The following is a 213191-nucleotide window of genomic DNA, read 5'->3' as shown; positions in this document are numbered from 1 at the left end:
ATACCGCGGTGAAGCCGCTTAATCAAATCTACAAAAATTATAGTATTTCATCCGTCAACTTGACAGGGACTAGTACAAACCTGGGCGTCCTTTTAATCAAAGTTTTTTTGGCGTCAGATTTCGTTAAGAAAATAACTTTAGCGACGACGCTTGATCAGCCAAACCAATCCACCAAGAGTAATACCAATGATCAGGGCCCGAATCCCCCAACCAATGAACCACAGCGTCAAGATGTGTGGGAGCAGTTGATTCAAATTGATTGTTAAATTTGTCAACATAATTCATTGACCTCCTGGTTGTACGTCAGTAAGATTCGGCCGGCTGCATGCGTATTTCCCAAGTGATGCTGGGCCGCTTTGACAGCGGTATAGGGTAGCTGTTCCTGAATGGCTGCTGTCAGCTGACCCTTGGCAAGCTGGGACAGTAACCAGCGGTAGTCACCCGGCAGAATGGCCCCACTAACAAAACTAAAGGTTTGGCGTGGATGTTGTGGGTGGTACTGCGGTAGTGCTAATGAGAGGATTTTTACTGCTCCCAGTTGGGCGGCTAAGCGATTCAATAATTGCGGGTTCCCAGCTAAGTCGATTAATTGGCTAACAGTTGAAAAGGAGAGAGTTTGCGCTGATAATGAGCGGTCGTAGTCTAAGACTTGCTCAGCACCCAAACTATGAAGAAAGTCGTGACGACTCGAGTGGCCAACTGCAATGGTTTTTACGTGAAAAAGTCGGGCTAATTGTAACAAGTAACTACCAACACTGCCGCTAGCCCCAGTGATCAGGACTGTTTGGCCGGCTTGTAAGTGGCTCCTTTTAAAGGCAAAGTAAGCTGCATCAGCACCACCAATCAACGTGGTGGCACTTGCCAAGGAGACACCTTGTGACACTGGAAATAGCAGTGGTGGTAATGATGAAACAAGTTGTTCTTGATTACTGCCAGCTGGTTGGACACCGATGACCGGTTGATTCAGCAGATGTTGGTTCCGTAGCCGGCCAACTTCCCTGACAATGCCGCCGAAACCGTAACCTACGACGATTGGCAGTTTAACGGGCCGTAATTGTTTTAGGTCGCCGTTCTCGGTTAAAACGTCGTAAGGCATGACCGGCGTGTAGCGAGTTTCGAGTCGTACTGCTAGAGGATTTAACCGTGGGAGTGGGCGCGTCGTGAGTTGTAGCGCATCGATTCCTTGGTAGGACGTTTGGACAATTGCCTGCATTAAATCATGACCTCCCTGGCAGACTCCGCTAAAGTAATGAGTGACTGTAACTTCTGGGCAAAGGCGTGTTTGGCGATTGGCACCAGTAGTTTTAAACGAACGAGAAGCATCGAGTTCGATGCTAGTTGGAGTTCTTGAGTCAGAGTAGTTAGTCCAGCAGATGTACCTAGGGTGAAAATGAGGTAATAACTAAGCCGACCTCCCTGACTATGATAGCGGACTTGGTTCGCAGTGGCGCTCACGGTCAGCAGTTCATGTTCATTGAGGGCTGGTTGCTGGCGGGTGAGACCATAGCCATCGGTTGTAGGCACGACACGACTAATTTCTTCATCCCACAGGGAGAGATTTTCTGGATGGGAGAGGATCGACAGCAGGCGCTCGGGAGCAGCCTGAGTTGATAGCTGATTTTGAAAGAGAATTTTAGACATTTAAAAGGCCTCCTTATTGGATGGCCTTACTCTACCGGTTTATGCTGGTGATGAAAAATCAGAATACTGATACTTAGAATTTTTCGGGAACTTTTTCGTGAAAGAGATCGGTTAAGAATCGCTGTTTCTGGCGCGCGTCTTCAGCCTCATTTGCTTTACCAGTTTGAGTGGCGATTTCCGCTAACAATCGGTAGTAGTTGGCTAACATGTAGTGGGACTGGTGTTCTGTCGTGAAAGCAATACCAGCCGACAGCCGTTGACTCGCTACTTCAGATTTCCCTAGAAAGTAAGCGGACAAAGCAGCTAGATAGAAAATGATATTTTGATTTTCTTCATAGGGTCTCTGGTCAAGGTTCGCTAGTGACTGCTCAATTAGCTGGGTTGCCTGGACTGGTCGTCGTTGTTTTGCCAACACGGTTGCTAACGAGACTGTGGCCAGCCGGGTTAGGGTGGTGGTAGTGTGGTCTTCGGCCATGGTCGCAGCAAACTTCAAGTTTTGTGCGGCATTGGTGAGCTGAGTGTCAACGTGTAGCTCAGATACGCCGAGGTAATAGTAATAGGCCTGAGTCTGCTCGCCAGTCGTTACGGCAGTGAGGGTGCGGGAGTCGGTCAGAAAATCAAGAAGTTCCTGATAGCGGTGCTGGTTGCAAAGCTCTTGCATCCGGGTATTCAAGGAGTCATCCCCGCTGATTGCAAAGTTGTTGGCCAAACTGATCTCGTCGAGTGAGATACTCAACCGGTGGCACAGCGCTAACAGAAGTTTGGCGTTAGGGGTGTAATGGTCGTTTTCAATGGCCGACAGCATGGATTGGGCACAGATCCCGGTGGCGATATCTTTCTGTGAGCGGTGTTGTTGTTGACGAACTTGTTTAAGCGTGGTTCCAAGTGACATGATCATTTCTCCTCGGAATTTGTAGGACAACGTTGCTTTATTTTGGATAGTCCCCTGACTTGTGTTGTGACTGGCTAGATTTGCATTACGTATTGGTGCATTCGTAAATATGACTAGTATAACTAGATTTAACGAGCTTGCAAATGAAATGGATTGGCCTTTAAGCTGCGGACTTGCAATCCTTATTATTCTTGTAGATTAAGGTGACATCCGACTCAGTAAGCTAAGCTATCGCCAGTAATACACTTAACTAACAACTTCACCCAAAAGTGATTCATGGGTATTGATACATAGACGTTATGCTAGACTGAGGCCAAATACGGAGAAAGGCGTGGTGGCCGATGAAACGGTATTGGTTTAGGTGGTTACTGGCTGGGTTATTGGTTCTCTGTTCAGGAATCATTGGAAGTAAGTCTGCCTTGGCAGATTCAGACTATACGATTCGGCCGTTTCAGGTAACAGCTGATATCCTACGCAATGGTGATGCCAATGTCAGGGAGACCATGACGTATCATTTTAATTCGGGCACTTACCACGGTGTTTATAATATTCAGGATCTACGAGGGATTCGAGGCGGCAAACTGACCGGGATTTCTTCACAGCGCAATAACGGTCCAGTGGTCATTGCCCATGTTGGAACTGATCAGGCTAACCACACCTATCGACTTACGCAAACCCAACAACAGATTAAGGTTAAACTGTATCAGAAAGTTAAGGCTGGTGACCGGGTCAAGGTAACGTACTACTATCATTTGCGAGGGGGGGTTAAGAATTACCGAGATACGGCCGAGTTGAACTGGAAGCTGGTGGGGAGTGCCTGGGACGTTCCCTTGAAGGATGTCCGACTGGTGGTCCAATTACCTGCTGAACATATTTCATCACTACAGGCGTGGACGCACGGTCCCTCTGCGGGGGTTACTCGGGTCAGTACCAAGGCGGGTCGGGTGACTATGACCGTGGGCAGCAATCCAGCCAATCAATTCATTGAAAGTCACTTACTTTTTCCAACCCAGGTGACGGCAACCAATCCAAATCGCAGTGATCAAGCGCGTAAACGGGTGGTACAACGGCAAGAGGCTAGACTGGCAAATGCGACTAACGTTCAGTTGAAACAGAGGCGGTTACGCCAGTGGATTGGCTACTGGGTCCTGGTGGCAATGATTGGCACGCTTATTTTGGTTGCTGGGTGGTGGTTGAAACGCCATCCGGCCACTCGGCAGGTTGTGCCGGCCAGAATCACGCATTTCTTCGATGTGCCGCAAGTTTCACCAGCCGTGGCCCAGGTCCTCGTTGATTTACGGTGGCCCGATACCAATGCATTAACGGGTGAAATCATGGCGGCGGTCGGACGCGGCGACCTCAAGCTGATTATGGAGCAGGGGGCTGAGCATGAAACGGCGCGGCTCACAAAGGTTGGCACGGTTGAGAACGGGTTTTTGCACGCTTGTTTTGCCACCTTGGGGAATCAAGTTGATAGTTTTACCTTGGCAGAGCTGGAGGCGTTCGCAGCTGCAGACCAGCAAGGGGGGGAGACCAATGGTTTAAGGATTGGCAAAGTCAAATTAATGCGGTAGCCCGGAGTTATCAGGATGTTTCTAACATTTTATACCGCCAGCGGTTGCGGTGGTTTGTGTTAGGGGTAACTGGATTAGCTGGCGTGTGGCTCATCTTTGCCTGGGTACTCGGTCAGACCGCATTTTTAGTAACTTTGGTAGCCAGTGGATTCTTACTGATGATCGTTTGGACGTATCTATTCAGACACATTCGGGTGTCCCAGTACAATGCAGCCGGGTTACGAGCGATGAACGAGGCGCAGGGGTTTCGGCGGATGCTCAGGGATATTGGCCACTTTGATACGGCTAAGATTGGGGACCTCATCCTCTGGGAACAAATTCTGCCGTACGCCGTGGCTTTCGGTCTGGCGAAACAGGTAACTAAGCAGTTGCACACAGACTTTGGCGAACAGATAATTGAGACCAGCTTGCCGGAACTTTATCCAGTGTACTTCATAGGCAACATTGGGCAACCACTGATGGGGGTCGTGGGGGGTAGCATTGCTACTGCTATCAGCACAGCGGACAGTGTCAGTCTGGCAGGTAAGTCAGGTGGGTTCTCGGGTAGCGGCTTTGGTGGCTCGGGTGGTTTTGGTGGCGGTTCCGGCGGTGGAGCTTTTTAGCCAGGTTTGGCGCAATTTAGTAATGGAATATGAGCTACTGCACAAAGGCTAACCTTAACGAGGTAATTATGAGGTTGGCCTTTTGACTGTGGAAGTGGTATGACCTAGGCTATAAATCACCCCAAATAATGTAACCGCTTAAACTTTTAGTAGCAATCATTCTTGTGAAACGTTAAACTATTCTTAAGGGGCGATTTCATTGAAAAATAAACTGATAAGTCGAATAATGATTGGATTGGGATTGGTAATAACTACCTTGATTCTGGGGGTATTCTCAGGAAAGTCCGTAATTGCATCGGCGGACGACAGCACTCCGCCAACGTTGGTTGAGGTGAATTTGTTTTTTCAGACGCCAGATGGTAAGTCTGTGCCAATTGAATTTGTAGGGACATATACTGATATTAGTCAAATAGATAAACTCTCTATGAATGATGTATTGAAATTATGCTTTCCATCGAATTTTGTTGCGGGAAAGTCAGTATATGATGAGATAGGTGTTATTTTTAAATATGCTGATGATCCGACCAAACGTGATCAGGGAATTGCTGAACTTAGTCAACTCTTTGATTCAACGACTACGGACGGAGCAGGTTCAGCCGAGTTTCAAAAAGATTTGGCAGACACTTTTGATGGTGTTACTTCTATGATTACTACTAATCACCTTCAAAATATGACGGTTGATTTAGTGAAGACTAAGCAAGAGGCCCAAAACAAGGCTATTTTAACCAAGTTGCCTGGGAATAATTATTGGGTTCAGGATTTCTATCTTTACTTGAAGCCTAAACCAGCTACATCAACGGTAGTTGACCAGACCAGTTTCACTGCTGACCAACAGACAACCGTGACAGTTGGCCAGAGCGTTGATGCAACCACGTTCCACGCCAAAGCCACCAATAGCAGTGGTGACAGTATTCCGGTCACAGTCGATACGAGTAAGGCCAACCTTAAGAAACCCGGGACCTACTCAGTGACTCTCAAAGCTGCGAATGGTGAAACTAAGACGGTTACGTTAGTTGTCCAGACCGCACCAAGTCCAGTGGTACCTAAGCAAACGGTCGTTTATGGGTTGAAGAAGCTATATCTGTACCAGAAGCCAACGTTTACGAAAGGTCAGCGTGTGGCAACTTATCCTAAGACCAAGCGGACGAACCGACCAATGTTTAAGGTGATTGGCTACGCTCGTTCCAAGTCCGGCCTGCTTCGTTACCAGGTGAAGGACGCTGCTGGCAAGACTGGCTATATCACAGCCAAATCAGCATTTGTGGCACCAGTCTATTATCAAAAATCAGTTAAGAGAATCAAAGTTTTGAATAAGCAGGGGATCAACCGCTATCAAGACTTGAAACTGAGTAAGGCCGAGAAACATGTAAGAGTCGGTCAGACTTTGAAAGTCGTCGGGCTTAAGCACTATCACTTAACCACGCGCTTCGAATTAAGCAACGGCCAATTTGTATCGGCTAATAAAAAGTTGGTTATTGCTGTTAAATAAATAAGAATAACGATGGTGGCCAGTGATGGTCATCATTTTTTTTTCGTTATTTGAACGCCCCAAATTGAAGCTTGGTAGTCGGCAAGGTCACATGCTCTTCCAAAGATTTCACCCGGCCATTTTGACCACTTACTGAGTAGTGAGCACCACTTGCCCCGATACGCGAGACATCCCCGCGCCCCCAGATGTATTCTCCTGGCATAGGAGATGAGGGGAATGCTACTAGAGACGCACCACTTAACGAAACGATTTGGCAAGCGAATTGCGGTCAACGACCTTAACTTAAAAATTGCACGGGGCAGTTTTACCGCCTTACTCGGTCCCAATGGCGCTGGCAAATCAACGACGATGAACATGCTGATTGGACTGAGTCAACCGACCGCCGGAACAGTTATCTATGAGCATCACTCAAAAATAGGCGTTGTTTTCCAGGGGAGTGTTTTGGATGACTGTTTAACGGTTCGGGAGAATCTACAAATTCGAGCTGAACAATATCACCACATTCCAGCCGACCGGGTGACCATTCTAAGTCAACAGTTGGGCTTGGCCACCTTCATGCAGCAGCGCTACGTGACTTTGTCTGGCGGTCAAAAGCGGCGCGTGGATATTGCCCGTGCCTTGCTTAACGACCCAGATATTCTATTTTTAGATGAACCCACGACGGGGCTAGACATTCAGACCCGCCGTGCCATCTGGACGCTGATTCAGCGTTTACAACGGGACCGGCAATTGACCGTCATTCTCACGACCCATTACTTAGACGAGGCCGACGCCGCGAACCATGTCGTCGTGATTGACCACGGCTGCGTATTAGCCCAAGGCACTGCCGCTGAAATTAAAGACCGTTATGCCGCCGATGTTTTAACCGTGACAACACCGGATGTTGACCAACTCTTGGGTCAAGTGGCGTTACAACCAACCTACCAAACGGGAACACAGGTTACCTATAGTCTGGCAACGATGCAAGCCGCCTTGGACATCTTAATGACGAATCGGGCATTGATCAGTAACTTTGAATTTCGACCAGGAACGCTGGATGATGCCTTCCTGGCTCTCACTGGAAAGGAGATGCGTTAACATGCTGGCAATGATTAAGCGCAACTTGCTCTTGTACTTCCGAGACTGGAGTGGGGTGTTCTTTTCGCTGTTGGGGGCGCTCATTTCATTTATCCTGTACCTAATTTTTCTGAAGCAAAATATGTTAACGAGTTGGCAGCGGGTGCCCCATGCCAGGCTACTCCTCGACACCTGGCTGATTGGTGGAACCCTGGCCATTACCGGAATCACGACGACGCTCACCAGTCTGTCGTTGATGGTCAGTGATAGGGAGAAACACGTGACGTCGGATCTGGAGTTGACTGACGCTGGTCCATTCCGTCTATTCATCAGTTATTTGTGCAGTGCGACAATTATTGGCACGTTAATGCAGGTGGTCATGTTGGTAATCATGTGGGGAAGCTTTTACCTGACGGATGGGGTAACTTTCGGGAGTTTGACGGTCGGCAAGGTCCTGGGATTGATGGTTGTCAGCGCACTCCTTGCGACAATGGTAAACGCGGTGATTATCTATGGTGTTCATGCGGTGAATACTCTGAATAAATTGGGCACCATCGTGGGGACTGCGGCCGGGTTCCTAGTAGGCACCTACATCCCCATTGGCATTCTGCCCACCTTTGCCCAAAACTTGGTCAAAGTCGTTCCGGGAAGCTACGTGGCCGCCCTGTACCGGCAATATTTGATGGCGGATTACTTAAAAACAGCCTTTTCTGGTAACCGGATTGCCAGAACTCACTTTGAGCGATTGATGGGTGTCCGGCTCAACTGGTCAACCTTATTGACTCACCCAGAGACTTACCACATAATGGGATTAATCTTGATTGGGGCAACTGTTCTGGCCTTCGGACCAGTGTGGATTCGGGTTCGGCGGCAACACCAATCAATTCAGGAACGGTAAGTGAAATGGGGGGATTGGGGTGCACCACAAATTTGAGCAGAACGCGGCCATCGATCCAGCTGATCCGTTGGTCGTGGTTCAGGCAGCAACACAGAGTTCGGAGACGACGGCCATCTTGGACTATTTAGATAGTTATCAAGCCCCCCATGCCGGACTGATTCCCGTGAAGACGCCGGATCGGCTGTTGCTGGTGAAGACGGCCACGATTATTCTGGCTGATATTCAGCAGGAAACGTTATTGCTATATACAACTACTGGGACGATTACCACGCACGGAACCCTGCGAAAGTTTGTCCGTCGCTTGGGTGATGCCAACTTTGTTCAAGTTTCTAAGCACGGGGTGTTGAATCTGAATCATCTTCAGTCACTGGAAGACAGCTTTTCTGGTAACCTGACGGCGATCCTATCAGAGCAGATTAAAACGGTTGTAAGCCGCAAATATGTCAAAACGTTGATGAACCAATTGGGGCTATAGGAGGGGTAACTGTGAAACAAGGGTTGCAGTATGGCATGCAGGGCATGGGATATGGCGCAGTGACGTACCTCCTGTTGATCGTCTTTCAGGTAGCCCCCGGGCAAGTGTCAGCTGGCAATGGGGTCAGCCTGCTCCTGACGAGTGCCTTGATTGGCGTGCTTAGTCTCATTTTTGATAATGGTCAGGTGGAAGTTCCCTTGTTGTTAGCATTTGGGGGGCATCTGGTTGGAACGGCACTCTTAATGGTGGCGTTGATGGCATACAATGATTGGCCAATCGGATGGACATTTTGGCTAGTCTTTCTGTTAATCTATTTAGTTATAAGTGGTACGGTCAGTCTGAATCAGCATCTACGGGTTACCCAGATCAATCGGGTGTTGAAGCAGCGCCCGCATAAATGAACCTCATGGGTGGACTGGTAGCTCAAGGAATAGTTGTTATATACAAAAAGCAATTGGAAGGAAATTTAATTTCTCGAAAATTCGTAAATGCTTGCGTAAAATTTCAAGTCTAGTAGGATAAAGATATGACAAAATCAATGCAAACAACTGAAGACAGCATCAAGGTATTCAAGGCCCTGGCTGATCCTATTCGCCTAGAAATAATCCGGTACTTGGCGCAATTGGATCACGCGGTTTCTTGCGGAGAAATCAGCCGGGTTATGCAGATTAGTAAAACTTCTGGTTCCTATCACTTTAAAATTCTCCAGGAGGCGGGGCTAATCATCGTCCATAAAGTTGCTCGCGAAAAATATGTGACTTTAGACCGGTCGACCTTTGATCGTTATTTAACCCATTTCTGGCAAAATCTATAGGGGATTAGACCAATCAAGAGCAGCGCTGTAAGCACTGCTCTTTTTTTAATTGCTGCTTGTCAGCCGTTTTTGCCAATGGTATGTTTAAATGGTTCAAAATTATTTGAACTATATCAAAGAGTAGGGAGACGGGGAAATGACGGGAAAAGAGCATCAGTCTAAATGGGTCTTAGCTCTAACATCGTTGGGATTTTTCATGGCGATGATGGATGCCATGATTGTGACCACGGCATCTACGGCAATTCGCAATGAGTTTCAAATTTCAATCAGTACGCTGCAATGGGCACTGAATGCCTACAACATCACAATTGCTGCAGTTTTACTGGTAGGGGTTGCCTTAGGTGAGCGTTGGGGCCGCCGTAAAGTCTATGGTTTAGGAATTCTAATTTTTACAGTTGGTTCGATTTTGTGTGCGTTGGCCAACAATATTGGCTGGTTGATTTTGTCCCGGGTGGTGGAGGGCGTCGGTGCTTCGGTCATGACGCCCATGTCAATGGCGATTCTGACCAATACCTTGCCGGCGAATCAACGGGGACGAGCGTTAGGTATTTGGAGTGGAATTGGTGGGCTAGCCCTAATCGTGGGCCCTTCGCTTGGCGGTTTCATTGTGGCGCAACTGACCTGGCAATGGATCTTTTGGATCAACGTCCCAATTGGAATCGTAGCCCTGGTATTGATTCACCGCCACTTACCAGAGAGTCGTGGCGCCAGTGAGCCCCTAAATCTTGGTGATAATCTCTTGATCGTTGTGACCATGGCCGGTATTATCTGGGCGTTGTCTGCAACGGCTGGTCATCCAGGAATGCGAGCACTTGGTCTGATTGTGGTTGTCGCTGTCATAAGTGTGGCATGTGGCGATTGGTTTATTTATCGGCAGTCGACTGAGGTGGAGCCGATGATCCCACTCAAAATTTTTCACAACCGAACCTTCACCGGTGGCAACCTCGCCACGGCCTTACTTTACGGGTCCATGTATGGCGTTGTTTTCTTCCTGCCCCAGTACCTGCAAGCCAGACCACATGCGTACGCGCTAACGGCTGGGCTGGAATTGTTGCCTTGGACCGGCACACTAGTCGTCGTTGCGCCGTTGGCGGGGTGGGCAGTTGATAAATTTGGTGAACGGCGGGTGGCCACGGTTGGTTTATGTTTGCAGGGACTGGGTTACCTACTGATTGCACTAGTCGGCCAGCAAGATTATCGTTGGTTTATCATACCGCTAATGCTGGCAGGCGTGGGGTTGTCCATGGCTGGTCCGGCACTGCAGAAGGCCGTAATTGGGGCAATTCCACCATCAATGATCGGTAAAGCTGCGGGAATCTACAATGTCTTTCGTTTATTGGGTGGGGCTTTGGGAACGACTGTAGCCGTCATTATCTTTTACCAGTTTCAGGCATTATCCTTTGCCAATGGGTTTCGGGCGACGATGGTTGGGACGGGACTCATTTCCTTGCTGGGCATAGTTTGGTCGCGGCGTTTGCGCACGGTGATACCGGCAATCCATAAATCTGGCCATTAAGTTTAAACAGTCTAATTAGGGGACGACTATTCTCAGAGATGAGGTTGGTCGTCCCCTATACGTTTGTAAGGTGAGTGCGCTAGAAACATGGCCAATCCTGAACTTTCTAGATGAATACGGTTTAATGAAAGTGGAAGGGGTTGGTGAATCATGACCGATGAAGAAAAATTGCGTCGAATTTACACGGCGGCGAGTGAACTGTTCATTCAGCCAGGCTACCATGAAACTCAGATGCAGATGATTGCGCAACGAGCCAACGTGGCTGTGGGCACATTGTATCGCCTATTTAGCGGAAAGACGGCGTTACTAGATTACGTCTTTCTGACAACCTTGCCAGCGGTAACTGACCTGCCACACGCCATCTATCCGATTCAACCTGCTGATCCCCGGGAATTGGTCCGGCGAACCCAGGCCGCTTATGCGGACTGGAATCATCAGCTGGCTAACCAACAGGCGACAACGTTTGATCAGCTACTGACGACCTTGTTCTCAGCCTTTAAACGTTATGGACGTTACTTCTTGATTTTAGAGCACAATCCCACCGTGAATCCGGCATTGACCGCGCTCTATCGACAGCAACGGCAGGAGCTTTATCAGCGGGTAGGCAGCTTCTTACACCAGCACCAACCTACGTTAGTCGATTCCCAACGCAACGGGGTCGTCGTAGTTGATCTGGTTTTCTGGTGGTGTGTCCACAAGCACTATGACAGTTTTGAAACGGAGATGGCTCGAAGCGATGATGAGCAAATGTTGGGGGTCGTGCAGGCAATGTTGAGACGTAGTTATCAATGAGTCCCTTAATTAGTTGACTGGTCTAAGGCCTGACCAACAATTTCAAAAAATTGTATTTTAGACGGACTTGCTTAGACTGGGTGGCAATCGAATGAATGATTCGTTCATTCGGGTTAAGGGGGAGAAAGACATGAAATCTCAGGAATGGCGCTACCTTAAGCAGCATCCAGCACTTTGGCGAATTTTATTGGGCATTCTGGTTATCCCATTATTCTACGCCGCTTTATTTTTAGCATCCGTTTGGAATCCGTATGGGGAAATGAACCGGTTGCCTATGGCAGTGGTCAATCAAGACCGGGGAACGCAGACGCTTCATTGGGGACAAACAGTGTCACGGGAGTTGGTTGATGGGAAGTCCTTGCAATTTCATCGGATGTCGTCGGCAAAGGCATCACGTGAATTGAAGGCGGGACACCTGTTTCTAGTCTTAAAAATTCCAGCGACAGCCTCTAAAACGTTGCGCCACCTGGCAACGACGCCACGACAATTGCAACTGATTTACGATACCAATGCTGGGCAGAGTACGGTAGCTGCTAAGATGGGGGCCACCGCAATGCAGAAGCTTCAAACAAAATTAAACCAGTCGGCCATTCAAGCCGAGCTTCAGGCTAGTCAAAAGGCTGCGGTGAGCGCAGGACAACAGTTGAAAGTGACGTCCAGCCAACTTGCTCAGGTAAGCCAGGCTAGCTTGTTAGGTCTGTCAGCGACTCAAGTTGCAGCAGCGACCCAAAAGATTGCGGCCGGACTAGCTAAAGGTAGTCAACAGCTAAGCGTAACTCGACGCGCTGATCAGCTTAAACGGTTGGCAATGCCCGTGAAATTAACGCAACATGACGTGGTGGCAGTGGCTAATAATGGGACAGGAATGGCCCCATACTTTATGGCGATTTCATTGTTCGTGGGGTGCATCACACTGAATATTATTTACGATGCTCGCAAACGTCACGGAAATTACCGTAACTTTGTCTACGCTTGGTTAGATAAAATGGGCTTGCTCTGGGGATTTGTCGTGTTGGCAGCTTCCTGCATGTGGTTGGGCGTGCGCTATATCATTGGGCTGCGACCCTTGGAACCAGGAAAAACTTATCTATTGAGCTTGTTGATTGTGCTAGCCTTCTTCAGTCTGGTGACATGTTTCCGCTTGTGGTTTGGCCTGACTGGGGCCTGGCTGATGCTACTGTTCATGCTTTTTCAGATTGGCGCGTCGGGTGGCACGTATCCCATTGAACTGACTAATCCGTTTTATCGAGCGGTTCACCCGTATTTACCGATGACTGTGGCGATGGCTGGGCTCCGGCACACGATTTCGTTAGGAGGGTCGATTGCCGGCATTAGCTGGATTTTAGTGGGAATGGTCGTGGTATTTAGTTTAGGAACGTTGGCATACTTCTACTGGCATCGGACTGATGCGCCGGAGCTTTGAGGTGGATGTCTGGCTGGTTGACAGCGATTATTTACCGGTGCTATAGTAGCACCGGTTTTTATGTTGACTATTGGTTTTATGCTTTCCCTGGATACTTCGATTATGTATTGTGAAAACATCCTTAGATTTTGTCTAAAAGATGGTATGACTGGGCTCCGTACATATGAAAGCATATAATGTATGTACGACAAAGGAAGGAACGATTGTTTGTGTCTAATCCAGATAATTCAAATGAGCGTGTTAAATTTTTTAAAAATGGGAATTCTGATGCTCTTCATCTTTCCAAACAAAATCGCGAATTTCAAAAAAATATTTCTCCTGATGGCAAAGAAGTTACTTTTAGAAAAAATAGAAAAGCCAAATCTAATATTTCTGAAATTGCAGATGAAATATTTGATGAACATTCTGATTTAATGAAACGATTAGAAAATTTATGAACTCTTTTTGACTAAGGAAAAAAGAGTTCATAGAATAAGCAAATTCAATCCCGTACGGAGTCAATCTCTCAATGGGCAGTACTCAAGTGATTATATCCTTGATTGCCAATTTTGTTTTCATATGCCAGGTTGGCAGGTTAAGTGCTGATCAAGGCGTCAATTTACAGGAGGAACGACTATGAATCCAATAAAAGATAGCAAGATTGTTAAAATTTCGAGTAAGGGCCAAGTGATTATTCCGTTAGAATTCAGAAGAGAATTGAACCTTGCCGGTGGTACACAACTGGTTATTGCGCTTAATGATGAGGGGCAAATGATTCTTCAAAAACTCCCATCCAGTCTTGATTGGCAGGAATTAATTGCGGATATTCCGGTGGAACAAGTTGATATAGATGAAGATGGCCGCTACGATTCTAAGAAAGCACCTAGTTTTGATGAATGGATGCATGAAGAGTGATTGATTACTTGCCATCGAATTTAAAACTAGAATCCATGTTGCAGTGGATTCTAGTTTTAATACGCAATAAAGAAAAAAGATTAATTCAAGGTCATTCAAAATTCAAGTTAGTCTTGCTAGAGTATTAGGCGCGGACAACCAGGTTGACTGTACGAAGCGGTTATTTGTGGCAGTAACTCGTTAGAATTATTCTCATCAAACTAGAAATAGCTTAATGCTGGAATATTTATTGTTTGATGGGCTCCACAAATAGGGTATGATAGAAGCTGAGCTGAAAGATTCCTGAAGGAGGCCATCAACATGGCAGACGTTCTATTAGTCATTGATCTTCAAAATGGTGTTTGTTACGGTGAACAGACCGCAGCGAACATGCCCCAAGTCCTTGCCGGTATCAACGCCCGGATTGCGGCGTACCGCAAGGCCAAAAAGCCTATTGTTTTTATCCAGCATTCGGATGAAGACTTGGTTCAAGGAACTCACGATTGGGAATTGATTCCCGACCTAGATTACCGTGACACGGACGCCTTAGTTTCCAGGCATCATGCTAACGCCTTTTACCATACCAACTTACGGCGGGTGTTGACGAGTTTTGCTGCCGAGTCACTAGAAATCTGTGGTGCCCAGGTTGAATACTGCGTGGATACCACGACTAAAGTGGCCCATGGTATTGGCTACGACTTACAAATGACGCGGGGGCTAACGACCACCGTGGATAATAAATTCATGACGGCTGATCAAACCATTGCTTTCTTTGAGGGTATTTGGAATCACCGGTTCGTCACGATGTTAGACGCTTAATGAAATCAAGCTCACTGAAGTTATCGGTGAGCTTTTTTGTTGGCCAAATTTTTGAAGACATCTGGTTAAACTGCCTTTATTTTCGCTAGGCTTGAAAATAAAGTTTGCCTTCGAGTTCACCCGAAGGCTTATACTTGGACCATCAAGTTTAGTTCAACTATAGGGGGAGAGATCACGTGAAAAAAAGGTGGATTGGATTCCTGGGGATTGGCTTATTGATGTTGGGACTGTCGGCCTGCGGGGTGAGTGGCGGTCATTCTACTACAGCTAAGCTACCCAATGCTAGTAAATATGAGCCGACACTATTTTTCCACGGTTGGGGGAGTAGTTATCGTGCTGAAAATCAGATGGCCCATGCACTCGTAAATGCCGGGTTGACGAAGACAATCGTGCGGGCTACCGTTTCGAAACGAGGAAAGGTCACCCTGTCTGGCCAGTTTCGTGAGGGTGACTATCACCCAATTGTCGAGGTCGATTTTAAGGACAGTCGGAATTCAAACCCTAAGCAATGGGGCCGGTGGGCCAAGGCAACGGTGGTTAAGCTACAACAAACTTATCGAACTAAAAAATTCAACGTCGTGGGTCATTCAATGGGTAATATGGCCATTATGTATTATTTACGGCAGAATCAGGCTAACCTGCCTAAACTACGAAAGCAGGTCGACATTGCCGGGCACTTTAACGGCATTTTGGGAATGAATGATGAACCTAACCGGATGAAGTTGCGTTCCAATGGGCAGCCTGAGAAGATGCAACCGGAGTATCAAGCCTTGTTGCCACTCCGGCAGACTTATCCGAAAAATCAGATTGACGTACTGAACATCTACGGTGATAAGGATGATGGATTTCATTCAGATGGATCAGTTAGCAACGCTTCATCCCAGTCATTGCGGTACTTGGTTGCTAGTCGGGCCAAGTCCTACCAGGAACAAAAAATTACGGGGCCGGGTGCCCAACACAGTAAATTACATGATAATGTGCGAGTAGACCGCCTGTTGATTCGCTTTCTCCGGAACTAGTTGTTGCGGAGAACCAGTAAAGCACTAAAATCTTAGACTAATGACAGACAAGCTTAGGTTAAGTTTTTCAAATTGAATGGCCTCATCGCAGAATTAACCGCGGTGAGGTCGTTTTTGTATTCTAAAATTATGTGATTACAAGACAGGATTAATCTGCTTGAGGTAGGGGGGGCAAAGATCGGCAGATTAGCCAACTGGGGTGGTGTCATTTCTATTGTCTCAGCGTAAATTGAGTCACCATTTTCCCTAAATATTCTGGGGTTTCAACAAAGCCCCGTTTGACCCAGTTGACTGTGATATTGATGACGGCACCAGAAAAGTACTCTAAATAATATGGTTCATTTAAACGTGAACTGTGTCCGCTGATACGGTCCTGTTTGATCAGCAACTGAAAAACGGTTTGGAACGTTTGCAAGAGGATATCTAGTTGGCCATTTTTAATCAGAAGCTGATAAGTTTCGGCCTCTAACTTGGTATTCTTGAAGTAATGCGTCATTAGGTCAGCGAGTTCAACTTGAGATACCCGTGGCAAACGGCGCAGGTAACTGAGCATGTTTTGTGTTTGATACGCGGTGATAATTTGATCGAAGTTTTGATAGTGCCGGTAAAAATACGACCGGGAAACTCGAGCCCGGTGACACAGTTCGGTGATGGAGATGGCCGTCATGGGCTTGTGCATCATCAACTCCAGTAGTGCCTGGTAGATGGTCGCCAAGTTTTGTTGCTTACGTTCCTGTGGATTCATGGGTCACAACATCTCCCTTTCTGTAACCTAAATCTAGTTTATCGTAAGCCATCCCCGTAGACTAACGATAACACTTGAGGAGGGGATCTTATGTTGAAAAAAGCCACGAAGTTAGTTGGGACAATGGCCATTGGCATTTTCCTATGTATGCTGGACACGACGGTGATGAACATTGCGTTACCAGCAATTCAAACGGGGCTATCGACCAGTCTGGAGCAGCTCTCATGGGCGCTCAATTTGTATACGATTTTGTTTGCTAGTTTGACGATTCCCTTAGGCCGACTAGCAGATATTCATGGCCGCAGCCGGTTTTACATTTTTGGCTTAGCGTTATTCTTAATCGGTTCATTATTTTCTGGATTAGCAGCTAATGTGGCGTGGCTAATTGTGGGCCGGGGAATTCAGAGCCTGGGGGCAGCAATCGTCTTCCCAGCCAGTATGACAATTGGCATTCAGAGCGTTCCTATGGAAAAACGAACCAGTGCGATTGCCACACTGGGCGTCACGCAGGGATTAGCGGCAGCCATGGGACCAACGATTGGCGGGATCATGACGCAATTCTTTGGTTGGCGTGGAATATTCTTGATCAACGTGCCGTTTACCTTGCTTTCGCTCGTGCTTTGCTGGCGGTTGTTCGATCTACATGAAAGCAAGCAAACCAAGGAACGTTTAGATGTTGCTGGTTCGCTACTCTCAATGATGATGTTATTCAGCCTAACCCTGTTGCTGGTCAAGGGTAGCGGCTGGGGGTGGACGAGCGGGAGAGGCCTGGGACTTGGCCTACTGAGTCTGGTTGCACTGGCTGCTTTTATTGTGGTTGAAGCACATAGTCAACAACCCATGGTGCCGCTGGCTTTATTCAAGGACAAACAGTTTGTCGGGTCAGCAGTTGTGACTGTGATGTCAGGCATCTTTCTGGTTGCTCTATTGGTCCTGATGCCGAGCTTCTTTACGAAGGTGCAAAATAAGGGAGAGCTCCTGGCAGCACTGATGATTACCCCGGCCTCACTCATGATTTTCATCTGGTCACCCATCAGTGGTTGGCTGTTATCCAAGGTGGGACCGCAAGCTGTCATTTTGATGGGGAGTTTGTCGATGATTGGGGGTTATGTGGCCCTTAGTCAAATGAATCCCAATATCTATTGGCAGGTCTGTGTGGCAGCAATCCTAGTGGGCGCAGGCTACGGCATCGTGATTGGACCGATTACGGTACTGGCGGCCGGCGACTTCACCGGCAATCTGTTAACGGCCTCGCAGAGCGTCATTGGTGTATTTCGGCAGATTGGGACATCTCTAGCCGTGGCCATCTTTGTGTCGGCACTGTCTGCGAATTTGTTAACGGCGAAAACCAATATCTGGACCTTTGCGCAGAACGGCGTCGAGGCTCTATCGGTGACAGACAAGGTGAAGCGTGACACGCTGATGCAGGTAAAAACCCAGTTAGCTACGGAGAAAACGCCTAAGCATCAACAGACAACGTTCATCGGTAAGCCGAAAACGCAACGACTCATCCGCTTAAACTATCAGCAAGCCTTGCAGAGAAATAAGTTGACCCAAGCACCAGCTGCCGTTAAACGGCGTATCCACCAACAGGTTAGCCAGGCCGTGACGACCCAAGTTACTCAAGATAATAGGGCTTTGACACCCGTGGTTGCGACAATCAGACGCGAAACTAAGCAACAATTAACCCAGGCCTTCTTGCGGCCATATCGATTGGCGCTGCCATTTACGTTTGGCATGCTATTGACAGTATTTCTGTTCAGGAAACGCCGTGATTATCTGAATCGAAACTAAATTTTAGTGGGCGTCTGGGATTGACGAAGATCTCAGACGCTTTTTTCGGTCACCGTCATAAATGTCAAAAAGTTTTTACATTTGATATCAAACATGTTTTACTAAAAGTGTTAGATAGGATTGACATAGGAAGGCGAAAGCGATGCAAAATAGTATTGCCATTTGGCGTAAAACACTAGAATTATCTCAGGCAGAGGTGGCTAAATTGGCGGCCGTGACGTGGCAAACAATCAATGCCATTGAAAACGATAAGTATAATCCGTCGCTAAGCCTGGCCTTTAAATTAGCATAGATTCTAAACGCATCAGTAGACGTCTTGTTTGACTATCGAAGTGAAGGAGAGTCATAACTATGGAAATGACAAAAGAAGCCCTCATTGCATTTAGTAGCGAGGGCCAGAAAGTTAGTGTTGATGAGCCGTTTAACGCCCCGGGTCGCCGCAATCGGATTGTCTTCGACGCGTTACGACACGCGGCTAGTAAGAAAATATTTGGGCTGGCCTACGAGAAAAATGAAACCCTGTATCTGGATTTGAAATGTAACCCTGCCAGCATTGATGAGTTGATTAACACGATGCCTTACATCCTACCGGGGCAGCACTTTACGAAGCAACACTGGATTACCCTGGATATCAGTCGGGTGCCATCCAAAGAGGTCTTGCGGAAACTTGTTGAAGCAAGTTTCAAATTGACCGATTAATTAATGGTATGATGATGTAGACTTGAAGCAGGACGGATCAGTTCAGTTTTTGCAAAATGAAGGGAAGATCACACTATGCATGCGGTAGTCGTTAATCGGCCAGGTGGGCCAGAAGTTTTAGAATACACAGAGGTCCCAACCCCCGCAGTTCGACCGGGCTGGACTCGGGTTAAGGTTCGGGGATTTGGTATCAATCATTCGGAAATTTTTACGCGGGAGGGCAAGTCGCCTTCTGTTCAGTTCCCACGAATATTAGGAATTGAAGTTGTTGGCACGGTTGATGAAACCAGTGCACCGGATCAATTTCACCTTGGTCAAACCGTGGTCTCCTTAATGGGCGAAATGGGTCGGGCCTTTGATGGCAGTTATGCCGAATATGTTCTGTTACCTAACGACCAGGTATATCCAATTAAGACTAAGCTAGACTGGCCCCAACTGGCGGCGGTTCCCGAGACCTTCTACACGGCGTTTGGTATCTATCAGAGCTTACGCTTACAGGCGGGTGACCGTGTGTTGATTCGGGCCGCCACTAGTGGTGTGGGCGTCGCGGTACTGAAATTAATGAAAGCATCCGGCTTGAATCTGTCAGTCGCGGGAACCTCACGCTCGACGCGTAAAGATGGCGCTCTGAAGCAGCTTGGGATTGATCAGGTTCTGCACACGCCTGACGCTAACGTCTTGCCGGCAGAAGCTGGAGAATTCGACAAGATTGTGGATTTGATGGGGCCTTCAGCCGTACAGGATTCCCTGCAGCACACGGCCGAATGGGGTATCGTCAGCGCGACCGGGGAGCTCGGTGGTGTCTGGACGCTTGATGGCTTTGATCCCATCATGGACATCCCCAACAATCGTTACCTGACGGGGTTTTATTCGGGTAACGTTGATGCCGCACGTATCCAAAGCTTATTCGACTTCATCGCGGAGCATCAGGTTGATGTGACCCCAGACCATATCTTTACGCTAGCTGAAACGCGAGCTGCGCATGAGTATCTGGCGACTAGTGAGGGCCTTGGTAAGGTTGTCGTGTTGCCCTAGTTAAAGATAAGTATAAATGGTCAATCCACATTTGGGTTGACCACTTTTTAGGTTTAAGGTGTATACTACACAAATGGTCTTAATCGTTTAAATAAATAGCTTAAGGAGTTTAACGATGCAAAATCTAGATTTAACCAACTTGGTGTTGGGTGTGTGGCTACTTTTCGTTGTGATCAAACGGCAGCTTGCCCCCCCAAGTGGTTCGCTTTAAATTAAAATTCTTTGTACTGGTGACACTGTTGGGAGCCGCGTCAATCGGAGATGCCTTCAACAAACAGCATTTACAGATAAGTCCTTCACAGGCAGCTATCTTTGGCGGCTTGAGCTTAGCTAGTGCGATTATTTTTGCTCTCTTACGGGCCTGGTCCTATCGGTTCTGGGTGGATGATAATGGACTGGTGATGCGCCAAGGGAATTGGTTGACGTTGGTCTGGTGGGTCGTCGGTATTGCCGGCCACTTGGGTGTTGATCGGTTATGGACTGGCAGTTCAGTTACATTATTGCTCTATTTGGGCATCACCTTGTTGGTGCAACGCGGGTGTGTTTGGTGGTTAGCTGGCCGAAAGTATCCAACGGAAATGCGTGCTAACGCTGAACTTCAAGCCGAACGGCATCATGACCGTAGTAGAGGAAAACGCCGTCGAGACTAAGCTAACGATATTTCTAAAAATCGGCATATAAAATTACTAAAATATCTGTTGTGTATAAACATTAAGATTTGTTTATTACAGCAGATATTTTAATAGTTATTATTTTAAAATGTCGATTAAGAATTACGGAATAGTCTACGAATTTTGTTTATGATTCCCTAATCGGTTGGTCAACATCATTGCTGGAATTGCTAGTAATGCTGTGAAGATGACGGCCCATAAAAATCCTTGTTGGTAACTTGAAGCAATCATGCTCAGTCCCAGAAAATGACTGTGATTAGTCTGGTAATTCACAACAATAGTGGCTAATAAAGCAGATCCAAAGGCACTACCAACGTTCTGCATGATCCGAGTTGCGATTGAAACTTGACCGGACAGTTTCGGGTCAATACCGATGAAAGAATCGGTCATAAGCGGGCTAATGATCGCCCCGGCCCCTATTCCTCGAATGAAGAGGACCACCATCAACAGCCAATAAGCAGAGTGTTGGTTGAAGTAGATGAAAGGAACTGAGCCAATCAGTGTGATTGCCAGTCCACCAAGCATGACAAACCGTGCGCCGATACTATCAATCAAACGGCCAATAATTGGTCGCGCAAGCAACATACCAATGCCTTGTGGTAACAGTGACAGCCCAGCCATTGCAACTGATTGACCACGCAAATTTTGGAAAAATAGTGGCAACAATAGCATTGGACCATTCGTTGCTACACCGGCTAAAAACAGGCCAATCACCGAACCATTGAAGTTCCCATGTTTGAATAGTGATAGTGGTACGATTGCCTGTTCTTTTTTCAGTGTGGCATAGATGAAATACAGAACACCTGCAATTGCACCGATGATCAGGTAAGTAATCGTGGTGCTATTGGTAAAATTAGCTTTGGAACTCGCTTGGACAACACCATAGACAATGCTGGCTGACATCCCTGCAAGTAAAGCGACCCCGAGCCAATCGAATTTGGCATAGATGTTCTTAGGTGCCGTATGCGGCAGCTTTAACCAAATGAAAAGTGCAGCAATAATGGTTACTGGAATATTTACAAAGAAAATCCACCGCCAATTTAAGTATTGAACAATGACACCGCCAAAGACTGGCCCTAAAATTGGTCCTAATAAGACTGGCAGACCAACCACCGCCATCAAACGACCCATCATACTGGTACCAGCAATATCAACCAGTAACGTCGTTAATAGTGGGGTAATCAGTCCAGCACTGAACCCTTGAACGAAACGAAAGCCAATCAAGACGTTGATACTTCCTGAAAGACCGGCAGCAAGGGACATAATACCAAATAACAGCTCAGCCGCTAAGAAAACATTTTTGCCACCAAATTTATCGGTGAGCCAGCCGGTGAAGGGCACAGCAACTACCATAGCCAACAGATAGCCAGTGACAACCCATTGAACGGTACTTAATGAGGTATTGAAGCTCTTAACTAAATGATTCAGGGCAATATTGACCATCGTTGAATCAAGAAGCGGTGCGATGGCACCTAAAACGATGATCCAGGCTTGATTCAAGATGTTTCGTGGTAATTTTTGTTCTTTCATTTTGACGCCTCCACTTTTAAGATACCGCAGTACCTAATTTAAGGTACTGTGGTATCTTATCTCTAAAGGTGATTTCCGTCAAGTTTTTGCATTTGGTGATTGCTCATAGTAATAATTCCGTGTTAAATATTAAACAATTTCGTGGTACAGTTAATAAGAGATTAGGATAGGAGCTTATAACATGGTACAGAAACGGCGACGGGGGCAACAACTCGAAAATGATATTTTGGCAGCCACGTTAGAGTTAATTGCGACAACTAAATATGAAGATTTAACTATGGATATGATTGCGAAGAATGCCAGTACGAATAAAAATGTCCTGTATCGCCGGTGGGATTCTAAAGCAGATATTGTCTTGGCAGCATTGAGAACACAGATTGGAAAATTTAAATTAGATATTCCCGATACTGGTAATGTACAAAAAGACTTAATTAAGTTATTTGATGAAATAGTAACTGCAATGTCGCAAATGAATTATCAAAATATGATTGGGCTTGCTAAAGAACGACTGGGGAGTATTACTCTTGGTGAGTATTTTGACAAGCTTAATCGGGATAATTATCTGACGCAGATTGTAAAAAAAATCTTTGATCAAGCACGAATTCGTGGTGATTTAAAAGCTGAAATGCCACAACAGTTTTATAACATGCCCATCTTATTAACGCTCGACGCTTTATTTGATGATGAGCCAATAACAAAGCAACGTTTTCATAACTTGGTCAATATGGCTTTGATGCCCGTGTATGAACGCTTTTTAGATGAATGAATATTACTAGTGTAATCAGAAATGATATGAATAATTTGGCGCGAAAAATGCTGCAACTAGCCAAATTTATACCAGCCTAAAAGGCCAGATTTCCTTTCATAAGGAAATCTGGCTTTTTCTAACTTAGGTCGCTGATTTTAAATTAAATCCAAAATAAAGTATATTTTTAAGAAAATTTTTTAGGCAAAAATCAATTAATATTTTACATTTTTTCCAACCCATGCCTTTGTTCCTCATCAATAATATGGGTATACAGCCCGGTCGCACTGGTTGAGTTCTGTCCCAACTGGGTGGCCACGAGCTGCTCGTTCTTGGTGGCTAGGTAGAGTTTTGAGGCTAACGTGTGACGGAGCTTATGCGGCGTGATACGGACCTTAAACGCGGAGGAATACTTGGCTACCATTTTTTCCATGGAATTGGCCTGCATGCGCGAGGCCTGACCACGATAGCTGCTCAGAAACAGGGCCCGGTCGCTACTGGTCGCGTGATAAATCGCCGTTCGGTGCTCAACGTAGTCTTGAATGTAAGGCAACGTCCACGGGGCGATGGGCACCGTATCCCGTTGGCCACCCTTACGGACCACACCAATCGTGCCCGTCTTCAGGTTCAGGTGGCGCAAGTCAGCATTGGCGGCCTCTGAGACTCGCAAACCGCTGCCCAATAGTAGGGCGTTGATGGCTAGGTCACGCTGTTTATCCCGATGAAAGTACCGTTTCTTAGCTGGCGATAACAGGTTTTCGTATTTTTCGTCGATAAAGGCCAAGTAATCATGATCCGTGTCGCCCAGCATGAGCTTAGTCTTTAAGTTGGCGGCCCGAGTTGCGTAGGTCTCACTGGTTCGGACCAGGGCAATCTTATGCATCACGTTACGGTCGAAGTAGGCTTCACCGTGTTCGTCTTCAGTATCTTCCGTTAAGTACTTGAAGAGCGACGACAGGGCGTTTAATGATCGATTGATGGTAGGATGGGTTCGGCTACCAGGGGCGCCCGTGAGCTTGGTTTGATTCAGCAGGGCGGACTTGTACAGCTCAACGGTTTCCTTTTTTAAAGTGGCCAGTACCTGAATGTCAATGTCAGCGGGGCAGGTGGCTGTCGTCAGGCCTTCACTGATCAACCAGTTGAAGAAGCGGCGGTACTCGGTTAGGTACTGATAGAGGGTAGCTGGGGATAGGGGCACGGTCGCTTTGGCCTGGTAGTATTCCTGGACGTACCAGGGTGCGGTGGCCAGTTCTTCGTTAATTAATTTTAAGTAATGTTGCTTCTCCATAGAGGTGGCCTCCAAACATATGTTCTCATATGTTATATGATAACGATGAATGGCACAATTAGCAAGTCCCCCGTCTTATTTTTGTTTACTACTATCTTTAAAATATTTGTTTTAATGAAAGTAGTAGTTGGAATGGGACTGGTATGACCTGAGGAGCTAGTTAGCGTGTTTCGGTTGCAAATGCCTGTGATGCCTGTTGTATAGGCTTTTTTGCCGGTATTTATGCTATGCTTTATGTTGAGGAGCAGATTGCTTATGGTACTTTTAAAGTTGACAGATGGTCGTTAAATACTGATATATCAGCATTCGTTGTTGCAACGGCGTTTTAGGACCATGACACGTCGCATATATTTCATCTTAAACTAAGAGAAACGCGTTGTCTGAATGCCAGCTGAGGCTGCATTTATTCAAAACCAAATCCCAGTTAACTAGTCGCTGATGCCCACGGTTAGTGATAAGCGTCGTCAGGCAATGTTTACGTGTATCCGTTAGACAGACCATGTAGATCATCTAGCCGACTAAGTTCAGCAACTGCCATCACCAGGCCAGACGGCAAGTACTTTCTAATCACTGGCTGGTAATCCGTGTTTGTCCGGTACTTTAGCTTAAGAACCGGCAGCAATCTCACAGGACCAAGCGCTATCGGAACCAATGGGCATAACGCGATTTTGGACGTTGATTCTAAGCACACGTTCAGGCTTTAGACGGATACTTGACCATGAAATTAACGGAGAATCCGCCTGTAATTTGACGGTTTTGGCTGGTCTTAGCTGGTGAATAGGTTTGCTGACAGCATGCAGTTGTGACGGTAGCATTTAGTTGAAATTAAACTGATTTAACTGCGGACAGCTGAATTGCGGTCGGTAAGTTTGCAAGTTAATTTAAGTTGGTGGTGACGCAAGCAATCTGTCTAGTATTATGATTGGTAGTCACACGCACGTTGTCAGTGAGTTGCTGTTCAACTGGGCTAACATATTTTTTAAATCGGTAACAGCAAGTCCATAAGTAGCATTGCAAAAAATATCGACGCACATCAAAGAAAGGGCATGACCATTCTTCAAGTCTAAATCAGAAAACTGTTCTACTTTACATAATATATATTATCGAAAGTAGAGTTAAAAACTAAAAACGACCTCATCAAGCTAATGTTCTATAAAAAATCAGCAAGCCTAAACGCATTTTTACACGTCTCGGTTTGCTGATTAGTTTACGTTATTTGATCAGAGCCATCTCTTGTAAGATTTTCTTCGTCAATGGCGTCAGATTCTCTGGTAATTGCTGTAGATCAAAAAAATTAGCCGAGCTAGTCTCGACGTTATCTGGCTGTGCTTCGCCAGTGACTGTTAACGTGTAAACGACCGTCACGGAATCAATTGGATCGCCGTTTGGATACGTGTATTGCATGCCTGGACCACTGGCAACCGTCATGAGTTTAGCGTCAGTTGCGATTAAGCCAGCTTCCTCACGTAATTCACGTCGCGCCGTGTCTTCAGCGCTTTCGTTGAGCTCCTTAGAACCGGCTGGCAGTCCCCAAAGCAAGTTATCCGTTCGTTTGATCAACAAGAGCTGTTGCTGACGACGAACAACTGCTGCGGAACCAACCACAATTAAGGGTTCCTGACCAACTTTTTGCCGTAAATTACGTACATATCCCACTGCAAACACCATCCTTTACCCACAATTGTAGCATACAGAATGGGCATTAACGCCACTTATTTTGGATAAAGTCTTGGCGACCGCCCATTTCTTCAATCTGATAACGGAATGGATTTCGCTTGTAGAAGTCCTGATGTTCCTCCTCAGCGGGATAAAATGGTTGCACGTCCTCAATCGTGGTGACAATTGGGTCGTCAAAGCGTTCGCTGGCTGTCAACGCTGTCTTAGAGGCTTCTGCCACGCGACGTTGTTCAGGACCGTTAACGTAGATGACTGGTCGATAGCTGTCGCCGCGGTCTTGGAACTGGCCGCTGGCGTCCGTGGGGTCAGTTTGCCGCCAATAGATTTCAACCAACTGTGCGTAACTGATGGTAGCTGGATCGAATGTGATTTGTACGGCTTCGGTGTGGCCGGTGGTATGGCTTGCAACCTCAGCGTACGTTGGATTGACGGTATGTCCACCGGTGTAACCGGAGACAACGGATTGAATTCCCGGTTGTGTATCAAATGGTTGAACCATACACCAGAAACATCCGCCGGCGAAAATAGCCGTTTCAGATTGACTCATCGACTCACCCTTTCTGTTTAGTCAAAGAGTTGTTCAAAATCATGATAGCCCTTAGCTTCCAACTCATTGGCAGGAATGAACTTCAGCGCCGCCGAGTTGATACAGTAACGTAAACCGCCAGTCTCAGCGGGACCGTCGTTAAAGACATGACCTAAATGAGATGCCGCGTCAGTACTCCGGACTTCTTGACGAACCATTCCAAACGAGTGATCCGTATTTTCCTTGACGTTGGCGGCATCGATTGGCTTGCTAAAGGATGGCCAACCACAACCGGCATCATACTTATCGGTGGAGCTAAACAACGGTTGACCACTCACCACATCGACGTAGATACCGGGTTCGTAGAATTGGTCGTACTCACCAGTGAACGCAGCCTCTGTGGCCGCATGCTGCGTGACGGCAAATTGTTCAGCCGTCAGTCGTTTCTTTAAATCTGCCTGATTCTCTTGAGATGCCATTCAGATTCCTCCAATCAATTGTGCACAACTAATAAGCTTATTTCTAGTTTATGCTTCTTTGTCAAAATTACAATTAATTTGATTAAAAAAACGTTATCACTGAGGGCTTAGCCCCGTGATAACGTTTTAAAGGTCCTAACTTGCTTCGCCAGCTGGCAACGTATACCGAAGTTTAACGGCTTGGATATCTACCTTCTGGATACCTTCATCGCGGTTACGGTAGTACATGACGCTATGCTTAGATGGATTGTGACCTAAGCCCATCGTGTGGCCTAACTCGTGTTCAGCGACGTGTAAGTCATCTGACCGTGAGTAGCCGTATTCTTGCAGCAATTGGGCGTTCAACGTCGATTTGACAGACTTTAGATAGTCATTTCTAGACCAGAAATCTGTGAGACCAACGTCCTGACCCATTGATGCAGACTGGGACTGAGAAGCCGTCGACAATTGAATCTGGGCGTGGGCTGCTGAACTCTGTTTGAAATGAAACGCACCAGTCTTGTTCCAAGCAGAGATGGCCCCCTCCCAAATGTGCCGGTAATAGGCCGACTTGGTATCAATCACGTACGTGGCATGATCACTCGCGAAACGTTCCGGACCAAATGGTGTGGCAGTCGTTGCCAAAGCAACAATATTGCCGACCTGCGTGAGTAACAGACCAACAGCGATAACTGCGGTAATAATTCCCCGGTACCAGCTTCTTGTCATGCATAATCCCTCTCCCTCGAAGGAAGATGCCTAACGACTACCATCGACCGTATTATAGCGAATCCTGTTTTAAGCGACTAAAAAAAACACCTCTTCCCAGTCAAAAAACGGGCAGAGATGTTCGTTAGATCGTAAGTTATCTTAAATTAGCCTTCGAAGGCAGCGGTCAATGGAGGCACCACTTGCTTCTTCCGGGAAACAACACCAGGCAAGCTAGCACGGTTGTTGTCCAGCTTAGTGTTGAAGGCCGTTTCGACAGCGCTCTTAGGTTCACCGGCAACGATGAGTTCTGAGTCGCTGTTCAGGACGTTGGTGGCCAAGGTAATGAACAAGTCGTAGCCGTCAGCAGCCATTTCAGCTTGCATTTCCTTTTCCAAACCAGCCTGACGGGACAGCACGTCGTCTAAATCGACCGTGTTGATTTGGCCGATCCGTACGCTCTTGTCACCCATGTCGAATGACTTAGCGTCACCGTCGATGAGTTCCTTGTCAGACTTAGCTGCCAGGTTAGTCCCAGCCTTTAACATTTCGATACCGTAGCTTTGAACATCCACGTCAGCGATTTCAGCTAAGGCGCGAACAGCTTCGCGGTCCTTGTCAGTCGTCGTTGGGGATTGTAATAACAGCGTATCTGAAATGATAGCGGAAAGCATCAAACCAGCTAACTTAGCTGGGATTTCGATTTTTTCTTCGTCGAACATTTCGGTCAAAATCGTGCTGACACAACCAACTGGTTCTGCCCGGTAGTACAAAGGCAACTTCGTTTCGAAGTTAGCGATTCGGTGATGGTCAACGACGTGGGTAACCGTCACCTTGTCGATGTCCTCAACACTTTGTTGGGCTTCGTTGTGGTCGACCAACATAACGTGGTCAACTTCGTTAGAAGCAGTCTTGATGACCCGTGGTGCTGGTTCGTCAAAGTGGTTCAACACGAAATTAGTTTCCATGTTAGGTTCGCCCAAGGCAACGGCTTCAACGTCCAGGCCCTTCTGGGTTTGGAAGTAGGCGTAGGCCTTAGCGGCAACGATAGCGTCCGTATCTGGATTTTGGTGACCGAAAATCAATGCTTTACTCATTAGATAGAACTCCTTTAACAAATAATATTTTTAGTTTATTGGTTCCGAAGTTGTTTAAGGCGGGAAATGTAATCGTCGGTATGTAAGTACCGGTCAAACTGCGCCAAGAAGTGACTAATGCGGGGGATTTCTGCTTTACCCTTCCGGAAGACGAAAGCCAAATCGAACCGAATGTTTGGATCGAAATGGGCCGTCCAGGTGTTGGGTAAGTCGTCCTGCCCAATCATAAACGAATTTGGTAACGCAGTCGCGGATTGCGTCTGCATGGAGAAATGGAGCAGTTGGGTCGGTGTGGTAAAGTTCGCCACACTCTTAGGAAAATCAGCCAGTTGATTCTTGTAGGCTTCGTGCAACGTTTGGTTCAGGTAGTACCCATCCGGATACATGGCCCAGACGTTTTCGGTGGTGTCCTTGAACTTGATCCGCCGTTTCTTGGCCAACTGCTCGTCGTGATGGATGAACAACAGGTCGTCCGAAATAATCTTCTTCGATTCGTACGGTTTCCAGTTCTTAATGGAGTCATCGGGTAAGTACATGATAGCTAGATCAATCTTGTTGTTTTCCAGGCGCTCCCAAATTTCCTTCCGGGTTAACATGTGGAAGGAAATCTTGAGATCCGGATTGTTTTGATACGACAGAATGGCAAAATCCTCAAAAACGGCATCTTCCATGGATGCCAGTAACCCGATGTTGATTTCACCTTGCGTGGCACTGGTCGATTGTTGAATCTCGTCAGTAGCTTGGTTGAGAATGCCATAAATCTTGTGCGTCGCGTCGAGCATGGTATATCCGGCGTCGGATAGCCGCAGTTTCTTACCGACTGAATAGAATAGTGGTGCGCCCACCGTTCGTTCCAGTTTCTTGATCTGCTGCGTTAATGCTGGTTGCGTGATGCCTAAAATCTGGGCAGCCTGCGTGTAATTCATGGTCTCAGCAAGCTGTAGGAAATACGTCAGGGTTTTTGAAGAAAAAATGCTTTCCTGCTTCGTCTTCATCCGCTTTTGCTCCTTATCATTGTGACGGGCTCCGCTAAACAACGTCCTGTCAACTAATGGTTACTATTACTGTATATGATAGGCCGTTTACACTAAAAGCGCAACGATTTCTGCTCGCAAAGTCGCACAGATTGTCTTATTCCAAGACTAGTTCCGTTGGTTTGAGACGTAACTGGACCGGCGTCCCCTCAACGTCAGTATCCACAACGAACGAGCCGTTAGAGTAACGACCGCTAAGTGGGTGTTCGGTTGGCAGGACATCGTGAGTCCGTTCTCTGTCCGTCAGAATTTCTAATGCGGGGTTCCCCGCTGGAATCGTCATGAAATCAACGACCCGGTGCGGTTCACGCTTTAACTCGTGTAAGACGACCACTCCCCGGCGAGCCCGACTCGTGACTGACAATTCTTTCATTGCCAGTCGCTTGAAGGCCCCACGTTGGGTGATCAGTGCAATGGTATCACTATCCGTGACCATGGCTAGGTTGACGACTTCATCGTCGTCGCGCAGGTCCATGGAACGAACACCGGTGGTCCGGGCCCCATTGATTGAAACCTCATCCAAGGTGTAGCGCAGTGCGTAGCCATTCTTGGAAATTAAGAGGATTCCCTGTTCAACGGGTTCCGTCAGGTACTTGACCTGAACGACACTGGCGTCCGGATTCTTCAACTTTTCGTAGACCGCGGCACGACTCTTATACGTCCGACCCGGTGTCAGGTCCTTAAAGGCGGTCTGCTTGATGTACCCATCGCTGGTGGCAATCAAGAAGTGACCGGCCTCCTTCAACGTCTTAAAGGCGTAGGTGGCCACGATTTCTTCGTCGGACTCTAAGCCGATGGTCTGAGAAATATGTTCACCAGTTTCCTTCCACTTCACATCGCTGATTTCATGAACGGGCCGGTAAATCAGATTCCCCTTGTTAGTGAACATCATCAAGTGATCCAATGTGCTCAGCTGTTGCATGAAGATTGGGTAATCCTCATCCTTCAACCCGTTGTCTGCGGGGTCCGAAGCCGTATAGGAACGGACACCAGAGCGTTTCAGGTAACCATCGTGGCTCACTAAAACGACAACGTCTTCATCGGCAACCGTGACGGTCGTCTTGATCTTCAGGTCTTCAATTTGATCCTGAATCTCAGTTCGACGAGGGTTCCGGTATTCCTTAGCAACGGCTTTTAATTCCTTCCGCAGCACAGCGTTCAACGTCTTGGGGTCAGCCAAGATCTTCCGGTCCTCTTCGATAGCGGCGGAGAGCTTGGCAGATTCGGCCTCTAGCTGAGTCACGTCGGTGTTGGTCAACCGGTATAACTGCAGGGCTACGATGGCATCCGCTTGTTTCTCGGAGAAATCGTAGGCACTGACCAGGTTATCCCGCGCATCGCGCCGGTCCTTGCTGGCCCGAATGGTTTTGATGACTTCGTCGAGAATGGACAAAGCCTTAATCAACCCTAAGACGATATGCTGTCGATCCAGCGCCTTTTGCAGGTCGTACTGGGTCCGCTTAGTAATCACCGTGCGTTGGTGTTCTAGGTACGCTGACAGGATGGTCTTGAGACCGACGTGTTCTGGCCGTTGGTGGTTGATGGCCACCATGTTGAAGTTGTACGTGATTTGGAGCTCAGTGTTCTTAAACAAGTAGTTCAAGACCCCTTGGGCGTCCGCATCTCGTTTGAGTTCAATGGCAATTCGTAACCCTTCACGGTCGGTTTCGTCCCGGACTTCGGCGAGGCCTTCAACCTTTTTGTTTAACCGAATTTCATCGATTTTTTTAACTAGTTGGGCCTTGTTGACCTCGTAAGGAATCTCCGTCACCGTAATTTGGCTCTTATTCCCGCGGAGTGGTTCAATCTTAGTCTTGGACCGTACGACGATGCGGCCCCGACCAGTCTCATAGGCCTTGACGATGCCATCTTTCCCCTGGATGATACCACCAGTTGGGAAGTCTGGCCCCTGCACGTAAGTCATTAGTTCAGCCAGTTCAGCCTTGGGATGACTCAAGAGGTAGACTAAGGCGTCCACGACTTCTCCTAAATTGTGCGGCGGAATCTCGGTAGCGTAACCCGCTGAGATCCCAGTGGATCCGTTAACTAACAGGTTGGGGAATCGGGCTGGCAAGACGGTGGGTTCGTACTCAGTATCATCGAAGTTGAGGACCATTTCCACGGTATCCTTGTCGATGTCACGGAGCATTTCGCCTGCCAACTTACTGAGACGAGCTTCCGTATACCGCATGGCGGCTGCGGGGTCCCCGTCCATGGACCCGTTGTTCCCGTGCATTTCAACGAGTGGTTCCCGAACTTTCCAGTCCTGGCTCATCCGCGTCAGTGCTTCATAAATGGAACTATCACCATGGGGGTGAAAGTTACCCATGACGTTTCCGACAGATTTAGCGGACTTCCGGAACCCCTTGTCGTAGGTGTTCCCGTCCTTGTTCATGGCAAATAGGATTCGCCGTTGAACGGGCTTCAGGCCGTCCCGAATATCGGGAAGCGCCCGTTCCTGAATGATTGATTTGGAATAACGACCGAAGCGGTCGCCCATAACTTCTTCCAACGTTAGCTCTTGAATTTTTTGTCCTTCACTCACGAATTAATTGCTCCTTTCACCGGAATTTTGATTAATCAGTTGATGAGGCCGATGAGTCGTTTTCTAACAGACTCGAATTATCTTCCTCTAAGGTAAATTGAACGTTGTTTTCAATCCACTTCCGGCGTGGTTCAACCTTATCGCCCATCAGCGTCGTGACCCGGCGTTCTGCCAAAGCGGCGTCGTCAATTTGGACACGAATCAGGGTCCGGTTATCGGGATCCATGGTCGTTTCCCACAGTTGTTCGGCGTCCATTTCCCCTAACCCCTTGAACCGTTGAAGGTTATACCCGTGGTTCTTGATCTGCTTCGTCTTTTCGGCGAGTTCGTCGTTCGTCCAAGCGTACGCAATGTCTTGGTTTTTCCCGGTCCGTTTGATACGGTACAACGGTGGCAAGGCAATGTAGATCCGGCCGGCGTCGATCATCGGTCGCATGTACTTGTAGAAGAACGTTAACAGGAGAATTTGGATATGAGCACCGTCATCATCGGCATCGGTCATGATGATGACCTTGTCGTAATTGGCGTCCTCAATGTTGAACTCAGCCCCGACACCAGCACCAATCGTGTAGATCATGGTACTGATTTCTTCGTTCTTCATAATGTCAGGTAGCTTGGCCTTCTCGGTGTTCAAGACCTTCCCCCGTAATGGCAGGATAGCTTGGAACTTCCGATTCCGACCTTGCTTAGCTGAACCACCGGCGGAATCCCCTTCGACTAAGAACAGTTCGTTCTTGGCCGCGTTCTTGGATTGCGCGGGCGTCAACTTACCAGAGAGAAGGCGTTCGTGTTTCTTATGTCGCTTTCCGTTCCGGCTTTCGTCACGTGCCTTTCGAGCGGCTTCACGCGCTTGGCGGGCCTGCGTAGACTTCTTGATCAGCATCTTCCCGAAGTCCCCATTTTCCATGAGGTAGTAACCGAGCTGTTCGCTGATCACGCTGTCGACGATGGTCCGGGCTTCGGGTGTTCCTAGCTTTTCCTTCGTTTGGCCTTCAAATTGTAAGAGGTTTTCGGGCACTCGCAGCGAGATGACGGCTGAGAGACCTTCACGGACATCAGTTCCTTCCAGATTTTTGTCACGATCCTTTAGAAGACCAACTTTACGGGCGTATTCATTGAACGCCTTGGTCCACCCACTCCGCATACCAGCCTCGTGCGTACCACCGTCCTTGGTCCGAACGTTGTTCACGAAGGAGAGCAGGTTTTCAGTGTACCCATCGTTATACTGAGCAGCTACTTCGACCTCGATGCCGTCTTTGCTACCGTCAAAGTACATGACGTCGCTCAACGTATCTTTGTCTTCGTTAAGATACCCAACAAACTCTTTGATCCCGTCTTCAAAATGATAGGTTTCTTCACGTTCCTGACCCTCGCGTTCGTCGGTCAGGGTAATCTTGACGCCCTTTAGTAAGAAGGCGGATTCCCGTAGCCGTTCCGCTAAGGTGCAGAAATTATAAACGGTGGTCGTGAAGATCTGACTGTCCGGTTTGAATGTCAGTGTGGTCCCGTTATGGGCCCGGGTATTGCCTAGTTTTTTCAGCGTACCTTGGGGATGGCCCCCGTCTTTGAATTTTTCTTGATAGCGCACGCCATCACGGACAATGGTGACCGTGAGTGCGCTTGAGAGGGCGTTGACCACGGAAGCCCCGACCCCATGAAGTCCCCCAGAGGTCTTGTACCCCCCCTGGCCGAATTTCCCACCGGCATGCAGCACAGTGAGAATGACTTCTGGTGTTGGAATTCCTGAGGCGTGCATGCCGACTGGCATACCCCGCCCGTGGTCAACGACCGTAATACTATTGTCCTGGTGGATGGTCACGTTGATTTCCTTACCATAGCCAGCCAGAGCTTCATCGACGGCGTTATCTACGATTTCGTAGACCAAGTGATGCAGACCCCGGCCGTCGGTTGACCCGATATACATACCAGGACGTTTACGAACAGCTTCCAATCCCTCCAAAACCTGAATGGAGGAATCGTCATATTTTGGTTTTGCTTTCGCCATGCGTAAATCCCCTTTACTTTTAGTCGTTAAAAATACAAATTGTAATGCTTCTCTAGTTTACCCTAAAGCGAACATATGTTCAAATAGTTCGTCCAGTGCCGCCCTAATGGTATCCAGTAACTTCATAATCATACCACACGAAGTTAAAACCGTGCCAGAATTTCAGAGATAATTGGCGTTCCGGTTAAAACATGCTAAAATATAGGACAGCTTAATTTGTGGTGATCAGCGATGATCCCACCAAACCGGAGCGGAGGAAATACTTGTGAAATTAATTGGCTTACTTCTTGTGGCCTACCTCCTGGGTGCCATTCCCAATGGTGTCTGGGTCGGCAAAGCCTTTTTTCAAACGGATATTCGACAGTCTGGCTCGGGGAACATCGGGACAACAAATACGTACCGGGTCTTAGGACCGTATGCCGGAACCATCGTGATGGTGCTGGATATTGCTAAGGGGACGGTCGCAACGTTGCTGCCCACCTTCTTCCCCGGGTTAGTTGTCCCTGTGACGACCGTCCTCGGAACGGCAACGCCACTCCTGTTCGGCCTCATGGCCGTTCTAGGACATACTGTGTCGGTCTTCGACCACTTCAAGGGTGGTAAGGCGGTGGCCACCTCAGCGGGGATGCTACTAGCTTACAATCCTATCATGTTTGTGATTGCAGCCGGCCTGTGGGTCAGTCTGATCTACTGGACCAGCATGGTCAGTCTCGCCAGCATGATTGCTTTTAGCCTGATTACATTGATCTCGTTAGGCTTTCAGGACTGGTATTTGACCGGGATTGCGTTGGTCTTGACGATCTTTGTCTTTTACCGTCATCGGACGAACATTACGCGGATCCGTCAGGGAACTGAGTCGATGGTTCCCTTTGGTCATGGCTACCGTAAGCGCCACGCTAAATAGAAACACTGAGGGCTCTCAATGACTTTTGTCGTTGGGAGCCCTTTTTTCTTTGAAATGAATTTTTGAACTGCGCTCCGGCAGCCAGGGGGTGGGCCTGCTGTGGGGACGCTTCAGCCAAAGAGCGGGCTTCTCGCTCGCTTTGAAGCCACGAAGCCCCCGTGTCTTCAAAGGCGCCCATGACCTAAGCTAGCACAAAACACTAGCTAACGTCATTTTCACGGCCGGCCCACCCCCTGGCTACCTCCGCTCAAATTGCTGGTTTTAACGGAAAATAGGCGCTGCCAAACTTAACATGTGCTGTTCAACCGCTTAGAGAGTCAGATAACAATATTAACCTGTGGATTAGGCAGCCTAATTTGTCTCCTGCCACTTACTGTTTGCCAGCTAATACCACGGGCAACTTTTGAGGCAAAGGACCTTCGTGGCTCAAAATCGAGCGAGAAGTCTGGTGAACTTTCCAGTCTGAAGCGTCCCTACAGCGGGCGGAATCCCTGGCCGCCGGAGCGCAACCAGCTTAGCAATATCGCTGTCTACTAGTACTGGATTGATGCAAACACTTCAGTTTAGAAGTAAGTAATTTGGTAAGCCGCCTGGAAATTCTCGTGGCCGGCCAAATGGTGGATGGCCACCTTGGTTTCTAAATCACCGGTTGCCTGAACGTCATCTGCTAAGCCCCACCAAGGTTCAAAGCAAACGAATGGTGCTTGCTTGGGGTATGGTGACCAGATACCAAGGTACGGGGCGGCCACCGTCAATGCGACACCGTGGTCGCTGTCAGGTGTACTCAACATCACCGTGGTTTCGTGGTTGTCCAGTGTCAGAACCTGAGCGTCGTGGTCAAATAATTCGTGATCCAAGCCCATTGGTTGCGTCAAATCGAGGGGGACACTGTGTTGCGTGTCGCTGTATGGACCAACCAGTGGCACACGTTGGTAGACCTTTTTTGGTGAAACAGTGACTTGGTAATCTGTAAAGTCTGCAGCTGGGTCACCCAGTGGGACGTTGAAACCGGGATGGGCCCCCAGGGAGAACGTTAACGTATCATCCATTGGATTGGCTACGTCCGCTGAGAACTTCAGTTGATGGTCCACCAGTTCGTAACTGATGGTCAAGATGAAGTCGGATGGGAACAATGTCTTCGTTTCGGCATCGGCCTTGAGCTCAAGACTAACGTGCGTCGTGTCCTGATCGACAACGGTAAACGTCCGGTCACGAGCGAACCCGTGCTGGGTCATTTGATAGGCTTTACCGTCGAGGCGGTACTGGTTATCCTGCAAGCGACCAACGATGGGAAAGAGAATTGGGGCGTGACGACCCCAGTAGGCCTTATCCGCCTGCCACATGTACTCTAAACCGCTCTCATTGTCTTTGACACTCGATAGTTCGGCACCCAATGGGTTGACCTGAACCGTTAAATATTCGTTGTTAAGCGTTATCATCGAATTCCTCCCAGACTTAAATCATCACTCTCTATGATACCCCACCTCGCCAAAAAGAGCCAAGACAACTGTCCTGGCTCTCGTAATGTTTATAGGATGTAGCGTGACAGGTCCTTGTTCTGAACGATGTCACCAATCTTATCGTTAACGTAGTTTTCGGTAATCGTGACGTCACCGGTCCCCATGTCAGGCCCTTCGTAGAGCAGGTCTTCCAAGAGCTTTTCCAGGACTGTCTGTAACCGCCGAGCACCAATATTTTGGTTCTCATGGTTGAGTTCAAAGGCCAATTCGGCAATCCGTTCGATAGCTTCCATAGTGAACGTCACCTTCACGTTGTCGGTCCCAATCAGGGCAATGTATTGCTTGATCAAGGCGTTGTTCGGTTCAGTTAAGATCCGGACAAAGTCCTGCTTGCTCAGGTCGTTTAATTCAACCCGAATTGGGAAACGTCCCTGTAATTCAGCAATCAAATCGCTAGGCTTGGATTCAGCGAAAGCACCGGCAGCGATGAACAGAATGTGATCGGTGTCGATGGTCCCATACTTGGTCTTGACCTGCGTCCCTTCAACAATTGGCAAGATATCGCGTTGGACCCCTTCACGGGAAACGTCGCCGCTGTTTTGGCCACTGCCCTTGGTGATCTTGTCAATTTCGTCCAGGAAGATGATTCCAGTGTTTTCGGCCCGCTTGATGGCATCGTGGTTGATATCAGCGTTGTTGACTAATTTTTCGGATTCTTCGGCAACCAAGATTTCACGCGCTTCGGCCACAGTGACCGTCCGCTTGATTCGCTTCTTCGGCATGATAGAGCCCAGGGTATCGTTTAAATCGATTCCCATTTGGCCCAGCATGTTGTTATCAGTGGCGTTGGCTTGTTGAGGATCATCCATTTCAATCTCGACCTGGTGGTCTTCCAGCAAGCCCTTGTTCAGTTGGTCTGCCAAGGATAACCGTTCGTTACGAATATCATCGGTAACTTCTTCTTGATCCGTTGGTGCCGTAGGCGTTTGGCCATTTTGCATCTGTGAGAACATGTTCATCATGTTTGCAAAGTCGTTGTTGTTCTTGTTTTCTTTCTTCTTGGCCGGTGCCAGCAGCTTAACTAACCGCTTGTTAGCAGCTTGAACAGCGTCGCTCCGGACATTCTTGAACTGATCTTGTTTCTGCATGCTGACGGAGACTTCGACCAAGTCCCGGACCATGGACTCAACGTCGCGGCCAACGTAGCCGACTTCGGTGAACTTGCTGGCTTCGACCTTGGTGAAGGGTGCGTGTACAATCTTAGCCAACCGGCGGGCGATTTCAGTCTTCCCGACCCCGGTCGGTCCAATCATTAACATGTTCTTAGGTGAGATTTCTTCTTGCATGTCGGCATCGAGTTGCATCCGACGGTAACGGTTGCGTAAGGCAATCGCAATGGATTTTTTAGCTTCGTCCTGACCAATAACGTATTGATCAAGTAAGGCCACGATTTCTTTAGGCGTTTTATTAATAGCGTCCACAGTGATTCCTCCGTTCAATAATTAAAGTTCTTCAGAAATAACGTTCTCGTTGGTAAAGATGTCGATGCCCCCAGCAATGTGGATGGCGGTTTCGGCAATTTCCTTAGCGCTCATGTCGGTAGCGTGGTGGTGTAAGGCCGTGGCTGCGGCCAAGGCAAAGTTCCCACCAGAACCGATGGCCAGGATGTCGTCGTCTGGAGCGATGACTTCACCAGAACCGGAAACCAATAGCATTTCGTCCTTGTCCATGACAATCAGTAAAGCTTCTAGCTTTTGGAGTGCTTGATCGGACCGCCATTGCTTGGCGAGTTCGACGGCAGCCCGTTGCAGGTTGCCACTGTATTCATTTAATTGACCTTCGAATTTTTCTTCAAGGTTGAAGGCATCGGCGACACTACCGGCAAATCCAACGACGACTTGGTTGTTGTAGATGCGGCGAATCTTGTGCGCGGTCCCCTTCATGATGACCTTTTCTCCCATGGTGACTTGCCCGTCACCCGCCATGGCGTTGTGGCCGTTGTGTCGAACAGCACAGATGGTCGTGGCTTCAAATTTTACTGGCATAGTTTTATCGATCTCCTTAGGATGGCTTCTTTTGATGTGACTTATCTTCGGTTGCGCGTGGGAAGAACTGGCGGTAGTCCCGCTGTAAGTGTTCCCGCGTTACGTGAGTGTAGATCTGCGTCGTGGATAGGCTGCTGTGACCCAGCAATTCCTGGACCGACCGGAGATCTGCACCCCGGTTCAAGAGGTGCGTGGCAAATGTATGCCGCAACATATGCGGGTGAATGTCCGTCGTTAGACTGCTGCGCTTGATGATCTGGTTGAGCAAATAGGTCACCCCAGCCGATGTCAGCTGACCGCCCCGCGAGTTGATAAAGACAAAGGCATGCGTCTGCTGGTTCTTGGTCATCAGGGGTGTTCTGGCCGCTGTAAGGTAGCGTTCCAAAGCGTCGCCGGCGTAGTGGCCGAACGGCACGTAACGTTCCTTATTCCCTTTCCCATGGATCAACATCATGCGGTTATCAAAGTCTACATCGGGGAGCGTCAGATTGACGCATTCACTGACCCGGATGCCGGTGCCATATAGCACTTCCAACACCGCCGAGTCTCGGGTTGCCAACTGTTCATTGGGGTTAGCAGCCGCCGCAGCAAACAATGCCGTCATTTCCCGTTCATAGAAGAAGCGGGGTAAGTGATTCTGGTGGTGTTTTAACTGAATGTAGGCAAATGGATCGTCAGTCGCTTGCCCGTTGCTCATCAGAAAATTGTAAAGTGACCGCAACGTGGATAGCTTCCGGGCAATCGTCGTCCGGGTGTAGTGGTGATCGTAGAGGTCGCTGAGGTAAACCTCAACGTCCAACTGGTCGATCGCCGACCACGGCTTGACGCCCCCATTGTCTTCGAGAAAATGGTGAAATTCTTCCAGATCCTCGCGGTAGGCCTTCACCGTTTCCGGAGAATACTGTCGCTCACCCTGCAGATACGTGAGAAAGTCTGTGACTGCTTGGTCCACGTGAACACCTCCTGTACTTGTTAATGCTAGCAAATGGCTTAAAAAAACACAACTAACTCATCAACCAGTTTTTGCTGGCCCATTTTCCCGACTGAAAATAACTGGTTTCACGCAATCACGCAATAAAACAGGTTCATCGATCACTTCGCTACTGTGCGAGCGTGACCGATGAACCTGTCGCTATAGATTTTTTACTTTTGTGGTGCTTCTTCGTAGTCCCCGTTAGGACAAACGATTTGGCTACCGCCGCGAATCTTCTTGGCAACCAGGTAGTGGCCGTCCTTAGGGCAGTCACGACCGATTGGCTTGTCCCATGAGACGAAGTCACAATCGGGATAACGTGAACAACCGTAGAAGATCCGGTTCTTCTTGGACTTCCGTTCGATAACCTCACCCTTGTGACAAACGGGACAGGTCACGCCGATTTCCTTTACGATTGGTTTCGTGTTCCGGCAATCAGGGAAGCGTGAGCAGGCATAGAACTTACCGTAGCGGCCCATCTTGATGACCATCGGTGCGCCACAGATGTCACAGTCAAAGCCGGCGGGTTCGTCACGGATCTGAATCTTTTCAATGGCGTCTTCCGCGTGGGCGACTTCCGTTGAGAATGGTTGATAGAAGCTATCAATGACCTTGACCCAGTCCTGTTTCCCTTCTTCAATCCCATCTAACTCGTGTTCCAAGTTGGCAGTGAAATCAACGTTGACCACGTCTGGGAAGTAGTCGTTGATGATGCCATCAACGATTTCACCTAATTCAGTCGGTTCAAAGCGCCGGCCGACTAACTTAACGTAGTAGCGGCGTTGAATCGTGTCCAGCGTTGGGGCGTAGGTCGATGGCCGGCCCACACCGTTTTCTTCCAACGCCTTGATCAGGTTGGCTTCGGAATACCGTGCAGGTGGCTGGGTAAAGTGTTGGGCTGGATCAGTCTTGGCTAACTTGACCACGTCACCAATCTCAAGGTCGGGCAACAGGTTATCCTTTTCCTTACCGTCCTTGTAGATCTTCAAGAACCCTTCGAACTTCATCTTGGACCCGTTGGACCGGAAAGTAACGCCGTTCTGTTCCAGCGTCACAGCCATGGTATCCATGATGGCGTTCGTCATTTGACTGGCCACGAACCGGTTCCAAATAAGTTGATAGAGCCGAAATTGGTCCTTGTTCAACCGTTCCTTCAGGCTAGCTGGGGTCCGGAAAACAGAGGTTGGTCGAATGGCTTCATGGGCGTCTTGGGCCCCTTCAGGCAGCTTACCCTTGATGGGTTTCGTTGCGGCATATTCGGCTCCGTATTTTTCGTGAATGAACGTGGAGGCTTCGTGCTTGGCAATGCTAGAGATCCGGGTGGAGTCGGTCCGCATATAGGTGATTAGCCCCTGCGTGCCTTCCTTACCCAAGTTGATTCCTTCGTAGAGCTGTTGCGCGGCCATCATGGTCTTCCGTGTTCTGAAGTTTAACTTACGGTTAGCATCCTGTTGCATAGAACTCGTGGTAAATGGTGGTTGGGGTGAACGCTTCCGTTCCTTACGAACCACGTTGGTGATGTCAAAGTCACCTTTTTTATCGAGCTTGTTCAGAACGTCTTGGACGGCGGCGTTATCCTTCAGGCCGGCCTTCTTACCGTTCAGGCCGTAGAAGCTGGCGCCAAATGTATGCCGGGCCTTCTTGAAGTCTGCGTCGATGGTCCAGTATTCTTCGGGGATGAAGGCTTTGATTTCCTTTTCCCGTTGAATGATCAGGGACAGCGCAATCGATTGAACCCGACCGGCACTTAGCCCCTTCTTGACCTTTTTCCAGAGTAATGGGGAGATGGAATATCCCACTAAACGGTCTAGGATTCGCCGCGCCTGTTGGGCGTTCACCAGATCCATGTCAATGGTCCGGGGCGTCTTGAAGGCTTCCTTGACAGCATCCTTGGTAATTTCGTTAAATGTGACCCGGTTCTTGTCCTTCACGTCCAGGTTTAAGACGTGGGCCAAGTGCCAGGCAATGGATTCCCCTTCACGGTCAGGGTCAGATGCGAGGTAGACGGCCTTGGCTTTTTTAGCCTCGGACCGTAAGCCCTTGATTACATCACCCTTACCACGAATGGAGATGTAGTGCGGATCGTAGTCATTTTCAGTATCGACCCCCATCGAACTCTTAGGCAAGTCCCGCACGTGGCCCAGACTAGGCATGACCTTGTAGGTCCGCCCTAAGTACTTTTCAATCGTCTTGGCCTTCGCCGGAGATTCCACGATGACTAATTTTTTTTGCGGCTTGCGCCGTTTCTTTGTCGTTGTTTTGGTTTTTGTTTTCGTCGGCAAAACACATTACTCCCTCGAATGATAGGTGTAAACCCCGCTCTACCGGGATTCAGTGACCGTATCGATTTGGTTCTAAGTCGAACTAAAAGTTCGCTAAATTTTTCACTAGTAATCCCACACATGATATTTCAAGTCGGGGGCGCTTGTCAACTAAAAAATTCTTCCATTATATGTTCGGGATTCAAGATTGGTTTCGCGCCCGCTAAAATTAATTCGTTGGTCCCCACTGAATTGGGACTGTCGACGGCCCCCGGAACGGCGAGGACGTTGCGGTTCTCCTGAAGCCCAATGTTGGCCGTAATCAGACTGCCCGAATGGTGGGCCGCCTCGACCACTAGCACGCTCTGCGCAATGCCCGCGATAATCCGGTTGCGTTCGGGAAAATGGTGGCGGGCCCCCGCCGTCCCCCAGGGATATTCGGATAGGACCAGGTGGTCGCGAATCAACAAGTCCATGAGGTCGCGGTTGGCGGCCGGGTAGCAGTGATCGAGACCGGTCCCAATTACGGCAATAGTATGTCCCCGGTGAGCCAAGGCAACTTGATGGGCTAAGGTATCGACCCCTTGAGCCAGACCCGAAACCAGGCAGAGTCGTTGTTCCACCACTGGGGGCAACAGCAATCTCATGGCGCGTAAGGCATACGGAGTAGGCTGGCGGGAACCGACAACGGCCAACTGTGGTCCCTGCAAGAAGCGGACGTCCCCGAGAAAATACAGGGCAACTGGTGGATTGAACGTTTCTTTAAGCTGGGCGGGATACGCCCCATCGACAATGGTCAAACAGCCGGTGTGTTGCAGGTTTTCAGTTACCCGCCGGCTGAGCTCACCAGTGAATAGCGTGGTTTTAAGTTGCTGGGTGCGTTGAGCGGTTAGCGTTAAGTCCTCGAGCATGATGCCAAGCTCAGCGGGACCAATGTCGGTCAATTCAGGGTGCCGTTCCACCCACCGCCAGCAAGCTAAGGCCGTGCGGGGACCGATCCCTTGAATCAGTGGTAAACGCATGAAAAAATCACGAAGTGTCAGTTGCATGGCTGCAACCTCCTATCCCTTTTAAGGATTAACTCCGTGATTCGTTAGCAATAATTTTTTGAACCGGTGAAAAAGTTCGGCGGTGAATCGGGGTAACTCCCCGGTCAGCCAGACCCTGTAGGTGTTCCGCCGTTCCGTAACCGGCATTCTTAGTAAAGCCATAGCCGGGATAGAGCACGTCATAGGTGTCCATGAGATGGTCCCGGTAGACCTTGGCTACGATGCTGGCGGCCGCTACGCTAGCACTCTTGGCGTCTCCCTTGATCAACCGCGTTTGCGGAAGGTCGACGGGAATCTGCATGGCGTCCACGATGAGATGCTGTGGGGCCACGCCGAGGCCCAAGACGGCGCGCTGCATGGCAACTCGAGTCGCCTGATAGATGTTGATTTGATCAATCAATTGAGGACTCCCGATACCAATGCTGACGGCGGTCGCCTGGTCCAGGATCAACGGGTATAGGCGCTCGCGTTCCTTAGGAGTCAGTTGTTTGGAGTCGTTGACCAAAGGGATGTCGAAGTCCTGCGGCAAGATGACGGCACTCGTCACCACGGGACCGGCTAACGGCCCCCGTCCGACTTCATCGATGCCAGCCACAAGTTGATTGGCTGCCCACAGTGGTCGTTCGTAGTGTAGCCGCTCCTGAAATGCCTGCTCAGCCGCCTCAGCCTTTGCGACACGACGTTTGATCTGATTCAGGAGTGATTGCGCACCCTTCCGTGAATCAGCCGCTAATGAGACTAAACGGGGGTCAGTTAGGCTAGTGACGTCCGCGAGGTCTTGCTTTAAACTGCTGAGGCTGGGTTGCTTAGTCATTAGGGGTGTCGCCTACCTCGGGTGCCCGGTCCAGGGTGAAGCCACCCAGCTTCTTGTGGCGGGCGTCCAGAATCAACCGGTCGCTAGCCCGCAGGTAGTCGTCACGCATGCCGATCTTTTCCGTAATCTTCATCAGTAGGTCGACATCGCTCAACTCTAAGTCGGCGTCGGCCAGATGGTATCGTTCCATCAACGCTGGTTGATGGTAGTTTCGGAAGAAGTTGAGGGCAAAGAGTGCCACGTCATCTTTCTCATAGAGTTTTTCCTTGATGGCACCGGTTAAGGCTAGTTTTTGGGCGGTCTCTTGGTCCTTGAACTTAGGCCAAAGGATACCGGGGGTGTCGAGCAGTTCCAGGTGTTTGTTGGAACGGAGCCACTGTTGGGACTTGGTTACCCCAGGGGTATCGCCTACTTGGGCAGCTTTGTGATTGACCAGGTGGTTCAGTAACGTGGATTTCCCAACGTTAGGAACTCCAACAGTCATGGCCCGCATTGGACGTTCCTTCAGGCCTTTTTCCTTTTCGGAAGCGAGCTTGTCGGCCAAAATGTTGGCCGCAATCTTGGTGATCTGCTTGGGGGTTACGTTGGCCCGAGAATCGATGGCGATGACGGGTTGGTCTTGGGAATGGTAGTAACGTTGCCAAGCGGCAGTTTGTTGTGGATCGGCAAGGTCCTTCTTGGTCATGATAATCAGATGGGGCTTGTCCCGTGCAATGCGGGCTACCTCGGGATTACGTGAGGAAGCGGGAATCCGAGCGTCGACCAGTTCGAACACGATGTCTACGAGGTGGACGTTTTCCTCCATCTGACGGATGGCCTTGGCCATATGACCGGGGAACCATTGGATAATGCTCATAAGTTTTTCTCCTTTGATACCAAGGGTTTGACGCCTTGGTGTTCTTAAAATAGTCAAAATTGCCATATGTCCATTTTATTTCGGGCATATTCTAGTCGTTTGCGATACCACTTTTTGGCAAATTCATGAATCTGTTTTTCATTCTGAATTGCTCGATACGGCTAGTCTTCACCCACTTTGTTTGCAGGCGAATAAAAAGCTAACAGAGAATCTGAGTAACTAGTCTATTTTACCATTTATTCTCTATTTCAGATAGTGGCGCTATTTGTGCTTTAAGCATCTCATTCGGCTCGCATAGCATTGTATTAAAAAAGCGTTACCCGAATGTGAATGCCATTCGGGTAACGCTTTTAAACAGTTCGAGGTGTTTTGTCAGCAGTCAATTCTCTCTGCTAGCTTTTTAAAGTGACTTGCCCTTTGGTATAGAGGGCGATTTTTCACTGTTGGCTAAAGTTTCGTCTGATTACTAAATAATGAGGGCACTCTTAATTACTAATAGATTTATGTGCTTGGCCCCTTACTTAATGCGCTGATAATGAAAACCAGAGAGACTATTGTTACCTTTAATACTCAATAGTCCCTTCTTCAAGGTAAACTTCATTTTCACATTGTTTTTGTTTTTAAAAACGCGTCCTTTGACTATTGTGCTGATGCTTTTATAGTGTGTCAGAACCGTGTAGTGCCCTTTAGAGGTTTTCTTGTAACGCGGTGACAAGTACGTGTCGTTCGTATCGGGTTGTTTCACAATAAACTTACTGTTTGAAACCTTAAAATACTTTAAAACCCCATCCTCATTTGATAATTTCCAACGCTCATTTTTAGGCATAATCCACTTACCGCGTAGAGCCTTAGGCATACCTTGATGGTACTTCGCCGCTTGAGCCGTTGATTGTGGCTGAGACAGCATACCTAATGCCATTCCCATCGAAGCAGCTGCAATGATTGTCAATGTTTTTTTCATGATAGATTCTCCCCTACTACAATAGCTAGTCAACTGCTAACTACCAGCTACCTATTTTTTAGATAACCAGGCGCCCATCTTACCCATTTTATCGAAGTGACCAGTCTTCGCCTGATAATATTCTACATACTTCAGCCGCTTACCTACCTGTCGAACTCGAACTTTGTAGGGCTTCAACGAGTTAATCATCTCAATGCCTTTAAGGACATAGATATGTTTGCTGGCCTTCTGATACTTTATCTTGCCAAGAACAAACGGATCGCCCACGTAATAAGCGTTCAGCCCTTTTTTAGTAATTTTCACACCATCTGTTGCTTTAAACTGAGACTTTCCTTTACCTACCGTAACTCTGCGTTCCCAAGTGCCACGCAACACCTTTGGCGTTCCCTGGTGCCACTTGGCCGCATGAGCCGTGGCTGGCGCATTCAATGCCAGTGGCAGGCCAATCGATAGACTTACCGCAGCCATTACTAATAACTTCTTCATAAGTTTTGCTCCCTTTAACTAAGTAAATTTGTTTGCTTTTAAAAACCACTGTTTCCACTACCGTTTATCCGCTCGTTTTTAACTGCTTGAAACCCAGTGTTACTTCCACAGTTCGATTTCTGCTCGAGGCGATGGAAAAGTTTGAACATGCGTTTGAAGGTGAAAATGTTAATTATTTAAAAGCCTATATAAATAATACTGCACTACATTTATCGGTTCAATATGTGCTTTTATTCACTTTTTCTTTATAATTTTAATTATCATCTTATTTTACATTGTTTCAGAAAACATTATCAATATGAAACAATTTACCGGATATGGTTACAAACCCTATTTACTAAAGGTTCACAAAATAGTAAGCTAACTCTATGAACGCTGACCGCGAGATGATTAGCGTTGTAACGCATGAAGGAGCGATTCTAATGAATTTACATAAAGGTTTCACGTTAGCGGCTGTCACCCTCTCGGCCAGCCTATTTTTAACCATTCCCAGTCCGGCCTCCGCCTCGATCAGCCAATACTGGACAACCAACCATTGGGTAACTATTCGCAAGCCGATTACCGTCAGTAAAATTAAGCCTGGTTACCCATCTTACAAGAATGACAAGGTTCTTGCTACCTACAAAGTTTTGCCAGGAGCCCATTATAAACTTGCACACACGTTCAGTAACTATGATTGGATCTTGATCTCTGGAAAGTATAAGACCTCACCTAATGCTATCTATTCAGTCACAAAGTTTGGCTCAAATTGGTATCAAAAAGGCAAGCACCCTCGCTACAAGAAGTTTCATGGCTATCGGATTGAAGCTTTCAATGGTATGAAGAAGTTCAACACGAGTTACGACAAGAAGACCCATAGCACCGCTTCATACCTCAAGCCAACGCAAAAGAAGCAAACCATCTTTAAATACGGCAGTCACGTTATTCCCACTAAACACGAATGGGACGTTGTATCATCCAATAAGATCACCGCGTACAAGTACTCGAATAAGAAATGGCATAACTTGGGAACCAAAAATTAATTCAATCACTAAGCTATCTCAATGACCAAGAGCACCATGATTGTCACTTCACATTGTTGCAGTTTTATGTATCCTTATTCTCTAATTCAGATAGTGGCGCTATTTGTCGTTTAACAATCGTCAAAAGCTTCTCAACGTAATCATTTGGCTCTAAAATATCTGTTGCCAGTAATCAAATCGATTGATTGCCAATAACAGATATTTTAGAGCCTATTTTAGAACCATAATTTAATCGTCTGCCCTCGTTGAAGGACCCTTTATGATGGCGGTGGAGCCTTACCTAGGCCTTTCTTGCGAGAGCCATGGCCTATGTTTTGGCCGTGGTGCGGTATCTTTAAATCCAGCATTCCGTAAAAGATTGTTGGCCGCATTGATAGTCTGGTCGAATGTAATTTCTTGACCTTCTGGGATAATCTGCTGTCGTTTGTCATTCCAAACTTTTTGAAGACGGAGGCTTTGTCGTAAGTCATTAAATGCTGCAATTGGATTCTCTAAGGCGTCATACTGATTATGAATCTTTAACTGATTCTTAATCGATGCACGTAAGCTGTCATTATCAATACTCTCACCTTCGAACCGCTTTAGAGCGTACAAATCATAGAAGTCACGAACCCGTGTATCTTGATCTCCATGATTGAAGCAGGCTGACATTTTCTCTGCCAAAATTTGCTCAACTGGATAGGCGTAAACACTAATCTTGCTCCCATCAATTTCTGAAGTATGATTGAATCGCTGTACGTTTGGAATAATATCATCATTAGTTGCTAAATCGATACCTAAATGGTACGTCACCGGTTTATTGGGCTTCGAAGGATCGGGATTGGCCATCTCTAAGTCCATTGATACCCGGTAGCCAGGGTTATAGCGTTCTGTCGCATTCGCATTTTCGTCGACGCTGATGTTATTAAAATGTGTACCATCTTTTAGATCAATTTGGGCCACTTCGGTGACAATCCTTTGAAGCTGATCAACGGGGACTTTTTTCTGATAGGAGTAATCTAAATCATGGGTACTTCGGTTGCCCAAACCTACCATAGCACCAATTAAATAGCCACCCTTCAGCACCATTTCATTCTTATAATCAGATTGCGTAATTCTTGCCAGAAATCGTTCTGCTGCAAAGCGAGACTGCATTTCACGTAAACTAGTGAGATTTTCGTTAGCAGCCCGCTTGACTTGTCGAATAATATCTTTCGTTTTAATGACTGAGCACCTCCGTTATTTTTTGTAAATCCGAAAGTCCAGGAAATTGATTGATGTATCTGCTCAATTTCAATGAATCACAAAAGTCACTTTGAAAATAGTTTCGAACGGCTTGGTTGCGGTCGAATTCAGTAATCGTTTTAAAGCGGAAAGCATCTATTAGCGCACGTTCTGGATTATAGATGTTGAGTGAACCACTATCCTCTTCTGTCCGAACACTTGTTAGTCCGATGGGATAATACTGACTATCGACGTGATGAATTGTCACAATGTATTTGTCAAAATCATTGGAAACACTGTAGCCGCGTGGAACAGTTAAATCTAAATAAGTATATTGACGGTCAATGAGGTGCCACCAGGTTAAAGCCGTTTGTCCCGAAATCACAGCTTTGGGATAGCGTAGCTGAATGGCCAAAAAGTCGTCATTAGAAAGATTCTCGTTGCTCCACAATTGAACACCAGCACGTCCAGTACCAAATCTAGCCACCTCTCCAGCATTAACCAACTTATTTAGATAATATTTGGAAATTCCAACGTCCTTGGCCTCACTAGTTGTAAAAATTGCGTTCAGTTTAAAGAGCCTTGGAATAAGAGATTCAATTCCCATTTTTTGCACCTCGTACAACACTTTTTGATAATTATATCATGAGATAGCAAAATTACGCAGAATTAGCATTACTTATTTTCTACCTCCCTCCGATTATGTGACAATCCATATTGATGATAGTTAATTTTAATTATCACTCAAGGCTCGCCAGTTGAATGCAAAAAGTCCGGAGGTTAACTTCACCACCAGATAATTCTCGTTTTTATGACAGACAAATTTATAATTGAAGTGCAACAATAGCTCAAAGACATAAAAGAAGACTCATAGCCCGAGTCCTACCTTAAGCCAACGCAAAAGAAACAGGTCATCTTTAAATACGGTAGTCATGCTATTCCCACTAAACACGAATGGAACGTCGTATCGTCCAATAAGATCACTGCGTACAAGTACTCGAATAAGAAGTGGCATAACTTGGGAACCAAAAATTAATTAAATAACTAAGCCATCGCAATGACCAAGAACACCCTGATTGTTAGTTGAAGTGCCCCCTCGAATTGGCGTAAATCCAACTCGAGGGGGGCACCTCATATTATCGCTGCTCTATATACCTTTATTATCTCTAATTTAGATAGTGGTGCTATTTGTCGTTTAACCATCGTCAAAAAGCCTCTCAACATAATCATTGAGGGGCTTTGGGTGTTGCTGTGAAGGTGACGTTACTTGGTGTCGAAAACTGAAGTGGCAATAACAGCAAATAACTTAGTGATTTTCCCATGATAAATCCTCTTATTGCTTTAGTCCTTAGCCTCAGTCACTTTTTTGGTCTTTAATGAATCAAACACGGACTTGGTGTCTTTATTAGTGGTTTTAGTGATTAAGTAGATGTTGGGCTGATTATTCGTTTCATTTGTGTAGCCAACATACATTGAACTCAAAATTTTGACGGGTGAATCGTACGTTTGGCTAAAACCATTGCTCATAGTTAGCTTCATGTTTTCAGGATAGCTAAACGGCAAATCATGCTCTTTGAATTTATAACTCCAAACTTTGTCGTCTAGCTTAATCCGCTGGTGAACAATATTCTCTTGAACGACATTATTTCCAGAATTATCGGTTACAACAGATGCACGAAGTGGTTTTGCGGTTGGCTTTTCATACTTAACAACGGGAAATTTAGCCTGGAAAGCAAGCATGTGTTGGATATCGGACTCTAATCTTTGTTTATCCTTTCGTTCATCAGCATTGGCAGTGAAAGTGTTATTCTTCAGAATACCCTTATCACTATCAATTCTTTCCTGCAAATCATCCTTAGATTTTTGAATAGTTTCGTGGTAATATTTCTTATCCTCAGCTTTGGCCATCGAAATTATTTTTTTATCAGACTTCCCATCAATATCTCGCATCAGAAACGTATAGGTTGGCGTATTGTAGACAGTTGCCATGCCATTCTTAGTCACTAGGATCTGGTCAATATGCGTATCCTTACTGAGGTCGTAGGTGTCTGAATGTTCGGAATTAGCCATGAACCAAATTCTCTGATTAGGTGATTGCGCATCCTTAATAAAGGAAACCGTCTTCTCGTTAACTTGATTAGGTCCTGATTTTCCACAAGCTGACAACGATAAAATGGCTGTTCCTAGTAAAGCTACGTGTACTAGGCGTTTTGCATAACGATTCATAATTTGAACTCTCCTTAATAAAATATTTAATTAGATTAATTGGTAGATGCGTAAGCAAGTGGCACCAGTCAGTACCGACAACAATTTGGAAAGTATGTATTCTTTAGGCCCTCGTTTAAGTCGTTCTACCAACCATCTAAAATGATGGATTATAAAATACATTATACAATAATTAGGTATTATTTTCCTTCTAAATTGTGCTATAAGGTATTTTAAAACCTCTTTACTGCAAAAAAATTCTTATTGGTTGATTTCAATGCTATGAAAGAGAAGTGATTCCTGCAAATTTCCATAAGTAAGATAGTGATTCAAAAAAAAATTTGCGCTATGACTGACAATTGAACAGTTAGCTAAAGGTGCTGGCGTAACTGTTATGAGTGTGCTGAGATCAGTAACATTAGTCTGAACAAATTACAGACGAAGCCAGACGCCCCAAACTATGAAGTTAAGCTCGTTTTCGTTGCTAATCATTTATCGGGCAGATATACCTTAGAATCAACTGATTACTTAAAATCATTACCTGGTAAAAAGAAGTCGTGGCTGAAAGTATTTTGCGGATTAGGATGCTCTTCATACTTGACTCTAGTATCCAATTACCAGTACAGACCACTTTTTACGGTTATTTATTTCTGCCAATTAATATCACCTCGTCTTATTTATTTAAAACCTCTATATTGATAGTCTAGGCTAAAGTTCAAAGATGCCAAAATTAGCAAAGGGGTATCAAAATGGGAAACAACTCTTATCATAAATTCCAAAAAAGTATAGTCAATAAAAAGAAGAGTCTAATAAATATAGACTCTTCTTAACACTGTGCTAGTAATTCAAATATTTGCGATTCTCAGCGGCCTTTTTATTGACCAAAAGAATTTTCGACTTCCAGTTATATAAAGTGGCATCATTAGATGAATATACATCCATCCAAGCTCCCTTCATATTACCAGCAATTTGTTGATCTAAATCTCCGAAATACTTAAATCCTTTATGTGGTGAAGCAGCAACCCCATCATCACCATTACCAGAAATATAATAGATTACCCAATGTCCCGAGTTATTCGAAAAACTCTCACTATTCGAATATAATCCTGGCATAACTTCGAAATTATACTGTGGTTTATCAGTCATACCTAAAATTCGATGCCCATTAGCTAATGTTCCGGCATAAATAGGATTATCGAGAAGATATTTCTTTGTCCCATTCGCAACTTTTAGATTTCCTTTATTATCAATAAGAGAACCAGAATGTTTGTTCCCTTTGGTTAAAAGAAAACTAATTAATTTATCAACATGTCCTTGCATTTCTTCCTTTTTAATTCCAGCAAACATCTTATTAAATTGTTGTTTCTTACTCAAACTTGACTTAGTCTTACTTGTCTTAGCTTTAGGAGCCTTGCCATTCTTCACATAACCATGCCAGATCCAGCCCTTAGTCTTACCATTCGTTGATTTAACGTAATTGTATACAGCTTTTTTCTTATTACTCTTAACAACTTTGGCCTTCTTGATTCGGTAGAATGTCGTCCGTTTATAGTTCTTAGCCTTGTGCGAAACCTTCGTGAGCTTAGCCGTAGAGTACATATTTCCCTTGGTAACGTGAACCTTGTGCTTGGCTTTATATGTAGTCGTTTTAACGATTTTTGCTGCCTTGGTCTTTGCCAACGCCGTATCCGCATTGGACGCAACTGTTGCGAGTCCCATAGTGGAAACGCTTAAAATCGTCAGCGCTGAGACAATCAATTTGTTAACCTTCATCAGTGAAATCCTCCATTTCCTGTTCACAATAACTTCAATTTTAGCCGGCTTGGTGTCGCTAGGTGGGCTGTCATTTCAAGTAACATCAGTCCCTTCAACATCAATTCAGCCTTTCAAATCTGTCAAAAGCAGATGTCCTGAAAAAAGTTCAAATGCTTTTCTGTATCGTATAAATATTGTTAATACCAGTACCGTATATGGCTAATATTAATCAAGCGCTCTGGAAAAGTCAATATAGGTCACGGTGGATTAAACGAGCCTGGTCAAGCCGACTTAACTCGCACTGCTGCAGCCCAAATTACCCCAAAGAAAAAAGCCCGCCAATGCGGACTTTTTTAATCCTTATTCTGATACAACCTCGCTAGGCCAAAGCGGCTAAGTACATTTGCCAAGCATCATCAAAGATGGTCATTGACGGTAAGTACGGCGCGTTTTCTTCAAGATACTTTGACAGAGGATCAAATTCCGTTTCTTGTTTGGGAAACGAACTGTCTAGGAATGCGTTGTTGGCGAACGTTGCCACGGGATCGTAGCTCTCGGGGTTCCGTTCCGTCATCAAAAACTGATAAAAACTTTTAGGCATGACGATCCTCCTTTATTAGGACGTTAGTTTTTCGGAATGCGGGCCTGGAAGACGAACTTCCCGGCACCGGTCATATCGATTTTTTTAGCGGCGTAAGACAGCTTCTTGCCGTTGCCAATGGCCGTCAAGTGCAAGGTCATCGTCTGTTCCTTCACGTTCATCGCCACCCACTTAGGCAGTGGATAGTTCTTCGCGATGTAGCTCATCACGAAGCTGACTGGAACTGGCAACGAGCCAATTGATAGCTTCTGGGCCTTTAATTGGACGTCTCCTGAGGATAACACGGTTGGCTTGAAGAGTAAAACAAAGTTGACATTGGCCCCCAAGACCTTAGTGGATCCGGTCAACATCGCGTGATCACTCACCTGGAACCGATATTTAAGGGGTTCATTTTTAAGCGACTTATTTACATAGTAGTCGGCCAACGCGTTGACCTGGTTCTTATTGAGTGTCACGTTGATGTTGGTCGTTTCCGTGGTCGGCGTCTTCGCCGTGGCGGGTACATTGGCGGGGCCGAGTGCCTTGACACCCATCGTTATGAAGGTAACGAGGATGACGGCCACTAGGGCGATGAAGCCCCACTTCCACCAATTTCGGGTGGGTGTTTTAGTCTGCGAATGTCGTTGCATGAAGCCGATTCCTCCTTACTTATTTAACCATTGTTGGTGCGCCTGCATTTGTTTGAAGGCAGCGGCGGTCATCAGGTCGTACCCCTTGGCGTTCGGGTGAAAATGGTCGGCCGATGAAAGGTAATCATTGAGTTCGTCGCTACTACTGCTGGCCAAGATCTGTTCCTGAAAGCTCTTGGCTGACAGTTTGCCATCATTGGCCTGTTGGGACTGGCGCTTTAATTTAGCCTGTTGCGTGGCTGATTTGAACTGACCAACGGACATGGCTCGACTGATGTCAACCATGTACAGGTGCGAGAAGTCCCGCCCGGTATGGGTCGTCACGTCGTTCCAATCGTCCACGGCGTCCGTAATCTGGTCTAGGTTGGCAAAGTACACGTAGATGGGATTATAGATGCTGTAGAGGTAGATGGGTGCGTTCGGATTGTACTTCCGGACGGTGGACAACAGACTCTTTAACTTGGTTTCGTAGGACTTTTCAGCGGTCGTCAATTGCGTGTTCAATCGGGACTGTTGGTTAATGGTCACGTTCTTGGTCAGGGTCTGGAGTAAATCATTGCCCCCAACCGTCATGACGATGGCTTGAGCCCGCCGGACTTGGCGTTGTTGCTGCCGACTATCGACCAACCGTTTTTCGATTTGATCGGACCGGTCGCCAGACTTGCCGTAGTTGTGCATGACGACCTTGACCTTATCCTTTTTGTGGATCATGGTCTTTAAACGACCGGAATACCCTTGATTGTCGGTAGTATCACCGACGCCTTGCGTCAGGGAGTCACCTAGCGCAACGACCCGAACGGTTGAACGGTGGCGGACAGCTGGGTGCGTACCGGAGCTAGTGGTGCGGGCTCCGGGATGCCAGTACGTTAAGGCAGCCAGGACAATCATCACCAGGAGTAAGGTTACCCCAATAATCTTACTGAAATTTTTAAGCTTCATCAGTTTATCCCCCTCAGGAAAAAGAAAAAGCGGTGGCATCGCCACCCCTTTTCTTGCTAGTCTATTGAATTTATTTGGTAGGATCCGTGTAGTACATCAAAGCAAAGGCACCCGGACCACCATGGGTGGCGATGATCGGAACGGTCTCTCGTACCAGGACATCCTTGTCAGGCAAGATTTCGTGTAAGTGACCCTGAATCTTGTCGATGGCATCAAAGGCTTCTACGTGAGAAATCCCAATGGCCACGATGTCTGGCGTCTGCTTGATCTGCTCGTAAACTTTATCGAAGTACCGGTCAATGGTCTTCATACCGCGACCCTTGGCCCGAATCTTCAATTCCCCACCGGTAACTTGTAAGACAATTTTGATGTTGAGCAAGGAGGTCAACATGCCAGCGGCCCGGCTAAGCCGACCACCCTTTAGAATGTTTTCCAATGTAACGACACCCATGAAGAGCTTGGTGTGGTCGCGAACGGCAACGGCGCGGTCTAAGATGGCCTGCTTGTCGCCACCCTCAGCGGCTAACTTGGCAGCCTCAACGACTTGGAACGCCAGCGCCTGATCGGTATACTGACTGTCGACAACTGTGACGTCCGTCTTGGACAATTGGGCGGCTTGTTCGGCGGTGTGGACCGTGCCACTGATGGCAGCCAGCATAGTAAAGCAGATAACGCTACTGCCATCTTCCCCTAATTTATCAAAGGTTTCAACAAATTTACCCAGTGGCGGTTGACTCGTCTTTGGTAACGTCTTAGACGTCTTCATCTTTTCGATAAATTCTTTATTCGTAATGGATTCCCGTTCAACGTAAATCGTATCATCGATCATGACCGTTAACGGGATGATGGTAATGTTATAGTCTTGAATCTGTTGATCGGTAAGACCAGCAGAAGAGTCCGTAACAATTTTAATTTTAGCCATGGGTATCCCACTCTTTCTGACCAGAGATTTTGGTTTATGCTACAATATGCGTAATGAAACATACGGTAATAGTATAGCAGAGTTGGTCGATTTTTTCAGTAAGTTGTTTACGAACACCAATGAATGCTATGCACCGTATAAGGAGGATTTGGTTTGACAAAAGAACGCAGCCGCACCTACCAGATTGTAAATGAAGTTTTGAACGCCGCCACTCACGGAATTGGTGCCGCCCTAAGCATTGCCGGATTAGTCATTCTACTGTTACAGGCCCACGGTAAGGGTGGTGCCCTCCGGATGACAACTTTCGCCATCTACGGGGCCATTCTGGTGTTATTTTACCTCGCTTCAACCCTTTTCCATAGTTTGTACTTTACCCGCGCGAGTCACGTCTTTCAAATATTTGATCACTGCGCGATTTACTTACTGATTGCTGGTACCTACACGCCGTACAGTCTACTGGTGGTTGGGGGTGCGCTGGGCTGGACCATGTTCGGAATCATCTGGGCCATGGCTATTATTGGGATCGTCTACAAGGCCATCTGGCTGAACCGGTTTCAAAAGGTTTCCACCGTCATCTATGTGGTGATGGGTTGGATGTGCCTAATGGGTATCAAGCCGTTGTACGTGGGTTTGGGGCCAATTGGGTTTGCCCTCCTGTTCTTCGGTGGTGTCTCATTCACCGTCGGGGCAGTGCTGTACAGCTTTAAGGGTGTACCGTTTGGTCACGTTATCTGGCATCTGTTTGTGATGCTAGGGACTGGTCTGATGTACTTCTCAATTCTGTTCTACGCTTAATTGCTTAGGTTCAAAAGAGATAAATGTGCTAGAACGGCCGCTTCGGTGGTCAGGGGCGGCGCCTGCTGTGGGGACGCTTCAGCCAAAGAACAGGCTTCTCGCTCGATTTGAAGCCACGAAAATACTGTGTCTTCAAATACGCCCATGGCCTAAACTAGCAAGAAACGCTAGTTAACGCCATTTTCACAGCTGGCTCCACCCCTGCCCACCTTCGCTGAAATTGTGGATTATCGCAGTGAAGCGTAGATTTTGGGGTTAGCTGGTAAGTCATCAGCAACAGTCCCAAGATAGTTGTTAAATGACGATGACTTGGGTTTAACAAAATTTAAATGTGTACTTTGGAGGGTGATGGATTCCTGAATTTTGGGATCGTCACTCTCCTTTTTTATTTATGTCAGTGTAGTTTACAGACAAATTATTGGGGTTGGAAATCTATTCATAACACTTTGAATCAATTGAACGGATACCGTTAAACGAGTTGAAACACAAAAGTGGCCAGCGAAAGAAATTTCGCCGGCCACAAATTAATTACTGGATACGTTGGAATTGTTCAAACGTGTAATCGTAAGGATTCTTTTCGTTACGGATACCCGGTTGTTGGTTGATTCGCTGGAAGCGACTGTAGTCAACGGTGGGCATCCAGGTGTCCCCGTCAAACCCAGCATCGATCGTTGTTCGGTAGAGCAAATCAACGTCGTCCATGAGACCAGCAAAGATTTGCGCCCCACCCACCACAAAGATTTTTTCTTCGGGACGTTCGTGAGCGTAATTGCGGACAGCATCCAGTGAGTTCAACACGACAACGCCGGCTGGGAACTCACTAGCATCGTGGTGCGTCACCACGACGTTGGTCCGGTTTGGCAACACACTGGGAAAGCTGGCAAACGTGCGGGCACCAGCCACAATCGTGTTACCGGTCGTGACCGTTTTGAAGAAGTGCATGTCTGCTGGCAGGTGCCACGGCAGCTCGCCACGGTGACCAATCACGTGGCCCTGGCTCTCTGCCCATAGGAAAATTAACATCGTACAGTCCTCCTTAGCTGGTTAGACGGCCACTGGGGCCTTGATGGCGGGTTCTGGATCATAACCTTCAACCTTGATATCGGCCATTTCATAATCAAAAATGCTAGATTTTTCAGGATTCAACCACAGCTTTGGTGCCTCGTGAGGCGTCCGTGCTAACTGGGTCTTGACCTGTTCAATGTGATTGCTGTAGATGTGGGCGTCCCCTAGCGTATGAACAAAGTCGCCGACCTCCAGGCCAACCTCCTTGGCAATTAAGGACGTTAAGAGGGCGTAGCTGGCGATATTGAATGGGACCCCTAGGAAGATGTCTCCACTACGTTGATAGAGCTGACAGCTCAATTTACCGTCATTTACGTAGAACTGGAATAACGTGTGACAAGGTGGCAACGCCATTGATGGGACATCGGCTGGATTCCAGGCAGACACGATCATTCGCCGAGAATCTGGATGGGTCCGCAGCGTGTCGATCACGTTGGCGATTTGATCAATAGTTTCACCATTTTTACCCTGCCAAGCGCGCCACTGACTGCCATAGACCAGCCCCAGGTCACCGTAATGGTCGCCAAAGGCTTGATCATTTAGAATCTTGTCGTCAAAGGCCTTCTTTTCGGCCTGATACTGTTGCTTGAAATCGTCGTCCACCAAGGAACGACGGCCAAAGTCGGTCATATCTGGCCCATGGTAGTCGGGACTGTCAACGTAGCGCTGGAAAGCCCATTCGTCCCAGATGTGATTGTGGTGTTGTAGGAGAAAACGAATATTCGTGTCGCCCTTCAGGAACCAGAGTAATTCGGACTTAATCAAGCCGAATGGCACCTTTTTCGTCGTTAACAGGGGGAACCCCTCCTGCAAGTTAAACCGCATTTGATAACCGAACAAACTCACCGTTCCGGTACCTGTTCGGTCAGACTTCTGGTGACCCTCAGTTAAGACCTTTTTGGCCAGGTCCAAGTAAGCATCTTCTAACACACCCGTCACTCCTATTCTGCGTATTCGCTCAGGTATTCCCACCGAGCCATCTTGTCATCCAACTGTTTGTCGAGATCATCTAACTGTGCCTGCAAATCAGCCAGCTTATCGTAGTTGGCACCGTTGGCGTTCATGGCTTCTTGGACTTGAGACTTCTGGTCCTCTAAGCCATCGATTTCACCTTCGATACCTTCCCACTCTTTCTGTTCCGCGTAGGTCAATTTGACCTTCTTCTTAGGTTCATCGGGTTGGGCGGCTGGTTTAGCGGGGGCCTTTTCCTTGGGCTTATCATCGACGTGCTTCTTTTGCTTCAAAGCGTCATCCAGATAACTACTGAAGCGGCCGGAGTAACGTTCGATGTTCCCATCACCAGTGAAGATGAGGAGTCGGTCGGCCACTTTATCCAGGAAGTACCGGTCATGAGAAACCGTAATCACGGTACCAGCAAATTGGAAAATGTAGTCTTCCAACACGGTCAACGTCCCAATATCGAGGTCGTTGGTCGGTTCATCCAACAGAAGAACGTTCGGTTGTTCCATCAACAGCTTCAACAGGTACAACCGGCGTTTCTCACCACCGGAAAGCTTACGAATCAAGGTACCGTGCATGAACCGAGGAAACAGGAATTGTTCCAAAAGTTCGGCCACACTGACGGCGTTCCCCTGGTTATCCGTGACGGTTTGCCCGACTTCGGAGAGGTAGCTGATCATCCGCTTATCTTCGGGAATTGGTTCGATCTGTTGCGTGTAGTACGCCATTTTGACGGTCTCACCAACTGAAATGATACCGGAATCTAATGGTAATCGTTGGGCGATAACGTTGAGCAGGCTGGATTTCCCGGCTCCGTTATCCCCACTGATTCCAATTCGTTCGCCACCCTGAATCAGGTCGTTGAAGTCCTTGAGAATGGTGTGGTCCCCCAGCTTCAAGTTGGCATCCTTGAGCTCGATGACCTTCTTCCCTAAACGTTGTTGCCCTAGGGAAATGGACACATTACTTTGAACTTGGCGCGTTCCAACGTTGCTCGATAGGTCGTTGAACCGGTTGATGCGGGCCTGTTGCTTGGTAGAACGGGCCTTGGCACCGGCCTTCATCCAAGCTAATTCTTTTTTATACAGTTGTTGTTGCTTCTGATCAGCATCGGCTTCTTGCGAGACCCGTTCGGCTTTTTCCTGCACGTAGGCTTGGTAGTTACCCGGGTACTGGTAAAGTTTCCCAAAATCAAGTTCCCAAATTTGGTTGGCAATCTGGTCCAGGAAGTACCGGTCGTGGGTCACGACCAATAAGGCACCCTTGTAGCTGGCCAAGTACTGTTGTAACCAAGCAATGGAATCGAAGTCCAAGTGGTTGGTGGGTTCGTCCAGCAACAAGAGGTCAGGTGATTGAATCAAGACTTGTGCCAGGCCAACCCGTTTAATTTGGCCCCCGGACATGGTCTTGATTTCTTGAGAAAGATCCGTGATTTTCAGCTGCGTCAGAATGGTCTTGACGTCACTTTCAGCGGTCCAAGCTTCCTCTTCGTTCATCTGGGCTTCGGCGTCCAGGTAACGTTTCTGAGCCTGGTCGTCCTCGGGGTGTTCGCCGTATGCAGCCAAAGCGGCCTCATAACGCCGAATCGTCACGAAGACCTTCTGGTCACCAGAGAAAACGGCGTCCATCACGGTCATATTTTCGTCGAGATCCGGCTTTTGGGTCAGGTAACCAATGGTGTAATCCTTGGGGGTGTTGATCTCCCCTGATTGTTCGTTGCTGATACCCGCTAAGGTGTTGAGCAGCGAGGTCTTCCCACTACCGTTGACCCCAATCAGGCCAATGCGGTCGTGTTCATTGATGATGAAATTCAGATTATCAAATAGCGTTTTTTCACCGTAAGTTCGGTGTAAGTTTTCCGCGCGTAAAGTTTGCATAAGTTTCTCACTCTCTTATATCAGATTCTTAATCGGCGGTGCTGTTAGCAACCAGCGCTGCATTTTCGTTGGGTAATTCGCCCATGACGACCCGGTACTCCAGGTCACCCAGAATGGCACCAAGTTGCGGTCCTGGCTGAACGCCGGCCTTCATCAAATCCCCACCAGAAATGGCGAGTTCCTTCTTCGTTTGAATCGGTAAGGCAGCGAGGTCGCGGGTCAACTGGTTGCTGCGGTCAGGCGCCCCTAAGGTAACGGCCACTTCATTGGCAACGGGCGTTAAGGTCGCGCCACATTGGTAGAGTTGCCAAGCGGTCAGGTCCCCCTGTAACAGTAATTCAGCGGTTTTGGTGGCTGTTTGCACGGCCGCAATCGTTTGGTTGGCCGTCTTCCAGTGCTTCAAGAAGCTACCAATGCCGGTGGTATCCAGCTTAAACTGGGTCGCCAGTAGCGTCCAAGCGGCTTCGTTAGACGTGGCCCCCTGTTGGAGTCGATGGGCCAGCTTGGTCAAGGCTACCTCGTGGGAAGCAAAATCTGGGCAGTACTGCCAGAGACCGGTGTCTAACATATCTTGCAGGCCGCGTTGGGGCATCTTCCCCTGCAACATTTTGAGTAATTCGACCTGCGTGCGTTCAACGGCAATTTTTTCTAGTAAGTCCGCGTGGTCCGTAATGGCCTGCTTAGTCGGCCCTTCAATGGTGAAGTCCAGCTGGCTGGCGAAGCGGACCGCCCGCATCATGCGCAAGGCATCTTCGTGAAACCGTTCTTGAGGATCGCCGACGGCTCGGATCCGGTGTTCCTGGAGATCGGTCAGTCCATCAAAGAGATCAATGACTTCCCCATCTTCCTTCATGGCCAGGGCGTTGATGGTAAAGTCGCGGCGTTTGAGGTCCTCTTCCAGCGACCGGACAAACGTGACCTGGTCTGGCCGACGGAAATCGGTATAGGTCGACTCTGAACGAAAGGTCGTCGTCTCATAGCCGGTGCCGTGGTCCAGAATCATAACGGTTCCGTGTTCGATTCCTGTGTCGACCGTCCGTTTGAATAGGCCCTTAATCTCATTAGGATACGCGCTGGTGGCGATGTCCACGTCGTGAATGTCTTTACCCAAGATGGTATCCCGAACGCTGCCACCGACAAAATAGGCCTCATAGCCGGCCTGCTCGATGGTCTGTAAAACTGGTCGGGCCAGTTCAAACTCCTGTGGTAATTGTTCTAGCTTCAATTCGCTCACCCTTCTACCAGTTATTTCTGTATTACTTCTATATGCCAGTCTAACAGATTCGCTGGCAGAATTGAATTTAAACTCGCTGAGGCGACGTGAGTTTTGTCCGCTGTTTTCTAGAGCGGTGTGCTATGATGAATGAGTTGAGAAATTTAGATGTTGGGAGTGACGGCGGTTGACACAAGTACAGGATGAATCAATCCGCGCAATAGATTTATTAATGATAGGGATTGGTTGTGCCATGCTGGGGTTTGCGTTGGTATTCTTCAACATTGCCAACCATTTGGCCGATGGTGGAATTTCCGGGATCACCTTGATTCTGCGGGCCTTGTTCAAAATTGACCCGGCGTACACCACATTTCTAATTAACGCTCCCCTCGTTTTGATTGGTTGGCGGTTTCTGGGCCGGCAATCGGCGATTTATACAATTTATGGGACGTTCATGTTGTCAATTTCGCTATGGATCTGGCAGCGGGTACCATTTTCCATTGACCTGCACGGTGACCTCTTGCTGGCTTCGCTGGCATCTGGGTTGATTGGGGGCTTCGGTTCCGGCCTTCTCTATCGGTACGGTGGAACGACCGGTGGGACGGATATTGTTGCCCGAATCTTTGAACGTTTCCGCGGGGTCCCAATGGGTAAGACGTTGTTGTGGCTGGATGTCGTGGTTTTACTGATTTCATTGGTCTACGTTAACATTCAGCAGATGGCCTACACGCTGATCTATTCCTACGTATACTCTCGGCTGGTTAACTTTACGCAGGAAGGCGCCTATGCCGCTCGCGGAATCATTGTGGTGTCGGACCACTATCAAGAAATTACGGACAGCATTATGGATGAACTTCAACGGGGTGTGAGTCTGGTCAGCGGCGAAGGTGGTTTTTCCCACCAACCGCGGAAGATGATCTACGTTGTCGTGGCGCCTAGTGAACTATATCGATTACGCCAAATCATTCAGCGAACCGACCCGCGGGCATTCATTTCGGTAATCAACGTGAATGAAGCGTTAGGTGAAGGTTTCTCGTTTGAGGTTCCGAAGACCGGGTTCTTGGGTAAATTTAAACGTTAGTGATTTGGGTTTAGCAACCGCGGGTTTTGCGGTTGCTTTTTTTGTGAAGCCATAAGTTAAAGTAATTATTGTGTGTAAACTTAATTAAAAAAGAATACCCCGCGGCATCCTTTTCTGTAGTACATTTTAGTTAATCCTCGTAGCCTTCCAACATAAGTGCCATTTCAGCATCATCCGGAACGACCTTCACGTACGCCTGTAATAGTTTAACGACGACATCACTGGCCCCTTCTTCACGATAGAAGTAAATCGCTGGCTTCAGGAAGTCTGGCTGGTCCATGAAGAACGGTTGCGCGGCATCGTAGTACTTACGAGCTGCAGCAAAGTCCTCTTGATGGTTCGCCGTGACCGCTAAGTTCCAGTACAGCTGTGGATCAGCGTCTTCGTTAGCCAAATATGGTTTAGCCAACTCGGCATTTTCCGCCCACCGTTCCTGTTTCACGTACAGGTTACTGAGTTGAATGACCGCCGCGATGTCGTCAGCATCCAGCTCATGCCCCTTCTTCAGGTAGCGTTCAGCTAGGTCCTCATCGGCCAATTTAGTGGCCACGTGGGCTGCCTGTAGCCAGAGCTTCTCGTTGTACTGGTCAACGCCTAAACCTTCTTGAAGGGCTTTTAAAGCTTCATCTAGCCGGTTCTCCTGCTCCAGTGCCTGGCCCAGGTAAGGATACAGGGACGTGTAGTGCGCATCACTATCCTTTAGCTCCTCAAACAAGCGAATGGCCGTTGACCGTTCCTTCAGTTGCAAGTAGGTAAACGCCGTTTCAAACTTCACGTCGGGCGTCATGTCCCCCGTGTGGATCTGCTTCAGATAGCCAATCGCCTGTTCAAATCGACCAGCGTTAGCGTAAGCAACTCCCAGCCGTTCGACCAGGTTGACGCGGGACAGTTCGGTAGTTCCGGCCGTAATCAGGTCTAAATACAGCGGAATGGCCTTTCTGAACTCCCGCATGGTGAAGTAGAGTTCTGCCAGGGCAAACGTGATGACGGGCTCGTCAGGCGCCAATTTTTTGGCCGTTAACAGCTTTTGTTCGCTGACTTCGAAGAGTTCCTGAGTCTGATAGAGGTCGGCGGCCACCATCAGGGATTCCACGTAGGCTGGTGAGCCAGGTTGGACCTGATTTAAATATTCCAGCGCCTCATCGTTCTTATCTTCATCAATGGCAATGTCTGCGAGGTTCGTTCGCAACTCATCTTCATCTGGGTACTTCTTGAGGAGCTTCTCGTAGATTCGTCGGGATTGGTTCAGGAAACCTAACGAATAGAGTTCCTCACCCAAACTAAACAACGTGTCATCGTCATCGTGACGTAGTGCCAGCGCATATTGCTTTTTGAAATCTTCGAGTTGTCCCTTTTCCAGTTCATCGAGTGCCGTTTCTGCGTAACTCATTGACCCGCCTCCATCTTGAATCTTTTGTATTATCATTTGGTTATATCCACGTAGCCGCCTACGGTTGTTAGGGGTGGCTACGTGGTGGGGACCGGCCAAAGCCTGTGGTGCGGTCTTTGGCCTCGACTTGAAGCCGTGGCTAGTTCACCACGTCTCCAAGCTCGTCCCACGCTGTAGGTCGGCCCAAAACGCCAACCAACACCGTCGACACCACGGTACCACCCCTAACAACCTCCGGCTACTTTGATGTCTCAAATTTACCCTCAAGTTGCTATATAGTTCAGCTAAAATTTTAAATCACTTAAGCTTTACAACTGGCTTCAAAAATGTTGAATCTGGTTACAATAATCGCCTAACAACCGTGATATATCAAAGTTACCCAACGTACCACGACTAGCACAAATGGCGTTTACTATACTGCCAAAATAGCGCAATCGTAGCCGGAGGTCGCCCAGGAGGGGGCTGGCCGTGACAACGGTGTTAATTGGTGTTTCTCAGCCAATTTACAGCATGGGACGCGTGAGAGACTCGCATGAACTTAGCGGGGCTCACACGTGAGGAGCAAGACCGCTTTTCAGGCTTGATCCGGTCCCCACAGCTAGCACCCTCCTGGGCGGCCGTAGGCGGCAACGTCAACCATTATTTTTTTAACGCAACAGTTAATTATACGCAATTCAGGGTGACTTGCGAAGTAAAAGCCCTCGCCAGCATCAATTATCCCGCTACTTCACTGTTACTTGAATTTAATTAAGGGTAGCAAAAAGCCAGCCCGGCATTCACCGTACTGGCCCTCTACTCGCTAAATAAGATTATTTAACAGCATCCTTTAAAGCTTTACCTGGCTTGAATGCAGGTACTTTGCTTGCTGGGATTTGGATTTCTTGTCCAGTTTGTGGGTTACGGCCCTTACGAGCTGCACGTTCACGTACTTCAAAGTTACCAAAGCCGATCAGTTGAACCTTTTCGCCTTTAGCTAACGTTGCTTGGACAGAATCGAATACTGCATCAACTGCAGCAGTTGCGTCCTTTTTAGTTAAACCAGTTGCAGTTGCAACGTCGCTAACCAATTGTGCTTTGTTTGCCATGTTTGAATTCACCTCCTGAAAGAAGATTAGATGAATGACATCTAGTGGTCATTTTTGAGTGGTCCAAAAATGATGAAACAAATACGGTCAGCCGCATCATTTCTTTATCAAAGATAGCACAGGAAGCCTTGCATGACAAGGGATAACGCCATTTTTTAGCAATTATCGGCCAAGAATCGTGATTTTTAATGAAAAATCGTTAAAATCACGTTAAAAGCTGGTCCTATGCTACTCAAGTCCTACTTCCGTGCACGCTCAATCAAATGGATTGGTGTCCCTTCGAAATCGAAACTAGCCCGAATCTGATTCTCTAAGAATCGCTCGTAGGAGAAGTGCATCATCTTCGGATCATTAACAAAGACCACGAAAGTTGGTGGCGCCACGGCCACTTGAGTGGCGTAGTAAACCCGGAGCCGCTTCCCGTTGTCGGAAGGCGTTGGGTTCAAAGCAATGGCATCCATTACAACATCGTTCAACGTTGCGGATTGAACCCGCTTGTTGTGGTTAGCAGAAACCTTCTTGATCAGTTCAGGTAACTGTTCTAGCCGTTGACCCGTCTTAGCGGAAACAAAGACAATTGGTGCATAACTCAGGTATTGGAACTCCAAACGAATCAGGTTCTGGAAGTCCGTCAACGTATGGTTATCCTTCTTCAAGGTATCCCACTTGTTGACCAAAATAATGATGCCTCGACCCGCTTCATGGGCGTAACCGGCAACCCGTTTATCTTGTTCCCGAATTCCTTCTTCGGCGTTCATGACCATCAGAACCACGTCTGAATCGTCAATGGCCCGCATCGCCCGCATAACACTGTAACGCTCCGTGTTTTCGTAGACTTTCCCTTTTTTACGAATCCCAGCCGTATCGACCATCGTAAATTTGGTATCGTCAGCGGTAAACTTGGTATCTACGGCATCACGCGTGGTACCGGCAATGTTGGAAACGATGACCCGGTCTTCACCAAGCATGGCGTTGACCAAAGAGGACTTCCCAACGTTAGGCCGACCAATCAAACTGAAGCGAATGGAATCGTCCTTAGGCGCGCCATCATCTTCAGGGAATTTCTTCACGACGGCATCCAACAGGTCCCCTAAACCGAGACCATGGACCCCAGAGACGGGATATGGGTCACCGAAGCCAAGTGAATAGAAGTCGTAGATGGATTCCCGAGTTTCGGGGTTATCCGCCTTGTTGACAGCCAACATGACCGGCTTATCGGCACGGTACAGGATCTTGGCCACCTTTTCATCAGCATCGGTCACACCCTCGGGGGCGCTCACGATGAAGACGATAACGTCGGCTTCATCAATTGCAATTTCTGCTTGTTGCGTAATCTGTGTTAAAAATGGTTCATCGCCGAGGTCGATCCCACCGGTATCGATCATCCGAAATTCAGTTCCCAGCCATTCGGCTCGCGTATAAATTCGGTCACGGGTAACCCCTGGGGTGTCTTCGACGATGGAGATCCGTTCGCCGGCGATCCGGTTAAACAGGGTCGACTTTCCCACGTTTGGGCGGCCAACAATGGCAACTACTGGAAATGCCACTATAAATCCCTCCTTAAATTGCTACATTTGACGTGAAAAAGGTCCAGAACGAAACCAACAAAGTTCCGCTCCAGACCCATTTCTCAACCAAACGTATTAGTTGTTTTCGTTATCTTCCATATCTTTCTTCAAGCTATCACCAATCAGATCGCCCAAAGAGAAACCGGTGCTTTCTTCTGGGGCGTTAGCCGTTGAAGTTTCAGCACTGTTCCGGTTGTTACGACGACGGTTGTTGTTACCGCCATTGTTGCTCCGGCTACGGTTGTTGTTACTGCTGCTCCGGTTCTCAGAACCTTCGTCACCAGATTGTGGCTTTTCTTCAAGAGCCTTGATGGACAATGCCAAACGGTGATCGTCTGGACGAACATCTAAGACCTTAACCTTGATTTCTTGACCAACCTTCAGAACGTCAGCAGGCGTTGCGATGTGTTGGTGAGAAATTTGGGAAATGTGAACTAAGCCTTCAACGCCAGGGAATACTTCAACGAAGGCCCCAAAGCTAGTCAAACGCTTAACAGTTCCATCTAAGACGCTACCTTGTGGGGCTTTGTCTTCGATACCGTCCCAAGGTTCTGGTAAGGTTTGCTTGATGGAAAGGGAGATCCGGTCGCGGTCTGGGTCTACAGATAAGACCTTAACTTTAACGTCTTGGCCAACCTTCAGAACATCGCTAGGCTTTTCAACCCGTTCAAAGGCGATTTCAGAAACGTGGACCAAACCATCAACGCCACCAAGGTCAACGAATGCACCGAAGTTAGTCAAGCGAGCAACTTTACCGTCGACAATGTCGCCAGCAGTTAACTTAGCCATGATTTCTTCCTTTTGTGCAGCGCGTTCCTTTTCAACGATAGCACGGTGTGATAAGATCAACCGGTTTTCGCTAGGTTCGATTTCAACGATCTTGAATTCCAAGGTTTGGCCCTTGAATTGTGCAAGATCTTCGACGAAGTGATCAGAAACCATTGATGCGGGAACGAAACCACGAACGCCGGCATCAACAACTAACCCACCCTTAACCACTTGGGTAACAGGGGCAGTTAACGTATGACCTGCTTCGAATTCCTTTTGAATATCGTCCCAAACCTTACGGGCTTCTAAACGACGTTGAGACAGTAAGTAGCTACCGCCTTCCTTGTCAGTTCCGATCCGTGAGATAACGACGAGATCCAAGACGTCACCAACTTTAATTACTTCATTAATGTCATCAACTGGCTTAGTTGAGAGTTCCTTCTTGGGAACGACCCCTTCGATACCAGTATCTGCAATACCAACGATTGCTTGTTGGTCGTCATCAATCGTTAAGATTTCACCCTTAACGACGTCACCGACCTTGACGTTATCGATGCTGTTTAAAGCATCTAATAACTCATTGTTTTCATTGTTTTGACTCGTGCCATTTTCACTCATGCGAATTTTTCCTCCTTGCGACAACTCTATATACTATTTTAGCTGATTATGCTAGTAAAAGCTAGTAAAATGCCTATATCTAGTGGGATTCTTTTTCAGAAATAATTTCGGCGATTTTATCAGCCACTTGTTCGATGCTCATCGAGGTCGTATCTAACCGAATGGCATCCGCCGCTTGGGTCAATGGAGAGACCTTTCGTGTCGAATCCTTCCGATCCCGTTCCTCAATTTCATGCTTTAGTGTTGCTAAAGGTGTCTCAATACCCTTGGCGGCATTATCCTTCAAGCGCCGTTGTGCACGTTCCTCCACGCTGGCCACTAGGAAGATTTTAACTTCTGCCTTAGGCAAGACGGTCGACCCAATGTCGCGGCCATCCATGACGATCCCCCCAGCATCCGCGATATCCCGTTGACGAGCCGTCAATTCTTCTCGAACGGCGGGTAAAGCGGACACTGCTGAAACGGAGTTGGTCACGTCAGGTTGGCGAATGGCCAAGGTGACTTCGGTGTCGTCAACAAACACCTTTTGCACTGGGGTGCCTGGTTCAAACCGAATCGTGATTTGATCCAGTAATTGCTTGACCGCTGCTTCATCGGTCAAGCCCACACCAGCCTGTAACACTTTCCAAGTAATCGCACGGTACATAGCGCCCGTATCACAATATATGTAGTGAAAACGTTGGGCAACGATCTTTGCCACGGTACTCTTGCCGGCCGATGCGGGACCGTCAATGGCAACTTGCAAACCTTGTTTCTCCATGAAAACCAAACTCCTATCAAATGAAATTAACGCCTATTTTACCCGAAGCTTCTGACCGGGGTGTAACGATGAGGCTGAAGACAGCCCATTCAACTGTAAGAGTTCTTGAACAGAAATGCCCGCGTTCGTGGCGACCCGGTAGACCCCTTGTCCAGATTCTACAGTTGCGTACTTTTTACTACCAGTGGTCGTACTCGTACTGCTACTAGTAGTTGTGGCACTAGAACTGGTCTTGTTCGGCTTAGTAGTGGCGCTACTCGTAGCCGAATAACTGCTAGTCGTCTTTGCCGAACTAGCAGTCGTGGTTGAAGTTGTTGATTTTTTTGAGCTGGCCGTCTTGGACGAAGCGGTCTTCTTAGAGGAAGACTTCTTGTGACTGCTCGTCGAGCTCTTGGCGTGTTTGCTAGAAGAACTCGATGAGCCATCTGCGACCTGTTCCGTACTTTGATTTTCAGGTTTATTCACGGCACTTTGTCGTGCTAACCCATAAACTAATGACGCCACTGCGATCACGATGATTATGGCAACTAATATGACTGTCACCATTGTATTCCCGTGATTTTGCCGCCGGATTCTCGTTCGTGACAGGTTCCCCTGATCGTCCCGATCATCGGCAAACGACTGATCCCAAGGATGGGACTCCTTATCCTTCGTATCCTTCGACGTTTGATCGTCACGCTTCTGACTCATCATCTAACCTCCCTGAAAAACTTTCACCCGTAATTGTACCATACCAGATACCTTAATTCTTTAAATTCTTACTAAAATAACCGGTTAAGTCGGGTTTCCCAGTCCGTCGGCGCATTTTCAGTCTCCGAAGTCGGCTGACGTAAGAGTTCAAGCTGGTCCAAATCAAGGGCCACCTCTCCCGGCGCACAACACGCTGCTGAATGGGCGGGACTGGTCTCATCAAAGGCTTGTAACCAGACTTGTCGCAGGCACCGCCGTTCCCGTGCATAGGCTAACATATTCGCCAATGCCCGGTTTCGCTCCTTTTCTCGGCGCGTAAACAGTTGCGTAACTGCCGCTTGACTGATGCCGTGACCCCGGTAAAAATCCAGCAGGTGAATCACCGGATCATCGGCAGCAAAGCTCTGCGGGTGCGCGTAGTATCGCGTAATCGTTGCCTCATCCGGTCGATTTGACTGTCCCAACGCCAATGGTAACTGCTCGTCGCCCGGCGCGTACAGTAAAATAGCGATGCTGGGCTGCCCATCACGACCGGCCCGGCCAATTTCTTGCGCATAGCTTTCCAAATCGGCTGGCAGATGATAATGAATCACAAACCGGACGTCATTTTTATCGATACCCATGCCAAACGCACTGGTGGCACAGATCAAGTCGAGTTGGCCCGTCATAAACTGTTGTTGGATTCGAAAGCGGTCCTCACCGCTCAGCCCCGCATGGTAGGCCGCCGCTTGAACGCCAGTCGTCTGCTGTAACCACAGCGCTGTATCGGTTGCCTGCTGCTTGCTCGAAAAGTAAATGACCCCTGGCAACTGCAGTTTGGCCACCAGTGCCTGCAAACGACTCTGTTTTTCGGCCTCGTTAGCAACGTTCTCAACATCTAAAAAGATATTAGGGCGGTCCACGGATTCAGTGACCACCTGTGGTTGCAACCGCAACTGCTTTGAAATTTCTTGACGAGTCACCTTGCCCGCCGTGGCCGTCAACATGAGCGTCAGCGGTTGATTTAATTTAGTCCGAATTGCGCCCAATAATAAGTACTCTGGCCGGAAATCTGGTCCCCACTGAACAATGCAGTGTGCCTCATCGATTACCAATAAACTGAGATCAAGCTGCCCCACTCGGGCTAACATTTGGGGTTGCGCCAACATTTCCGGTGATAAAAAGAGAAATTGTAGCTCGTTCAAATGTTCCAAGATAACTTGGCGTTCTACATATCCAGTCTGCGACGTAATGGCGGCAACCCGTTTGAACCCGCTAATCCGCATCCGATCGACCTGGTCGTTCATCAGCGATAACAACGGTGAAACAATCAACACACACCCCGGATGCCGATAGCCGTACAGCTGATAGATAAGCGTTTTTCCGGCACCGGTCGGCAGAATGGCCAGGGTATCTTGGTTGGACTCCAAGGCAGTTAAAGCGGCTTTCTGACCGGAACGAAACGTATTAAATCCGAAAACTTTTTCTAAACTAGCTTCTAAAGTTTCCACTATTCTGAGTCCCCCCGTTTCATCCGCCAGATGGCGTAGAGTCGAAAGTAAAAGAAATCAAGCTCGTCGCGCATTGCTGCGGGTAGTTCCATGTATTGCCACGAATCAATGGGCCCAGTCACAGCGGCTGCGAACCGCTGACGAATTGTTTCCGATAAAACCTGATCATACGGAAACTCTGTAGCCGGCAACATGATGGCCGCTTCGAGCAGATGCTCCCGTACCGTCGATAGCTTAACCTTACGAACGCGCGCCACTCGTGCCAAATCCCCGCCGGCCTCCACCGCTTGCAGCGTCTGTTGGGCGCTCCGTGACACGGGAACCGCCCACAGTGGCTGAAATAAGTCATGGAGCGGATGCTGCGCTTCCTGTGCGGCTAAGGCAATCTGAGCGACCCCATCAAAATGCATCAGCTGGATCTCCCAGGCCGAGCGATTGGTGCTCTGCGCCAATTGACTGACCGTATAGCCGGGCTGTTGGTAACCCGTAAATTGGTCCGTCACGACTGCAGCCGTCTCTGCCGGTAGCTGGCGAAGACTGCTGACTAATGCCTCACGAAGATTGGTCGCTAAATCAGGTCCCTTAACGCGGTGAAACCACCGCCGAACCGCTTGCCGAGTGGTTAAATCAGTCGCTAAAGGATAGTAACGCGAGGTACTGTGCGCGTACTGCGACGCCACCTGTACCGCTAGCAGTAAACGTTGACGTGCTGCTATCAGGTCCACGTTGACCCAATTTTGACGGGTAATTGGCCGGTAATAAGTCGTGCTGGTTGCGGCCGTTTGCCCCCGCTCTGTCAGGTGAACGACCCCTTCCGCTGAATCTCCGGCAATCAATCCCTGTTGTGCTAGTAACTGAGCTGGCGCGTCCAACGCTCCCCGGTCCAAGGGCTTCGCCAGATTCAATAGCGGCAGTAAATCGTACCGTAAGCCCCAGTACAAGGTTGAAACAGTTCGCCGCCCTCGCAACAAATTCTCGATGACCCGCAGCCGCCGGTCTTGCTGTTCACTTAGTAGTTGCAATAAGTCTGCCGGGTCCATGGGCCACCTCCGTTAAATTTAGTCTGCTACCAGTTTACCATAAGAAAAGGGGCCGGCAGACCTGCCAACCCCTGATGCTTCAAATTTCTTTATTAGTTCTCATGTGTTAGCGCTATTGTCGCCTGTGTTAACGCTATTGTTGCCTCCGGCCGCCAGGAGTGTAGCCTGCTGTGGGGACCGGAAAAAGCCTAAGAAGCGGTCTTTTTCCTCGACTTGACGCCTCGTCAAGACCCGACGAAGCGCCAAGCTCGTCCCACGCAGTAGGTCGGCATAGAACGCCAACCAACTGCGTCGACACAGCTGTCTACCCTCCTGGCACCCTCCGGCTACAGTGTCTTTAACTCCGATGTGGCTGGGGTAGGTGGCGAGACTGCGCGTACGTACTATTCCAACTACTTAATTCCAAACCAAACTAATTTAGCTCAAGCAAGTAGCTTGTCCCTTTTGCCGAATACTAAGCGACATCCGTTGAGGTACCAACAATCCACTCACTCTACCAGAATTGTTGTAATCATAGCTATCACTGAACAACGTAACCGTTGCCGCCAGTGGCTCGTAGGGATGAACCGGCTGTGTCGACGATGTTGGCTAGCGTTTTTTAGCTAGCCTACAGCGTGGGACGAGCTTGGAGCCTTGGTGAACTGCCAAGGCTTCAAGTCGAGGTGCCAGACCGCACCCCAGGCTGGCACCGGTCCCCACAGCAGATGGAAGCCCTACCAGCCACTGGCATCGAATCACAACACATACACTTACAATGTCGTGTGTTTAGCCAACCAAGGCGCCATCCGGCGGGTCAACAGGATAAAGAGGATGCCCAAGACGACCCCTTTGATCAGGTTAAACGGAATAACCCCTAACAAGACCAGCTTGCTAACGGGCAACCCGATCGAAATGTTTAAGACCTTTAAGTACAGTGGCGTAATGACCAACCAATTACCTAACGACAGAACCACGGTCAGACTCAATGTTCCCAGAACCACGGCTAAAATTTGCCGGGTCAACGAGGGATTGCGCCGTTTCAGCACCAGACTGATGGGCACGATTAGCGCTAAGTCAGCAATAAACGCTGTCATCACCCCAATTAAGTTCACGACATCCATACCGGTCGTCACGAAGTACAGCAACTCTTTGACTGCTGCAATCAGGATTGCGCCACCTAGACCAAAGACACTCATACCAATCAGCACGACCAAATCACTCAGATCAAGCTTCATGTACGGCACAATGGGCACGATGGGTAACGCCACAAACATCAAGACATAGGAAATACCGGCAAATAACGCCATTTCCACCATTGCCCGAACGCTTAAACCACTACGACTATTTTCCATAACTCTTGTTCCTCCTTGCGGCCATCTTTCGCGGTGCGACCATAGAAAAAGGCCTCACCACAGAAGGGCGAGACCTTGGAGTTTACGCTAAAAAGGATACGCAAAAAGCAATGTCTCATCTTCTGCATACCAGACTTTACTGTCGGTTTCGGAGTTGCACCGAATCAACCGCTTGCGCGGGTCGCGGACTTTACCGCCGGTCGGGAATTACACCCTGCCCTGAAGATGAACCTAAATTTTATTACAAGTTAAATATACTAACTTTTAGAAAGCCTGTCAATGAAAAAGCTTACATCAGCCCAGTGGCCTGTTTGAGCTCCTTGACCTCTTCCGGTTTCAGTAACCGGGCTTCCCCAGCATTGAGCCCCTTTAACGTCAAATTACCGTACTTTTCTCGTTTGAGTTTTTCAACCGGATAACCAACAGCCTCTAACATTTTCTTAACTTGGTGATTTTTGCCTTCATGAATAATCAGTTGCACGATTGAAGACTTCTTCTTAGGATCGCTGCTCAACAACTTGGTTCTAGCTGGCGCGTAAACTTCCCCGTCGACGGTCATACCTTGACGGAGTTGCCGCATGGCATCGTTCGTTGGCGTTCCCGTAACCCGGGCAACATAAGTCTTTTCAACTTCGTACTTTGGATGTGTCAACCGGTTAGCCAGCTCGCCATCGTTCGTTAACAACAACAGACCAGCCGTATCATAATCCAACCGACCCACTGGGTAGATGCGTTGGGGAATATCTTCAATGAGATCCACAACGGTCTTGCGGCCCTTTTCATCGTTGGCCGTCGAAATAACCGCCCGCGGCTTGTACAACATCACGTAAACCGGTGCTTCAGTCGTGACCGGCACACCATCAACCAGGATCTTGTCGTGAACGCCGACCTTGGTTCCTAATTCAGTGACCACGGTGCCGTTAACCTTTACCCGACCGCTCATGATCAACTTTTCTGACTGGCGACGTGAGGCAACCCCGTCGTGGGCTAAAACTTTTTGTAGTCGTTCCATTAACTTTCATCTCCTGATTGATTTAATTGCTGATTAAAGGCTTGCAGGAATAGATCCCCACCATCGCCATCATCAGCGGTGTCACCTGGTGTGGCTGCCGCTGGTAAGGGTGGCAACTCATCTAAGGTCGTCAACCCAAAGTAATCTAAGAAATACGCGCTCGTCCGGTACACCTTTGGTCGGCCGGGTTCATCCAAACGACCAGCATCTTCAATCAGCCGCCGCAGAACTAATTTTTGCACGGTCGATGAACTCTGGACGCCCCGAATCTCATCAATTTCGATCCGCGTAATTGGCTGCCGGTACGCAATGATTGCCAAGACCTCTAGTGAGGCTGGCGAAAGGTTAGTGCTGAGCGGGTTCTCAAAGTAGTGTTTGATCACTTCACCAGCGGCCGCCTTAGTCACCAAGCGGTAGGTCGTATCGTTGACCATCAATTCCAAAGCGGAATCGGTATCCGCCGCGTACTTCTCAGCTAATCGTTCCAAGCTGGCCAAAATGGCTGGTCGTAACAATCCAGTAGCTGCTGCTAAATCAGCCACGGTAATGCCTTCGTCACCACTGACGAACAGGAGGCTTTCAATCTGTGCTAGGGGTGACATCGGGTGCATAACTTCCTTCCATTTTTAAAAAACCAACCTGAAGTGGCGCTAAGCGGTTGACCTGCTGCAACTGTACTTGCCGTTGACGAGCCAACTCCAAGACTGCTAAGAAGGTCGTCACGACTTCTTCCAATGCCGGTACTCCGGCCAATAATTTATCAAAGTCGATGGGGTGCTTGGCCCGCTGTAAACGCGTCAAAACGGTCGCCATCTGAGCCTTGATCGTAAAATGTTCTTGATGAATATTTTGCGTCACCGGTTTGGCAATCATTGCCCGGTGAACCAGTTTGGCCAGAGCCGCTTGCAAGTCACTGGTCTGAATCCCCGGTGCAACTGACAACGTCACCGATTCCGGCACGGCCATTGCCGGTCGGGTAAAGTGTTCCTGCCGAGCTATGGCGCGCTTCTTCAGCTCCTGGGCAGCTTGCTTATAGCGTTGATACTCCAACAATTGATTGACCAAGTCTTCCCGAGGATCCTCACCGGCATCCTCATCGACAGGGTCCACCGTCGTTGGTTTTGGCAACAACAGCTTCGCCTTAATGGCCATCAAATTGGCCGCCATCACAAAGTACTCCCCAGCAATGTCTAACCGTAGCTCCTGCATTTGATGCAAGTAGGTCAGATACTGACTGGTAATCGTCGTTATCCGAATATCGTAAATATCCATTTCATTGGTTTTAATTAAGTGTAGCAACAAGTCTAACGGTCCCTCAAAATCACTGACCTGAATCAGCGGTTGACCGTTCTCTGTGGCTTTGTCCATGGTAAAACTCCCATTTTGCAATAATCTTGGCCGTCGTTAGGGTTCCCATCAACCGCCTGTCCGGCGCCGTGGTGGCCAACTCATCTAGCATCTGCCAGGTATTTCGCGTTAACTGCTTATCTGGCATCAACGTAATCAACCGAACGACCAGGTAGTCTCCCTGCACTTCTGCGCCCAGGGCCCCCGCGAAGTCGTCGTGCTCGTCCTTCCAGAGATAAAGGTTCCGGTCATCGCCGGCCTGGTACCATGCTAATTCCTTTTGCAGCCGGTCCCAGTCCTTAAAATTCGGCAACAGGCTCAACATGCCCATCGCAATCTTTTGATAATCGCTCCGATATTTAAGTAACATGGTCCCCCTCCGTTCCAATCGTCTTCATACTTTACCACACCCTTGCCGTAACGGCTAGGCGCGTGGGTGATACGCATCATAAACGTTCAGTAACCGCTTTTTAGAAATGTGGGTATAAATCTGAGTGGTCGTGATGTCCGCGTGGCCCAGTAGTTCCTGAACCACCCGCAAATCCGCGCCATTCTCTAAAATATGCGTGGCAAATGAATGCCGCAGTGTGTGGGGCGTCACATCCTTTTGGATGTCAGCCAACGCCACGTACCGCTTGATTTTTTGCCAAATGGACTGTCGTGACAGACCTCCACCGTGTGCATTTAAAAACAGATACGGACTGGTGCGCTGCTTCAACAACACCGGTCGACTGGCCGCCAAATACTGGTTGATCCAGTCACTGGCCACGTCGCCAATCGGAATGATCCGTTCCTTGTCACCCTTACCCAGGGCCTGAATCAACCCCATCTCCAGGTGTAGGTCGGCCAATTTTAAATGGACCAGCTCGCTGACCCGCAACCCGGTCGCATACATGACCTCCAGAATCGCCCGATCACGCAGGCCGTATTTATTACTAGTGTCTGGTGCCGCCAATAAGCGATCGACCTCGGCCACCGTCAGCACGGCCGGTAAGTGTTGGGCGTGCTTAGGCGCCGCCACGTTAGCCATCGGATTATCCGTCAGCTGGTGGGTCTGAACAAGGTAACGATAAAACTTACGCAGAGCCGACACCGCGTGGATCACTGAATTACGGGACTTGCCAGCGGCGGTCAGCGCACTCAAGTACGCCATGACCTGGAGCCGGTCTACCCGTTTAAAATCGGTGATTTTTTTAGGCGTCAAGTACTGCGCAAAATTGCGTAACTCCTGCGTATAACTCGTGACTGAATTTTCGGCAAGCCCCTGCTCGACCCGCAGGTAATGGGCAAAGTCTACCGTTTGATCCTCCAGTTCAGTCATCTAACACGCCTCCTAGTCGGTTGTCGACTCGTCCGCTTCAGCAACCAACCACAATTGGCCATCGTGTTGCGTGATTTTCCGGGCTTTCAAGAGGTGCCCAATGGCCCGCTTGAATTGACCCTTACTGATACCAAAGTAAGCCTTGATGGCAGCTGGATCACTCTTGTCACTAAATTCCAAATGACCGTCTTCACTGTGTTCCAAAGCGGCCAGCAGCATTGCTGAATCATCATCAATGGCTTCGTAAGTCCGTGGACGCAAGGACAGGTTCAACGTGCCATCTTCGTGGACACCGATCACGCGGGCGTGTAATTCTTCTCCTAAACGAGGTTCCTTTTCCCGTTCAGATGGGTGAATGAAGCCCAATTCATTGTTTTCAGTCATTACCCGGGTACCGACCAGCTTCAGTTGGTAAGCGGTAGCAACTACGTTGGCATTTTGCATGTGCTTCTTGGCTGGTTGGGCAATGGCTTGGTAAATTTCACCGTCAGCTAATACACCCCAAAGGCGTTGCTTAGCATCTTCACGCAAAGCAATCATCAACCGGTCACCCTGTTGGGGCCATAATTCCATGATATCAGGTAGGTCATCCAGTGAAACAACGATGTCCTTGTTAGGTAAGCCGATGTTGACGAAGACGCCTAACGTCCGTTGGCTCCGTACAACCGTTCCCATGCCATAGTGATCGACCTGAACGGCTGGTGCGTTCCGAGTGATCTGCATGTCATGGTCTTCGTTCTCGTATGCAAACCCCTTAAAGGTTGAGCCTAACTTCAATGGCTTCTTAATTTCTGATTTATCCAGCCGAAAGGTCGTCCCGGCAACCTGGACGTAATAATCTTTTTCATTTTCATCGGTAACTTTTCCCGCGATGATGCGGCCTAATAGTTCTTCCATAATCTCCTCAATTCTACTGGTTTCCCAGTCTACCGTTCAAAAGTGTCTACCCCTTATTTTACACGGAAACCGTCCAACTAGCGAGCTTTAATCCCACTAAATTGGTGAAAGCGGTCGCACTCCGGTGGTCAGGGACGGGGCCTGCTGTGGGGACGCTTCAGCCCAGGCGCGGGCTTCTCGCTCGATTTCAAGCCACGAAACCCCCGTGTCTTGAAAGTCGCCCATGGCCTAAGCTAGCACAAACCGCTAGCTAACGCCATTTTCACGGCTGCCCCCGCCCCTGACCACCTCCAGCTTTGACTGGATGTTCCTGGCATTATTGGAATTGAAATCCATTGTAAATTTTGGCGGACGTTGATTTAACTCGTGGCTTTTGAAAATTCCGCTCAACATCCGTCAGTATTCGCAGGCTTGCAGATACTCTGGCCACAATCTTTCGTTCTACAAGTTCCACCACCGCTAACACGGAATAGTTGTTATCGGATACAAAGCGATAGGTCATGACTTACCAACGCCAAGCTCACTACATCGAAGATAATTTCTAATTTAAAAAGCGTTTGCTGCAAAGCTTCTATTTACTTTTATCGACAACAGACACTCACCACTTTAACCGCAAGCTTGAAATGCGATGCTAAAGTTACCGACAATGTCAGTGACCAGAGATGGGGCGGCATCAATCGGCTATGTCGATGGTCTTAGCTGGGAACCAGCTTAGACCATGGGACGAGCTTTAAGACTTGTGATTTTCAAGCCTTAAAGTCGAGCCGGAGGACCGCTCCTCAGGCCGCAGGCGGTCCCCACAGCTGATTGATGCCGCCCCATCGCCGGAAACGACAATCATCGAAACTTTAGTAAATTCAGTGCAGCAAAAAACGGACCCCCGACAGAGGGTCCGTTTTTAATAACAGGTTTATCTCGAATTAAAGCGCGTTGGAAGCACCGTGGTAAACGATACCGCGACGTGAGTCAACGGTGATCAATTCGCCATCGGAGATCTTGTCGCTGGCACCAGTAGCACCAACGATAACAGGAATCCCCATGGAAATCCCAACAACAGCTGCGTGAGAAGTCAACCCACCGTTTTCAACGATAACGGCGCTAGACTTTTCGATAGCTGGCAAGTAGTCTTTGTCGGTGTTCTTGGCAATCAAGATACCACCTTCAACGACTTTAGCATTTGCATCAGCAGCGGAGTTAGCGATGATTGCTTTACCAATCACAGTGTCGTCACCGACACCTTGGCCTTGAACTAACTTTGAACCGATCAATTGGATCTTCATCAAGTTAGTCGTTCCGCGTTCGCCAACTGGCACACCAGCGGTGATTAAGATCAAATCGCCTTCCTTAGCTAAGCCCGTTTCAACGGCCTTGGCTGCAGCCAGGTCAAACATTTCATCAGTGTTTGAAGGCTTTTCGGTAACGATTGGGTAAACACCCCAGTTGACCATCAAACCACGACGGGTCCGGTCGTCAAAGGTAACAGCTAAGATATCAGCATTTGGCCGGTACTTAGAAATCATCTTGGCAGTGTAGCCACTTTCAGTTGCAGCAACGATGGTCTTAACGCCCAATTCGTTAGCAACACGAGCAACGGAAGCACCGATTGATTCGGTAACGTCACCGTTGTCGAAGTTCAAGTTGTCACGACCAAAGTCCTTCAAAGCATTTTCAGCCTTGATGTCGATCCGGTTCATCGTAGCAACGGATTCTACTGGGTATTCACCGTTAGCACTTTCACCAGAAAGCATGGTTGCGTCAGTACCATCAAAGACGGCGTTGGCAACGTCAGATGCTTCGGCACGAGTAGGACGTGGGTTTTCTTGCATAGAGTCTAACATTTGGGTAGCCGTGATAACTGGCTTACCTAAGAAGTTACACTTCTTGATCAAAGCCTTTTGTACCAAAGGTACGTTTTCCGTTGGAATTTCGACACCCATGTCACCACGAGCAACCATCAAACCATCGGAAACCTTGATGATGTCATCAAAGTTGTTGATACCTTCTTGGGATTCGATCTTAGGGAAGATTTGCACGTGTTCCATGTGCTTTTCTTCAAGAAGTTCACGGATGTCCATAACATCTTGAGGCTTCCGAACGAATGAAGCAGCGATGAAGTTGATTTCGTGATCCAAACCAAAACGAATATCATCGGAGTCCTTTTCAGTGATCCCAGGTAAGTTGATGGAAACGCCGGGAGCGTTAACACCCTTACGGGAACCCAGAACACCATCGTTTTGAGCAACAACAACTAATTCCTTAGTTGCTTCATCCTTACTTTCAACAACTGAGTCCAGTAAACCATCATCGAATAAGACGTGGCCACCTTCGTTAACATCATCGAATAAACCAGGGTAAGTAACAGCAATCTTTTCCTTGGTTCCTTCAAGTGAGTCATCCATTGAAATACGGAATTTGTCGCCAGTATTGAATTGGAGCTTACCGCCCTTTTCAACAGTGGTCCGGATTTCAGCACCCTTAGTATCCAACATGATACCAACGGTCTTACCAGTGATCTTTTCAGCCTTGTGGACGTTTTCCAAACGACCCAAGTGTTCTTCATGGTCACCATGTGAGAAGTTGAACCGGAAGATGTTGGCGCCTGATTCAATCAACTTAACAATCGTATCAACGTCAGTACTTGCGGGGCCAAGGGTACTTACGATCTTGGTTTTCTTCATTAGAAAAATCTCTCCTTTAGAATTGGCACGAACGGCTCGGCAATTTTATACAAAATTAACGGGCCGAAACATTCGGCACAAATTTGTTTCCAAAATTATTCTATCACTTTTGAAATTTATTGTCGCCTTTGTTTACCGAATTTTCGCCCGATTGTACACAAATTCTCAAAGTAAACGTTTTCACCGTCGTGACGGGCCTCATGATACTTAAAAACCTACTGATTATATAATCGGTAGGTTATCAAATGAATAATTTTTAATTTACTTTAAGACATCCGCTTCGACTGGAATCGTGAAACCTAATTCGGCGATATCCTGATCAAACGTTTTCACTGTGTCCACAGAAACGGTCAAGGCATCTTTGCCAAACTTATTTAACTTGCCCAAAATCTTGGGTGGCACGGTAATGATATCACAGCCAGTTTGGTCAGCCTGAACGATGTTAATGGCTTCCCGGGTGCTAGCCCACAGTAAGTCAACATTTTCCTTGGTGTGGCAGAGGTCGGCCGATTGCCGCATCAGTGGTAATGGATCAACGCCAGTGTCGGCGATTCGTCCTGCAAAGACGGACACGATTCCGCCCACAGCTTCATCCAGGCTAGCAACTGCCAGTTTCACCTGGTCTAACGTGGTAATCGCCGTCACGTTTACCCGGACCCCAGCAGCTGAGAGCTCACTGATCACATCGCCATTGTCTTCCCCGTTGGCCCGGATAACTGGAATCTTAACAGCCACGTGACTACCGAGTGATGAAAGTAATTTGGCTTCGGCTAACATGCGTTCTGGCGTGTTACCAAAGACTTCGAAACTGATCGATTGGTCTGGGAAGGTCGCAACTGCCTCCTTCGCGAATGACAGGTAATCGGTAATCCCCGCCGCCTTCATCAAACTAGGGTTCGTGGTGAACCCTTCGACGAGTCCCTGAGCAGCTACAGCCTTCATTGCGGATAATTCGGCACCATCTGAATATACTTTTACGGATAATTGCATGAAAAAATACCTCCCGAAATATTTGTTATCAATCATTGGTATAAGCATACTAAAGCCGATACAAATAGTCCAGAGGTATTTTTCACAAAATTGGTCTATCCATTCTCAAAAACAACATTACCGCTACCCATCAATTCTTCCAGGGGACTAACCAACGTTGCATCCCCCGCTAACCACTGATTCCGCGGTAAGACTCGCTTTTGATCCGTCTGCGGTTGGTAGACGATCACCGGGACATCCCCGTGATGTGTGGTCAGAAATTGGCCTAATTTCGCTGCAATGGTCCGTTCATCGTGTTGGGCATCTACCCGAACAAACCACCGGGCCCCACTAGGCAGCTTAGGCGCCAACTGGTCCTGCATGGTCTCGGCTAACGTGACCTGGTCCGCAACAATCTGGAGGCCCCGTTGCTGTTCGACCTTGCCCCTGACAACAATAACTTGATCAGTCTTCAGCCACTCGCTGGCCTGCCGATACTGATTAGGGAAGACTGTGATGCTCACGTCAGCTGTCTCATCACTGGCCGTCAGGAAGGCCATCGGTTCACCCCGTTTGGTCCGGATCGTCCGAATCTTGGTCACGTAGACCACGACAGCCACCCGCGCGTTCTCGGCTAGTTCTGTGATGGGAACTGCGTGAACTTTCTCGGCTAACGCCTGGTACTGGGCGACCGGGTGTCCGGACAAATAGGCACCGAGTACGGATTCCTCCTGCGTTAATTTAGTCATCAAGTCGAGGTCTGGCAACGGTTTGACCTTCGGCGCCAACGCCGCAAAGAGCTCCACGTTGTCCCCAGACAATTCCACACTACTGATGAACTCCGGTAACGCCGCCAATAATTCTGCCCGATTATGGCCAAAGCCGTCGAACGCCCCCGCGTAGACCAACGCGTTTAATAGATCCGCCTTCCGATACTTGCCATCGATTCGTTGTAGGAACTGGTGGAGGTCGCGGTATGGGCCGTTCTCATGCCGGTCGGTTAAGACTTCTCTGAGAAAGTCCTTGCGCACCCCTTTGATACTGCTTAACCCAAAGATGATATCTGCTCCCTGCAAATTAAAGTAGGCCGTCGATCGATTGATGTCTGGCGGTTGAATACCAACGCCGTGCCGTTTAGCTTCCGTCAAGTACATCTTCGTCTTAACTGGCACGTTGACCACCGAATTCAAGAGTGCCGCGTAGAACGGTCCCGGATAGTGGGCCTTCAGGTAAGCTAACTGGAAGGCTAGCTTACTGTAGGCCACGGCATGGGACCGGTTAAAACCGTAGTTGGCAAACCGGTCGATATAGGCAAAGACCTTTTGGGCCACGTCCTCGTCATAACCCAATTGACGGGCACCACTAACAAATTTCTTCTGCATGGCGTCCATGGTCTGTTTCTTCTTCTTACTCATTGCCCGGCGAAGCAAGTCGGCCTCACCCAGCGTGAAGCCCCCCATGACGGAGGCCACCTGCATGACCTGTTCCTGATAGACTAAGACACCGTACGTCGGTCCCAAGATGGGGGCCAACACCTCGGCTGGATAAGTGACCGGCTCCTGACCGTGTTTCCGCCGAACAAAGCTATCGATGTTTTCCATTGGCCCCGGTCGATACAGGGCATTGACCGCGGCTACCAGTTCAAAACTATCCGGTTGAAGTTGGCGCAGTACCCGTTTGATCCCTGAAGACTCAAACTGAAAGACGCCGTTCGTCTCCCCCTGGGCAAAGAGCTTGAGGGTGGCCGCATCATTTAAATCAATTTGATTGATATCAAGCGCCTGACCCGTCTGTTTTCTAACCAGTGCCAGGGCATTTGCTAAAATACTGAGGTTCCGTAGTCCCAGGAAGTCCATCTTGAGCAGACCAACTGCCTCCACGGTGTCCTTAGGATACTGCGTCATCAGGAGGTCTTCACTCCCCGGTTGCAGGGGCACGAGGTCGATCAATGGCCCCTGACTCAACACGATTCCGGCCGCATGGGTCGAATAGTGACGGGGCAAGCCCTCTAGCTTCTGAGCCGTCGTAAACAGCAATTGATTCTTCGAACTATCCGCTACCAGGTTACGTAGCTTCTGTGACTGGTCATAGGCCGCCTGCAAAGTAATGTGTAATTGATTGGGAATTGCCGCACTCCAATCGCTCAACGTATAGGGGGGCATCCCCAGAACCCGGCCAACATCACGCAACGCGGCCTTAGTCGCCAGTGTCCCGAAGGTAATGATCTGTGCCACTCGGGAATGGCCGTACTTATCGTGAACGTACTGCAAGACCTGTTCGCGTTTATCATCCGGAATATCCAAATCAATATCGGGCATCTGGGCGCGTTCCTCATTCAAGAAACGTTCAAACAACAGGTTATACGCCAACGGATCAACCTCGGTAATCGCCAAGACATACGCCACCAACGACCCCGCCGCGGACCCCCGCCCTGGACCCGTTTGGATGTGGACACGGTGGGCATAGTTCATAACGTCCCAAATGATGAGGAAATAGTCGTCAAACCCCATCCGGTGAATGACGCCTAGTTCCCGTTCTAAGCGTTGTTGATAAGTCTGAGTGTCAGTAATCCCATCTGCCTCTAACCGTCGCTGAAGTCCCTGCTGACACAGCTCACGCAGATACGCCTGTGAGGGCTGTTGATTAGGTGTTGGGTACTCGGGCAATTGTGGTTGCTTGAATTGCAACGTCACGTGACTCTTAGCGGCCAGGTCGGCCGTAGCTTGAACTGCTGACTGCAGTCCAGCCGCATTGAACCGTTCCGCCTGTTCCTGGGCCGGACGTAGCCAATGCTCCCCAGTCTTCTGCTGCTCATCCTCGGGATCACTGATCGTGGCGCCAGCATCAATGGCACGTAGGACCGTCACGGCAAAGTGATCGTCGGCATTGAGGTAATCTACGGGAGCTAACGCTACTAATGTCGCCTGAGCGCTCGTTGCCACCCGTTGTAACGCAGCCTGTAAGGGCCCATCAGCATTAGCCCCGATTCCCACAGCTAAAGCGCCCACGTGCCAGTTTTGAAACTGTTTTAAAACACGACTAGCCGCCGCTTCATCCCCAGCCGCCAGGAGTTGATGGACCTCACTGTCTAATGGCGCAATGACACTGAGGTGACTCAAATTAGCGACCTGCTCGTGCAGATCAACGGCCCCTTGCGCCACCTGATACGCCGTCGACAGCTGCATCAGCTGCTGATAACCGGTAAAATCTTGGGCAATGAACAACCACTCCTGGTCCTCCTCGGCACCGCTCAAACTCTGAGTCGTCAAAGACAGTCCTAGTAATGGCTGAATCCCCGCCTGCTGACAGGCATTATAGAAGGCAACTTCCCCGTACATGACGTTCTTATCCGTCAGCGCCAACGCCGTATAACCGCGATCTTTCGCCGTTTGTACCAGTTGGTCGATACGGTTCGTGCTTTGTAACAAGCTATAAGTACTTAGGACCTGTAAAGGAACAAACATGGTCGATTCTCCTCTCTGTAAATCTCATTATCGCTATTATACCAGAAAAAAGGGCGGATTTTGCCCGGGGTGAACATTCGTTCGCTAGCCAGTTGTTTCCCCTTCCTAGATAATTTAAATTATTGCGATAAAACTCGATATTGGCCCACTCCCGGTTAACCAACCAGAAGATCACCCAAGCACATTAAAGTGGTCCTAATCGCAGCTGCCAACAGTCTCCCATCGACATCCCCACTAAATTTCCCACCAATGGCTATGCCTATTTGCCAGTCACCTCTCTCCTACAAATAGTCCCGTCATCCCGACCACTTCCCAGCAAAAAAGAGCCCAGCTCTACGCCAGACTCTTTCGTACAAATGCAGTTTTGCTTAATCCTTAGCCGCTTTGGCTTGGGGTTGATGTGCAAACCTCAGTTGGTCGTCCACCACATCAATGGTGATCAGACTGTCCGCTGGAATCTTACCCGCAATCAATTCCTTTGCCAGTGGCGTTTCCACGTGCGTCGTAATGAAGCGTTGCAGTGGTCGTGCCCCAAAGGCTGGTAGGTAACCCTTCTGGGCGATCCAGGCCTGAGCCGCTGGTGTACTGGTTAAGTCTAATGACTGTTCGTGAAGCCGAGTGGCCAGATGACCAATCAGTTTGACCACGATTTGTTGCACGTCGGCTAAAGTCAGTGGCGTAAACATAATCGTTTCGTCAATTCGGTTCAAGAACTCTGGCCGGAAGTGACTCTGTAAGAGCTGGGCCACTTGTTGTTGCGCCTCCGGTTGAATCTTGCCCTGGTCGTCGGTCCCTTTCAGCAGGATGTCTGACCCCAGGTTGGAGGTCATGATCAAGATGGTGTTCTTGAAGTCCACGGTCCGGCCCTGGCTGTCAGTCAGGCGACCATCGTCCAAGACTTGGAGGAGCAGGTTGAAAACGTCCGGATGCGCCTTCTCAACTTCGTCAAACAGCACGATGGTGTAAGGGTTCCGCCGGACGGCCTCGGTGAGTTGGCCACCTTCCTCGTACCCCACGTAACCGGGTGCTGCCCCGACTAACCGCGAAACGGATTCCTTTTCCATATATTCAGACATATCAATGCGGACCATGTGATCTTCACTGTCAAACAGGTTGGCCGCTAACGCCTTGGCCAGTTCGGTCTTCCCGACCCCGGTTGGTCCCAGGAAGAGGAAGGAGCCTAGGGGTTTCGTTGGGTCCTGTAACCCCGCTCGGGAACGCAACACCGCATCAGCGACTGCCGAAACGGCCTGGTCCTGACCCACGACCCGATTGTGGAGCCGGTCGGCAAGTTTCAACAGCTTTTCCCGCTCACCCTGGACCAACTTGGTGACGGGGATACCGGTCATGCGACTGACTACCGCCGCAATCTCATTTTCCGTGACGGATTCCGAGACTAACCAATCCTGTTGTTGCTCCTCTTGCTGTTCCATGGTGGCCAATTCCTTTTCTAACTTAGGAATCGTGCCGTGTTGTAATTCGGCTGCCTTATTCAGATCATACTGAGCCTCGGCATTCTCTAAGTCCCGCTTGGCCGTGTCCAGCTCAGTCTTCTTGTCGCCGACACTCTTGATAGCCGTCTTCTCCTGGTTCCATCGGGCGCTCAGCTTATCGACTTTTTCCTTGGTGTTCGCCAGGTCCTTTTGCAAGTCGGTCAGGCGTTCCTTAGAAGCGTCGTCCGTTTCTTGCTTCAGCGCGGTCTGTTCGACCTGCATCCGCATCAATTGCCGCCGAGCTTGATCCAGTTCCGTTGGGGCCGAATTCATTTCCACCCGGATGGAAGCGGAGGCCTCGTCGACCAAGTCAATCGCCTTATCGGGCAGGAAGCGGTCCGTCAAGTAGCGGTCGGACAATTTAGCCGCCGCAATCAACGCGTTATCGTGAATCTTGACCCCGTGGTGAATTTCAAAACGTTCGCGCAGGCCCCGTAAGATGGTGACGGTGTCGTCCACGCTCGGTTCGTTGACCAGTACCCGTTGGAACCGCCGGGCGAGGGCTTTGTCCTTTTCCAAATACTCGCGGTATTCGTCTAAAGTCGTCGCCCCGATCAAATGCAGTTCGCCCCGAGCCAACATTGGCTTCAGGAGGTTCCCGGCGTCCATACTACCTTCGGCCTTACCAGCCCCCACAATGTTGTGGATCTCATCAATAAACATAATGATTTGACCGTCACTCTTGGTGACTTCCTTCAAGACGGCCTTCAACCGTTCTTCAAACTCCCCACGGTACTTGGCACCCGCAATCAGGGAACCCATGTCCAGGGAGAAAATCGTCTTATCCTTCAGGTTGTCGGGAACATCCCCCCGCACGATTCGTTGCGCCAGGCCTTCGACGATGGCCGTCTTACCGACCCCGGCTTCCCCAATCAACACGGGATTGTTCTTGGTCTTCCGTGAGAGAATGCGGATCACCGAGAGAATTTCGTCGTCCCGCCCAATGATGGGATCGATTTTCCCGCTACGCATGGCCTTGACCAGGTCGGTCCCGTATTTCTCCAACGCCTGGTACTGGTCCTCCTGATTCTTTGAAGTAACGCGTTCGCCGCCCCGTAATTTATCCACGGCGTTACGAACCATTTGCTCGGTGATGCCCTGACTCTTCAGATAATCCGTCAGGTTCTCGCCACCCAGCTGCATCAGCGCAATGACGACCACGTCGATCGCCATAAACTCATCGTGGTAGTGTTCACGAATGCTGTCGGCCTTCTGTAAGAGGTCGGTCAGGTTCCGGGAAAATTCTTGGCCGTACTGGACGCCGCTACCGGAGACGGTACTGATACCATCCAGCTCCCGGTCTAGTTCGCTGTCTAAGGCGTTGATAGCCACACCGGCATTGGACAAGATCTCGCGCCCAAGTTCCCCGGGTTGAATCAAGTATTTGAATAGGTGCGCGACCGTGACCGCTTGGTGCTTACGCGTCATCGCAATACGTTGTGCTTCACCCAAGGCCGCAGTTAAGGCTTCAGTCATTTTTTCTGGATTCATCAAAACTCCTCCTCAATTAAAATTAACAAATTTAAGTGGGTCTAAAAAAGAGGCCACCCTTAGGCTAACCTCCATTTTTCACTCATATTCTAACTGATATTGACCAAAAATCAAAATAATTTGACCAATTTTGACTAATTAAATTAAGCCTGTTGTTCTGCGAGTTGCGCAATCTTGATCACCACGTCGGTTGCTTGTTCCATGGTTTGTTCGGAAACGTACTCGAAGCGGCCGTGCATGTTCTCGCCACCGGCAAACAGGTTAGGCGTTGGCAAGCCCATGAAGGAAATCTTGGACCCGTCAGTCCCCCCACGAACAGGGAAAATCAGGGGCTTGATGTTCAAGTCTTCCATGGCTTCCTTAGCCAAGTCGACCACCGTCATATCCTTCTCGATCACTTCACGCATGTTGTAGTACTGGTCCTTAATGGTAACTTGAACTCGGTCGGACCCGTATTGTTGGTTCAACTGGTCGGCGACCCCTTGGAACAGCTTCTTCCGGTCTTCAAAGATGGCCCGGTCATGGTCACGAATGATGTAGCTCAGGTGAGCCGTATCAACGGTCCCGTTCATGCTGTACAGGTGGAAGAACCCTTCGCGGCCCTCGGTGTTTTCAGGTCGATCATGTTCTGGCAAAGCTGCATGGAAGTCCATGGCAACCTGTGACGCGTTGACCATGACGCCCTTGGCTTCGGCCGGGTGCACGTTCGTCCCGGTAACCTCTACCTGCGCGTCAGCTGCGTTAAAGGTTTCGTATTCCAACTGGCCTAACGGACCACCATCGACGGTGTACGCAATGTCAGCCCCAAAGTCGTCCACGTCAAAGTTGTCGGCACCAGTACCGATTTCTTCATCGGGGCCCAGGCCAATTTCGATTTCACCGTGCTTGACTTCCGGATGAGCCAACAGGTATTCCATGGCCGCCATAATTTCAGCAACCCCGGACTTGTCGTCAGCTCCCAGCAAAGTGCTCCCGTCGGAAGTAATCAGGGTATGCCCCTGGTAATTTTTCAGATTAGGAAAAACGGCTGGATCTAGGGTGTATTTCCCGGCAGTGTCCAATTTAATGACAGACTTGCCGTCGTAGTTTTCAACGATTTGCGGATCAATGTTTTCACTGTTGAAATCAGCCGTGTCAAAGTGGGAAATGAACCCCAACTTCTTGACCTGCTTGTCGGTGTTGGCTGGCAAGGTTGCGTAGACGTAAGCGGATTGCGCATTGATGTGCACATTCTCTAACCCAATGGCCTCTAAATCCTTAACCAGGCCCTCAGCGAACGCCGTCAAACGGGGCGTTGAGGGAATCGTGGTCGAACTAGGGTCAGACCGCGTATTGATCTTGACGTACTTCAAGAAACGGGGAATCAAGTTTTCATACTTTGCCAAAATAAATCACTCCTCAATCAAATTCGATACTAGTTTTAGTTTACCCGTTTTCAAAATTAAATAAAAGTAAACGGGTCAGTGTTTAATTGTGAGGCCACCACGGTAATTGACCACCGATTTTCAGCCGCCCAGTCCTGAAAAAGCTGGGTCAGGTGTGGCTTACAAATACTTTCAATGTGGTGACCAGGATCGATAACGTTCAATCCCGCCGCAATCATATCGTGGCCGGGATGATACGAGATGTCCCCGGTCACGTAAACATCGGCCTCGTGGTCAATGGCCGCCTGATAGAACGGCCCACCACTGCCACCAAGAACGGCAACGCGTTTCACCACGGCATCGGGCGTATGACTGATCAGCCGCAACCCGGGAACGTTGAAGACCGCCTTGCAGTGTTCAGCAAACGCCATGACCGTCGTTGATTCCGTGAGGTCGCCCACGCGACCCATTGTGATGGCCGGCGTGGCGGTACTGCCACCACTGGGTACCAATCCACTAACGTTTTGCAAATCGAGCGCTGCGGCCAGCCAATCGTTCATGCCACCCGGCGCGCTATCCAAATTGGTATGGGCCCCGTAGACCGTGATGTCGTGTTTTAGGAGTGTCGCGTACATTTGATTTTGTGGCACAGATAGATCCAAGTTTTTTGCCGGACGGAAAACCATTGGGTGGTGGGCAAAGATAAAGTCCGCCCCCACCTGAATCGCCTCTTCAACTACCTCAGGCCGGACATCCAAGGTAACTAGCACCTTGTGAACCTCGGCATCGAGGCTACCTAGTTGCAGGCCAACGGGATCGCCCGGTTCCGCCCACGTCTTAGGAGCAAATTGTTCAAACCGGTCAACTAACTCACGCACCAACACGTTGCAAGACCTCCTCAATTTCACTGATTTTCGTGTTTAATTCTGCAATTTTCGCTGCGGGAACCTCATTGGCAGATTGAACCTGTTGACGGACTTCTTTGGTACGATTCAACTCCCGTTGCCACTTAGCGATGAAGGTTGCGTTGTGAGCCGCCAACAAGAACGGTCCAAACCGCAACTGTTCTTCAGTATATTGCTCAGGTTGATCGGCACGGTCAGCCACCAAAATTTCGTAGTCGTGACCATCTTCGCTCACGATTTCTTCCGCTTGCAGCTGAAAGCCATGGGTCATCAGGAACGTTCGAAGTGTCATTTCCCCCACGTTGGGCTGTAAGATCAACCGGTTAACGCCGGCCAATCGTTCAAAGTCCTGCGTTAAAATCTGGGTGATCAACGCACCACCCATCCCCGCAATAACGACCGTATCGATGTTATCCCCGGGTTCCATGGCCTTTAAGCCGTTAGCCAACCGGGCAGTAATCTTGTCGTTCAGCTGAGTCTGTTCAATTTCGTGTTGTGCGTTCTTAAACGGACCGGGCACGACTTCACCAGCAACTCCGCCGGCGATAACGCCGCGCTTGGCTAAGTTTACGGGTAAATAGGCGTGATCCGTGCCGATATCAGCGATACGGCTCCCCGGTAATACGTATTTGGCCACGGTAGCTAACCGGACCGAAAGATGATCTGCGTCCATATGAATGACTCTTCCTTTCTACTGTCGGTGCTGACTGGCAATGTTGCCGCCAACACACGTCTCTTCTCTCAAGTATAAGGCACTCGTCGGCAATTGAATAGCGGGAAATTCTAGCAGTATGCCACATGTGGGGAACGATACCTGATTAGTTGCGCTCCGGCGGTCAGGGATGGCACCTGCTGTGGGGACGCTTCAGCCAAAGAACGGGCTTCTCGCTCGACTTGAAGCCCCGAAGACCTCGTGTCTTCAAAGTCGCCCGTGCTGTAAACTGGAAAATCACCAGTTAACACCACCTTCACGGCTGGCGCCATCCCTGACCGCCTCCGGCTCCGTTTGTGGTCTAACATGATTTCTACCTTTGTGAGCCAACTGATAAACGATTTTGTAGCTACTTAACAGCAAAATTTTATGTCAGCCTAAAAGACACCAACTATGGAGTCAGATTAGCACAGCTTCATCCCATATCTAGTAACCAGTAAGGTGGAAAGACACATTTCTAGCCAATCTTCAAAATTCTCACTCTGTCGACAACTAAAAAAAGCGCCCCACAGACAACCCAATTATCTTGGATTTGTTTGCGAAGACGCCACTTCTATTTAGCCGGAACTTCCACCGGATTCATTTTTCTGACATAGAGACCGTTGAGAATCCCCAGCGCTAAAAAGACGATGTAGGCGTAATCATGCGTATCCAGGGGGCCAATCCAGATACCGATAAATCCTAAACAAATCACCGCCACTACTGCGGCAAGCCAACCAATCGCCTGTTGTCGTTTAAAGAACAACGTCACCGTGAAGACAAGCGTCGCTAGCGTCCAGATTCCCCAAACAACGTTTACATACAACGCCAAGTCATGGTAAAAAACGGCTGATGCGTTAAAGAAACAATTAGCCGCCAAATCAGCAGTTACCAGCAACCCTATGACCCCCAATATCCACGAGATAATTCTAACAGTTTTCTTCATTCGTAACACGCCTCCAACTAACTTGTTTGACTAGTCATCAAATCAGCTAGTCTGCCACGAAAGCTTGCGGTTCATGGCATCCCCCGTTAAAGATCGTTTCGACGGACGATTCTTATCTTCTTAAGTATAACCTTAACCAAATATATAAACACCCTTATAGACGGTTTTTCAGTGATGCCATCGAACGTTCTAAAATGTCTGAATTCAGGCTGTAGTATTGCGTACACTAATACTGTTAGAAAAAAAGATATCAGCGTACCCACATTTGTGCATGGAATACGCTGATATCTTAAACTTATTGGTATTTTACCATTGGTTTGGAAATTGACGACGTGGATTCTACTGTCTAATAACACATCAGCAGGAACCACACAAATCCATAGCCGGAGGTTGCCGGGCAAGCCGCCAGCAGTGAAAGTGTTCGTGGCTCGGAATTACCGAGTGACGAACACGGGACGAGCTTGAAGACTCGGTGGTTTGCCGAGGCTTCAAGTCGCGGGACAAGACCGCTTCACAGGCTTGTCCCGGTCCCCACAGCTGGTGGCGCCCGGCAACTGGAGGCGACAATCAACGGCTATTTCTGCCGTCGTGAAGGTGTCACTTGATCAGAATCAGTGTCATTAACCGGTGCATCCCGCATATTGGAATATGGATACGGGTACGTGATCTTCATGACAGCTGGCATCACGATTGGTAACAGGATGACCAGCAAGATGATCCCAATGATGACGGCTAACGCAATTTGAATCAACGTCATGACCCCGGATGGAATCAAGGCAGCAAACGTCCCGCTCAGGATAATCCCGGCAGAGATAACAACTGTCCCAATGACCGTGGCTGCCCGCAACATCTTGTCACTGGTAGCACCCGGCTCATGTAGGAACTCACGATACTTCCGCATCAGGAAAATCGAGTAATCGACCCCGAGTGAGATCAACATGACAAACGTGAAGAATGGTGTGTTCCACGTCAACATGTCGGCCCCCAAAACTGGTTTGACCAACCAATGAACGATGGTCAAAGCCCCAGAGTAGGCAACTAACAGGATTCCTTCGATCACAATTGGTTGAACCAGTGAACGGGTAACCACCATCAGGGCGACAAAGAGACCTGCCAACATGATGATGACCGTCCGCGTAAAGTCGCTGGAAGCCATGTCGTTGATATCGTTGGTCTGTGAGGTGTTCCCGCCAAAGGCAACCTTGGCACCACTCAGACTCGTTCCAGCTAGCGACCCGTTGACGACCTTTTCCAATTTCGGCAACCGGGCCATCGCGGCAGCGGAACTTGGATCATCATTTAGCACGACTGTCAGCTTGGTCAGCTTCTTGTTCGGCGACATGTAAGTCGTCAGTGCTGGCTCAAACGAACTGCCGTGTAACTGCTTCGTTGGAATGTAGAACGTCTTGGTGGCGGCGGACTTTTGCAACCCCTTCAGGTAGGCGTTAGCGGTACCGACCCCGCCGGAAACTTGCGTGAGTCCAGTCGTTGCTGAGCCCAAGCCCTTGCGCAGTGCCGTTAATTGCTTACTCATCGCGGCTAACTTCTCCGCCATGGTTTGATTACCAGTGGCTACTTGATTAGCCCCGGAAACCAGCGAAGGCATCTTCCCGTTGATGGTAAACATGGCGCTGGACAGCTGACTCGTCGCACTAGCTAGCTGACTACTCTGTGAACCTGCCTTTTGCAAAGCCGTTTGCGCACCAGGTAGGACCACGTTTGACTTTTGTGCCAACGCGGCCACCGCAGTCTGCAATTGATTGGTTGAGCTTTGTAGGCTAGTCAACTGAGTGGCAACACTCTGGTCAGCAGCACCGATGGACGTGGCGTCCGACTTGATCTTTGGCAAAGCCGTGCTCAACGCTGACTTCAAGGCACTTTGCGCTGTAGATTGTTGTTGCAACAACCCAGCCAATACCTTCTTCTGTGCTGCGGACAGTGGTACCCCGTTAGAACTGAAAGCACTGGCCACCGTACTCGTGCTCATGGTTGGCAAATTAGCCGTAGCACTCTGCAGATTGGCCAGTTGCTTGCCAATGTCTTGGGTGCTGGTCTTGATAGTCGTCAGTGAACTCGTGACCCCGCTGGTGCTAGCCGAATTACCTGAGACTTGCTGGTTTAATTGTTGAATGGCATTGTTCAGTTGTGGCAAGGCTGCTTCCAGCTGAGCAAGTTGGGCCGCCTGCTTCCCACCAGAGGCGGAAGACACTTGGCTATTCAAGGAATTAACCCCAGTTGAGACTTGTGAAATTGCGGATTGTAACTGGTTAGTCCCGGTGCTGACTTGCTTAGCCCCACTGGCTAATTTGTTAGCGTCCTGAACCGCCCCCGAAACGTTTTGCTTACTCAATTGGCTATCAGCGGATTTCAGTCCCTTGTTGACCTTGTCGACACCCTTTTGGGCTTTGACTAGACCGCTCGTCACTGAACTCATTTGATTTCTGACGTACAGTTCCTTGATGGCTTTCCCACCAGGCTGCGTGACGGAAGCCACGGTCTTGACCCCGTCGGAAGCTTGTAACTGCTTCGTTAACCGGTCGATCAAGAGTAGGGACTTTTCGTTGTCTAATTTATGATCACTTTGAATATAAATAGTGGTTGGCTCAGCGGTCCCCTTGGAGAAATGCTGTTGCACCACTTTAAACCCTTGCTTGGCGGGAACATTATCCCCAATTTCCACCAAGTTGTCGAAGTCCAACGTCCCGTGAGACGACAAGGCTAACGGAATAAACACGATACCGGTAACAATCAGCGTAATCACGGGCCGAATCATGGCGTGCTTGGCCATCCCGTGCCACAAACGACTGTCTCCTTCACCGGAGAACTTCTTGATTGGCCAGAACATCTTCCGACCACAGATAGCCATGAAAAATGGGTTCAGCGTCAGGAGCACGGCCAAGAGGACCACGACCCCAACGGCAATACCGACTGCTGACTTGTAGAGTGAAAAGTTGGCGAATCCCAACACGCTCATTCCGATTAAGACCGACAATCCGGAATACAGAACGGTCCGACCACCAATCTTAATGGCTTCTTTCGTGGCCGTGTACCGATCTTTTCCTTTGGCTAACCGCTCTCGGAACTCGTTATAGAGCAATATATTATAGTCGGTCCCAATCCCAAACAGCACGATAACGATGAAGACTTCCGTGAAGTTAGAGAACGGGAAGTTGAACCGGTCGACCAGGTTAGCTACCACGGAGATGGACGTGATCACGGAGACCCCGACGGTCAACAGTGAGAACAACGGCGTAACTGGCGAACGGAATACCAACCACAACACCAGGAAAATGAAGATGGCAGCAATGATTTCGGTCTTCTGGACCCCGGCCTGCGTGGCATCGGAGAAGTCTTGGTTTAAAACATCGGCCCCGGTGACGTAGGTTTTCACACCACTGGTCTTGGCCAAACTGGTAATTTCTGAACGCACCTTTGTGATTGAATGGCTGGACGATTTATGCACGTTCAGTTGGAGCAATTGCGTACTCTTATCCTTTGAAATTAATTGTGAGGCGGCGGTGGAACTATCACTCGCAGCGGTCACCGAGCGAATTTCATATTGATCTTCGTGGTTCTTGATTCGTTGAATGGTATTATCAATCTGAGTATTCTGCGCATTGGTTAACGCGGAATCACCATTACTGAAAACGACCACGACGGCAGTGGTACCGCGTTGGGAACGACCCCACTGCTTTTGCATATTGGTTGCACGAGTACTTTGATAGCTGCTGGGAACGGTAATCTGTCCCTTGTCAGCCACCAACTTGCTCATGTTTGGAATCGTCACGACGGCCAAGAGGACAATGACTAGCCAGCCGATAACGTTCCAGATGTAGTGCTTATTCATCCAGCGCACGGGAAAACCTCCTAAAACAATTCTCTTAATTCTATGACCTAATGATTGAACCGATCTCCACTGATTATTGACTAAAAGTTGAAAGCTCGAATACCGTTATCAAAAAAATTAGTCTCGCCAGCCACCTTTGGTTAAACAGGTTCTTGAAAACTAAGCTAGCTGAGATACCTGAATGACAGCACTATTGGTGCTCAACGAGGTAGCCGGGAGTGAGCCACATTTGGACCAAGCCGTGGGATTTTCAAGTGATTTTCTTGAAAATGGCGACTTGAAGACGTGCTTTACGGCTTCAAGCGAGGGACAAGACCGCCTTTTGGCTTGTCCCGACCTTCCCACCGCGTTCCGGTCCAAATTTGGCGAACGGTAAGGCGGCAATTTCCCGCTATGTCTGACTAAACTCCAATACCTAATCCCTGTTGTATCAGGCATAGTGGGTGTTTCATTGTTTTCAACCTTTAGTTGTTGATATCAAATGAGCTTGTTCGTTTCAATCCTTAGTTAATTAAACTTACTTCTATTCTGTTGATTGGTGCAGAAGCCACTTGGTCCAATCGAGCTGCAGAGGTTGGTTCTCTGTGATCGGTAAGATCTCGCTGATGGTCAGTGTGGCTAACTGCTCGCGGTAGCGCTGCTCAGCCTCACCGAAAACGGCGAGGACGTTGGCGACCGGTTGTTGATCATTTAAGTCTTTCAACGCGTAAGTCTTCATAAAGGCTTCCTTTTGGTCGAAACCAAAAACGCGTTTAACTAATCCCGTGTTCTTGATAAACGTGCTGGCCCCTTCGATGGCGTCAAAGACGTCTAGCAAGGTAATCTTGTGGGGGTCGCGAGTTAACACAATGCCACCGTCCCGGCCGGAAACCGTTTTAACGATGTCGGCACCGGCTAATTTTTGGACGATTTTTTTCAAATAACTGGTGGAGATTCCCAGACGCTCCGCAACTAAACGGCTATGTAAGGGAATTTGGCGATCTTGAATCCCGAGTAACGCAACGATACAAAGCGCCTGCTCCAAACTTGGCTTGGCTTTCACAGTGCACCTCCTTTCACCTAAGCCACTAAACAAATGATGGGCTTTTCTAAACGAGATACATTATATCCCCTTATCTCGATTTTTCAAGACTTTTGACTCAATAAATTACCTCAATGTTGATTAGTCCTTTATGTAAACGATTCCAACCTAAGAATGGGGTTAATGATTATTGAGCGGCTTGCTAGCCCCTGAAATGGCTGCCAATTCCCGGCTAATCGCCAATAATTTCAGGACAATCAACACGCCCGCAATCCACACTATCTGCTAAACCACCAAAACAAGACTTACCGTTTTATGTTTTCCCATCTACACTTACTAACGAAATTCATCGCGATTTTGTCACCCTATTTCGAAAAAAACCGTTTAACAGTGAGGTTTATTTAAGCAGCTTAATTATTATCCCAGACTCATAATTCGCGTCAAAATACCTATCATTTATATCAAAGCCCTATATTTAGACCAACTACCTTTGTCGCACAAAAGAGGTCAATCTCAGCTGGGTCACATACCCGGTCGCCGGAGCACCACCACCTTCTAATCCAAAAAAGGGACCAAATCCGTTAAGATTTGGTCCCCAATATCGGTTCTATGATATTTGGTGTTGCTGGAGAAATCCGTCAGCACCATTTTTTGTATGACGAATTGTCAAATCAAGTGTAACTTTGTCCCAAAGAAAACTTCAGATGGACTCTTCCAGCCTAAAATCTTGCGTGGTCGGTTATTTAGCACTTCAACGAACTGATAAATATCTTGGTCAGTGAGCTGATCTAAATCGGTTCCCTTGGGGAAGTACTCACGAATAAGGCCATTGGTATTCTCATTGGTTCCCCGTTGCTGGGGCGCATGTGGATCTGGGAAATAGACTGGAATACCAAGTTCTTGACTAACTTCGCGGTATCCTGCGAATTCAGTTCCACGATCCGGCGTAAGCGTACGAATTCGTTTGGGTGTCACAGTATGCAGTAGGTCAATCATAGCTTGCGTGACGTTCTTGGCGTTTACTTTGGAAACTCGTTGAGACAATAAGTACCGTGATTTACGGTCCACCAACGTAACCAAAGCTGAATGCCCAGTTTTACCCCGAACGGTGTCGCCTTCCCAATGGCCGAACCAGCTCCGTTTATTGCACGAAACTGGTCGTTCATGAACTGAAAGAACTTCGTTAAACCGACCACGTCGTTCGTTAACCGTTCCTTTGACCTTACGGGTTTTGCCACGGTGGCGCAACTTTCGGGCAAAACCACGAGCACCGTGACTCTTGCGTTTAATCCCTAAATTATCGAGTTTAATTCCGCGATAAATAGTATTGTAACTGATTTGCCATTCGCTATTTTCGTGAACTAAACGGCCTGAGATTTGTTCCGGAGACCATTGGCATTGAACGATGCGGTGAAGGACAAAATCTCGTAGTTTCAAGTCAGCTAAGATCCTAGGACGTCGGCTTTTCAGTCGCCGTCTCTGATAGTTCTCTTGTGCTTTGACAGCTGAATATGCATCACGGCCACCGTTGCGCTTAATTTTGCGTGATACAGAAAAGAGACCCAATTCGAAAGTGAACCGAACCTCTGAAAAACCTTCATCAATACCTGTTGACAAAGAGTCGAAAAATTTGTATTTTCCGGTGGGCTGCATTTATACTCTCTATCCTTGTTGGTCGACAGCGTTGTAAATTGTGCCGTTAGAAATCTTCCAGCCAATTCCAATCGTCTTGGCTTCGGGATCAATCAGGTTGTCCCGGTGACCCCAGTTGGACTCAGCATCGTGGTAGAGGTACTGGTCGGCGGCGTTGGTACCAGCCTGCTGGTAGTCACCCACAAAACCCTCATCGGCCATGAACAAGCATTCAGAGCTCAGGCTCTCGTTGAAGTTGATGCCAAACTTTGGTCCTTCTTGTAGGTAGGCGACATCACCTGCACTATCGTAGTGGGTAATATCGCCTAATTTAGCACAGTCGGCAGCCCGTTGGTTAGCCAAGTTCGTCAGGTCAGTCGCAATCATCAGTGGTGCGGCGCCTTTCTTAGCCCGTTCCTTGTTGACCATGGCTAAGAAATCAGCGTTGGCCGCTTGGGCGTTAAACGTAGACGCCGTGGTCTGCGTGCCGGTCGTGGTCGACTTCTTAGGTGCAACCCCCTTCTTCAAATAACTCCGCATAATCCAGCCGCGCGCTTTCTTCGTGCTGATATAACTGTAAACGGCCTTCTTGTGGTTAGACTTACGAACGGTGCTCTGCTTGGTCACGTACAGTGTCGTGTATTTGTAGTTACTGGCGTGGTGGGCAACCTTGTTCAGCCTATTGGTTTTGTAAATGGTCCCCTTCGTGACATGGTAGGCGGTCTTCTTGACCTTCTTGGTGCTGAGTACCTTGGCACCAGTTTTGGCCGCAGCCGGCGTAGTCGTTGCACTTAAACCGACCGTTGCAATGGCCAAAATGGTTAAAGCTAAATAAAACTTTTTCATCTTGTTTCCCTCCCGAAAATTCATTTTAAAATTCTATGTACAAAACGAGGTAACCGGTCGAATTGAAATTACTGACAATCCACAACCATTCACCTCATTAAATATATCACTCGCGCTAAAGCGGCGCAAACTGGGGTGTTAATGGTTACCGACGAACGCCTTCCTACTTACTAATGCTGGTGAATTTACATAAGCTTCTGCCCTTATACCGTTTGCATGGTTACACCATTTTAGAAAAGTTAATTGGTTGGATCATCAGAAACCGGCCGCCAATGTCACGGCAATAATCGTAAACGTCGACGGATACCCGCCCTTTTTATACGTATCAGCCATGAACGAAGCCTGCTTGACCTGATGTGAGTCTCGATTGAAGTCCGACAAATGCAAATTAATCCAGCCTAATCCAAAAAAAACACAAAAAAAGGACCAAATCCGTTAAGATTTGGTCCCCAATATTTAAGTTTATTCCAAGAAATCTTTGAGTTGCTTACTACGTGATGGGTGACGTAACTTGCGCAACGCCTTGGCTTCGATTTGACGAATCCGTTCACGCGTAACCCCGAAGACTTTCCCAACTTCTTCCAAAGTCCGGGTCCGACCATCGTCTAAACCAAACCGCAACCGCAGAACGTTTTCTTCACGATCAGTCAGTGTGTCCAAGACACTTTCCAACTGTTCCTTCAGTAATTCGTAAGCAGCGTGGTCGGCAGGACTCGTCGCATCTTGGTCTTCAATGAAGTCACCCAAGTGAGAGTCGTCCTCTTCACCGATTGGCGTTTCCAAGGAAACTGGTTCTTGCGCAATCTTCAAGATTTCGCGAACCTTTTCCGTTGGCATATCCATTTCGGCCCCAATTTCTTCAGGCGTTGGTTCCCGCCCTAAGTCTTGGAGAAGTTGACGTTGAATCCGAATCAACTTGTTAATGGTTTCAACCATATGCACAGGAATCCGGATCGTCCGTGCTTGGTCAGCAATCGCCCGTGTAATAGCCTGACGAATCCACCAAGTAGCGTACGTTGAGAATTTGAACCCTTTCCGGTAGTCGAACTTTTCGACAGCCTTCATCAGACCCATGTTCCCTTCTTGAATCAGGTCCAGGAATTGCATCCCCCGACCCACGTACCGCTTAGCAATGGAAACAACCAGCCGCAAGTTGGCTTCAGCTAACTCTTGCTTGGCTGCTTCCTCACCCTTTTCGATTCGTAAGGCTAAGGCGACTTCTTCGTCCGCCGTTAACAGGTTGACCCGACCGATTTCCTTCAGGTACATCCGAACGGGATCGTTGATCTTGACCCCAGTGGTGGTAGAGGCGTCTTTTAATTCCTTCTTTGAAACGGCCTTTTGGGCTTTGACGGCCCGTGGGTCTGGCTCACCCTTAGCATCAACCACGCTGATCCCAGCATCGGAAATCGTTTCGAGTAACTTATCCATCTGCTTAGCATCCAGCGTGTAAGGCGTTGCAACCTTGTCAGACAGGTCATCATACGAGATGTGACCGGCCTTCTTGTTGTCTTTGATCAAAGCGCGCACCGTTTTGTTGTATGCTTTCTGGTCAAACATTGGTTGATCCGTGGTTTTTTTTGCCATTAAAATACCCCCTAGACTAAAGTTGCTTGTTCGCCTGGCGTCGTTGCTCCAGTTGAACAATTTCAATGACTAATTGTCGTTGTTGTGCGGCATCTCCAAGTCGCGAAGCCTCTGCCAGTTGATTCTTTTTCAACCGGAGCTGCTCATCGACCGGAGCCTCATCCATAATGACCGCTAAATAATCATCGATCTCACGTGGGGTGACCGCCGCGTAAGTTGCCGTTTCTAAGTCGATGACCAATTGCTGCAGCCGGTCTTCTTGAATGAAGTCCGTAAACTGCGCGGTCTGATAAGTCTGATGTGTTTGAAAATAACCTTGGGCCAAGGTGTAGATCATTTGATAATCGTCGTGAACGAAGCTAAAGTCAGCAATACTACTGATCTTCGCCCAGACATTCCGGTCATGCAGCAACCGGTACAACAATCCCCGCTCGGCACGTTCCAACCGGGTGAGCGGTCGTTGCTGCTGATACACCGTCACCGGCGGCTCAGCTGGTGCGGGCGCTGTGTTCGTCGCTGGACGGGACCGTTCTTGTTTAGCGGCCGTGTCGCGTTGGACCTGTTTCAACTGTGCCGTTAACGCGGATTTATCGATTTTAAATTCCGTCGCTAACTGGTTGAGATACAAATCTAACTCCACGGGTTCCTGAACCTGAGCAAGCATCGGCATAATCTGGTTTAAGTAGTCTAGCCGTTCGCTGTCAGTGTCCAAGGACCGGTTACGTCGCAGGTACCGCAGGTGAAACTGAATGGGCGTCTCGCGAGCCGTAGTCAACATTTGTTTCAACGCTGGCTCACCGTGCGCTTGCCGGTACTCATCAGGATCTTGCCCCTCTGGCAACTGAATCACACTCAGTTGGAGATGGCTGTGCTGATTGAGCAGATCCAGCGCCCGCGCAATTGCTCGCTGACCGGGTTCATCCCCGTCATAACAAACGTTCAACTTATCCGTCGTCCGTTCGATGGCGTAGATTTGCTCAGTCGTTAAGCTGGTCCCCATGGAAGCAATCCCATTTTCTACCCCTGATTGGGCAGCTGAAATCACATCCATGTACCCTTCAAATAGGGTGACTTCCCCGGCCGCCCGAATAGCGGACCGGGCCCGGTCGAAGTTGAATAGCAGCCGACTCTTATTAAACAGTTGCGTTTCCGGACTGTTTAAATATTTGGGCTGATCATCCGCCTTCTTCAGGAGTCGTCCGGAAAAGGCTGCCACGTGACCACTAGCATTCCGCAGGGGAAACATCACCCGTTCCGAGAAACGGTCGCGGAGTTCACCCTCAGCGTTTTCGATAAACAAGCCAGATTGCCGCAATAGCTGGTAATCGCTTTGGCGTTGATCGAAAAACGGCTTAAGTAGGCGCTGGCTGGGGGCAAACCCCAACTGATAGGCCTCAATCGTGTCGTCAGTCAATCCTCGGTCGTGCAGGTAGTCCAAGGCTGGTTGCCCACCCTCGGTATTCACCAAGATATGGTGATACAACTTGGCTGCCTGTTCTTGGAGGTCGATCAGTTGACTCGTTTTAGAATCAACTGCTGGTCCCGCCGCATCCTGCCGGTATTCACTAGCCAGATCAACGTGACTAAAGTCCGCGACCTTGACCACAGCCTCAGGGAAAGTCACGTGTTCCAATTCCATCAGGAACTTGAAGACGTTTCCCCCACGACCACAGCTAAAGCAGTGGAAAATTTGTTTATCCTCTGTCACGGAAAACGAGGGCGTCCGTTCTTCATGGAACGGACAGAGACCAAACAGGTTCTTACCAGACTTTTTGAGCTGAACGTACTGGCCAACCACATCCGCGATGTTGGTGGCCGAACGGACAGTTTCAATCACGTCCTCGGGTATCTTCGCCAAACCATCACTCCCTTACCGTGAGTCCATCGCACCCGTAGCCTTGAAAAGTCGCACCCCGGGAACCCGAAAAGTGCGACTCTTTAATTAGAATTCGTGCGCAAAAATACACTATACATATTACTCCTATTATAGCCTATGTCAACTTATAGGCTCTTTTCTGGTCAAGCTGAGTATAGTATACCCTACTCCGGTCAACCTGTCGCTAAAAAAGCTTAATAGCTCAGGCCATTACCCGGTGGCTAAGGGTGACGGACCACCCACAAGGAGTACGGAATCACCGCGATAAGCATCCCAATCGAGCCAACCAAGAGCATCCCGATCCCCCACTTAAGCCCACCTAGACCATTGGCTAAAATGGTTAGACAACCCGTCCCGAGAACAAGACGAGCGCCCAGAAGATTCGTTTGCTGCCACACCCGATCTGAGTCATACGTCCAAGGTAACCGAATGCCAACCAAATGATTGCGGGGAACGTATGCTAGAGCTACCGCCAAAATGAGCCAAATCAGGCCCAAAACGCTGGGATTACTAATGACCGTTAGTCTAGTCAGGGCGTGCGGAAATAGCAATAATAACAGGCCAATCAAGCCCACAACCAAACTCAAATCAGCCACAATTTTTTGACTCTTCGACAGAGATTTCGTTTTATTCAACCAAAAAAATTCGCCTAAACTGAGGCCAACCAGTGTACCAGTCAGAACTAACAGTAATAGGTAAGTCTGACTAGAGTGACCCGGCCCCCATTGTAAGGAACCCAACATCCCCAGCCAGAGTATCGCAACCACAATCCAATCACCTGCGAACAGGCCGATGATTTTTTTCATTGTCATCTTTGGTAGCAGCATTGCTACCATCTCCCCTCTTAACCGATAGCCATGTCACTGATCAGAGTGGCCGTTTAGACTTCAAAATAAATAGCGCTGAAACCGTTTAAACCTTGGTAGAAGCATTCCCTCATCCCCGTCTTGTCGATTTATATCTTCCATACTAGAGCGATTGCAGCAGTCCAGTTATCAGAATACCCAGGTAAGTAAAAACGCAGCCCTTTCCTCAGAGAGAAAAGAACTGCGTTATTAATGTTGATTTTACACTTTGGTGAGTAGTTTGCTTCACAGTGACAGCCTAGTCTAAAGCTGATAGCTGATACGGAACCACCGTCTAGCCGAGAGGTCGACCGAGATGGGCTCAGGCTTAGAATAAGGCCAAGCTTGAAGACTCGTGAATTTCGAGGCTTCAAGTTGTGCCCACACCGTTCCAGCCCATCTCGGTCGACCGGCAAGGCGGCAATAACCTGCTAACTGGTACTCATCACATTATTTAACGATCAGTTGATCCAAGTCACCTAATTGCAGGGCCAAGGTAGCCAAACGGCTCAACTCAGTTAACCGGTTGTTCCGGACATCGTCGTTCTTGTCCATCACCATCGTTGCTTCAAAGTAAGCCGCAATTGCTGGTTGAATGTCAGCTAAGGCAGCGTACAAGTCAGCCAGTGATTTGCCAGCGGCCGTCGCAACTTCTGCCACACCTTTATCCAGGGCGCCTTCACTGTCATTTTCAAACAGATTGGCGTCGACCGTGGCACTAGCTAATTCAGCCGGTGCCTTTTGAGCTAAGCGAATGACCCGCGTCAAGGATTCAATCACGTCCTTGAAGTTTGCGTCGTCAGCGTGGCTGGCCAAGATGTCAGCGGCCGTGAAGATCTGTAAGACGTCGCTGCTGGAACCAGTTGTCACGGCATCAATGATGTCATGGCGTTGCTTAGCAGAACGTAGGATCTTCCGAATCCGGTCCTTAACAAACCCGATAACGGCTTCGATTTGACTAGCTTGGTCCAAATCAGGTGCGACGTTAGCTTGCGTTTCGGCTGCGATAAAGTCTTGGGCTAATTGATCAATTGGCAGGGACCATTTTTGATCCGTGGCAATTCGGACGATCCCAGTAGCTTGACGCCGTAAAGCGTATGGGTCATTGGAACCGCTAGGAATCATCCCGGCAGCGAAGAAGGTCAGGATACTGTCAAACTTGTCGGCCAGGGCCAAGACAGCACCTGGTACGGAAGTTGGCAAAGCACCATCGGCCGAGATTGGTTCGTAATGTTCGCGAACAGCTTGCGCAACGGCTGGGTCTTCACCCTGCAGTAAGGCGTACTTTTCACCCATGACCCCTTGTAACTCAGCGAATTCACCGACCATGCCAGTAACTAGGTCAAACTTGTAGATTTCACTTGCCCGTAAAGCGGCCTTAGTCTGTGCATCGTTTAACCCGAGATGCTTGGCTAAGACGCCAACGATGGCGGTTACTCGGTTCATCTTTTCAGCCATGGTACTGATCTTGTCATGGAAGCTAACGGACTTCAACCGGTCAACGTAATCGGCAATCGTCTTCTTTTGGTCTTCCGTGTAGAAGAACATCGCATCTTCCAAGCGAGCCGTCAGAACCTTTTCGTTCCCAGCAGCCACGTTTTGGATGTCGTGGTCGTTCCCATTCCGAACGGAAACGAAGTTAGGCAACAACTTGCCTTCCGCATCCCGCACGTAGAAAAACCGTTGATGGTCCCGCATGGACGTGATCAACACTTCTTCGGGGATGGTCAGGTACTTCTCGTCGAACTTCCCGGCAAAGGCAGTTGGCCATTCAACCAAGTTGTTGACTTCTTCCAACAAACCAGCGTCAACGTTGATCGTCCAATCGTTGTCGCTAGCCAGTTTATCGATTTGTTGTTTGATCAAAGCCTTACGCTTGTCAGCATCGGCAATCACAAATTCGTGGGTCAAGTCTTCCTCGTAGTCCGCTGCCGTGGCAATTTCAACTTCCTTGCCCAAAAAACGGTGTCCACGAGTCGTCCGACCGGTCGTTACGTTTAAGATACTGAATGGGATCACGTCGCTATCCAATAATGCCACGAGCCAACGAATTGGCCGGATGTATTGGAAATGGTGGGTGCTCCACTTCATCATGGTTGGGAACGTCATCGCTGTGATAACATCCTTCAAGCCAGCTAAAATGGTGGCCACGTCTTCACCGGCAATGAACTTGTCGACGTAAACGTACTCAGTCCCTTTGATTTCCTTAAAGGTAATGTCATCAGGGGTCAGGCCTTGGCCACGGGTAAAGCCAATGGCTGCCTTGGTCCAGTTACCGTCGGCGTCTTGTGCAATCTTCTTAGCGGGACCCTTGACGGATTCACTAACGTCTTCTTGCTTGTCGGCCAAGCCCGTGATCAACAGGGCTAAGCGGCGGGGCGTTGAGAACGGCTTGATGTCCGTATAGTCAACGCGTTGTTCCTTTAAATAATCCGCAGTCCGCTTGACCAATTGCTTAATGGCTGGCGTCACCACGTGGGCTGGCATTTCTTCCAAACCAATTTCAAGTAAAAATGTGTGTGCCATTATTTTGCCTCCTCTGGATCCGCTAATAATTGTTCACGTAGTTTTTCATCCTTAACTAATGGGAAACCACGCTTCTTCCGTTCAGCCACAAAGGCCCGAGCAATGGCACGGGCCATGTTCCGGATACGGGAGAGGTAGCCGGCCCGTTCAGTAACGGAGACGGCACCACGCGCGTCCAGCAGGTTAAAGGTATGGCTACACTTCAACACGTAGTCGTAGGCCGGGTGAACCAAGCCGTTTGCAATTTGCTTCTTGGCTTCAGCTTCGTATTCATCGAAGTGCCGCAGCAACATGTCTTGGTTGCTTTCTTCAAAGCTGTACTTGGAGTGTTCGTATTCGGGTTCCTTGAAGATATCCCCGTACTTCACGCCATCGGCCCATTCCAGGTCAAAGACGGAGTTGACATCTTGGACGTAAGAAGCGAGTCGTTCCAAACCATAAGTGATTTCAGAGGTCACGGGATCAACCTCCATCCCCCCAACAACTTGGAAGTAAGTGAACTGACTGATTTCCATGCCGTCCAACCAAACTTCCCAACCAACACCGGCACAACCCATGGATGGGTTTTCCCAGTTGTCTTCTACGAACCGAATATCATGTTCGAGTGGATCGATTCCTAATTCCTGCAGACTATTCAAGTAGAGTTCCTGAATGTTGTCTGGTGATGGCTTCATCACAACTTGGAATTGGTGGTGTTGGTACAACCGGTTAGGGTTTTCACCGTAACGACCATCAGCTGGTCGACGGGAAGGTTCCACGTAAGCGGCGTTCCAGGGTTCTGGCCCGATGGCCCGCAGGAACGTGTAAGGGCTCATCGTACCGGCCCCTTTTTCCGTATCGTAAGCTTGCATCAGCATGCAGCCCTGTGCGGACCAATACTGTTGTAACTTTAAAATAATTGCTTGCATGGACAGTTTTTCTGTCATGGGTGCAGTTCCTCCTTAAATTTAAGTTCCGTGAGATGCACAAGGAAACTTGGTTGAACAAATAAGCGCAAAAAAATCCCTACGAGAATTCACCGAGGCAAATTCACGTAGGGACGAATTTTTATTTTCGCGGTTCCACCCTACTTCTAGTCAATGACTAGCAGCTTTCTTGGAAACGACTCCGAATGTGCCAACCCACAGGACACGCTGCCCGGCTAACACTGACCCGGACTCGCTGAAAACGCACACTGTGTTTTTCATTCATCATAATCGACTTATTTAACTAATTTTCATGATAGTCGTCTGGCTAAAGGTTGTCAATAATTTTAGTGGAAATGCTGACGGTCTGCCGAGGTCTGAACGCTACGCCAGCCCTCGCCGATTTCGCCAGTACACCAACACAATTAGTGGGGACGTGATCATCATGACTGGATAGAGCCAGACCCACGGCAGGAAGGTCGTAATGACCCCCGCCAACATTGGCCCTAAGGTCATCCCCAGATCAATGCCTATGTAAAACGTGCTATTAGCCAGCCCACGGTCCGCCTGTGGCACCAGCGTTAACGACTTTGCCTGACAGATGGAAAACATCAAACCATAGCCCGCTGCAAGTCCTACAGCCCCAATCACCAACATCAGCCAATTACGCATCTCAGTCAGACCAATCAGACCAACGAAATTACAGCCGAGACAGATCCAAAAGAATTTTCTGAAGGGCACGTGGTCAAACGCATCCCGCAGGCCCAGCCGCATGGCCAGTAATACCAACGCATAGACTGGAAAGAACGCACCGGCAGGAATCGCAAACCCTCGGTGGTCGACGTAACTCACGAGGTAGGTCATCGTCGCAAAGTATGGCAAAGAAAAGAGCAACAAAATAGTCGCGACTGGAACCACTTTCGGCTGAACCAACCGTAGCTTCGGCTGTTTTTCCTTGGTATTTCGATAGTCCGGATGAGGCACGCTACGGTCTCCCACGAACTGAATCGTGATGAGCAGTAACGTGATGAAGCCGGCTGCGACCCAGAAAATACTCCGATACCCATAGTGGTGGTACAGGTAGACACTGACGGCCGGACCGACTGCCATACCCAGGGCATTAGCGATTCCATAGATTCCCATCCCCGAACCAATTCGATCCGGTGGCAATAGGCTAGCCATCCAAGTGGCCATGCAAACTGAGCACAGCGTGTACCCCACCCCGTTGACAACTCGCCAGAACATGATCAAGGGTACGGCAGTGGTTAACCCGTAACCGACACACGCCACGAGAATCAGACTGCCCCCAATCAACGTGAGCCGATACTTAGAGAAGCGGTCAGTCAGATTACCTGCGACCGGTCGCAACACCAGCGACGTCAGGTTCATCATCCCAGCGACGACCCCCGCCAAGACGCTATTCGCACCCACGTTGCTGGAAAATCCGGCAATGATGGGATTGACCAGCATGGGACTCATGAGGAAGAAGAAGCTGGCGGCTAACACTAAGACGACATCTTTGGTATATAAACGAGTTTTCAAACAACTTCAGCTTCTTTCCAAGTTTTGATCAATTCGGGCAAGCATCTTAAGTAACGCCTGCTGCTCAACCTGTGAAAAACCAACAAATGATTCCTGACTCGTGGCCTTAATATGGTCATCAAGCTGTTGACACTTGGCCAAACCAGCGGCGGTAAACCCCACTAGTTTGGCGCGCCCATCGTTCGGATTAGGGTCAAGAACTAGCAGGCCCCGGTCGACTAACCGTTTTACAATAAGCCTAGCCGTTTGGTGAGTAATTTGTTGTTGGTCTTTAAAATCCGAAATCGTGTGCTGTGGGTGATCCTCAAAGAATCGGAGCGCGTCCGCCTGCTCGCTAGTTAAATCTAACTGGCGGACAAATAGATTCCGCTTATGTCGAATCTTCCTTCCCAGTAAGACTAGCTTCCACGTTACCAGTCCTTCACTTTCCATATTGCTCACCTCTTACATTTATTATACAGCTAGCTGTATAATTTTGAAAGACCTGGTTTGTTTTCAAAATAGTAAGGTTCACTGAAACTCATTTATTTTTGCAAAGTAACTCCGGGTAGTATTGAAGTATCTACCAATATAACTGCTATATGGCACAAAAAAGCCGTCAGAATAATCTGACGACCATTTGAATTTACGACTTTATCCAAGACATTTTACAAGTGCTTGTGAACATCCTAATGACGCCGCCGACGTTCGCCTACGCCTAGCCAACTTAATGCGCCTAATAATGTCGCACCAATTACTGACCAGTAGCTCGTCCGCTCACTGGTTTGCGGTAATTGCGATTGCAACTGATTCTGATTATCTAGGTGCTCTAGCCCACTGATTGTAGAACGAACATTTAAGCTGGACGCTTGTCGGCCATAAGACCATGTGGTGGGCTTCAACCCCTGTTGCGTTCCTTTACCTCCAACGGAACCCGTGTAGGTAAAGACTTGTTGCTGACCCGCTCGCTTCGTATCCCCTGTTCGGTGTTGATGTACCTTAGGAGTCGCCGGTTTCTGAGGCTTCTTACCTGGTTTGGGCTGTTTAGTCGGTTTCTTAGGCGTGGTTGGTGTCGTTGGCGTGACCGGATCAGTTGGCTCCGTCGGTGTCGTTGGCGTCGTCGGATCCGTTCCACTGCCCGGTACGGACCAACTCAACGTTAGGGCATCCACCCCATAGTTTCCGGAATGGTCTGTCGCATCACCAGTTGTTCCACTCGATAGTGACAGCGTTAAACTATTTCCCGTAACGCCCGCCGGCAATGTTAATGAATCAGTTTTGAAATCATACGTAACTGGCGTATCGCCCAGTTTAAAAATCATGGGATCCGTTAAATTAAAGTTCTGCAATTGTAGTTGCTTGGCAATTGCGGCACGAACCCCAGTTAATTGATTACCGGACTTGTTCATGGTAACAGCTAACGTCTTTTGGCCAGCTAAGGCGTAGTCACCGAGATTAGTCACCGGCTGAGCCGCCTGAATTTTCTGTAAATCGTTGCCGGCAAAGGTACCAATTCCAACACTATTTACAGTGCCATCCAGTTGAAGAGCTCGTAACTTGTTGCTAGCAAAGGCTGAGTCCCCAATACTCTTGACACTATCAGGTATCTCCAGCGTTCCCGCCAACTGATTCTCAGCAAAAGCAGATGACCCAATGGAATCCACCTTTTGACCCAAAATAAGCCCCGTGAGCTTACCGTCAGTAAAGGCATACTCGCCAATACTCGTCACTAGATCCGGAATGGTCAACGTTCCTGTCAGCTGGTTGTTTGCTGCGAAAGCGGATGCCCCAATCGTAAGTAAATCGGTTCCGAGCTTGACCCCAGTCAGCTGATTACCAGCAAAAGTAGCCGACCCAATGTGTTGAATGCCATCCGCCAGGGTCAGTGTTCCGGTTAAATGGTTGCCAGAAAAGGCACTATCACCAATTGTAGCCTCACCATTTGGCCCTTTCTGCCACTTGCCAAAGTCAATCGACGTGAGAGAATCACCGACAAAAGTATTGCTGCCGATAAAGGACATCTTATCTGAGAGAATCAAGGCACCTGTCAACGTTGGATTGCCAAGAAAAGCCTGGTTATCAATTGTCACCAGTTTAGATGCCCCATCACCAATAGTTAGTCCGGTTATTTGGTTTGCCATAAAAGCTGACTGACTAATAGTCTCCACCGAGTCAGGAATAAATAGATTACCAGTAATCGCATCCCCAGCGAAAGCGGTTGCTCCAATCGTATTAACCATTTTTCCTAAAGTTAGGTTAGTTAACGTTTCATTACTGGTAAATGCTGATTCACCAATTGTCGTAACACTGTCAGGAATCACGATACTGACTAATTGATTATCCTCAAAGGACCCCGCCCCAATCGTTATCAACGCATCGTCCAAATGAATACTGGTCAATTGATTTTGATAAAAAGCATTCGAGCCAACAGTTGTCACGAGGTCAGGTAAATTGACCGTGGTCAAGAGATTTGAATTAAAGGCACTAGCGCCAATTGTCGTCAATTGGGTACCCAAAGACACTGATGCTAATTGGTTATTGGCAAAAGCCATTTCACCAATAGTAGTCGTGCCCACAGGAAGTACCAGATTCTTCAAACTGTTATACGCAAAAGCACCTTTCCCAATCTGAACGGTCTTCAAATTGTCGCCGAAATCAACACCAGTCAGTTGATTCCCAGACCCATCGTTAGCAGCACTACCAGCAAAGGCGTTCTCACCAATCTGAGTAATGGAAGCGGGTAACGTCAACGTTCCAGTTAATTTGTTATCTGCAAAAGCATTCGCACTAATTCCCCAAAGATCACTTTTATTTTTAGAAAAATCAATGGTCGACAGTAAATTATCTTCAAACGCCGCCTGGCCAATCGTGGCGACGTGCGCGCCCATGACTAAACTCGTCAATTTGCGTCCTTTAAAAACGTTCTCAGCAATTGCCGATACATTGATTGCTTTGCCTTCATCGTTGAGGTGGGTATCCGGAATGACAATAGCCGTCGCGTTACCCGTATAACCAGTAATGGTATACCCATCACCAGTTGCGTTTAACGCATAGGTAAACTCATCATCCGTCGTGGCCTCATCAGCGGCACCACTGGGTGTCGTCACATCAGCCATGGCCGGTACTGCCATCATTCGCGGCATTAATCGTGAACGACTAAATTTAGTCAAATCTGCAACTGAATTTCTCCGTTCACCTGTACCTGTATCAGCAGCCTTCACTGGCTGTGGTGATACGGACGATGGCTTAGGCTTTGCCGGGGTCTCCGTCGCACCGGAACCCACTGGCTGTTCCACGTTACTTGCAGGCTGAGCTGCTTGACTCACCGGCGCAGCGGCACTCTGTTTGGGGGTTACATGACTGCTGGTGGCCTGTTTTTGGACAGCTTGACTGCTAATCTGATTACCCTCAGAATCTGGCTGCTCCTCACTTGACTGTTCTTGCATTTCCTGATTAGTTGCATTTTTCTGCGCTACTAAGCTCGAATCCTCGGCAACCGTGGCCGCTTGAGCTGAATGTGCACCGACCATCAGCCCAGTACTCAAGGCGGCCAAAGTCACGCCGGCGTACAGCAACTGTTGACGCATCCCATGTTCATGTCGTTGTTCTTGCTGATTATTGGTCTGCATACTTAACTCTTCCCTTTACCTTTTCCTCTACTTCAAAAACCCTGGATTTAAAGGTTAATTTTCTAACAAGTTGTGACCTTATATTTTCCATGGTAGCACGATTGATTTGAAATTCCAGGCAAGGGATTATCCAACGGGGGAAACCATCCGCCCTATGTCGTAACCGTCCTCGACAATGAGAACAGGGGCCGCTTGACAGTCAGTCGCTAGGCATATAACTATTAGAATGGTCTAATATTCGTTGGACAAAACTCACAATTTGTGGAAATTTTATCAGCAAAATATCATCGCAAAAAAAACTCTGTAAAACCAAAGTGGTTTTACAGAGCTAACTCTAATTTTATCTTGCTAAACTACCTGCCAGACGACAGCTAGTCTGCCGAATCGTCCGGCGACTCCTGCGGCGGCATCGTCAAGCGCGCCGACCAGGATTGCATCTGATCCAAGAACCGTTTGCTCTTGGGATGCACCCCAATCTGACTGTCATAAATTTCATTCATTAACTGGCGCATGGCGTGCTCCGTCTGCGGTTTCACATTAATGGTGTGTAACTTATCCAAATCTAACACCGAAAATTGGCGAAGATAGTAGATTGTGCGCTGCGCCAGATGCAATCGCCGTGGGTCCATCTGCCAATGCTGCTGACAGAGCAAGCCACCATAACTTTCGGAGTAGTCGAATGGCAGGTCATTGCGACCACAGATGGCACACCCCTGCAATTGTGGCGCCACCCCAAACGCCGGCATCAACTGAATCTCCATGATATTGGTGACGATCGAGGCGTTGACCCCATCGTCAATCAGCGTAAGCGCGCGTTGTACTCGATGATACCAAGTTGGCAACGGTTGCCCGTCCGGAAAAGCCTGATCAACCAGACTCATGATGTACGTGGCGTAGGCATTTTTAAAAATGTCCGTGCTAATATTTTGAAATTGGTTGGTCTCGCGGGCCGTCCGGATGTAAGATAGACCATCGTCGGCAATGTCACCAACGTAACTCCCCGTGGTAAATGGCAAAATATCCGCTACCATTTTAAATCCACGCTTCTTAGCACCCCGCACCAGAAACATCTTTTTACCAAACTCCTGCGTAAGAAACTTGATTAAAAAATCGCGCTCAGCATAGTCCCGACGAAAAAGGAGGATGCCGTGAAAATCAGTTACATTCCGCGCCACGAATCCTCCCTACTTTCTAACTTAAATTTAAATGCACTGCAGTTAGGTTAACCCGCTCTTTATAAGTCGTCCTTACGATAACCGTAAGACTTCAAGAGGCTCGCCTTATCCCGCCAGTTTGGTTGCACTTTGACCCAGATTTCCAGGTAAACCTTACTACCCAGTAAGTGCTCAATATCCTGGCGCGCCATCGTCCCGATCTTCTTAAGCATGCTACCGCCCTTACCGATCATAATCCCCTTTTGGGTGGGACGTTCAACGATGATAGTGGCCTCAATGCGGACGTGATCCTCGTCCTTTTGCTTCATGCTTTCGATTTCGACGGCTACTGAATGGGGTACCTCTTCACGCGTCAACATGAAGATTTTTTCCCGAATCAATTCGCTGACCACGAAACGTTCTGGATGGTCGGTCACTTGATCAGCTGGATAGTACTGTGGGCCATTTGGCATCTGGTCGACTAATCCCGTCAACAGTTCATCAACGTTATTCCCTTCCAACGCAGAAATTGGATAAACTGCCTTCCATGGCAACGCCTTTTGGTACTGTTCCATGACTGGTAATAAATCGTCCGGCTTTACTTGGTCGATCTTGTTGATCAACAGGTAAATGGGGGCCTTCACGTTCTTTAACCGGTCAATAATAAAGTTGTCCCCGGCTCCCCGCTTTTCAGCAGCGTTGGCCATGAACAAAACGGCATCGACTTCGTTTAACGCTGACATGGCTGACTGCACCATGTAGTCACCCAACTTGCTCTTAGGTTTGTGAACCCCCGGCGTATCGATGAAAACGATTTGAGATTCATCAGTCGTATAGATTCCTTGAATCTTGTTCCGAGTCGTCTGTGCCGTGTTCGACATGATGGCAATTTTTTGCCCGATCACCCGGTTTAAAAACGTTGATTTCCCCACGTTTGGCCGCCCAACAATGGCGACGAAACCTGATTTGTAATCTGGATTATCCATAATTTCCTCCAATTAGAACCAGCGGCCTAGCGCTGGCAACATGACTAACGCCCCAACAATGACGGCAAAGATGGCTGCCATTAAGACGCCACCCGCGGCAACGTCCTTCGCGCGTTTGGCTAAATCGTGATAAGTCTGGCCCACCACTAAGTCGACGACCGCTTCTACAATCGTGTTCAGTGTCTCGGCAATCAGGACCAAGAAGATGGCCAGTACCAACCATAACCACTCATTCAGCGTCAGTCGTAAGAACAACCCGGCAATAATGGCCAAACTGCCGACCGCCAAGTGTTTACGAAAGTTTCGTTCATAGTGAAACAGGGCCCGGAGACCATCCCACGCGTGGCCTAACGATTGCTTAAAGGCCCGATTCTTCCCGGTTTGCTTATCGCTTGAGGCCATAGGCATCTAAAATGTCGGCCTGCAACTTGAACATGACCTTTTCATCTTCGGGCTTCATGTGGTCGTAGCCGTTCAGGTGCAAGAAACCATGGACCACGAGAAAACCCAATTCCCGTTCGTAGGAATGGCCCAGGTACTCCGCTTGTTCTTCAACTTTATCCATCGAAACAAAGATATCACCAATGTTTTCAGGAATTTCAGCAGCCATTTCTTCGTCCATGACCAGCGGGAACTCTTCATCCTCGTCATCGTCGTCTTCAATCGCAAAACTGATGACGTCGGTTGCACGGTCAACGCCCCGGTATTCCTTATTGATTCGATGAATGTCTTCGTTATTCATCAACGTCACGGACATTTCCGTGTTTTCTGCCAATTTAATGTACTTGCCGGCAAATTCCAACACCTCACGAATCATCGTGACGTGCTTGTCTGGAACACCGTTAGCAGTTTTATCAAAAATCTCTAAATCCATTATTTTTTAGCTCCATTTGGTTTAGTATCGTTGGCCTCATAAGCATTAATGATGCGGGCAACCACTGGGTGCCGAACAACATCATCCGCGTTAAAGGTCACAAAGTTAATGTGCGACACGTTTTGTAAAATGTTTTGGGCCTGAATCAACCCCGATTTAGCATTGTGTGGCAAGTCAATTTGTGAAATATCCCCGTTGACAATCATCTTAGATCCAAAACCCAGCCGCGTCAGGAACATCTTCATTTGCATGTTCGTCGTGTTTTGGGCTTCGTCCAAGATAACGAACGCAGATTCCAGCGTCCGCCCACGCATGTAGGCCAGTGGTGCAATTTCAATGACCCCACGATCCATCAACCGCGTCGTATGCTCGGCCCCCAGGATAGCGTACAGCGCATCGTAGATTGGCCGCAGGTATGGATCAACTTTTTCCTTCAAGTCACCGGGTAAGAAGCCCAGGCTCTCACCGGCCTCAACGGCTGGGCGGGTAATGATCAATTTTTCCACATCCCCGTGCTTTAACGCGGACACCGCCATAACCACGGCCAGATACGTTTTCCCGGTCCCGGCAGGTCCAATCCCGAAGGTAATGTCGTTGTGCTTGATGGAATCAATGTACTGGCGTTGGCCAAAGTTCTTGACCCGCACGGCCCGACCCTTGGCATCCTTGATCAAGGTCTCGGTGTAAAAGTCTTTAAAGTAAGTCAGCGTCCCCTTGTCCGCCATCTTCATGGCGCTGATGACGTCAGCACTATTTAATTTAATGCCCTTAGCCAGGAGGTCACTCATGTTGCGTAAGATAGCCAACGTGTGGTCGACCGCTTCAGCGGCCCCAGCAACTTTGATTGAATTTCCAAAGGGCTTGATGGTGACGTTCAGTCCCTCTTCAAGCAAGGTCACAAATTGATCCTGAGCCCCCAACAGGGCAGCTTCGTCCTCTGGTCGCTCCAAAATATATTCTTTTTCAATCGTCGCGTTCTCAGTCAAATACGGTGGCTCCTTTGTCTTTATTTTTGACGTTACTGATACTCAAATTTTAGCATAACACCGGGGATTGTAAAAGGATTGCGCGTGAAAACTCGTTCGGTAGCCATTCAACGGCGCGTCCTACTGCTCGTTAATGGGTAATTGCGGCAATGTAATTGGCAATTCTAGGACTAGCCGATCCCGTAATACCAAGCCATTTTCCACGATGGGTTGGCTGTAGTTCGCAGTGAAATAGTCCCGCTCAACCGCCACCACCCGAAAGCCACATTGCTGATAAAGGTAGAGCTGCCACAGACTAGTCGTTCCGGTGGCGATTCGAACTGTCCGATAGCCCCGTTCAATCGCCCACTGCCGAGCAAACGTGAGTAGCGCTCGCCCATAGCCCTGATGCTGTTTAGCTGGTGTCACGGCCACGTTCATGATTTCTATGACCTGATTAGACCGTGACCGTAAGACTAACATTCCGGCTAGCCCTGACCGATCGTTGGCGGCATACACGTGGCTCTTGGGAACATACGATGCAAGCAATCGTTGACTGGGGTCAGCCAGTAAAAGTAAGGTGTACTGATCATCACTGGGCGTCTGAACCCGCTGATAAGTTAATGTCATGAGTGCCCCTCCTCACTTGGCAAAAAAATCGCTACGAAACGGATTCGCAGCGATCGAAAAACTTTACTTGTTCAATTGGGCTTTAACGGTCTGGTTAACCAGGGCGCCATCGGCTTTCCCCTTAACCTGAGGCATCACGGCACCCATGACCTTACCAAAGTCACCCATACCACTAGCGGAGACCTTAGCAATGCTGTCGGCAACGATCTTCGTGATTTCATCAGCGCTCAACTGCTTTGGCGCATACTTTTCAACGATCTCAATTTCTGCCTTCACACCTTCAACCAAGTCATCCCGGTTACCCTTGGCAAATTCTGTCATGGATTCTTTCCGCTGCTTTAACTCGCGGGAAACCACCGTTAACTCTTCTTCAGACGTTAAGTCATGACCAGCTTTGACCTTTTCGTTCGTCAAAGCCGCCTTCATCATGCGGATAACGTTCAAGGAAAGCTTGTCGTGGGCCTTCATGGCCGTCTTTAAATCAGTGTTGAGTTGGGTCTCTAAACTCATTGTAGTTCCTCCTAAAATTTCATTGTTAAAGATAAGTTTACACCTTATCTGCGCTAGCGTCAGGTAAAGTTATCCTTCTCAATTGGATTGTCCCAGTTTTCATGCTATCCTTGCCGTGAGAACTCACAATAGTGGAAACTTACCGCCTTACCGTTCGCCAAATTTGGACTGGAACACGGTGGGAAGGACGGGACGGTCTTGCCCCTCGCTTGAAGCCTATAACGCCTTATTATTCCTGGTTTGATATTGATTTTCGAGCCTTCGACCTTTAGTTCAATATTATGAAACACAGACTGTTACAATAGCAAATAGAAAGTTTTAAATCTCTGTCAGATATAGTCATTCCTTATTGCCAAGATTAGCTTAAATCAACAAAATGGCGTCACTTTCACCCCTCAGTCAAACCGAAAGGAAGTTTTGTTATGTCAGACATGCGGGCCATCGGGTTCACGCAGAACCTGCCACTTACAGATGAAAAAAGTTTCATCGAATTTTTTGAACCCAAACCAATACCCACTGGTCACGACATCCTGGTCAAAATCATTGCAACGTCCGTCAATCCCGTGGACACTGGTGTTCGCCGGGGCACCACGGACCCACTCGACCAGCCTAAGGTTATCGGCTGGGACGCGTACGGCACCGTAGAGGCGGTTGGCTCGGCGGTCAGCCTCTTTGAACCAGGCGACCAGGTCTTTTACGCCGGTTCGTTTAAACGGCCAGGAACGGACAGTGAGTACCACCTCGTGGACGAACGAATCGTCGGCCACGCCCCCACACAATTGACCCCCGCAGAAATTGCAGCAGTCCCCTTGACTTCCTTGACCGCGTGGGAAGCCCTCTTTGAACAAATGCATCTGCAGGTCGACACCCCCCAAGCCAACGCCAGTAAGACTTTACTGGTAATCAACGGTGCGGGTGGCGTGGGTTCCATGGCCACCCAGTTGGCCCATTTAGCTGGATTGACGGTCATTGCAACGGCCTCACGCCCCGAAACGATTGCCTGGACCAAAGCACATGGGGCAGATGCAGTCGTCAATCATCGTCAAGACTTGGTTGCTCAAGTCCAAGCCTTAGGCTACCCAACCGTGGATTACATTCTGGAACTGAGTAACTTGAACCAACACTGGTCAGAAATCGTGTCGCTGATTCGGCCCAGTGGCACCATTGTCTCTATCACGGGAAAGACCGATAGTCCGCTCGACCTGCAGGCGTTGAAAACCAAGCGTGCGACCTTCGCCTGGGAATGGATGTACACCAAGTCCTACTTTGAGACCCCGGACATGATCAGTCAGCACCAAATTTTGGAGCGCGTCGCCCAACTGCTAGACGCCGGTACCTTAGTCTCCACCCTCAACAAAACATTGACGCCCATCAATGCGGCCAACATGCGAGCCGCTCACGCCCTGGTGGAAACTAACCGAATGATCGGTAAAGTTGTGTTAACTAACGCGGATTAGTTCTGCATATATATTCGCAACTTGTTTATAAAATTATTTCTGGTAACGATTAACTAACTGACCAAGAATCACTAAAATGGCAACAAAAAAACCTCAGGGTCCGAAGACCTTGAGGCTTTTTCGTTAACTTGCAAAAAGAGCTATTAGAAACGCTTCTTCTTGGCTTTACGCTTACGCGCAGCTTCTGATTTTAACTTTTTCTTCACACTTGGTTTTTCGTAAAATTCACGTTTACGGTATTCTTGTAAAGTACCGCTACGGGAAACCGTACGTTTGAAGCGCCGAAGAGCGTCGTCAAAAGACTCGTTTTTGCGAACGACTGTCTTTGCCATATAAAATTCCCTCCCTCCGAGCACAAGTAATAACGTCGGTTGGAATCTCTCCACCGGCGTAACGGTTCTTAACTATTATACATAAACAGCCAAACCGCGTCAATAACGCTGGCAATAAAATTTGAACCGATTTCGTAGACGGGTTAAACTAGAAGAAAACGTTTAGAGGAGTTGCTCGCCATGCCACAGATAAATATCTTCATCGTTTCCGATTCTTCAGGTGAAACGGCCCTGACCGTTGCGCAAACTGCTATCTCCCAGTTTCCCACGATTAAAGCTAGCTATCAACGCTTCCCGTTCATTCAGACGGACTCGATTCTCGATGGTATCCTCAACCTCGCTAAGAAACAGCGGGCCATGATTTTCCATACTCTGGTCAATGCCAAACTCAGCAAGCGCGTCCGTGAATTCGCTGCCACCAATCAATTACAACAATTTGATTGCATCCAGCCAGCCATGGCCGTGATGCGTCAGGCCACCAACTTGGAACCCGAGGGCGTTCCCGGACTGGTCCACAACCTGAATGATACGTATTTCGACCGTATTGCCGCCATGGAGTTCGCCGTGACCTACGATGACGGTAAGGACCCCACTGGTCTTCTTAAGGCTGACATCGTCATTCTCGGGGTCTCACGGACGTCTAAGACACCGTTGTCTCTGTTCCTGGCCAACCGGAACTTACGGGTCGCCAACCTGCCGTTAGGTCCTACTACGCAGCTTCCAGACGAACTGTGGCAGGTCGACCCCAAACGAATTTTCGGTCTGACCAACAAGCCGGAATCACTCAGAAAGATTCGTCAGGAACGGATGTTGTCTTACGGCCTACCTGCGGACAGTGCCTACTCCGATACTAAGAAGATCAGTGAAGAGTTGGACTACGCTCAGAAAATCTACAAGAAGATTGGGTGCCTAGTAATCGACGTCTCAAACAAGTCGATTGAAGAAACTGCCACACTAATTATGGAAAGTGTGGATTACGACTTGATTCCTCATCCTTTAGCCGATTAGCCTTCTAAAAAGGAAAAACGTTTGTGACCGAAACTAGTCACAAACGTTTTTCCTTTTTTGCTATCACTACTCAATTAGAATCGATGCGTCCCAGCGCTAACTTACTTCTTAGCTACTAAGACTCGCGTACTCAGCAACGCGTACATACCATCGAGGCCAGCATGTCGGACACTAACTGCCCTCAAACCAAGTTGACCCAATTGATTCCGATATTCGTTGACGTGTTCAATATCCAAGATCACCAGGTGGCCGTCTGGCTTCAGAACTCGGTAGGCCTCAGCAATCGCTTGTTGGCGACTAGCCTTGGGTTTCACGTTATGAATCGAGAGACTCGCCACAACTTCATCAAAATAATTATCCTCGAAAGGCAGACGAGTCATATCTCCGGTCACCAACTCACTGACGTCGCTAACACCAGCTTGATCAATATTCTGCTGCGTCTCCGCCATTGCGTTGCCTGATTGGTCGCCCCGTTTCCAAATGTCTAAACCAATCACGCTTCCCGGAACACTTAACCGTTGAGCAATCTCCAATAGAAAAGCCCCATGACCTGTCCCCAGATCCAGTACCCGCTCATGGCCACCAAGCTGCATTTCTGCAACTACTCGCTTGATAAGCCTATATTTTCCCCACAACGACGTATACAAATACATACCCGCAAACAAGAACAGAGCCAGTGGAAAAAGGTAGTTAGTCCACTCCCCAGAAGTAACTGCCACCACCGTCCCCACGATACCAACTAGTAAAAACACGATTGGCACTAATGGCGCATCGACACCTTTTTTCATCTTAAATTTCTCTCCCTACTTTTCCTACTCCTACGAAAAAAATGAATCGTTTATCCTACATTACTAACGCGTTAAAAATGCATCGACCGGCTTCTCAGCTAAAACATCCGCTTCTAAATCCGGATTAAACCGCTGAGCCTTTAGCATGGCAACCTCATAACCATGAGGATTGACCCCATGCTTGCGGTCTGGTCCAATCACAGGCGTCTCCATGATCTTCGGTACTGACGTCAATTGGGGATGATGGGCCACGCCATTCAACACGTCAAACCCCAGTGTTCCCAAGCCAATATTGGTGTGCCGGTCCTTGTGACTCCCCTGAGGGTTCTTGGAATCGTTCAGGTGAATCACCTTCAACTTGTCCAACCCAATGACCTGGTCAAACTCCCGCAAAACCCCGTCAAAATCACCAGCAATGTCGTAACCGGCGTCACTAGTATGACAGGTGTCAAAGCAGACTGACAGCCGGTCATTGGCCGCAGCGGCGTCCATAATGGCCGCTAACTCCTCAAAGGTGCGACCAACTTCGGTTCCCTTGCCAGCCATAGTTTCCAACGCAATCTGGACTGGTTCCTTGGCTGAACCAAGAATTTCGTCAAGTCCCTTCGCAATTTGCGCAATGGCTACGTCGGCGCCGGCACCTACGTGGGCCCCTGGATGCAGGACAATCTGAGTGGCGCCAATGGCCGCTGCCCGTTTGACCTCGGCCGTTAAAAATTCTACAGCAAAGCCATAATTTTGCGGCTTGGTCGTATTGCCTAAGTTGACCACGTATGGCGCGTGAACGACGACCGCCCGCTGCTGATGATCCGCCATGAACGCCTTACCCGCTTCAATATTCAATTCTTCAATGGGTTTACGCCGTGTGTTCTGAGGTGCCCCGGTATAAACCATGAAGACATTTTCACCGAAACTAGCCGCCTCTTGGGCTGAACCCAACAACATGTCCTTACCCTTCATACTAACGTGTGATCCAATTAAAAATTCAGCCATTACTCTGCATCCCTTCCGTGAAGAATAATCTGTGCTACCTGCCGACTTGCTGTTCCGTCCTCCCACTCACAGAACTTGTGATAGAAAGCGGCTTGACGGTCCGCAAAACCCGTAAACTCACCGGCCGTTGCCCAATCATCTAGTCGTTGATAAAAGGCCGTCGCCGTGGTCACCAACGGTCCCGGAATTTCTTTTTCATAATCAAAGTAAAACCCGCGGAGCTGATCACGATAGTGTGCCAAGTCATAGGCAAAGAACAGCTCCGGCCGTTTTAAATTAGCGAAGTCAAACATGACCGACGAGTAGTCCGTAATCAGCAGATCTGAAATCAAATACAATTGCGCAATGTCCGTGTCCGCCAGTACCGTGACACAATCCTCAAAACCACGAATATCAATGGCATCCTTTACCAGGTAATGGGGTCGAATAACCAGGTGCGTCCCCGCGGGAACGTGTTGGAAGAATTCACCCAGATCAAATGGCAAGTCAAACTGATAGACGCCCGGCCGAACCGCCATGTCATCACGCCAGGTTGGGGCATAAGTGACCACTGGTCCAGTAACCGGCCCGAGGAGCGCCGCTTTTATCGCCATAATTTGCTGGTCACTGGTTGTGTATAGCACATCGTTACGGGGATAGCCGATTGCTAAAGCGTGGTTGCGAAACCCAAAAGCCGATTTGAAAATATCTTGTGAGTATTGGTTAGGGGCAATGAGGTAATCCCACCGTTGCGCGGCCGTCACAAATTCTTGATGATAGGCTGCCGTGGTAGTTCCGGGAATTGCGACGTGTTCGATGTCGGCCCCTAATTTTTTCAAGGGCGTTCCGTGCCAGGTCTGAATCGTCGTAGTCCGCCGATTTTTGTGCCACCAGTTAGGCAGCCGTGAATTTAAGACCCAAAACTCTGCCCGAGCCATCAGCGCAACCCAACCTGGTGTAAAGCGCTTGACCAACTTAATTTCAGGATACTTAGCGTGTAAGCTCGCATATTCACTGGGTTTCACACTGAAATAGGCTGTCTGCGCGTACGCGGGATCTTCTCGCACCAGCTCTCGATAAATTGCGGCTGGATTGTCATTGACGTCCTTGCCATTAAAACTTTCAAAGATGACTTGTTGCCGTTTGATTGGTAAACAAATAAGCCCATCGTTCAACACGATGAGCCCACAGCGAGCAACAAGCTTCAATGACCGAATGATACCTTGTAAACCTTTAGCCATTTGAGGTTGCTCCTTTCAATTAAATTAAGTCGACGAACCGTGATCGGAACTTGTAATGCAAGTGTGACCCAATCAACAGCACGAAGAAAACGAAGGACCAAAATTCCAGCGTCAACATTGGATGTTGCCAGAACCAGCCGGTCCCAATAAAGGATTCCCGGAACCCATTAACAATGTAATAGTACGGGTTTAATTCTAGTAAATGCACGAATGGTGCCGGGAAGGACGTAGTCACAAAGTTAAACAGCACACCGGACACGTAGAATAACATCCGCATCACGGATTGTAACAGGATGTGGTAGTCACGAACCAGGACACTGATACAAGAGTTCAACACACCTAACGCCACTAACAAGCAAATCATGGCGAAGAAGTAGTAGATCCACTGTAACCAAGAAACTTGTGGATAGACACCATTCAGCAAACCGATAAAGATGGAGAAAACCATCATCGTCCAGAAAGAACTGAGGTTGCTGACCACTTTAATCGTCGGCAACGCTGAGACTGGAAACTTCATCTTGGCAACCATGTTGACCCGTTGGTAGATACTCTTAGACGCATCCAACGTTGCCCGGTTCATGAAGAACCAGGGGGTAATCCCAATCACCATCCAAGGCAGGTATCCCACCCCGTTCAATGGTTGACCATGTTTCAACCCAACACCGAAGACTAACCAGTAAATCCCGATTTGAATCAGGGGGTATAAGTATTCCCAAGCTAAACCTAAATAATGGCTTTGGTAACTTGCTTGATCCTCGTAACGAGAAATCCGAAAAATAATCCCGATACTTGAAATCTGTTCTTTAAATAAGGTCATGACCTCTTTCAAGGCACTGCACTCCTTTAGTTTAATCGGATAATAGTGCCACATAACGGTCAATCACACGTTGCGTGGCCGCGCCGTCATTGGCACTATTCCAATGAAGATTAAATTCAGTTAAATCTGTCGGTTGGTCCGCACGAATCGCCGTGGCTAGTTGCTCACAGGTCCGCAACTCGGGACCCGGTAACCAGTCTTGCAAATCCGCCTGCACCCCCGGATTACGCGTATATTCTTCCAAATCGTACAGGAAAAATAACAGGCTGTGGGCGTTTGGCAATAAGCTGTAGTCAAACGCGACGGACGAATAATCCGTGACGAGCGTGTCCGCCACAGTCAATAGATCCGTTGTACTCAGATGCTGAGCCACCACCACCTGGTCTCCCAGTTCCCGCTGTAAGGCGGTCGCCTTAGCGCGCAAAGCTGGGTGCAATTTGACGACCACCCGTGAGTCCGGATCAGCGGCCAAAGCCGCACCCAACCCCGTTGGTGGCGTAAATGTGACACCCTCGCGGTACGTTGGCGCGTACAAAATTACGCGGTGGCCGGCTAACTCCGGTGCCAACCGGGTTACCCGTGCCCTGGTGCGAGTGATCCAACCGACGTCTTGTAGACGGTCAGACCGCGGATACCCAAGCTCTTGCATGCGTTCAGGAGCCACCCGGTAACTCCGGGCAAACACCTCACCCATGGCGGCAGAACCCACCACGAACTCATCAAACTGATCATAAACCGCTTGGAACCGTCGTTGATCACTCTTTGACCGTTCGGCGGTCGTGGGGTCGTCCCACCCAAACCGCTTGATGGCACCAGCGGCATGCCAGACCTGCACGATACGCATGCCTTTGGGGTGCCTCAAGCCCCCCAAGAAGGCGTAGTAATTATCGCAAAACAGGACTCGCGCTCGCATAATCTGGGGAATGCCCTTCATGACAAATTGCAGGTTATCCCGCAACGGTCGCGTGACGATGCCCACCGCTGCCAAGTTGGTTGCCGAGGCCTCGTGTTCCGGCCGATAATAGACTACCAACCGTTGTCCGGCGGGAAGTGCCGCCGCGAGTGCCTTAATGAACGGCAGATTGTCCGTAAAACTCATTAAGTAGACCACATCGGTTTGCCGACGGCCCGCACTCAGAAACGACATTAGCCGGATCAACCATAAATAAATCTCTTTCACGTTAATCACCAATATCACTTATTTTCGCTGCCCATAACATCGAGAATTATACCACATCTACCCTGTGAACCTAGGGATTTTTAAGAACCTTTAAGTATTCGACCCCAAATTTCTTTGGAAATCTTGCCAGCTACCAACTGTAGCCAGCGCCAACCTCTTCTAAATTGGTCCTACTCCGGCGGTCAGGAATTCCGCCTGCTGTGGGGACGCTTCAGCCCAAGAGCGGGCTTCTCGCTCGATTTGAAGCCACGAAAAATCCGAGCCGCCAAAGTCACCTGTGCTGTAATCTGGAAAAACCACCCGCTCAACTGCCTTTAAACGATTCCAACGTTCTATTACTTTCAAAAGGTTGAAAGTACTGAAACATCCACTATACCTGATGCAACAAGGATTAGGTATTGGGATTTAGTCAGACATAGTGGGGAATTGCCCGCCTTACCGTTCGCCAAATTTGGACTGAAACACGGTGGGAAGGACGGGACAAGCCAAAGGACGGTCTTGCCCCTCGCTTGAAGCCGAAAAGCACGTCTTCAAGTCGCCATTTTCAAGAAATACACTTGAAAATCCCACGGCTTAGTCCAAATTTAGCTCACTCTCGGCTACCTAGTGGCGCGCTAAAAGTACTGAGTAAGTGACGTCATTCAAACACCTAAGCTAGCTTAGTTTCCAAGAACCCGTTTAACCGGAGGCGGTCAGAGGTGTAGCCAGCTGTGTCGACGGTGTTAGCCGATTTTCGGCTTACAGCGTGGGACGAGTTTGAAGACTAGTGGTTTTCCAGGCTTCAAACCGAGCCGGAGGACCGCTTCTCAGGCCGCAGGCGTTCCCCACAGCAGGCGGAATCTCTGACCGCCGCAGGTGGCTGGGTGAGACTAATTTTAAGTCTATAGTGCTTCACTAGTCTTGGTTTGACAACGGTTTCCAAACTTTCAACCTTTAGTTACTTTCAAAAAAAATCGACCAGCCTCCGCGTGGAAGACCAGTCGATCGGTGAAAAAATCACCATTTAGGTTCGTAGAAATGTCCTAAGATCTTCACCGTGTCCGAAATGCTGACAAACGCCTTTGGATCAGCCTCAGTCATGGCTGACTCCAGTTCATCCATCTCGTAACGGGTAATGACCGTAAATAGAATCGTTTTTTCATCATGATGGTAGGCCCCTTCGGCCCCATGGACAATGGTAATGCCTCGTCGAAGGTGGTTTTGAATGCTATCGATCACCGTTTTCGGCCGATCGGTAATAACCATGACCTGCATCCGCTGTTGCCGCGTAAAGGTCATGTCGATTACCTTGGCGTTGACGAACAGTCCCAATGCAGAATACAGTGCATAAGGCCAGCCGTAAACGAACCCGGCACTCAATACGATCAGACTGTTGAACGCAATGTTAATGGTCCCCATGCTCCGACCAGTCTTGCGCCGTAAGACGATGCCAATAATATCCAAACCACCGGTAGAAATTCCATTTTTCAAGGCAAAACCGGTCCCAAAGCCGTTGACGGCGCCCCCAAAGATCGCACAAATAATCGGATCGCTGGTCAAATGAATGGGTTGAATCACCCGAATCATGACCGACGCAAAGAGCACACAGATAAACGTAAAGACCGTGAAGGACTTACCAATTTGTTTCCATGCCAGGAAAAACATGGGGATGTTAATCAGGAACAGCCCTAACCCGGTATTGATATGAAAGGCACCCAGCCCGGCAGTTAACGTGTTAACCAATTGTGCCAGCCCAGTAACCCCGGAAGAATAGATATGACCCGGTGTCCAAAAAAAGTTCACCGCAATGGAGACCAACACCCCATAGAAGAAGGCAACCGAAAACTTTGCCATATATGTGTGTCGTTTTAACAACTGCTGAACATCATCCATGATTTAAAAACAGACCTCACTTATTTTTTGATGTCACGTATCGCTTAGACCAATTTCAGCCATCACACACACGAAACATTTTCCTTAGTAGACGCTTTGCTCGGCCTAGTATAGCATTTTATTAGGCTGACGGCCACGCCAACCCGCGGGCTCTTAGCGACTTTTAATCTTTAGACCAAATGATTACCCAAGATCGAAAACCCCCGCAATTAATCCCATTCCCGATTGCTAGTCCCGTGACCAATTAGCAGCAACAAACGCTGCCCGACCGCCAGCCTCTTCTTGTTCGAAGCGTTCCGGCTGCTTCCGGTAAAACTGTTGATGACGTTCCTCAGCCACAAAGAACGGTTGAACCACTTGAATCTTAGTCACGATGGGCTTGCTAAACTGTTCCCGTGCCTGTAGGGCCGCCCGGGAGTCTTGAGCCACAGCCAACTGGGCCGCACTGTTCACGAAGATCACTGGCCGGTAATTCGAGCCCCTGTCTTGGAACTGACCACCATCGTCGGTTGGGTCCGTTTGCTGCCAATATAAATCAACTAACTGCCGATAGCTAACGACTGCGGGGTCAAACCAAATCTTAACCGCCTCAGTGTGCCCCGTGTGTTGCGCCTTAACCTGTTCATAGGTCGGATTTGTCACCGTACCACCACTATATCCGGACAAAACTTTTTTAATGCCTGGGAACGTATCAAATGGCCGGACCATGCACCAAAAACAACCGCCAGCAAACGTCGCTGTTTCAATCTCACTCATCATAATCACTCCATTTTCTAATGATTCTATTAAACGGCTTTTTTCAAGCGCCGTCAAGACCCGAATGACGCTGTCTCTGGTGACGAATCCCATAAAAAAAGATTCATAACACCCTTAATTTCACAGAATTAAGGTCTGTTACGAATCTTCTTTTACTAACGTCGAAGCGCGCTAAGACGATTCAACCATGGTTATTTTTAAAGAGCTAGCTTATTCCTTCGTTTTCTCAGGGTCAGCAACTCTTAAGTAAAGTTCACCTAATTGTTCTTCGCTAACTTCACTTGGTGCCTTAGTCATTGGTTCCGTTGCCTTAGAGTTCTTAGGGAACGCGATAACGTCACGAATGTTTTCACGCTTTGCTAAGAGCCGGACGAAACGGTCCAACCCAATGGCGATACCACCATGAGGTGGGAAACCGTAATCCAAGGCATTTAGTAAGAACCCAAATTGCTTGTCAGCACGTTCTGGCGTAAAGCCTAAGGCTCTCAACATCTTCATTTGCAGTTCGTGTGAGTGGATCCGGATTGAACCCCCACCTAATTCCAAACCGTTTAAGATAATGTCATAGCTTTGTGCGTAGGCTTGAGTTGGGTCTTCGCCTTCGTCCAAGAAGTGTTCGTCACCAATTGCAGGTGCCGTGAATGGGTGATGGGCTGGAACCCAACGCTTAGCGTCGACATCGTATTCAAACAATGGCCAGTTAACAACCCATAAGAAGGCCCATTTGCTTTCGTCGATCATGTCTTGTTCCTTGGCAATTGCCTTACGCAAGTAACCGAGGGAAGCAGCAACGACCCGCTTGGAGTCAGCAACGAAGAGTAACAAGTCACCGCTCTTGGCGCCAGTCTTTTCATTGATTTGCTTAGACCAGTCGCCTTCGTTAAAGAACTTAGCGATTGGGCCGCTGTAACCGTCATCCGTAACCTTCATCCAAGCTAAGCCCTTAGCACCGAAACGTTCGATGTATTGTTCATGCTTGTCGATTTCCTTACGGCTGTACTTGTCAGCACCACCAGGTACGGCGATTGCCTTAACTTGACCACCGTTAGTAGCAGCATCAGCAAAGACCTTGAATTCTGACTTGCCCATGATGTCGGTCAAGTCTTTCAGTTCCATACCAAACCGAACATCGGGTTGGTCGGTACCGAAGCGAGCCATGGAGTCGTCCCAGTCGAGACGTTCGAATGGTAACTTCACGTCAACGCCCAGAGCATCCTTCATAACCTTCTTGATCAAGCCTTCGGTCATGTCTTGGATTTCTGCAGAAGTTAAGAATGACGTTTCAACGTCAATTTGGGTAAATTCTGGTTGACGGTCACCACGCAAGTCTTCGTCACGGAAGCAACGTGCGATTTGGTAGTAACGGTCAAAACCGGAACCCATCAATAGTTGCTTAAATAATTGTGGTGATTGAGGTAATGCATAGAAGTGACCAGGGTAAATCCGTGAAGGAACTAAGTAGTCCCGAGCACCTTCAGGCGTTGACTTGGTCAGGTTAGGCGTTTCGATATCAATGAAGCCATTGTTATCGAAGTAACTATGTACGGAATGAAGAATCCGGCTACGTAGTCTGATAGCCTTTTGCATTTCTGGACGACGTAAGTCTAAGTAACGGTACTTCAACCGTACTTCGTCGGAAACGTTGATACCATCTTGGATGTAGAATGGTGGCGTCTTGGCCTTGTTCAACAGGTTGATGCCTGTAACCCGAACTTCAACTTTCCCGGTCTTCATGTCAGGATTGATTTCCTTGGCAGAACGGGCAACGACAGTCCCTTGGATTTCAATGACGTACTCACTCCGTAGTTGATCAGCTACAGCCAAAGCATCCTTGCCATATTCATCACTGAATACTAATTGGACAATTCCTTCACGGTCACGTAAATCAATAAAGATCAAGTTCCCGAGGTCACGACGCTTTTGTACCCAACCCTTCAATACAACTGTTTGGTCGAGATATTTTTCATCAACCAATCCAGCATAAGTGGTTCGTTTCAAGTTCTGTTCCATTGTAATCCCCTCTTACCTTTTTTATTTTGTCGCAAAATGGGTATTTACGACATCCTGAAAACTTGTATAAATGTCGGCTAATGGTACGCTAACCTCTTCACCCGTGGCCATTGATTTCAAGTTAGCCGTTTGGTTAGCTAATTCTTGATTCCCAATGGTCAGTGTATAGGCTGCCGACAAGCGGTTAGCAGTTTTGAACTGTGCTTTAGGCTTACGAGCCAGGTAGTCACGGTCGGCAGACAATCCTGCACGACGAATCGCTTGAACTAACTTGAGTGTTTCAAGCGACGTTTCGTCACCAATTCCAACCACGTAAACGTCTAACGAATTCACATCAGGAATGGCAACCTTTTCTGCTTGCATCAGCAGAACTAATCGTTCCACTCCTAATCCAAACCCAACACCAGGCATCTCAGGTCCACCCAATTCCTCAACCAGTCCGTTGTACCGGCCGCCCGCTAAGACGGTCGTGTAGCCCTCACCCAATGCAGGTGAGTCTGCCATGATTTCGAAGATGGTGTGATTGTAGTAATCCAATCCCCGAACCATCGTGGCATCAACATCGTAGTCGATTCCCAAAGTGTCCAAGCTAGCCTTGACCCGGTCAAAGTGAGCCGTTGCTTCTGGCGTTAAGAAGTCGAGGATTGAAGGGGCATCAGCCACGATCTCTTGATCGTGCTGATCCTTACTATCAAGTACCCGCAATGGGTTCTTGTGTAACCGGACCTTCGAGTCTTCACTTAATTCGTCAAAATGCGGTTCGAGAAAGTCAATCAAGGCTTGCCGGTAAGCATCACGGGACGCTTTGTCGCCGAGCGTGTTCAGGGCTAAACGTAAATGTGTCAACCCTAACTTCGACAACAAGTTCATGCCTAAGGCAATCACTTCAACGTCTAATTCCGGAGCATCGCTACCAAAAGCTTCGACCCCGATTTGATGGAATTGACGTTGTCGTCCTGATTGCGGACGCTCATACCGAAACATTGGTCCCATGTAGTAGACCTTGTAGGGTTTCGTGGTTTCAGGCCCGTACAATTTGTTTTCAACAAATGCCCGAACCACGCCGGCAGTTCCTTCTGGCCGTAAAGATAAATGCCGATCGCCTTTATCTTTAAAGTCGTACATTTCCTTGGTCACGATGTCTGAAGTATCTCCAGACGTCCGTGAGAAGACTTCGAAGTTTTCGAACATTGGTGTTCGAATCTCAGCGAAGCGGTAGTTAGCAAACAACTGGCGCGCAGTAGCTTCGACGAACTGCCAAGTTTCTGAATCTCCTGGTAAAATGTCCGCCGTGCCCTTTGGTCGTTGGTAACGCATGAGCATTCTCCCTTTCTGCGCCTGTAGAAAATAAAAAGCGCCCCTGTCTTTTGACAAGGGCGCAAAGTATGCACGGTACCACCTTTTATATTCTCTGCAGGATAACGTTGCAAACGAATGACGACTAGCGTCATTAGCCTCAAAAGTGTCTTCGGAGTCACACCGTTAACCGTTCCCATCAACACGGTCTCTCTACAAACGTGATTTCTCCTACTGGTCTCTCTCACTGGCAAATATTTAATTCTCGTTAAGCATAATTAAAATCTCCTGAAAAGTCAACCCCTTTTCTCACAGAATCTTCAGGTGCTGAAAGTAATCGTGGTATAATGAAACCTAATTTGAATAAGGAGACACAGTATGCACTTTAAACCTAAAAACTGGACGGGACTGATTACCAGTCTCGCCATTCTCTTAGTGGCCGGCGGTTTGTTGCTGGCCTTCACCCACCATAATTCAGTCACCGCGACCCTCACCAATCTTAACCTTCGGGACGGTCCGGGACTGACCTATAAGGTCACTCACAAGGTCAAAAAAAATACCCGCTTAACAATTTTAGGCGAAAAAGATAATTGGTATCACGTGCGGGATAGTCAGAATCATTTCGGCTGGGTTGCCAGCTGGCTGGTTGATCATCCCGGAAGTCTTAAACGGGTCACCAACTTGTCTGAAGCAACCATCGTCCTCGACCCTGGTCACGGTGGTAGCGACTCAGGAGCCCTCGCTATTGGTCAGAAGCATGAAGAGAAGACCTATACGCTCCAACTAGCCAACCGCGTGGCCAAGAAGCTCCGGGCCCGGGGAACGCATGTCATCATGACGCGCTCAACCGACAAGACAGTTAGCCTGGCTGATCGGCCGGCATTGGCCAACACCGACGATGCTAGTGCTTTTATCAGTTTTCACTTTGACTCCGCCCCTTCAGACAATCTCGGGTCTGGCACCACCACCTACTATTACCATCGGAACTCATCCTATGAGTTAGCGACTGACGTCAACAACGAGATGAACGACTTACCTCTCACCAATCGGGGCGTGAAGTACGGTAATTTTGAAGTTATTCGGGACAACAGTCGGCCCGCTCTCCTGTTAGAGATGGGTTATATCAACACCAAAAAAGATTTCAGCAATATCAGCAGTGCCCAGTACCAAGAACAAGTGGCTAACCGTGTTGTTGCGGGCCTCAGCAAGTATTTCTCAGCGGCCGGTTAACTAAATTAGCACTAAATTATTCAGAAAGAAGGAATTTTCGTGACGCTTGCACAGAATTGGCTTGAGCAATTACCGTTGCCCCAACCATTGACGGCCACCCCTGTCAGTGGCGGTGACATCAACGAGGCCTTTCAGCTTGATTCACCGGAGGGCCCTTACTTTTTATTGGTTCAACCCCAAACCCCAGCTTCATTTTACGCCCACGAAATTGCGGGATTACAGGCGTTAAGCCAAGCCGCCAACGTTCCCGACGTCATTGCCACTGGCGTCATTAACGGCGATGCCTATTTAATTTTAGAATTTCTAGCAACTGGTCACGGGAGTCAGTACGCCCTGGGACAAATGGTTGCTCGCGTTCACCACGTAACTGCTAAGCAGTTTGGCTTTGATCAGGATAATTTGGTAGCCAAGTTACCCAAAAGTAATCATTGGCAAACGGACTGGGCGACATTTTATCTCAACCAACGCCTCGACCCACTGGTTGACCGGGCGACCCAACATCAGCTCTGGAATCCACAACGACAGACGGCCTACGACCGCGTTCGCCAAAATATCATTGCTGAGAACCAGGACCGAGAGATTGTGCCTTCGCTCTTGCACGGCGATTTATGGTCCGGTAACTACCTGTTCACGGCCGATGGAACACCGACCTTAATTGATCCCGATGTTCTTTACGGGGACCGTGAATTTGACCTCGCGATGACCACGATTTTTGGTGGCTTCTCAGCGGACTTTTACCGTGGTTACCAAGAACTCTATCCGTTGGCTGAAGGTTACGCCGAACGATTACCACACTACCAACTGTATTATCTCTTGGCTCACCTAAACCTGTTCGGTGAAACTTATGGCGGGGCCGTCAACGAAATCTTAGCTCGCGGTTAACTATTCTGCTCCTGACCTGCACAGTGTGTCCTTTCGCCTTGCCGACCGCCAGCTATGGGCCGGTACGGTGCGGTGCGAACACAACTTGAAGCCTCGAAAGACCACCCGAGTCTCCAAGCTTGGTCTTCTGCTAAGCCAGCAGGAAACCCGCCTACTAACTAAGCAGAACGACGCGCCTGAGCCCATATCTGGCGACCTCTCGGCTTACACAGTAAGCAACCAATTCAACTAATCCGTGGTAGCAATTAGTCCAGTAAATGGATGCGTATAATAACTTAAATATTGAACGTGCTAAAACACAATCGCAGATGGCTATATTCCCTGATTTTTGAAACCCAACCAATTCACGCTAACTTACCAGTACCAAAACTTGTTGATACGCTTTGCAAGCTATCAAAAAAAGCCTCACAAACCGCTTTGAATAGCTGTTCGTGAGGCTTTTTCTATGCCAATAACCAAGCTTGCAGTTCGGCCAGTTCCGCTGTCCGAAGCTCCGGTAGGCTATCTGCCACGATTAAATGGTCTAGATCAAATAACGCACCGGCCATGCCAGCCCGATGGCCCGCCGTAACATCTAAAGTGCGGTCACCTACCATCAATGCCGCCTGTGGGTCGACATCAAATTGCCGACACAACGCTTGCAGGCTGGTTGGATCTGGCTTACGCGGATAATTATCAGAAGCCGTCACAAAGCCCGTAAAGTACTGTTTTAGGTTTAATTCATCCAATCGATCTAAAGCCTGAGCATCCCGGTGAGTCAGCAAAAAGTTACGCCCACCAGCAGCGGTAATGCTAGCTAGAATAGCTTCAGCCCCTTTGAAAGGTTGCGCAGACGAAAGCATTGGCGCTACTTTACGCTGATAAATTTTAGTCAACCGGTCCTGATCCAACTGGTACTCCGCAGAGAAGCGTTGCAGAGTTGTCCCCAAACTATGTTGCCGCATAGTTCGATAGACATCATCGTCGTCAATTTCAAAATCATTGACCCGACAAGCAACCAATGCCTGATGAAAGGCGGCCACCATCCCCGGATATGTATCGACCAACGTGCCATCAAAGTCCCAAAATATTTGTTGATACCGCAAACTAAGTCCCTCCTCGGATTAAGAATTTTTTTGAATAACACTGACGTTGTTGACGTGTTATGCACGACATAAATACAAAATCAATTCTGTTGCCCGCTACGCTTCTCGCAGGTGACGACATTCTAAGCCAGTGGCAGCCCGAGATGGTGCCAGCCGTGAAAATGACGTTAGCTAGCGTTGTTTGCTAGCTTAGGTCATGGGCGGCTTTGAAGACACATGTTCTCCGTGGCTTCAAACCGAGCGAGAAGCCCGCCCTTTGGCTGAAGCGTCCCCACAGCAGGCACCGTTTCGGGCTGTTACTGGCGAGTTGTAGCCTACAAAAAGGGGTGAGACCAACGTCTCGCCCCTTTGGGTTTATCCGCTAAAATGACAACTAACAACCTAAGGCTGATCCGTGTCGAACCAAATCGTGACGGGGCCATCGTTGATCAGAGACACTTGCATGTCCGCACCAAAGACTCCCGTCTCAACGGTCAAACCAGTTGCCGCCAATTTTTGATTAAATTCTTCATACATCTGATTGGCGTGCTTAGGGTCGCCGGCCGCGACAAAGCTTGGACGGTTTCCCTTCTTGGTATTTGCATACAATGTGAACTGGGAAACGGAGAGCACACTGCCCCCCACGTCTGAAATACCCAGATTCATCTTCCCTGCATCATCTTCAAAGACTCGCAGTTTACTAATCTTATGCACCAAGTAATCTACTTGTTCACTCGTGTCACTGTCTTCGGCTCCCACTAGCAATAAGAAGCCTTGCTGAATGGCACCGTGAACGTCACCGTCAATGGCAACCTGTGCCTCACTGACCCGTTGTAATAGAATTCGCATCGTCAACCGCCCTTCTAGTGGAACGCCCGCTTGACCACGTAAACGTCCGCAATGTTCTTGATATTATCCAAAATCCGTTGCAGTTCCAGGGTGCTCCGCGTACCCAAACTCACAGAAATCGTGGCCATCTTATTGTGGTCAACTTTTCCATTGATGGAGGTGAGGTACTTCGTATTGTTGTTAATTGTCCGTAAGACATCGTTCAACAACCCGTTACGGTTATAGCCCTGCACTTCAATATCGGCATTGTAATTGGTCTTATCGCCGGCCATATTGCCCCAGCGAACCGCCACGATACGTTCGCCATTATCCTCAGCATTCTTCACGTTCGGGCAATCCGTCCGGTGAACGGACACTCCCCGGCCTTTGGTAATGTACCCGACAATATCGTCCCCAGGGACCGGTGAACAACAGTGACTCAGCCGAATGAGCAAGTTATCGACACCCTCAATGACCACGCCATCGGAGTCCTTATCCTTGTCCTTACGAACTTTTTTATCCGTATCAGCATCATTTTTGAGCGTCTGGTGTTCTTCCAGTAATTCCTTTTCTTCCTGACGCCGCCGCTTGACCTCTTCGGCTTGGCGAATGCCATCAGTCAACCGGTTAGCGACCCCACGTGGCTGAATGTCACCAAAGCCCACCGCGGCCAGCAGATCATCCCCGTGTTGATAATGAAGCTTCGCTGTGACCTTGTCCATGTTTTCTTTGGTCATTAACTGCTTCGGGTCATAACCCAGCTCACGAATCGTGCGCTCAATGGTTTCTTGACCAGCCACAATGTTCTGCTCCCGATCAGTTTGCCGGAAGAATTGCTTGATTTTATTGCGCGCGCGCCGCGTGGAAACCAATTTCATCCAGTCACGACTTGGTCCCGCTGAGCTAGAGGATGTCCGAATATCCACGATGTCCCCGTTCTTAATTTCGTAGTTCAACGGCACGATTTTTCCGTTGATAGTCGCCCCCGTGGTATGGTGGCCGACCTCGGTGTGAATCGCGTAAGCCATATCAAGTGGTCCAGCACCCTTAGGCAGTTCCAAGACATCGCCCTTTGGCGTGAACGCGTATACGTGGTCACCAAAGAGTTCACCTTTAACACTATCCATGAAGTCGGACGCGTCATCGGTATCTTCCTGCAGTTCAATAATGTGCTTGAACAGGTTCAACTTGTCACCAGAATTAGTCTCTTGAACCTTGTCCTTGACACCTTCCTTGTAGGCCCAGTGTGCAGCAACCCCGTATTCAGCGACCGCGTGCATTTCCTTGGTCCGAATCTGAACTTCAAGTGGCTTACCTTCTGGACCAATAACGGTGGTATGCAAGGATTGGTACATGTTGGCCTTAGGCATCGCAATGTAATCCTTGAACCGGCCAGGCATTGGCTTCCACTGTGAGTGAATCGCCCCCAACACAGCGTAACAGTCCTTAATGGTATCGACGATTACCCGGATAGCCAGGAGATCATAGATTTGGCTGAATTGTTTGTGTTGATCCTTCATTTTCCGGTAAACAGAGTAAATATGCTTAGGCCGACCATAAATATCAGGCGTGATCTTCAAGTCACTAATCGACTCCTGAATAACCTTGATGGCCGCCGCAATGTATTCTTCCCGTTGATCACGACGAGAATTCATCAGGTGGACAATGCGGTAGTATTGCTGTGGATTTAGGTACCGCAGCGAAATATCTTCCAGTTCCCACTTGATGGTACTAATCCCCAACCGATCAGCCAGTGGTGCGTAAATTTCCAAAGTTTCATTGGCAATTCGCCGTTGCTTGTCGGGACGCAAATGCTCCAGGGTCCGCATGTTGTGCAGTCGGTCAGCCAGCTTCACGATCATCACCCGAATGTCCTTGGACATTGCGAGCAAAAGTTTCCGGTGGTTTTCAGCCAATTGTTCCCTGTTCGACTTATACTTGATCTTACCAAGCTTCGTGACGCCATCAACGATCAAAGCCACGTCGTCGCCAAAAAGTTCTCGAACATCACTCAGAGTAGCCCCGGTGTCCTCTACAATATCGTGGAGAAAACCGGCGGAAACTGTTTCTGGGTCCATGTTCAAGTCTGCCAGAATACCCGCAACCTGAATCGGATGCATAATATAAGGCTCGCCAGATTGGCGGTGTTGATCTTTGTGGGCAATCGTCGCAAAATGACAGGCTTGCACCACCATTTCAACGTGTTCAGCATTCATATATTCATTGACTCTGGCAATTACTTCATCAGCCGTCCAGACGCGTTCTTTGGTCATTGGACGCCACCACCCTTAGTTTTTTTAAATTATGATTCCTTTTCAATCTTGTTTTGCGTCAATCCATACGCGAGATAGGACAGACAAAGATAAACAATTGCAAAATACCGTGTGTACTTTGGTAGAAACCAAACGGCTCCCAACAAATAGATCACGGGCCAAATCAATAGCCACCAGCCCGGTTGTGTGCGCCGATAGATATCGCGCCCCAGCACGATTGCTAAACAGCCATTGATGATGACCAGCAGGCCCCCAAACCGCCAGACGGGACTCAAACCGATTCCCATCGCTAATGCTGGTAACCCCAATCCCATAATTAAGGCAACGACCCAATACCGCCACCCAATGCGTTCTAAAAACGCCATCCAACTCACCCATCTCTCTTAATAATTGCAACTATTTTAGCATGTTTCAGGGGAGATTTCACCTTGTTGTCTTGGTTACTGTAGTTCCATAACCACTGAAACCGCTGATAGCAAATATAACGGTGCTGTCTCTGTTCGTAATATCCGCGGACCTAACCCCGCTAATATTGCTTGATTTTCCTGTGCCAGTTGAACTTCGGCAGGACTGATTCCGCCCTCGGGGCCAAAGATGGCTAGGAGACTTTGTTGTGGTTTTAACGCCTGTAACTGCTGATTCAACGCGCTTTGTTCACCCTGTTTAGCCGATTCTTCATAGGCTAATAACCGCACATCCGCCGGTGCTGCTTCGAACACCACCCGCAAGTTAGGCGCGTAGCTCACCATTGGTCGTCGTAACCGGTGTGATTGTTCAGCCGCACCGTGCGCGATTTTGGTTAAGCGAGCTAACTTTTTGGCCACTTTGTTGGGCTGCCACTTAGCCACTGACCAGTCACCGCCGAAGAAAATAATGCGATCAACACCTAATTCAGTGGCCTTCTGCGTGATCCACTCGGCCTTCTCCTGCTTAGGTAAGCCACAGGCAATCGTGACCGTCACGGGCAACTCCACTGCTGGTGTCGCCACAGCCGTCAATTTGACCGTCGCTTCATCCCCAGTCAGCGTCTGCAACTCACCATGGAACAAATGAGCCGTCTGGTCGACAAACTCCGCTACGGCCCCCGTCTGTGCCCGCAAAACGGTCACCCAGTGATGGGCAATATCCGTTGGTAATGTTAAGACATCCTGATCTTGGTGGGCATCTTCAAGAAAATACCGTTGCATGCCTATTCATCCTCCGTCGGTTTGTGGGCAATGACGCCACGCCAATCCTTCATTTGTAACACGTTATCAATAATAAAGCCTTGCTTGACCTGTGCAGCCACCACTTCATCTAGTTTGTCCGCAATGATACCAGACGTCAGAAAGTAGCCCCCCTCATTGAGGTTTTCCCAGGCTTGTGGTACCAATGGCAGGATGATTTCTGCCAAAATGTTGGCGACCACCAGATCAACTGGCTGATGAATGCCCTTTAAAAGGTCGTTGGGTTTGGCAACAATGTCCTTAGCCACGGGATTCAAGTCCAAATTAGTCTTGGCTGAACGAACGGCCACGTCATCTAAATCAAATGCCGTAATCTTGTCGACACCCATGTATTTGGCGGCAATACTCAGGACGCCAGAACCGGTCCCAACGTCGTACATGGATTCGCCCCCGCGGACGACCATTTCCAACGCTGTCATGGATAACCGCGTCGTTGGATGGGTCCCCGTTCCAAACGCCATGCCAGGGTCCAAGCGAATCACGTGTTCACCGTCTTGAACTGGTTGATAATTTTCCCAGCTAGGACTAACCGTCAGGTAGCGGGTCACCCGAACTGGATGGTAGTATTTTTGCCAGGCTGTGGCCCAGCTTTCATCGTCAACGGCCTGACTCGTAACTTTTCCGGGTGTTGCATCCAGCCCAAACTTAGCAAGTTCCTGAACACGTTGCCGAATCGTTGGCAAAATTTCTGGAACGAACACCGTTTCTGGATAGTACGCCGTAATCTCAGCACCAGTCGTTCTGTGGGGAATCGTCGTTAAGTCGACAATTTCGCCATATTTGCCTGGCTTGAGGTTGGCAAAGTCTAGAGCGTCGTCAATTTTAACGCCACTGGCACCGGCTTCCTGTAAGATATTGCTGACCGCTTCAACGGCCTCGTTAGTCGTCAAAACGCTGACTTCAGTCCACTGCATGGATAGATTTCCTCCTATAGTTTTAAAAAATATTAAAAAAAGAGCTAGTAACAACCAAACATTGTCACCAGCTCACCGCTAAACATTAAATAATTGATGGAACAGCCTTAGACTTTCTCGGCATCGTTGGGATGTTTGGCATTGCGTTGTTCACGCTTCGCCAAGTTGACTTCTAAATAGTCTAACATATCCGCTTCATTTTGAAACACCCGTGGATGCTTTTGCTTATGCAGTCGCAAATCAATCTCGTTGATTCGCTGACGCCCGGTCCAGGTGTGACCATAACGAATGATTACCCGGTTATTGAGCGAATCTTGACCGAATTTAAAGACGTAGACGCTCTCTGGCGCCATCAGTGGCCGAATATACGACTTTTCGTAACGATAGTTATGTTGCCGTAAAAACTCCTTGGTTCGACTCAGCATGGTAATCACCTCCTAAATGACAATCTACTCGGTTCTCAAAACATTTTAAGGCCTCTTCGGTTGCCCAAACCCATTAAAATGTATCAATAATTGATAATAGTTGATTTCGGCGAGGATTGCAAGCAAAAAGTCCACGCTGCCAGGACTTTTATGTGAACTCTGAAACCAACTTTCAGCTATCCGTTATCGTTTGTGAAACCACTTACATTATAACATAGCTGCTACGCAATTTCCGCCCAATTCGCTGGATAACTTGAAAAACTAGCCCCAGCATTTCTGTTGCAATTTCACCCGGAATCGTTAAGAATGGAAGTTAAAGAAAATTTCATATGGGAGGACATTTATTTTGTTAAAGGAATTCAAAGAGTTCATTGCCCGTGGTAACGTCATGGATCTAGCCGTTGGGGTTATTGTTGGGGCTGCCTTCACGGCCATCGTCAAGTCCTTAGTCAATAACCTAATTAACCCCCTCATTGGGCTATTCGTTGGTAGCATCGACTTCTCCAATCTCGTCTTCACCGTTGGCGACGCCCATTTCAAGTACGGTGCGTTTATCAATTCCATCATTAACTTTCTGATTATTGCCTTCGTCGTCTTCATCCTGGTCAAGGGTTTAAACAAGGTCGCCCCTACCAAAGCAGATGAAGAACCGGTCGAACCGGAACCAACCAATGAAGAGAAATACTTAAAAGAAATCGTCACACTGCTCAAACGTGACGACCTGCAAAAATAATGAATCGTTTCCCGTTTCAGCAATAGATAGATAAAGCAAGGTTGAGAACTTTTTCTCAACCTTTTTTCAACTTTGACATTCTGATGGCCAAATCCAAACGGTAAAAAGATTCAAATGAACCGTTAGTGGCACCCCTTTTATTAGTAGTGAAGACCGGTACGTAAAAATGCCTGGTTTTTTTGTTCAGTCCCCAAATCTTTAAGAAATTATTCTTTTTTTCGTTGAATTCTACGGGCAAACCCCATAAACTTAGAGAAGCCCCTTCGCTACTTTTGACTAACTCACACTAAACCGGGAATTGTCGGGGCGTACATATTAAATGGGAGTGATTGTTATCTTTACCATATTCTGGCTGCTTCTATGGGGCGCCGAAACCTATTGGGCCTTCAAGGGGCCACGTAAACGTAAAATTCTGGGGAGTGTCTTTGCTTGTCTACTAGTCTTTGGGGCACTGGGGAGTTTGGCTACGGCTAACCCGGCACCCAAGACGAAGACCATTGCCATCGGCACGCACCGCTTAGCCAAGGCCAAAGCAGAATCGCGCAAGCTGGCAGCCTCCTCTAGTAAACAGGCCACCGCTATTTTAGCTCTGGATGAAGCTGATAGTTCTTCTAAAGAAGCAGCATCCTCCGCCTCAACTGCCAAAGCTGACAAGGCCAGCAGTGCTGCCCAGGCTAGTCGCCGAGCAGCATCCAAGGCTGCGGCAAGTAGTAGCACTGCCACCAGTCATGCCACACAGACTAGTCGGGCCAAACCCAAGGGTGACTTGGAAACTGACAAGGCTGGGACCATTGTCGGTAACAAAAATTCGAAAATCTACCATACTCCTGATCAAGCTGGTTACCACATGAACAGTGCCAATGCCGTCTACTTCAAGTCGGAAGCGGCGGCTCAGGCTGCCGGTTATAGAAAGGCGCTACGATAAATGAAGAAAAAACAGTTTTTATGGATTGCCGTTAGTCTCTTACTGCTCGGGTTGGGTGGCTGTTCAAATTCTAGTGATACTGCCAAAACCAAGACCGTTTATAACCACACACCCGAAAAGCAAGCGGTCAAACTGGAAAGGGCCAACTCAGCGGAAAAGAAGCGCTTAGACGCTGCCCAAGTGAAGCTGGATCACCGGCGGGCCACTAATAAAACCACCAAAAAGCCATCAAAGACACCCACTAAAAAGAAAACAGCAACTAAGCAGAAATTGGCTGACCGCACTTACCAGGGGGAACAAGAAGTTACAATCAATCAAAATAATCCTGGTTTCAGTAAAAAGCAACTAGCCACCAAGTCAGGCGCCTGGCAAACGTACCACCAATTGGATGACCTCAACCGGGTTACCGGAGCCGAAGCCCTCTTAAACCAATCGCTCATGCCCACTGCCAAGCGAGAACCCCTGACAGTCGATCCGACTGGTTGGCACAATAAACGTACGAGTCATGGCTGGCTCTACAATCGAAGCCATTTAATTGGGTATCAGTTTACGGGTCAAAATAATAATCTGAAAAACCTGATGACTGGGACCCGGTCACTCAACAATCCAGCCATGTTGCACAACGAGATGGACGTTGCCACCTACCTCAAGCAGAGCCGTCACAACTACGTCCGTTACGCCGTGACCCCGATCTTCAAGGGACAGGAACTGGTTGCCCGAGGGGTTCAAATGCGGGCCCAGTCCATTGGCTCCAATGCCATCCATTTCAATGTCTACATTTTCAACGTTGAGTCTGGCTACAAAATTGACTACAGCACCGGTTATAGTCAAGCTAGCTAATCGATTTGTCCAAGTCCTGATGACGTAAAAAGCTGATTTATTCCTAGGAGGAGACTTATGAAAACAGTACGCAAGGCCGCCATGTTACTGGCCATCACTTTTACATTGGGTGGCGCCGCCCAACCGCTGGCCGCACCAACCTCAACTGCAGAAGCCAAAACGCAGAAAATCTGGATTGCCCCGAATCACGGAAAGAAGTACCACTACGACAAGCACTGTCGCGGTCTGAATCATGCAAAGAAATTAAAACGCGTCTCGCTTAAATGGGCCAAGCAACATCATTACAAATTGTGTGGTTGGGAAAAATAACAACATTAACTTAAAAACGAGGTTGGGCGGAAATTCCTAACCTCGTTTTAAGTTGCCGTAACTTTGCCACCCGTTTTTCTGTAAAGAATCCGCTTACTATTAGCGATGAAAATGATATACTATTAATTGATACGATTTCTTAATCGATAACGTTCAAGATTTATCCACGCTTTAAGATGTTATTCTAACGAAACAAAGAGGTCGACGAAGATGAAAGAAAAGGAATTTGAAAAAACAGATTGGCAACGGGCCCAGCTGGCCGTTTTCAATGAGTACGACCGATTTGTTAAGCACCTTCACGATGAGGGTGTTGAATACACGATCAGCCAAGCCCGACGCATCGTCATTTACCAAGACCTGGTCGAAGAATGGCGGCACAACGTTCCCACGTTGATGGCCGACCTTGAGGATAACGCGCAGGCGTTAAGTGTTTTCGAAGACTTGGCCGTGGATGGGCAGAGTACGTTACTCTCCCGTTGCGCCAAAAAGATGGAGGCCTGGCCGGACTACATCCCCTCACCGCTCACCATTTGGCTGGAATTAGCCGAAGACGCCGAGCGAGAATAATCACTACGTCACCCTAACCCGCGCGAGCATCCAACTAACCACAACAACGAACGACTTAGGAGGAATTAGTCATGAGCTACTATCAATACATTATTAATGGTATTTTTCTACTTGCCGTTGGCATCTTTCTGATGAGCCAAGCACACAAAGCTAAGACCGAAACGACCCACAAGTGGGTCATCATTATCGGTATCTGCTTTGCCATCGTTGGCATGGGCGTCGGTGGCGTCGGCATTATGGGTATCAGTTAAACTAAACGTAGGAAGGGTCTGGGACAAAAGTCTCAGACCCTTTTTGTGTTCCAAAACGTATATAGTCGAAACGTGCGACAAAAGGCAGTCAACTCCGCTTAACCCGCAGCTTTGACCGCACCAGTTGGTACCCAGGCAATTAAGTCCCAGGCCACCAACTCACGAAAGCTCATTGCCAGATCTGCTGAGGTCACGCCTAATTGCTGCTGAAGTTCTCCCATTGTTACCGGTTGCTCCGGTTCCACTGCCACACGAAGCAGCTCTTCTACCAATGAAATCTCAGTGGGCTTTAGATAATCCAGGACCTCATTCAATCGTCGGACAAAGGCCCCAACCCCGTTTTTAAACATAAACTCCGCCATGATTATTCCCCCAAAAAGAAATTTTGTGCGTCTTTTCACAGTTCGATACTGGTAGCTTAGCACGTTTACTGGTCAGACCCTTCCACGAACAGTCCGTATGAAAAAATGTTTTATAAACTAAGCAGTTACGAGTAATGAGCATCTAATAACCTAACAGTTAGACCCATTTGGTTAAAAGGTGCATTTACTATCGTACTTTCGAATAGTAAACTGAATACATAATCGCTGACCACGAGATAGAAAGTGAATTTCTCCGGTTAAAGACGACAATTATTTTCAGGATAGGAGCTGTTCACTTTGAACAAATTTATGACGATCACAGCCACGCTACTGGCCAGTTTAACGTTAGGCGCCACCTTGCCGACCGTTAATGCCAGTGCAAAGACGTACAAGACAACACCGAAGAGCTTACGAGGGTATTATATTGGCAAGGGCGACCTCGTTCAATTCTCTGCCCACCAAGTTATTTTGGGAGCACCTCAAGCAGGCCAACTTCCACAAAAAATTAAGAGTATCCACCGTACTGGCAAGACTTACCGTATTCATGCTATCAGTGAAATGGACAAGGAAGCCATTACTATTAAATTTCAAAAGCGCTCACACCATCACCTTCACTTCTACAATCACAAGAAAGTATTCCTGTTTAGCAGTAACGTCACTAAGGTCAGCCACCACACTTACCGGAGCTACAACGGTAACCCCTTCCATGGCCTGCCTAAGGGTGTCAAGTAAGTTTCCGCGAAAACATCCCCACTTTCACTTTATTGCTTAGAGTTATGGAGGAACCTATGAAAAGAACTAAATCGTGGTTACTGGTTGGCCTGACGTTGCTTTTAACCTCAACAGCTGCTACTTCAGCATCTGCTAGTTTACCAGGCTATTACTCTTCTTATTGGTACAAGACTCGTACAATGCATGTCAAAAAAGCTGTCACTGCCTACCAAATAAATCCTGTGACCTGGAAGACTCATGCCAAGAAACACCTCAAAAAAGGCACTAAAATTCGTGTCGCCAATACGGCAAATTTGAGCTGGACCCTTAAGTCCTCTAAATTGAGAACGGTGCATGGTTATCAATGGGTTGTTAAGAAACATTACAACACCAGTTGGCTACGAAAATAGTACATACACATTGACTGCTGCTAGTGAACTTAAGTAATAAGTCACTCAATTTTTTATTAACAAGTTAGGAGTTCTACAAATTGAAAAAAGTTATGATCATCACGATTGCCATATTAACTGGCTTAATCTTAAGTGTTTCGCTGCCAGCAACTAACGCCAATGCGAAAACACGCAAGAGCACGCCCGTCAGCATGCGTGGCTACTACATCGGTAAGGGTGATGTCGTAAAAATAACCAAGCATCACTTATATTTGGGTGCCCCCCAGGCTGGTATCAACGGCGGAACTATTAAAAATATTCAGCAATCTGGCAAAATCTATCGGTTCCACACCCGAATCGTTGCTTACCATCAAAACGTCACTGTCAAAATTAAGCGATTGGCTCATCACCATTTACACTTCTACAACCATGAGTTACGGTCCAGTAATGTTACTAAGGTTAGCAAGCACGTTTATAACAACTATTTCAACCATCCATTACAAGGCTTACCAAAAGGAATTTAACTTTTGTTGCACACAAGAAAGGAATACTAATAATGAAAAAAGCATTGAAATTATTTTTAATTGCGCTCGTCTGTTTTTTCGCAGTCGGCGCATTAACCACGACCGCATCAGCTCATAAAGCGGGCTATTCATATAGTAAGCTGCCCAAGGGGATGCGTGGGACTTGGTACACTTATACTAACTTTGGTTATGGCAAAAAGAAAATTTATAAACTACATATGAGTAACAAGAACCTGCGTAAATACAAAAAACATAAAATCTACTATAACAAAAAGGCTATGAAAACCGTAAAATATTGGACGGCCACCCAAACTGGTAAGCTTGCCGGTTATCGCTGGATTCATGAATATGGTTGGCAACAATCTGCCGGTGATGGTGAGTATTATAATTTACACAAGTTTGGCAAACATAAAGTGTTTACTGTCGCTGAGGGCGCTGGTATTTGGGTCAGTGCCCATTACTACCGGAGCAAAAAAGTTGCTAAAAAAATGGGCCAAAAGCATTATCCTAAATTCTCGTATCAAGATTTTTGATTTTTAAGAGAACTTAATTGCTTCAAAGATCAGCGACAAATAATTCATTTTAGGGAGTCCATATTATGTGTTAAAAACTCTCCCAATATCAAAAAGACTACCAAGGTAAAAATTCCTTGGTAGTTTTTTCTATTTATTAAACGCGCTTGCCATGGCGATTGCGCCCGCTCTAGCAATTAGCATCTATCAACGTCTCGGATACAAATTCGTTATCGTGCTGGCGGCTTTGAGTTCACTTGCGATGGTTGTTACCATTCAATTCATCCACAATCGGGCAGAACCTTCAGTTACGTTAAAGGATCACCACTTTAAGATTATTCAACGAGACGCATTACCTGTAGCACTGATTTTTTCGCTGTTGTCTATTCCCTATTTTGTGACCCAAGCTGATATTGTTATGTACGTTCAAGAAAGACATTTGAACATTACCGTGAGTCTCTTCTTTTTATGTTACTCACTCGCTTTGATTGTTATTCGGATTCTATTAAAAAATTATTTTGATACGATTTCGTTTGGCATTTGGTTTTCTATCTGCATCATTGCCACAATTGGTTACATCATCCTATTAACCATCATGCAAAACAACTTCGAAATGATCTTGGCAGCGGGACTAGTGGCAGTCGGCTTTGGCGTTATGGTTTCTGTTTCCCAATCAACGGCCCTCTTACTAGCACCCATGAAAGAACAAGGCCTTGCTAACGCCACTTACTATTTGGGAATTGATATTGGGATGTCTCTTGGCCCCATCATTGGTGGAATTCTGCCTACTATTTTCCCACTCAGGTTCTTTTACCCAGTGATGCTGCTTGTTGTTCCTTTAACAGCAATTCTTTATTTATGTAATCGTCGCAGGCTCGATGCTGCAGTACAGTACAACTAAAGGCATATTATTTCAAAATTAGTTGTTTAAAAATGGTAATCAACATTATAAACAATAGTCAAAAAAACAGGGTTAGCCATCGAAAATAGTTCGATGGCTAACCCTGCTTTCACTTGTTTTTATATCATCATAAGAACAAACCAAACCAACTTTTTCTAGTCGCTTTCGTCTTCATCAGTCTTCAGAACGGCCATGAACGCTTCTTGAGGAATATCAACTTTCCCCACGGCCTTCATCCGTTTCTTACCAACCTTTTGCTTTTCAAGCAACTTCATCCGCCGGGTTCGGTCACCACCGTACAACTTGGCAGTCACGTCCTTCCGGTAGGCCTTGATGGTCGTCCGGGCAATAATCTTCGCCCCAATGGCCGCCTGCACGGGAATTTCAAAGTTTTGCCGTGGAATAATCTTCTTCAAGCGAGACGCAATTTCCCGACCCCGTTGTGGGGCGAAGGTTCTATGCGCAATGAAACTCAACGCATCAACCTTGTCGCCGTTCAACAGAATATCGATCTTCACTAAGTCCGCAGCTTGATAGCCGTTCATTTCGTAGTCCAATGAGGCGTAGCCCCGCGTGCTGGACTTTAACTTATCAAAGAAATCAAAGATGATTTCGGACAGTGGCATGTTGTAGATAATGTTGACCCGGTAATCATCCAAATACTCCATCGTCAGGAACTGACCGCGACGATGTTGGCAAAGTTCCATGACTGCCCCAACGTAATCGTTAGGTGCCATAATCGTGGCCTTAACGATGGGTTCCTCAACACTCTTGATGGAAGAAGCCTCTGGCATTTCTGCTGGGTTTTCGACTTCCTTCATCGTCCCATCCGTCAGGTACGCGTGATACGTAACGGATGGTGCCGTGGTGATCAAATCAAGGTTAAACTCCCGTTCCAGTCGTTCCTGGATAACATCCATGTGCAACATCCCCAAGAACCCACACCGGAACCCAAAGCCCAACGCCTGTGAAGATTCTGGTTCAAATTCCAACGCAGCATCGTTCAGTTTTAATTTTTCCAGCGCTTCCCGCAAGTCATTCAGCTTAGCATTGTCAGTTGGGTAAAGTCCGGCATAAACCATGGGACTCATTTCCCGGTAACCTGGCAACGCCTTATCAGCGGGCATAGCAGCGTTCGTCACCGTATCACCCACTCGGGTATCCGTGATATCTTTGATACTGGCCGTGATGTAACCCACGTCCCCAGCAATCAAGTTATCCCGGGAGATTGGCTTCGGCGAGTTAACCCCCACCTCAGTAACCTCGTATTCACTCCCACTGTTCATCAACCGAATCTTATCGCCTGGTTGAACGGTCCCTTCAAAGACCCGAATGCTCAACACAACTCCCCGATAATCATCGTAGACGGAGTCAAAGACCAACGCCTTCAAGGGTGCGTCTAAATCACCAGCTGGTGCCGGCACCTTAGCCACAACTTGTTCCAGGAGCTCTTCGATCCCGATACCCTGCTTAGCACTCGCCAAGACAGCGTCAGAAGCATCGAGCCCAATGACGTCTTCGATTTCTTTCTTGACCTTCTCCGGATCAGCCGCTGGTAAGTCGATCTTGTTGACGACCGGCACAATTTCCAGGTTGTCATCCAATGCTAAATAAACGTTTGCTAACGTTTGGGCTTCAACCCCCTGCGCAGCGTCGACGACCAGTACGGCCCCCTCACACGCTGCCAGGCTCCGTGAGACCTCATAGGAGAAGTCGACGTGTCCTGGCGTATCGATCAAATGAAATTCGTAATCGTGGCCGTCCTTGGCGTGATAGGTCAGCTCCACCGCGTTCAGCTTGATGGTAATTCCCCGTTCACGTTCAAGGTCCATGTTATCCAACACTTGATCTTGCATATCGCGCTTGGAGATGGTATCAGTCAGTTCCAAGATGCGGTCCGCTAACGTAGATTTCCCGTGGTCAATATGGGCCACAATGGAAAAATTGCGAATATATTTTTGATGTGCTTTTAATTTTTCAAGATCCATGTTGATTTCCTACTTTCTTAAACGCCATGTCTAAACAATTATACCATAGACCCAGCATTTGCCTAATTTTAAGGCAGTTGAATCCGCTAAAACCCTGGCTTTTTTCCCAATCTGACGGATCAACTATAATCAGAGTTAGGCCCTGGTTTCTGAGCGTTTTCAGCTTGTCAGCTAAAAAATGAAACTATTACACCATTTCCAAGCCGATTTATAGTAAAATAAAAATAGCCTGTTTTAAGTAGCTAGCTAAATATTTATTTGTTAATTATTATCGGGGCTTTTCGCAGCAATTTAACCGTCCAAAACTGACCAACGCTAAAAGCTGTTTTTTCCAGGGAGGAAAACATTTATGCAAGAGAACGGTAAAACTGTCCCACAAGAGGTCAAGGGCTGGAACTGGGGCGCCTTTATGTACAACATTTTCTGGGGACTTGGTAACAAGACCTACCTGCCCCTCCTCATGCTCATCCCCATCTTCAACATCGTGTGGATCTTTGTAGTCGGCTTCAAGGGGAATGAATGGGCTTGGCAAAAGGGTGACTACCAAGACGTGGCAACCTTCAAGGCTGTTCAAAAGACTTGGAACCGCGCTGGGTTGATCAACTTTATCGTGGCGGTAGCCAGTGTCGTGCTTTACTGGATCTTCTTTGCCACTATCTTGGCCAGCTTGTTCGGAAACAACTACTAACTTTGCGTTTATTTTCGCTATTATTTCTAAAGACAACGGTCGTTATTCCTTATATTTGGGAATAGCGATTTTTTTATCGCATCAATAAAAAATGGTCGCCAACCTTGCGATTGGCGACCACGTTTTTATTTTGCTTCATTTTCATACTGCTTTAAATCTGATGGTGCCAACTGTTGCCACTTCTTCGAGTAGAACTTGTCGTTGATGCTGTATTTTGGTTGTTCCTGCTGCTTCGTCAAGAACGGATTGACCCGTTGATCGACGGCCAGCCAACCGCGCCAGCCCAAGTGAATCGTGTCAGTCATAAAGTATGGCACGTTCCCCTTGTCGCTCAAGTCGACAATGTTGTTAAACCCTTGCGACTGAAGTTGGTAATGAATCTTTTCATCAAATTGCTTGAGCATGCTTGCCGAAAGCCCCGTGTACTTCTGCCACTTCGCGTTGACTGGTGGAATAATAAACAACACGTTGGTGTTCAGACGCGCAAACTGATCCAAGCACAGCTGGAAGTCCGCAAATTCTGGTGACTTCGTGTAAGACAAATTCTTTTGGAAGTCCTTCAACTTCCCGTGTTTCAATTCTTTCTTCAAACCTTGATGATAAAACTTGTTGCTAATACCGAACCGGTTATCGTTCGTTGCCGCTTTCCCTAACCGGCCTCCCAAGGCATCCAGCGCCGAGTAAGAGTAATGAGTGGGTAACTTCTGGGCTTGCTGGTTAACCTTCTTCAAGTTTTGCGATGGCAAGTCGATGCCGGAGAAGAATTGGTCTTCTTGCGTCAGCATATTCTTACGCGTCTGCAGGTAGAAGCGCTGGTAATCCGTTAACTTCTTCCCACTAGCAACCCGTTGGAGCGCCGCGTAAATAAAGTGGTCCGATTGGGCAGCAGGCATCTGCAGCAACCGTTGGGCCGCGTATTGGTCAATCGCGTCGCTACGGAAATGCGTCAGCCATTCAGCCGTCTGCAATTGTGAGTAGTAGAATCCAAAAGCATCCTTTCGCGTTCCGCTCTTCACAAACCATTGAGGCGAAATCACAAAGACCGCTTTCTTATTCCGCAATTGTCCTTGGATGTTTTGCATCACAAAGTACTGCGTCAAAGATTGTGACCCCCGGGCACCTAACAGAAATGGCCGGTAATCCCGGTGATATTTCTGTGCTAGGACCGAAGGATGCATCGGATCGAACCGGGACCATTCAGAGGACCCAAAGAACGGGACAAACCCATCCTTCAAAGCTTCCTCCTTAATGTGCTTTCCCCGCAGAACGTTGGGCGACAGCGAGACCGCTGCCTGCCGCTCGTGCGACTTGCTAACGTGGCTAAAACCTAACTTGACTGGCATTGCCAGTACCGCAAAAACTAGAACAGCCGCGAGAATTAACGGACCAAAGATCCGTAGAAGTCGCTTTGCCATTGGCTAGGCAAGGCTTTCGACTTTCGCAACGATTTTGTTGGGCGTGTCCCACTCTGACCGCTCAAATTCAGAAACTGGCACGTTGACACCTAATTCACTTTGTAATTGTAATAACAGTTGAACTGAACCCATGGAGTCCATTAACCCACTATCAAACAGGTTGTCGTCCATTGCCCCGCTAACATCGTTCCCCGTTAAGTCACTTAAAATTGCTAAAACCGTTGCTTTGATATCCATTTTGATTTCCCCCTATATGAAATTTAAACCCGTATTTTATTGGAACCATAACTTATCCAGTAATCCTGAGAAAATCAGGAAACTGAAGCAGACCATGTTTGCCGTTAAGAAGATGGCAAACCACTGCGTAAAACGGTTGTGCGGCACGCTCGCCCGGTGCTTCTTTTTGTACCGGAGCCAGGTGTCATTCACCACCAAAGCCACCCCATGAAACAGGCCGTAGGTGATGTAATACCAAGTTACCCCGTGCCAGAACCCCATGACTAACATGTTGATAATGTAGGTCACATTGGCTGTGGTCGTTGGTTTCTTGAAGACCTTATGCTTCATGAACCAGAAAACCAGTCGCATGTAGATAAAGTCCCGGAACCAGAATGACAACGTGATGTGCCAACGATTCCAGAAATCCTTGATGTTTGGTGAACGCCAAGGTTGATTAAAGTTCATCGGTGTTTCAATCCCCATGATGTAGGACGTCCCCACCGCAAACAGTGAATACCCAGCGAAGTCGAAGAACAAGTCAGCACTGTAACAGTACATGTAGCCGATGACCGGCCATGACAGGTCCAGGAAACCGCCTCGTGAATTCATCGCCATCAGCTGCAGCTTCGGCATCAACATCGTGCCGAAGTAGTACGCCAGAATGAACTTGTACAGGAATCCCACGAAGATGTACCGGATTCCCTTTTGCACCATTCCCAGGTATTTTTCCCGGTCCGGCACCGACCGATAATCAGCTTCAAACCGCCGATAACGGTCGATTGGCCCAGAAGAAATTGTTGGGAAGAATAGCATAAATTGTAAGAACGTCATGATGTTGTAGTCTTTTAACGTTCCATCCCGTGTTTCCATCATGGTCTGCACGGCTCTAAACGTTAAATAACTGACACCCAAGAAACCAATCAGGGATGACTGACCATTTTCAACTGCCGGTGTCACCTTAACAATGGTTAACGGCAGAATGGCCAGAATCACCATGACGTAGAAGAACGGCCCCGAATTCTTGTGTCTTCGGTAAACGGCATACCCCCAGGTGAGCGCCACTTCGTACAAAATGTAGATAATCAAGGCTACCCCTTGTGTCCACTTAGGACCACCAAAGGTCAGGACTAGGAAGAAGATTGAAATCAGTGTTTCGTACAAACGTGACCGCTTGCCGTATAGAAGACCAATCATTAGTGGCAACAGTGCCACCCCCAACAGGGCAAAATACGTTGGGTTACCGTATGGTTCAAATGACAGCATTACTGATTGACCTCGGCAATGATAGATTTAATATCGACCTTGCCGTTGGGGGTCATCGGTAGGCTATCTTTATAAACGAAGCGTTGTGGGATCATGTATTCCATCATATCTCCGCCTTGTAAATTTTCTTTAATTGCTTTCGTCAGGTCCAGTTCACTGGCAAAGTCGTGCGCTTGTGGCACCACCCAGGCAATCAACTGGCTGACCTTATGATTCCGATCGTAGCGGGGTACCGCCACACCGACTTGAATATGATCTTCCTGAGACAGGTAATGGTTGACCTCTTCCAGTTCGATCCGGTACCCGTGAAGCTTAATTTGAAAGTCGGTCCGACCCCGATACATAATCAGGCCATTGTCCAACTGAACCCCCAAGTCACCAGAACGGTAAACCCGCCGACCATCAACGTTCAAGAACGCCTTTTCAGTCTTTTCTGGATTGTTCAAGTAGCCCTTGGACATGGATGGACCCCAAATCAAAATCTCACCTTCAACACCGGCAGCGACTGGGTGTAATTGCGCATCAACCACCAGCATCTCAGTGTCAGCCTTGGCATAGCCAATTGGCAACCGAGGATAATCCGCTAAGATTTTATCCGTAATCTCAACTTGGGTGACCGCCACGGTTGTTTCCGTTGGACCATACGTGTTGAAGATGCGGGCGTGTGGGAACCGTTGCCGGAGCATCTGAGCTGTCGCGTGCGTTAATTCTTCACCACAGAACAAGAACCGGGTCAGGTTAGGATACCGTTCCTCACTAAACGTGGGTTCCATCAGACAAATGTCGACGAACGATGGCGTCGAGACCCAAACGTTCAGGGCCATCTTAGGCAATGTCGTGAACAAATCTCTGAAGTTATCCGTTACCGTCTTCGGTAAGGCAACTAGCGTGCCCCCTGCAGCCAACGTTGGTCCCCAATCCATCACGGACAGGTCAAACGAGTAAGGCGCCTGAGACAGCGTTCTAGGTGTCTCTGGTAACGTGAAGTCTGAACTCAACATCCAGTTCACATAGCTCAATAAGTTGGTGTGTGAAATTTGAACCCCTTTAGGTTTTCCAGTGGTTCCTGACGTAAAGATGATGTAATAAGTCTCATCCCCCGTCACTTCATGAGTCACTTGGTAATCTGCCACAGGTTGGCTCAGAATTTCGTTCAACTCCTCGGTGGCAATCACCGGAGTTCCCGTCAACGTTGTTGGCAGTGGACTGACTGCAATCGCCGCCACTGGTTTGGCAATCTCATTGATCGTGACGATTCGTTCCACTGGTGAATGCGTGTCAATGGGCACGTAGGCGTGACCACTCTTCACAATTCCTAAGAACGTCGCCATCATGTCGAACGTCTGGCCACCATACACCAGAACTGGTGACTCTCGTGGTAGATCCATTTCATCTAAATGTGCTGCTAAGGCATCCGAACGTTGTTTTAAATCACCATACGTGTTCGTCTGTCCCAAATAATCATACGCGATCCGTTCCGGATCACTTTGTGCAACCTGATCAATTGCTTTGATCATGTTTTCAATCATTCTCTATCCCCCCCAAAGGCTATCCGGCTTAATCATGTGGTCGTTGACCCCTCAACTAGAACTCGTTGTAAATAAACGTCGAGTTGTTTAATCCACTGTAGCCGTATAAATATACTAATGCCATCAAAATCACAAAGTAGAATACTGTCCAGCCAATGAACGCGATTACTGGCTGATGCCATAATGCCAGCCACTTTGCTCTCATGAAATTCACCCCCAAAGTTTTGTCGGTTGATTCGTCCCCAAAACCGACGTCCGTTCGCCACTGCTCAGAAGGGACTTTCCCCGACGAATCCTTCTGATCAGGTGAGGAGTCATGTAGCCCCAGCTACGCTCCTTATGTTTTGAGGTTATCATTGTGAAAACCGGATTGCAAACAACACTACTCAACCTTAAAGCTTTCTTTTCTTTTCGAACGGGCCCCAGTCATTTTGGGCCACAAAAAAGGCCGCTGAAAATCTTCAGCGGCCTTGATAGATTAGCTATTACAGCGTTTTTTTTCGACGACTAATTTTCGTTGAATTTATCGCGCATTTTGTTAAATAAGTTTCCTTTTCCAGTCCCCGAGACCGTCTCACCACTGGCTTTGGCAAAGTCACGTAAGGCATCTCGTTGCCCCTTGTTCAGGTTCTTAGGGGTTAAGACTTTCACGGTCACGTGTTCGTCACCGTTACCATTGCCACGTAAGCGTGGTGCACCTTTACCCTTCAAACGGAAAGTCGTTCCACCTTGTGTCCCGGCAGGAACCTTCAGCTTGACGTCACCATGAACGGTCTTGACCGTGACTTCGTCGCCCATTGTTGCTTGAACGAAGGAAATGTCCTGTTCAAAGTAGATTTCCGTGCCATCACGGCGGAAGTCCTTGCTAGGTTCAACTTGGAAGATAATGAACAGGTCACCATAACCACCGCCATTTTGGCCGGCTTCACCCTGACCCTGTAGCCGCATTTGTTGACCGTCATCCACACCAGCTGGAACGGAGACTTCAACTTCATGCCGTTCTTCTTCGTGACCGGAACCGCCACAGGTTGGGCACTTTTCCTTGATTTCCTTACCAGTTCCGTGACATACGGGGCAAGGTTGTTGGCTACGCATCCGGCCGAGTGGTGTGTTCGTCCCAGTCGTCACGAAGCCAGAACCGCCACATTGATGACAGGTAACTGGTGAGGTACCAGGTTTAGCACCATTCCCACCACAGGTATGACACTGTGATTCACGCGTGTACTTGATCTTAGTCTTCTTACCAAAGATAGCCTCTTCAAACTTCAAGTCCATCTGGTACTGAAGGTCCCGACCAGGACGTGGCGCATTGGGATTCCGTTGACCACCGCCGCCACCAAAGAATGAATTGAAGATGTCGTCGAAGCCACCGCCGCCACCAAAACCGCCGAAGCCGCCTTGTTGACCGCCGCCGAAACCACCGAAACCTTGGGAGCCATCGGCTGAACCGTACTGATCATAATTGGCCCGCTTCTGTTCATCCCCCAGCACGTCATATGCATCCTGAACGGCTTTAAATTTATCCGCCGCATCTGGCGCCTTGTTCAAGTCTGGGTGATACTTCTTTGATAATTTTCGATAGGCCTTCTTAATTTCATCCTGGCTGGCATCCTTTGCGACACCTAATACGCCATATAAGTCCGTTTCCGCCATCTTTTTCCTCCCAATTCTTACCGATATTTTTCGCTACTTGTAAGAATAGCATACTCGAAACAAAAAGCCAAAGCCCCACGGACTCTGACTTTTTGCCTACCACTTGCTACCGTGAGCTAGAAATTACTTCTTATCGTCGTCGTTAACTTCGTGGAAGTCACCGTCAACGGTATCACCGTCATTGCCAGCATCCTTGGCATCAGCACCCTTAGCAGCACCGTCGCCCTTACCTGCGGCTTGTTGTGCTTCTTGTGCTTGTTGGTATAACTTAACGGATAAGTCTTGGATAATCTTGTTCAAATCATCCTTCTTGGACTTCATATCGTCAAGGTCATTCGCTTCTTGGGCCTTCTTGAGGGCGTCACGAGCATCTTCAGCCTTCTTGATTTCGTCGTCAGAAACTTTACCCTTAACATCCTTCAAGGTCTTGTCAGTCTGGAATAAGAGTTGGTCGACTTCGTTCTTCGTGTCGACTTCTTCCTTACGCTTCTTGTCGGCTGCTTCGTTTTCCTTGGCTTCGTTCATCATCTTTTCAACTTCTTCGTCAGACAGACCGTCGGAGCTCTTGATGGTGATCTTTTGTTCCTTGTTCGTTCCCATGTCCTTAGCAGACACGTTAACGATACCGTTCTTATCAATATCAAACGTTACTTGAATTTGAGGAACCCCACGAGGTGCAGCTGGAATGTCAGCTAATTGGAAGTTACCCAAAGTCTTGTTGTCAGCAGCCATTGGCCGTTCACCTTGTAAGACGTGGATATCAACGGCTGGTTGGTTGTCAGCAGCGGTTGAGAAGACTTGCGACTTGCTGGTAGGAATCGTCGTGTTCCGGTCGATCAACTTGGTGAAGACGCCACCCATCGTTTCGATACCTAAGGACAATGGCGTAACATCCAACAGAACAACGTCCTTCACATCACCGGTGATGACCCCACCTTGTACAGCGGCACCTAAAGCAACAGCTTCGTCAGGGTTGATGGAGTGGTTGGATTCCTTACCCGTCCACTTTTCAACGGCTTCTTGAACGGCTGGAATCCGAGTGGACCCACCGTTTAAGATAACAACGTCGATGTCGCTAGCTTGTAAGTCAGCATCCTTCAAGGCGTTTTCAACTGGGATCCGGGTCTTTTCAACCAGGTCAGCAGTCAATTCGTTGAACTTAGCACGGCTCAAGCTCTTTTCCAAATGCAGTGGGCCGTTATCCCCAGCGGAGATAAATGGCAAGCTGATGGAAGCTTCAGTCACACCAGAAAGGTCCTTCTTAGCTTTTTCAGCAGCATCCTTCAAACGTTGAACAGCCATCTTGTCCTTGGACAAGTCCACACCATTTTCCTGCTTGAAGCCATCGATCAACCAATCCATGATCTTTTGGTCGAAGTCATCCCCACCTAAATGGGTATCACCGTTCGTAGACAGAACGTCAAAGACACCGTCACCTAAGTCCAAAACAGAAACGTCAAAGGTCCCACCACCAAGGTCGTAGACCATGACTTTTTCATCTTTGTCTTGCTTGTCCAAACCATAAGCCAAAGCAGCGGCCGTTGGTTCGTTGATGATCCGTTCAACGTTCAAGCCAGCAATCTTACCGGCATCCTTCGTAGCTTGCCGTTGGGCATCGTTGAAGTAAGCTGGGACCGTGATGACAGCCTTGTCGACCGTATCACCAATGTAGTCTTCAGCAAAAGCCTTCAGGTGTTGTAAGATCATTGCGGAAACTTGTTCTGGCGTGTAATCCTTGCCATCAACCGTTTCCTTGAAGCCAGATTCACCCATGTGACTCTTGATAGATGAAATCGTGTTGGGGTTAGTGATTGCTTGCCGCTTGGCAACTTCACCGACTTGTGTTTCGCCGTCTTTAAAAGCAACGACGGATGGCGTCGTCCGGGCGCCTTCTTTGTTCGCAATAATCTTTGGGGTGCTACCTTCAAGAACGGCAACGGCTGAGTTAGTCGTCCCTAAGTCAATCCCGATAATCTTGTTACTTGCCATCAAAAATTCCCTCTTTTATAGTTTTTTTGTTTGTTTAATTATTGTGCGACAACGACCATTGCTGGCCGAAGTACACGGTCCTTCAAGAGATAACCCTTTTGGAGCACCTTGACGACCGTCTCTGCATCCTGTCCTGCTTCAGCGGGAACGGATTGCACGGCCTGATGACGCGTTGGGTCAAACTTTTGGCCCATAGCCTCAATCTCCGTGACGTTGTTACGCTTCAAGGCGTCTTCCAAGTGATCGTAGGTCATTTGGACACCCTTCTTAAGCTGAGCACCCGTATCATCGGTTGCTTCAACTGCGAGGGCCCGCTCCAGGTTATCGATCACGGGGAGCACGTCCTTTGCAAGTTGTTGGCCATCATACTTGATGAGCGTCGCTTGTTCCTTTTGGAACCGCGTCTGCATGTTTTGCACTTCGGCTTCGGCCCGCAAGTACTTGTCCTCAAAGTCACTGGCTTTCTTCTCTAAGTCAATCACTTCTTGCGACTTAGGCGCTGCTTGGGAATTGCCCGTTGCGTCCTTGCCTTGCTCAGTCTTGCCTGAATCTTGCTTGGTTGTGGCGGCCTTTGCCGCAGTTTCATCATCAGTGGATGGTTGTTGCTTGTCAGCCACGATAAAAAACCTCCCTTTCTTTACTCGTCGTAAAACCGATAATAATCTAAAAGTTTTTTCGCGAGCTCTTCACGAAACGCACCGACAATTCCCAACATCCGCGAGTACGGCATGCGGGTCGGCCCGAGAATGGCAATCATGCCCTTCCCGTGCTGATCAACGTCATAGGTTGCGGTGATCAGGCTGTAATTACGTAACGCATCGTTGGTCATCTCATTACCGATCTGAACGGAAATGTTATCGCTCGGTTGTCCTAAGACGTTGGCGATATCATCACTCTGGTCGATCAGTGAATACAGTGACTTCAGTGAATCGACGTCGCTATCCTGTGAGAAGTTCAACAGGTTCAACCGACCGCCGACGTAGAAGCGCTCCTGAGCTGCTCGGGTCAACACATCGCCGAAAATATCCAAGAATCCGGTGGGACTCTGAAGATAATTAGCAATTTGCGCGGGAATGTCGAGCTGCAGTTTCTTAATCACTTCTGGTAAGGTCAACCCTACCAGTTGATCATTAATCAACCGCACGACGGCTTCCAGCTGGTCGCCCTTAACATCTTCACTCACATCAAACGTCTGGTTTTCCACATCACCACCGTCAGTCACGAGAATTGCCATTACCTGACGCCGGCCTAATGGCACCAGCCGGAACCCGCTTAACCGGGCATCCTTCAGTTCTGGCTTCAACGTAAACGCCGTGTACGACGTCAGATTGGATAGAATCGTGGCGGACTGTGAAATGATCTCATCGATCTTGTGGAAATCCCCACCAAGTGAGGATTGAATCACGTCCATATCGTTTGGTTGCAGTGGATCTGGCTTAACCAGATGATCAACGTAGTACCGATAGCCTTCCACTGAAGGAATGCGCCCAGATGAGGAGTGGGTCTTCTTGATCAATCCTTGCTCCTCAAGCGCGGCCATCTCGTTACGAATTGTCGCTGAGCTTACGTGGATGGGTAACTGCTTGGCTAATGCCTTTGACCCCACCGGTACCCCGGTGTTAGTAAAGTCGCGGACAACGGCTCGCAGAATCATCATTTGTCTTTCTGAAAGCATCACAATCACCCCTTTTTTAGCACTCAAACTATACAAGTGCTAAGACACATATATAATGTAGCAAAACCGGGTTTTGAAGTCAAGAAATCTGGCAGAATTTTTAGCAAACTCTGCTGTTAAGTGCTAATTTTTTTGATTTTGACCTGAATTCGGCCTAAACGCATCATTTTTCTGACGAGCACTGATACCCTTAAACGACCTAGTGGGCACCCGAAACTATTTCCACCTGCTAAACACGTCAATAAAAAAGGAGACCAGAAATTTTCATCTCGGCCTCCATCGCGTAACAAGTTGATACCCACTACACCTCATTATATTAAATTAGATTCGACTAGCCACAGGGTTAACTGGATATGGACCCGGTCGTACTTGGTAAACCAAACCTCACTTAGTCAGCGGCTACTTGCTTAAAGTAATCTCTGGTTGCCACTTCATCCTGCTTGAGTTGCGCCACCAGGGCCTCAACGCCGTCAAACTTAACTTCACCACGTAACCGATGGTGCCACTCGACCTCGACCGGCTCACCATACAGGTTGCCTTGGAAATCGAGTAGATTCATCTCAACGGTAATCGGCCGATTGTCACCAAAGGTCACGTTGCGACCTACTGAAACCATCCCAGGATACCAGATTGCGCCTACTTTTAGCCGAGCCGTGTAGATACCAATACCTGGCAGCCATTCGTCTTCCGGTGACAATACATTGGCTGTAGGGAACCCAATCGTTCGGCCCCTGGCTTCACCGTGAACGACCAAGCCAGTCGACCGGTACGTGTACCCCAATAACTGGTTGGCTAAGTCCACGTCGCCCGCCTTCAAGGCCTGACGAATGCGCGTGGAACTAATTTTTTCCTGGTTCTTAGCCTCTTCGGCCACAGTGATCACGTCAAACCGTCCCTGGGCGTACCCAGCGAGCTTATCCATGGTCGCCACGTCCTTTTTTCCGTAAGTGTGGTCAAAACCAGCCACAGCGGCTACCGTGTGAAACTTCACGAGGTAGTTGTCGACAAACTCCTGGGGCGTTTGCGCTGAGAATTCCCCGGTATAATTGACCAAGAAGACCCGGTCTACACCCAACCGGTCTAGCTTACGCAACTTGCGCTCAGTCGTACTCAAATACTTCCGGTCATCTGGTTCCAGTGGTCGATAAACCAAGGCCGGATGATGATCGTAGGTCAGAACCGCTAGTTTAACGTTACGGTCCCGTGCTTCCGCCTTCGCCCGGTTAATGACCGCTTGATGCCCACGATGGACCCCATCAAAGAATCCCATGGCTAAGACCACCGGCTCATTCGGAATCTGCCGTTCATCTAACGGATGGTGGATGTTGATAACTTCCATTTTGCAATTCCTCTTCTCAAAGCTTAATTCACCGCAAACATTTTAAGCGGCTTATATTGTTTTTTTTCATCGGACCACTGGTAGAGACACTTAGTCTGGCCCTGATAGCTCAACGCAATCGTTGGCGCCGAACTGGACACCTCATGGGCGCTCAAAAAAACGCCATTCTTCACCAGGCCCCATAAATGGTCGTCTAAGGCCACATGTGGGAAGTCTTGGAGTGCGTAATCAATTGGTCGTAAAACGTCGCCTAGGCGTTCCTCAGCTACTGCTGACGCCACTTCATCCAGGCTGACCGCCTGGTCAAGCGTAAAACCTCCGCTCTTTAGCCGAGTCAAATCAGACATGACAGCTGGTACGCCCAAAGCCCGACCTAAGTCGACGGCAAGGGTCCGGATATAAGTCCCCTTAGAACAGCCAATTTCAAACTTGATTGTTTGGGTCCCGGCCGTTCCCTCAAAGGTACCCGCATCAGTCAACGTAAAGTGGTCAACCGTAATGGTCCGCGTTGGCCGTTCCACAGTCTCTCCAGCTCGCGCATATTCATACAACTTGCGCCCATTCACCTTCACAGCAGAAAACATGGGCGGTGTTTGCTGGATCGTCCCCGTCAAAGTCGCCGCGGCCGCCTTGAGATCTACCAGAGAAAAAGGTTCAGTCAACTGCCGCCGACTGATTTCTTCGCCGTCTAAGTCTTCCGTCGTGGTCGCAAAACCGAGCGTGACGCTTCCCCGGTAAACCTTACCGGAAGCCATTAGGTAAGGAACCACCTTCGTGGCTGATCCGATACAAATGGGTAAAACCCCATCCACGCCTGGATCCAATGTGCCACTATGTCCCACTTTTTTCGTGTGTAAAATGTGTCGTAACTTTGCCACGCAGTCAAAGCTGGTCAGACCGCGTTCCTTATATAGGGGAATGATACCGTCCATTGAGACTCCTCCAATTTTTTGGTTGTGGTTAAGTGTGATGCTATTTCCAATCCTGGGTAACGGCTTAAAAAACGCCGCCACCCGATTGACGCTAAATGTCAGTTCTATTAGCCTATCACTCTTTGTGAAATTAGGCCAGACTCACGACGTCGGTGAGTGGTTTCTACTGCCAATTTCAGTAACTAAAGATTGAAAGTTTTGAATCCCCGTTAGTCTCATCACAACAACATTTAAATTAGTCTACCTCACAGCTCACACATTGCTTTGCAGTCAATTACCGAAAACCTACCACAATTCACGCAAGTAGCGCCTTCAACCACGCACATGCTAAACCGCAATCAGAGCCGGAGGCGGCCAGGGATGGTGCCGGCCGTGATAGTGGTGTTAGCTGGCGATTTTCTGCCAGCTTAAACCACGGGCGACTTTGAAGACACGGAATTTGCGTGGCTTCAAATCGAGCGAGAAGCCCGCCTTTTGGCTGAAGCGTCCCCACAGCAGGCCCCATCCCTGGCCACCGGAGTGCGGGCAATTGACAAGATAGCTGAGCAACCAAAAAGGCGCCGATCCGCTGAGATCAACGCCTTTCGTGGTGAAACTGCACCGGTTAGTCCTTGTGGTGAAGTTCGCTTAACAGTTCATCGATATGACTACCGTAACGAACAGACGAATCCTGTTCGAAATTCAGTTCAGGCGTCTTGTAGATGCTTAAACGAGACCCTAATTCTGAACGAATCAGGCCAGTAGCCTTGTTTAACCCCTGCTGCGTTTTTTCTGCAGACGAGGCTTTATCAGACAAAATACTGTAGTAAATCGTTGCCTGTTGCAAGTCACCAGTGACTTCCACGCCGGTAACGGTGACACCCTCGACCCGAGGATCGCGAACACGTTTTAGTAGAATATCCGTAACTTCCCGTTGGATTTCTTGTTCCAACCGGCCAACTCGATATTGTGCCATTTACGTTTGCCTCCGATTTTTATTTAACGGGAACTTCCTTCATCACGTAGGCTTCGATAACGTCGTCTACCTTGATGTCGTTGTAGTTCTCGATAGTTAATCCTAATTCATAACCCATCTTAACTTGCTTGACGTCGTCCTTGAAACGCTTCAAGCTACCAAGTTTACCTTCATAGATGACCACGCCGTCCCGAATCAAACGAACGTCGGCGTCAGCCGTCACGTAACCTTCAGTAACCATCCCACCGACGATAGTGCCGACCTTAGAAGCGTGGAAAATGTTCTTAACTTCAATTTGGCCAGTAACTTCTTCTTCGTAAGTAGGTTCCAGCATCCCCTTCATCGCCGTTTCGATTTCATCGATGGCGTTGTAGATGACGTTGTGCAGGCGAATGTCGACCTTGTCGCTGTCGGCTTGAGCCCGTGCTTGTGGTGTTGGACGAACGTTGAACCCAATGATGATGGCGTCAGAGGCTTCTGCCAACGTGACATCACTTTCATTGATGGCCCCAACGGCAGAGTGAATGATGTTGACCCGCACGCCAGAAACGTCGATCTTCTTCAAACTACCTGCCAAGGCTTCAACGGAACCTTGAACGTCAGCCTTGATGATGACGTCAACTTCCTTCATTTCGCCTTCCTTAAGGGAATCAAAGAGATTGTCCAAGGTCACGTGGTTGGTATTGCCCCGTTCCTTGACTAAGGCTTCCTTAGCCCGTTCTTCACCAGCGGCCCGTGCCGTCTTCTCATCGTCAAAGACCACGAAACGGTCCCCGGCTTCTGGCACGTCGTTCAACCCAGTGATTTCCACTGGCGTCGATGGACCGGCATCTTTGATCCGCCGACCACGTTCGTTAACCATCGTCCGAACACGCCCAAAGGTGTTCCCAACAACGATAGGATCCCCAACGTGTAAGGTCCCTTGTTGAACCAACAATGTGGCAACGGAACCTTGACCTTGGTCCAACCGAGCTTCGATGACGTTCCCAGCACCATTTTGGTCTGGGTTAGCCTTCAATTCAAGCACTTCGGCTTGTAAGAGAATCATGTCGAGCAATTCATCGATGTTCTTGCCAAACTTCGCTGAGATTTCAACGAAGATGGTGTCGCCACCCCAGTCTTCAGGAATCAATTCGTATTCCGTTAATTGTTCCATGACGTGGTTCGGGTTAGCACCCGGCTTATCGATCTTGTTGACCGCCACGATGATTGGCGTTCCGGCAGCCTTCGCATGGTGAATGGCTTCGATGGTTTGTGGCATCACACCATCATCAGCGGCAACTACCAGCACAGTCAGGTCGGTGATTTCGGCACCACGCGCACGCATTTCAGTAAAGGCAGCATGTCCTGGCGTATCCAAGAACGTAATCAACTTGTCGTTGTAGTGGACTTGGTAAGCACCAATGGCCTGCGTGATCCCACCAGCTTCGCCTTCAGTGATGTGAGAATGACGTAAGTGATCCAACAGCGTCGTCTTACCATGGTCAACGTGTCCCATGATTGTGACAACTGGTGCCCGCGATTCTAAGTGGTCAGTGTTAGCCATTTCGGCGTCAAAGGCCTTATCGATGTCAGAAACATCGACTTGAACCTTTTCTTCAGCCTTGATGCCATAGTCATCAGCCAAGATCTCAATCGTATCCTTGTCCAGAGATTGGTTTTGGTTGACCATCACACCCAGCATGAAGAGCTTCTTCACGATTTCAGCTGATGAACGGTGTAAGATTTTTGCCAAATCTTGAGCGTTCATGCCATCAGTGTAGAGTAAGGTTTCTGGTAAAGCCTTGTTCTTACGTTCTGGCGCGCCCTTGTGTTGGTTTGTGTCTTTGATCCGTTGGTTCTTCTTGTAACGGTTATTATTATTGTTATTACGGCGACGGTTATTGCGGTTGTTCCGGTTATTCCGGCCCCCGCGACTGTTGGTACTGTTACTGCTACTCCGCCGGCCATTGCTATTATTTGTATTATTATTCAAACTTCCACCAAATCTGCCGGTGCCGGAATTATGTTGTTCAGTATGATTACTCCCGGCCTGGCCATTATTTTTATTGTTGTTACGATTATTTTGGTTCCCAGTTCCCTGACTTTGGTTCCGGTTCCCAGTACTGTGGTTCTGCTGGTTACCGTTACCTTTGTTTTGGCTCTGGTTCCCATTGGTGTGGCTATTCTGCCGATTAGGTGACGCTTGCGACCCATGATTGTTCTGATGAGTCGTGGCGTTACCCTTCGTGTGACCACCCTGGTTTGCGGGGCGCGCTGCCTCAGTCTTGACCGGTTGCTTAGCCTGTGGCTTGGCAGCTGGTTTAGACCCCGCAGCCTTTGGTTGAAAGGCTGCCCGCAGTTGACGTTCTTCGTTATCGCCGAGCGTTGACATGTGGTTTTTCACCGGAAAGCCTTTTTCTTCGGCTTTCGCGATGATCTGTTTACTGGAGACGTTAATTTCTTTTGCGAGTTCATAGATTCGCTTCTTCCCCATATCTTCACACTCCTTAATTTTCGGCCGATCACGAGAACGTCAGATGGTTACTGAAGTAGTTGTTGCATTTTCCGGACGAATCCCGGATCGGTGATTGCTATGACCGTGCGCGCGGACCCAATGGCCGTGCTCAACTGGTCTTTGGTAAATGATTCATTCAACGGGACGTTATAGCTCGTTGTCTTGTCACGAAATTGCTTCTGACTGCTCTTACCAGTATCACTAGCCAGTAAGACCAACTTGGCAGAAGAATCCCGCACAGCGGCTAAAACGAAGGATTCGCCGGTAACCAATTTACCTGCTCGCCGGACCAATCCTAATAATTGTAAAGCTTGCTCGGCATTAGTCATTGTTAAATAATTCCCGCCGTGCTTGCTGATGATCAACGTAAGCGATTAAATCGTCGTAAAACTGGTCATCGATCTTAACACCAAAGGTATGGTCAAAAGTCCGTTCCTTCTTGGCCCGCTTAGCAATGTCTACGTCCAAAGAGATGTAGGCACCACGCCCGGATTGTTTCCCAGTAGGATCAACACTAACTTCTTGATCCTGGTTGCGAACGACCCGGACCAGTTGCTTCTTTGGTGCCATTTCCCCGGTCACAATGTCCTTGCGCATGGGGATCTTCCGTTGTTTCATGGGTCTTAACCCTCCTTCAGATGTAAACTATTCTGCAGACTGATCATCATCAGTGGCTTCGCTAGTTGACTCTGCCGCTGCTGGTGCATCATCTTCATCTGGTGTAACGTCGTCAGTCGTGGCTTCGCTAGGCGTTACGTCATCAGGCGTTGCGCTTACCTCATCGCCAGCATCTTCCGTGGCAGCGTCGTCAGTAGGTGCCTGATCAGCTTCCATTATAGCAGATGCTTCTGATTCTGATTTAATATCAATCTTATATCCAGTCAACTTAGCGGCTAACCGGGCATTTTGGCCCCGCTTACCAATGGCTAAGGATAATTGATAGTCAGGAACAACGACTTCACAAGCCCGTTCGTTGTTGGGGTCAAAAATGACATCCAAAACTTCGGCTGGGTTCAGCGCGTTAGCGATAAACTTCGCTTCATCATCCGTCCATTCCACGATATCCATGTTTTCGCCACCGAGTTCGTTGACGATGGTTTGGACCCGTTGCCCACGAGGACCAACACTGGTTCCCACGGGGTCAATGTCGGGGTTGTTCGAACGAACAGCCACCTTGGCCCGGTCACCGGCTTCACGCGCGATGGCCATGATTTCAACCGTCCCGTCGTAAATTTCAGGGACTTCTTGTTCAAACAAACGCTTTAACAAATCAGCGTGCGTCCGACTAACGAAGACTTGGGGACCCTTGGTGGCGTTTTCGACCCGCGTCACGTAGACCTTGATGCGGTCATGAATCCGGTAGGTTTCGTTAGGCATTTGATCCTGACGACCCATTACGGCTTCGACCTTACCCAAACTCACGTAAACGAAACGGGAGTCCTGACGCTCAACTTCACCAGTGACGATTTCATTTTCGTATTGGCTGTATTGATCGTAGATAATCGTCCGTTCGGCTTCACGAACCCGTTGCAAGATAACTTGCTTAGCAGTCTGTGCAGCAATCCGGCCGAAGTTCTTAGGCGTAACTTCGAACTTGATATCATCGCCTAATTCATAACCTTTGTTGATGGTCAGTGCTTCATCTAAGCCAACTTCCAAGCGAGAATCGTAGACTTGGTCAACGACTTTTTTAACGGCGAAGACGTGGATATCACCCTTACGTGGGTCAAAATTGACTTCAACGTTTTGGGCTTGGTCGTAGTTCCGCTTGTAAGCAGAAACTAAAGCGGCTTCCAGAGCGTCAATAACGATTTGCTTATCGATACCCTTTTCCGTTTCCAGGACGTCTAACGCCCCCAATAATTCTTTACTCATGTTTTGCTTCGCTCCTTATTCGTTAGAACTTGATGGCTAAACGGGCCTGGGCAATGTTATCACGAGGAATCGTCAGGGTTTTGATTCGGCCCTTCAGGTTAACCTTAAGATCCATGCTTTCATCCGTCAATGTCAACAGTGTTCCTTCATAGACCTTGCTCTGACCAATCTTTTGGTAGAGGGAGACGTGAATGTAATCACCCACGGCCTTTTCAAAGTCTTCTGGTTTCTTCAGTGGTCGTTCGGCACCTGGTGAGGATACCTCCAGGAAGTAGGCCTGAGGAATTGGATCCGGATCGAGGCTGTCCATTTTTTCGGACACCTCGTCACTGACCATTGCACATTCCTCGATGTTGATACCACCGGGCTTATCAATGTAGAGCCGCAGGTACCAACTCTTACCTTCCTTAACAAATTCAACGTCAACTAGCTCAAACTGATGCTGCGCCACGATTGGCTGGGCTAAGGCCGTCACGGTCTCGACGACAGTACTCAAAGAATTCCGCCTCCTACATTTTTCCATTAAAAAGAGTGAGCATTGACTGCTCACTCATTTAAAAACGAGTTTAACTACAAACACAACTTTACTACAGTTTCCCCGTGATTGCAACTGTTCCACCACTTACGCCTCGCAAGTGAGCAGGAGCAAAACGAAGCCGACAATTGTAATAAATTCAAATACCAAGAAATTCAGTCGCGTCGAATTCATTGCCTTCAAACTAAACGTCTTGATGAGGGTCAGGATGAACGCCACCACGAAGTAGGCGATCACCATGGCTAAAAAGGTCGCTTCACCAACGTTGGCCAAGAGTCCGAACAAAATGTAACCTAAACCAATCAAACAATAACCTGCCAGAAAAATCCACCCATCTGGTAATCTTACGAAATGTCGTAGCATGGTGAACACCCGCTTTCGTTAGAGTTTATTAATGGTCTTTTCATTCCTCACTCATAGTATATCACGAATTGCCGGTTTTGTAAGCGTTTACAAGACTATTTTATCACGGTTTGTTTAATTAATGACAATTGAGGGATTGCCGCCTCCGGCTGCCAGGGCTGACGGCCACTGTGGGGACCGGGGAAAGCCATAGTGCGGTCTTTTCCCTCGGCTTGAAGCCCCGGCAAATCACCGGGTCTCCAAGGCCGTCCCACGCTGTAAGCTGGTAACCCACCAGCTAACACCGTCGACACAGTGGCCATCATCCCTGGCCTCCTGCGGCTACGTTAGTCAATTCATTGCTCACTGGGATAACTACCATAACAAATTGGTCGTCTGAACGCTTGTAACGTTGATTATCCACTTCAAAATAACATATGTGCTAAAAACTGAAAGCACTGAAACACCCACCGTACCTGATGCAACGAGGATTGGATATTGGGGTTCGGCATACATAGTGGGAAATTGCAGCTTTACCGTTCGCCAAATTTGACTCACTCTCGGCTACCTTGTTGAGCGCCAATAATATTGCGTAAGTGCTGCTGTCCAGGCTTTTAAGCTAGCTTAGTTTCCAAGAATCGTTTAACCGGAGGCGGTCAGAGGTGGAGCCAGCTGTGTCAACGGTGTTAGCCGATTTTCGGCATACAGCGTGGGACGTGTTTGGAGACTGGTGATTTTTCCAGGCTTCAAACCGAGCCGAAGGACTGATTTTCAGGCCGGAGGCGTTCCCCACAGCAGGCGGAATCTCTGGCAGCCGTATGTGGCTGAGTGAGGCTAATTTTAAGTCTATAATGCCTTACTATTCTTGGCTTAATAACGTCTTTACTACCATGCAAAAAAGGCTCGGCTCAGCAGCTTGCTAAGTCGAACCTTTCTGTGGCGTCTGTGACAAAATCGCAAACGTCTTTTCCTTCTTCAAATATTGTCGCGGTGTTTACTGCTCGCTACATCATATCGTCAAATAGACTCAATTGGTTTTCATCTGGTAAGCCATTCAGCACACCATTTTCCGTCATGAAGTCGATGATCGTTTTGGAGACCTTGCCTCGCTTGGCTAAGTCTTCCTTTGAGATAAATGCACGGTCATTTCGCGCAGCCACGATTTGCTTGGCAACGTTCAAGCCTAACCCTGGGGCTGACTGGAAAGGTGCAATCAACGTATCGCCGTCAATGATCCAGTCGGCCGCATCGGACTTATCCAAATCAATCATCTTGAACTTGTAGCCCCGTTCCAGCATTTCATTGGCCAGTTCTAGAACCGTCAATAGGTTCTTGTCCTTAGTCGACGCATCCATTCCTTGGTCAGTGATTGCCTTCATGGCAGCCTTAACCGCCGTTTTCCCCTGAGACATGGCAACGACATCGAAGTCGTCCGCCCGCACAGAGAAGTAAGCTGCGTAGTAAATGATTGGGAAGTAGACCTTAAAGTAGGCCACCCGTAACGCCATCAACACGTAAGCAGCGGCATGCGCCCGGGGGAACATATACTTGATCTTCAAACAAGAATCAATGTACCAGTCTGGACAGTCCGTCGCCTTCATCTTGTCCTGCCATTCATCCGGGATTCCGCGACCCTTCCGCACGTGTTCCATCACTTGGAACGACGTTTCGGAATCGAGACCGAAGTTGATCAAGTCGGTCATGATGTTATCCCGACAACCAATCACGTTGGCAATGGTGGCGGTGCCGTTCTTAATTAATTCTTCGGCATTCCCCAACCACACGTCGGTCCCATGAGACAAACCAGAAATTTGGAGCAATTGTGAGTAGTTCTGAGGATGCGTTTCTTCCAGCATCCCCCGCACGAACCGCGTACCAAATTCAGGCACACCCAGTGTTCCCGTCTTAGACTGAATCTGTTCTGGCGTCACACCCAATGAATCCGTCCCGGAGAACAATGCCATGACACCCGGGTCATCCATTGGGATGGTCTGAGGATCGACCCCCGACAAATCCTGCAGTGTCCGGATCATCGTGGGATCATCATGTCCCAGAATATCAATTTTTAAAATGTTGTCATGAATCGAATGGAAATCAAAGTGGGTCGTTTGCCAAGCGGCATTTTGGTCATCGGCCGGATACTGGATCGGCGTAAAGTCGTAAATATCCATGTAATCTGGCACAACAATGATCCCCGCGGGATGTTGCCCGGTCGTCCGTTTGACCCCGGTCGCCCCTTTGGCCAGCCGGTCAATTTCTGCGCCCCGGAACGTCTGCTCCGTGTCACGCTCGTAGGCCTTCACGTACCCGTAAGCCGTCTTATCTGCCACAGTACCAATTGTTCCGGCCCGATACACGTTCTTTTCACCGAACAACACCTTGGTGTAGTTATGGGCGATCGGTTGGTAGTCCCCAGAGAAGTTCAAATCAATATCGGGGACCTTGTTCCCTTTGAATCCCAAGAAGGTTTCGAAAGGAATGTTATGACCATCGCCAATCATGAGCGTCCCACAGTTCGGACAATCTTTTTCCGGTAAGTCATACCCTGAGCTGTATTCCCCTTTGGTATAGAAGTGAGAATACTGACACTTGGGACAACGGTAGTGCGGTGGCAGGGGGTTCACTTCAGTGATTCCCGTAAACGTGGCGACCACACTGGATCCAACGGACCCCCGGGACCCAACCAAGTAACCGTCCTTATTGGACTTGGCTACCAGTCGTTGCGCGATCAAGTAAATCACGGAGAACCCGTTCCCAATAATTGACTTCAATTCCCGGTCCACTCGATGTTGTACCAGTTCGGGCAGTGGATCCCCGTACCACGCGTGGGCGGTATCCATGGTCCGCTGCCGGATTTCATCCTCGGCACCCTCCATCCGCGGCGTGTATAGCTTATCTTTCAACGGATGGACGTCATCCACATCGTTGGCAATCTGCTGGGTGTTGGTGACCACGATTTCCTTGGCCGTTTCTTCACCTAAGTAGGCAAAGTCCTTCAGCATTTCGTCCGTCGACATGAAGTGTGCGTCTGGCAATTCCTGCCGGTTGAGCGGATTGGCGCCCCCCTGAGAGTGAATCAGGATTTTCCGGTAAATATAGTCCTCTGGATTTAGGTAGTGAACATCCCCAGTGGCAACCACCGGCTTATTCAGGTCGTGACCCAGCTTGACCATGTTCCCCACGATTTCTTCCAGATTCGCCTCGTCAGCAATCAAGCCAGAATCAATCAACGGTTGGTAAGCCGCCTTGGGTTGGACTTCCAAATAGTCGTAGTACTTCGCCTTGGCAGCGGCTTCGACTTGCCCCTTTTGCATCATGGCCGTGAAGACTTCACCCGATGAACAGGCGGAACCCACGATGATGCCATCACGGTAGTGGTCGAGCACACTCCGCGGCACCCGGGGCACCCGGTAGTAATAATCCACGTTGGACGCCGAGACCAGTTTAAACATGTTCTTCAAACCGTCCTGCGTCTTCGCAATCAGAATCGCATGACTTGGCCGCGCGTGCTTGTACGCATCGTTATCGGTCATGTGATCGTTCAACTGATCGTGATACTGAATATTGTAGCGTTCTTCCGCATCCTTCAAGAACAAGTAGTTCAAATGTCCGGTCGATTCCGCATCGTATACGGCCCGGTGATGGTGCTCCAGGCTGACGTGGAACCGCTTGGCCAGTGTGTTCAACCGATAACTCTTCAAGGTTGGATACAGGAAGCGGGCCAGCGTCAACGTATCAATGATGGGGTTGGGAATTTCTGGCATCCCATGGCGCTTATACCCAGTGTTCATGAACCCCACGTCAAACGTCACGTTATGACCAACGATGATTGCGTCGCCACAGAACTCGCGGAAGAGTTTGAAGACTTCTTCTTCAGACTTCGACCCAGCCACCATATCATCCGTGATACTGGTCAGGTTCGTCGTCTGTTCAGACAGCGGGAAGCCAGGATCAATGAATTCCTCAAATTGGTCAACCACATTCTTGTGCTGCATTTTGACGGCTGATAATTCAATGACTTTATCATAAATGGCGGATAGCCCCGTCGTTTCCACGTCAAATACCACGTACGTTGCACCGTCTAGTGGCTCGTGAGCGCTGTTGTAGCCAATTGGCACCCCATCGTCCACCAGGTTGGCTTCAACCCCGTAGAGCATCTTTACGCCGGCCTTAGCTCCCGCATTGAATGCTGCCGGAAACCCTTGAAGGTCAGCGTGGTCTGTAATGGCTAGTGCGGGCATGCCCCATTTTTTTGCCTGATTGACGTAATCGCCGATTGGATTGGTGGCGTCCATCTGACTCATCGTGGTATGCAGGTGGAGTTCCACCCGTTTTTCACCCTCTGGTGCGGTGTCTTGACGCGTGGCGTGCTTGACTTGGTTAATGTCATACGCCGTCAAAACCAGGTCACGAACATAGCTGTCTTCTTGGACGCTCCCACGAACTTTGACCCAGCTACCCTCTTCGATACCAGCAAATTGGGCTTCGTCTTCAGCACCCTTCGAGAATTTCTTGACGGAAATGGAAGACGTATAATCAGTGATTTTAATCGTTAATAGTTGACGACCAGACCGCAACTTCCGGATTTCCTTATCGAAGATGTACCCCTCGACAATGACGGACCGTTCCTCTTGGGTAATATCCACCATCCGTAGCGTCGGCTGGTCACCCTTGATTTGACGACCAATCTGAGTGGGACCACTCGCTGCCGGTACATCCTCTTGCCGCTTCTGGTTAGCTTTTTCAATGGCCACGGCCGCCTGCTGGGCTAACTGAGCATCCGTCTTCTCTTGACGGGCCTTAAACTCATCAATTTTGGCCTGTGACCGGGATTCATCCACCATCACATGAATGTTGAACTTAGGAAAACCGGCATCTACGTAGCTGTCCTCAATCGGTCCCAGGGCCTGATTGGTCAGGAAGTCCTTAACCACTTCATTCTGAGCGTACAACAAGACCCGACCATCACTATCTAGCTCTGGCACTTGTGACTGACACAGTTCCTGAACCAGGTTACCCGTCAAGCCACTGTTTTTAACGATCCACTGCCAGTAGTCTCCCAACAAACGGCTCGTTAACTCGGGTTCAGCCACTTCAATGGTGGCCTCGACCGTGGCGATTTCTCTGAAAGCCACCTGCAAGTGATTGTGAAAATCAACAAAAGCAGTAAATGGCAGAATGGTGGGCATTTTCAAGAAGAAATGCCAACGCCGGGACTGTTCGTGTACAGTCAAGCGGTCAATGGTCGCCGTTTGATAGTACGGCTGATCAGCCATTTCTGTGAGTTCTAATTGCTGTAATAATTTTTCAAATAAAGCATGGCGATCTTCGTCCACGAGGAAACTCCTTTCGTCTCATTGAACGATGGCCCGGCTAACCGGCCACCATCGCGTGTGTCGTTAGAAAAAGACCAGCCGTGAATGCTGGTCTTTACGGTAAACTTAGTCAATATCTTTGAAAAGAATCTCAACGGTACTGGCAACTTCGTCTTTAATGACTTCGACCGTTTCACCGGTCTTACGAATCTTAATTTCAACGATACCTTCGCCGGCCTTCTTACCGATGGTAATGCGGACAGGAATCCCCATTAAATCGGAATCAGCAAACTTAACCCCTGGCCGTTCTTTCCGGTCATCAGTCAAGACCCGGTACCCTTTGGCCGTTAACTGCGTTTCCAATTCTTCAGTCAGACTGGCTTGGTCTTCCTTCTTCAGGTTGACTGGAACCAGGTGAATGTCGAATGGCGCAATGTTACGAGGCCAAACCAGCCCATTTTCATCGGCTTGTTGTTCAGCAACGGCGGAGAGCAACCGACTCACACCGATTCCGTAACAGCCCATGATGACAGGCTTCTGCCGGCCACCTTCGTCAAGAACCGTTGCACCTAAGGAATCAGAGTAACGCGTCCCCAACTTGAAGATGTGCCCGATTTCAATTCCCTTAGTAAACTTCAGGACACCGGACCCATCTGGCGACAAGTCACCCGGCTGAACATCACGGAAATCACCGTAGGCATCGACCCGGAAGTCCCGGTCGACGTTGGCGTTGATGTAGTGATGCTCGTCTTCATCGGCACCAACGACGATGTTGACCATGTCACCCACGTATTGGTCGGCTAAGATCTTCACGTCTTCGCTAACACCAACGGGACCCAAGGAACCAAAGTTGGCTCCTAAGAACTGTTGGGCTTGTTCTGGCGTTGCTGGGTCTAAGAAATCAGCGTCCAAGAAGTTCTTGAGCTTGGTTTCATTGACTTGGTGATCACCACGCATCAATACCATGACAGGCTGTTCATCAGCTACGTACAACATACTTTTGACCAAAGTTGATGGTTTAACGTCCAAGAATTCGGCAACTTCATCAATCGTGTGTGCGCCCGGCGTTTCGATTTTTTCCAAATCGCCCAATGGTGCGTGAGACTTCTTACTGATGAAGAGGCTCTTGGCCATTTCCAAGTTAGCCGCATAGTCCGAGGAATCGGAGTAGACAATGGTGTCTTCCCCAATTGGGGCAATGGCAGAGAATTCCTTGGAATCTGATCCCCCCATGGCACCACCATCACCCACGATACCACGGTAGTTTAAACCGATCCGATCGAAAATGTTTTGGTAAGCTTGTTCCATTTGACTGTAGATTCGGTCCAAGTCTTCGTTGTTGATTGAGAAAGAGTAGGCATCCTTCATGATGAATTCGCGGCCACGGAGTAACCCGTAACGCGGACGATCTTCATCCCGGTACTTAGGTTGAATCTGGTACATCACTAGGGGCAGCTTCTTGTATGACTTAATTGAGTCACGAACCAGCATCGTGAAGGTTTCTTCATGCGTTGGTGCGAGGATAAAGTCGCTGTCGTGTCGATTCTTAAACTTGAATAAGTTGTCACCGTAAGTGTCGTAACGACCGGATTCCTTCCAGAGTGAAGCTGGTAAAACGGCGGGCATCAACATTTCAACGGCCCCAACCTTTTCCATTTCCTCACGGATGATCGTTTCAATGTTCGTCAACACGCGGTAAGCGAGTGGCAAGTAAGCGTACATTCCGGCCGTAACCTGACGAACGTACCCGGCCCGCAGCATCATTTGATGGCTGAGAGCTTCTGCATCATTGGGCACTTCTTTCAGTGTCGGAATGAGTAGTTGTGATTGTTTCATAGCAAATATTCCCTTCTAGTGACGTCTTAATTCTGTTAATGAATGAAGAAGCGTTCAATATCGTTCCACGTGACTAACAACATCAGTAGAACTAAGAACCCCACCCCAACCAGCGTAATCCCTGCTTCCACGTTTTCTGAAAGAGGTTTGCGCCGGATGGCCTCAATTATGTTTAATAATATTTTACCACCATCTAAGGCTGGAATTGGGATTAAATTGACAATTGCCAAGTTGATCGACAGGAATGCCAGGAAGTTCAGCACCCCGACCATCCCAAACTTAGTAGCCTGAGAGGTCGTCGCGAAGATGGCCACGGGACCACCTAAGTCGTTCAAGCTAAAGTGGCCGGAAACCATACTCCAGAGCGCACCTAGCAACGTCTTGGTCATCGTCCAAGTCTGCGTAAAGCCGGAAGCCAAGATCGCCCCTACGTGCTTATTCTGCGCCTGGGTGATTCCAATCATCCCGACGGTCTTCCCGTTGGACTTTTGACCAGCTGGTTTCAACACGATTTGTTTCGTTGCTGATCCACGCTTGATCGTTAACGTTGTCTTCTTGTTGGCTCGGGGCTGAATAGCGGTACTCAGATCCGTCCAGCTGCTGGTCCTCTTGCCATCCACGGCCATAATCTTGTCATTGGTCTTAATACCGGCTTTTTGAGCCACTGAGACCGGTGAACTTGCCACTGTGACCTGGTTAGTCCCCATTGGCACACCACCCTGCACGAAGGCCATCAACATGTAGGCAACGATGGCCAGAAAGATGTTGTTCATTGGTCCGGCAAAGTTGGTCATCAGTCGCCGGCCTAAAGAAGCGGATTGAAATTGAACGTCTTTCGGCGCAATTTGGAGTTCCGTGCCATCACTTTCAATAATCGTGGCATCGTGAGCCACCGGATAGCGTTTGACTTCGGATTCATCACCGTTTTCGTAGCCCTCGATCCAGAGTTCATTCTCCAAATCAGTGCCCGTTACTTCCAACGGAATCCCGTTGAATAACGTTGATTTTTTACTCGTGTTAATGCGTTGGACTTTCTCGTCATCCCCTACATAGAGGCTAACGGGCGTCCCAGGTTTTAATTCTTCTTCGTCGTCTTCAGCACCCGCCATGCGGACGTACCCACCGACTGGTAAGAGGCGCAACGTATACGTCGTGCCGTCCTTCCCCCGGTGATAGACCAGTTTGGGACCCATTCCGATAGAGAACTCCCGGACCAGGATGCCGCCTCGCTTGGCAAAGTAAAAGTGCCCAAACTCATGCACGATTACCAAGATCCCAAAAACAATGATAAAGGTAATAATCGTCGTAATCACAGATGTCGTCCCTTCTTCAAGTACTGTTCGTTGTTTTTTACCTGCTCCCTAGCATACCTTAACGACCCGCTGAGACGCAAGCGAACAGCTAGACTTAGATCAACCCAAAGAGGTGAATGACGGGAAGAACTAACAATAAACTATCGAACCGATCCAAAATACCACCATGTCCAGGTAAAATCTTACCCGAATCCTTAACACCGTAATACCGTTTCAAAGCAGACTCAACCAGGTCGCCAAACTGACCGGTAACGGAGAAAATCAGCGTCAATAAAATCATGATTCCCAAGTTAAAGTTCCCAATTGGGTAGAAGTACCAGAAGATGGTTCCAACGATGGTTGCGACCAGCGTCCCACCAATTGAGCCTTCCCAGGTCTTGTTAGGGCTGATGTGGGGCGCTAATTTATTTTTCCCAATCTTACGTCCAATCATGTAGGCACCAGAGTCCGTCGTCCAAACAATGAAGAGCGCGTACAATAAGGCCACCAAGCCAACGCCTCTAGCTTCAATAAAGAAGTGGAACCCAATTCCGATGTATAACATGCTCAAGGTAATCACGCCGGCATCGTCGAATGAGAACCGGTTCTTGGAAACCACCGTCCGCAACAATAATAGCAGGACAAATAGGTAAACGATGTACCAAGGATTTAAATAACTGGGTAACCAATCCCACCAACTCGTGGGGGCAATCACCGCAATGATCCCAATTCCAGAAATCCAAGCCTCTGGACTGACCAAAAGTTTCTTCCGCATGATCAGCACTTCAGAAAGTGCTACTAACCCTAAAGCAACGGCCGCGATATCTACCCAGATACCCCCAGCAATGATAATGGGAATAAAGATAATCAACGCAACAACTGCTGTAATAACCCGTTGTCTCATTTCACAAGCTCCTCAATTCAATTTTATTTCGTGTTGTCGGTGGCTAACCCACCAAAACGACGGTGACGCTGTTGATACTCATAAATTGCTTGTTCTAACGCCGTTTGATCAAAATCTGGCCAGTGTTGCTGGGTGAAGACAAACTCACTGTAGGCCACCTGCCAGAGCATGAAATTAGAGAGTCGTTCTTCACCACTCGTCCGAATCAAAAGATCGGGGTCCCGTAGTTCGCCCAAATCAGCCGTCATCAATTCTCGGTCGATGGCGTCATCATCAATATCAGTGGCAGTCAACTGACCAGTTTGCACCTGTTCAGCCAGCTTTTGAACAGCCGTGACAATCTCAGCACGCCCGCCATAATTTAAGGCAAAGTTCAACACCATTCCGGTACAATCTTTGGTATCCGCAATCGCATCGTTGACCGCCTTTTGCGTTGCCGCTGGCAACTGATCAGTGTACCCCATGACTTTGACGCGGATATTATTTTTCACCAAATCAGGCACGAACGTCCCAAAGAAGTCGACGGGCAACTTCATCAGATAATTAACTTCTGCTGACGGCCGTTTCCAATTTTCAGTAGAAAAAGCGTACAAGGTCAAGACTTTGACCCCAAGATTACTAGCAGCCATTGCCACCGTTTTAACAGTATTCATGCCCTGTTTGTGACCCGCAATTCGCGGTAAATGGCGTTGCTGAGCCCAACGACCATTACCATCCATAATAATGGCAACGTGAGCGGGAATATTGGTCTCATCTAATTGCCGTTCTTCAACTTCACCTGTAGTTTGATCCTTATTTAAAAAAGAAAACACGGCGCACCTCCATTGGTCTTTACAACCTCTCATCATAACAAAAAAAGGACCGGGAAACTATCCCGGCCCCTAAATTGAGCAAAAATTTAGTTTTTTGACCGGCTTACTCAATTAACCGCCATTCACCACGCTTGGCATCAACTAAAGTGCCAAAGTAGCTCAACAGGTTGTTAGCATCGTCGGCGCTAACTTCACCCAAGAGATTCAGGCCTTCCCCAGTTGGTAATGGGTCGCCCAAATCGGTAATTTCGTTGCCATTTTCGATGGTTGCCTTGGAGAAAGAAATAATCCAGTCATCACCGATCAATTGCGTAATGACAAAGAACAAGTTGAAATCATCACTCACAAAAGCGGGTTGGGCGTATACGCCTTCCTGAATTTGTTCAAGTTCGGCACCGTTGTAGTTCAATACTGAAACATTTTCAGCATTAACCGCGTTGTTCAGCCGAAAGACCATTTTCCCAAATTCCTTAGAACCTGGGGTGATTTCCATGTTGTCTTGGTTGTTTTCGTTTTCTTCTGCCATTTTTAAGCGCTCCTTCTCAGTTGGTTTTAGTCAGTTAAAACTTCTTTTTCCTTGTCAGCGGCGATTGCGTCAACGCCCTTGATGGCCTTGTCGGTAACCTTCTGAACTTGATCTTCCAGGTTGTGCAGGTCGTCATCAGTATAGTCGCCATTCTTATGGCCCTTCTTAACAGCGTCCATTGCATCACGCCGAACATTTCTGACAGCGACTTTGCCTTCTTCAGCCTTAGACTTAACCGTCTTGGCAATTTCCTTACGCCGTTCTTCGGTTAATTGTGGGATGACCAAACGAATAGCCGTTCCGTCATTAGCTGGTGTAATGCCGACATCGGATTCCATGATACCCTTCTCGATGTCTTCCAAAGCAGACTTGTCGTAAGGCGTTACCATTAAGATCCGTGGTTCTGGAATCGTAATGGCAGCCACTTGATTCAATGGCGTTTGCGCGCCGTAGTAGTTGACCATGACCCGGTTCAAGATACTGGCGTTGGCCCGGCCGGCACGAATCGTCCCCAATTCACGTTTCAGGGCTTCTTCGGCCTTCTTCATTTTATCCTCTGCAGTTGTAATTATCTGATCTGCCATATTATTTACCCCTTACTGTTGTCCCGATATTTTCGCCCTCAACAACCTTGCGAATATTACCTTGCTTGTTCAGGTTGAAAACGACGAATGGGATATCATTGTCCATTGAAAGTGAGCTTGCCGTCGTGTCCATCACGTGTAAGCCCTTGTTGATAATGTCTAGTTGTGTCAGTTGGTCAAACTTAACAGCATCGGGATCCTTGTTAGGATCAGCTGAGTAGATACCATCGACCCCGTTCTTAGCCATCAAGATGGCATCGGCGTTGATTTCAGCTGCTCGCAGTGCTGCCGTCGTATCCGTGGAGAAGTAAGGGCTACCGGTTCCCCCGGCAAAGATAACGACCCGTTCCTTTTCCAAGTGACGAATGGCCTTACGCCGGATGTAAGGTTCTGCAATCTGACGCATTTCGATAGAAGTTTGAACCCGCGTTGGGACTCCGATTGATTCCAAATTATCTTGGAGTGCTAACGCGTTCATGATGGTTGCTAACATGCCAATGTAGTCGGCTTGGGCCCGTTCCATGCCCATCTGTTCACCAGACACGCCACGCCACATGTTTCCACCACCAACCACAATAGCGATTTGGATGCCCAAATTATAAACATCCTTGACCTCTTCCGCTACGGTTTTAATTACTGGCGGATTAATGCCAAATCCCTTATCACCGGCTAAAGCTTCGCCGCTGAGCTTCAGCATAATCCGTTTATACTTTACGTCCGCCATTGTGTTTCCTCCTATTGTATTCTGACAATAATTCTATCATAAACCCAGGGCTAGTGATAGTCACGGGTGATGAATTACCCATTTTCCTTACAATTCTTGCTGTATTTCTGAAATGTGGGTCGCCGTTAGCCAATCACAGACTGGCTAACCACACGGAAGCTAACAAAAAAGCGTAGTTTCCGAGCGGAATCTACGCTTTTCTTCAAAAAATTAACCGTTGATTTGGTCTTGAACTTCTTTAGCCAAGTCAACCGTTGGCTTTTCGATTCCTTCACCAACTTCGTAACGAACGAACTTGACTAACTTACCGCCCTTGCTAGCAACAAATTGGCTAACAGTTTGGTCGCCATCTTTAACGAATGGTTGGTCAGCTAAGCTGATTTCTGACAAGAACTTGTGTAAACGGCCTTCGACCATCTTTTCAACGATCTTTTCAGGCTTGCCTTCGTTCAAGGCTTCTTGCTTCAAAACTTCGCGTTCGTGAGCTAAACGGTCAGCAGGAATGTCATCGCGAGAAACGAATTCAGGGTTGATAGCAGCAACGTGCATCGCAACATCCTTAGCAGTTGCTTCATCAGCGCCTTCTAAGACAACCAATGCAGCGATTTGGCCACCTTGGTGTAAGTATGAACCAAATACTTGGCTGTCGGTCTTCTTTTCGATAGCGAAACGACGTAATTGGACGTTTTCACTCGTAACTTGCGTCGTCTTAACGATTTCTTCGTTGATGGTTGACCCATCAGCCGTTGGTAAAGCTAAAGCAGCATCTAAGTCAGCTGGTTGCTTTGCAGCAATCGTGTCAGCAACTAAATCAACTAAACCGTTGAAGGTGTCGTTGGTTGCAACGAAGTCAGTTTCTGAGTTCACTTCGATGATAGCAGCGGTGTTACCGTCAACCTTCACCCGAGCCAAACCGTTAGCAGCAACGTTGCCGCTCTTCTTCTTAGCCTTAGCGATACCTTTTTCACGTAAGAAGTCGATGGCTTTGTCCATGTCGCCTTCAGAAGCAACCAGAGCCTTCTTAGCATCCATCATCCCAACTTGGGTCTTGTCCCGTAATTCTTTTACTTGTGCCGCAGTGATTTTGCTTGCCATGTGTAATGGCCTCCTTTTGTCATTTCATCTAATTCACCAAAAAAGACTGACTCAATCTCAGGCCATTATCGGTCCTAAACATTAAGCCAGCCTAAGGTGCTTTAAATCTATATTTGGAAAGTAGCAGTTAACCCGCTACCTTGCATTTAATTACTTGTTGTCGCCTTCGACAGCGTTAACGATGCTTTCCATTGAGTTGTCAGTGGTCTTCTTGTCGCCCTTAGCGGCATCAGACTTTTGGCCTTCAAAGGTCTTTTCGTTAACTTGGTCTTCACCCTGACGGCCTTCAACGATAGCGTCAGCCATCTTAGAAGTGATCAGACGAACGGCACGGATAGCGTCATCGTTAGATGGGATAACCACGTCAATTTCGTCTGGGTCAGTGTTCGTATCAACCATGGCAACGATCGGAATGTTCAACTTTTGTGCTTCGTGAACAGCGATTTGTTCCTTGCGAGGGTCAACGATAAACATAACGTCAGGCAGCTTAGGCATGTCTTCGATACCACCTAAGAAACGTTCCAACTTGTCTTGAGACTTCTTAAGTAAGGAAACTTCCTTCTTAGGAAGAACATCAAAAGTACCGTCAGTAGCCATCTTCTTCAAGGACTTAAGACGCTTGATCCGAGTTTGGATGGTTTCCCAGTTAGTCAAAGTCCCACCTAACCAACGGTGGTTAACGTAGTATTGACCAGCACGGGTAGCTTCTTCTTCGATAGAATCTTGAGCTTGCTTCTTCGTACCAACGAACAGAACAACGGCGCCTTTAGCAGCTTCGTCCTTCATGTAGTTGTAAGCAGCGTCGATCAACTTCACCGTCTTTTGCAAGTCGATGATGTAGATACCGTTACGTTCCGTGAAGATGTATTGCTTCATCTTAGGGTTCCAACGACGGGTTTGGTGACCAAAGTGGACACCGGCTTCGAGCAGTTGTTTCATTGAAATAACAGCCATGATAAAATGCCTCCAAATAGTTTTTGATTTCCTCCCCCACGCTCATTTGACCAGAGAACTCGCTAGCGAGCACCCCTCCGGTCATCACGCAAGGTGTGAATTGGCGCATACGCACCGAAAGTTATTATACAAAATCGCGGGCCCTAACACAAGGAAAATCGTGAAAGTTTTGCATTAAATTGGAAAAAAAAGCTAGTTGTGGTAAACTGCTTAGGACTTACATGAGGAGGAACGAACATGATAAAAGCGGTCGTCTTCGATGTCGATGACACGCTCTATGACCAAAAAGCCCCGTTTGTAGCGGCTTTGCGGACACAGCTACAGTTACCAGCTGACTATGATCTAGACCCAATTTTTCAGTCCTATCGGCAACAAAGCATGCAAGCCTACGCCGAGGTCTCCAGTGGTCGCTGGTCACGTGAGGAAATGGCCGTTAACCGGTTAAATATCGCGCTCCAGCAACAAAACTTACCTGGCGTGACCACGGCTCAAGCGTTAGATTTTGAGCAAGCTTACACCCATGGCCTGAATCACATTGAACTCTTCCCTGGATTAAAGACGGCCCTTGACCGCCTCCACTCCCAATTTCAATTAGGGATCATTACCAATGGTAAAACGCAACACCAATTGGCAAAGGTCATGCGGTTGCAGATGCACCGTTGGATCGACCGTGAAGCCATCCTCACTTCAGAGGATGCTGGCGTGGAAAAACCCGATCCTCAAATTTTCACCATGATGAACCGCCGTTTAGGTCTGCGGGCTAGCGAAGTGGCCTACGTCGGTGATTGCTACAGTATGGATGTCAAAGCCGCTAAGAAGGCCGGCTGGCATGCCTTTTGGTTCAATCACCGCAACCTGGAAATTCCAGATGGCGAGTGGATTCCTGACCAAACGGTGGGCAACGCCTCTGAGTTACAAGATTTATTACTGGCATTGAGTGCCGTTCCTGAATTTTAGGAAACTTAATTAACGCGACTTTCTCAATTTATTGGGGAGGCCGTTTTTTGTTTGCTATTAAATGCACTAACTTGGTCGCGCTCCGGCCCCGTCCCTGGCCACCTCCGCTTAAATTGCGTATTAATGCAGCGGAATTCGGCTTATCACGTAAATTGAAACTGCCTCAGCAGCTTCACCGATGGCCTGTTAACCCATTCATCAAGTTGCGCGCTTAACAAGGGCTACAACATAATTACTCTAGTTTCGAGCAATTCGTCTAACCTTAAAAGGACCAGTCGACGCTCATAATTTTAGCAATATAAAGTATCTCGAACCAGTTCAGGTCATATTGGCCAGTCAGTTTCACTGACAACTGCCTTACACCTGACTAACTCAAACAGGCCTGAGAAAAATCTCAGGCCTGTTTCTATTTCTTAAATCTAATTATCAGTGATGGCGGCCGGTAAGACAAAAAAAGCTACCAGCAAATTCTCAAAGCCTTAAAAGGCCACTTCATTCTCAGCCGTACCCGTTTCAATTAACTGCTTGTTGTTATTTAAGGCAAATTGCACCATGTTCTTCACAGCAGTCCGGGTGTAGAACGCCACGTGCGGCGTTACCAGCACGTTTTCCCGCTTCAGCAGGTTTTTCAACCGTTCATCAGGAATCGCGTCAAAACTGCCGAAATCGGTGTTAAAAATACCGACTTCATCTTCGTAGACGTCCAAAGCAGCCCCGGCCACTTTGCCACTGTCTAGCGCCCGAATCAACGCATCGGTATCGATCAAGGCTCCCCGCGCAGGGTTCAAAATCCAGACACCATCCTTCATCTTACTGAAGGCTTCGTCATTCAGCATCTTATCATTTTCTTTGGTGGCGGGTGCGTGCAGAGAAATCACGTCGGCCTGCGCATATAAATCGTCCAGCGTGTCCACGTAAATCCCCTGCTTTTCTAGCTCAGGATTATGGAAGACGTCGTACGCAATCACCTTGGCACCAAACCCCCGATAGATTTGCATGGCTGCCCGACCGATTCGCCCTGTAGCCACGATACCAACCGTCATGGTGTTCAACTCATCGGCAATATCCGGGGCCCAGGTCAAATCACCCTGCGCCTGCTTACGGTCAAAAGTTGGTGTCCGTCGTAGTAAGCGCATCAGCTGGGTCACTGTCAATTCCGCAATGGCTGCCGGTGAATACGCAGGCACATTGGTTACCTTGAACCCGTTACGTTTCACCGCATCAGCATCAACGTTATCGACTCCCACGTTACGCAGAGATAAGTTGGTGACACCGTTAGCTGCTAGTTGATCCAAAACTGCCGCAGTGTACGGCTTTTGTTGATAAACCACTGCCCCGTCATAGCCCTTAGCAAGACCGACAGTCGTTTCGTCCAATAAATCCCCGACTGCCTTGACCGCAATGCCCTGTTCTTCGGACCATTCGTCCAAGTAAGGTCGTTCATCGTCACGGATGCCATAAGCAATAATTTTCACAGTAAGTTCCTCCTTAGATAGCTGAGTCTAGGACCCTTTTTTGTTGCACCCTCCTAGCATACCATGGCGGTTAAATAATTGCCTAGTCAAACGCTTACGTTATGCGCGGCTAAGTAAGCCAACTTCTTTTGCCGACTCTGATGCTTGAAAGCCCACTCAGCATGTAAGGCATCGTGTTTAGTCGTAAATTGTTCACTGTAGAGGACCTTTAAGGGGCGATGAACGCGGGTGTATTTGGCTCCCTTACCCGCAACGTGCGTGGCAAACCGTTTGGCCACGTCCGTGGTAAACCCACCGTAGAGCGAGTTGTCCTCACAGAGCAGGACATAAAAGTAGTAAAATTTATCGGTTACCATAGAGCAACGCCCCCACTTCCGGTGTGTAATGGCCTTGGGCATCATAAACCGTAATGGGTGCTGGGAAGCGGACGCCCCCCGGCTTACCATCCTTGATTGCCTCGACTAAGACCATGTTGGCCTCCTTGCCTGGCTTCGGATGAACAAGTCGAATTCGTTTGGGCGCCAGACGATTCGCACTCATCAACTGCAATAATTGCAGTAACCGGTCCGGCCGATGAACAAAATAAGCCTTCCCATTCATCTTGAGTAGCCCACTGGCAGTCTGGACGATAGTCGCTAGGTTGGTCGTAATTTCATGTCGCGCAATGGCCAGGTATTGGTTCGGATTCTTCTGACTATCCGGTAGATCTTCAAAATATGGTGGATTACAGGTCACGACGTCAACCGAATCCTTGGGAATCCACTGGTTAACGCCGGCTAAATCGCCCTCGTAAACGGTCATCTGTTGCGTTAACTGGTTTAAGGCAATGCTTCGCCGCGCCATATCAGCCAACCGCGGTTGAATTTCCACCTCGGCAATCTGTCCGTGGGTTTGATGGCTCATAAATAAACCGACGGCCCCGTTGCCAGCACACAGATCAACGGTCTGACTAGTAGCACGGACCGGTAGCTTAGCAAAATCCGCCAGCAAAACGGCATCGAGGGAGAAAGCAAAGACTTCAGGACTTTGAATAATTTGGATATCTTGGCTATATAGCTGGTCAATTCGTTCATCAGCTCGTAATTCAGGGGTGGACACGGAACGCTACCTTCTTTCAATTTTTACAGAGATTGCTTGCAACCCAGACCATTTTTTTGCATACTAGATGCAATAGAGTCACTGCGAGAGGAGCAAGACACATGTTTTATTCGTTTCTGCGGAACGTCATTCGCGTCATTCTGTTCATTGTGAACGGCAAGGCCAAATACCTCAACCGTGAAAAGTTACCAGAGGGTCCTTACATCTTGGTGGGTCCTCACCGAACCTGGTTTGATCCCGTCTACTTTGCGTTGGCGGCCAGTCCCCGTAAGTTCGGTTTCATGGCAAAGGAAGAACTCTTTCAAGGTTCCATTTTCCGATGGCTACTCCACCATGTCAATGGTTTTCCAGTAAATCGTGAACATCCAGGACCTTCAGCCATTAAAACACCGGTCCGAATGCTCCGCCAGGGAGATATTTCATTGATCATCTTCCCTTCCGGTTCACGGCATTCTCAGGAACTCAAGGCTGGGGCCGCGGTAATCGCTAAGATGGCCAAGGTCCCCTTAGTGCCAGCCGTTTACCAGGGACCACTGACCTTTAAGCGATTGTTCTCCAGAAAACGGGTCACGGTGGCATTCGGTGACCCCATCACGATTGACCGTAAACTTAAGCTAGATGATGAAGGTCAAGCGTCCGTTGAACGACAGATGCAAGACGCCTTCAACCAACTTGATCAACAGATCGATCCTAACTTTCACTACGTCGACGTGACTGGTGAGAAAAAGGCTGAGAAGGAAACCAAAGAACACTAAACCATTTAAAAAGCGCGACACTTTCCGATTGGAAGGTGTCGCGGTTTTTTGTGGCTGAAATTTTTATAGCTTGTGTCGCCCTAAATCCCCTTATTGTGGTGATGCTACCATTCACTAATCAGTTAACTATTACTCAACGTGCGCTGAATTCTGCAGTTGAATCATATCATAGTAGTAACCGTGCTTGGCCATCAGCTCATCGTTATTGCCTCGTTCAACAATTTTTCCTTGGTTCAGAACTAAAATCAAATCAGCGTTCTGAATCGTGGATAGCCGGTGGGCAATCGCAATAGTGGTCCGGTTTTCTTGAATCCGGTCTAACCCATTTTGAATCATCGTTTCGGTTTCAGTATCCACGTTGGCGGTTGCTTCGTCCAGGATTAAAATCTTAGGATCAGTAACCACTGTCCGGGCAAAGGTAATCAATTGCCGTTGACCCGCAGAGTATTCAGTCCCCCGTTCCAAAACGGGTGTTTCGTAGCCTTTCGGTAACTGATCAATGAAGTCATCCGCCTGTACAAAGTGTGCCGCGCGTTCAACCTGTTCGTCCGAAATGTTTGGATTAAACATTCGGATATTGGTTTGAATGTCCCCGTAAAAAAGTTGTGGTTCCTGTAGAACCAGTCCCAATTTTGACCGCAATTCTTCCGCAGGATAGTCGCGAATGTCTCGATCATCGATTAAGACTTCACCAGCTTGAAATTCATAGAACCGCATTAACACGTTAATCGTGGAAGTCTTCCCAGAACCCGTTTGCCCAACCAGGGCCACCGTCTGGCCAGGTTCCGCCACGAAAGAAACGTCACGGAGAACTGGGTGTTCTTGATCATAAGCAAAGGTCACGTGACGAAATTCCACTTTTCCCTCGGTAATTTTAGCATCAGCCACGGGATGTTGTTGTGGCGCAAGGGTTTGGTCGTCTAAGATTCGCAAGACCCGGGAACCGGCGACCATCCCATTTTGAAAATCACTCAGGTTATCCATCATATTGCTCATGGGACTGTAAAAGTTGTTCAGGTACGTAATAAATGCGTAAATCACCCCGGCAGCCACGACTTCGTGTAGCCCCCGAATCCCGAACATCCCCAACACAATTACCGTGCCGAGCGCGTAGAACAAATTAATGATGGGACTCAACAGTAACGAGTTAGTTCGAATCATGTCACGTCGCGTACCGTAATAGGCTTGGTTGGTCTTTTTGAAATTACCAGCCGTCCGCTTTTCCTGGCGGAACTCTTGAATGACACTGATTCCCGTAATGGCTTCTGCCAGCTTAGTGTTCAGCTCACTCAACCGTTCCCGCATTCGCCGGTAAACCTTTGAACTGAACCGTTGGTAGTACCAGATAGTCAACGCTAAGAACGGAACAAGTACCAGCGTCCACAAGGCTACCTTTACGTCCGTAGCGTACATCGCGATGAAAGAAGAAATCACCGCAAATAACGCCAGCACCAGGGTGTTAAACAGTGCCCAGAAGTTAGAGAAGGTCATGGTATCGTTCATCAACCGAGATAGAATTGACCCTCCCGGTGTCTGATCAAAGTAGCGCATCCCCTTACCATGAAGGTCCTTAAAAAGCTTCCGTCGGACATTTTCCAGCATGTACTCGGCACCCATCGTACTGGTGTAATTTTGCCAGAATTGGAAGAGGGCTTTGAAAACCATCCCCATCAGGTAAAGGCCAGCAAACATCCACATGATGGCCACCGTAGCGTTATCCGTCCGCAGGTACCGGTCCATGTAGACCTGGAGGAGCCACGGCAGGAAAACGTTAACGGCACTGATCACTGCCGACAGGACAACTGAACCAATGAAGAACCACTTATATGGGGCGGCAAACTTAAACAACCGTTTGATGACCGTCAACTGCTCTTTGGTGGACATGCTGTGCGCCCACGCGGATTGATGTTGATTATCTGCCATCGCTAACGCCTCCCTTCACTTGCGTCTCTAATTGTTGTTGGACGAACATCCGTTGATACCAACCGTGGGTGGCCATCAACTCAGCGTGAGTCCCCCGTTCAACGACGGCACCGTGGTCTAAGACCAGAATCTCATCGGCGTTCATGACGGAGCTCAACCGGTGAGCAGAAATAATCGTCGTCTTGTTGGCCCGTTCAGCCTTCAGGTTGGCCAGAATTTCGGCTTCCGTTTCAGCATCGACAGCTGACAAGGCGTCATCCAAAATCAGTAACTCGGGATTGATCAACAATGCCCGGGCAATGGCTAACCGTTGCCGTTGCCCACCGGACAGTGAAATTCCCTCTTCACCGACCTCAGTATCGTAGCCAGCGGGTAACTTGCTGATTTGGCCAGCCAAGTCGCTCTTGGCAGCCGCGGCTTCCACCTGTTCCTGCGTGGCATCTGGTTGGGCAAACCGAATATTCTCGAAAATGTTCGAAGAAAATAGGAAGCTTTCTTGTGGCACGTACCCGATGGCTGGCAGATAACTATCCAGCGCGTAATCCTTAATGGGGTGACCCCCAAAGTCAATTTCACCGGTGTACGTATCAAACTCCCGTAGAATCAACTTCATGATCGTTGACTTCCCAGCACCAACCCGACCAACGATTCCTAACGTGTGGCCGGCGGGTAACTCGAAATCAATCTGTTTCAAGCTGGCACCAGCGTCATCGGGGTAGTCAAACCGATTTACATGATAACTGAGTGCCCCCGTAGGCCGTTGTTGTAAGCCATTAGACTTATCAATGATGTGGGTCCGCTGATTCAACAGCTCCATGACCCGGTCATAACTGGCGTTCCCCCGTTCCATCGTGTTGAACAGCATCCCGACGGCAAACATTGGCCAAACCATCATAGCCAGGTAACTGATGAATGACACCAAGTTCCCAATCGTGATGATTTGATGGTTCACAAAGAGACCACCTAAAACAATAGTTGCCACGTAGGACAATGAGATCACCAGCGTAATGGCGGGATCAAATAGTGAATCCAGCCGGTTGACGCGCCGATTGATTTGAATGGTCCGATCAACCTGAGAATCAAAGTCCGCGACGTCAGCATCTTCTTGGCCCAGAGCCTTGATGACCTTGATACCACTGATACTTTCTTGCGCCTTATTGTTCAAGCGAGAAAAGGCTGCCTGAGAGGCGCCAAAGGCCCGGTGAATCTTCTGACCCAGATACCATGAAATCAGGGCTAAGAACGGAAATGGGACGATGGCTAGCAGTGTCAACCGCCAGTCGATCAATGTCATCATGGCAATCAACGTGGTCCCACCGGTAATGATGGCATCCGCAAATTGGAGAATTCCGCCACCAGCAACCCGTTGAATGGCTTCCAAGTCGTTGGTCGCGTGTGCCATGAGATCCCCGGTCCGATACTTTTGGTAGAAAACGCGGTCCATCTTCATGAAATGACCAAATAGCCGATCTCGCAGTAGCTGTTCAAGCCGTGCAGCACCGCCCCAAATAGCATTTCGCCAAATATATCGGGTACCGTACTGGGCGAGCGCCGCTACTGTGACCCATAGTAAGTCGATCATGAGCAGCCGGCCCGTCATGGTCTGCCCGTGAATGCCGTCCACCATGTTCCCGATGATTCTGGGGGGTACGATTGCAATGATGGCCGTCAATAATAGGCCGAGCACGCCCATCAGGTAACGCCGCCACTCTAGGCGAAAGTACCAGGCAAGTTTCTTAAAAATACTCACGAACATCCCTCCTTAAAAATTAGAATACGATTAAAATATAGCACAGACTAATATAGTTTACAGATATTTTCATAAAATACAACAAAAAAGACTCACCCCGTTGAAAACGGTGATGAGTCTAGGAAGTAAGGCAACCCTTACTTTTTGTTCGCGTTTTGTTGCATCGCATTCATCATTTGATGTAACTTACGTTGTGAAGGCTTTTGCCCCATTTGTAACATCATTGCTCGTAATTGATCTTCGTTGATCGGTGGATTCTTCTTCAAGTAGTTTTCCATGTACTTACGGGCGCCGTAGAAACCTGCGGCAGCACTGGCCAAAGCGACCACAATGAGGATTAAGATCCATATCCAAGTGTGCAAATCGATTCCCCTCCTTCTTCGAAACGTCATTCAATACACAATTTTACACAAATTTAACGCAAATTAAAAGAGCGAATCCCTAATTGGGAGTCGCTTTCCTAATTAATCGTCCCGTAAACCCTTTTTCCGTTGAACTTCTCGAACTTTTTCAGGGGTCACTTCTTCGCCTTGGTCGTTGTAGACTTGCATCATTTCAACCTGGCTCTTAAAGCTTGCTCTAAACAGTTTAAGATACTGTTTACGTAACTTGGCCCGCTCTGCCGTTTCAGCAGGCGTAAGCCCTTCGCCTTTCGCTTTGTGGGCGAGTTCATTAATCCGGACTAATAAGGTGTCCATCGTTGGTTCTGCCATGAACAAACCTCCTTTATTTACTTGACCCATTGTAGCGGGTCGTACCGCTTGTTTTCAAGCCATGACCTATCATATCAGGGTTATTTTCAGATTTCAACTGATTCAACCGAACATCTGTTTGAAAATGTTCGCTACCTATGCTACACTCTAACTAAACTATAAATCGAATGACGAACGAGGTGGCAGCAACTATGAGTAAAGCATCAGAAAGCAAACAAATGGCCGTTCTTCGTTTCATCTGGGAACGGGTCAATGAAAAAGGATATCCACCAACTGTCCGCGAAATTGGTGAAGCCGTAGCTCTCTCTTCGACCTCTACGGTCCACGGTCACATCGCCCGTCTGGAAAAGAAGGGTCTCTTGACTAAAGATCCAACGAAGCCCCGGGCATTGGAAGTCACGGCTGCGGGTTTGGAAGAACTGGGTGTTCACGAACAACAGACTAAGATTCCCGTTTTAGGAACGGTTACGGCCGGAGAACCAATTCTGGCCGTTCAGGAAGCAACTGATTACTTCCCAGTTCCCCCAGAATTTGAAAATGATGACGATCAATTGTTTATGTTGACGATTCGTGGCGAAAGTATGATCAACATCGGTATCTTAAATGGTGATCAAGTGATCGTTCGTCGGCAACAGTCAGCTGACAACGGTGACATCGTCATTGCTATGACTGAAGATAATGAAGCAACCTGCAAACGATTCTTTAAGGAAGCCGATCATTTCCGGCTACAACCCGAGAATGACACAATGGCGCCAATTATCTTAAATCATGTTAGCATTTTGGGCCGAGTCGTTGGCCTCTTCCGTGATGACGTTCACTAATTTATTTAAAAAAATGAGGCCGAGATATAATATCTCGGCCTCATTTTTTAATGTCACCTATTATACTTAACCGACAATCCTAGATAACTTTTCCTGAATAATGACTCTCAGGCAACGTGGAGAAATCATAGGCAGCTAATGATTCTGCTTCTCGTAAGTAGGCGTGTAAGCCCTCAGCGATCATCAGGTTCAGAATGGTATCCTTTTCGTGCAGAATGACGACTGGTTTCTTGCTGTGAAAGGCGTACCCAATTTCAAAGGCGGTTCCAGAATCTACCTGGTCCCCCACAAAGTCTACCAAAGCCACGACAACGTCGGCCTGGTCAATTTGATGAACATCCATTTCAAAGGTCTGTGTGGCCCATTCAGGGGTTCCCATGGTTAGCCCAGGAATCTCACTCAACCGGGGGCTGAAGACGTTCGCTACGCGTGGGTTAGCTGCTAAGGCTTTTTCCACCCGTTCGATGCGGGCAATCTGTTCGTCATCAAAGAATGGTCCTGCTAAATATACGTTAGTCACACTAATCTCCTCATTTCTCTCTTGAATAGCCCTATTATACTGGAAAAGTTAACGGTTGGCGACCTATTTAAAATTAATATTCGGTTATAATTCACATTATTCCAAATAGAAAAGATTACTCACCTTATTATTCGACTTTTCACAAATGATCGGCCAACCATTCAAACAATAATTATTTCATGCTATACTTAGCTTAAGACACGTAACTTGGGGGGATTCACCTATGATTCTTGGTTTTGTTATTTTTGGTATTTTTTTGGCAGTCATTGCCATTTTCTCAATGGCTACTGCCATCCAGCACCACGATTCACCTATCGGGTCAGCCATTGTTTTAGCGATTGCGTTAGTCTTAACGGGTGTCTCAATTTGGAAACTACCCTACTGGTCAAATAGTCACCAGTCTTCGAGCACTGAAACTTCAAGCAAGCGTGCTAGCCTAGCTTCTAGCCACCCCTTCACTTCATCCAGTAGCACGGCCAGCCGGTCGCAAAATGAGGAAACCGTTCGGAAGGAACTCAACAAGTCGTTGCATAAGCTTGGACCAGTTACGTTTAATCAAAAAACTAAAACGTACGTCTTGACTATTACGAACTCGGACCTAGTTAAAACCATTAAGGCTTTGGAAAAAGATCCAAGTCAGGCCAAGCAAGCCAAATGGCCTAAGTTTGTCAGCAACTTTACGCAAACCAGTCAGTCCCTAGAAAAAGCGTTGGGTAAGGGTTACTCATTGACCCTTGGTCTAAAAGGACAATCACCCGTGCTCGTCTTCAAAGATGGCTACGTTACCAAGAACGAATTTGAATAAATGGAAAAGGACGCCTTATGGGCGTCCTTTTATTTTTGAATTTTATATTGACGTTGCTCATTCAAACGACCAGCTAAATAGTATTGGGCTGACTCTTCGTCAAGCGCCAATCGCTGATCACTACCAACTGTATCGAGGCGTTGATTAAAAATTTCTTCATATTCAGTTACGGAAACCCGCCGCCGTTTGGTCAGTAGTTGACTGATAGCTGATTCGTCGTAGCCCTGCTGATAATCAGGTTGAATCTTGCCACTGAAGAATTCACCCTCCGCACCAGAACCATAACTAAAGAAACCAATTTGCTTGCCTGCGCTTAAATCCCCGTGCCGGAGAAGAGATAGAAAGCTTAAGTACAAAGACCCAGTATACAAATTCCCAACGTTGCGATTGTCTTCCTGACTGGCTTCAAAAGCTGCGGTCAGCTCAGCTTGATGATCTGGCGTGGCTTCTGGCAGAATCTGCCGCAATCCCTTGCGTCCCATCTTCGTAAACGGAATGTGGAAAATAAACGCATCAAAATCAGCAATTTTACGAGACGTTTGCTGTTGATAGTCTGCCCACACCGTCTTAAAGAAGTCTAAGTAAACGTTCGTTGAATATTTACCGTCGACCAAAGCCTCCGTCCGATAAACCGGCCGCCAGAAGTCCATAACGTCTTCAGTGTGATAACTGCTGACTTCATCGAGCGCTAGAATCTGAGGATTGGCCGTTACTAAGAATGCAACTGCCCCGCCACCTTGCGTGACCTCACCAGCCGTTCGTAACCCGTATCGGGCAATGTCAGCACCAACGACCAATACCTTAGCTTCGGGATGAACGCGGACATAATCTGCCGCAAGTTGTAGTCCCGCCGTTGCGCCGTAACAGGCTTGTTTAATTTCCACCGCTCGAGTCGTTTGTGGCAGATCCAAGAGATGCGCCAAATAAACGGCAGTCGCTTTAGAGTTATCGATACCGGACTCAGTTCCAAACAACACCATCGCAATATTCTGCTTAATCTCCGGTGTCATGAACTGACTAGCAGCGTTCGCAGCCATGGTTACAACGTCTTGGGTTGGTGGAATTACTGCCTGCTTAGACTGGCCAATCCCAATCAAGTATTTGTTAGGATCATCATGCCGTGCACGGGCCAAATCGGTCATGTCCAGATACATGCCTGGTGTATAAAAGCCCATCTTATCAATACCAACCGTCACCGTCATGTTCTATTTCCTCCTTGAGGCTAAATCCTCACTAATTAATGAAACTACTGTACCATTTTATGACTGGTGAGGGCAAATCAAGGACGATTGCTATATACAATTATAGCAATCTAAATTCGCGACTATTAGCTGATACATAGCTAATTGTATATTACAATTCTCCTTCTTTTAGTTGCCTCAAGATTGTTTTGAGTTTTTCTTGTTCGGACGCACTCACGACTGGGTAACTTGGATCTAATTCCCGCAATCGTTCAACTAAAATATTTGAAACAATCAGCCGGGCAACCGCCTTGTCATCAGCGGGAATCAAGTACCATGGTTGCTTCTTGGTAGCCGTATGTTCCAGCATCTTGGTATAGGCAATTTGATAGTCCTGCCAAAACGCCCGCTCGGTCATATCACTCGGCGAGAACTTCCAATTCTTACTAGGAATTTCGATTCGCCGTTCAAACCGTTTGGTCTGTTCCTCCTTAGACAGGTGGAGGAAAAATTTAATCGTCACAAATCCTTGGTGCCGCAAATACTTTTCGTAGTTCCGCAAATCACCATAGCGTTTTGCAAAGAACCGATCATCAACATCTGCTAATTTCGTAATTCCCGGAAGATTCTGACCCAGAATAATTTCTGGATGAACCCGGCTAATCAGAACGTCTTCATACTGTGAGCGGTTAAATACCCGAATCTCCCCTCGCCTTGGCAATTCCTGATTAATTCGCCATAAAAAATCATGGTCTAATTGAAGATGGGTCGGTTGCTTAAAACTTACCACGCTCGTTCCAGCGGGATTCAACCCGCTAAATACGTGGCGAATAAGGCCATCCTTACCAGCTGTATCCATTCCCTGTAAAATAATGATGACTCCCGCCTGCTGTTGCGAGTAAAGCCGACTTTGTAGGTCACTCAACGCGGCCACGTTAGCCTCTATGGCATTGTTGATGACACTAGCTTCAGGAACCCGACTAGCCTTGGTTGCCAGCTGAGAGAGGTCAACGGATCGCTCTCCCGTATACCGATAACTACTTTCAGTACTCATACGCATCATCTCCTATTGCCCTTTACTTTAGCACGCATTAGAAAAAATAACTGTTGAAATCACCTGGAATTGTTTCCGGCCTTAATTTATCGAGTAAAACCGTCGCGTTCTTTCATAGAGCTTGCTATACTAAGGACGTAACAATAATGGAGTCAACGAAAAGGGGCATTCATTTATGAAAAAGTTTACCGCTTATTTTGTTCGTCACGGTCAGACCATGCTGAATCACTACAATAAGGTTCAGGGTTGGGTTGACTCACCACTAACTGAAAAAGGCCGCGCGGATGCGGTTCGTGCGGGGAAACAACTCAGTAACGTCAAACTCGCAGCTGCCTACAGCAGTGATTCGGGTCGAACCATTGAAACGTCTCGGTTAGCTTTACGGCAAAACCAAGACAACGTCAACATCGTTTCCTACCAGTATCCTGAATTTCGGGAACAATGCTTTGGCTATTTCGAAGGTAATGACGGCAACCAAATGTGGCAATTCGTCGGTGCCCAGGTCAATTTGACCTCTGAATCCGATATTCTAGGCAAGTATGGTCTTGAACGGGCCCGTGACCTGATTCGGAAGGCTGATCTATATGAAGATGCTGAAGACGATGCTATGTTCTGGAAACGACTCGACCGTGGCTTTGATAAGCTCCGGGCCAACACCAAAGATGGTGAATCCGTCCTGGTAGTTTCTCACGGGATGACAATTCGGTCGATTGTTGACCGATTTGCACCAGAATTGGACGAAGGTATTCCGACCATCAATGGCAGTATCACCAAACTCGAAATCACAGATGATGATGTCCACGTTGACTTCTTCAATCGGATTGATTTCCAGTCCTAATCTAGGGAGGTATTCGTATGAAGAATATTCATCGTTCCCGTTCAAATCAAGTATTTGCTGGGGTAATTGGCGGCTTAGCGGAGCACTTCGACTGGAACGTTGGCGTTGCTCGGTTACTTTTCGTCGTTTTAACCATCACGCCAATGTTTCCAGGGCTAATTGTCTATTTAATTCTCTGGATGATCATGGGTGATCCCGCTTAAATATTATTGCGCTGATTATTTTTTAATGATTAGCGCTTTTTTTATCAGAACTTAGTTGACGGCAGACCCCGCTTCTTCTACAATTTAGGGTAACAACTTGTTAGACACTGAGCAATTGTGAGTTGTTCTAAAATCAAGGAGGTTTCTACCATGGCAAATTCTGAAAAGACTTTAGTATTAGTTAAACCCGACGGCGTTGCCGAAGGTCATATTGGTGAAATTATTTCTCGGTTCGAACGTAAGCGATTCCAGATTTCTGCATTAAAGGTTGTCAATGCAACTGACGAACAATTAAGACAACACTATCGAGAGCAGGTCGAGAAACCCTACTTCCATGAAATTGAAACCTACATGAAGGAGGGCCCACTCGTTGCTATCATTGTAACTGGGACTGACGTGGTAAAGGCGGTCCACAACTTGGCTGGTAAGACCCGGACCAACGATGCCCAACCAGGAACAATTCGGGGCGACTTTGCCCACGAATATCCCGATGGTATTCTGCGGAATATCATCCATACCTCAGACAGCCGTGAAAACGCCCACCATGAAATTGCTATTTGGTTCCCTGAACTGGCAGTGGCCGCTCACAAACAAAGTGGTAACAAGAAATAAATGATCGGTAATAGCCTGCGTAGGCAGGCTATTTTTATTGGGATTTTCATGAATGCACTTGGACCAAATTCTGAAGTCCTTAAAAGCTGTCATTTCCGGAGGAGAAATTACATAATGAAAAGCGTTACGAAATCGATCACATTGGCAATTGTCGGCTTATCACTAGCATTACCTGCTTTACCCCTTACTCAAGCTAATGCATCGGCTTGGCATTGGGGAATGGCCAAGAAACTCAGAGGTACTTGGCGCGCTCATCACGATAAGATTTTTCATAGTCACGCCAAAATCGGTAGAAATTATTATCACTTCGAGGCCAATGACCCCACGTATTTGAATAATACCAAATTTAAGTACGTTGGCCATCATGTCTACAAGATCAACGGCTATGAACCCGTCTATTCTAAGAAGCGTGGCAACTTGTACATCAAACGGGTATCAAAGCACCACATTGAAGTTTCTAACTTCAAGCATGTCAAAAAGAGCACCAGTATCAGCCTTTATAAATAAGTTGCACATTTGAAATTTTATGACTACCATCGCCTTCAGGTTAGGATTCACCCTAGCTTGAAGTTTTTTTTGCAATACCTATCACTTACCATCTGCTACCCTACTGTATAGAAAATGGAAACTGATCCCAAAGCCTGATGTGTCAGGCCATCCAGCATCCATTAGACTTCCCGGATAACCAATTGCGGCAACTAGATAAAAATTCCTGGCACGGTGCGTACTAAGCACATTTTCAAAATACTTAGCCAAATCATTGATTAACGTGCCGGTCTCCCCCGTATTTGGGTTGAAACCAGCAGTATGCAGTACGCGTTCAATTACTGGTTGGTTCCAGCTATCAAGCATTGGTGTTGCCGTCTCACTGCCAACCTTTCCGCCAGTCGCTGAATAAATAAAGCGTAAATCTTTGGGCTGTAACTTAAGCGGTCCCGCCTCTTCCCCAAATCCACTAGTCAAAATTGATTTCGTCAAAGTACCGGTCCAATCGTCAAGGTCCGACAAGGCAGCCGTGTAAATTGCTGATAAGTTCTGACTTTGCCGATACCCGTCTCGACGCATTTGTTCTGAAACTAACTTCGTAAATTTCTGACTATCCTGATAATTATGATCTTTAGACTTTTTAGGTACGATGAAATTCGTTGAGATTGGTTTAGATGTCACAGGTCGCGCACTTGAAGGACCGTCTCCTGATTTCTTGGTCAGGTACCCCCGCCAAATCCATCCAGAATATCGGCCATCTACACTAGTCACATGATAATAGACCGCAGAGCTTTTCTTGGCTTTGCGATATAACTTTTCATGACCAGTGGTAACAACTGCCTGATTGGTCAAAGCATTACCATAAGAATATTTGCTGCCAAGATGTTTTGAATAGAGGGTCCCGCTCTTAGTCATCAGGGTGTGTTTTCCCATTGTTTTACGCCACACAAGTTTTACTGAATTTGACCGGCGTGCTGAATAATTGTGACTAGCATGAGCATTCGTATCGGTTACATTGAAGATACCCAAAATAATGGCAAGTCCCAAAATCCATTGACTGTATTTTTTCATCTACATCCCCTCCTGCCTTTTGAGTCTAGCATGTAGCGCAGAACTGGCACAGAGAATCTGCATCATTTATTTAGCTATGAAAGCGATATCGTAATTATCGATAAGGTTTCTAGCCCTATGTAGTGCAGTCTAAACCGTGTCATGCCATAACCAGATTACCCAATAGTTTCACTTCCTATTCACAGAAAACTGCCCCATCACAAAGGACCCCCCTCAACTGCTAGCACGTATGGTATCATTTACTTATCTCGCTACTCAATTATTGAGCAGCACAATTATTTGGAGGAATCTTATGACTGAAAATCCACTAGTCGTTGAAATTATTAAACTTGCTACTAACCATGACCAAATTGCCCTACATCTACTGAGTACCGAAAAACATTTGACTATTAAATCGGTTTCTAGCGAGCGAACCGACGTACTGGTTGCGACAACTTGGAATGACAAACCGATTGTAATCAATCCAGCGAACATTATGTATGCAGTCCCATTGGCACGATAAGTCAAATGAGCCCTACGCTACTACTTGATCACAGTCCAAAAAATTATAGGAATTTCGGAGAAACACTGCTATGAACAGGTCAACCTCATTGCTGCTTACACTATTCACTATTTCCTCACTTAGCCCTTTCACAAGTATGACAGCCATCGCGTCAACAACCTATAAGACCACCCCTTCAGTTACCAGAGGAACTTGGCATCCCAAATGGGTCACCACCAGGAAACTTCCCGATAGCAAGATTCATGTCTATTCTAAAAAGATTAATTTAGGTAGCAATTCGTATACATTACGCTATGCTAAAAAGACCTCTTTCAAGCATTACACGTTTTATTTAAACAAGCATAAGCCAGTCAAAGTCTTCTATAGCAGTCGTATCGTCGGTAATCGAAAGAGTGTTAAAACGCTGAGCATTAAAGTTAACACCTCCACTTCTGGGTACGATGGCTTATTTTATATGGGAAACTTGCTCAAGTACCCCTTCAAAGATACCAATTTCATCAAATTGGACCCAATCTATCAACTAGGATTACCTTTCGATTATTACGAAATAACCGGGAAAACTTTGCCTGGAGCAACACTCTCACTTAGCAGTGGCGAAGACACTCAGGCTTATAAAGACGGAACATTTACGTTAAAAATAAAACCCCAGGGCCTATTAGCTATTGGTGAAACAGTGACCCTCACTTCAAGACGCTCATCTGCCAAGACAATTCAGCAAGTATTAGCCGTCACCCCAGATCCAGACGATGATCACTATGACCGTTCAAATTATGAAATTGATGGTACGACTACTTACGAGACTGACTATTCTTAACCAAGTTAACTTAAGGTGACCTTTGGTTCGAAAGCTACAAGTGCTCATCCATTGGAGAATGAACAAACAGATATTACTGACATCCCTAATGATGCCTTGCTATTTTAGAAATTTCGTCCAAAACTGACGACATTAAAAGCTGTCTATATTCCCGGAGAGACTAACCATGAAAAAAGGTTTAATAATTTTAACAGTTTTATTGTCAACATCACTGTTGGCATCGTGCGGTAAAGGCAACACTTCTAAAGAATCATCTGCTAGTTCCAAGTCATCTAGCGCCCTAGTGTCAAAACAAAAGAAGCAATCGGCGAAAAAGGCAGCCAAACGTGAATCGAAAAAATCAGCTAAAGCTCAAGCAGACAGTAAGTCATCTAGTCTGGCAGCAAGTTCCCAGAGCTCATCTTCCTCAACAAGTAGCTCATCAGTATCAAGTCAATCCAGTTCTTCAAGTGAATCAACGCCAACGACTCTAACTGCATTTGTTAATAAGTACGGTGAATCACCGGTGGCTTATAAAATGGATCATGGTATGTCACAAAAAGAAGCTCTGGCTTCCACACCAGACTCGATGAAATCTTCTGGAGAAATTCAAATGGAAGATCAATTAGGAATTAAATAGATACTCAAAAATACATTTTAGGGGAAATTATTTTGAAAAAGACATTAATTGCAATAACACTGCTTTCTAGCCTCTTCTTATTCTCATCAACGGCTGATGCTAGCTATCTAAATGGAAATAGTTACGCTGCTGAAGCTAAAAAGTCCGCAACCGCGCGAAAAACAGTTCGTGTTTATAAAGTTACGACTGGCAATTATGAGGCCAATAATCACTTTACTTTTTATGGATACTTACATAAGGGGTCAAAAGTTAAAAGATCTTCATACCTAATGAGTACAGGTGGTTGGATTATTAAATCTCCTCATAAATATTATCACAACAAGCGTACTTTCTTTTTAGTAGCAAAGGGAAACTGGTACTATAAATAACACACCGGTTTTTTACGGTTTATAAAAGCAAGAACCTCGTTAAACGTTAATTCAACGAGGTTCTTGTTTTTTAATATTCTTCTAACGAGTTCTAATAAGGAAAGTACAGGAATTCGAGTCAGTCAGGAAAGCCTTGATACCACGGCTTTTATAATCACATAAAATTAAATGTACACCATTTATGAACCACCTAGGCGGGGAAATTACAAAATTCCAAGCACATTTTCTACCCCCCTTTTTTAAAAGCCTTTTCATGAAAAATCCACTCCAACCCTTGAGGTATTGTTTTTGTCCATACTTATGTTTTACGATTAGTTTGTTCCACAATCATAGCTTCACGAAAGGATGAGTTAGAAATGCGAGAAAAATTGTTAGATAAATATCTCGGCTATAGCGTTGAAGAACTAAAATCGTAAATTGCAAGAACAAGTTAGTCACTAGGACCAAGTACTAGTACCAAGGGATTCTCAGGGCTTGGAGTTGAGTGTGATCATTGAGCTGAGCTTAGCCGTAGGCGGCAGCGAAGCACTCGGCAGGTGACCGGTAGTCGAGTTGACGACGAGGCATATTGTTCAGCTTGTCAGCGGTCTTAGCGACATCGGCTGGACTAACCGTATCGAGCGACTCGCCCTTAGGGAAGTCGCGGCGAACCATGCGGTTGTGAACTTCATTAGTTCCACGTTCACTGGAGGTGTAGGGGTGCGTAAAGTAGACCGGGGCGACTGATGTCATTACTTGAGAAAGGGTCGCAAACTCTGGATCGTTGTCCGCAGTAACTGACTTGATAATGGGCCCGTACTCAGCAATGATTGCGTGCATGATGTAAGCCACGGAATCAGCGTCACGGCCGTCAATCAGACGGATAATCTGGAAGCGAGTTTGACGCTCAATCAAGGTCATAATCACACTCTCTTGACCATCGCGCTTACCAACAATAGTATCAATCTCAAAGTGCCCAAACTCTTCACGTGACGCCACTTCAGCGGGCCGTTCTTCAATGCTTAAGCCTAGTAGCCGATTGTTCTTATGAACGATGTGCTTTGGCAGTCGGCGACTCATCTTCTCAGCGAGGTCCATGTTACAGACCTCTAAGAGTTGTTCATCGATGTACTTATACAGCGTTTTGGTGCAAACTATCTCATCAGAGCGGAAGAGTCCCAACGCTTTAGCCCGACCAACAGCAACGTCGGGTGCCCAGCTATCAGTCTTAAAATGCTTAACAAAAACGCTAAAACCTGATAGAACTTACAAGGACGGTGGCAGACCTTACGCTTCTCGTGATACCGCTGTTCAGCCAACTCCGCTACGTAGATCTCGTAGAACTTTTCCTTACCGTTAACCAACCGTTTATTGGTCACCACCACCCCCCGCTTAATCTCGTTGTTTATGGTTTGCGGGCTAACACCAATCACCTTGGCAATCTTACGACGAGAATACCCGTCGTGATTAAAGTAGACCTCAATGTTTCCACGCTCTTTCAAAGTTAGGTGGTGACCCTTGGGGCGATTCATGGTAAGCTGTTCTTGCATCAAGACGAAGACCTCTTTCATTGTTTGTGTGAGAACTCCAATGATACCTGAGATTTACGTCTTGGTGTATTTATTTTGGGCTAAATTCTAAGTGGCTAACTTGATTATAAAATTCGCCGAAGAACTAAAATTACGACTCGCCGAAAGTAGCAGTTGGATGATTTTTTTAGTTGCAATCTCCATCATTTCTTTTTCCACTGCAGTGTTTGGAATTGTTTTTTCGGTTCAAAATACTTTACAATCTCTTGCCGAGTCCCACGTTACTGCAATTGTAAATGCTACTGGAGATCTGAGTGTAACCAGACATTATACAAACTTTAACGATTATGCTTCGTCTGACTTAGACTTATTCAGAATTTTAATGGTATCCATGGCGATAGTCTTGTTGCTAACACTTATTATTACCGCTTGGAATAGCTATACAAAATCTATAAAATTCGAAGTATTACGTGGGCATAACCGTAACTTAGTAGGAACCGATAGAAGAAGCGCTGGTTGGTCATACCCAGTTCTACCTATCAGCAAAGCAAATCCAGCAGCGTAATGTCGTCTAACTTTGCGTGTTGATAATTCTTTCTAAACTGGATTGATAGTGGAACAAACCGTTGATACAGCGGTGATAACAGATCAATCCGTTTAGCTAATGGTGATTGAATTTTAACGCTTGATTGCTTATACTATTTTTGGTCCAACCTGGCATTCACTTCTTTGATTAGTAGAATAACTATAGTGTAGCCTCGTTGGACTATTTTTATACAAATCTAATCAGGTAGCATCAAGCGTATTACTTAAGGCCTTATTTAGGAGCATTCATCTCATGAAACGAAAAAAAGTAAATAGAATTCTTATTAGAGACAGACATCAAATTCGTAATTTCAAAGAAGAAACAGTACCAGAAGCACTATTAAATGTAAAAAGGCTATGGGATTATTCAATTGATAGCTTATCCGTCGATGAATTGAAAAGCATCCTGCCAAATCAGCTCATATTAAATACCCGTGTTCGCACTCTGCAGCCTGGTACTATTTATTATAGAGCTCGTATTACGGACACCAAAAATTATCGCAATCTCAGCTATTGGGACACTTCGCAGTTCTGGGAAACGCCTCAAGAATATGTCAAACATTGGGGACGATTAAATCAACCACATGAATCTATATTTTACTTGTCTGATAACGTGCCACAAACTCTCAAGGAAATACGTTACCAAGTGAAAAAGAGTCGGCATTATGCGGTCATTGTTAACTCATTCAAGGTAATCAAACCCATAACAGCTACGCAAATTGGCTATTACGGTAAATCCGGAAGTGTAGCAGACATTTATTCAAAGATGGTTAGCGATATATTCTCTCTTCCCTCAGAAGAATATGGAGAGAATGTTTACAAGCTATCAAACTATTTGTCAAATCTTTATAATTTTTTTCCTAATAATGCAGCTGCGTTTTTCTTTACACCCGTTTTGAGTCCAGAGAATGATGCTCTGAACTTAGCAATCGATCCATATGATGCACACAAATATTTTGCTTATAATGGTTCAATCGTAATTCCTAAATACAGAGAATCAGTTGATGGTAATATAACCGCAGCCTGGGCAAATGATGCTAATTTCAATCAATTAAATCCATCAAAAAGTAAACAATGGATTTATAATAATTTCAAAATTGACTATAATTAGTGCATTATTTGCTATTTCCAAAAAGCCACCCTACCCGCATGGGCAGAGCGGCTTTAATAATACTTAACAATCTTAAGTAACTTAAATGATTCCTTCGTAAAATGTGCGCTATAACCATATTTCATAGCTGACTTGTATTTTTTACCTTTTATTGGCCAATCCATTCCACCCGCACCAGCAAAGTGAGCATAGACAATTTCGCCCTTATGTCATTTAAATCTCTGAGTGACCTTATTCTCATATGTATAATTTCCAGACTTAATCTTCATTACCTTAATTGGTTTCTTCACTTTGACCTTATAAGAGTGAGCTATATAGTTGTCATACCAAGGTTTTGCATCAGCAACTACTCCGGCGCCACATATCAATACCAGCGATGTTACAAGCAAGGACAAAAACACAGTTTTTTTATTTCCAAAATAAACACTCTCCCTTTTTCAGTCGACACTTAATTATACCAAAAAGCCGCTCCAAACGAGATTCGCTAGCCTATAAGTCTCAAGGGATAAGTACACACTCTTTGCGTTCTCATGGCGCCTAAAACTAGATGATGTTAGAACCATAATCTAAATTTCTACCTACCCAGGTGAATTGAAATTAAAGAAAATAAATTAGAATAGCAAGTATGATGGCATTAACTGAAAATATTCCTCAGTACATTCTTCTAATCGATTGATACCAAATAACCCTCAGGAGTTTTCCAGTCCAAAATGGTGCACTTTCATTTCAGCACGAACGCTATTTTTGATGCTATTCACATAAAAGTACACCAAATTATCGTTTCAATCCATTCTCACGCGTTTTAAACCAAACAAAAACGCCGTCAATTCGGTGATTGACGACGTTAGGAATAGGTGAAACAATTTAATTTAAGGAGAGTACAGGATTTGAACCTGCGCGCCGGTATTAGCCGGTTCGACGGATTTCGAGTCCGTTGCATTACCACTCTGCCAACTCTCCAAGTGATTACTTATTTATTCTACCAATTATGAATATAAATGCAAGCCCCGTTTGCTAAAATCTCCGTTGCGTTAGCATAACTGGGTCAAATGGATCAATCCACACCGGTTTCGTACTCAACAATCCCAGTGGCACAATACTCGTACTATCTAGTTTAGCCGCCAACAATTGCTTATCGTGAGCCAACGCCATAGAAATTTCCCAATCCGTCCATTCCGACTGCCAAGTGGTCCGACTAATCATGACCAATAATTGCTGGGACCGTTTAATTTCCCGCAACAATTCACGTTTGATACGGCCCGCTCCCCGTTCTGTAAACCTCACAGGCGGTTCCTGTTCATGAAAACTCACCGTCGGAAAATCCCAATTGTGACTCGCCCACTGGTGAAACCGCACCTGTACAGAATGCGCCAACGGATCTGCCGATTGATAACTCACAAACAAATCACTCATCACTTTCGTCTCCTCTCGCTGAATTAGGTCTATTGTATGCCCCACGTGAGTCAAAACCATTACATTAATGTTTATTTCTTATGAATACTATACTTATAGGCTAAATCGCCAAACGGTCTATCTTCGTTCGCTACTTACAGTTTACATTTACCCAAATACTCTGCACCTATCAACCGCTTACTTAGCAACTGTTTAGCCAATTCACCCCATTAACTGATTAATCAATATTACCGTAAAGGCACTGTCCCAACACAACTTGGGTCGGTGCCTTTTGTTTGTTATACTGGCTTTGAAAGGGCTGTCAATTTGCCCTCCCAGCATATTTTTCTTCTTAGATGAACGTCATTTACGCTACCTTCATCAACAATAGCGTTGTTCACTTATTTTTCCTAAAGGAGGTTTTCAGCATGTACTCACGATTATTAGTCCCACTTGATGGATCCAGTAACTCGATTGAGGCCCTGAAGACAGCCATTCGGTTAGCCAAAGATTGGCATGCTTCACTAGTTCTACTCCACATTGATGACATCACCCAGGTCAGTTCCGGTGGTCTTGGCGCCAGCTACAACGAAGTCGTTTCCGCAATGCGTAAGGCCAGTCATCAGATTCTCACGGACGCCCAAGCCATGGCCGCCGACAGTGACATTCCAACGACAATTCTCCAAAGTGACGGTTCACCAAAGCAACATATCGTCGAAATCGCCAATAGTCCCGCTGACGCCATTGACCTCATCGTCATTGGTAAGTCCGGAACCAACGCCTTTTCCCGGATGGTGGTTGGTTCAACCACCAACTATGTTGTCCAACACGCCCGTCCCAACGTCTTCGTTGTCAACGATAGTGAATCTGCCAAATCATAGTTTTGCTGGGGAGCCATTGACTGGCTCTTTTTTTTATTCTATTCTTTCATTTAACTAATGACTCCCCAATCTTTTCAACCTTTCCTTTCAACTACGATTCAGCTTATAATTGACTGATGACTTATTTTAGGAGGGATTCTTTTGTCACGTTCCAAACAACCCTGGTTTCTGGTCAGCATGATGCTGATAGCGGCCAATTTACGGCTCCCCATCACCATCATTCCACCGCTCCTGCCCAAGATTGAGCACGCGTTGGCGCTGCCCAGTGCCATGGGTGGCCTACTGACATCGATTCCGTTGGTCACCTTTGCCATCTTCTCACCCATTATTGTGAAGTTAGCGCAACGGTGGGGTAATTCCTGGACCGTCTTCAGCCTGTTTCTTTTACTGATCATTGGCAGCTACCTCCGGTTGATTCCCACCGTGGCGGCCGTCTTCTGTGGGACCTTTTTGATCGGCATCGGTGTCGACAGTGGCAACGTCCTGATTCCTGCCTTAATCAAAGAAAACATGCCCGATCGTGTCAATGTGGGGACCGGCCTCTACACCCTCGCGATGCTACTAATTGGCGCTTTAGGCACCGCCGCAGCCGGCTTTCTAATTGGCCAAATCAGCCTCCAGGCCACGTTAGGCTGGTTATCCGTCTTAAGTATCGTGGCCGCGCTTGCCTGGATTCCCAACCTCCGTCGACCCACCACGACAACGACCACTAACCATCCCCAATCTCAAACCCACTATCAAAGTGTCTGGCATCAACCACTTGGCTGGCTGATCACCCTATTTTTCGGCCTCCAAGCACTCGTTTACTACTCCTTTGTCACCTGGCTACCCGGTATGCTCAGTGCGCACGACATCCCCGCTTTAACGGCCAGTAACCTCCTCACCATCCTGCAAATCAGCGGTCTGCCACTCTCATTCTTAGTTCCCTTTCTCTTCAACAAACGCCACGGCGTCAGCTGGCTGATTGCTCTCATGACCCTGGGGTACGTTATCGCTCCGCTGGGCTTTCTTCTGCCGACGCACGACCTCAGTTGGCTAACCCTCTGCTCTCTGACCATTGGCGTTGGCGCCGGGGTAGCCTTCAACTTAGCCGTGCTTTTCTTCACGGAGAAGACGACCAATCCCATCCAAACTGCGGCCGTCTCCGGGATGGCCCAGTCTGCAGGCTATCTATTAGCCGCTATAGGGCCGCTACTATTCGGCTATCTCCAGAGTCGATTAGGTACCTGGTTGCCCGTTATCAGCCTCCTAGCGCTATTTGCGGCCCTCCTGAGCCTCACGGGCGTCCTTATTCAGCGGCACGGTCTGATTGCCGAGTAGTTTTCCCCCTCGAAATGTTAACCACTCTTCAATACCAATCAAATTTAGACAAATACACAGTCCCAATCTACTCATCGATACTGTTAAAAACAAAAAATGGTGGACCGCCTCAATGTTTCGAGGCGGTCCACCATTTTTTGTTTTTAGTAGTCCATTAAACTGAAGATATCGTAACCCTTCAGCTTGTCACGACCGTGAAGGTCCTTTAATTCGATCAAGAATGCTGTACCGACCACGATACCACCCAGGTCTTCGACCAATTGAATCGTAGCACCAATGGTCCCACCGGTAGCTAACAAGTCGTCAGTCACCAATACCCGTTGACCAGGCTTGATGGCATCCTTGTGCATGTATAGGGCTGATTGACCGTATTCCAGATCATAGGTTGCCTTGACCGTTTCGCGAGGCAACTTGCCTTGCTTACGAGCTGGTGCGAACCCAATATTCATTTCGTAAGCCACTGGGCAACCCACGATAAAGCCGCGGGCTTCTGGACCCACGACCATTTCAACACCCTTGTCCTTAGCGTAAGCCACAATTTCGTTGGTTGCGGCGTGAAAAGCCTCACCATCAGCCATTAATGGCGAGATGTCCCGGAACATGATGCCCTTTTCTGGGTAATCCGGTACGCTTGCAATAAATTTCGTAAAATCAGTTGCCATAAGTTTAAGTAGCTCCTTTAATTTTAGTTCAATGGGGCATGAAGACGCTGCTTGAGTACGGCGGACGGGCAAAGTAAAAGGTCCGCTTCCGTCTGTACCTGCTGCTGTCTTAGTTGGTAGCTTGGCGCCGTCGTTAATTCCTTATGCTCAGGATGCGCCACACCATTCATCATGCCGTGCTCGATTGTGATGAAGCCACATTCGAAGAAGACCTGAATCATGAAGACTAACTGAGTTCGCGGAATTTGTAAAAATTTGGTCAATTCCGCTAGCTGATGCCCAACATCGACTTGTTGATGCGTAGCAATGAACTTAAATAGTTTAGCATATTGCGCGCGAGTTGGCATCCCTAATTGCGAAAGACTTTCCTTCTTGTACAAATAAGCAGTGACTTTCGCCGGTTGTAATTGCTGTAAAACGGTCTCCAGATCACTCGTTGCGTCGGGACAATCAATCACAAACACCGCGGTATCAGTGGGCAGCGCCGTTTGAACCGTTCCATCATACAGGATTGCCTGACTGCCAGTTGGAACCTGATCACGCAATTGCTGAAAAATATTCCGATGGAAGAAAATATAGGTCCCCGCATCCTTGAACATCGCCTGATGAACCCGGTTGGTTCTGGCATCCACGACTGTCTCTGCAGAAAGCTTCAGGTCCTTGACCATGAGCTGCAATGAATGCCGGCCCTGCCAGACGTTATCTTCAATCGCCCCCAACACAGCCGCCTGATCCGGTGCCGCCGTTAATTCAGGAACGTGGGCCCCAGCACCAAACTGAATGGCATTGAGCTGATGGGCGCCCTCCTGCAGCTGAAATTTCAGATGACTGTGATCTTTACCAATCGCCTTCACCTGTGTCAGACTAGCCGACTCAAAGGCAAACAGTGGCTGACTATTATCCGTCCCAAATGGCGCCATCTTGGCTAACTCTTGGAAGAGTGCTGGCGTAATCGCCGCCACGCTCACCGAAGCCGCCACTGGCAATTCACTAGGTCCACTCTCGGTTAATTTCTGCTTGCCAGCTTCCACATCTAAGGCGTCAGCTAAGGCCGTTAGTTGCGCCTCAGGGACCGTTAGCCCCACCGCCATGTGATGGCCCCCAAATGCTGTCATCAGGTCTCTATGACCATCTAACGCCGTAAACAGATTGAATGCATCCACGCTCCGGCCCGACCCCTTGGCCCGACCATCCTGGATGTTCACGACTAAAGTGGGTTTGCCCGTTTGTTCGACCACCTTACTAGCCACGATTCCCAACACACCTTCGTGCCAATCGTGGCCACTTATGATCAACGTTGGCCGCTGCGCGTGATCGGCATCCGTGGCTTGTGCCAATGCGCTGTCACTGATTTGCTGGACCAACTCTTGACGGTGACGATTTTTTTGTTCAGTCTCCTGAGCCAACTCATTGGCCACCGTATCATCCAGTGTCGTTAACAATTTAACCGCTGGCGTCGCATCGACTAACCGTCCTAGGGCGTTTAAGCGGGGCGCAATCCCAAAGCCAATCGACTGTTCGGTCAATTCTTCAGGTTTAATGCCAGCCCCCTTCATTAATGCCTGTAGACCCGGTCGCTCATCCTGCTGCAGCAACTGTAACCCAAAGTAGACCAGGACCCGGTTTTCATCGACTAACGGCACCAAATCCGCAACGGTTCCAATGGCCGCCAGATCGAGCATGTCTTGCGGAATTTCCTCCCGCAATGCCTGGGCCACCTTGAAGGCTACCCCCGCACCGGACAAACCGCCAAATGGATATTCAGCCCCTGGATAACGCGGATGAATGATGGCGTAGGCGGCTGGCAATTCGGCCGGCAACTCATGATGGTCGGTCACGACTACGTCCACGCCAGCCGCATTAGCCACGTCAATCGCTTCGTTACCTGCCACCCCATTATCGACCGTGACAAATAACTGGGTCCCCGCTGCAATCAACTTTTGGAATGCAGCCACGTTAGGCCCATATCCGTCCGTGAATCGGTTAGGAATATAGTAATTTACGTTGGCACCCATCTCATTGAGCGTTTCATAAAGGATCGACGTACTCGTCACACCATCGGCATCGTAATCGCCGTAAATGGTGATCTGCTGGCCTGCACCAATTGCCTCTTCGATACGGGCAGTCCCCTTGGCCATATCGTGTAACAGGTTCGGGTCATGCAGCTGTTCTGGACCTGGATTCAGAAATTCGTGCACCGCTGCCGGGGTCTGGTAGCCACGATTCCACAAAATTTGCGCCACAATTGGTGAAATCTTTTCCGTTTCCGCTAGGGCTTGCGCCTCTGACGACGGTTGATCGACGTTTTTAATGTTCCATTTGTACTGTGCGGCAATCACCAGCAAACCATCCTTTCCTTTAAAAAACGGTAAAGAGCGGTGTCAATGGCACCACTCTTTCGTTCGTAAGCTATTTAGTTGCTAATTTTTCCTGTAAGTCGGTAATCTGGGCTTTCAGGTCCTGAATCTGCTTTTCTTGTTGGCCAGCGACCTGCTTACTCTTCGAGTTTTGCAGGCGCTTCGTCAAACGTTCATTATCGGCGTTCAATGCTGCAATCCGGTCGTCACTGGTCTTCTCCAGGTCTTTATAAGCCCGATTGTGTTGAAAGGCGTTGATGCTCGAGAAGAGAATCATCAGCACTGCACCGATTAAGATCGATACCAGTAAAACCAGGATCAGTGGCCAGTGAACCGTCGTGAAGCCAAATGAAACCGGCACACTTTCCACGTTTAGAATCGCAAATACCGCCACAACAATTACCAATAAGATTGTAAGCACAATTCGCCATTGATTTTTCATTGCTAGTCACCCTTTGTGGTCAATTTTTGAAACGGCACGTCCACCTCATCAAAGTCCTTAACGACCCGCGTGTTATGGAAGATTTCTCGTGCCTGATGTTGCAGGTCTTGCGCCATCTTCCCAGTGTAACGCGCAGAAATATGGTTTAACAGGAGCATCTTCACGTGCATCCGCTTAGCCAGTTCAGCCGCTTGGATGTTGGTGGAGTGGTAATACGACCGCGCCAACTTGCTTTCGCCCTTGGCAAATGTACTTTCGTGAACTAACACGTCGGCATCCTTAGCCAACCGCTCGGCATTCTTCGTTTGACGGGTATCACCCAGTAAGGCCACGATGCGGCCTGGTTGGGCTGGCCCGAGGAAGTCCTGACCGTTGATCGTCCGTCCATCAGGCAACGTTACCGTTTCGCCCAACTTCAACTTGCCGTACACTGGTCCAGACGGAATCTTGGCTTCCCGCAACTTATCAACCTGCAGTTCACCTGGGTGATCCTTTTCAACCACGCGGTACCCGAAACATTCAATTTTGTGATCCAGATGCTGCGCATAAACTCGAAACTTATCGTCTTCAAAGATTAACCCATCCGCAGCGATTTCTTGGTAATGAATCTTATAGGATAACTTGGTCTCAGAGACCCGCATGCTAACCTCTACGAAGTCACGAATACCCTTAGGTCCGTAGATAGTCAGTGCAGAATTTCCGCCCTGAAACGACCGACTACTCAACAAGCCCGGTAGTCCAAAAATGTGGTCACCGTGCAAGTGGGTAATAAAAATTTTATCAATCTTCCGCGGCTTTAAAGTCGTCCGCAAAATTTGGTGCTGGGTGGCTTCACCCACGTCGAATAACCACACCGAGTTTCGTTCGTCCAGCAAACGTAACGCCGTGCTAGACACATTGCGAAACTTTCCCGGTGAACCGGCGCCTGTTCCTAAAAATTCAATTTCCATATTTTTTCGTTCCTATTCTATAATTAAAGTCCGTCCACTATTTTAGGGGATTTTCGCCTAAACCGCAACTTTTCCGGCGCGAACCCGACCTGATTTTAGCAAATAATTCATTAGGGTTCCCTCGCAAAGTTCGGTATACTAGGGTTAAGCTAATGATTGTGGAGGTGGCCCATGCGACTCATTGATTTTAATCTCTCAACGATCGACCTACATCCGGGACTCGAGCTCTACTGGGAACACGCCGGTAGCCGTCAACCTATTGTCGATCTGCAAACTAGCGCTGAGCAACTCCGCCTGCTGACCGGTAATAGCCACCCCTTAACACTCGACCAGTTCCGTACACGGAGTCAACAGGTCAACCAGCAGGCCAGCCTTTTCATTGAACAAACCCCACCACAGCGCCTCTATGGGTACCGCTTGGTGCCACATCAAATTTTACTTGGATGAAAGGAGTTTTACCATGCGTTATTTCAAAACCACGCTATTTGCAGCGCTGAGCGTTCTCGCCCTCGGATTGGCAGGTTGTCAGTCAAACGCGTCAAAGAGCACGGCTAGTTTTAAGGATAGTTCTTCAGAATCCAGCCACTACAGCGCCCCCAAACCGGACGCGGCCGTCTCCGCCTCTTCATCTTCTAAGGAAGCGCAGACGTACAAGCCAAAGAAAAATCAACTCACCAGTCCCAGTTACGTTAAATCTGGCAACCTCAAGAAAACTGGCCAATTCACTTACGACAAGGTCGGCACTAAGGTTCAACTGAGTGAAGTTGCTCACCGGGCAGCCACCATCAAGAGTGGTAAGTTGACCTACAAGGTCACTACCGTCCGATTGATCAAAAACACAGCGAAAACTGCGGCCGCTAAGCGAATGGCCGCGCAAGCCCTCAATTTACCAGAAATTCAAAGTCCCTACTACACGATTCAGGTTAAATTTACCATCACGAACCGTGGCAAGCAGGACCTCATCACGGACGGCATCAAGAGCTTACGACTCCGCAAGGGCCTCCAGCTAAACGCGGCCAACCAGTTGAGTGATGCCAGTGCCGGTAAAACTATCCCAGCAGGCCAAAGCTTAGACACTTGGGCGACCGGATTAGCCGGTCAAAAGACCAAGCCCACGTTCAAGACAGTTAAAATTGCCTTCGCTGGTGCCTACAACGGCGATCAAAAGCAACTCGTCAGCCCGACCGGCTGGTTGAAATTAACGCTATAATCGCGTAACCTTGTGCATCCCCGAGATCGCTTTTCAGGACTGTGATGTTAGTCGCAGTCCTTTTTGGTGTCTAAACGATTATCTATTAGTTTTCAACCACTCTTTCGGATTGATTGAATAGCTTGTAACCAGCTTAAAACTGACAACTCAATCGAACTGGAGGTGGTCAGGGATGGGGCCCAGCAGTGAAAATGTCGTTAGCTGACGTTCTTTGTTAGCTTACGACATGGGCGGCTTTGAAGACACGGGGGCTTTCGCGGCTTTAAAACGAGCGAGAAGCCCGTCTTGTGGCTGAAGCGTCCCCACAGCTGGACCCCATCCCTGACCACCGGAGAGTGTCAATCCGAGTAATCATTTGGTTCTATGATATTTGGTGTTGATAGAGAAATCTATCGACACCATTTTTTTGTATGACGAATTTACAATTGAAGTGCAACAAGTAAGAAGAAAATAAAAAAGAACTCATAGCCTGAGTCCTGTAAAATGAAG

General features: G+C 48.1%; 202 protein-coding genes, 1 tRNA gene, 2 pseudogenes and 1 riboswitch. Of the genes and pseudogenes, 59 read left to right on the top strand and 146 right to left on the bottom strand.

Annotated elements, in window-relative coordinates:
* Positions 1-137 precede the first annotated feature (137 nt).
* From EKM87_RS12355 to EKM87_RS02230, 4 genes are all read right to left on the bottom strand, one after another.
* Complete coding sequence (locus EKM87_RS12355) at positions 138-278, bottom strand: hypothetical protein (RefSeq protein WP_164506412.1); 141 nt, start codon at positions 276-278, stop codon at positions 138-140.
* Positions 272-1213, bottom strand: a complete 942-nt coding sequence (locus EKM87_RS02240) for an MDR/zinc-dependent alcohol dehydrogenase-like family protein (RefSeq protein WP_125681385.1) — start codon at positions 1211-1213, stop codon at positions 272-274. The genes EKM87_RS12355 and EKM87_RS02240 overlap by 7 nt, the downstream gene beginning before the upstream one ends.
* A complete protein-coding gene (locus EKM87_RS02235) occupies positions 1213-1641 on the bottom strand; it encodes an SRPBCC family protein (RefSeq protein ID WP_125681383.1) in 429 nt (142 codons plus the stop codon). The genes EKM87_RS02240 and EKM87_RS02235 overlap by 1 nt, the downstream gene beginning before the upstream one ends.
* A 73-nt stretch (positions 1642-1714) precedes the next feature.
* Positions 1715-2533, bottom strand: a complete 819-nt coding sequence (locus EKM87_RS02230) for a helix-turn-helix transcriptional regulator (RefSeq protein ID WP_191988552.1) — start codon at positions 2531-2533, stop codon at positions 1715-1717.
* A gap of 341 nt (positions 2534-2874) precedes the next feature.
* Here EKM87_RS02230 and EKM87_RS02225 point away from each other — a divergent pair, with 341 nt between their 5' ends.
* The 3 genes from EKM87_RS02225 (at position 2875) to EKM87_RS02215 (ending at position 6198) form a co-directional block, all read left to right on the top strand.
* Complete coding sequence (locus EKM87_RS02225; RefSeq protein ID WP_125681380.1) at positions 2875-4107, top strand: DUF2207 domain-containing protein; 1233 nt, start codon at positions 2875-2877, stop codon at positions 4105-4107.
* Positions 4095-4709, top strand: a complete 615-nt coding sequence (locus tag EKM87_RS12600) for a DUF2207 family protein (protein WP_125681379.1) — start codon at positions 4095-4097, stop codon at positions 4707-4709. Before EKM87_RS02225 ends, EKM87_RS12600 begins: the two co-directional genes overlap by 13 nt.
* Positions 4710-5133: 424 nt before the next feature.
* A complete protein-coding gene (locus EKM87_RS02215) occupies positions 5134-6198 on the top strand; it encodes a DUF5776 domain-containing protein (RefSeq protein ID WP_164506411.1) in 1065 nt (354 codons plus the stop codon).
* 46 nt (positions 6199-6244) lie between these two features.
* Here EKM87_RS02215 and EKM87_RS12350 read toward each other — a convergent pair whose 3' ends face one another.
* Positions 6245-6400 carry a hypothetical protein gene (locus EKM87_RS12350; RefSeq protein WP_164506410.1) on the bottom strand — a complete coding sequence of 52 codons (156 nt, stop codon included), beginning with the start codon at positions 6398-6400 and terminating at the stop codon, positions 6245-6247.
* Between the two features lie 14 nt (positions 6401-6414).
* Here EKM87_RS12350 and EKM87_RS02210 point away from each other — a divergent pair, with 14 nt between their 5' ends.
* From EKM87_RS02210 to EKM87_RS02155, 12 genes are all read left to right on the top strand, one after another.
* Positions 6415-7275 carry an ABC transporter ATP-binding protein gene (locus EKM87_RS02210; protein ID WP_125681377.1) on the top strand — a complete coding sequence of 287 codons (861 nt, stop codon included), beginning with the start codon at positions 6415-6417 and terminating at the stop codon, positions 7273-7275.
* Between the two features lies 1 nt (position 7276).
* Positions 7277-8152, top strand: coding sequence for an ABC transporter permease (locus tag EKM87_RS02205; protein WP_125681376.1), 876 nt, complete (start codon positions 7277-7279; stop codon positions 8150-8152).
* 19 nt (positions 8153-8171) lie between these two features.
* Entirely contained in the window at positions 8172-8627 is a 456-nt protein-coding gene (locus tag EKM87_RS02200) for a LytTR family DNA-binding domain-containing protein (RefSeq protein ID WP_125681375.1), read from the top strand.
* 11 nt (positions 8628-8638) lie between these two features.
* Positions 8639-9028, top strand: a complete 390-nt coding sequence (locus EKM87_RS02195; RefSeq protein ID WP_125681373.1) for a DUF3021 family protein — start codon at positions 8639-8641, stop codon at positions 9026-9028.
* A 125-nt stretch (positions 9029-9153) separates the two neighbouring features.
* Positions 9154-9441 carry an ArsR/SmtB family transcription factor gene (locus EKM87_RS02190; protein WP_125681371.1) on the top strand — a complete coding sequence of 96 codons (288 nt, stop codon included), beginning with the start codon at positions 9154-9156 and terminating at the stop codon, positions 9439-9441.
* Between the two features lie 136 nt (positions 9442-9577).
* Complete coding sequence (locus EKM87_RS02185) at positions 9578-10957, top strand: MFS transporter (protein WP_125681369.1); 1380 nt, start codon at positions 9578-9580, stop codon at positions 10955-10957.
* Between the two features lie 150 nt (positions 10958-11107).
* On the top strand, positions 11108-11749 hold the full coding sequence (locus tag EKM87_RS02180) for a TetR/AcrR family transcriptional regulator (protein WP_125681367.1): 642 nt from the start codon (positions 11108-11110) through the stop codon (positions 11747-11749).
* A gap of 91 nt (positions 11750-11840) precedes the next feature.
* Positions 11841-13172 carry a YhgE/Pip domain-containing protein gene (locus EKM87_RS02175; protein ID WP_225428377.1) on the top strand — a complete coding sequence of 444 codons (1332 nt, stop codon included), beginning with the start codon at positions 11841-11843 and terminating at the stop codon, positions 13170-13172.
* A 209-nt stretch (positions 13173-13381) separates the two neighbouring features.
* Positions 13382-13609 carry an AbrB family transcriptional regulator gene (locus EKM87_RS02170; protein WP_125681365.1) on the top strand — a complete coding sequence of 76 codons (228 nt, stop codon included), beginning with the start codon at positions 13382-13384 and terminating at the stop codon, positions 13607-13609.
* Between the two features lie 178 nt (positions 13610-13787).
* Positions 13788-14066 (top strand): AbrB/MazE/SpoVT family DNA-binding domain-containing protein, encoded by a 279-nt coding sequence (locus EKM87_RS02165; RefSeq protein WP_125681363.1) that lies wholly within the window; start codon positions 13788-13790, stop codon positions 14064-14066.
* Positions 14067-14366: 300 nt separating this feature from the next.
* Positions 14367-14864 (top strand): cysteine hydrolase family protein, encoded by a 498-nt coding sequence (locus EKM87_RS02160; protein ID WP_125681361.1) that lies wholly within the window; start codon positions 14367-14369, stop codon positions 14862-14864.
* A 176-nt stretch (positions 14865-15040) separates the two neighbouring features.
* Positions 15041-15883, top strand: a complete 843-nt coding sequence (locus EKM87_RS02155) for an alpha/beta hydrolase (protein ID WP_225428376.1) — start codon at positions 15041-15043, stop codon at positions 15881-15883.
* Positions 15884-16094: 211 nt separating this feature from the next.
* Here the strand turns inward: EKM87_RS02155 and EKM87_RS02150 are convergent, their stop codons facing one another.
* The gene (locus tag EKM87_RS02150; RefSeq protein WP_125681359.1) at positions 16095-16628 is read right to left on the bottom strand and encodes a TetR/AcrR family transcriptional regulator; all 534 of its coding nucleotides are present in this window, start codon (positions 16626-16628) and stop codon (positions 16095-16097) included.
* A 90-nt stretch (positions 16629-16718) separates the two neighbouring features.
* On the opposite strand from EKM87_RS02150, the gene EKM87_RS02145 reads away from it, so the two are divergent.
* The 5 genes from EKM87_RS02145 (at position 16719) to EKM87_RS02125 (ending at position 20806) form a co-directional block, all read left to right on the top strand.
* The gene (locus EKM87_RS02145; RefSeq protein ID WP_164506409.1) at positions 16719-18422 is read left to right on the top strand and encodes an MFS transporter; all 1704 of its coding nucleotides are present in this window, start codon (positions 16719-16721) and stop codon (positions 18420-18422) included.
* Positions 18423-18564: 142 nt separating this feature from the next.
* A complete protein-coding gene (locus EKM87_RS02140) occupies positions 18565-18714 on the top strand; it encodes a helix-turn-helix transcriptional regulator (protein WP_125681357.1) in 150 nt (49 codons plus the stop codon).
* Positions 18715-18773: 59 nt separating this feature from the next.
* Positions 18774-19121: an MmcQ/YjbR family DNA-binding protein gene (locus tag EKM87_RS02135; protein WP_125681355.1), complete on the top strand. Its 348-nt coding sequence runs from the start codon at positions 18774-18776 to the stop codon at positions 19119-19121.
* Between the two features lie 75 nt (positions 19122-19196).
* On the top strand, positions 19197-20156 hold the full coding sequence (locus EKM87_RS02130) for an alcohol dehydrogenase catalytic domain-containing protein (protein ID WP_125681353.1): 960 nt from the start codon (positions 19197-19199) through the stop codon (positions 20154-20156).
* A 197-nt stretch (positions 20157-20353) separates the two neighbouring features.
* Positions 20354-20806, top strand: a complete 453-nt coding sequence (locus EKM87_RS02125) for a hypothetical protein (protein WP_125681351.1) — start codon at positions 20354-20356, stop codon at positions 20804-20806.
* Between the two features lie 135 nt (positions 20807-20941).
* Here EKM87_RS02125 and EKM87_RS02120 read toward each other — a convergent pair whose 3' ends face one another.
* The gene (locus tag EKM87_RS02120) at positions 20942-22357 is read right to left on the bottom strand and encodes an MDR family MFS transporter (RefSeq protein ID WP_125681349.1); all 1416 of its coding nucleotides are present in this window, start codon (positions 22355-22357) and stop codon (positions 20942-20944) included.
* Between the two features lie 181 nt (positions 22358-22538).
* Here EKM87_RS02120 and EKM87_RS02115 point away from each other — a divergent pair, with 181 nt between their 5' ends.
* Positions 22539-23123: a TetR/AcrR family transcriptional regulator gene (locus tag EKM87_RS02115; RefSeq protein ID WP_125681347.1), complete on the top strand. Its 585-nt coding sequence runs from the start codon at positions 22539-22541 to the stop codon at positions 23121-23123.
* 202 nt (positions 23124-23325) lie between these two features.
* Here the strand turns inward: EKM87_RS02115 and xerS are convergent, their stop codons facing one another.
* From xerS to parE, 9 genes are all read right to left on the bottom strand, one after another.
* Entirely contained in the window at positions 23326-24390 is a 1065-nt protein-coding gene (gene xerS, locus EKM87_RS02110; RefSeq protein ID WP_125681345.1) for a tyrosine recombinase XerS, read from the bottom strand.
* Positions 24391-25602: 1212 nt separating this feature from the next.
* Positions 25603-26046 carry an NUDIX domain-containing protein gene (locus tag EKM87_RS02105; RefSeq protein WP_125681343.1) on the bottom strand — a complete coding sequence of 148 codons (444 nt, stop codon included), beginning with the start codon at positions 26044-26046 and terminating at the stop codon, positions 25603-25605.
* Between the two features lie 46 nt (positions 26047-26092).
* Positions 26093-26614: a peptide-methionine (S)-S-oxide reductase MsrA gene (gene msrA / locus EKM87_RS02100; RefSeq protein ID WP_125681341.1), complete on the bottom strand. Its 522-nt coding sequence runs from the start codon at positions 26612-26614 to the stop codon at positions 26093-26095.
* 17 nt (positions 26615-26631) lie between these two features.
* Positions 26632-27072, bottom strand: coding sequence for a peptide-methionine (R)-S-oxide reductase MsrB (msrB, locus tag EKM87_RS02095; RefSeq protein ID WP_125681339.1), 441 nt, complete (start codon positions 27070-27072; stop codon positions 26632-26634).
* A gap of 135 nt (positions 27073-27207) precedes the next feature.
* Entirely contained in the window at positions 27208-27780 is a 573-nt protein-coding gene (locus EKM87_RS02090; protein ID WP_125681337.1) for a matrixin family metalloprotease, read from the bottom strand.
* A gap of 146 nt (positions 27781-27926) precedes the next feature.
* Positions 27927-28856, bottom strand: a complete 930-nt coding sequence (locus tag EKM87_RS02085; RefSeq protein WP_125681335.1) for a manganese-dependent inorganic pyrophosphatase — start codon at positions 28854-28856, stop codon at positions 27927-27929.
* A gap of 35 nt (positions 28857-28891) precedes the next feature.
* A complete protein-coding gene (locus EKM87_RS02080; protein WP_125681333.1) occupies positions 28892-29851 on the bottom strand; it encodes a LysR family transcriptional regulator in 960 nt (319 codons plus the stop codon).
* 136 nt (positions 29852-29987) lie between these two features.
* Entirely contained in the window at positions 29988-32390 is a 2403-nt protein-coding gene (gene parC / locus EKM87_RS02075; protein WP_404819648.1) for a DNA topoisomerase IV subunit A, read from the bottom strand.
* A 76-nt stretch (positions 32391-32466) separates the two neighbouring features.
* Complete coding sequence (parE, locus tag EKM87_RS02070) at positions 32467-34440, bottom strand: DNA topoisomerase IV subunit B (protein ID WP_125681329.1); 1974 nt, start codon at positions 34438-34440, stop codon at positions 32467-32469.
* A 265-nt stretch (positions 34441-34705) separates the two neighbouring features.
* On the opposite strand from parE, the gene plsY reads away from it, so the two are divergent.
* The gene (plsY, locus tag EKM87_RS02065) at positions 34706-35344 is read left to right on the top strand and encodes a glycerol-3-phosphate 1-O-acyltransferase PlsY (RefSeq protein WP_125681327.1); all 639 of its coding nucleotides are present in this window, start codon (positions 34706-34708) and stop codon (positions 35342-35344) included.
* A gap of 563 nt (positions 35345-35907) precedes the next feature.
* On the opposite strand, the gene EKM87_RS02060 is transcribed toward plsY, so the two are convergent.
* The 10 genes from EKM87_RS02060 to EKM87_RS02015 form a co-directional block, all read right to left on the bottom strand.
* Positions 35908-36783 carry an aldose 1-epimerase family protein gene (locus EKM87_RS02060; RefSeq protein WP_125681325.1) on the bottom strand — a complete coding sequence of 292 codons (876 nt, stop codon included), beginning with the start codon at positions 36781-36783 and terminating at the stop codon, positions 35908-35910.
* Positions 36784-36872: 89 nt separating this feature from the next.
* Entirely contained in the window at positions 36873-38285 is a 1413-nt protein-coding gene (hslU, locus tag EKM87_RS02055; RefSeq protein WP_125681323.1) for an ATP-dependent protease ATPase subunit HslU, read from the bottom strand.
* Positions 38286-38306: 21 nt separating this feature from the next.
* Complete coding sequence (gene hslV, locus EKM87_RS02050) at positions 38307-38849, bottom strand: HslVU peptidase proteolytic subunit (protein WP_125681321.1); 543 nt, start codon at positions 38847-38849, stop codon at positions 38307-38309.
* Positions 38850-38865: 16 nt separating this feature from the next.
* Positions 38866-39801 (bottom strand): tyrosine recombinase XerC, encoded by a 936-nt coding sequence (gene xerC, locus EKM87_RS02045; protein ID WP_125681319.1) that lies wholly within the window; start codon positions 39799-39801, stop codon positions 38866-38868.
* Positions 39802-39992: 191 nt separating this feature from the next.
* Positions 39993-42104, bottom strand: a complete 2112-nt coding sequence (gene topA / locus EKM87_RS02040; protein ID WP_125681317.1) for a type I DNA topoisomerase — start codon at positions 42102-42104, stop codon at positions 39993-39995.
* Positions 42105-42250: 146 nt separating this feature from the next.
* The gene (gene dprA / locus EKM87_RS02035; protein ID WP_125681315.1) at positions 42251-43132 is read right to left on the bottom strand and encodes a DNA-processing protein DprA; all 882 of its coding nucleotides are present in this window, start codon (positions 43130-43132) and stop codon (positions 42251-42253) included.
* Positions 43133-43160: 28 nt separating this feature from the next.
* Positions 43161-43946, bottom strand: coding sequence for a ribonuclease HII (locus tag EKM87_RS02030; protein WP_125681313.1), 786 nt, complete (start codon positions 43944-43946; stop codon positions 43161-43163).
* Complete coding sequence (ylqF, locus tag EKM87_RS02025; RefSeq protein ID WP_125681311.1) at positions 43939-44802, bottom strand: ribosome biogenesis GTPase YlqF; 864 nt, start codon at positions 44800-44802, stop codon at positions 43939-43941. The genes EKM87_RS02030 and ylqF overlap by 8 nt, the downstream gene beginning before the upstream one ends.
* A gap of 517 nt (positions 44803-45319) precedes the next feature.
* Entirely contained in the window at positions 45320-45763 is a 444-nt protein-coding gene (locus EKM87_RS02020) for a hypothetical protein (protein WP_125681310.1), read from the bottom strand.
* Positions 45764-45814: 51 nt separating this feature from the next.
* Positions 45815-46249 carry a hypothetical protein gene (locus EKM87_RS02015; protein ID WP_125681308.1) on the bottom strand — a complete coding sequence of 145 codons (435 nt, stop codon included), beginning with the start codon at positions 46247-46249 and terminating at the stop codon, positions 45815-45817.
* A 422-nt stretch (positions 46250-46671) separates the two neighbouring features.
* Here EKM87_RS02015 and EKM87_RS02010 point away from each other — a divergent pair, with 422 nt between their 5' ends.
* Positions 46672-47271: a hypothetical protein gene (locus tag EKM87_RS02010; RefSeq protein WP_125681306.1), complete on the top strand. Its 600-nt coding sequence runs from the start codon at positions 46672-46674 to the stop codon at positions 47269-47271.
* 276 nt (positions 47272-47547) lie between these two features.
* On the opposite strand, the gene EKM87_RS02005 is transcribed toward EKM87_RS02010, so the two are convergent.
* The 8 genes from EKM87_RS02005 to EKM87_RS01970 form a co-directional block, all read right to left on the bottom strand.
* Positions 47548-48405: a nucleotidyl transferase AbiEii/AbiGii toxin family protein gene (locus tag EKM87_RS02005; protein WP_125681304.1), complete on the bottom strand. Its 858-nt coding sequence runs from the start codon at positions 48403-48405 to the stop codon at positions 47548-47550.
* Between the two features lie 64 nt (positions 48406-48469).
* On the bottom strand, positions 48470-49081 hold the full coding sequence (locus EKM87_RS02000; RefSeq protein ID WP_225428375.1) for a type IV toxin-antitoxin system AbiEi family antitoxin domain-containing protein: 612 nt from the start codon (positions 49079-49081) through the stop codon (positions 48470-48472).
* 734 nt (positions 49082-49815) lie between these two features.
* Positions 49816-50700 (bottom strand): hypothetical protein, encoded by an 885-nt coding sequence (locus EKM87_RS01995; RefSeq protein WP_125681302.1) that lies wholly within the window; start codon positions 50698-50700, stop codon positions 49816-49818.
* Between the two features lie 816 nt (positions 50701-51516).
* Complete coding sequence (locus tag EKM87_RS01990) at positions 51517-52452, bottom strand: hypothetical protein (protein WP_125681299.1); 936 nt, start codon at positions 52450-52452, stop codon at positions 51517-51519.
* Between the two features lie 361 nt (positions 52453-52813).
* Positions 52814-53035, bottom strand: coding sequence for a YozE family protein (locus tag EKM87_RS01985; protein WP_125681297.1), 222 nt, complete (start codon positions 53033-53035; stop codon positions 52814-52816).
* 23 nt (positions 53036-53058) lie between these two features.
* On the bottom strand, positions 53059-53664 hold the full coding sequence (locus EKM87_RS01980) for a YpmS family protein (RefSeq protein ID WP_125681295.1): 606 nt from the start codon (positions 53662-53664) through the stop codon (positions 53059-53061).
* Positions 53665-53679: 15 nt separating this feature from the next.
* The gene (locus EKM87_RS01975; RefSeq protein ID WP_125681293.1) at positions 53680-54603 is read right to left on the bottom strand and encodes a GDSL-type esterase/lipase family protein; all 924 of its coding nucleotides are present in this window, start codon (positions 54601-54603) and stop codon (positions 53680-53682) included.
* 70 nt (positions 54604-54673) lie between these two features.
* Complete coding sequence (locus tag EKM87_RS01970) at positions 54674-55525, bottom strand: DegV family protein (protein WP_125681291.1); 852 nt, start codon at positions 55523-55525, stop codon at positions 54674-54676.
* 153 nt (positions 55526-55678) lie between these two features.
* On the opposite strand from EKM87_RS01970, the gene trhA reads away from it, so the two are divergent.
* Entirely contained in the window at positions 55679-56320 is a 642-nt protein-coding gene (gene trhA / locus EKM87_RS01965; protein ID WP_125681289.1) for a PAQR family membrane homeostasis protein TrhA, read from the top strand.
* A gap of 528 nt (positions 56321-56848) precedes the next feature.
* On the opposite strand, the gene EKM87_RS01960 is transcribed toward trhA, so the two are convergent.
* From EKM87_RS01960 to EKM87_RS01945, 4 genes are read right to left on the bottom strand one after another with little or no spacing between them, the layout of a single operon-like run.
* Positions 56849-57343, bottom strand: a complete 495-nt coding sequence (locus EKM87_RS01960) for a dihydrofolate reductase (protein WP_125681287.1) — start codon at positions 57341-57343, stop codon at positions 56849-56851.
* 21 nt (positions 57344-57364) lie between these two features.
* Entirely contained in the window at positions 57365-58315 is a 951-nt protein-coding gene (locus tag EKM87_RS01955) for a thymidylate synthase (protein ID WP_125681285.1), read from the bottom strand.
* An 11-nt stretch (positions 58316-58326) separates the two neighbouring features.
* Positions 58327-60222, bottom strand: coding sequence for an ABC-F family ATP-binding cassette domain-containing protein (locus EKM87_RS01950; protein ID WP_125681283.1), 1896 nt, complete (start codon positions 60220-60222; stop codon positions 58327-58329).
* A gap of 28 nt (positions 60223-60250) precedes the next feature.
* Positions 60251-61447, bottom strand: a complete 1197-nt coding sequence (locus tag EKM87_RS01945) for a CCA tRNA nucleotidyltransferase (RefSeq protein WP_125681281.1) — start codon at positions 61445-61447, stop codon at positions 60251-60253.
* A 220-nt stretch (positions 61448-61667) separates the two neighbouring features.
* Between EKM87_RS01945 and EKM87_RS01940 the strand changes: the two genes are divergently transcribed.
* Positions 61668-62516 (top strand): YitT family protein, encoded by an 849-nt coding sequence (locus tag EKM87_RS01940; protein WP_125681395.1) that lies wholly within the window; start codon positions 61668-61670, stop codon positions 62514-62516.
* 130 nt (positions 62517-62646) lie between these two features.
* Here the strand turns inward: EKM87_RS01940 and EKM87_RS01935 are convergent, their stop codons facing one another.
* From EKM87_RS01935 to EKM87_RS01730, 42 genes are all read right to left on the bottom strand, one after another.
* The gene (locus EKM87_RS01935; protein ID WP_125681280.1) at positions 62647-63906 is read right to left on the bottom strand and encodes a tetratricopeptide repeat protein; all 1260 of its coding nucleotides are present in this window, start codon (positions 63904-63906) and stop codon (positions 62647-62649) included.
* 809 nt (positions 63907-64715) lie between these two features.
* Entirely contained in the window at positions 64716-65003 is a 288-nt protein-coding gene (locus EKM87_RS01930) for an HU family DNA-binding protein (protein ID WP_225421803.1), read from the bottom strand.
* Positions 65004-65230: 227 nt separating this feature from the next.
* On the bottom strand, positions 65231-66538 hold the full coding sequence (gene der / locus EKM87_RS01925) for a ribosome biogenesis GTPase Der (RefSeq protein ID WP_125681278.1): 1308 nt from the start codon (positions 66536-66538) through the stop codon (positions 65231-65233).
* Positions 66539-66634: 96 nt separating this feature from the next.
* Entirely contained in the window at positions 66635-67945 is a 1311-nt protein-coding gene (gene rpsA, locus EKM87_RS01920; protein WP_125681275.1) for a 30S ribosomal protein S1, read from the bottom strand.
* Between the two features lie 79 nt (positions 67946-68024).
* Positions 68025-68705, bottom strand: a complete 681-nt coding sequence (gene cmk, locus EKM87_RS01915; protein WP_125681274.1) for a (d)CMP kinase — start codon at positions 68703-68705, stop codon at positions 68025-68027.
* Between the two features lie 33 nt (positions 68706-68738).
* A complete protein-coding gene (locus EKM87_RS01910) occupies positions 68739-69395 on the bottom strand; it encodes a LysM peptidoglycan-binding domain-containing protein (protein WP_125681272.1) in 657 nt (218 codons plus the stop codon).
* Positions 69396-69466: 71 nt separating this feature from the next.
* Positions 69467-70885, bottom strand: coding sequence for a RecQ family ATP-dependent DNA helicase (locus EKM87_RS01905; protein ID WP_225428374.1), 1419 nt, complete (start codon positions 70883-70885; stop codon positions 69467-69469).
* Complete coding sequence (locus EKM87_RS01900) at positions 70885-71925, bottom strand: helix-turn-helix domain-containing protein (protein ID WP_125681262.1); 1041 nt, start codon at positions 71923-71925, stop codon at positions 70885-70887. Before EKM87_RS01900 ends, EKM87_RS01905 begins: the two co-directional genes overlap by 1 nt.
* 749 nt (positions 71926-72674) lie before the next feature.
* Positions 72675-73256, bottom strand: a complete 582-nt coding sequence (locus EKM87_RS01895) for an ECF transporter S component (protein WP_125681260.1) — start codon at positions 73254-73256, stop codon at positions 72675-72677.
* A 113-nt stretch (positions 73257-73369) separates the two neighbouring features.
* Positions 73370-73487: riboswitch (FMN riboswitch) on the bottom strand.
* Between the two features lie 58 nt (positions 73488-73545).
* Positions 73546-74268 (bottom strand): pseudouridine synthase, encoded by a 723-nt coding sequence (locus tag EKM87_RS01890; protein ID WP_125681258.1) that lies wholly within the window; start codon positions 74266-74268, stop codon positions 73546-73548.
* Positions 74268-74870 carry an SMC-Scp complex subunit ScpB gene (gene scpB / locus EKM87_RS01885; RefSeq protein ID WP_125681256.1) on the bottom strand — a complete coding sequence of 201 codons (603 nt, stop codon included), beginning with the start codon at positions 74868-74870 and terminating at the stop codon, positions 74268-74270. The genes EKM87_RS01890 and scpB overlap by 1 nt, the downstream gene beginning before the upstream one ends.
* Positions 74848-75636: a segregation and condensation protein A gene (locus tag EKM87_RS01880; RefSeq protein ID WP_125681254.1), complete on the bottom strand. Its 789-nt coding sequence runs from the start codon at positions 75634-75636 to the stop codon at positions 74848-74850. Before EKM87_RS01880 ends, scpB begins: the two co-directional genes overlap by 23 nt.
* Positions 75590-75985, bottom strand: a complete 396-nt coding sequence (locus EKM87_RS01875) for an N-acetyltransferase (RefSeq protein ID WP_125681252.1) — start codon at positions 75983-75985, stop codon at positions 75590-75592. The genes EKM87_RS01880 and EKM87_RS01875 overlap by 47 nt, the downstream gene beginning before the upstream one ends.
* Positions 75986-76039: 54 nt before the next feature.
* Positions 76040-76936 (bottom strand): site-specific tyrosine recombinase XerD, encoded by an 897-nt coding sequence (xerD, locus tag EKM87_RS01870; RefSeq protein ID WP_125681250.1) that lies wholly within the window; start codon positions 76934-76936, stop codon positions 76040-76042.
* A 12-nt stretch (positions 76937-76948) separates the two neighbouring features.
* Positions 76949-77833 carry a CvfB family protein gene (locus EKM87_RS01865; protein ID WP_125681248.1) on the bottom strand — a complete coding sequence of 295 codons (885 nt, stop codon included), beginning with the start codon at positions 77831-77833 and terminating at the stop codon, positions 76949-76951.
* Positions 77834-78753: 920 nt separating this feature from the next.
* Positions 78754-80511 carry a pyruvate kinase gene (gene pyk / locus EKM87_RS01860; protein ID WP_125681246.1) on the bottom strand — a complete coding sequence of 586 codons (1758 nt, stop codon included), beginning with the start codon at positions 80509-80511 and terminating at the stop codon, positions 78754-78756.
* A 261-nt stretch (positions 80512-80772) separates the two neighbouring features.
* Positions 80773-81501 carry a transaldolase gene (locus EKM87_RS01855; protein WP_125681244.1) on the bottom strand — a complete coding sequence of 243 codons (729 nt, stop codon included), beginning with the start codon at positions 81499-81501 and terminating at the stop codon, positions 80773-80775.
* A gap of 95 nt (positions 81502-81596) precedes the next feature.
* The gene (gene dnaE / locus EKM87_RS01850; RefSeq protein ID WP_125681242.1) at positions 81597-84944 is read right to left on the bottom strand and encodes a DNA polymerase III subunit alpha; all 3348 of its coding nucleotides are present in this window, start codon (positions 84942-84944) and stop codon (positions 81597-81599) included.
* A 368-nt stretch (positions 84945-85312) separates the two neighbouring features.
* Positions 85313-87928 carry an ATP-dependent chaperone ClpB gene (gene clpB, locus EKM87_RS01845; RefSeq protein WP_125681240.1) on the bottom strand — a complete coding sequence of 872 codons (2616 nt, stop codon included), beginning with the start codon at positions 87926-87928 and terminating at the stop codon, positions 85313-85315.
* A gap of 143 nt (positions 87929-88071) precedes the next feature.
* Positions 88072-89313 carry a peptidase T gene (gene pepT / locus EKM87_RS01840; protein ID WP_125681238.1) on the bottom strand — a complete coding sequence of 414 codons (1242 nt, stop codon included), beginning with the start codon at positions 89311-89313 and terminating at the stop codon, positions 88072-88074.
* 56 nt (positions 89314-89369) lie between these two features.
* Positions 89370-90176 carry a Nif3-like dinuclear metal center hexameric protein gene (locus tag EKM87_RS01835; RefSeq protein ID WP_125681236.1) on the bottom strand — a complete coding sequence of 269 codons (807 nt, stop codon included), beginning with the start codon at positions 90174-90176 and terminating at the stop codon, positions 89370-89372.
* Entirely contained in the window at positions 90163-90870 is a 708-nt protein-coding gene (locus tag EKM87_RS01830) for a tRNA (adenine(22)-N(1))-methyltransferase (RefSeq protein WP_125681234.1), read from the bottom strand. The genes EKM87_RS01835 and EKM87_RS01830 overlap by 14 nt, the downstream gene beginning before the upstream one ends.
* Before the next feature lie 592 nt (positions 90871-91462).
* Positions 91463-91834: a hypothetical protein gene (locus EKM87_RS01825; RefSeq protein ID WP_125681232.1), complete on the bottom strand. Its 372-nt coding sequence runs from the start codon at positions 91832-91834 to the stop codon at positions 91463-91465.
* A gap of 574 nt (positions 91835-92408) precedes the next feature.
* Positions 92409-95690 carry an MMPL family transporter gene (locus EKM87_RS01820; RefSeq protein ID WP_125681230.1) on the bottom strand — a complete coding sequence of 1094 codons (3282 nt, stop codon included), beginning with the start codon at positions 95688-95690 and terminating at the stop codon, positions 92409-92411.
* A gap of 514 nt (positions 95691-96204) precedes the next feature.
* Positions 96205-96723, bottom strand: coding sequence for an RrF2 family transcriptional regulator (locus EKM87_RS01815; RefSeq protein ID WP_125681228.1), 519 nt, complete (start codon positions 96721-96723; stop codon positions 96205-96207).
* Between the two features lie 645 nt (positions 96724-97368).
* A complete protein-coding gene (locus EKM87_RS01810; RefSeq protein WP_404819646.1) occupies positions 97369-98355 on the bottom strand; it encodes an IS30 family transposase in 987 nt (328 codons plus the stop codon).
* A 9-nt stretch (positions 98356-98364) separates the two neighbouring features.
* On the bottom strand, positions 98365-99180 hold the full coding sequence (locus EKM87_RS01805; protein ID WP_164506407.1) for a CAP domain-containing protein: 816 nt from the start codon (positions 99178-99180) through the stop codon (positions 98365-98367).
* Between the two features lie 462 nt (positions 99181-99642).
* Positions 99643-100773: an RNA polymerase sigma factor RpoD gene (gene rpoD, locus EKM87_RS01800; RefSeq protein ID WP_382339151.1), complete on the bottom strand. Its 1131-nt coding sequence runs from the start codon at positions 100771-100773 to the stop codon at positions 99643-99645.
* A 10-nt stretch (positions 100774-100783) separates the two neighbouring features.
* Complete coding sequence (gene dnaG / locus EKM87_RS01795) at positions 100784-102625, bottom strand: DNA primase (RefSeq protein WP_125681224.1); 1842 nt, start codon at positions 102623-102625, stop codon at positions 100784-100786.
* A gap of 239 nt (positions 102626-102864) precedes the next feature.
* A complete protein-coding gene (locus tag EKM87_RS01790; protein ID WP_164506406.1) occupies positions 102865-103455 on the bottom strand; it encodes an SdpI family protein in 591 nt (196 codons plus the stop codon).
* 483 nt (positions 103456-103938) lie between these two features.
* On the bottom strand, positions 103939-106014 hold the full coding sequence (gene glyS / locus EKM87_RS01785) for a glycine--tRNA ligase subunit beta (RefSeq protein WP_125681220.1): 2076 nt from the start codon (positions 106012-106014) through the stop codon (positions 103939-103941).
* A complete protein-coding gene (gene glyQ / locus EKM87_RS01780; protein WP_125681218.1) occupies positions 106014-106940 on the bottom strand; it encodes a glycine--tRNA ligase subunit alpha in 927 nt (308 codons plus the stop codon). Before glyQ ends, glyS begins: the two co-directional genes overlap by 1 nt.
* Positions 106941-107303: 363 nt before the next feature.
* The gene (locus EKM87_RS01775) at positions 107304-108461 is read right to left on the bottom strand and encodes an MFS transporter (RefSeq protein ID WP_125681216.1); all 1158 of its coding nucleotides are present in this window, start codon (positions 108459-108461) and stop codon (positions 107304-107306) included.
* Positions 108462-108467: 6 nt separating this feature from the next.
* A complete protein-coding gene (locus EKM87_RS01770) occupies positions 108468-108893 on the bottom strand; it encodes a MarR family winged helix-turn-helix transcriptional regulator (protein WP_125681214.1) in 426 nt (141 codons plus the stop codon).
* A 236-nt stretch (positions 108894-109129) separates the two neighbouring features.
* On the bottom strand, positions 109130-112069 hold the full coding sequence (locus EKM87_RS01765) for a leucine-rich repeat protein (protein WP_125681212.1): 2940 nt from the start codon (positions 112067-112069) through the stop codon (positions 109130-109132).
* A 371-nt stretch (positions 112070-112440) separates the two neighbouring features.
* Positions 112441-113244 (bottom strand): DNA repair protein RecO, encoded by an 804-nt coding sequence (gene recO, locus EKM87_RS01760; RefSeq protein WP_125681210.1) that lies wholly within the window; start codon positions 113242-113244, stop codon positions 112441-112443.
* 59 nt (positions 113245-113303) lie between these two features.
* Positions 113304-114209, bottom strand: coding sequence for a GTPase Era (gene era / locus EKM87_RS01755; protein ID WP_125681208.1), 906 nt, complete (start codon positions 114207-114209; stop codon positions 113304-113306).
* 12 nt (positions 114210-114221) lie between these two features.
* Positions 114222-114611: a diacylglycerol kinase family protein gene (locus tag EKM87_RS01750; RefSeq protein ID WP_404819645.1), complete on the bottom strand. Its 390-nt coding sequence runs from the start codon at positions 114609-114611 to the stop codon at positions 114222-114224.
* Positions 114595-115083 carry an rRNA maturation RNase YbeY gene (gene ybeY / locus EKM87_RS01745; RefSeq protein WP_125681204.1) on the bottom strand — a complete coding sequence of 163 codons (489 nt, stop codon included), beginning with the start codon at positions 115081-115083 and terminating at the stop codon, positions 114595-114597. Before ybeY ends, EKM87_RS01750 begins: the two co-directional genes overlap by 17 nt.
* Positions 115083-116069: a PhoH family protein gene (locus EKM87_RS01740; protein ID WP_125681202.1), complete on the bottom strand. Its 987-nt coding sequence runs from the start codon at positions 116067-116069 to the stop codon at positions 115083-115085. Before EKM87_RS01740 ends, ybeY begins: the two co-directional genes overlap by 1 nt.
* Before the next feature lie 120 nt (positions 116070-116189).
* A complete protein-coding gene (locus EKM87_RS01735; RefSeq protein WP_125681200.1) occupies positions 116190-116678 on the bottom strand; it encodes a GNAT family N-acetyltransferase in 489 nt (162 codons plus the stop codon).
* A gap of 63 nt (positions 116679-116741) precedes the next feature.
* On the bottom strand, positions 116742-117188 hold the full coding sequence (locus EKM87_RS01730; protein WP_125681198.1) for a GatB/YqeY domain-containing protein: 447 nt from the start codon (positions 117186-117188) through the stop codon (positions 116742-116744).
* A gap of 422 nt (positions 117189-117610) precedes the next feature.
* Here EKM87_RS01730 and EKM87_RS01725 point away from each other — a divergent pair, with 422 nt between their 5' ends.
* Positions 117611-118645, top strand: coding sequence for a zinc-binding alcohol dehydrogenase family protein (locus EKM87_RS01725; protein WP_125681196.1), 1035 nt, complete (start codon positions 117611-117613; stop codon positions 118643-118645).
* Positions 118646-118788: 143 nt separating this feature from the next.
* Here EKM87_RS01725 and rpsU read toward each other — a convergent pair whose 3' ends face one another.
* The gene (gene rpsU, locus EKM87_RS01720; protein ID WP_011667518.1) at positions 118789-118977 is read right to left on the bottom strand and encodes a 30S ribosomal protein S21; all 189 of its coding nucleotides are present in this window, start codon (positions 118975-118977) and stop codon (positions 118789-118791) included.
* 180 nt (positions 118978-119157) lie between these two features.
* Between rpsU and EKM87_RS01715 the strand changes: the two genes are divergently transcribed.
* On the top strand, positions 119158-119985 hold the full coding sequence (locus tag EKM87_RS01715; protein ID WP_125681194.1) for a pyruvate, water dikinase regulatory protein: 828 nt from the start codon (positions 119158-119160) through the stop codon (positions 119983-119985).
* Between the two features lie 101 nt (positions 119986-120086).
* Here the strand turns inward: EKM87_RS01715 and EKM87_RS01710 are convergent, their stop codons facing one another.
* From EKM87_RS01710 to hisS, 9 genes are all read right to left on the bottom strand, one after another.
* A complete protein-coding gene (locus EKM87_RS01710; RefSeq protein WP_125681192.1) occupies positions 120087-120773 on the bottom strand; it encodes a class I SAM-dependent methyltransferase in 687 nt (228 codons plus the stop codon).
* A gap of 63 nt (positions 120774-120836) precedes the next feature.
* Positions 120837-121766 carry a deoxyribonuclease IV gene (locus EKM87_RS01705; protein WP_125681190.1) on the bottom strand — a complete coding sequence of 310 codons (930 nt, stop codon included), beginning with the start codon at positions 121764-121766 and terminating at the stop codon, positions 120837-120839.
* Entirely contained in the window at positions 121766-122986 is a 1221-nt protein-coding gene (locus tag EKM87_RS01700) for a CDP-glycerol glycerophosphotransferase family protein (protein ID WP_125681188.1), read from the bottom strand. Before EKM87_RS01700 ends, EKM87_RS01705 begins: the two co-directional genes overlap by 1 nt.
* Positions 122987-123005: 19 nt before the next feature.
* A complete protein-coding gene (locus tag EKM87_RS01695) occupies positions 123006-123815 on the bottom strand; it encodes an ABC transporter permease (protein WP_125681186.1) in 810 nt (269 codons plus the stop codon).
* A 19-nt stretch (positions 123816-123834) separates the two neighbouring features.
* On the bottom strand, positions 123835-124992 hold the full coding sequence (locus tag EKM87_RS01690) for a CDP-glycerol glycerophosphotransferase family protein (protein ID WP_125681184.1): 1158 nt from the start codon (positions 124990-124992) through the stop codon (positions 123835-123837).
* Between the two features lie 987 nt (positions 124993-125979).
* Positions 125980-126855 carry a YitT family protein gene (locus tag EKM87_RS01685; RefSeq protein ID WP_125681182.1) on the bottom strand — a complete coding sequence of 292 codons (876 nt, stop codon included), beginning with the start codon at positions 126853-126855 and terminating at the stop codon, positions 125980-125982.
* Between the two features lie 228 nt (positions 126856-127083).
* Positions 127084-127611 (bottom strand): peptide-methionine (S)-S-oxide reductase MsrA, encoded by a 528-nt coding sequence (msrA, locus tag EKM87_RS01680; RefSeq protein ID WP_125681180.1) that lies wholly within the window; start codon positions 127609-127611, stop codon positions 127084-127086.
* A gap of 210 nt (positions 127612-127821) precedes the next feature.
* Entirely contained in the window at positions 127822-129609 is a 1788-nt protein-coding gene (aspS, locus tag EKM87_RS01675) for an aspartate--tRNA ligase (RefSeq protein WP_125681391.1), read from the bottom strand.
* Between the two features lie 33 nt (positions 129610-129642).
* Complete coding sequence (hisS, locus tag EKM87_RS01670; protein WP_125681178.1) at positions 129643-130938, bottom strand: histidine--tRNA ligase; 1296 nt, start codon at positions 130936-130938, stop codon at positions 129643-129645.
* A 357-nt stretch (positions 130939-131295) separates the two neighbouring features.
* Here hisS and EKM87_RS01665 point away from each other — a divergent pair, with 357 nt between their 5' ends.
* Both EKM87_RS01665 and EKM87_RS01660 read left to right on the top strand, forming a co-directional pair.
* Positions 131296-132147: an N-acetylmuramoyl-L-alanine amidase gene (locus tag EKM87_RS01665; protein WP_125681176.1), complete on the top strand. Its 852-nt coding sequence runs from the start codon at positions 131296-131298 to the stop codon at positions 132145-132147.
* Positions 132148-132186: 39 nt separating this feature from the next.
* Positions 132187-133029, top strand: coding sequence for a fructosamine kinase family protein (locus EKM87_RS01660; protein ID WP_125681174.1), 843 nt, complete (start codon positions 132187-132189; stop codon positions 133027-133029).
* Positions 133030-133472: 443 nt separating this feature from the next.
* On the opposite strand, the gene EKM87_RS01655 is transcribed toward EKM87_RS01660, so the two are convergent.
* From EKM87_RS01655 to EKM87_RS01625, 7 genes are all read right to left on the bottom strand, one after another.
* Positions 133473-134114 (bottom strand): HAD-IA family hydrolase, encoded by a 642-nt coding sequence (locus EKM87_RS01655; protein ID WP_125681172.1) that lies wholly within the window; start codon positions 134112-134114, stop codon positions 133473-133475.
* A gap of 381 nt (positions 134115-134495) precedes the next feature.
* Positions 134496-134942, bottom strand: coding sequence for a D-aminoacyl-tRNA deacylase (gene dtd, locus EKM87_RS01650; protein ID WP_125681170.1), 447 nt, complete (start codon positions 134940-134942; stop codon positions 134496-134498).
* Positions 134943-134956: 14 nt separating this feature from the next.
* Entirely contained in the window at positions 134957-137194 is a 2238-nt protein-coding gene (locus tag EKM87_RS01645) for a RelA/SpoT family protein (protein WP_125681168.1), read from the bottom strand.
* Between the two features lie 29 nt (positions 137195-137223).
* Complete coding sequence (locus EKM87_RS01640; RefSeq protein ID WP_125681167.1) at positions 137224-137559, bottom strand: hypothetical protein; 336 nt, start codon at positions 137557-137559, stop codon at positions 137224-137226.
* A gap of 75 nt (positions 137560-137634) precedes the next feature.
* Positions 137635-138381: a 16S rRNA (uracil(1498)-N(3))-methyltransferase gene (locus tag EKM87_RS01635; protein WP_125681165.1), complete on the bottom strand. Its 747-nt coding sequence runs from the start codon at positions 138379-138381 to the stop codon at positions 137635-137637.
* Between the two features lie 2 nt (positions 138382-138383).
* A complete protein-coding gene (gene prmA, locus EKM87_RS01630) occupies positions 138384-139334 on the bottom strand; it encodes a 50S ribosomal protein L11 methyltransferase (protein WP_125681163.1) in 951 nt (316 codons plus the stop codon).
* 107 nt (positions 139335-139441) lie between these two features.
* Positions 139442-139759 carry a hypothetical protein gene (locus EKM87_RS01625; RefSeq protein ID WP_125681161.1) on the bottom strand — a complete coding sequence of 106 codons (318 nt, stop codon included), beginning with the start codon at positions 139757-139759 and terminating at the stop codon, positions 139442-139444.
* A gap of 346 nt (positions 139760-140105) precedes the next feature.
* Here EKM87_RS01625 and mscL point away from each other — a divergent pair, with 346 nt between their 5' ends.
* The 6 genes from mscL (at position 140106) to EKM87_RS01595 (ending at position 143384) form a co-directional block, all read left to right on the top strand.
* Positions 140106-140492 carry a large-conductance mechanosensitive channel protein MscL gene (gene mscL, locus EKM87_RS01620; protein WP_125681159.1) on the top strand — a complete coding sequence of 129 codons (387 nt, stop codon included), beginning with the start codon at positions 140106-140108 and terminating at the stop codon, positions 140490-140492.
* Between the two features lie 319 nt (positions 140493-140811).
* Positions 140812-141417: a sunset domain-containing protein gene (locus EKM87_RS01615; protein ID WP_125681157.1), complete on the top strand. Its 606-nt coding sequence runs from the start codon at positions 140812-140814 to the stop codon at positions 141415-141417.
* Complete coding sequence (locus EKM87_RS01610) at positions 141418-142257, top strand: DNA/RNA non-specific endonuclease (protein ID WP_125681155.1); 840 nt, start codon at positions 141418-141420, stop codon at positions 142255-142257.
* A 57-nt stretch (positions 142258-142314) separates the two neighbouring features.
* Positions 142315-142566, top strand: coding sequence for a hypothetical protein (locus tag EKM87_RS01605; protein WP_125681153.1), 252 nt, complete (start codon positions 142315-142317; stop codon positions 142564-142566).
* Positions 142567-142776: 210 nt separating this feature from the next.
* The gene (locus EKM87_RS01600; RefSeq protein ID WP_125681151.1) at positions 142777-143133 is read left to right on the top strand and encodes a hypothetical protein; all 357 of its coding nucleotides are present in this window, start codon (positions 142777-142779) and stop codon (positions 143131-143133) included.
* Between the two features lie 71 nt (positions 143134-143204).
* The gene (locus EKM87_RS01595; RefSeq protein WP_125681149.1) at positions 143205-143384 is read left to right on the top strand and encodes a hypothetical protein; all 180 of its coding nucleotides are present in this window, start codon (positions 143205-143207) and stop codon (positions 143382-143384) included.
* 98 nt (positions 143385-143482) lie between these two features.
* Here EKM87_RS01595 and EKM87_RS01590 read toward each other — a convergent pair whose 3' ends face one another.
* Positions 143483-143746, bottom strand: coding sequence for a hypothetical protein (locus tag EKM87_RS01590; protein WP_125681148.1), 264 nt, complete (start codon positions 143744-143746; stop codon positions 143483-143485).
* Between the two features lie 297 nt (positions 143747-144043).
* Between EKM87_RS01590 and EKM87_RS01585 the strand changes: the two genes are divergently transcribed.
* The 5 genes from EKM87_RS01585 (at position 144044) to EKM87_RS01565 (ending at position 146783) form a co-directional block, all read left to right on the top strand.
* Positions 144044-144478, top strand: a complete 435-nt coding sequence (locus EKM87_RS01585) for a hypothetical protein (protein ID WP_164506405.1) — start codon at positions 144044-144046, stop codon at positions 144476-144478.
* 56 nt (positions 144479-144534) lie between these two features.
* Positions 144535-144867 carry a hypothetical protein gene (locus EKM87_RS01580; RefSeq protein WP_125681144.1) on the top strand — a complete coding sequence of 111 codons (333 nt, stop codon included), beginning with the start codon at positions 144535-144537 and terminating at the stop codon, positions 144865-144867.
* Positions 144868-144947: 80 nt separating this feature from the next.
* The gene (locus tag EKM87_RS01575) at positions 144948-145370 is read left to right on the top strand and encodes a hypothetical protein (RefSeq protein ID WP_125681142.1); all 423 of its coding nucleotides are present in this window, start codon (positions 144948-144950) and stop codon (positions 145368-145370) included.
* A gap of 32 nt (positions 145371-145402) precedes the next feature.
* Positions 145403-145903, top strand: a complete 501-nt coding sequence (locus EKM87_RS01570; protein WP_125681140.1) for a hypothetical protein — start codon at positions 145403-145405, stop codon at positions 145901-145903.
* A gap of 151 nt (positions 145904-146054) precedes the next feature.
* On the top strand, positions 146055-146783 hold the full coding sequence (locus tag EKM87_RS01565) for an MFS transporter (protein ID WP_125681138.1): 729 nt from the start codon (positions 146055-146057) through the stop codon (positions 146781-146783).
* Positions 146784-146938: 155 nt separating this feature from the next.
* Here EKM87_RS01565 and lepA read toward each other — a convergent pair whose 3' ends face one another.
* Positions 146939-148771, bottom strand: coding sequence for a translation elongation factor 4 (lepA, locus tag EKM87_RS01560; protein ID WP_125681136.1), 1833 nt, complete (start codon positions 148769-148771; stop codon positions 146939-146941).
* A gap of 349 nt (positions 148772-149120) precedes the next feature.
* Between lepA and EKM87_RS01555 the strand changes: the two genes are divergently transcribed.
* Positions 149121-149459: a ribonuclease G gene (locus tag EKM87_RS01555; RefSeq protein ID WP_125681134.1), complete on the top strand. Its 339-nt coding sequence runs from the start codon at positions 149121-149123 to the stop codon at positions 149457-149459.
* Between the two features lie 125 nt (positions 149460-149584).
* Here the strand turns inward: EKM87_RS01555 and dltD are convergent, their stop codons facing one another.
* The 28 genes from dltD to rpsB all read right to left on the bottom strand — a co-directional run bounded on the left by dltD (position 149585) and on the right by rpsB (position 181719).
* Positions 149585-150874: a D-alanyl-lipoteichoic acid biosynthesis protein DltD gene (dltD, locus tag EKM87_RS01550; RefSeq protein WP_125681133.1), complete on the bottom strand. Its 1290-nt coding sequence runs from the start codon at positions 150872-150874 to the stop codon at positions 149585-149587.
* 3 nt (positions 150875-150877) lie between these two features.
* Positions 150878-151111, bottom strand: coding sequence for a D-alanine--poly(phosphoribitol) ligase subunit DltC (gene dltC / locus EKM87_RS01545; protein ID WP_125681131.1), 234 nt, complete (start codon positions 151109-151111; stop codon positions 150878-150880).
* Positions 151112-151147: 36 nt separating this feature from the next.
* On the bottom strand, positions 151148-152356 hold the full coding sequence (gene dltB, locus EKM87_RS01540; protein WP_125681129.1) for a D-alanyl-lipoteichoic acid biosynthesis protein DltB: 1209 nt from the start codon (positions 152354-152356) through the stop codon (positions 151148-151150).
* Entirely contained in the window at positions 152356-153885 is a 1530-nt protein-coding gene (dltA, locus tag EKM87_RS01535; protein ID WP_125681127.1) for a D-alanine--poly(phosphoribitol) ligase subunit DltA, read from the bottom strand. Before dltA ends, dltB begins: the two co-directional genes overlap by 1 nt.
* 55 nt (positions 153886-153940) lie before the next feature.
* The gene (locus tag EKM87_RS01530; RefSeq protein WP_125681124.1) at positions 153941-154090 is read right to left on the bottom strand and encodes a teichoic acid D-Ala incorporation-associated protein DltX; all 150 of its coding nucleotides are present in this window, start codon (positions 154088-154090) and stop codon (positions 153941-153943) included.
* 302 nt (positions 154091-154392) lie between these two features.
* Positions 154393-155538, bottom strand: coding sequence for a molecular chaperone DnaJ (dnaJ, locus tag EKM87_RS01525; RefSeq protein ID WP_125681122.1), 1146 nt, complete (start codon positions 155536-155538; stop codon positions 154393-154395).
* Positions 155539-155661: 123 nt separating this feature from the next.
* Entirely contained in the window at positions 155662-157527 is a 1866-nt protein-coding gene (gene dnaK / locus EKM87_RS01520; RefSeq protein WP_125681121.1) for a molecular chaperone DnaK, read from the bottom strand.
* 38 nt (positions 157528-157565) lie between these two features.
* Positions 157566-158144 (bottom strand): nucleotide exchange factor GrpE, encoded by a 579-nt coding sequence (gene grpE / locus EKM87_RS01515; RefSeq protein WP_125681119.1) that lies wholly within the window; start codon positions 158142-158144, stop codon positions 157566-157568.
* Positions 158145-158164: 20 nt separating this feature from the next.
* A complete protein-coding gene (gene hrcA, locus EKM87_RS01510) occupies positions 158165-159202 on the bottom strand; it encodes a heat-inducible transcriptional repressor HrcA (RefSeq protein ID WP_125681117.1) in 1038 nt (345 codons plus the stop codon).
* A 388-nt stretch (positions 159203-159590) separates the two neighbouring features.
* Positions 159591-160541, bottom strand: coding sequence for a riboflavin biosynthesis protein RibF (ribF, locus tag EKM87_RS01505; protein WP_125681115.1), 951 nt, complete (start codon positions 160539-160541; stop codon positions 159591-159593).
* A 23-nt stretch (positions 160542-160564) separates the two neighbouring features.
* Entirely contained in the window at positions 160565-161473 is a 909-nt protein-coding gene (gene truB / locus EKM87_RS01500) for a tRNA pseudouridine(55) synthase TruB (protein WP_125681113.1), read from the bottom strand.
* A gap of 604 nt (positions 161474-162077) precedes the next feature.
* Positions 162078-162428, bottom strand: coding sequence for a 30S ribosome-binding factor RbfA (gene rbfA, locus EKM87_RS01495; protein ID WP_125681111.1), 351 nt, complete (start codon positions 162426-162428; stop codon positions 162078-162080).
* A 19-nt stretch (positions 162429-162447) separates the two neighbouring features.
* On the bottom strand, positions 162448-164904 hold the full coding sequence (gene infB / locus EKM87_RS01490) for a translation initiation factor IF-2 (RefSeq protein ID WP_125681109.1): 2457 nt from the start codon (positions 164902-164904) through the stop codon (positions 162448-162450).
* A 47-nt stretch (positions 164905-164951) separates the two neighbouring features.
* A complete protein-coding gene (locus EKM87_RS01485; RefSeq protein WP_125681107.1) occupies positions 164952-165254 on the bottom strand; it encodes a L7Ae/L30e/S12e/Gadd45 family ribosomal protein in 303 nt (100 codons plus the stop codon).
* Complete coding sequence (gene rnpM / locus EKM87_RS01480) at positions 165247-165543, bottom strand: RNase P modulator RnpM (RefSeq protein WP_125681105.1); 297 nt, start codon at positions 165541-165543, stop codon at positions 165247-165249. The genes EKM87_RS01485 and rnpM overlap by 8 nt, the downstream gene beginning before the upstream one ends.
* A 27-nt stretch (positions 165544-165570) precedes the next feature.
* Positions 165571-166800 (bottom strand): transcription termination factor NusA, encoded by a 1230-nt coding sequence (gene nusA / locus EKM87_RS01475; protein ID WP_125681103.1) that lies wholly within the window; start codon positions 166798-166800, stop codon positions 165571-165573.
* A gap of 22 nt (positions 166801-166822) precedes the next feature.
* Positions 166823-167296: a ribosome maturation factor RimP gene (gene rimP, locus EKM87_RS01470; RefSeq protein ID WP_125681101.1), complete on the bottom strand. Its 474-nt coding sequence runs from the start codon at positions 167294-167296 to the stop codon at positions 166823-166825.
* A 126-nt stretch (positions 167297-167422) separates the two neighbouring features.
* Complete coding sequence (locus tag EKM87_RS01465; protein WP_125681099.1) at positions 167423-167698, bottom strand: hypothetical protein; 276 nt, start codon at positions 167696-167698, stop codon at positions 167423-167425.
* Positions 167699-168681: 983 nt separating this feature from the next.
* Positions 168682-173013: a PolC-type DNA polymerase III gene (locus EKM87_RS01460; RefSeq protein WP_125681097.1), complete on the bottom strand. Its 4332-nt coding sequence runs from the start codon at positions 173011-173013 to the stop codon at positions 168682-168684.
* Between the two features lie 105 nt (positions 173014-173118).
* On the bottom strand, positions 173119-174828 hold the full coding sequence (locus tag EKM87_RS01455) for a proline--tRNA ligase (RefSeq protein WP_125681095.1): 1710 nt from the start codon (positions 174826-174828) through the stop codon (positions 173119-173121).
* 35 nt (positions 174829-174863) lie between these two features.
* Complete coding sequence (gene rseP / locus EKM87_RS01450) at positions 174864-176141, bottom strand: RIP metalloprotease RseP (RefSeq protein ID WP_125681093.1); 1278 nt, start codon at positions 176139-176141, stop codon at positions 174864-174866.
* Between the two features lie 94 nt (positions 176142-176235).
* Positions 176236-177024 carry a phosphatidate cytidylyltransferase gene (locus tag EKM87_RS01445; protein ID WP_125681091.1) on the bottom strand — a complete coding sequence of 263 codons (789 nt, stop codon included), beginning with the start codon at positions 177022-177024 and terminating at the stop codon, positions 176236-176238.
* 23 nt (positions 177025-177047) lie between these two features.
* Complete coding sequence (locus EKM87_RS01440; RefSeq protein ID WP_225428373.1) at positions 177048-177836, bottom strand: isoprenyl transferase; 789 nt, start codon at positions 177834-177836, stop codon at positions 177048-177050.
* A 103-nt stretch (positions 177837-177939) separates the two neighbouring features.
* On the bottom strand, positions 177940-178362 hold the full coding sequence (locus tag EKM87_RS01435; RefSeq protein ID WP_125681087.1) for a hypothetical protein: 423 nt from the start codon (positions 178360-178362) through the stop codon (positions 177940-177942).
* A gap of 26 nt (positions 178363-178388) precedes the next feature.
* Positions 178389-178946 carry a ribosome recycling factor gene (frr, locus tag EKM87_RS01430; protein ID WP_125681085.1) on the bottom strand — a complete coding sequence of 186 codons (558 nt, stop codon included), beginning with the start codon at positions 178944-178946 and terminating at the stop codon, positions 178389-178391.
* A gap of 1 nt (position 178947) precedes the next feature.
* Complete coding sequence (pyrH, locus tag EKM87_RS01425) at positions 178948-179670, bottom strand: UMP kinase (RefSeq protein ID WP_125681083.1); 723 nt, start codon at positions 179668-179670, stop codon at positions 178948-178950.
* Between the two features lie 210 nt (positions 179671-179880).
* Complete coding sequence (tsf, locus tag EKM87_RS01420) at positions 179881-180765, bottom strand: translation elongation factor Ts (RefSeq protein WP_125681081.1); 885 nt, start codon at positions 180763-180765, stop codon at positions 179881-179883.
* Between the two features lie 150 nt (positions 180766-180915).
* Positions 180916-181719 (bottom strand): 30S ribosomal protein S2, encoded by an 804-nt coding sequence (gene rpsB / locus EKM87_RS01415; RefSeq protein WP_125681079.1) that lies wholly within the window; start codon positions 181717-181719, stop codon positions 180916-180918.
* A gap of 237 nt (positions 181720-181956) precedes the next feature.
* Here rpsB and EKM87_RS01410 point away from each other — a divergent pair, with 237 nt between their 5' ends.
* Complete coding sequence (locus tag EKM87_RS01410; RefSeq protein ID WP_125681077.1) at positions 181957-182676, top strand: HAD family hydrolase; 720 nt, start codon at positions 181957-181959, stop codon at positions 182674-182676.
* A gap of 479 nt (positions 182677-183155) precedes the next feature.
* On the opposite strand, the gene EKM87_RS01405 is transcribed toward EKM87_RS01410, so the two are convergent.
* The 3 genes from EKM87_RS01405 to EKM87_RS01395 form a co-directional block, all read right to left on the bottom strand.
* Positions 183156-184151, bottom strand: a complete 996-nt coding sequence (locus EKM87_RS01405; protein WP_125681075.1) for a D-2-hydroxyacid dehydrogenase — start codon at positions 184149-184151, stop codon at positions 183156-183158.
* 86 nt (positions 184152-184237) lie between these two features.
* A complete protein-coding gene (locus tag EKM87_RS01400) occupies positions 184238-184507 on the bottom strand; it encodes a GIY-YIG nuclease family protein (protein WP_125681073.1) in 270 nt (89 codons plus the stop codon).
* Entirely contained in the window at positions 184494-185249 is a 756-nt protein-coding gene (locus tag EKM87_RS01395; RefSeq protein ID WP_125681071.1) for a tRNA1(Val) (adenine(37)-N6)-methyltransferase, read from the bottom strand. The genes EKM87_RS01400 and EKM87_RS01395 overlap by 14 nt, the downstream gene beginning before the upstream one ends.
* Before the next feature lie 101 nt (positions 185250-185350).
* Here EKM87_RS01395 and EKM87_RS01390 point away from each other — a divergent pair, with 101 nt between their 5' ends.
* The gene (locus EKM87_RS01390; RefSeq protein ID WP_125681069.1) at positions 185351-186004 is read left to right on the top strand and encodes a lysophospholipid acyltransferase family protein; all 654 of its coding nucleotides are present in this window, start codon (positions 185351-185353) and stop codon (positions 186002-186004) included.
* A 129-nt stretch (positions 186005-186133) separates the two neighbouring features.
* On the opposite strand, the gene EKM87_RS01385 is transcribed toward EKM87_RS01390, so the two are convergent.
* The 4 genes from EKM87_RS01385 to EKM87_RS01370 form a co-directional block, all read right to left on the bottom strand.
* A complete protein-coding gene (locus EKM87_RS01385) occupies positions 186134-187927 on the bottom strand; it encodes an ABC transporter ATP-binding protein (protein ID WP_125681067.1) in 1794 nt (597 codons plus the stop codon).
* A complete protein-coding gene (locus tag EKM87_RS01380) occupies positions 187917-189677 on the bottom strand; it encodes an ABC transporter ATP-binding protein (RefSeq protein WP_125681065.1) in 1761 nt (586 codons plus the stop codon). Before EKM87_RS01380 ends, EKM87_RS01385 begins: the two co-directional genes overlap by 11 nt.
* Positions 189678-189814: 137 nt before the next feature.
* Positions 189815-190039, bottom strand: a complete 225-nt coding sequence (locus tag EKM87_RS01375; protein WP_125681063.1) for a YneF family protein — start codon at positions 190037-190039, stop codon at positions 189815-189817.
* 102 nt (positions 190040-190141) lie between these two features.
* Complete coding sequence (locus tag EKM87_RS01370) at positions 190142-190390, bottom strand: DUF896 domain-containing protein (protein ID WP_125681061.1); 249 nt, start codon at positions 190388-190390, stop codon at positions 190142-190144.
* A gap of 191 nt (positions 190391-190581) precedes the next feature.
* On the opposite strand from EKM87_RS01370, the gene lexA reads away from it, so the two are divergent.
* Positions 190582-191211 (top strand): transcriptional repressor LexA, encoded by a 630-nt coding sequence (gene lexA, locus EKM87_RS01365; protein WP_125681059.1) that lies wholly within the window; start codon positions 190582-190584, stop codon positions 191209-191211.
* Positions 191212-191290: 79 nt separating this feature from the next.
* On the opposite strand, the gene EKM87_RS01360 is transcribed toward lexA, so the two are convergent.
* Complete coding sequence (locus tag EKM87_RS01360; protein WP_125681057.1) at positions 191291-191731, bottom strand: nucleoside 2-deoxyribosyltransferase; 441 nt, start codon at positions 191729-191731, stop codon at positions 191291-191293.
* A gap of 223 nt (positions 191732-191954) precedes the next feature.
* On the opposite strand from EKM87_RS01360, the gene EKM87_RS01355 reads away from it, so the two are divergent.
* Complete coding sequence (locus tag EKM87_RS01355) at positions 191955-192536, top strand: cation diffusion facilitator family transporter (protein WP_125681055.1); 582 nt, start codon at positions 191955-191957, stop codon at positions 192534-192536.
* 29 nt (positions 192537-192565) lie between these two features.
* On the opposite strand, the gene EKM87_RS01350 is transcribed toward EKM87_RS01355, so the two are convergent.
* Complete coding sequence (locus tag EKM87_RS01350) at positions 192566-193738, bottom strand: hydroxymethylglutaryl-CoA synthase (RefSeq protein ID WP_191988549.1); 1173 nt, start codon at positions 193736-193738, stop codon at positions 192566-192568.
* Positions 193739-193889: 151 nt separating this feature from the next.
* Positions 193890-194771, bottom strand: coding sequence for a PPK2 family polyphosphate kinase (locus EKM87_RS01345; RefSeq protein WP_125681053.1), 882 nt, complete (start codon positions 194769-194771; stop codon positions 193890-193892).
* A 175-nt stretch (positions 194772-194946) separates the two neighbouring features.
* Between EKM87_RS01345 and EKM87_RS01340 the strand changes: the two genes are divergently transcribed.
* The 4 genes from EKM87_RS01340 to EKM87_RS01325 all read left to right on the top strand — a co-directional run bounded on the left by EKM87_RS01340 (position 194947) and on the right by EKM87_RS01325 (position 196931).
* Positions 194947-195609: a histidine phosphatase family protein gene (locus EKM87_RS01340; protein ID WP_125681051.1), complete on the top strand. Its 663-nt coding sequence runs from the start codon at positions 194947-194949 to the stop codon at positions 195607-195609.
* A gap of 17 nt (positions 195610-195626) precedes the next feature.
* Positions 195627-195812, top strand: a complete 186-nt coding sequence (locus tag EKM87_RS01335) for a PspC domain-containing protein (protein WP_125681050.1) — start codon at positions 195627-195629, stop codon at positions 195810-195812.
* Between the two features lie 150 nt (positions 195813-195962).
* Entirely contained in the window at positions 195963-196424 is a 462-nt protein-coding gene (gene ndk / locus EKM87_RS01330; RefSeq protein WP_125681048.1) for a nucleoside-diphosphate kinase, read from the top strand.
* A gap of 114 nt (positions 196425-196538) precedes the next feature.
* A complete protein-coding gene (locus EKM87_RS01325; protein WP_125681046.1) occupies positions 196539-196931 on the top strand; it encodes a hypothetical protein in 393 nt (130 codons plus the stop codon).
* Between the two features lie 81 nt (positions 196932-197012).
* Here the strand turns inward: EKM87_RS01325 and EKM87_RS01320 are convergent, their stop codons facing one another.
* Positions 197013-197981: a hypothetical protein gene (locus tag EKM87_RS01320; RefSeq protein WP_125681044.1), complete on the bottom strand. Its 969-nt coding sequence runs from the start codon at positions 197979-197981 to the stop codon at positions 197013-197015.
* Positions 197982-198273: 292 nt separating this feature from the next.
* Between EKM87_RS01320 and EKM87_RS01315 the strand changes: the two genes are divergently transcribed.
* From EKM87_RS01315 to EKM87_RS01300, 4 genes are all read left to right on the top strand, one after another.
* Positions 198274-198483, top strand: coding sequence for a hypothetical protein (locus tag EKM87_RS01315; RefSeq protein ID WP_125681042.1), 210 nt, complete (start codon positions 198274-198276; stop codon positions 198481-198483).
* A 136-nt stretch (positions 198484-198619) separates the two neighbouring features.
* Positions 198620-199297 (top strand): hypothetical protein, encoded by a 678-nt coding sequence (locus EKM87_RS01310; RefSeq protein WP_125681040.1) that lies wholly within the window; start codon positions 198620-198622, stop codon positions 199295-199297.
* Positions 199298-199463: 166 nt separating this feature from the next.
* Positions 199464-199916: a hypothetical protein gene (locus EKM87_RS01305; protein ID WP_125681038.1), complete on the top strand. Its 453-nt coding sequence runs from the start codon at positions 199464-199466 to the stop codon at positions 199914-199916.
* A gap of 32 nt (positions 199917-199948) precedes the next feature.
* Positions 199949-200284: a hypothetical protein gene (locus EKM87_RS01300; protein WP_125681036.1), complete on the top strand. Its 336-nt coding sequence runs from the start codon at positions 199949-199951 to the stop codon at positions 200282-200284.
* A 504-nt stretch (positions 200285-200788) separates the two neighbouring features.
* Here EKM87_RS01300 and EKM87_RS12720 read toward each other — a convergent pair.
* Positions 200789-201834: pseudogene (locus EKM87_RS12720) on the bottom strand (IS30 family transposase).
* Between the two features lie 136 nt (positions 201835-201970).
* On the opposite strand from EKM87_RS12720, the gene EKM87_RS01290 reads away from it, so the two are divergent.
* Entirely contained in the window at positions 201971-202357 is a 387-nt protein-coding gene (locus EKM87_RS01290; protein WP_125681034.1) for a hypothetical protein, read from the top strand.
* On the opposite strand, the pseudogene EKM87_RS12715 reads toward EKM87_RS01290, so the two are convergent.
* Positions 202269-202469, bottom strand: a pseudogene (locus EKM87_RS12715) (IS982 family transposase); the annotation flags it as partial. The gene EKM87_RS01290 and the pseudogene EKM87_RS12715 sit on opposite strands and share 89 nt — an antisense overlap.
* Positions 202470-202630: 161 nt before the next feature.
* On the opposite strand from EKM87_RS12715, the gene EKM87_RS01285 reads away from it, so the two are divergent.
* A complete protein-coding gene (locus EKM87_RS01285; RefSeq protein WP_125681032.1) occupies positions 202631-203488 on the top strand; it encodes a hypothetical protein in 858 nt (285 codons plus the stop codon).
* Between the two features lie 872 nt (positions 203489-204360).
* On the opposite strand, the gene EKM87_RS01280 is transcribed toward EKM87_RS01285, so the two are convergent.
* Positions 204361-204448, bottom strand: a tRNA-Ser gene (locus EKM87_RS01280).
* Between the two features lie 54 nt (positions 204449-204502).
* Entirely contained in the window at positions 204503-204901 is a 399-nt protein-coding gene (locus EKM87_RS01275; RefSeq protein ID WP_125681030.1) for a TIR domain-containing protein, read from the bottom strand.
* Between the two features lie 407 nt (positions 204902-205308).
* Here EKM87_RS01275 and EKM87_RS01270 point away from each other — a divergent pair, with 407 nt between their 5' ends.
* Positions 205309-205761 (top strand): universal stress protein, encoded by a 453-nt coding sequence (locus EKM87_RS01270; RefSeq protein ID WP_125681028.1) that lies wholly within the window; start codon positions 205309-205311, stop codon positions 205759-205761.
* A 141-nt stretch (positions 205762-205902) separates the two neighbouring features.
* Positions 205903-207081 (top strand): MFS transporter, encoded by a 1179-nt coding sequence (locus tag EKM87_RS01265; RefSeq protein WP_225428372.1) that lies wholly within the window; start codon positions 205903-205905, stop codon positions 207079-207081.
* 143 nt (positions 207082-207224) lie between these two features.
* Here EKM87_RS01265 and EKM87_RS01260 read toward each other — a convergent pair whose 3' ends face one another.
* The 4 genes from EKM87_RS01260 to rnz form a co-directional block, all read right to left on the bottom strand.
* Positions 207225-207743, bottom strand: a complete 519-nt coding sequence (locus EKM87_RS01260) for an adenine phosphoribosyltransferase (protein ID WP_125681026.1) — start codon at positions 207741-207743, stop codon at positions 207225-207227.
* 23 nt (positions 207744-207766) lie between these two features.
* Entirely contained in the window at positions 207767-210082 is a 2316-nt protein-coding gene (recJ, locus tag EKM87_RS01255; RefSeq protein WP_125681024.1) for a single-stranded-DNA-specific exonuclease RecJ, read from the bottom strand.
* Between the two features lie 70 nt (positions 210083-210152).
* Positions 210153-210542, bottom strand: a complete 390-nt coding sequence (locus EKM87_RS01250; protein WP_125681022.1) for a LapA family protein — start codon at positions 210540-210542, stop codon at positions 210153-210155.
* Between the two features lie 2 nt (positions 210543-210544).
* Entirely contained in the window at positions 210545-211492 is a 948-nt protein-coding gene (gene rnz, locus EKM87_RS01245) for a ribonuclease Z (RefSeq protein WP_125681020.1), read from the bottom strand.
* Between the two features lie 171 nt (positions 211493-211663).
* On the opposite strand from rnz, the gene EKM87_RS01240 reads away from it, so the two are divergent.
* Entirely contained in the window at positions 211664-211939 is a 276-nt protein-coding gene (locus EKM87_RS01240) for a hypothetical protein (RefSeq protein WP_125681018.1), read from the top strand.
* A 13-nt stretch (positions 211940-211952) separates the two neighbouring features.
* Positions 211953-212702 (top strand): hypothetical protein, encoded by a 750-nt coding sequence (locus EKM87_RS01235; RefSeq protein ID WP_125681016.1) that lies wholly within the window; start codon positions 211953-211955, stop codon positions 212700-212702.
* Positions 212703-213191: the final 489 nt, after the last annotated feature.

It is taken from the genome of Levilactobacillus yonginensis (assembly GCF_003946265.1).
Classification (GTDB): domain Bacteria; phylum Bacillota; class Bacilli; order Lactobacillales; family Lactobacillaceae; genus Levilactobacillus; species Levilactobacillus yonginensis.
Note: the sequence above shows the minus strand (reverse complement) of the source record. Positions and strands in the feature narration are given on the sequence as shown.

Bases quoted from the DNA above. Each gene is read 5' to 3' on its own strand.
- EKM87_RS12355 (WP_164506412.1), bottom strand. From the start codon at position 278: ATGTTGACAAATTTAACAATCAATTTGAATCAACTGCTCCCACACATC.
- EKM87_RS02240 (WP_125681385.1), bottom strand. From the start codon at position 1,213: ATGCAGGCAATTGTCCAAACGTCCTACCAAGGAATCGATGCGCTACAA.
- EKM87_RS02235 (WP_125681383.1), bottom strand. From the start codon at position 1,641: ATGTCTAAAATTCTCTTTCAAAATCAGCTATCAACTCAGGCTGCTCCC.
- EKM87_RS02230 (WP_191988552.1), bottom strand. From the start codon at position 2,533: ATGTCACTTGGAACCACGCTTAAACAAGTTCGTCAACAACAACACCGC.
- EKM87_RS02225 (WP_125681380.1), top strand. From the start codon at position 2,875: ATGAAACGGTATTGGTTTAGGTGGTTACTGGCTGGGTTATTGGTTCTC.
- EKM87_RS02215 (WP_164506411.1), top strand. From the start codon at position 5,134: ATGAATGATGTATTGAAATTATGCTTTCCATCGAATTTTGTTGCGGGA.
- EKM87_RS12350 (WP_164506410.1), bottom strand. From the start codon at position 6,400: ATGCCAGGAGAATACATCTGGGGGCGCGGGGATGTCTCGCGTATCGGG.
- EKM87_RS02210 (WP_125681377.1), top strand. From the start codon at position 6,415: ATGCTACTAGAGACGCACCACTTAACGAAACGATTTGGCAAGCGAATT.
- EKM87_RS02205 (WP_125681376.1), top strand. From the start codon at position 7,277: ATGCTGGCAATGATTAAGCGCAACTTGCTCTTGTACTTCCGAGACTGG.
- EKM87_RS02190 (WP_125681371.1), top strand. From the start codon at position 9,154: ATGACAAAATCAATGCAAACAACTGAAGACAGCATCAAGGTATTCAAG.
- EKM87_RS02185 (WP_125681369.1), top strand. From the start codon at position 9,578: ATGACGGGAAAAGAGCATCAGTCTAAATGGGTCTTAGCTCTAACATCG.
- EKM87_RS02180 (WP_125681367.1), top strand. From the start codon at position 11,108: ATGACCGATGAAGAAAAATTGCGTCGAATTTACACGGCGGCGAGTGAA.
- EKM87_RS02175 (WP_225428377.1), top strand. From the start codon at position 11,841: ATGAATGATTCGTTCATTCGGGTTAAGGGGGAGAAAGACATGAAATCT.
- EKM87_RS02165 (WP_125681363.1), top strand. From the start codon at position 13,788: ATGAATCCAATAAAAGATAGCAAGATTGTTAAAATTTCGAGTAAGGGC.
- EKM87_RS02160 (WP_125681361.1), top strand. From the start codon at position 14,367: ATGGCAGACGTTCTATTAGTCATTGATCTTCAAAATGGTGTTTGTTAC.
- EKM87_RS02150 (WP_125681359.1), bottom strand. From the start codon at position 16,628: ATGAATCCACAGGAACGTAAGCAACAAAACTTGGCGACCATCTACCAG.
- EKM87_RS02145 (WP_164506409.1), top strand. From the start codon at position 16,719: ATGTTGAAAAAAGCCACGAAGTTAGTTGGGACAATGGCCATTGGCATT.
- EKM87_RS02140 (WP_125681357.1), top strand. From the start codon at position 18,565: ATGCAAAATAGTATTGCCATTTGGCGTAAAACACTAGAATTATCTCAG.
- EKM87_RS02135 (WP_125681355.1), top strand. From the start codon at position 18,774: ATGGAAATGACAAAAGAAGCCCTCATTGCATTTAGTAGCGAGGGCCAG.
- EKM87_RS02130 (WP_125681353.1), top strand. From the start codon at position 19,197: ATGCATGCGGTAGTCGTTAATCGGCCAGGTGGGCCAGAAGTTTTAGAA.
- EKM87_RS02120 (WP_125681349.1), bottom strand. From the start codon at position 22,357: ATGAAAGAACAAAAATTACCACGAAACATCTTGAATCAAGCCTGGATC.
- EKM87_RS02115 (WP_125681347.1), top strand. From the start codon at position 22,539: ATGGTACAGAAACGGCGACGGGGGCAACAACTCGAAAATGATATTTTG.
- xerS (WP_125681345.1), bottom strand. From the start codon at position 24,390: ATGGAGAAGCAACATTACTTAAAATTAATTAACGAAGAACTGGCCACC.
- msrA (WP_125681341.1), bottom strand. From the start codon at position 26,614: ATGAGTCAATCTGAAACGGCTATTTTCGCCGGCGGATGTTTCTGGTGT.
- msrB (WP_125681339.1), bottom strand. From the start codon at position 27,072: ATGGCATCTCAAGAGAATCAGGCAGATTTAAAGAAACGACTGACGGCT.
- EKM87_RS02090 (WP_125681337.1), bottom strand. From the start codon at position 27,780: ATGACAAGAAGCTGGTACCGGGGAATTATTACCGCAGTTATCGCTGTT.
- EKM87_RS02085 (WP_125681335.1), bottom strand. From the start codon at position 28,856: ATGAGTAAAGCATTGATTTTCGGTCACCAAAATCCAGATACGGACGCT.
- EKM87_RS02080 (WP_125681333.1), bottom strand. From the start codon at position 29,851: ATGAAGACGAAGCAGGAAAGCATTTTTTCTTCAAAAACCCTGACGTAT.
- parC (WP_404819648.1), bottom strand. From the start codon at position 32,390: ATGGGCGACCGCTTCGGTCGTTATTCCAAATCAATCATTCAGGAACGG.
- parE (WP_125681329.1), bottom strand. From the start codon at position 34,440: ATGGCGAAAGCAAAACCAAAATATGACGATTCCTCCATTCAGGTTTTG.
- EKM87_RS02060 (WP_125681325.1), bottom strand. From the start codon at position 36,783: ATGATAACGCTTAACAACGAATATTTAACGGTTCAGGTCAACCCATTG.
- hslV (WP_125681321.1), bottom strand. From the start codon at position 38,849: ATGCCAGTAAAATTTGAAGCCACGACCATCTGTGCTGTTCGACACAAC.
- dprA (WP_125681315.1), bottom strand. From the start codon at position 43,132: ATGCAACTGACACTTCGTGATTTTTTCATGCGTTTACCACTGATTCAA.
- EKM87_RS02030 (WP_125681313.1), bottom strand. From the start codon at position 43,946: ATGACTAAGCAACCCAGCCTCAGCAGTTTAAAGCAAGACCTCGCGGAC.
- ylqF (WP_125681311.1), bottom strand. From the start codon at position 44,802: ATGAGCATTATCCAATGGTTCCCCGGTCATATGGCCAAGGCCATCCGT.
- EKM87_RS02020 (WP_125681310.1), bottom strand. From the start codon at position 45,763: ATGAAAAAAACATTGACAATCATTGCAGCTGCTTCGATGGGAATGGCA.
- EKM87_RS02015 (WP_125681308.1), bottom strand. From the start codon at position 46,249: ATGAAGAAGTTATTAGTAATGGCTGCGGTAAGTCTATCGATTGGCCTG.
- EKM87_RS02010 (WP_125681306.1), top strand. From the start codon at position 46,672: ATGAATTTACATAAAGGTTTCACGTTAGCGGCTGTCACCCTCTCGGCC.
- EKM87_RS02005 (WP_125681304.1), bottom strand. From the start codon at position 48,405: ATGCAGTCTCGCTTTGCAGCAGAACGATTTCTGGCAAGAATTACGCAA.
- EKM87_RS02000 (WP_225428375.1), bottom strand. From the start codon at position 49,081: ATGGGAATTGAATCTCTTATTCCAAGGCTCTTTAAACTGAACGCAATT.
- EKM87_RS01995 (WP_125681302.1), bottom strand. From the start codon at position 50,700: ATGAATCGTTATGCAAAACGCCTAGTACACGTAGCTTTACTAGGAACA.
- EKM87_RS01990 (WP_125681299.1), bottom strand. From the start codon at position 52,452: ATGAAGGTTAACAAATTGATTGTCTCAGCGCTGACGATTTTAAGCGTT.
- EKM87_RS01985 (WP_125681297.1), bottom strand. From the start codon at position 53,035: ATGCCTAAAAGTTTTTATCAGTTTTTGATGACGGAACGGAACCCCGAG.
- EKM87_RS01980 (WP_125681295.1), bottom strand. From the start codon at position 53,664: ATGCAACGACATTCGCAGACTAAAACACCCACCCGAAATTGGTGGAAG.
- EKM87_RS01975 (WP_125681293.1), bottom strand. From the start codon at position 54,603: ATGAAGCTTAAAAATTTCAGTAAGATTATTGGGGTAACCTTACTCCTG.
- EKM87_RS01970 (WP_125681291.1), bottom strand. From the start codon at position 55,525: ATGGCTAAAATTAAAATTGTTACGGACTCTTCTGCTGGTCTTACCGAT.
- EKM87_RS01960 (WP_125681287.1), bottom strand. From the start codon at position 57,343: ATGTTAATTTTCCTATGGGCAGAGAGCCAGGGCCACGTGATTGGTCAC.
- EKM87_RS01950 (WP_125681283.1), bottom strand. From the start codon at position 60,222: ATGCAAACTTTACGCGCGGAAAACTTACACCGAACTTACGGTGAAAAA.
- EKM87_RS01940 (WP_125681395.1), top strand. From the start codon at position 61,668: ATGATAGGGATTGGTTGTGCCATGCTGGGGTTTGCGTTGGTATTCTTC.
- EKM87_RS01935 (WP_125681280.1), bottom strand. From the start codon at position 63,906: ATGAGTTACGCAGAAACGGCACTCGATGAACTGGAAAAGGGACAACTC.
- rpsA (WP_125681275.1), bottom strand. From the start codon at position 67,945: ATGAGTGAAAATGGCACGAGTCAAAACAATGAAAACAATGAGTTATTA.
- cmk (WP_125681274.1), bottom strand. From the start codon at position 68,705: ATGGAGAAACAAGGTTTGCAAGTTGCCATTGACGGTCCCGCATCGGCC.
- EKM87_RS01910 (WP_125681272.1), bottom strand. From the start codon at position 69,395: ATGAGTCAGAAGCGTGACGATCAAACGTCGAAGGATACGAAGGATAAG.
- EKM87_RS01900 (WP_125681262.1), bottom strand. From the start codon at position 71,925: ATGGACCCGGCAGACTTATTGCAACTACTAAGTGAACAGCAAGACCGG.
- EKM87_RS01895 (WP_125681260.1), bottom strand. From the start codon at position 73,256: ATGGAAAATAGTCGTAGTGGTTTAAGCGTTCGGGCAATGGTGGAAATG.
- EKM87_RS01890 (WP_125681258.1), bottom strand. From the start codon at position 74,268: ATGGAACGACTACAAAAAGTTTTAGCCCACGACGGGGTTGCCTCACGT.
- scpB (WP_125681256.1), bottom strand. From the start codon at position 74,870: ATGTCACCCCTAGCACAGATTGAAAGCCTCCTGTTCGTCAGTGGTGAC.
- EKM87_RS01880 (WP_125681254.1), bottom strand. From the start codon at position 75,636: ATGGACAAAGCCACAGAGAACGGTCAACCGCTGATTCAGGTCAGTGAT.
- EKM87_RS01875 (WP_125681252.1), bottom strand. From the start codon at position 75,985: ATGTTACTTAAATATCGGAGCGATTATCAAAAGATTGCGATGGGCATG.
- xerD (WP_125681250.1), bottom strand. From the start codon at position 76,936: ATGACTGAACTGGAGGATCAAACGGTAGACTTTGCCCATTACCTGCGG.
- EKM87_RS01865 (WP_125681248.1), bottom strand. From the start codon at position 77,833: ATGGAAGAACTATTAGGCCGCATCATCGCGGGAAAAGTTACCGATGAA.
- pyk (WP_125681246.1), bottom strand. From the start codon at position 80,511: ATGAAGAAAACCAAGATCGTAAGTACCCTTGGCCCCGCAAGTACTGAC.
- EKM87_RS01855 (WP_125681244.1), bottom strand. From the start codon at position 81,501: ATGCAATTATCCGTAAAAGTATATTCAGATGGTGCCGAATTATCCGCA.
- dnaE (WP_125681242.1), bottom strand. From the start codon at position 84,944: ATGTTTGTTCCTTTACAGGTCCTAAGTACTTATAGCTTGTTACAAAGC.
- clpB (WP_125681240.1), bottom strand. From the start codon at position 87,928: ATGAATCCAGAAAAAATGACTGAAGCCTTAACTGCGGCCTTGGGTGAA.
- EKM87_RS01830 (WP_125681234.1), bottom strand. From the start codon at position 90,870: ATGGACGCAGATCATCTTTCGGTCCGGTTAGCTACCGTGGCCAAATAC.
- EKM87_RS01825 (WP_125681232.1), bottom strand. From the start codon at position 91,834: ATGAAGAAAACTGTTAGAATTATCTCGTGGATATTGGGGGTCATAGGG.
- EKM87_RS01810 (WP_404819646.1), bottom strand. From the start codon at position 98,355: ATGCAGCCCACCGGAAAATACAAATTTTTCGACTCTTTGTCAACAGGT.
- EKM87_RS01805 (WP_164506407.1), bottom strand. From the start codon at position 99,180: ATGAAAAAGTTTTATTTAGCTTTAACCATTTTGGCCATTGCAACGGTC.
- EKM87_RS01790 (WP_164506406.1), bottom strand. From the start codon at position 103,455: ATGACAATGAAAAAAATCATCGGCCTGTTCGCAGGTGATTGGATTGTG.
- glyS (WP_125681220.1), bottom strand. From the start codon at position 106,014: ATGGCACACACATTTTTACTTGAAATTGGTTTGGAAGAAATGCCAGCC.
- glyQ (WP_125681218.1), bottom strand. From the start codon at position 106,940: ATGACAGAAAAACTGTCCATGCAAGCAATTATTTTAAAGTTACAACAG.
- EKM87_RS01770 (WP_125681214.1), bottom strand. From the start codon at position 108,893: ATGGAAAGTGAAGGACTGGTAACGTGGAAGCTAGTCTTACTGGGAAGG.
- EKM87_RS01765 (WP_125681212.1), bottom strand. From the start codon at position 112,069: ATGCAGACCAATAATCAGCAAGAACAACGACATGAACATGGGATGCGT.
- era (WP_125681208.1), bottom strand. From the start codon at position 114,209: ATGGATAATCCAGATTACAAATCAGGTTTCGTCGCCATTGTTGGGCGG.
- EKM87_RS01750 (WP_404819645.1), bottom strand. From the start codon at position 114,611: ATGGCCTCAAGCGATAAGCAAACCGGGAAGAATCGGGCCTTTAAGCAA.
- ybeY (WP_125681204.1), bottom strand. From the start codon at position 115,083: ATGGATTTAGAGATTTTTGATAAAACTGCTAACGGTGTTCCAGACAAG.
- EKM87_RS01735 (WP_125681200.1), bottom strand. From the start codon at position 116,678: ATGACATTAACTTATCAGCGGGTTCAGACGCCCAGTGATGATCAGTAC.
- EKM87_RS01730 (WP_125681198.1), bottom strand. From the start codon at position 117,188: ATGAGTTTAGAGACCCAACTCAACACTGATTTAAAGACGGCCATGAAG.
- EKM87_RS01725 (WP_125681196.1), top strand. From the start codon at position 117,611: ATGTCAGACATGCGGGCCATCGGGTTCACGCAGAACCTGCCACTTACA.
- rpsU (WP_011667518.1), bottom strand. From the start codon at position 118,977: ATGGCAAAGACAGTCGTTCGCAAAAACGAGTCTTTTGACGACGCTCTT.
- EKM87_RS01715 (WP_125681194.1), top strand. From the start codon at position 119,158: ATGCCACAGATAAATATCTTCATCGTTTCCGATTCTTCAGGTGAAACG.
- EKM87_RS01710 (WP_125681192.1), bottom strand. From the start codon at position 120,773: ATGAAAAAAGGTGTCGATGCGCCATTAGTGCCAATCGTGTTTTTACTA.
- EKM87_RS01705 (WP_125681190.1), bottom strand. From the start codon at position 121,766: ATGGCTGAATTTTTAATTGGATCACACGTTAGTATGAAGGGTAAGGAC.
- EKM87_RS01700 (WP_125681188.1), bottom strand. From the start codon at position 122,986: ATGGCTAAAGGTTTACAAGGTATCATTCGGTCATTGAAGCTTGTTGCT.
- EKM87_RS01685 (WP_125681182.1), bottom strand. From the start codon at position 126,855: ATGGATGATGTTCAGCAGTTGTTAAAACGACACACATATATGGCAAAG.
- msrA (WP_125681180.1), bottom strand. From the start codon at position 127,611: ATGAGTGAGATTGAAACAGCGACGTTTGCTGGCGGTTGTTTTTGGTGC.
- hisS (WP_125681178.1), bottom strand. From the start codon at position 130,938: ATGCGTTACCAACGACCAAAGGGCACGGCGGACATTTTACCAGGAGAT.
- EKM87_RS01665 (WP_125681176.1), top strand. From the start codon at position 131,296: ATGCACTTTAAACCTAAAAACTGGACGGGACTGATTACCAGTCTCGCC.
- dtd (WP_125681170.1), bottom strand. From the start codon at position 134,942: ATGCGAATTCTATTACAACGGGTCAGTGAGGCACAGGTTGCCATTGAC.
- EKM87_RS01645 (WP_125681168.1), bottom strand. From the start codon at position 137,194: ATGACCAAAGAACGCGTCTGGACGGCTGATGAAGTAATTGCCAGAGTC.
- EKM87_RS01640 (WP_125681167.1), bottom strand. From the start codon at position 137,559: ATGGCGTTTTTAGAACGCATTGGGTGGCGGTATTGGGTCGTTGCCTTA.
- EKM87_RS01635 (WP_125681165.1), bottom strand. From the start codon at position 138,381: ATGCAACGGTATTTTCTTGAAGATGCCCACCAAGATCAGGATGTCTTA.
- prmA (WP_125681163.1), bottom strand. From the start codon at position 139,334: ATGCAGTGGACTGAAGTCAGCGTTTTGACGACTAACGAGGCCGTTGAA.
- EKM87_RS01625 (WP_125681161.1), bottom strand. From the start codon at position 139,759: ATGCTGAGTCGAACCAAGGAGTTTTTACGGCAACATAACTATCGTTAC.
- EKM87_RS01615 (WP_125681157.1), top strand. From the start codon at position 140,812: ATGGGAGTGATTGTTATCTTTACCATATTCTGGCTGCTTCTATGGGGC.
- EKM87_RS01610 (WP_125681155.1), top strand. From the start codon at position 141,418: ATGAAGAAAAAACAGTTTTTATGGATTGCCGTTAGTCTCTTACTGCTC.
- EKM87_RS01605 (WP_125681153.1), top strand. From the start codon at position 142,315: ATGAAAACAGTACGCAAGGCCGCCATGTTACTGGCCATCACTTTTACA.
- EKM87_RS01600 (WP_125681151.1), top strand. From the start codon at position 142,777: ATGAAAGAAAAGGAATTTGAAAAAACAGATTGGCAACGGGCCCAGCTG.
- EKM87_RS01595 (WP_125681149.1), top strand. From the start codon at position 143,205: ATGAGCTACTATCAATACATTATTAATGGTATTTTTCTACTTGCCGTT.
- EKM87_RS01590 (WP_125681148.1), bottom strand. From the start codon at position 143,746: ATGGCGGAGTTTATGTTTAAAAACGGGGTTGGGGCCTTTGTCCGACGA.
- EKM87_RS01580 (WP_125681144.1), top strand. From the start codon at position 144,535: ATGAAAAGAACTAAATCGTGGTTACTGGTTGGCCTGACGTTGCTTTTA.
- EKM87_RS01570 (WP_125681140.1), top strand. From the start codon at position 145,403: ATGAAAAAAGCATTGAAATTATTTTTAATTGCGCTCGTCTGTTTTTTC.
- EKM87_RS01565 (WP_125681138.1), top strand. From the start codon at position 146,055: ATGGCGATTGCGCCCGCTCTAGCAATTAGCATCTATCAACGTCTCGGA.
- lepA (WP_125681136.1), bottom strand. From the start codon at position 148,771: ATGGATCTTGAAAAATTAAAAGCACATCAAAAATATATTCGCAATTTT.
- EKM87_RS01555 (WP_125681134.1), top strand. From the start codon at position 149,121: ATGCAAGAGAACGGTAAAACTGTCCCACAAGAGGTCAAGGGCTGGAAC.
- dltD (WP_125681133.1), bottom strand. From the start codon at position 150,874: ATGGCAAAGCGACTTCTACGGATCTTTGGTCCGTTAATTCTCGCGGCT.
- dltC (WP_125681131.1), bottom strand. From the start codon at position 151,111: ATGGATATCAAAGCAACGGTTTTAGCAATTTTAAGTGACTTAACGGGG.
- dltB (WP_125681129.1), bottom strand. From the start codon at position 152,356: ATGCTGTCATTTGAACCATACGGTAACCCAACGTATTTTGCCCTGTTG.
- dltA (WP_125681127.1), bottom strand. From the start codon at position 153,885: ATGATTGAAAACATGATCAAAGCAATTGATCAGGTTGCACAAAGTGAT.
- EKM87_RS01530 (WP_125681124.1), bottom strand. From the start codon at position 154,090: ATGAGAGCAAAGTGGCTGGCATTATGGCATCAGCCAGTAATCGCGTTC.
- dnaJ (WP_125681122.1), bottom strand. From the start codon at position 155,538: ATGGCGGAAACGGACTTATATGGCGTATTAGGTGTCGCAAAGGATGCC.
- dnaK (WP_125681121.1), bottom strand. From the start codon at position 157,527: ATGGCAAGTAACAAGATTATCGGGATTGACTTAGGGACGACTAACTCA.
- hrcA (WP_125681117.1), bottom strand. From the start codon at position 159,202: ATGCTTTCAGAAAGACAAATGATGATTCTGCGAGCCGTTGTCCGCGAC.
- ribF (WP_125681115.1), bottom strand. From the start codon at position 160,541: ATGGAAGTTATCAACATCCACCATCCGTTAGATGAACGGCAGATTCCG.
- truB (WP_125681113.1), bottom strand. From the start codon at position 161,473: ATGGACGGTATCATTCCCCTATATAAGGAACGCGGTCTGACCAGCTTT.
- rbfA (WP_125681111.1), bottom strand. From the start codon at position 162,428: ATGGCACAATATCGAGTTGGCCGGTTGGAACAAGAAATCCAACGGGAA.
- infB (WP_125681109.1), bottom strand. From the start codon at position 164,904: ATGGGGAAGAAGCGAATCTATGAACTCGCAAAAGAAATTAACGTCTCC.
- EKM87_RS01485 (WP_125681107.1), bottom strand. From the start codon at position 165,254: ATGACTAATGCCGAGCAAGCTTTACAATTATTAGGATTGGTCCGGCGA.
- rnpM (WP_125681105.1), bottom strand. From the start codon at position 165,543: ATGAAACAACGGAAGATCCCCATGCGCAAGGACATTGTGACCGGGGAA.
- nusA (WP_125681103.1), bottom strand. From the start codon at position 166,800: ATGAGTAAAGAATTATTGGGGGCGTTAGACGTCCTGGAAACGGAAAAG.
- EKM87_RS01465 (WP_125681099.1), bottom strand. From the start codon at position 167,698: ATGCTACGACATTTCGTAAGATTACCAGATGGGTGGATTTTTCTGGCA.
- EKM87_RS01455 (WP_125681095.1), bottom strand. From the start codon at position 174,828: ATGAAACAATCACAACTACTCATTCCGACACTGAAAGAAGTGCCCAAT.
- EKM87_RS01445 (WP_125681091.1), bottom strand. From the start codon at position 177,024: ATGAGACAACGGGTTATTACAGCAGTTGTTGCGTTGATTATCTTTATT.
- EKM87_RS01435 (WP_125681087.1), bottom strand. From the start codon at position 178,362: ATGGCAGAAGAAAACGAAAACAACCAAGACAACATGGAAATCACCCCA.
- frr (WP_125681085.1), bottom strand. From the start codon at position 178,946: ATGGCAGATCAGATAATTACAACTGCAGAGGATAAAATGAAGAAGGCC.
- pyrH (WP_125681083.1), bottom strand. From the start codon at position 179,670: ATGGCGGACGTAAAGTATAAACGGATTATGCTGAAGCTCAGCGGCGAA.
- tsf (WP_125681081.1), bottom strand. From the start codon at position 180,765: ATGGCAAGCAAAATCACTGCGGCACAAGTAAAAGAATTACGGGACAAG.
- rpsB (WP_125681079.1), bottom strand. From the start codon at position 181,719: ATGGCTGTTATTTCAATGAAACAACTGCTCGAAGCCGGTGTCCACTTT.
- EKM87_RS01410 (WP_125681077.1), top strand. From the start codon at position 181,957: ATGATAAAAGCGGTCGTCTTCGATGTCGATGACACGCTCTATGACCAA.
- EKM87_RS01400 (WP_125681073.1), bottom strand. From the start codon at position 184,507: ATGGTAACCGATAAATTTTACTACTTTTATGTCCTGCTCTGTGAGGAC.
- EKM87_RS01390 (WP_125681069.1), top strand. From the start codon at position 185,351: ATGTTTTATTCGTTTCTGCGGAACGTCATTCGCGTCATTCTGTTCATT.
- EKM87_RS01385 (WP_125681067.1), bottom strand. From the start codon at position 187,927: ATGGCAGATAATCAACATCAATCCGCGTGGGCGCACAGCATGTCCACC.
- EKM87_RS01370 (WP_125681061.1), bottom strand. From the start codon at position 190,390: ATGGCAGAACCAACGATGGACACCTTATTAGTCCGGATTAATGAACTC.
- lexA (WP_125681059.1), top strand. From the start codon at position 190,582: ATGAGTAAAGCATCAGAAAGCAAACAAATGGCCGTTCTTCGTTTCATC.
- EKM87_RS01355 (WP_125681055.1), top strand. From the start codon at position 191,955: ATGATTCTTGGTTTTGTTATTTTTGGTATTTTTTTGGCAGTCATTGCC.
- EKM87_RS01350 (WP_191988549.1), bottom strand. From the start codon at position 193,738: ATGACGGTGACGGTTGGTATTGATAAGATGGGCTTTTATACACCAGGC.
- EKM87_RS01345 (WP_125681053.1), bottom strand. From the start codon at position 194,771: ATGAGTACTGAAAGTAGTTATCGGTATACGGGAGAGCGATCCGTTGAC.
- EKM87_RS01340 (WP_125681051.1), top strand. From the start codon at position 194,947: ATGAAAAAGTTTACCGCTTATTTTGTTCGTCACGGTCAGACCATGCTG.
- EKM87_RS01335 (WP_125681050.1), top strand. From the start codon at position 195,627: ATGAAGAATATTCATCGTTCCCGTTCAAATCAAGTATTTGCTGGGGTA.
- ndk (WP_125681048.1), top strand. From the start codon at position 195,963: ATGGCAAATTCTGAAAAGACTTTAGTATTAGTTAAACCCGACGGCGTT.
- EKM87_RS01325 (WP_125681046.1), top strand. From the start codon at position 196,539: ATGAAAAGCGTTACGAAATCGATCACATTGGCAATTGTCGGCTTATCA.
- EKM87_RS01320 (WP_125681044.1), bottom strand. From the start codon at position 197,981: ATGAAAAAATACAGTCAATGGATTTTGGGACTTGCCATTATTTTGGGT.
- EKM87_RS01315 (WP_125681042.1), top strand. From the start codon at position 198,274: ATGACTGAAAATCCACTAGTCGTTGAAATTATTAAACTTGCTACTAAC.
- EKM87_RS01310 (WP_125681040.1), top strand. From the start codon at position 198,620: ATGACAGCCATCGCGTCAACAACCTATAAGACCACCCCTTCAGTTACC.
- EKM87_RS01305 (WP_125681038.1), top strand. From the start codon at position 199,464: ATGAAAAAAGGTTTAATAATTTTAACAGTTTTATTGTCAACATCACTG.
- EKM87_RS01290 (WP_125681034.1), top strand. From the start codon at position 201,971: ATGATTTTTTTAGTTGCAATCTCCATCATTTCTTTTTCCACTGCAGTG.
- EKM87_RS01285 (WP_125681032.1), top strand. From the start codon at position 202,631: ATGAAACGAAAAAAAGTAAATAGAATTCTTATTAGAGACAGACATCAA.
- EKM87_RS01275 (WP_125681030.1), bottom strand. From the start codon at position 204,901: ATGAGTGATTTGTTTGTGAGTTATCAATCGGCAGATCCGTTGGCGCAT.
- EKM87_RS01270 (WP_125681028.1), top strand. From the start codon at position 205,309: ATGTACTCACGATTATTAGTCCCACTTGATGGATCCAGTAACTCGATT.
- EKM87_RS01260 (WP_125681026.1), bottom strand. From the start codon at position 207,743: ATGGCAACTGATTTTACGAAATTTATTGCAAGCGTACCGGATTACCCA.
- EKM87_RS01250 (WP_125681022.1), bottom strand. From the start codon at position 210,542: ATGAAAAATCAATGGCGAATTGTGCTTACAATCTTATTGGTAATTGTT.
- rnz (WP_125681020.1), bottom strand. From the start codon at position 211,492: ATGGAAATTGAATTTTTAGGAACAGGCGCCGGTTCACCGGGAAAGTTT.
- EKM87_RS01240 (WP_125681018.1), top strand. From the start codon at position 211,664: ATGCGACTCATTGATTTTAATCTCTCAACGATCGACCTACATCCGGGA.
- EKM87_RS01235 (WP_125681016.1), top strand. From the start codon at position 211,953: ATGCGTTATTTCAAAACCACGCTATTTGCAGCGCTGAGCGTTCTCGCC.